202 protein-coding genes and 10 pseudogenes (1 of these 212 cut by a window edge) are annotated in these 226,142 nt (G+C 64.6%); 104 read left to right on the top strand and 108 right to left on the bottom strand.

All coding sequences use genetic code 11. The features are described 5' to 3' along the window. From ABNX08_RS25130 to ABNX08_RS25085, 10 genes are all read right to left on the bottom strand, one after another. Positions 1-199, bottom strand: the start of a protein-coding gene (locus ABNX08_RS25130) for a polysaccharide biosynthesis/export family protein (RefSeq protein ID WP_022538410.1). The gene continues 1,607 nt to the left of window position 1, outside the view; 199 of the gene's 1,806 nt are visible here — the first part of the coding sequence; the start codon lies at positions 197-199; its stop codon lies off the left edge, out of view. Positions 200-201: 2 nt separating this feature from the next. Next, complete coding sequence (locus ABNX08_RS25125; protein WP_022538409.1) at positions 202-1,293, bottom strand: hypothetical protein; 1,092 nt, start codon at positions 1,291-1,293, stop codon at positions 202-204. Next, positions 1,290-1,952 carry an ABC transporter ATP-binding protein gene (locus tag ABNX08_RS25120; protein WP_022538408.1) on the bottom strand — a complete coding sequence of 221 codons (663 nt, stop codon included), beginning with the start codon at positions 1,950-1,952 and terminating at the stop codon, positions 1,290-1,292. The genes ABNX08_RS25125 and ABNX08_RS25120 overlap by 4 nt, the downstream gene beginning before the upstream one ends. After that, the gene (locus ABNX08_RS25115) at positions 1,949-2,743 is read right to left on the bottom strand and encodes an ABC transporter permease (protein WP_022538407.1); all 795 of its coding nucleotides are present in this window, start codon (positions 2,741-2,743) and stop codon (positions 1,949-1,951) included. The genes ABNX08_RS25120 and ABNX08_RS25115 overlap by 4 nt, the downstream gene beginning before the upstream one ends. 800 nt (positions 2,744-3,543) lie before the next feature. Continuing rightward, positions 3,544-4,620, bottom strand: a complete 1,077-nt coding sequence (locus ABNX08_RS25110) for an MBL fold metallo-hydrolase (RefSeq protein WP_022538406.1) — start codon at positions 4,618-4,620, stop codon at positions 3,544-3,546. 149 nt (positions 4,621-4,769) lie between these two features. Continuing rightward, complete coding sequence (locus ABNX08_RS25105) at positions 4,770-6,215, bottom strand: FAD-binding oxidoreductase (protein ID WP_022538405.1); 1,446 nt, start codon at positions 6,213-6,215, stop codon at positions 4,770-4,772. 25 nt (positions 6,216-6,240) lie between these two features. Next, complete coding sequence (hpaI, locus tag ABNX08_RS25100; RefSeq protein WP_022538404.1) at positions 6,241-7,047, bottom strand: 4-hydroxy-2-oxoheptanedioate aldolase; 807 nt, start codon at positions 7,045-7,047, stop codon at positions 6,241-6,243. A gap of 37 nt (positions 7,048-7,084) precedes the next feature. Continuing rightward, positions 7,085-8,560 (bottom strand): NAD-dependent succinate-semialdehyde dehydrogenase, encoded by a 1,476-nt coding sequence (locus tag ABNX08_RS25095; protein ID WP_041682042.1) that lies wholly within the window; start codon positions 8,558-8,560, stop codon positions 7,085-7,087. Positions 8,561-8,593: 33 nt separating this feature from the next. Beyond that, complete coding sequence (locus ABNX08_RS25090) at positions 8,594-10,117, bottom strand: UxaA family hydrolase (RefSeq protein ID WP_022538402.1); 1,524 nt, start codon at positions 10,115-10,117, stop codon at positions 8,594-8,596. A gap of 97 nt (positions 10,118-10,214) precedes the next feature. Continuing rightward, positions 10,215-11,231 carry a tripartite tricarboxylate transporter substrate binding protein gene (locus ABNX08_RS25085; RefSeq protein WP_022538401.1) on the bottom strand — a complete coding sequence of 339 codons (1,017 nt, stop codon included), beginning with the start codon at positions 11,229-11,231 and terminating at the stop codon, positions 10,215-10,217. A gap of 143 nt (positions 11,232-11,374) precedes the next feature. On the opposite strand from ABNX08_RS25085, the gene ABNX08_RS25080 reads away from it, so the two are divergent. Then, the gene (locus ABNX08_RS25080) at positions 11,375-12,316 is read left to right on the top strand and encodes a LysR substrate-binding domain-containing protein (RefSeq protein WP_022538400.1); all 942 of its coding nucleotides are present in this window, start codon (positions 11,375-11,377) and stop codon (positions 12,314-12,316) included. Between the two features lie 55 nt (positions 12,317-12,371). Here ABNX08_RS25080 and ABNX08_RS25075 read toward each other — a convergent pair whose 3' ends face one another. Continuing rightward, positions 12,372-13,130 (bottom strand): sulfite exporter TauE/SafE family protein, encoded by a 759-nt coding sequence (locus tag ABNX08_RS25075; RefSeq protein WP_022538399.1) that lies wholly within the window; start codon positions 13,128-13,130, stop codon positions 12,372-12,374. A 387-nt stretch (positions 13,131-13,517) separates the two neighbouring features. On the opposite strand from ABNX08_RS25075, the gene ABNX08_RS25070 reads away from it, so the two are divergent. The 8 genes from ABNX08_RS25070 (at position 13,518) to ABNX08_RS25035 (ending at position 21,715) form a co-directional block, all read left to right on the top strand. Continuing rightward, complete coding sequence (locus ABNX08_RS25070) at positions 13,518-14,951, top strand: cytochrome ubiquinol oxidase subunit I (RefSeq protein ID WP_022538398.1); 1,434 nt, start codon at positions 13,518-13,520, stop codon at positions 14,949-14,951. A 4-nt stretch (positions 14,952-14,955) separates the two neighbouring features. Next, complete coding sequence (cydB, locus tag ABNX08_RS25065) at positions 14,956-15,963, top strand: cytochrome d ubiquinol oxidase subunit II (protein ID WP_022538397.1); 1,008 nt, start codon at positions 14,956-14,958, stop codon at positions 15,961-15,963. Further along, positions 15,963-16,106, top strand: a complete 144-nt coding sequence (locus ABNX08_RS25060) for a DUF2474 domain-containing protein (RefSeq protein WP_022538396.1) — start codon at positions 15,963-15,965, stop codon at positions 16,104-16,106. The genes cydB and ABNX08_RS25060 overlap by 1 nt, the downstream gene beginning before the upstream one ends. A gap of 199 nt (positions 16,107-16,305) precedes the next feature. Further along, positions 16,306-16,542 (top strand): hypothetical protein, encoded by a 237-nt coding sequence (locus tag ABNX08_RS25055; RefSeq protein WP_022538395.1) that lies wholly within the window; start codon positions 16,306-16,308, stop codon positions 16,540-16,542. 52 nt (positions 16,543-16,594) lie between these two features. Next, entirely contained in the window at positions 16,595-18,751 is a 2,157-nt protein-coding gene (locus ABNX08_RS25050) for a phosphocholine-specific phospholipase C (protein WP_022538394.1), read from the top strand. A 145-nt stretch (positions 18,752-18,896) separates the two neighbouring features. Continuing rightward, positions 18,897-19,784: a LysR substrate-binding domain-containing protein gene (locus tag ABNX08_RS25045; protein WP_041682041.1), complete on the top strand. Its 888-nt coding sequence runs from the start codon at positions 18,897-18,899 to the stop codon at positions 19,782-19,784. Positions 19,785-19,919: 135 nt separating this feature from the next. After that, complete coding sequence (locus ABNX08_RS25040; RefSeq protein ID WP_022538392.1) at positions 19,920-20,945, top strand: M14 family zinc carboxypeptidase; 1,026 nt, start codon at positions 19,920-19,922, stop codon at positions 20,943-20,945. A gap of 17 nt (positions 20,946-20,962) precedes the next feature. After that, a complete protein-coding gene (locus tag ABNX08_RS25035; RefSeq protein WP_041682040.1) occupies positions 20,963-21,715 on the top strand; it encodes an alpha/beta fold hydrolase in 753 nt (250 codons plus the stop codon). On the opposite strand, the gene ABNX08_RS25030 is transcribed toward ABNX08_RS25035, so the two are convergent. The 4 genes from ABNX08_RS25030 to ABNX08_RS25015 all read right to left on the bottom strand — a co-directional run bounded on the left by ABNX08_RS25030 (position 21,701) and on the right by ABNX08_RS25015 (position 24,989). Next, entirely contained in the window at positions 21,701-22,288 is a 588-nt protein-coding gene (locus ABNX08_RS25030; RefSeq protein ID WP_022538390.1) for a TetR/AcrR family transcriptional regulator, read from the bottom strand. The two genes, ABNX08_RS25035 and ABNX08_RS25030, sit on opposite strands and share 15 nt — an antisense overlap. A 208-nt stretch (positions 22,289-22,496) precedes the next feature. After that, a complete protein-coding gene (locus ABNX08_RS25025) occupies positions 22,497-23,162 on the bottom strand; it encodes a hypothetical protein (protein ID WP_022538388.1) in 666 nt (221 codons plus the stop codon). Positions 23,163-23,569: 407 nt separating this feature from the next. After that, positions 23,570-24,136 carry a TetR/AcrR family transcriptional regulator gene (locus ABNX08_RS25020; RefSeq protein WP_022538387.1) on the bottom strand — a complete coding sequence of 189 codons (567 nt, stop codon included), beginning with the start codon at positions 24,134-24,136 and terminating at the stop codon, positions 23,570-23,572. Between the two features lie 265 nt (positions 24,137-24,401). Then, positions 24,402-24,989, bottom strand: a complete 588-nt coding sequence (locus ABNX08_RS25015) for a hypothetical protein (protein WP_022538386.1) — start codon at positions 24,987-24,989, stop codon at positions 24,402-24,404. Positions 24,990-25,371: 382 nt separating this feature from the next. On the opposite strand from ABNX08_RS25015, the gene ABNX08_RS25010 reads away from it, so the two are divergent. The 5 genes from ABNX08_RS25010 (at position 25,372) to ABNX08_RS24990 (ending at position 28,488) form a co-directional block, all read left to right on the top strand. Then, positions 25,372-26,349 (top strand): alpha/beta hydrolase, encoded by a 978-nt coding sequence (locus tag ABNX08_RS25010; RefSeq protein WP_022538385.1) that lies wholly within the window; start codon positions 25,372-25,374, stop codon positions 26,347-26,349. 212 nt (positions 26,350-26,561) lie between these two features. Continuing rightward, positions 26,562-26,864, top strand: a complete 303-nt coding sequence (locus ABNX08_RS25005; protein ID WP_022538384.1) for a hypothetical protein — start codon at positions 26,562-26,564, stop codon at positions 26,862-26,864. 154 nt (positions 26,865-27,018) lie between these two features. After that, on the top strand, positions 27,019-27,711 hold the full coding sequence (locus ABNX08_RS25000) for an alpha/beta hydrolase (RefSeq protein WP_022538383.1): 693 nt from the start codon (positions 27,019-27,021) through the stop codon (positions 27,709-27,711). A 67-nt stretch (positions 27,712-27,778) separates the two neighbouring features. Further along, positions 27,779-28,147 carry a hypothetical protein gene (locus ABNX08_RS24995; protein ID WP_022538382.1) on the top strand — a complete coding sequence of 123 codons (369 nt, stop codon included), beginning with the start codon at positions 27,779-27,781 and terminating at the stop codon, positions 28,145-28,147. Between the two features lie 164 nt (positions 28,148-28,311). After that, positions 28,312-28,488: a hypothetical protein gene (locus tag ABNX08_RS24990; RefSeq protein ID WP_022538381.1), complete on the top strand. Its 177-nt coding sequence runs from the start codon at positions 28,312-28,314 to the stop codon at positions 28,486-28,488. Positions 28,489-28,707: 219 nt separating this feature from the next. Here the strand turns inward: ABNX08_RS24990 and ABNX08_RS24985 are convergent, their stop codons facing one another. After that, positions 28,708-29,835 (bottom strand): AGE family epimerase/isomerase, encoded by a 1,128-nt coding sequence (locus tag ABNX08_RS24985; RefSeq protein ID WP_041682037.1) that lies wholly within the window; start codon positions 29,833-29,835, stop codon positions 28,708-28,710. A 198-nt stretch (positions 29,836-30,033) separates the two neighbouring features. On the opposite strand from ABNX08_RS24985, the gene ABNX08_RS24980 reads away from it, so the two are divergent. From ABNX08_RS24980 to ABNX08_RS24970, 3 genes are all read left to right on the top strand, one after another. After that, positions 30,034-30,282 carry a hypothetical protein gene (locus ABNX08_RS24980; protein WP_041681755.1) on the top strand — a complete coding sequence of 83 codons (249 nt, stop codon included), beginning with the start codon at positions 30,034-30,036 and terminating at the stop codon, positions 30,280-30,282. 253 nt (positions 30,283-30,535) lie between these two features. Beyond that, positions 30,536-30,817 (top strand): hypothetical protein, encoded by a 282-nt coding sequence (locus ABNX08_RS24975; RefSeq protein ID WP_022538379.1) that lies wholly within the window; start codon positions 30,536-30,538, stop codon positions 30,815-30,817. A gap of 36 nt (positions 30,818-30,853) precedes the next feature. Beyond that, on the top strand, positions 30,854-31,126 hold the full coding sequence (locus tag ABNX08_RS24970; protein ID WP_022538378.1) for a hypothetical protein: 273 nt from the start codon (positions 30,854-30,856) through the stop codon (positions 31,124-31,126). Between the two features lie 22 nt (positions 31,127-31,148). Here the strand turns inward: ABNX08_RS24970 and ABNX08_RS24965 are convergent, their stop codons facing one another. Then, the gene (locus ABNX08_RS24965) at positions 31,149-32,783 is read right to left on the bottom strand and encodes an acyl-CoA synthetase (protein ID WP_022538377.1); all 1,635 of its coding nucleotides are present in this window, start codon (positions 32,781-32,783) and stop codon (positions 31,149-31,151) included. Between the two features lie 288 nt (positions 32,784-33,071). On the opposite strand from ABNX08_RS24965, the gene ABNX08_RS24960 reads away from it, so the two are divergent. The 4 genes from ABNX08_RS24960 to ABNX08_RS24945 all read left to right on the top strand — a co-directional run bounded on the left by ABNX08_RS24960 (position 33,072) and on the right by ABNX08_RS24945 (position 37,390). Beyond that, positions 33,072-33,776 (top strand): Crp/Fnr family transcriptional regulator, encoded by a 705-nt coding sequence (locus tag ABNX08_RS24960; protein ID WP_022538376.1) that lies wholly within the window; start codon positions 33,072-33,074, stop codon positions 33,774-33,776. Positions 33,777-33,913: 137 nt separating this feature from the next. Continuing rightward, positions 33,914-34,558 (top strand): hypothetical protein, encoded by a 645-nt coding sequence (locus tag ABNX08_RS24955; RefSeq protein WP_041681754.1) that lies wholly within the window; start codon positions 33,914-33,916, stop codon positions 34,556-34,558. Positions 34,559-34,910: 352 nt separating this feature from the next. Then, on the top strand, positions 34,911-35,546 hold the full coding sequence (locus tag ABNX08_RS24950) for a response regulator transcription factor (protein WP_349605109.1): 636 nt from the start codon (positions 34,911-34,913) through the stop codon (positions 35,544-35,546). Then, positions 35,543-37,390 (top strand): hybrid sensor histidine kinase/response regulator, encoded by a 1,848-nt coding sequence (locus ABNX08_RS24945; protein ID WP_349605107.1) that lies wholly within the window; start codon positions 35,543-35,545, stop codon positions 37,388-37,390. The genes ABNX08_RS24950 and ABNX08_RS24945 overlap by 4 nt, the downstream gene beginning before the upstream one ends. A gap of 34 nt (positions 37,391-37,424) precedes the next feature. Here the strand turns inward: ABNX08_RS24945 and ABNX08_RS24940 are convergent, their stop codons facing one another. The 7 genes from ABNX08_RS24940 to ABNX08_RS24910 form a co-directional block, all read right to left on the bottom strand. Further along, the gene (locus ABNX08_RS24940) at positions 37,425-37,592 is read right to left on the bottom strand and encodes a hypothetical protein (protein ID WP_022538372.1); all 168 of its coding nucleotides are present in this window, start codon (positions 37,590-37,592) and stop codon (positions 37,425-37,427) included. Positions 37,593-37,920: 328 nt separating this feature from the next. Further along, positions 37,921-38,343, bottom strand: coding sequence for a VOC family protein (locus ABNX08_RS24935; protein WP_022538371.1), 423 nt, complete (start codon positions 38,341-38,343; stop codon positions 37,921-37,923). A gap of 28 nt (positions 38,344-38,371) precedes the next feature. Beyond that, entirely contained in the window at positions 38,372-39,487 is a 1,116-nt protein-coding gene (locus ABNX08_RS24930; protein WP_022538370.1) for an NADH:flavin oxidoreductase/NADH oxidase, read from the bottom strand. An 89-nt stretch (positions 39,488-39,576) separates the two neighbouring features. Continuing rightward, the gene (locus tag ABNX08_RS24925) at positions 39,577-40,812 is read right to left on the bottom strand and encodes a YbfB/YjiJ family MFS transporter (RefSeq protein WP_022538369.1); all 1,236 of its coding nucleotides are present in this window, start codon (positions 40,810-40,812) and stop codon (positions 39,577-39,579) included. A 155-nt stretch (positions 40,813-40,967) separates the two neighbouring features. Further along, positions 40,968-41,576: a TetR/AcrR family transcriptional regulator gene (locus tag ABNX08_RS24920; RefSeq protein WP_022538368.1), complete on the bottom strand. Its 609-nt coding sequence runs from the start codon at positions 41,574-41,576 to the stop codon at positions 40,968-40,970. Positions 41,577-41,653: 77 nt separating this feature from the next. Then, positions 41,654-42,994 (bottom strand): MFS transporter, encoded by a 1,341-nt coding sequence (locus ABNX08_RS24915; protein WP_041681752.1) that lies wholly within the window; start codon positions 42,992-42,994, stop codon positions 41,654-41,656. 174 nt (positions 42,995-43,168) lie between these two features. Further along, positions 43,169-43,987, bottom strand: coding sequence for an SDR family oxidoreductase (locus ABNX08_RS24910; RefSeq protein ID WP_022538366.1), 819 nt, complete (start codon positions 43,985-43,987; stop codon positions 43,169-43,171). Between the two features lie 119 nt (positions 43,988-44,106). Here ABNX08_RS24910 and ABNX08_RS24905 point away from each other — a divergent pair, with 119 nt between their 5' ends. Then, entirely contained in the window at positions 44,107-45,054 is a 948-nt protein-coding gene (locus ABNX08_RS24905) for a GlxA family transcriptional regulator (RefSeq protein WP_022538365.1), read from the top strand. Between the two features lie 35 nt (positions 45,055-45,089). On the opposite strand, the gene ABNX08_RS24900 is transcribed toward ABNX08_RS24905, so the two are convergent. Further along, positions 45,090-45,857: an SDR family NAD(P)-dependent oxidoreductase gene (locus ABNX08_RS24900; protein WP_022538364.1), complete on the bottom strand. Its 768-nt coding sequence runs from the start codon at positions 45,855-45,857 to the stop codon at positions 45,090-45,092. A gap of 152 nt (positions 45,858-46,009) precedes the next feature. Here ABNX08_RS24900 and ABNX08_RS24895 point away from each other — a divergent pair, with 152 nt between their 5' ends. Further along, a complete protein-coding gene (locus ABNX08_RS24895; protein WP_022538363.1) occupies positions 46,010-46,603 on the top strand; it encodes a TetR/AcrR family transcriptional regulator in 594 nt (197 codons plus the stop codon). A gap of 121 nt (positions 46,604-46,724) precedes the next feature. Beyond that, complete coding sequence (locus ABNX08_RS24890; protein ID WP_022538362.1) at positions 46,725-48,029, top strand: MFS transporter; 1,305 nt, start codon at positions 46,725-46,727, stop codon at positions 48,027-48,029. A gap of 28 nt (positions 48,030-48,057) precedes the next feature. On the opposite strand, the gene ABNX08_RS24885 is transcribed toward ABNX08_RS24890, so the two are convergent. The 3 genes from ABNX08_RS24885 to ABNX08_RS24875 form a co-directional block, all read right to left on the bottom strand. Further along, positions 48,058-48,696, bottom strand: coding sequence for a phosphatidylcholine/phosphatidylserine synthase (locus ABNX08_RS24885; protein WP_022538361.1), 639 nt, complete (start codon positions 48,694-48,696; stop codon positions 48,058-48,060). Between the two features lie 9 nt (positions 48,697-48,705). Further along, positions 48,706-48,996: an antibiotic biosynthesis monooxygenase gene (locus ABNX08_RS24880; protein WP_022538360.1), complete on the bottom strand. Its 291-nt coding sequence runs from the start codon at positions 48,994-48,996 to the stop codon at positions 48,706-48,708. Between the two features lie 99 nt (positions 48,997-49,095). Then, positions 49,096-49,209: a helix-turn-helix domain-containing protein gene (locus ABNX08_RS24875; RefSeq protein ID WP_367576158.1), complete on the bottom strand. Its 114-nt coding sequence runs from the start codon at positions 49,207-49,209 to the stop codon at positions 49,096-49,098. A gap of 36 nt (positions 49,210-49,245) precedes the next feature. On the opposite strand from ABNX08_RS24875, the gene ABNX08_RS24870 reads away from it, so the two are divergent. After that, a complete protein-coding gene (locus ABNX08_RS24870; protein ID WP_349605102.1) occupies positions 49,246-49,416 on the top strand; it encodes a hypothetical protein in 171 nt (56 codons plus the stop codon). A gap of 63 nt (positions 49,417-49,479) precedes the next feature. Here the strand turns inward: ABNX08_RS24870 and ABNX08_RS24865 are convergent. Next, positions 49,480-49,632: pseudogene (locus ABNX08_RS24865) on the bottom strand (helix-turn-helix domain-containing protein); the annotation flags it as partial. A gap of 22 nt (positions 49,633-49,654) precedes the next feature. Here ABNX08_RS24865 and tnpA point away from each other — a divergent pair. Together tnpA and ABNX08_RS24855 are read left to right on the top strand one after the other, a co-directional pair. Beyond that, a complete protein-coding gene (gene tnpA, locus ABNX08_RS24860) occupies positions 49,655-50,071 on the top strand; it encodes an IS200/IS605 family transposase (RefSeq protein ID WP_041681751.1) in 417 nt (138 codons plus the stop codon). A 69-nt stretch (positions 50,072-50,140) separates the two neighbouring features. Continuing rightward, positions 50,141-50,305: a hypothetical protein gene (locus ABNX08_RS24855; protein WP_022538357.1), complete on the top strand. Its 165-nt coding sequence runs from the start codon at positions 50,141-50,143 to the stop codon at positions 50,303-50,305. On the opposite strand, the gene ABNX08_RS24850 is transcribed toward ABNX08_RS24855, so the two are convergent. The 8 genes from ABNX08_RS24850 to ABNX08_RS24815 all read right to left on the bottom strand — a co-directional run bounded on the left by ABNX08_RS24850 (position 50,302) and on the right by ABNX08_RS24815 (position 59,947). Continuing rightward, the gene (locus tag ABNX08_RS24850; RefSeq protein ID WP_022538356.1) at positions 50,302-50,766 is read right to left on the bottom strand and encodes a DUF2127 domain-containing protein; all 465 of its coding nucleotides are present in this window, start codon (positions 50,764-50,766) and stop codon (positions 50,302-50,304) included. The two genes, ABNX08_RS24855 and ABNX08_RS24850, sit on opposite strands and share 4 nt — an antisense overlap. A 107-nt stretch (positions 50,767-50,873) precedes the next feature. Continuing rightward, positions 50,874-51,299, bottom strand: coding sequence for a hypothetical protein (locus ABNX08_RS24845; RefSeq protein WP_022538355.1), 426 nt, complete (start codon positions 51,297-51,299; stop codon positions 50,874-50,876). A gap of 23 nt (positions 51,300-51,322) precedes the next feature. Next, on the bottom strand, positions 51,323-51,802 hold the full coding sequence (locus ABNX08_RS24840) for a YbhB/YbcL family Raf kinase inhibitor-like protein (RefSeq protein WP_041682035.1): 480 nt from the start codon (positions 51,800-51,802) through the stop codon (positions 51,323-51,325). A gap of 122 nt (positions 51,803-51,924) precedes the next feature. Beyond that, positions 51,925-52,470, bottom strand: a complete 546-nt coding sequence (locus ABNX08_RS24835) for an SRPBCC family protein (RefSeq protein ID WP_022538353.1) — start codon at positions 52,468-52,470, stop codon at positions 51,925-51,927. Positions 52,471-52,635: 165 nt separating this feature from the next. After that, complete coding sequence (locus tag ABNX08_RS24830) at positions 52,636-54,171, bottom strand: efflux transporter outer membrane subunit (protein ID WP_041682033.1); 1,536 nt, start codon at positions 54,169-54,171, stop codon at positions 52,636-52,638. Positions 54,172-54,182: 11 nt separating this feature from the next. Continuing rightward, complete coding sequence (locus ABNX08_RS24825; RefSeq protein WP_041681750.1) at positions 54,183-57,368, bottom strand: multidrug efflux RND transporter permease subunit; 3,186 nt, start codon at positions 57,366-57,368, stop codon at positions 54,183-54,185. A gap of 193 nt (positions 57,369-57,561) precedes the next feature. Beyond that, positions 57,562-58,806, bottom strand: a complete 1,245-nt coding sequence (locus ABNX08_RS24820; RefSeq protein WP_022538350.1) for an efflux RND transporter periplasmic adaptor subunit — start codon at positions 58,804-58,806, stop codon at positions 57,562-57,564. Between the two features lie 226 nt (positions 58,807-59,032). Beyond that, positions 59,033-59,947 carry an alpha/beta hydrolase gene (locus ABNX08_RS24815; RefSeq protein WP_022538349.1) on the bottom strand — a complete coding sequence of 305 codons (915 nt, stop codon included), beginning with the start codon at positions 59,945-59,947 and terminating at the stop codon, positions 59,033-59,035. A 444-nt stretch (positions 59,948-60,391) separates the two neighbouring features. On the opposite strand from ABNX08_RS24815, the gene ABNX08_RS24810 reads away from it, so the two are divergent. From ABNX08_RS24810 to ABNX08_RS24800, 3 genes are all read left to right on the top strand, one after another. After that, a complete protein-coding gene (locus ABNX08_RS24810; protein ID WP_022538348.1) occupies positions 60,392-61,327 on the top strand; it encodes a LysR family transcriptional regulator in 936 nt (311 codons plus the stop codon). A gap of 132 nt (positions 61,328-61,459) precedes the next feature. Next, positions 61,460-62,056, top strand: a complete 597-nt coding sequence (locus tag ABNX08_RS24805) for a superoxide dismutase family protein (RefSeq protein WP_022538347.1) — start codon at positions 61,460-61,462, stop codon at positions 62,054-62,056. 109 nt (positions 62,057-62,165) lie between these two features. Then, entirely contained in the window at positions 62,166-63,743 is a 1,578-nt protein-coding gene (locus tag ABNX08_RS24800) for a phospholipase D family protein (RefSeq protein ID WP_022538346.1), read from the top strand. An 8-nt stretch (positions 63,744-63,751) separates the two neighbouring features. On the opposite strand, the gene ABNX08_RS24795 is transcribed toward ABNX08_RS24800, so the two are convergent. Next, the gene (locus tag ABNX08_RS24795) at positions 63,752-64,015 is read right to left on the bottom strand and encodes a hypothetical protein (RefSeq protein ID WP_022538345.1); all 264 of its coding nucleotides are present in this window, start codon (positions 64,013-64,015) and stop codon (positions 63,752-63,754) included. Positions 64,016-64,172: 157 nt separating this feature from the next. Continuing rightward, the gene (locus ABNX08_RS24790; RefSeq protein WP_022538344.1) at positions 64,173-65,432 is read right to left on the bottom strand and encodes a M20/M25/M40 family metallo-hydrolase; all 1,260 of its coding nucleotides are present in this window, start codon (positions 65,430-65,432) and stop codon (positions 64,173-64,175) included. Positions 65,433-65,652: 220 nt separating this feature from the next. Here ABNX08_RS24790 and ABNX08_RS24785 point away from each other — a divergent pair, with 220 nt between their 5' ends. Continuing rightward, complete coding sequence (locus tag ABNX08_RS24785; protein WP_022538343.1) at positions 65,653-66,735, top strand: GlxA family transcriptional regulator; 1,083 nt, start codon at positions 65,653-65,655, stop codon at positions 66,733-66,735. A gap of 37 nt (positions 66,736-66,772) precedes the next feature. Here ABNX08_RS24785 and ABNX08_RS24780 read toward each other — a convergent pair whose 3' ends face one another. Together ABNX08_RS24780 and ABNX08_RS24775 are read right to left on the bottom strand one after the other, a co-directional pair. Next, positions 66,773-67,504 carry a BON domain-containing protein gene (locus ABNX08_RS24780; RefSeq protein ID WP_022538342.1) on the bottom strand — a complete coding sequence of 244 codons (732 nt, stop codon included), beginning with the start codon at positions 67,502-67,504 and terminating at the stop codon, positions 66,773-66,775. Positions 67,505-67,656: 152 nt separating this feature from the next. Beyond that, positions 67,657-69,318, bottom strand: coding sequence for an AMP-binding protein (locus tag ABNX08_RS24775; RefSeq protein WP_022538341.1), 1,662 nt, complete (start codon positions 69,316-69,318; stop codon positions 67,657-67,659). A gap of 261 nt (positions 69,319-69,579) precedes the next feature. Between ABNX08_RS24775 and ABNX08_RS24770 the strand changes: the two genes are divergently transcribed. The 4 genes from ABNX08_RS24770 to ABNX08_RS24755 all read left to right on the top strand — a co-directional run bounded on the left by ABNX08_RS24770 (position 69,580) and on the right by ABNX08_RS24755 (position 72,493). Next, on the top strand, positions 69,580-70,254 hold the full coding sequence (locus ABNX08_RS24770; protein ID WP_022538340.1) for an SOS response-associated peptidase: 675 nt from the start codon (positions 69,580-69,582) through the stop codon (positions 70,252-70,254). Positions 70,255-70,406: 152 nt separating this feature from the next. Beyond that, entirely contained in the window at positions 70,407-70,559 is a 153-nt protein-coding gene (locus ABNX08_RS24765) for a hypothetical protein (RefSeq protein WP_022538339.1), read from the top strand. Between the two features lie 223 nt (positions 70,560-70,782). Continuing rightward, positions 70,783-71,868 (top strand): calcium:proton antiporter, encoded by a 1,086-nt coding sequence (locus ABNX08_RS24760; RefSeq protein WP_022538338.1) that lies wholly within the window; start codon positions 70,783-70,785, stop codon positions 71,866-71,868. A 103-nt stretch (positions 71,869-71,971) separates the two neighbouring features. Continuing rightward, positions 71,972-72,493 (top strand): DsbA family protein, encoded by a 522-nt coding sequence (locus ABNX08_RS24755; protein ID WP_022538337.1) that lies wholly within the window; start codon positions 71,972-71,974, stop codon positions 72,491-72,493. A 5-nt stretch (positions 72,494-72,498) separates the two neighbouring features. Here ABNX08_RS24755 and ABNX08_RS24750 read toward each other — a convergent pair whose 3' ends face one another. From ABNX08_RS24750 to ABNX08_RS24735, 4 genes are all read right to left on the bottom strand, one after another. Next, complete coding sequence (locus ABNX08_RS24750) at positions 72,499-74,739, bottom strand: TonB-dependent siderophore receptor (protein ID WP_022538336.1); 2,241 nt, start codon at positions 74,737-74,739, stop codon at positions 72,499-72,501. Between the two features lie 238 nt (positions 74,740-74,977). Continuing rightward, positions 74,978-76,714, bottom strand: a complete 1,737-nt coding sequence (locus ABNX08_RS24745; RefSeq protein ID WP_022534593.1) for an IS1634 family transposase — start codon at positions 76,712-76,714, stop codon at positions 74,978-74,980. A 240-nt stretch (positions 76,715-76,954) separates the two neighbouring features. After that, positions 76,955-78,346 carry a dihydrolipoyl dehydrogenase gene (locus ABNX08_RS24740; RefSeq protein WP_022538335.1) on the bottom strand — a complete coding sequence of 464 codons (1,392 nt, stop codon included), beginning with the start codon at positions 78,344-78,346 and terminating at the stop codon, positions 76,955-76,957. A 136-nt stretch (positions 78,347-78,482) separates the two neighbouring features. Continuing rightward, positions 78,483-79,214 carry a glutathione peroxidase gene (locus tag ABNX08_RS24735; RefSeq protein WP_022538334.1) on the bottom strand — a complete coding sequence of 244 codons (732 nt, stop codon included), beginning with the start codon at positions 79,212-79,214 and terminating at the stop codon, positions 78,483-78,485. Positions 79,215-79,516: 302 nt separating this feature from the next. On the opposite strand from ABNX08_RS24735, the gene ABNX08_RS24730 reads away from it, so the two are divergent. The 3 genes from ABNX08_RS24730 (at position 79,517) to ada (ending at position 83,386) form a co-directional block, all read left to right on the top strand. Next, positions 79,517-81,226: a dipeptidase gene (locus ABNX08_RS24730; protein WP_349607876.1), complete on the top strand. Its 1,710-nt coding sequence runs from the start codon at positions 79,517-79,519 to the stop codon at positions 81,224-81,226. Positions 81,227-81,572: 346 nt separating this feature from the next. Continuing rightward, positions 81,573-82,268 carry a 2OG-Fe(II) oxygenase gene (locus tag ABNX08_RS24725; RefSeq protein WP_041682032.1) on the top strand — a complete coding sequence of 232 codons (696 nt, stop codon included), beginning with the start codon at positions 81,573-81,575 and terminating at the stop codon, positions 82,266-82,268. A gap of 50 nt (positions 82,269-82,318) precedes the next feature. After that, positions 82,319-83,386, top strand: coding sequence for a bifunctional DNA-binding transcriptional regulator/O6-methylguanine-DNA methyltransferase Ada (gene ada, locus ABNX08_RS24720; protein ID WP_349607874.1), 1,068 nt, complete (start codon positions 82,319-82,321; stop codon positions 83,384-83,386). Between the two features lie 10 nt (positions 83,387-83,396). Here the strand turns inward: ada and ABNX08_RS24715 are convergent, their stop codons facing one another. Beyond that, positions 83,397-85,157, bottom strand: a complete 1,761-nt coding sequence (locus tag ABNX08_RS24715; RefSeq protein WP_022538330.1) for a cyclic nucleotide-binding domain-containing thioredoxin-disulfide reductase — start codon at positions 85,155-85,157, stop codon at positions 83,397-83,399. Between the two features lie 225 nt (positions 85,158-85,382). Between ABNX08_RS24715 and ABNX08_RS24710 the strand changes: the two genes are divergently transcribed. Both ABNX08_RS24710 and ABNX08_RS24705 read left to right on the top strand, forming a co-directional pair. Then, a complete protein-coding gene (locus ABNX08_RS24710; protein WP_022538329.1) occupies positions 85,383-86,132 on the top strand; it encodes a YceH family protein in 750 nt (249 codons plus the stop codon). A 217-nt stretch (positions 86,133-86,349) separates the two neighbouring features. Next, the gene (locus tag ABNX08_RS24705) at positions 86,350-87,252 is read left to right on the top strand and encodes a patatin-like phospholipase family protein (protein ID WP_022538328.1); all 903 of its coding nucleotides are present in this window, start codon (positions 86,350-86,352) and stop codon (positions 87,250-87,252) included. Between the two features lie 413 nt (positions 87,253-87,665). On the opposite strand, the gene ABNX08_RS24700 is transcribed toward ABNX08_RS24705, so the two are convergent. The 6 genes and pseudogenes from ABNX08_RS24700 to ABNX08_RS24675 all read right to left on the bottom strand — a co-directional run bounded on the left by ABNX08_RS24700 (position 87,666) and on the right by ABNX08_RS24675 (position 96,295). Further along, on the bottom strand, positions 87,666-88,709 hold the full coding sequence (locus ABNX08_RS24700; RefSeq protein ID WP_022538327.1) for a tripartite tricarboxylate transporter substrate binding protein: 1,044 nt from the start codon (positions 88,707-88,709) through the stop codon (positions 87,666-87,668). A gap of 34 nt (positions 88,710-88,743) precedes the next feature. After that, complete coding sequence (locus tag ABNX08_RS24695; protein ID WP_022538326.1) at positions 88,744-90,543, bottom strand: acyclic terpene utilization AtuA family protein; 1,800 nt, start codon at positions 90,541-90,543, stop codon at positions 88,744-88,746. Beyond that, a pseudogene (locus tag ABNX08_RS24690) lies at positions 90,540-92,569 on the bottom strand (acetyl-CoA carboxylase biotin carboxylase subunit). The gene ABNX08_RS24695 and the pseudogene ABNX08_RS24690 overlap by 4 nt, the downstream one beginning before the upstream one ends. Before the next feature lie 39 nt (positions 92,570-92,608). Then, positions 92,609-93,454 (bottom strand): enoyl-CoA hydratase/isomerase family protein, encoded by an 846-nt coding sequence (locus ABNX08_RS24685; protein WP_022538324.1) that lies wholly within the window; start codon positions 93,452-93,454, stop codon positions 92,609-92,611. Between the two features lie 14 nt (positions 93,455-93,468). Then, complete coding sequence (locus ABNX08_RS24680) at positions 93,469-94,629, bottom strand: acyl-CoA dehydrogenase family protein (protein WP_022538323.1); 1,161 nt, start codon at positions 94,627-94,629, stop codon at positions 93,469-93,471. Positions 94,630-94,675: 46 nt separating this feature from the next. Next, positions 94,676-96,295, bottom strand: coding sequence for a carboxyl transferase domain-containing protein (locus tag ABNX08_RS24675; protein WP_041681747.1), 1,620 nt, complete (start codon positions 96,293-96,295; stop codon positions 94,676-94,678). A 163-nt stretch (positions 96,296-96,458) separates the two neighbouring features. Here ABNX08_RS24675 and ABNX08_RS24670 point away from each other — a divergent pair, with 163 nt between their 5' ends. Then, positions 96,459-97,205 carry an IclR family transcriptional regulator gene (locus ABNX08_RS24670; RefSeq protein ID WP_022538321.1) on the top strand — a complete coding sequence of 249 codons (747 nt, stop codon included), beginning with the start codon at positions 96,459-96,461 and terminating at the stop codon, positions 97,203-97,205. A 56-nt stretch (positions 97,206-97,261) separates the two neighbouring features. Here the strand turns inward: ABNX08_RS24670 and ABNX08_RS24665 are convergent, their stop codons facing one another. The 3 genes and pseudogenes from ABNX08_RS24665 to ABNX08_RS24655 form a co-directional block, all read right to left on the bottom strand. Beyond that, positions 97,262-97,768 (bottom strand): hypothetical protein, encoded by a 507-nt coding sequence (locus ABNX08_RS24665; RefSeq protein WP_022538320.1) that lies wholly within the window; start codon positions 97,766-97,768, stop codon positions 97,262-97,264. Between the two features lie 199 nt (positions 97,769-97,967). After that, entirely contained in the window at positions 97,968-98,639 is a 672-nt protein-coding gene (locus ABNX08_RS24660) for an Hpt domain-containing protein (protein ID WP_022538319.1), read from the bottom strand. 45 nt (positions 98,640-98,684) lie between these two features. Continuing rightward, positions 98,685-99,306: pseudogene (locus tag ABNX08_RS24655) on the bottom strand (response regulator). A gap of 504 nt (positions 99,307-99,810) precedes the next feature. On the opposite strand from ABNX08_RS24655, the pseudogene ABNX08_RS24650 reads away from it, so the two are divergent. From ABNX08_RS24650 to ABNX08_RS24640, 3 genes and pseudogenes are all read left to right on the top strand, one after another. Then, positions 99,811-100,485: pseudogene (locus ABNX08_RS24650) on the top strand (PAS domain-containing protein); the annotation flags it as partial. 244 nt (positions 100,486-100,729) lie between these two features. Then, positions 100,730-101,002, top strand: a pseudogene (locus ABNX08_RS24645) (response regulator); the annotation flags it as partial. A gap of 6 nt (positions 101,003-101,008) precedes the next feature. After that, positions 101,009-101,245: a hypothetical protein gene (locus ABNX08_RS24640; RefSeq protein ID WP_349607880.1), complete on the top strand. Its 237-nt coding sequence runs from the start codon at positions 101,009-101,011 to the stop codon at positions 101,243-101,245. 17 nt (positions 101,246-101,262) lie between these two features. On the opposite strand, the gene ABNX08_RS24635 is transcribed toward ABNX08_RS24640, so the two are convergent. Continuing rightward, on the bottom strand, positions 101,263-101,736 hold the full coding sequence (locus ABNX08_RS24635; protein ID WP_022538315.1) for an Lrp/AsnC family transcriptional regulator: 474 nt from the start codon (positions 101,734-101,736) through the stop codon (positions 101,263-101,265). Positions 101,737-102,139: 403 nt separating this feature from the next. Between ABNX08_RS24635 and hppD the strand changes: the two genes are divergently transcribed. From hppD to ABNX08_RS24615, 4 genes are all read left to right on the top strand, one after another. Next, positions 102,140-103,219: a 4-hydroxyphenylpyruvate dioxygenase gene (gene hppD / locus ABNX08_RS24630; RefSeq protein ID WP_022538314.1), complete on the top strand. Its 1,080-nt coding sequence runs from the start codon at positions 102,140-102,142 to the stop codon at positions 103,217-103,219. A gap of 186 nt (positions 103,220-103,405) precedes the next feature. Beyond that, positions 103,406-104,800, top strand: coding sequence for an amino acid permease (locus ABNX08_RS24625; RefSeq protein ID WP_022538313.1), 1,395 nt, complete (start codon positions 103,406-103,408; stop codon positions 104,798-104,800). 107 nt (positions 104,801-104,907) lie between these two features. Next, on the top strand, positions 104,908-106,104 hold the full coding sequence (locus tag ABNX08_RS24620) for an amino acid aminotransferase (RefSeq protein ID WP_022538312.1): 1,197 nt from the start codon (positions 104,908-104,910) through the stop codon (positions 106,102-106,104). A 230-nt stretch (positions 106,105-106,334) separates the two neighbouring features. Then, positions 106,335-106,964, top strand: a complete 630-nt coding sequence (locus ABNX08_RS24615; RefSeq protein WP_022538311.1) for a (2Fe-2S)-binding protein — start codon at positions 106,335-106,337, stop codon at positions 106,962-106,964. Here the strand turns inward: ABNX08_RS24615 and ABNX08_RS24610 are convergent. The 6 genes from ABNX08_RS24610 to ABNX08_RS24585 all read right to left on the bottom strand — a co-directional run bounded on the left by ABNX08_RS24610 (position 106,961) and on the right by ABNX08_RS24585 (position 118,121). Continuing rightward, positions 106,961-110,386 carry an error-prone DNA polymerase gene (locus ABNX08_RS24610; protein WP_022538310.1) on the bottom strand — a complete coding sequence of 1,142 codons (3,426 nt, stop codon included), beginning with the start codon at positions 110,384-110,386 and terminating at the stop codon, positions 106,961-106,963. The two genes, ABNX08_RS24615 and ABNX08_RS24610, sit on opposite strands and share 4 nt — an antisense overlap. Next, a complete protein-coding gene (locus tag ABNX08_RS24605; protein WP_041681746.1) occupies positions 110,383-111,957 on the bottom strand; it encodes a DNA polymerase Y family protein in 1,575 nt (524 codons plus the stop codon). Before ABNX08_RS24605 ends, ABNX08_RS24610 begins: the two co-directional genes overlap by 4 nt. Next, positions 111,890-112,774, bottom strand: a complete 885-nt coding sequence (gene imuA / locus ABNX08_RS24600; protein ID WP_022538308.1) for a translesion DNA synthesis-associated protein ImuA — start codon at positions 112,772-112,774, stop codon at positions 111,890-111,892. Before imuA ends, ABNX08_RS24605 begins: the two co-directional genes overlap by 68 nt. Positions 112,775-114,247: 1,473 nt before the next feature. Continuing rightward, positions 114,248-115,660 carry a M20 family metallopeptidase gene (locus ABNX08_RS24595; protein WP_349607866.1) on the bottom strand — a complete coding sequence of 471 codons (1,413 nt, stop codon included), beginning with the start codon at positions 115,658-115,660 and terminating at the stop codon, positions 114,248-114,250. Continuing rightward, positions 115,653-117,026: an MmgE/PrpD family protein gene (locus ABNX08_RS24590; RefSeq protein ID WP_022538304.1), complete on the bottom strand. Its 1,374-nt coding sequence runs from the start codon at positions 117,024-117,026 to the stop codon at positions 115,653-115,655. The genes ABNX08_RS24595 and ABNX08_RS24590 overlap by 8 nt, the downstream gene beginning before the upstream one ends. 111 nt (positions 117,027-117,137) lie before the next feature. Next, positions 117,138-118,121, bottom strand: a complete 984-nt coding sequence (locus tag ABNX08_RS24585) for a tripartite tricarboxylate transporter substrate binding protein (RefSeq protein WP_022538303.1) — start codon at positions 118,119-118,121, stop codon at positions 117,138-117,140. A 215-nt stretch (positions 118,122-118,336) separates the two neighbouring features. Here ABNX08_RS24585 and ABNX08_RS24580 point away from each other — a divergent pair, with 215 nt between their 5' ends. Next, positions 118,337-119,296, top strand: coding sequence for a LysR family transcriptional regulator (locus tag ABNX08_RS24580; protein ID WP_022538302.1), 960 nt, complete (start codon positions 118,337-118,339; stop codon positions 119,294-119,296). A gap of 31 nt (positions 119,297-119,327) precedes the next feature. On the opposite strand, the gene ABNX08_RS24575 is transcribed toward ABNX08_RS24580, so the two are convergent. Further along, the gene (locus ABNX08_RS24575; RefSeq protein ID WP_374063709.1) at positions 119,328-120,206 is read right to left on the bottom strand and encodes a LysR substrate-binding domain-containing protein; all 879 of its coding nucleotides are present in this window, start codon (positions 120,204-120,206) and stop codon (positions 119,328-119,330) included. Here ABNX08_RS24575 and ABNX08_RS24570 point away from each other — a divergent pair. Then, positions 120,205-121,446 (top strand): IS4 family transposase, encoded by a 1,242-nt coding sequence (locus ABNX08_RS24570; protein ID WP_051370080.1) that lies wholly within the window; start codon positions 120,205-120,207, stop codon positions 121,444-121,446. The genes ABNX08_RS24575 and ABNX08_RS24570 overlap by 2 nt on opposite strands. 23 nt (positions 121,447-121,469) lie before the next feature. Here the strand turns inward: ABNX08_RS24570 and ABNX08_RS24565 are convergent. Together ABNX08_RS24565 and ABNX08_RS24560 are read right to left on the bottom strand one after the other, a co-directional pair. Continuing rightward, positions 121,470-121,640 (bottom strand): annotated as a pseudogene (locus tag ABNX08_RS24565) (LysR family transcriptional regulator); the annotation flags it as partial. 136 nt (positions 121,641-121,776) lie between these two features. After that, positions 121,777-123,225 (bottom strand): M81 family metallopeptidase, encoded by a 1,449-nt coding sequence (locus tag ABNX08_RS24560; protein WP_022538300.1) that lies wholly within the window; start codon positions 123,223-123,225, stop codon positions 121,777-121,779. Between the two features lie 315 nt (positions 123,226-123,540). On the opposite strand from ABNX08_RS24560, the gene ABNX08_RS24555 reads away from it, so the two are divergent. The 5 genes from ABNX08_RS24555 (at position 123,541) to ABNX08_RS24535 (ending at position 128,000) form a co-directional block, all read left to right on the top strand. Further along, positions 123,541-124,509, top strand: coding sequence for a tripartite tricarboxylate transporter substrate binding protein (locus ABNX08_RS24555; protein WP_022538299.1), 969 nt, complete (start codon positions 123,541-123,543; stop codon positions 124,507-124,509). A gap of 43 nt (positions 124,510-124,552) precedes the next feature. Beyond that, positions 124,553-124,831 (top strand): acyclic terpene utilization AtuA family protein, encoded by a 279-nt coding sequence (locus tag ABNX08_RS24550; protein WP_374063708.1) that lies wholly within the window; start codon positions 124,553-124,555, stop codon positions 124,829-124,831. Positions 124,832-124,841: 10 nt separating this feature from the next. Next, on the top strand, positions 124,842-125,999 hold the full coding sequence (locus ABNX08_RS24545) for an acyclic terpene utilization AtuA family protein (protein WP_374063707.1): 1,158 nt from the start codon (positions 124,842-124,844) through the stop codon (positions 125,997-125,999). Beyond that, a complete protein-coding gene (locus ABNX08_RS24540) occupies positions 125,996-126,370 on the top strand; it encodes a hypothetical protein (RefSeq protein WP_022538298.1) in 375 nt (124 codons plus the stop codon). The genes ABNX08_RS24545 and ABNX08_RS24540 overlap by 4 nt, the downstream gene beginning before the upstream one ends. A gap of 385 nt (positions 126,371-126,755) precedes the next feature. After that, positions 126,756-128,000: an MFS transporter gene (locus ABNX08_RS24535; protein WP_022538297.1), complete on the top strand. Its 1,245-nt coding sequence runs from the start codon at positions 126,756-126,758 to the stop codon at positions 127,998-128,000. A gap of 597 nt (positions 128,001-128,597) precedes the next feature. On the opposite strand, the gene ABNX08_RS24530 is transcribed toward ABNX08_RS24535, so the two are convergent. Continuing rightward, positions 128,598-129,518 carry an ornithine cyclodeaminase family protein gene (locus ABNX08_RS24530; RefSeq protein ID WP_022538296.1) on the bottom strand — a complete coding sequence of 307 codons (921 nt, stop codon included), beginning with the start codon at positions 129,516-129,518 and terminating at the stop codon, positions 128,598-128,600. A gap of 369 nt (positions 129,519-129,887) precedes the next feature. On the opposite strand from ABNX08_RS24530, the gene ABNX08_RS24525 reads away from it, so the two are divergent. Both ABNX08_RS24525 and ABNX08_RS24520 read left to right on the top strand, forming a co-directional pair. After that, entirely contained in the window at positions 129,888-131,192 is a 1,305-nt protein-coding gene (locus ABNX08_RS24525; protein ID WP_022538295.1) for a D-amino acid dehydrogenase, read from the top strand. A 149-nt stretch (positions 131,193-131,341) separates the two neighbouring features. After that, positions 131,342-132,559 carry a glutamate carboxypeptidase gene (locus ABNX08_RS24520; RefSeq protein ID WP_022538294.1) on the top strand — a complete coding sequence of 406 codons (1,218 nt, stop codon included), beginning with the start codon at positions 131,342-131,344 and terminating at the stop codon, positions 132,557-132,559. Between the two features lie 255 nt (positions 132,560-132,814). Here the strand turns inward: ABNX08_RS24520 and ABNX08_RS24515 are convergent, their stop codons facing one another. After that, entirely contained in the window at positions 132,815-133,585 is a 771-nt protein-coding gene (locus ABNX08_RS24515) for an IclR family transcriptional regulator (RefSeq protein ID WP_041682026.1), read from the bottom strand. A gap of 95 nt (positions 133,586-133,680) precedes the next feature. On the opposite strand from ABNX08_RS24515, the gene ABNX08_RS24510 reads away from it, so the two are divergent. The 5 genes from ABNX08_RS24510 to ABNX08_RS24490 all read left to right on the top strand — a co-directional run bounded on the left by ABNX08_RS24510 (position 133,681) and on the right by ABNX08_RS24490 (position 138,423). Then, positions 133,681-134,661: a tripartite tricarboxylate transporter substrate binding protein gene (locus tag ABNX08_RS24510; protein WP_349605010.1), complete on the top strand. Its 981-nt coding sequence runs from the start codon at positions 133,681-133,683 to the stop codon at positions 134,659-134,661. Positions 134,662-134,704: 43 nt separating this feature from the next. Beyond that, a complete protein-coding gene (locus tag ABNX08_RS24505; RefSeq protein WP_022538291.1) occupies positions 134,705-135,388 on the top strand; it encodes an RraA family protein in 684 nt (227 codons plus the stop codon). Continuing rightward, positions 135,385-136,332: an NAD(P)-dependent oxidoreductase gene (locus ABNX08_RS24500; protein ID WP_022538290.1), complete on the top strand. Its 948-nt coding sequence runs from the start codon at positions 135,385-135,387 to the stop codon at positions 136,330-136,332. Before ABNX08_RS24505 ends, ABNX08_RS24500 begins: the two co-directional genes overlap by 4 nt. A 107-nt stretch (positions 136,333-136,439) precedes the next feature. After that, positions 136,440-137,420 (top strand): tripartite tricarboxylate transporter substrate binding protein, encoded by a 981-nt coding sequence (locus ABNX08_RS24495; RefSeq protein ID WP_022538289.1) that lies wholly within the window; start codon positions 136,440-136,442, stop codon positions 137,418-137,420. 82 nt (positions 137,421-137,502) lie between these two features. Next, positions 137,503-138,423, top strand: a complete 921-nt coding sequence (locus ABNX08_RS24490; protein ID WP_041682025.1) for an SMP-30/gluconolactonase/LRE family protein — start codon at positions 137,503-137,505, stop codon at positions 138,421-138,423. A gap of 61 nt (positions 138,424-138,484) precedes the next feature. Here ABNX08_RS24490 and ABNX08_RS24485 read toward each other — a convergent pair whose 3' ends face one another. From ABNX08_RS24485 to ABNX08_RS24475, 3 genes are read right to left on the bottom strand one after another with little or no spacing between them, the layout of a single operon-like run. Continuing rightward, complete coding sequence (locus tag ABNX08_RS24485; protein ID WP_022538287.1) at positions 138,485-139,357, bottom strand: citryl-CoA lyase; 873 nt, start codon at positions 139,355-139,357, stop codon at positions 138,485-138,487. Continuing rightward, complete coding sequence (locus ABNX08_RS24480; protein WP_022538286.1) at positions 139,354-140,553, bottom strand: CaiB/BaiF CoA-transferase family protein; 1,200 nt, start codon at positions 140,551-140,553, stop codon at positions 139,354-139,356. The genes ABNX08_RS24485 and ABNX08_RS24480 overlap by 4 nt, the downstream gene beginning before the upstream one ends. A 60-nt stretch (positions 140,554-140,613) precedes the next feature. Further along, complete coding sequence (locus ABNX08_RS24475; RefSeq protein ID WP_022538285.1) at positions 140,614-141,633, bottom strand: tripartite tricarboxylate transporter substrate binding protein; 1,020 nt, start codon at positions 141,631-141,633, stop codon at positions 140,614-140,616. Positions 141,634-141,957: 324 nt separating this feature from the next. Between ABNX08_RS24475 and ABNX08_RS24470 the strand changes: the two genes are divergently transcribed. The 3 genes from ABNX08_RS24470 to ABNX08_RS24460 all read left to right on the top strand — a co-directional run bounded on the left by ABNX08_RS24470 (position 141,958) and on the right by ABNX08_RS24460 (position 145,026). Further along, positions 141,958-142,782: an IclR family transcriptional regulator gene (locus tag ABNX08_RS24470; RefSeq protein WP_022538284.1), complete on the top strand. Its 825-nt coding sequence runs from the start codon at positions 141,958-141,960 to the stop codon at positions 142,780-142,782. Positions 142,783-142,963: 181 nt separating this feature from the next. Continuing rightward, positions 142,964-144,370 carry a selenium-binding protein SBP56-related protein gene (locus tag ABNX08_RS24465; RefSeq protein ID WP_022538283.1) on the top strand — a complete coding sequence of 469 codons (1,407 nt, stop codon included), beginning with the start codon at positions 142,964-142,966 and terminating at the stop codon, positions 144,368-144,370. A gap of 77 nt (positions 144,371-144,447) precedes the next feature. Then, positions 144,448-145,026, top strand: a complete 579-nt coding sequence (locus ABNX08_RS24460; protein WP_374063727.1) for a hypothetical protein — start codon at positions 144,448-144,450, stop codon at positions 145,024-145,026. Positions 145,027-145,084: 58 nt separating this feature from the next. On the opposite strand, the gene ABNX08_RS24455 is transcribed toward ABNX08_RS24460, so the two are convergent. Next, positions 145,085-146,041, bottom strand: a complete 957-nt coding sequence (locus ABNX08_RS24455) for a tripartite tricarboxylate transporter substrate binding protein (RefSeq protein ID WP_022538281.1) — start codon at positions 146,039-146,041, stop codon at positions 145,085-145,087. Positions 146,042-146,084: 43 nt separating this feature from the next. After that, entirely contained in the window at positions 146,085-147,230 is a 1,146-nt protein-coding gene (locus ABNX08_RS24450; protein ID WP_041681745.1) for a mandelate racemase/muconate lactonizing enzyme family protein, read from the bottom strand. Between the two features lie 263 nt (positions 147,231-147,493). Here ABNX08_RS24450 and ABNX08_RS24445 point away from each other — a divergent pair, with 263 nt between their 5' ends. Together ABNX08_RS24445 and ABNX08_RS24440 are read left to right on the top strand one after the other, a co-directional pair. Then, on the top strand, positions 147,494-148,489 hold the full coding sequence (locus ABNX08_RS24445; RefSeq protein WP_022538279.1) for a LacI family DNA-binding transcriptional regulator: 996 nt from the start codon (positions 147,494-147,496) through the stop codon (positions 148,487-148,489). A gap of 82 nt (positions 148,490-148,571) precedes the next feature. After that, positions 148,572-149,480 (top strand): DMT family transporter, encoded by a 909-nt coding sequence (locus tag ABNX08_RS24440; RefSeq protein ID WP_022538278.1) that lies wholly within the window; start codon positions 148,572-148,574, stop codon positions 149,478-149,480. A 12-nt stretch (positions 149,481-149,492) separates the two neighbouring features. Here the strand turns inward: ABNX08_RS24440 and ABNX08_RS24435 are convergent, their stop codons facing one another. Beyond that, positions 149,493-149,939 carry a PaaI family thioesterase gene (locus ABNX08_RS24435; RefSeq protein WP_022538277.1) on the bottom strand — a complete coding sequence of 149 codons (447 nt, stop codon included), beginning with the start codon at positions 149,937-149,939 and terminating at the stop codon, positions 149,493-149,495. Between the two features lie 221 nt (positions 149,940-150,160). Here ABNX08_RS24435 and ABNX08_RS24430 point away from each other — a divergent pair, with 221 nt between their 5' ends. Further along, a complete protein-coding gene (locus ABNX08_RS24430) occupies positions 150,161-150,385 on the top strand; it encodes a DUF3820 family protein (protein WP_022538275.1) in 225 nt (74 codons plus the stop codon). 10 nt (positions 150,386-150,395) lie between these two features. Here ABNX08_RS24430 and ABNX08_RS24425 read toward each other — a convergent pair whose 3' ends face one another. Continuing rightward, positions 150,396-151,706: a DUF3422 family protein gene (locus tag ABNX08_RS24425; RefSeq protein ID WP_022538274.1), complete on the bottom strand. Its 1,311-nt coding sequence runs from the start codon at positions 151,704-151,706 to the stop codon at positions 150,396-150,398. Between the two features lie 92 nt (positions 151,707-151,798). Between ABNX08_RS24425 and ABNX08_RS24420 the strand changes: the two genes are divergently transcribed. After that, complete coding sequence (locus tag ABNX08_RS24420; RefSeq protein WP_022538273.1) at positions 151,799-152,704, top strand: LysR substrate-binding domain-containing protein; 906 nt, start codon at positions 151,799-151,801, stop codon at positions 152,702-152,704. Here the strand turns inward: ABNX08_RS24420 and garD are convergent. After that, the gene (gene garD / locus ABNX08_RS24415) at positions 152,682-154,241 is read right to left on the bottom strand and encodes a galactarate dehydratase (protein ID WP_022538272.1); all 1,560 of its coding nucleotides are present in this window, start codon (positions 154,239-154,241) and stop codon (positions 152,682-152,684) included. The genes ABNX08_RS24420 and garD overlap by 23 nt on opposite strands. A 373-nt stretch (positions 154,242-154,614) precedes the next feature. On the opposite strand from garD, the gene ABNX08_RS24410 reads away from it, so the two are divergent. The 15 genes and pseudogenes from ABNX08_RS24410 (at position 154,615) to ABNX08_RS24340 (ending at position 170,696) form a co-directional block, all read left to right on the top strand. Continuing rightward, positions 154,615-155,427 carry an IclR family transcriptional regulator gene (locus ABNX08_RS24410; RefSeq protein ID WP_022538271.1) on the top strand — a complete coding sequence of 271 codons (813 nt, stop codon included), beginning with the start codon at positions 154,615-154,617 and terminating at the stop codon, positions 155,425-155,427. 3 nt (positions 155,428-155,430) lie between these two features. Beyond that, entirely contained in the window at positions 155,431-156,486 is a 1,056-nt protein-coding gene (locus ABNX08_RS24405; RefSeq protein ID WP_022538270.1) for a cyclase family protein, read from the top strand. 28 nt (positions 156,487-156,514) lie between these two features. Beyond that, complete coding sequence (locus ABNX08_RS24400) at positions 156,515-157,753, top strand: ABC transporter substrate-binding protein (RefSeq protein WP_022538269.1); 1,239 nt, start codon at positions 156,515-156,517, stop codon at positions 157,751-157,753. Position 157,754: 1 nt separating this feature from the next. Further along, positions 157,755-158,900, top strand: a complete 1,146-nt coding sequence (locus ABNX08_RS24395) for a thiolase family protein (protein WP_022538268.1) — start codon at positions 157,755-157,757, stop codon at positions 158,898-158,900. Continuing rightward, entirely contained in the window at positions 158,897-159,250 is a 354-nt protein-coding gene (locus ABNX08_RS24390) for a Zn-ribbon domain-containing OB-fold protein (protein ID WP_022538267.1), read from the top strand. Before ABNX08_RS24395 ends, ABNX08_RS24390 begins: the two co-directional genes overlap by 4 nt. 70 nt (positions 159,251-159,320) lie before the next feature. Continuing rightward, complete coding sequence (locus tag ABNX08_RS24385) at positions 159,321-160,313, top strand: tripartite tricarboxylate transporter substrate binding protein (protein ID WP_022538266.1); 993 nt, start codon at positions 159,321-159,323, stop codon at positions 160,311-160,313. Positions 160,314-160,344: 31 nt separating this feature from the next. Next, the gene (locus ABNX08_RS24380; RefSeq protein ID WP_022538265.1) at positions 160,345-162,447 is read left to right on the top strand and encodes an acetate--CoA ligase family protein; all 2,103 of its coding nucleotides are present in this window, start codon (positions 160,345-160,347) and stop codon (positions 162,445-162,447) included. A gap of 105 nt (positions 162,448-162,552) precedes the next feature. Then, positions 162,553-162,837, top strand: coding sequence for a hypothetical protein (locus ABNX08_RS24375; protein WP_022538264.1), 285 nt, complete (start codon positions 162,553-162,555; stop codon positions 162,835-162,837). A 538-nt stretch (positions 162,838-163,375) separates the two neighbouring features. Next, positions 163,376-163,748: pseudogene (locus ABNX08_RS24370) on the top strand (transposase); the annotation flags it as partial. 1,558 nt (positions 163,749-165,306) lie between these two features. After that, positions 165,307-165,429: a hypothetical protein gene (locus tag ABNX08_RS24365; RefSeq protein WP_349605017.1), complete on the top strand. Its 123-nt coding sequence runs from the start codon at positions 165,307-165,309 to the stop codon at positions 165,427-165,429. An 88-nt stretch (positions 165,430-165,517) separates the two neighbouring features. Beyond that, on the top strand, positions 165,518-165,817 hold the full coding sequence (locus tag ABNX08_RS24360) for a hypothetical protein (RefSeq protein WP_022538261.1): 300 nt from the start codon (positions 165,518-165,520) through the stop codon (positions 165,815-165,817). Beyond that, positions 165,807-166,271, top strand: coding sequence for a lasso peptide biosynthesis B2 protein (locus ABNX08_RS24355; protein ID WP_022538260.1), 465 nt, complete (start codon positions 165,807-165,809; stop codon positions 166,269-166,271). Before ABNX08_RS24360 ends, ABNX08_RS24355 begins: the two co-directional genes overlap by 11 nt. Continuing rightward, entirely contained in the window at positions 166,268-168,199 is a 1,932-nt protein-coding gene (locus tag ABNX08_RS24350) for an asparagine synthase C-terminal domain-containing protein (protein ID WP_022538259.1), read from the top strand. Before ABNX08_RS24355 ends, ABNX08_RS24350 begins: the two co-directional genes overlap by 4 nt. Before the next feature lie 10 nt (positions 168,200-168,209). After that, positions 168,210-170,036 (top strand): ABC transporter ATP-binding protein, encoded by a 1,827-nt coding sequence (locus tag ABNX08_RS24345; RefSeq protein WP_022538258.1) that lies wholly within the window; start codon positions 168,210-168,212, stop codon positions 170,034-170,036. 189 nt (positions 170,037-170,225) lie between these two features. Further along, positions 170,226-170,696, top strand: a complete 471-nt coding sequence (locus ABNX08_RS24340; RefSeq protein ID WP_349605023.1) for a S8 family serine peptidase — start codon at positions 170,226-170,228, stop codon at positions 170,694-170,696. Positions 170,697-171,061: 365 nt separating this feature from the next. Here the strand turns inward: ABNX08_RS24340 and ABNX08_RS24335 are convergent, their stop codons facing one another. Together ABNX08_RS24335 and ABNX08_RS24330 are read right to left on the bottom strand one after the other, a co-directional pair. After that, complete coding sequence (locus ABNX08_RS24335) at positions 171,062-171,277, bottom strand: EexN family lipoprotein (RefSeq protein ID WP_022538256.1); 216 nt, start codon at positions 171,275-171,277, stop codon at positions 171,062-171,064. Beyond that, positions 171,274-172,218 carry a LysR family transcriptional regulator gene (locus tag ABNX08_RS24330; RefSeq protein ID WP_022538255.1) on the bottom strand — a complete coding sequence of 315 codons (945 nt, stop codon included), beginning with the start codon at positions 172,216-172,218 and terminating at the stop codon, positions 171,274-171,276. The genes ABNX08_RS24335 and ABNX08_RS24330 overlap by 4 nt, the downstream gene beginning before the upstream one ends. Before the next feature lie 779 nt (positions 172,219-172,997). Here ABNX08_RS24330 and ABNX08_RS24325 point away from each other — a divergent pair. The 4 genes from ABNX08_RS24325 (at position 172,998) to ABNX08_RS24310 (ending at position 178,248) form a co-directional block, all read left to right on the top strand. Next, on the top strand, positions 172,998-173,411 hold the full coding sequence (locus tag ABNX08_RS24325) for a hypothetical protein (RefSeq protein ID WP_022538254.1): 414 nt from the start codon (positions 172,998-173,000) through the stop codon (positions 173,409-173,411). A gap of 672 nt (positions 173,412-174,083) precedes the next feature. Beyond that, complete coding sequence (locus tag ABNX08_RS24320; protein ID WP_022538253.1) at positions 174,084-174,890, top strand: nucleotidyltransferase domain-containing protein; 807 nt, start codon at positions 174,084-174,086, stop codon at positions 174,888-174,890. Between the two features lie 1,344 nt (positions 174,891-176,234). Next, positions 176,235-177,608, top strand: a complete 1,374-nt coding sequence (iscB, locus tag ABNX08_RS24315; RefSeq protein ID WP_022538251.1) for an RNA-guided endonuclease IscB — start codon at positions 176,235-176,237, stop codon at positions 177,606-177,608. A 25-nt stretch (positions 177,609-177,633) separates the two neighbouring features. Then, entirely contained in the window at positions 177,634-178,248 is a 615-nt protein-coding gene (locus ABNX08_RS24310) for a YdcF family protein (RefSeq protein ID WP_022538250.1), read from the top strand. A 304-nt stretch (positions 178,249-178,552) separates the two neighbouring features. Here the strand turns inward: ABNX08_RS24310 and ABNX08_RS24305 are convergent, their stop codons facing one another. After that, on the bottom strand, positions 178,553-178,759 hold the full coding sequence (locus ABNX08_RS24305; protein WP_022538249.1) for a hypothetical protein: 207 nt from the start codon (positions 178,757-178,759) through the stop codon (positions 178,553-178,555). 3 nt (positions 178,760-178,762) lie between these two features. On the opposite strand from ABNX08_RS24305, the pseudogene ABNX08_RS24300 reads away from it, so the two are divergent. The 4 genes and pseudogenes from ABNX08_RS24300 to ABNX08_RS24285 all read left to right on the top strand — a co-directional run. Beyond that, positions 178,763-178,873, top strand: a pseudogene (locus ABNX08_RS24300) (ferredoxin--NADP reductase); the annotation flags it as partial. 357 nt (positions 178,874-179,230) lie between these two features. Then, positions 179,231-180,004, top strand: a complete 774-nt coding sequence (locus ABNX08_RS24295; protein ID WP_041682018.1) for a phytanoyl-CoA dioxygenase family protein — start codon at positions 179,231-179,233, stop codon at positions 180,002-180,004. Positions 180,005-180,009: 5 nt separating this feature from the next. Further along, on the top strand, positions 180,010-181,239 hold the full coding sequence (locus ABNX08_RS24290; protein WP_022538247.1) for a methyltransferase domain-containing protein: 1,230 nt from the start codon (positions 180,010-180,012) through the stop codon (positions 181,237-181,239). Continuing rightward, entirely contained in the window at positions 181,236-182,078 is an 843-nt protein-coding gene (locus ABNX08_RS24285) for a hypothetical protein (RefSeq protein WP_022538246.1), read from the top strand. The genes ABNX08_RS24290 and ABNX08_RS24285 overlap by 4 nt, the downstream gene beginning before the upstream one ends. A 417-nt stretch (positions 182,079-182,495) precedes the next feature. Here ABNX08_RS24285 and ABNX08_RS24280 read toward each other — a convergent pair whose 3' ends face one another. Continuing rightward, positions 182,496-183,713 (bottom strand): thioredoxin family protein, encoded by a 1,218-nt coding sequence (locus tag ABNX08_RS24280; protein WP_374063726.1) that lies wholly within the window; start codon positions 183,711-183,713, stop codon positions 182,496-182,498. A gap of 6 nt (positions 183,714-183,719) precedes the next feature. Here ABNX08_RS24280 and ABNX08_RS24275 point away from each other — a divergent pair. Then, a pseudogene (locus tag ABNX08_RS24275) lies at positions 183,720-184,803 on the top strand (IS630 family transposase). 12 nt (positions 184,804-184,815) lie between these two features. Next, entirely contained in the window at positions 184,816-185,115 is a 300-nt protein-coding gene (locus tag ABNX08_RS24270) for a hypothetical protein (RefSeq protein WP_022538053.1), read from the top strand. Between the two features lie 60 nt (positions 185,116-185,175). On the opposite strand, the gene ABNX08_RS24265 is transcribed toward ABNX08_RS24270, so the two are convergent. The 12 genes from ABNX08_RS24265 to ABNX08_RS24210 form a co-directional block, all read right to left on the bottom strand. Beyond that, positions 185,176-185,919: a sulfite exporter TauE/SafE family protein gene (locus tag ABNX08_RS24265; RefSeq protein ID WP_022538242.1), complete on the bottom strand. Its 744-nt coding sequence runs from the start codon at positions 185,917-185,919 to the stop codon at positions 185,176-185,178. Positions 185,920-186,058: 139 nt separating this feature from the next. Continuing rightward, a complete protein-coding gene (locus tag ABNX08_RS24260; protein ID WP_022538241.1) occupies positions 186,059-187,153 on the bottom strand; it encodes a tripartite tricarboxylate transporter substrate binding protein in 1,095 nt (364 codons plus the stop codon). 212 nt (positions 187,154-187,365) lie between these two features. After that, on the bottom strand, positions 187,366-188,268 hold the full coding sequence (locus ABNX08_RS24255; protein WP_022538240.1) for a LysR family transcriptional regulator: 903 nt from the start codon (positions 188,266-188,268) through the stop codon (positions 187,366-187,368). 2 nt (positions 188,269-188,270) lie between these two features. After that, complete coding sequence (locus ABNX08_RS24250) at positions 188,271-189,185, bottom strand: LysR family transcriptional regulator (protein ID WP_022538239.1); 915 nt, start codon at positions 189,183-189,185, stop codon at positions 188,271-188,273. Positions 189,186-189,263: 78 nt separating this feature from the next. After that, complete coding sequence (locus tag ABNX08_RS24245) at positions 189,264-190,097, bottom strand: amidohydrolase family protein (RefSeq protein WP_022538238.1); 834 nt, start codon at positions 190,095-190,097, stop codon at positions 189,264-189,266. A 35-nt stretch (positions 190,098-190,132) separates the two neighbouring features. After that, positions 190,133-190,816, bottom strand: a complete 684-nt coding sequence (locus ABNX08_RS24240; RefSeq protein WP_022538237.1) for a fumarate hydratase C-terminal domain-containing protein — start codon at positions 190,814-190,816, stop codon at positions 190,133-190,135. Continuing rightward, the gene (locus ABNX08_RS24235) at positions 190,810-191,745 is read right to left on the bottom strand and encodes a fumarate hydratase (RefSeq protein WP_022538236.1); all 936 of its coding nucleotides are present in this window, start codon (positions 191,743-191,745) and stop codon (positions 190,810-190,812) included. The genes ABNX08_RS24240 and ABNX08_RS24235 overlap by 7 nt, the downstream gene beginning before the upstream one ends. 12 nt (positions 191,746-191,757) lie before the next feature. Beyond that, positions 191,758-193,506: an L-aspartate oxidase gene (locus tag ABNX08_RS24230; RefSeq protein WP_022538235.1), complete on the bottom strand. Its 1,749-nt coding sequence runs from the start codon at positions 193,504-193,506 to the stop codon at positions 191,758-191,760. Between the two features lies 1 nt (position 193,507). Next, a complete protein-coding gene (locus ABNX08_RS24225) occupies positions 193,508-193,855 on the bottom strand; it encodes a succinate dehydrogenase (protein ID WP_022538234.1) in 348 nt (115 codons plus the stop codon). Next, the gene (locus ABNX08_RS24220; RefSeq protein WP_022538233.1) at positions 193,852-194,187 is read right to left on the bottom strand and encodes a succinate dehydrogenase membrane anchor; all 336 of its coding nucleotides are present in this window, start codon (positions 194,185-194,187) and stop codon (positions 193,852-193,854) included. The genes ABNX08_RS24225 and ABNX08_RS24220 overlap by 4 nt, the downstream gene beginning before the upstream one ends. 2 nt (positions 194,188-194,189) lie before the next feature. Further along, positions 194,190-194,924 (bottom strand): succinate dehydrogenase/fumarate reductase iron-sulfur subunit, encoded by a 735-nt coding sequence (locus ABNX08_RS24215; protein ID WP_041681740.1) that lies wholly within the window; start codon positions 194,922-194,924, stop codon positions 194,190-194,192. 220 nt (positions 194,925-195,144) lie between these two features. Continuing rightward, a complete protein-coding gene (locus ABNX08_RS24210; protein WP_022538231.1) occupies positions 195,145-196,110 on the bottom strand; it encodes a LysR family transcriptional regulator in 966 nt (321 codons plus the stop codon). Positions 196,111-196,297: 187 nt separating this feature from the next. On the opposite strand from ABNX08_RS24210, the gene ABNX08_RS24205 reads away from it, so the two are divergent. The 3 genes from ABNX08_RS24205 to ABNX08_RS24195 all read left to right on the top strand — a co-directional run bounded on the left by ABNX08_RS24205 (position 196,298) and on the right by ABNX08_RS24195 (position 198,991). Beyond that, positions 196,298-197,812, top strand: coding sequence for a CoA-acylating methylmalonate-semialdehyde dehydrogenase (locus ABNX08_RS24205; protein WP_022538230.1), 1,515 nt, complete (start codon positions 196,298-196,300; stop codon positions 197,810-197,812). Between the two features lie 622 nt (positions 197,813-198,434). Next, positions 198,435-198,677: a type II toxin-antitoxin system CcdA family antitoxin gene (locus ABNX08_RS24200; RefSeq protein WP_022538229.1), complete on the top strand. Its 243-nt coding sequence runs from the start codon at positions 198,435-198,437 to the stop codon at positions 198,675-198,677. Beyond that, positions 198,677-198,991 (top strand): CcdB family protein, encoded by a 315-nt coding sequence (locus tag ABNX08_RS24195; RefSeq protein ID WP_022538228.1) that lies wholly within the window; start codon positions 198,677-198,679, stop codon positions 198,989-198,991. The genes ABNX08_RS24200 and ABNX08_RS24195 overlap by 1 nt, the downstream gene beginning before the upstream one ends. A gap of 155 nt (positions 198,992-199,146) precedes the next feature. Here ABNX08_RS24195 and ABNX08_RS24190 read toward each other — a convergent pair whose 3' ends face one another. Both ABNX08_RS24190 and ABNX08_RS24185 read right to left on the bottom strand, forming a co-directional pair. Next, positions 199,147-201,150: a GSU2403 family nucleotidyltransferase fold protein gene (locus ABNX08_RS24190; RefSeq protein ID WP_022538227.1), complete on the bottom strand. Its 2,004-nt coding sequence runs from the start codon at positions 201,148-201,150 to the stop codon at positions 199,147-199,149. Positions 201,151-202,357: 1,207 nt separating this feature from the next. After that, positions 202,358-202,720 (bottom strand): metallophosphoesterase, encoded by a 363-nt coding sequence (locus ABNX08_RS24185; RefSeq protein WP_349605992.1) that lies wholly within the window; start codon positions 202,718-202,720, stop codon positions 202,358-202,360. A gap of 429 nt (positions 202,721-203,149) precedes the next feature. On the opposite strand from ABNX08_RS24185, the gene ABNX08_RS24180 reads away from it, so the two are divergent. Together ABNX08_RS24180 and ABNX08_RS24175 are read left to right on the top strand one after the other, a co-directional pair. Then, a complete protein-coding gene (locus ABNX08_RS24180) occupies positions 203,150-203,524 on the top strand; it encodes a PHA-granule associated protein 4 (RefSeq protein WP_022538225.1) in 375 nt (124 codons plus the stop codon). A 226-nt stretch (positions 203,525-203,750) separates the two neighbouring features. Beyond that, positions 203,751-204,629 carry a hypothetical protein gene (locus tag ABNX08_RS24175; protein WP_041682014.1) on the top strand — a complete coding sequence of 293 codons (879 nt, stop codon included), beginning with the start codon at positions 203,751-203,753 and terminating at the stop codon, positions 204,627-204,629. An 896-nt stretch (positions 204,630-205,525) separates the two neighbouring features. Here the strand turns inward: ABNX08_RS24175 and ABNX08_RS24170 are convergent. Then, the gene (locus ABNX08_RS24170; protein ID WP_022538223.1) at positions 205,526-205,984 is read right to left on the bottom strand and encodes a hypothetical protein; all 459 of its coding nucleotides are present in this window, start codon (positions 205,982-205,984) and stop codon (positions 205,526-205,528) included. 322 nt (positions 205,985-206,306) lie between these two features. Between ABNX08_RS24170 and ABNX08_RS24165 the strand changes: the two genes are divergently transcribed. Beyond that, positions 206,307-206,507, top strand: a complete 201-nt coding sequence (locus tag ABNX08_RS24165; protein ID WP_041681738.1) for a hypothetical protein — start codon at positions 206,307-206,309, stop codon at positions 206,505-206,507. 97 nt (positions 206,508-206,604) lie between these two features. Here ABNX08_RS24165 and ABNX08_RS24160 read toward each other — a convergent pair whose 3' ends face one another. From ABNX08_RS24160 to ABNX08_RS24130, 7 genes are all read right to left on the bottom strand, one after another. Beyond that, positions 206,605-207,120 carry a hypothetical protein gene (locus ABNX08_RS24160; RefSeq protein ID WP_349605993.1) on the bottom strand — a complete coding sequence of 172 codons (516 nt, stop codon included), beginning with the start codon at positions 207,118-207,120 and terminating at the stop codon, positions 206,605-206,607. Between the two features lie 84 nt (positions 207,121-207,204). After that, positions 207,205-207,516, bottom strand: coding sequence for an H-NS family nucleoid-associated regulatory protein (locus tag ABNX08_RS24155; RefSeq protein WP_022538220.1), 312 nt, complete (start codon positions 207,514-207,516; stop codon positions 207,205-207,207). A 422-nt stretch (positions 207,517-207,938) separates the two neighbouring features. Then, positions 207,939-209,057 carry an IS630 family transposase gene (locus tag ABNX08_RS24150; RefSeq protein WP_374063665.1) on the bottom strand — a complete coding sequence of 373 codons (1,119 nt, stop codon included), beginning with the start codon at positions 209,055-209,057 and terminating at the stop codon, positions 207,939-207,941. A 1,180-nt stretch (positions 209,058-210,237) separates the two neighbouring features. Then, positions 210,238-211,041 (bottom strand): TauD/TfdA family dioxygenase, encoded by an 804-nt coding sequence (locus tag ABNX08_RS24145; protein WP_022538219.1) that lies wholly within the window; start codon positions 211,039-211,041, stop codon positions 210,238-210,240. Continuing rightward, the gene (locus tag ABNX08_RS24140; RefSeq protein WP_349608180.1) at positions 211,038-212,063 is read right to left on the bottom strand and encodes a zinc-binding dehydrogenase; all 1,026 of its coding nucleotides are present in this window, start codon (positions 212,061-212,063) and stop codon (positions 211,038-211,040) included. The genes ABNX08_RS24145 and ABNX08_RS24140 overlap by 4 nt, the downstream gene beginning before the upstream one ends. A 46-nt stretch (positions 212,064-212,109) precedes the next feature. Beyond that, entirely contained in the window at positions 212,110-213,081 is a 972-nt protein-coding gene (locus ABNX08_RS24135) for a tripartite tricarboxylate transporter substrate binding protein (protein ID WP_022538217.1), read from the bottom strand. Between the two features lie 185 nt (positions 213,082-213,266). Then, positions 213,267-214,328 carry a 3-keto-5-aminohexanoate cleavage protein gene (locus ABNX08_RS24130; RefSeq protein ID WP_022538216.1) on the bottom strand — a complete coding sequence of 354 codons (1,062 nt, stop codon included), beginning with the start codon at positions 214,326-214,328 and terminating at the stop codon, positions 213,267-213,269. 138 nt (positions 214,329-214,466) lie between these two features. Between ABNX08_RS24130 and ABNX08_RS24125 the strand changes: the two genes are divergently transcribed. Together ABNX08_RS24125 and ABNX08_RS24120 are read left to right on the top strand one after the other, a co-directional pair. Beyond that, on the top strand, positions 214,467-215,516 hold the full coding sequence (locus ABNX08_RS24125) for an AraC family transcriptional regulator (protein WP_022538215.1): 1,050 nt from the start codon (positions 214,467-214,469) through the stop codon (positions 215,514-215,516). 67 nt (positions 215,517-215,583) lie between these two features. Further along, entirely contained in the window at positions 215,584-216,114 is a 531-nt protein-coding gene (locus ABNX08_RS24120) for a carboxymuconolactone decarboxylase family protein (protein WP_022538214.1), read from the top strand. A gap of 960 nt (positions 216,115-217,074) precedes the next feature. On the opposite strand, the gene ltrA (ABNX08_RS24115) is transcribed toward ABNX08_RS24120, so the two are convergent. The 7 genes from ltrA (ABNX08_RS24115) to ABNX08_RS24085 all read right to left on the bottom strand — a co-directional run bounded on the left by ltrA (ABNX08_RS24115) (position 217,075) and on the right by ABNX08_RS24085 (position 225,489). Further along, positions 217,075-218,550 (bottom strand): group II intron reverse transcriptase/maturase, encoded by a 1,476-nt coding sequence (gene ltrA, locus ABNX08_RS24115; protein ID WP_041682010.1) that lies wholly within the window; start codon positions 218,548-218,550, stop codon positions 217,075-217,077. A gap of 432 nt (positions 218,551-218,982) precedes the next feature. Then, positions 218,983-220,458 carry a group II intron reverse transcriptase/maturase gene (gene ltrA, locus ABNX08_RS24110; protein WP_041681499.1) on the bottom strand — a complete coding sequence of 492 codons (1,476 nt, stop codon included), beginning with the start codon at positions 220,456-220,458 and terminating at the stop codon, positions 218,983-218,985. 359 nt (positions 220,459-220,817) lie between these two features. After that, entirely contained in the window at positions 220,818-221,981 is a 1,164-nt protein-coding gene (locus ABNX08_RS24105; protein ID WP_022538212.1) for a porin, read from the bottom strand. A 207-nt stretch (positions 221,982-222,188) separates the two neighbouring features. Beyond that, positions 222,189-223,190: a tripartite tricarboxylate transporter substrate binding protein gene (locus tag ABNX08_RS24100; RefSeq protein ID WP_022538211.1), complete on the bottom strand. Its 1,002-nt coding sequence runs from the start codon at positions 223,188-223,190 to the stop codon at positions 222,189-222,191. A gap of 261 nt (positions 223,191-223,451) precedes the next feature. Beyond that, the gene (locus tag ABNX08_RS24095; protein ID WP_022538210.1) at positions 223,452-223,844 is read right to left on the bottom strand and encodes a carboxymuconolactone decarboxylase family protein; all 393 of its coding nucleotides are present in this window, start codon (positions 223,842-223,844) and stop codon (positions 223,452-223,454) included. Next, positions 223,841-224,431: an alpha/beta hydrolase gene (locus ABNX08_RS24090; protein WP_022538209.1), complete on the bottom strand. Its 591-nt coding sequence runs from the start codon at positions 224,429-224,431 to the stop codon at positions 223,841-223,843. Before ABNX08_RS24090 ends, ABNX08_RS24095 begins: the two co-directional genes overlap by 4 nt. Beyond that, positions 224,428-225,489, bottom strand: coding sequence for a 3-keto-5-aminohexanoate cleavage protein (locus ABNX08_RS24085; RefSeq protein WP_022538208.1), 1,062 nt, complete (start codon positions 225,487-225,489; stop codon positions 224,428-224,430). The genes ABNX08_RS24090 and ABNX08_RS24085 overlap by 4 nt, the downstream gene beginning before the upstream one ends. Positions 225,490-225,631: 142 nt before the next feature. Between ABNX08_RS24085 and ABNX08_RS24080 the strand changes: the two genes are divergently transcribed. Both ABNX08_RS24080 and ABNX08_RS24075 read left to right on the top strand, forming a co-directional pair. Next, positions 225,632-225,943: an AraC family transcriptional regulator ligand-binding domain-containing protein gene (locus ABNX08_RS24080; RefSeq protein ID WP_022538207.1), complete on the top strand. Its 312-nt coding sequence runs from the start codon at positions 225,632-225,634 to the stop codon at positions 225,941-225,943. Between the two features lie 33 nt (positions 225,944-225,976). Further along, positions 225,977-226,081, top strand: a pseudogene (locus tag ABNX08_RS24075) (DUF3597 family protein); the annotation flags it as partial. Positions 226,082-226,142 lie beyond the last annotated feature (61 nt).

Genomic DNA, 226,142 nt, shown 5'->3' with positions numbered 1-226,142 from the left:
CAGGCGGAGCGACATTGCCTTGCGCGGCCCACACGGAATAATCGAGTTGATTTGCTGAAGTCGATCGGGTCGACGTCAACCGGGCGGGGGTCGCCGCCGACTCCTTCATTGAACTCGCGGTCGTTTGCGCGCTTGCGACATGGTGCAGTCCCAGGGCGAAGGCCACGATGAAAACCAAAAAACCACGTAATCGTGACATCGTCAATCCCGGTGATCTTTAACAATGACAATGAGAAGCTGAACTACCCCTGCCAACATCAGTGTCATCAATACGAACACCACAATGCTGTAGATGCGGCGAGGCTCGAGCGGGTACTCGGGCGAGGTCGGCGCCTGCACGACCGCGACGTTCTTCAGTTTGCGGGTGGCTTCAATACGGGCCTTTTCCAGTGCGCCCAGTGCGGTTTTGTAGAGATCGTGAGTGAACTCCGCCGTGGCTTGCAGACGCTCCTGTTCTTCCACCACACGATTGAGGCCGTTCTTTCCCTTTTGCGAAACCATGCGGCCGCGCTGTAGATCCATCTGGCGCTCGACCGCGGCAATCTGCGCATCCAGTTGCTGGATGGCGGGCGACTGCGGGGTGAACACATCCTTCAGCGCCGCCCGCCTTACCTTCAGCTCTGCCAGTTCGCTTTCGGCTTGGGCGACGACGTTGGACAGACTCTCTACATCGCCCCGCGGCGAGACCAGCCCGTTGGCATTCTGAAATGCGAGCATGTCCTGGCGCGCGGCCTTGGCGCGGTCTCCCTGCGCCTGTACCTGCTGTTCGATATAGCGAACTTGCTCGCCCGCGATGCGGTGAGTGGTTTCGTTCATGAAGCGCTCGCCCTCGGTCACGAGCATCGTAGCGATGCGCTTCGCCATCTCGGGCGTGTAGGCCTGCGCCTTGATGACAAGCACGCGCGAAAAGTCGTCGTACTCGACGCTAGTGCGCAGCAGATAGTGCTTGTAGAAACGCTCCAGTGATGCGTCGTTGAACCACAGGCGCGACAGCGGGTCGCGTCGGCTATCGCTATAGTGTTCGCGCAAACTCAGCCCGGCCTCTAGCTTCTGCAGCATATCAACTGAAAGCAGGTATTCGCGCAGCAGCAGCAGGTCCTGTGGGGCGGTATTGCCGATCAGTAAGGACGTGAAATCCGATGTATTGGCGCCGATGGTGTCGCTTCGCTCGATGACGACCTTTGCCTCGGACACATAGCGATCCGAGGCGATGCCCCCCCAATACAGCACTGCGAGTACACATGCGGCCGTAGCAAACTGCCACAGCCGGCTGCTCTTAAGAAATTGCTTCATGACTTGATGCTTTCCCGATATCGGGACAAGGCTTCATCGACGTTGTCGAACCAATGCGCTTGGCCGTCGTGAAGCCAGATGGCGGACTTGCAAAAGATGCGCAGCGTGGATTCGCTATGCGAAACCATGATCAGACCGGCATGGCCAATAAGGCTCTCGAAGGCCTTGCGCGATTTGCTCTTAAAGGCAGCATCGCCTACCGCTGTCAGTTCGTCGACGAGATAGGTGTCAAAACGGAATGCAAGCGACATCGCAAAGGCCAGCCGCGAACGCATACCGGACGAGTACGTCTTTACCGGAGCGTCAAAGGCACTGCCGATCTCGGAGAAGTCCTGAACGAATTCCAGCGTGTTGCCCAGGTCCGCCACTCCGCCATGGATGCGGCTGACGAACTTGGCATTCTGGCGTCCGCTCAGCGAGCCCTGCAGACCACCCGTAAGGCCGAGCGGCCACGACACGCGGCAATTGCGGATGATCCGCCCGCTGTTAGGCTGGTCGATCCCTCCGATCAGGCGCAGCAGCGTGGATTTCCCCGCGCCATTGGCGCCGATAAGGGCGACACGGGCGTGGGTATCAATCTTCGCGTTGACGCCGCGCAACACCCAGTGCGAACCGTGCTGGCCACGGTAGCGCTTATGGACATCATCGATAATGATCATTGGGCCACCAGCCTCTGCGCGTACCGCGCATGCAGCGCGAGCCCGAGAAACACCATGCCGAGTGCAAAGAAGCCGAGATAAAGCAAGCTGATATGGGCTTCGCCGTGATACCCAGCGAAATAGCCAGCCCGCATCGATTCGAGGCCGTGCACGATCGGATTCACTAGCACCACGGTTCTCAACCCGCGCGGCAGGCTTGCGACGGGATACATCACCGCCGACAAGAAATACAGCGGCGCAAATGCTAAGCGAATTAGTCTGCCCGCCTCGGGCAGCAGGGATCCAAACACCGAAAACACCAGGGCCATTCCCCCGCCCGACAACAATAGCAGTACCACCGACATGCCTACCTGTGCAGGGTCGTTAGGAGCAATGTCGATGTCGAAAGCCGCAAGCGCCGCAAGCAGAACGGCAAGCACTATTGCGTAGAGGAAGGCTTCCAGCGACACGCGCACTAGCACGGCATCCACAGGACGTACCTGGCGATATGCGAACAAGGCTTTGTTCGCGTTTACGGCGTCCATACCGCGCATTGCGATGTTGCGCACTAGGAAGAAGCCCCATACTCCCGCAAGCACAAAAATTTCAGCGTTGGCACCGCCGCCAACCACGCGGTGCCGAATCAGCCCGAATAGCAGCATGAGGAAGATCAGATGAACGGCCGGTTCAAGTAGGATCCACAGCCAGGCGGCGCGTCCTGTCGCGAGGCGGGCGCTGGCCTCGCGCAGGAACAGCGCCTTCCAGACGGAAACTGCGATGGAAACGTCCGACCGGACCGTGGCCCGGCTCATTGCTCGACGTCGCGTAGAGCCAGAACGTCGAGGACGTTGTCGTCGGAATTGTGCACACGGGCGGAGGCCACCCTAGCTTTGACCACGGCCGGCGAAGCTACTCCACCGAATACCTGACCCACGGCGCATGTCACCGCCGCCCCGCCGGCAAGTTGCGTAAGGACTAACCCAGGTGTGGCGACCACATCACTCACAACCCGACCCCAAACTGCTCCGCTCATTATCGAATTCTTCCCGTTTTTCTGACTTGACCGCTATTCTGCGGCTGCTTACTTTTTATAGGGCGCAATAGTAAGGGGCTGGCGGAGCAATTGCAACAGTTAGTAACAAGCAGCCAGAGATATCCCCCATAAGGGGGATGACAGCACTCGGGGGAGCTGTGGTAGGCCTTTCTTTGCACTTGCTTGCTGCCTCAGCGGCTTATTATGCACACCTCAGAACCCGCGCGGGACAAGGCTCTCAGCCGTACGCCGGCTCGCAACTATAATCAAAGAAAATAGAAACCACGACGAAATTTAATCCGCCTACAAATTCAGATTTTCTGGCGAATGAAGCGGAAATAATCAGTGAAACTTCTCACTGGTAATCGATGAAACAAAACACAGACTTCTAATTATATTTAATGTGTTTTTATTAATACATTATACATCACACTACACACCGGACTTTTACGCCACCCTGGAGTCTCAGTTTCCCCACGGCACAGCCTAGGGTTGTCCCTAGGCCATGCTCTCCTGCGGCCTCCACGACTTAATGTCGCAGGCCACGCCCAATCAAGAGATCAGAGGGTATCTTTTCCCTTATTTCCGCCGATACCAATAACAGCCATCGATACCGCGTTCCCTCACCACCTCCCCCCGCTCCAGCAAATAGTTCAAATGCGCGATGCTCTCCCCCGTCGCCATTCCCAGCAGACCGCCACTCCCTGTAATCGGTCGCGAGAACAGCTCGCCAAACACATCCACCGCCCGCCTGGGCTCCGCCAGCGCGCCACGCAGTCGGTCGAGCGCCTGCAACTGGCCGGCGCGCAGATAGTCGATGCGGGCATGCAGCCCACGGAAGGGCTCGTTGTGCGCGGGCAGCACCAGCACGTCGTCCGGCACAGTGGCGCGTACCTTGTCGAGCGAGGCTAGCCAGTCCTGCATCGGGTCAGCATCGGGCTCGGTCGGGAACACCGATACGTTGGAGGAAATGCGCGGCAGCACCTGGTCGCCGGAGACCAGCACCTTCAGCGCCGGGCAGTACAGGCAGGCATGCTCGGGGGAATGGCCGGTACCGACGATCACCTGCCAGTCGTGCGCGCCGATGCGCACGACGTCGCCATCGGTCAGCCGACGAATACTCTCCGGCAAGGCATGGACGTACTTGCCGAAGCCACCGAAGCGCGCACGGTACACCTCGATCGCCTCGTCGTCCCACCCTGCCTTGCGATAGAACTCGATCGCCTCGTCCGGCGCGGCGCGCCCCGTATCCGCCGCCAGCACGCGGCACATCAGATATTCCAGCCTTGTCATCCACAGCTGGCAGCCGAACTTGCGCGTGAGCCAGCCGGCCATGCCGACGTGGTCGGGGTGCATGTGGGTGACGAAGAGGCGCGTCAGCCCACCGGCGAGCGCGCCGGCGCTGCCGAACAGCGTGCGCCAGGCCTGCGCGGTCTCGGGGGTCTGCAGGCCGGAGTCGACCGCGGCCCAGCCGTGGCCGTCGCGGATGGCCCACAGGTTGATGTGGTTCAGGCCGAGCGGCATCGGCATGCGCAGCCACAGCACGCCGGGGGCGATCTCGTGGGCGCGGCCGGGTTCGGGCGCGTCGCCGCAGGGGTAGTCGAGCTCGGGTTTTTCGAGAGGGGCGGAGGCTGAGGTGGGGGCTTGGGCGCTCATCGTTATCTCGGCCGGTGTCGGCCGTGGTGTGCCGGATACGGTGCGACGATGCCCCGGCTCCGCGCGTTTTGGAACTGACACCTTAGCCGAGATGGGCGATTCTTGCTACGCGCGCCGTGCCCCCTGCGGCGCGCGGGATTCAGGGCGGCTTATTGCCCCAGCGGCGGCAGCACTTTGCCCGGATTGAGCAGGTTCAGCGGGTCGAGCGCCTGCTTGACCTGCCACATCAGCTCCAGCTCGACCCGGGACTTGTAGCGGGTCAGGTCGTCGCGCTTGATCACGCCGATGCCGTGCTCGGCCGAGATCGAGCCGTTCTCGGCGTGCGCCAGTCCGTCGACCAGCGTCGACACCGGCTCATAGCATTGGGCCAGGAATTCCTTGGCGGGCTGGTCCTTGGGCCGCAGTGGGTTGAAGTGGACATTGCCGTCGCCCATATGGCCGTAGATCACCATGCGCGCATCGGGCGCCAGTTCCAGCACCTTGGCGGAGGCCTCTTCGACGAAGGCGGCAATGCGCGACAGCGGCACCGAGACGTCGCACTTGATACTGCCGCCGGTGCGGGTCTGCGCGTCGGAGATCTCTTCGCGGATGCGCCAGAAGGTCTGTGCATCGGCGAGGCTCGCGGCCACGGCGGCGTCGCGCACCAGTCCCTGGCTGAAGCCGGATTCGAGGATTTCCATCAGCGTGGCGTTCAGGCTTTCGGCATCGGTGCCGGAGGTCAGCTCGATCAGCACCATCCACGGGTGGCTGTCCTGCAGCGGCGAGGCGACGTTGCCGAGGTATTCCAGCACCAGCTCGAGCGCTGGCTGCGAGATCAGTTCGAACGCGGTCACGGCCTGGCCGGAGAGGCGCTTGGCCTCGCCCAGCAGCGCCACCGCGGCGGCGGGGTCCTGCACTGCGACGAAGGCCACCGCGCTGCTGCGCGGCTGCGGCATCAGCTTCAGTACCGCACCGGTGATGATGCCCAGCGTCCCTTCCGCGCCGATAAACAAGTGCTTGAGGTCGTAACCGGTGTTGTCCTTGCGCAGTCCGCGCAGCGATGAATAGATGCGCCCGTCCGGCAGCACCGCCTCGATGCCGAGCACCAGGTCGCGCATATTGCCGTAGCGCAGCACGGCGGTGCCGCCGGCGTTGGTGGACAGGTTGCCGCCGATCTGGCACGAGCCTTCAGAGCCAATGCGCAGCGGGAACAGGCGCTGCTCGGCCTCCGCGGCGCCGCGCGCTGCGCTCAGCGTGACGCCGGCCTGCACGGTCAGGGTGTCGTTGATGGTGTCGATGCCCAGCACGCGGTTCATGCGGCTCAGGTTGACGACCACGGCGGTGCCGCTGTCGTCGGGCACCGCACCGCCCATCAGCGAGGTATTGCCGCCCTGCGGCACCACCGGCACGCGATGCGCATGGCACCACTGCAGCACCTGGCTGACCTGCTCGGTCGATGACGGCAGCACCACCACCTGCGCCTTGCCGCGATAGATGCCGCGGTAGTCGGTGACATAGGCCTGGGTGTCGGCGTCGCCGCTGCGGCAGGCGTTCTCGCCGACGATGGCCTGCATCGCGCGCAAGGTGGTGTCGGGGGTCTGGGTTTCAGCGGACATGTGTGGGCCTTGAATGGGATGCGGGTCAGTACGCGGCGGACGGCTTGTCCGCGGCGCTGTCCGAGGGCTGCTCGCGGAACGACGCGGCGAGCTTGCGCGCGGCGTTGGCGTACATCAGCACGTCGACACCGGTGGCCACGAAGGTGCAGCCGAGCTCCAGGTAGCGGCGCGCCAGCGCCGGGTCGGAGGTCAGCGTGCCGGCGGCCTTGCCGCTGGCGATGATGGTACGCATCGCGCCTTCGATCGCCGCCTGCACTTCCGGGTGGCCCGGGCGGCCGCGGTGGCCCATCGAGGCGGCCAGGTCGGCCGGGCCGATGAAGACGCCATCGATGCCATCGACCGCGCAGATTTCTTCGAGGTTCTGCAGTGCCTTCACGGTTTCCGCCTGCACCAGCAGGCAGACTTCATCGTCGGCCACGTCGAGGTAGTCGGTGCGCGAGCTCCACAGCGAAGCACGCGCCACCGCGCTGCCCACGCCGCGGATACCCTGCGGCGGGTAGCGCGTGGCGCTGACCAGCGTGCGGGCCTGTTCCGCGGTATCGACCATCGGCACCAGCAAAGTTTTGGCGCCGATATCCAGCAGCTGCTTGATCAGCGGCACCTCGCCGGACACGGCCCGCACCACGGGCTGGGACGGGTACGAGCCTAGCACTTGCAGGGCATGCAGTGTCGTTTGCAGGTCATTGGGGGCGTGTTCGCCGTCGATCAGCAACCAGTCGAAACCGGCAGTGGCCGAGACTTCCGCCAGGTACGGCGTGGCCATTGACAGCCACAGGCCGATCTGTGGCTGGCGTGCGGCCAGTGCGGCCTTGAAGGGATTGTTTGCGGGCATGGTGGTTCCTGTTCGGTTTGCTGTCTCGCCCGGCGCGTCAGCCAAGCTGGCCCTGGCAAAGGTACTTGGTATGCATGTAGTCGTCCAGCCCGTGGCGCGAGCCCTCGCGCCCGTAGCCGGATTCCTTGACGCCGCCGAACGGTGCCGCCTCGGCCGCAATCGCGCCCTCGTTGATGCCGACCATGCCGGTTTCCAGTGCCTGCGCCACGCGCCAGATGCGGCGGATGTCGTTGGAGTAGAAATACGCGGCGAGGCCGAACGGGGTGTCGTTGGCGTCACGGATCACGTCGGTTTCGTCGCGGAAGCGGAAGATCGGCGCGACTGGGCCAAAGGTTTCCTCGCACGACAGCTCCATCGCCGGCGTGGCGTCGATCAGCACCGTCGGCGCGTAGTAGTGCGGACCGTCGGCGGTGCGCACGCGCTTGCCGCCGGTGACCACGCGCGCGCCCCTGGCGACAGCGTCTTCGACATGGCGCGCGATCTTGTCGACGGCGCGGGCGTTGATCATCGGGCCAATCTGCGCGCCCTCTTCCGTCGCCGGGCCAACATGGAGCGCGCCCACGCGCTGCGCCAGGCGCTCGACGAAGGCGTCGTGCACGGCGTCATGCACATAGACGCGGTTCGGGCAGACGCAGGTCTGGCCGCCGTTGCGGAACTTGGAGGCCATCAGGCCGTCGACCGCGGCATCGAGGTCGGCGTCTTCGAAGACGATGAACGGCGCGTTGCCGCCCAGTTCCAGTGAAAGCTTCTTCAGCGTGGCCGCCGATTCGCGCGCCAGGTGCTTGCCCACCGGCGTGGAGCCGGTGAAGGTGATCTTGCGCACGCGGCTGTCGGCGAGCCAGGCATCGACCACGTCTGGCGTGTGCTCGCGCGACGCGGTGACCATATTGAGCACGCCTGCCGGGATGCCGGCCTGTTGCGCCAGCCACGCCAGCGCCAGGGCCGTCAGCGGGGTATCTTCCGCGGGCTTGGCCACCACCGTGCAACCCGCGGCCAGCGCGGGGGCGATCTTGCGGGCGATCATCGCCAGCGGGAAATTCCACGGCGTGATGGCTGCCACCACGCCGACCGGCTCCTTCAGGACCAGCAGTTTGCGGCCCGGCACTGCTTCCGCGACGATATCGCCGCAGATGCGGGTGGCCTCTTCGGCGAACCATTCAACGTACGAGGCGCCATACTGCACCTCGCCACGTGCTTCGTGGATCGGCTTGCCCTGCTCGGTCGAAATGATGCGGGCCAGGTCGTCCTGGTGTGCAAGGATCAGCGCATGCCAGCGCTTGATCAGCTGCGCGCGCTCGCGTGCGGGGCGGCGGCTCCATGCCGGAAACGCCGCCGCAGCAGCATCGACCGCGAGACGCGCATCGCCCGCGTCGCTGTCGGCCACGCTGGCAAAGGTCTCGCCGGTGGCGGGGTCGGTCACCGGCAGGCGGCGGCCAAGGCCGGCATCGCGCCATTGGTGGTCAATAAGGTTCTGGCTGCGCAGCAGCGCAGCATCGGCAAGAGACAGGGCCATCGGTGTAAGCAGAAAGGAGGTGAGGTGCGGCAACTAGCTGACGATGCCCATGTGCCAGGGCACGAACTCATTGTCGCCAAGGCCGAGGGCTTCGCTCTTGGTGGGCTCGCCGGAGGCCGCGCGCAGGATGTATTCAAAGATCCGTTGGCCCATCTGCGGTACGGTCAGCTCGCCGTCGAGCACCAGCCCGCAGTTGATGTCCATGTCCTCTTGCAGCCGATTGAACATCGCGGAGTTGGAAGCAAGCTTGATCGTCGGCGCCGGCTTGGAGCCGAACATCGAGCCACGGCCGGTGGTAAAGCAGATCAGGTTGGCGCCGCTGGCGATCTGGCCGGTCACCGCCACCGGGTCGTAGCCGGGTGAGTCCATGAAGACAAAGCCCGCCTGGTCGATCGGCTCGGCATACTCGTACACCGCCTGCAGCGGCGTGGTGCCACCCTTCATCGCGGAGCCCAGCGACTTCTCGAAGATATTGGCGAGGCCGCCTTGCTGGTTGCCATGGCCGACCACGCCGTTGAACTGCGCGTTGTGGCCGGCGGTATAGCGCTCCCACCAGGCCAGCCGGTCCAGCAGCTTCTGGCCGACCTCGGGCGTCACCGCGCGGCGCGTCAGCATGAACTCGACACCGTGGATCTCCGGCGTCTCCGACAGGATCGCCGTGCCGCCGTGGCGCACCAGCAGATCCATCGCCGCGCCCAACGCGGGATTGGCGCTGATGCCGGAAAAACCGTCCGAGCCGCCGCATTCCAGGCCGATCTTCAGGTGGCTGGCCGGCACCGGCTGGCGCACCGCCGCGTTGGCGAGCGGCAGCATCGATTCGATCGCCTGGATGCCGGCCGCGATGGTGGCACGCGTGCCACCGGTGTCCTGCATCACCAGCGTATGTACCGCGGGCCCGGGCTCCAGCCCTTGCGATTCGACCAATGAAGCGACCTGGTTGCGCTCGCAGCCCAGCCCGACGATCAGCACGCCGGCCAGGTTGGGATGGCGCGCATAGCCGGCCAGCGTGCGGCGCAGCACATCGAAGTGCTCGCTCGGCGACGACATGCCGCAGCCGCTGGTCTGCGCGAACGCGACCACGCCGTCGACGTTGGGATAGGCCGCCAGCCGCTCCGGCGTGAAATGCGCGGCGATCTGCCGGATCACGGTGGACGAGCAATTGACCGACGACAGGATGCCGATGAAGTTGCGCGTGCCCACGCGCCCGTCGGGACGCACAAAGCCGTTGAAGGTGGCGCGCTGCGCCTCGGGCACGTAGTCGACCGGACGCACGTCCTGGCAGAACGCCGGGTCGCGGTAGAAGTCGACCAGCGTCAGGTTGTGCGAATGTACGTGCTCGCCCGGCGCGATATCGCGCGCGGCCACGCCGATCACGGTGTCGAACTTGCGCACCGGCGTGCCGGCAGTGATCGCGCAGGCGGCAATCTTGTGCCCGGCCGGGACCTGCGCGCGCACACGCACGGCAGGATCGGCGAGTTGCTGGCCCAGGGACAGGTCGTTGCGCGCGACCAGCACGTTGTCGTTGGCGTGCAGGCGGATGACGGGATTGGGATTCACTTGGGGTTCGCTAGTTGTACGCCTGCGGCCAGGCTTGGAATTCGCCTGTGGCCAGGCTCGGGGTCGCCTGCGGCAAGGCGCGGAGTTCGCCTCCGGCTCAGCTTTGCTGCAGCAGTTCCTTGAGCTTGAGGCGCTTGATCAGCTGCGTTTCCTGGTCATAGACGCTGGCCACGTACTTCTTGTAGTCGGGACCGTCCAGGTACATCACCGGCGCATCGAGACGCGCGGCCACCTGCTTGAACTCGTTGCTCGCCACCGCGGCGCGGAAGGCGTCGCGCAGCTTCTTCTCCACCGCGGGCGGCAGGCCCTTGGGCGCGCCAATGCCGTTGGGCGCTTCCACCACCACGTTGTAGCCAAGCTCCTTGAGCGTCGGCGTGTCCTTGAAGCGCGACGCGCGCTGCTCGCCCCAGGTCGCCAGCAGACGCAGCTTGCCGGCTTCCACGTGCGGCGCCCACGAGCTGGAATCGGCCAGCAGTTCCACCTGTCCGGCCAGCACGTCCTGCAGCGCGGCCGCGCCGCCCTTGTAGGCGATCGCGTTGAACTGCACGCCTGCGGCCAGCGCGAACTGTTCCATGCCGACATGGGTGGCGCCGCCGATGCCGGCGTGCGCATACGTCACCTTGCCAGGATCGGCCTTGGCTGCGGCCACCACGTCCTGCAGCGTCTTGTAGCGCGAGTTGGTGGGCACCGCGATGCCGAAGGTCTGGCCCGAGGTGCGCGCCAGGTAGGTCAGCTCGGTACGCGGATCCAGCTGCAGCATGCCGAGCTGCGCGAAACGCGTCACCGAAATCGGGATCTGGCCGATGGTGTAGCCGTCCGGCGTGGCGCGCGCCAGCGCCTTGGTGCCGATCATGCCGGAGGCACCGGCGCGGTTCTCCACCACGATCGACTGCTTGAGGATGCCGCCTGCCACCTGGCACAGCGCGCGCATCGACTGGTCGGCGGTACCGCCGACCGGCCACGGGCAGATAAACGTGATGGGGCGCTCGGGATACTCGCCCGCCAGCGCACGGCCAGCCGGCAGCAGTACACCGGCGGCGCCGGCAGCAACGCCCGCGGCAGCGCCGATGAGCAGGTTGCGGCGCTTCAGATCGATGGGGAGTCCTTGAGTCATTTGCGGGTGTCTCCGATGTTTTGATTATGGGCGAGGCTGGCGCAGCCAGCTTCTTCATGCCCGAATTCTGGCTCGAACGAACATAACAATCCAATTAATAACTGGCATTGCTTCATAAGCCTATAGTTATGTAGACTCCAGGCATGGTCCAGATCGATCGCGCGCTGCGCTCCAATATCAAGCTGCGCCACCTGCAATTGCTGGTGGCGCTGGATGAGTTCCGCCATCTCGGCCGCACCGCGGAGTTCCTGTCGGTCAGCCAGCCGGCGGTGTCCAAGGTGCTTACTGAGGTCGAGAAGGCACTGGGGCTGACGCTGTTCACGCGCTCAACGCGCGGCACCGAGCCCACGCCCGCGGGGGAATCGCTGGTGCGCTTTGCGCGTTCGGTGCTGGCGCAGTACGAGCAGACCCGCGACGAGATTGCCGCGGCGGAGAGCGGCGCGTCGGGCCGCATCCGCGTGGGATCCATGGGTGCGGCGCTGCCGGTGCTGCTGGCTCGGGCCGTGGGAATGCTGAAGGACCGCCATGCGCGCGCCACCGTGCTGGTCGAGGAAGGCGATCTCACCCACCTGCTGCCCAAGCTGCGGCTGCGCGAGTTGGACCTGATCGTCGGCCGGCTCGAGCCCGGCTATGCGGCGCCCGACCTGCTGACAGAAGCGCTCTACGACGAACCGATGGTGGTTGTTGTCAAGCGCGGCCACAAGCTCGCGCGCAAGGCGCGCCCCGGCTGGGCCGACCTGGCGGAAATGCCTTGTGTCATGCCGCCGCCGTGGGCCTCGCTGCGCGTGAAGATCGAACAGGCGTTCTACCGCTACGGCTTGCATCCGCCGCAGGACGTGATCGAGTCGTCGTCCTACCTCGCGCTGTCCACCTTCGTCAGCCAGCGCAATGCCGCGGGCTTCATGGCGGCATCGGTGGCACGGGCGCTACAGGCCGAAGGCCGGCTGCATGTGCTGGCGATGGAGGTGCCGGTGGAACTGCCGCCAGTGGGCATCATCACCCTGCGGGAGCGTGCGCCGTCGCTCAGTGCGGATCAGTTGGTGGCGTGCTTGCGCGAGGCTGCAGTGGAGGTCAAGAACGCATAGCGCGCGGCCTCGCACGCGACGTCTTCATCGCTGCGGATTGAAAAAAGGCGCTGGACTAGTTCGCACCGCGCGCCAGCAGCACCGGCACCGACGTCGCCAGCAGCGCCACCCCGGACGCCGTCAGCAGCGACAGCACCACCTTGCGAAAAACGACCTCGCTGATACCGAGATAGAGCCGCGCGCCCAGCAGCGACGGCACCAGCATCGCGGGCGCCACCACCAGGAACATCGGCAGCATCTCGCGCGTGACGATGCCCTTGCCGACATAGGTGGCCATCGTCACTGCCAGCGTGGCGAGGTTGAAGTTCTGGATCACCGCGCGCTGCTCGTCCTTGTCGAAACCGCGCAGCGTGCACCACAGCGTGGGGATCACGCCGGTGAAGCCGCCGATGCCGCCCATCACGCCGCCGGCCGCACCGGCCACGCCATCGGCCACACGGCCGCCCACGCCGATATGTGGCAGCCGGCGCGCCATCAGCATCACCGGGCACCACAGCGTCAGGAAGCCGCCGAGCACGGCCTTGAACCACTGCGCGTCGAGCATCGGCAGGATCGCCACGCCCAGCGGGATCCCGCAGACGCCGCCGGCCACGAACGGCCACAGCCGCCGCCACGACAGCCCGCGCCGCACCGACGCCGCCGCCAGCAACTGGCCCGTGAGCGCGCCGAACACCGTCATCGCCGACGCCAGCCGGGGCTCGATCGCCCAGGCCCAGAACGACATCGCCACCATGCCGAAGGCAAAGCCCGACAGGCCCTGGACAAAGCCGGCCACGGCGGCGCCGGCGATCACGATCAGCAAGGTGGAATCCATATGGGCAGCGAGGACGGCAAAGCGCGTGACTATGCACTTCATTACTCACCGTGTCAGCCGACGGTGCTGCTGCAGCGCGCAAAACTGATACGGTGTTTTTCCATTGAGGTGATGCTGTTCCGCGAACGCGCGCTTGGTTAGCATTGCATCGGCAAGCAGGACTGACGGTGTGCATAAGCGGCGAATGCGACCGCATGCGGCGAAATGTCGCCCGCCCGCCGCGTGCTGCCATGCTGCACTTTGCGCGGCGCGCGGCGTACACTACGCTTTACCGCACGCGCCTACGGCCCGCGCCCCGGCGCGCCCTGCCGACTGGCCCGGCCTGCCTCATCGGCAGCGCCGCGCCGTCCAAGGCGTGCGTCAGGCCAGCGCCACGGAGAACACGACATGTTTGGTTTGACCGCGCTCGACCTCGCCCGCATCCAGTTTGGCTTCACCATCTCTTTCCACATTGTCTTTCCCGCGATCACCATCGGCCTGGCCGCCTACCTGGCGGTGCTCGAGGGCTGCTGGCTGAAAACGCAGCGGACGCATTACCGCGACCTCTATCACTTCTGGTCCAAGATCTTCGCCGTCAACTTCGGCATGGGAGTGGTGTCCGGGCTGGTGATGGCCTACCAGTTCGGCACCAACTGGAGCTTCTTCTCCGAGTTCGCGGGCAGTATCACCGGCCCCTTGCTGACCTATGAAGTGCTGACGGCGTTCTTCCTGGAAGCTGGCTTCCTGGGCGTGATGCTGTTCGGCTGGAACCGGGTCGGGCCGGGGCTGCATTTCTTTGCCACGGTGATGGTCGCGCTCGGCACGCTGATCTCGGCCACGTGGATCCTGGCGTCCAACAGCTGGATGCAGACGCCCGCAGGCTTCGAGATCATCGACGGCCGCGTGGTGCCGACCAACTGGTTCGAAGTCATCTTCAACCCCTCGTTCCCCTATCGCCTGCTGCATATGAGCGTGGCGGCGTTCCTGGCCACGGCGCTGTTCGTAGGTGCCTCCGCCGCATGGCACCTGCTGCGCGGCCGCGACAACCCCGCCATCCGCAAGATGCTGTCGATGGCGATGTGGATGCTGCTGATCGTCGCGCCGATCCAGGCCGTGATCGGCGACCTGCATGGCCTGAACACGCTCAAGCACCAGCCCGCCAAGATCGCCGCGCTGGAAGGCCACTGGGAGAACAAGGGCCATGAAGGCCTGCCGCTCCTGCTGTTCGGCTGGCCCGACATGGCGCGCGAGGAGACGCGCTTCGCGGTGGAAGTGCCGCGCCTGGGCAGCCTGATCCTGACCCATACCTGGGACGGGCAGATCAAGGGGCTGAAGGAGTTCGCGCCCGAGGACCGGCCCAATTCCACCATCCTGTTCTGGTCCTTCCGCGTGATGGTCGGGCTGGGGCTGCTGATGATCCTGCTGGGCATATGGAGCCTGCTATTGCGGCGCAAGGACAGGATGTTCCGTGCGCGCGGCTTCCTGCATATGGCGCTGTGGATGGGACCGACCGGCGTGATCGCGATCCTCGCTGGTTGGTATACGACCGAGATCGGGCGCCAGCCGTGGGTCGTCTACGGCCTGCAGCGCACCGCCGATGCGGTGTCGCCGCACGGCGTGCCCGAGCTGGCGGTGACGCTGGCGATCTTCGTGGTGGCGTATTTCTTCGTGTTCGGCGTGGGCATCGCCTACATGATGCGGCTGGTGCGCAAGGGGCCGGCGATCGAGGAACTCAAGCCGGAAGGCGGGCCCGGGCGCGGGCATACGCCGGCCCGGCCGCTGTCCGCCGTGGACGACGACGAAGTGCTCGCCCCCACCCCCGTTGCACGCAGCCGGAGCTGACACCATGGGCATCGATCTCTCCCTTCTCTGGATCGTCATCATCTTCTTTGGCGTGATGATGTACGTGGTGATGGACGGCTTCGACCTGGGCATCGGCATGCTCTACCCGTTCGTGCCGGACCGGCATGACCGCGACGTGATGATGAACACGGTCGCGCCGGTCTGGGACGGCAACGAGACCTGGCTGGTGCTGGGCGGCGCCGGGCTGCTGGCGGCATTCCCGCTGGCGTACTCGGTGGTGCTGAGCGCGCTCTACCTGCCGCTGATGCTGATGCTGCTGGGGCTGATCTTCCGCGGCGTGGCGTTCGAGTTCCGCTTCAAGGCCAACGATCGCGAGCGCCCGGTGTGGGATGCGGCCTTTATCCTGGGCTCGGCCACGGCGACCTTCTTCCAGGGCGTGGCGCTGGGCGCCTATATCGATGGCATCAAGATGGAGGGCCACCGTTTTGCCGGCGGGCCGCTGGACTGGCTCACGCCCTTCCCGCTGTTCTGCGGGCTGGGGCTGGTGGTGGCCTACACCGTGCTGGGCAGCACCTGGCTGATCATGAAGACCGAGGGCGAGCTGCAGCAGCGCATGATCAAGCTGACCGGCACGCTCGCCTGGCTGCTGCTGGCGGTGATCGCGGTGATCAGCCTGTGGACGCCGCTGACGCACCCGGAGATCGCCGAGCGCTGGTTCAGGCTGCCCAACCTGTTCTGGTTCTCGCCGGTGCCGATCCTGGTGGCGCTGTGCATGTTCATGCTGATGCGCGCGCTGCGCCGCGAGCCCAACATCTCGCCGTTCATGTATGCGCTGGGGCTGGTGTTCCTCGGCTACAGCGGGCTGGCGATCAGCGTCTGGCCCAATATCATCCCGCCGAATATCTCCTTCTGGGACGCCGCCGCGCCGCCGCAGAGCCAGGGCTTTGCGCTGGTGGGGGCGCTGTTCATCATCCCGTTCATCCTGATGTACACGGTATGGGCCTACTACGTGTTCCGCGGCAAGGTCCGCCACGGCGAGGGCTACCACTGATGGGCGCGCAACGTCCCGGCGCATCGACCTGGCTGCGCCGTGTCGGCTGGCTGGTGCTGATCTGGGCGGCCAGCGTCGCGGCGCTCGGCGTGGCCGCGTGGGTGCTGCGGATGATCATGCAGGGCGTCGGCTTCCGTAGCTGACGTTTCACACCTCCCTGATTTTCTCCTTCTGCCGCGCGGCGCATACGCCCCGCGCGGCCTTGTCACGCCTGCCTTGTCTGCAATGCCTCCAAGAATCTGAATAGCTCCATCAGCATTCTTTGCCTCTCTGTCACCACGGTGACAACCCAGGTTCTTACTCTGCGGGCGCCACGCTACCGATCCCTGCAGGAGATGAACCATGAACTTCCGACCTTCCACCCTGGCCCGGCCCCACTGGTTGGCTGCCCTGCTGCTGTGCACGGCGCTGAGCGCTTGCGGCGGCGACTCCGACGACAGCGCCACCACCGGCTCGCCCAATGCAGCGCCGGCCACGCCGGGCGCTCCCGGCACCGGCGGCAACCCCGGACAGGGGAACGGCAGTGACCGGCCCGGAGAGACGCCTGCGGTGAAGCCGCAGATGCGCTGCGCGCCCTGAAGCCGGGCCCGGCCTGTCGTCCCTTCCAGAACAACTACCCGGCACAGAATCCATGAACCCGCAAAGCAGACGCAATTTCCTCAAACTCGCCGGTGGCAGCGCCGCCGCCACCGCCGCGCTGGCCGCCTTTCCGCCTGCCATCCGCCGTGCGCTGGCGATCCCGGCCAATAACGCCACCGGCACCATCCACGATGTCGAGCACGTGGTCATCCTGATGCAGGAGAACCGCTCGTTCGACAACTACTTCGGCACGCTGCGCGGCGTGCGCGGCTTTGGCGACCGCTTCCCGATCCCGCTGGCGGACGGCCTGAACGTCTTGCATCAGACCTATGTGAACGGCGGCACCAGCCGCACCGTGCTGCCGTACCACCTCGACAGCAGCGCCGGCAACGCGCAGCGCGTCAGCGGCACGCCGCACTCCTACCCCGATGCGCAGAACGCGTGGGACCTGGGCCGCATGAACAAGTGGCCGACCTACAAGCAGACCCAGTCGATGGGCTACTACACCGAGGCCGAACTTGACTTCCAGGTGGCGCTGGCCAATGCCTTCACCTTGTGCGACGCCTACCACTGCAGCTTCCACGGCGGCACCAACCCCAACCGCCTGTTCCACTGGACCGGCACCAACGACCCGGGCGGCGCCAACGGCGGCCCGGTGATCGACAACAGCGGCGATTCGTTCACGGGTTCGGCCCCGCCTTATACCTGGAAGACCTACCCGGAGCGGCTGGACACGGCCGGCGTGAGCTGGAAGGTCTACCAGAACATGCCGGACAACTTCACCGACAACCCGCTCGCGGGTTTCAGGCAATACCGCGACGCCAACGCCGCGCGCGGCAACCAGGCCAACGGCAGCCCCTACCCGCCGTACACCAGCGCCGACGACACCATCAGTCCGCTGCTCAAGGGCGTGGCCAACACCATGCCGGACGGCGGCTTCCTGCAGGCGCTGCGCGACGACATAGCCGCCGGCAAGCTGCCGCAGGTGTCGTGGATCGTGGCGCCGGCCACGTACTCGGAGCACCCCGGGCCGTCCAGCCCGGTGCAGGGCGCGTGGTACACGCAGGAGGTACTCAATGCGCTGACGGCCAACCCCGCGGTCTGGAGCAAGACCGTGCTGCTGATCAACTTCGACGAGAACGACGGCTACTTCGACCATCTGCCGCCGCCGTGCGCACCGGCCTGGGACGGCGACACGCTGGCCGGCGCCACCACGCTCGCCCCGGAAGACGTCGCGCCCGAGTACCACGTCGACAAGCATCCCTACGGGCCGGGCCCGCGCGTGCCGATGTACGTGGTGTCGCCGTGGAGCCGCGGCGGCTGGGTCAACTCGCAGGTGTTCGACCACACCTCGGTGCTGCGCTTCCTGGAAGCCCGCTTCGGCGTGGCCGAGCCCAATATCAGCGGCTTCCGCCGCGCGGTGGCGGGCGACCTGACCTCGGCCTTCAACTTCGTCAGCCCGAACGCCAACCCGCTGCCCTCGCTGCCGAATCGCGACAAGGCCAGCGCCGACGCGATCCGTACCGCGCAGGGCGTGCTGCCGCAGGTACCGCTGCCCGCGGCGGGCAGCCAGCAGATGCCGCAACAGGACACCGGCACGCGCCCGTCGCGCGCCCTGCCCTACGAGCTGCATGTCAGCGCCCGGGAAGACGCCCGCGACAGCCGCGGGCTGTGGCTGCTGTTCGCCAATACCGGCACGGCCGCTGCCGTGTTCCACGTCTACGACCGCCTGCACCTGGACCGCGTGCCGCGCCGCTACCTGGTCGAGCCGGGCAAGGAGCTGCATGGCAGTTGGGACGTCTTTGCCGCCGACAGCGGCAAGTACGACCTGTGGGTACTTGGCCCTAATGGCTTCCACCGCGCCTTTCGCGGCGACGTGGCCGCGGTCACGCCAGCCGATGCCAGCATGCCGGAGATCCGCGTCTGCTACGACATCGCCAACGCGGCCGTGTACCTGACGATGATCAATACCGGCAGCGCGCCCTGCACCTTCACCGTGCGGCCCAATGCCTACCGCAGTGACGGCCCGTGGACCTTCGAGATCCCGGCCGGCAAGCAGCTCGACCAGCACTGGCCAGTGGGCCGGCAGGGCAACTGGTACGACTTCACCGTCAGCGCCACGCAGGGCGGCTTTACGCGGCGCTTTGCCGGGCGCATCGAGACCGGCAAGGACAGCGTGTCCGACCCGGCGATGGGAGTGATCGGCTGACCCGCGCGCGCCTGGCGCGAAGCAGTGCGCCCGCCCCGGCCCTCGCGGCCGGGGCGGGCGTAGCCGTTTTGTCATATTGTCCCGCTAGACTGCGCGGTCGTCCGGACCTGTCCGGTCCACTTCCTCCACAACCGTGCGGATGACCATGCTTGGCGACCTGCTGATGACCTTTTTTGAAGTGGCGCGCCAGGGCAGCATCACCATGGCTGCCAGGCAGCTGCGCGTCAGCCAGCCTACGGTGACCGGCCGCATCCGCCAGCTCGAAGAGACCTACGGCGTGGAACTGTTCCACCGCCGCGCCAGCCGCGTCGACCTGAGCGACGTGGGCGTGGCGATGATGCCGGTGGTCGAGCAGCTGATGCAGCAGGAAGGCAATGCCGACTACCTGCTGCGCAACGCCGGCAACCTGCGCTTTGGCAACCTGCGCGTCGGCGCCACGGGACCCTATTACATCCTGCGCGCGGTGGCGGCGTTCCGGCGGCGCTACCCGGCGATCGAGGTGAGCCTGGACATCGGCAACTCGCAGCAGATGCTGGAGGCGCTGTTCGAGTACCGCATCGACGCGGCGGTGTCGTCGCACCCGGTCGATGACGAGCGCCTCGCGCGCATCCGGCTGGCGTCGGACCCGATGGTGCTGGTGGTCCATCCGGACCATGCGCTGGCGCGGCTCGCGCAGGTCGAGCTGCCGCAGCTGCGCGGCTGCCACCTGCTGGTGCGCGAGCATGGCTCGATGACGCGCAAGGCTACCGAGGATGCGCTGGCCGCCTGCGGGCAGGAGCTGCCGCCGCACACCGTGATCGGCAGCCGCGAGGCGATCTACGAGGCGATCCGGCTGGGCCTGGGCGCCAGCGTGGTACCGCTGGGCGAAGTGCCGCGCGACCCGCGGCTGCGGGTGGTGGCATTCGCCCACGGTGCGCCGGTACTCCATGAATATCTCTATTGCCTGAAGAGCCGGCGCGACACTCGCCTCGTCGGCGCATTCCTGGAATGCGTGGCGCTGACCGAGCCGGCCACCGAGGCGCAGGCTGCCTGAAGATCCGCGCATGCGCAAAGCGCCGATGCCGCTACGGGAAATCTTGCTGCGTTCATTACTGCGTGGTCACCGCGCCGCGCCAGCCTTGCCGGCTTCGGCTGGCGCGGACGCCGCATTGCCACTAACCTGAACTGCATGATCGCGCGCGCCGCCGGCTTTCCTGAGTATGACCAGCTGCTGTCCTTGCTGGACGCCGGCAGCCACGTGCTGGATACCCGCGTGATCTGCGAAACCACGGTCCAGGGCCATCGCTTCGCCGTGCATGTGGCCACGCTCGGCAGCCGCGATCCGGCGGCGCCCGCGATCGGCATCTTCGGCGGCATCCACGGTCTGGAACGGATCGGCACGCAGCTGGTGCTGGACTACCTGCGCTCGCTGCTGTGCCGGCTGGCGTGGGACGAACTGCTGCACCGCGAGCTGCAGGCGGTGCGGCTGGTGTTCATGCCGATCGTCAACCCGGGCGGCATGTGGGCCGGCACCCGCGCCAACCCCAACGGGGTGGACCTGATGCGCAACGGGCCGCAGGACGCCGATGCGCGCGTGCCCTTCCTCGCCGGCGGACAGCGTATCGGCGCCTGGCTGCCGTGGTACCGCGGCCCGGCCGGCGCGCCGATGGAAGTGGAAAGCCGCGCACTGCTGCGCGTGGTGCAGGAAGAACTGCTGCCGCGCCCGCTCAGCTTTGCGGTCGACTGCCACTCCGGCTACGGCTGGCGCGACAGCATCTGGTTCCCGTACGCGCGCACGCGCCGGCCGATGGCGCACCTGGCCGAGATGTACCTGCTCAAGACGCTGTTCGAGCAGGCCCATCCGCACCACGGCTATACCTTCGAGCCACAAAGCCACCAGTACCTGCTGCATGGCGACCTGTGGGACCATGCCTACGACCTGGCGCAGCCGGGCAACCTGTTCCTGCCGATGACGCTGGAACTGGGCTCGTGGCTGTGGATCAAGAAGAACCCGCGCCAGTTGTTCTCACGCGAAGGCATCTTCAACCCGATCAAGGCGCACCGCACCGCGCGCGTGCTGCGCCGGCACGTCAGCCTGTTCGACTTCCTGGGCCGGATCGCGTTTGCGCCCGAACGGTGGCGGCCGCGCGGCGCGCAGCGCGAGCTGCTGCTGCAGCAGGCGCGCGCGCACTGGCAGAAGGAGCCGCAGCAATGAACGCGATGGGCCGATCCATGGGTCGATGGGTATTTCTGAGGGGACTGACGCGCGAATCGCGCCACTGGGGGACGTTGCCGACGCAATGGGAAGCGGCCGGGCTTGGGCGTCCGCTGCTGCCGGACCTGCCGGGCAACGGCGCGCTGTCGGCGCAGCCGGCGCCCTGGGGTGTGCGGGAAATGGTTGGCGCGGTGCGGCGCCAGTTGCCGGATGCCGGTGCACACGGGCCCTACCGCGTGCTGGCGATGTCGCTCGGCGCGATGGTCGCGACCGAGTGGGCGGGCATGCATCCGGAGGAAGTCGGCGCGCTGGTGCTGATCAATACCAGCATGCGGCCGTTCTGCACGCCGGCGCAGCGGCTGCGCCCGCGCAACTGGGGCAAGCTGCTGCGCGTGGTGCAGCGCTGGCACGACCGCGAACTCTGCGAGTGCACCATCCACGCCATCACCTGCGCGCGTGCCGATACGCTGGCGGGCGATATCGATGCGTGGAAGGCCATCGCCGCCGATGCGCCGGTCAGCCGGCAGTCGGCGCTGGCGCAGTTGCTGGCTGCGGCACGCTATCGCGCGCCCGCAAGCGCGCCTCGCTGCAAGGTACTGCTGGTTGCGTCCGCGGCCGATCGCCTGGTCGATCCGGTGTGTTCCACACGCATCGCGCAGGCCTGGGGCGCACCGCTGCTGACACACCACTGGGCCGGCCACGACCTGCCCCACGACGATCCGCAGTGGCTGTGCGACGCGGCGGCCCGGGTGATGCTAGGCGTCGGCTAACGCCGGTTCGACCGGCATGGTGCTGGTCAACAGCGAAGCGGCGGCATCGAGCCGATCCGCCGAGCCGAACAGCCGCGCACTGATCAGGCCGGTCTGCAACGCGCCATACACCGCTTGTGCGAGCTGCTGCGGCGGTTCCAGGTACGGCGTCTCGCGCTGTGCCGCGGCGCGCTCAAACAAGTGTGCCAGCCATTGCTCGTTGAAGCGGACGTAGTCCTGCATCACTGCGCGTACCGCCTCGGGCAGCGCCAGCACGTCCGCCGACAGCATGGCGACCAGGCAGGCCTGGTCGGTGCCTGCGCCCGCACGCAACGGCACCAGGTATTGCCGCGCCTGTTCCGCTGGGGGCAGGCTGGTGTCGATGGCGCGCAGGCGCGCCTGCATGCGCGTGCTGTACTCGCGCACTGCTTCCAGCACCAGGTCGTCCTTGGACGGGAAGTAATAGTGGATGCTGGAGGTCTTCACCCCGACCAGCTCGGCCAGGTCGCGGTAGCTGAAGCCGTTGAAACCCCGACGGCGGATCAGCACCTGCGCGTGTTCGACCAGTTGGTCGCGTACGGATCGGGATTTCATGGGGCCAGTTCCTCGTCTTGCCGCCGGTGGTTCAGGCCGGCAGCGTTTGTGCGATCAGCGTGATGAGGGACCCGCTCACAAGGCAAAGCCCTACCCATCCGCCCAGGATCAGCGCAGTGTCAAGCCAACGCATGATCAACTCCTTTGAGTCGGGCCGCATGCTGGCGGCCCGGCAGATTCAGGTGGCCGGCACCAGGCCGGCCGACTCTCACGCGATGGCGCCGTCCGTGTACGGGTCGATGCTGCGGCCCGGTTCCGACGACACGTTGCTGCGGTCCAGGCCGGCGACCGTGCGGGCGCCGTCGGTGAACGGGTCAGCCTTGCCCACGCGTGCGCCGTCCGTGTACGGGTCGATGCTACGGCCGGGTTGCGACGACACGTTGCTGCGATCCAGGCCGGCGACCGTGCGGGCGCCGTCCGTGTACGGATCAATGCTGCGGCCCGGTTCCGACGACACGCCGCTGCGATCCAGGCCTGCTACCGTGCGAGCGCCGTCGGTGTACGGGTCTGCCTTGCCGACGCGTGCGCCATCCGTGTAGGGGTCAATGCTGCGGCCCGGTTGCGACGACACGCCGCTGCGGTCCAGACCTGCGACCGTGCGAGCGCCGTCGGTGTACGGATCGGGCTTGCCGACGCGTGCGCCTTCGGTGAACGGGTCGAAGTTGCCGGTACGGGCGCCTTCGGTGAACGGGTCGAAGTTGCCGGTGCGGGCACCGTCGGTGAAGGCATCGGCCTTGCCGACGCGGAATTCATAGCCGTACTTGTCGCCGGTGAAGGTGCTGTCCTTCACGCCCGCGGCATTCGCCACGCCACCAGCAAAGGCGGCAGCAAGGGTCGCGGCGGTAATCAGGGTCTTGGCGAACTTGGCATTCATGATGGGCTCCTGGGGGCGATGTTCTGGATCGTGTCAGTCGGTATCAGTGGCTGTGGCTGTCGTTTTTTCATTCCGCATCTACTGGTAGATAGATAACCGATCCTGAAAAAATGACCGCCTCCGGTCATGCAATGGGATCGTCGCCGTGCCGCGCTTTGTTGCTGGTTTGGGGCGCTGCGTCGCTTCCATGGCCTGAATACTATCTACTACTAGGTAGATAGTCAAGGAAAAAGTTTTCTATCGCGTTGATAGGTATCGCAGCATCCCGCCTATGTCTTTGTTTTTATAACGTTAACTGACGGATCAAGAGTCCGTGGCCGCGCGCCTGATGGCGCCTAATAAAAAAGCCGCCATGCAGCATAAGCCACATGGCAGCTTTGAGCGCGCCACTGATATGCGCGAAAAACTCAGCCGGAGACGGCCGCCATCAAAGTATCGGCCGCGGCCTCGACCCGATCGGAAGTACCGAACAGCCGCGCCGCGATCAGCCCGCTCTGCAGCGAGCCGAACACCACTTGCGCCAGGCGCGGCGGCGGCACCGGGAACGGTGCGCTGCGCTGCGGTTGCGCGCGTTCCAGCAACCCGGCCAGCCACTGCTCGTTGAGCAGGTAGAAACCCTGCAGCATCTTGTGCACGGTTTCGGGCAGGCACAGCGTCTCGGTGGACAGCATGCCGCACAGGCAGATCTGGTCCGAGCCGCAGCTGGCGCGGAACGGCGCCAAGTAGATCGCCGCCTGTTCGGTGACCGGCAAGGTGGTGTCGATGGCGCGGATGCGCTCGGTCATGCGCGCGCTGTACTCCTTCACCGCCTCCAGGACCAGGTCGTCCTTGCTCGGGAAGTAGTAGTGGATGCTTGACGTCTTGACCCCGACCAGTTCCGCCAGGTCGCGGTAGCTGAAGCCGTTGAAGCCACGGCGTCGGATCAGGACCAGCGTGTGCTCGAGCAGTTGCTCGCGTACGGATTGCGTTTTCATGAAAGCAGTGTATCTACGCGAAGATAGGCGCTCAAGTTGAAATGCCCCTAGGCTCGGGTAATTCCCTAGCTATCGGGGCATGTACTTTAGCCAGGCAGGACCTGCGCGGCGAAGGTGATCATCGAGCCACTCGTCACGCAAAGCACAAGCCATCCGCCAAGAAGCAGGATGCTGTCACGCAAACTCATGATGGACTCCATCGGGCAGCGCTCACCGGGAGCGCCACCGTAAAGGGTTGGGCCGCCGGCCTCAGGGCCGGAAGCGATCAGGCCAGGGCACCGTCGGTGTACGGGTCGAAGCTGCGGGCCGGTTGCGACGACACGCCGCTGCGGTCCAGGCCAGCCACGGTGCGGGCGCCGTCGGTGTACGGATCAGCCTTGCCAACACGCGCACCGTCGGTGTACGGGTCGAAGCTGCGGCCCGGTTGCGACGACACGCCGCTGCGGTCCAATCCAGCCACGGTGCGGAAGCCGTCGGTGTAGGGATCGGTCTTGCCCACGCGTGCGCCGTCGGTGTACGGGTCAATGCTGCGGCCCGGTTGCGACGACACGCCGCTGCGATCCAGGCCTGCAACGGTACGTAAGCCGTCGGTGTACGGGTCGAACTTGCCGACGCGCGCGCCTTCCGTGAACGGATCGAACTTGCCGGCGCGGGCGCCTTCGGTGAAGGGGTCGAAGTTGCCGGTACGGGCACCGTCGGTGAAGGCATCGGTCTTGCCGACGCGGAACTGGTAACCGTACTTGTCACCGCTGAAGGTGCTGTCCTGCACGCCCGCGGCCTGCGCGACGCCGCCGGCAAACGCGGCGGCAAGGGTGGCGGCGGTGATCAGGGTCTTGGCGAACTTGGCATTCATGGTGGGCTCCTGGATGGCGATGTTTCGGGATCGCGTCAATTCGGTATCAGTGGCTTCCGGCAGGTCGCTTTTCAGGCTCGCATCTACTAGTAGATAGATAGTCGGCGCTAAAAAAAAGACCGCCTGCGGTAATGCAATGGGATCGCCACTTATCCGCCCGTTTCTGCTTGTTGCCGGCGGTGCAGCGGTTCCATGGACTGAATGCTATCTACTACTAGGTAGAGAGTCAAGGAAAAAGATTTCTATCGGTGTGATAGCGGCCGACTAAAGGTACGGCGTCGGTCCGCGCGAACCGGTTAAAGGTGGTCGGGGATGAACTTTCCTTCACCCGCGCGCCCGCAGCCTGCTAGCCTGAAGGGAAGCCTTTCTCGCCCAACCGTTCATGTCCGCAGGCCAGCAACCAGACTCGCCCCCGCCCGGCTCCACCGCGCACCGCTGGCTTGCCGCCGCCGCGGGGGTCGCACTCGCGACCGGTGTTGCGCGGCATCTACTGTTTCGTGCGCTGGAACGCAAAGCATTTGTCACACCGACGGATGAGACATTGCCTGCTATCGCGCCGGCTGCGCCGAAGGCAATCGCGCGGCATACCACGTTCGCCAGCGGCAAGCGCGTGTTGCACGCGTCGTTCATGCCCGCCGCCGATCCCGCGGCGCCCGCACTGATGGTGTGCCACGGCGACAACGAATGCCTGGCTGACTGGCTGCCGGTGCAAACCATGCTGGCCGCAGCGGGCATCACCTCTTACGTGTTCGACTACAGCGGCTACGGACGCAGCAGCGGCCGGCCGAGCGTGCGCCATCTGCGCGAGGATGCGCTCACCGCTTACCAACACTTTGTCGCGGCTACGCCCGCGGCGAAACGGCGCGTCGTGCTGGGGCATTCATTGGGCTCCGGCATCCTGCTCGACGTGGCGTGGCGCTTCGATCCACAGCCCGATGGCTATGTGATTGCCGCCGGCTTCAGTTCGGCGCGACTGGCCGCGGTGCAGACCGGGCGCGTGCCGGGATGGGCCGCATGGCTATTGCCCGATCCGTGGAACAACGCCGCGCGCGCGAGCCGGCTGGCGCGTCCGCTGCTGGTGGTGCACAGCCGCGACGATGCGGTCATTGCCCCGCGCCATGCGGAGCGCCTCGCCAGCGCAGCCAGGCAGTTGCATGCCTTGGTGATGCTGGACGCGATGCCGCATAACGCAGCGATCCTGCCGGACCATATCGGGGTATTCTGGGCGCCGATCCTGTGCTTCGTGCAGGCGCAAGAGCGCGACGAAAAACAAGCGGAAAAGATTGAAGCAGGCGAGGCGATCGGAGCAGGAAAGATAAGTGCGAAAACTACCAAAAACTCAATCGCGAATACACGTTAGCCCCGGCCGGCCGCAGGGGCAGCCAGCAGATCCGGGATACGCTCCGACCTTCGGCGGACAATCTACCGCAGACTTCCACCTGCATCAATCATCCTTGTGGGCGAGGCGCCACGGCCATGCGACTCAAGGGTCTTTTTCCGATTTCTTGTCTATATTGGACCTCGTGGCACAAGCATCGCAATTTCGCCATTGACAGCACTGGAGGTACTGCCATGCGTTGGCTTGCAAACTTGTTCAGTCCGCCGACCCCGGAAAAAATCGCCGAAAGGGAACTGCAAGACATGAGGCTGACGCTGTTCCAGGCCGAACGGCGCTTGCTCGAAGCACAGATGCAAGTCGCCTACTACCGTGACATGGTGGCATTTCTGGAGGACGTCTCCGCCAAGGGCGTGGAAGACGTCGTCGACAAGCGTCGCCGCGCCAACCTGCCCACCACGCCGGAGTTGCCGGCTGCCGCGCAGCCTGCGCGCGCACCGGGCCTCACCACCGTCCCCATCGTTCCATCCGCAGCCTGACGCTGGTCCTGCCTTCGGACGGCCACGCCCATGCTCTGGCTAACGCCGGGGCATGGGCGGGCATAAAGCGAAGCGGGCCCCGACCTGTGCGATACTCGCGCTGCCTGCCGCCCCGGCGGCGTGCACGCACAACTGTCAAACAGGACCCGGCCATATGAGCGAACTGCTGCCCGCGATCGAAACCGAAACCGCGCCCAATCCCGGCTGCGCCGTGATCTGGATGCACGGACTGGGCGCCGACGGCAGCGATTTCGCGCCGGTCGTGCCCGAGCTGCGCCTGCCTGCATCGCCCGGCGTGCGCTTTATCTTCCCGCACGCGCCGGCCATGCCCGTGACCTGCAACGGCGGCTATGTCATGCCGGCCTGGTATGACATTTATTCCCTGGATGAATCCGGCCGCCGCGCCGATGAAGCCGGCATCCGCGCCTCGTGCGAGGCCATCCGCGCGCTGATCGCGCGCGAGAATGCGCGTGGCATTCCGTGCAGCCGCATCGTGCTGGCCGGCTTTTCACAAGGCGGCGCGATTGCGTACACGGCCGGGCTGACGCACCCCGAGCGCCTGGCCGGCATCGTTGCGCTGTCGACCTACATCCCTGCGCCCGATGCGCTCGCGGCCGAGGCCACGGAGGCCAATGCCGCTACGCCTGTCTTTGCCGCCCATGGCACGCAGGACGATGTGGTGCCGCTGCGGCTGGGCAGCGCCGCACGCGATTTCGTGCAGGCGCAGCAGCATCCGGTCACGTGGCAGACCTACCCGATGGGGCATGCCGTCTGCCTGGAAGAAATCGTGGCCATCGGCGCCTGGCTGGCCGAGTGCTTCGCGCAAGCCGGCGTGAGCCAGACCTGAACCCCAACCCACACCCTGACAAGATGGTCGCCGGCCAGCGCGCCGCGCACCGCACTACGCCGTACGCATGACTCTCGCCCCGCTGCCCAGGATCGATTTCAATACCCGCAAGGCGCTGCTGTTCGCGCTGGCCGCCGAACGGCTGTCGGCCTTCTACGAACACCGGCAATGGATGACCGATGCCCAGGGCGCGACCCTGGCCGGCGAATGGCTGTCGCGCTCGAAGCTGCAGCTGCCACTGTCGGAGCGGCGTTTGTTGTCCGAACTGAGCGATCAGTTCGCGCGGCAACTGGCCGATACGCTGTCGCGCGAAGCCGGCCTCTACGCCGCGCATGAAATGATGGAAGCGCTCGATCCCAATTACCAGTCCGCGTTTGCGCATGACATGCTCGACGAATGCGAGCGGCTGCTGCGCGAGCACGGTGTGACGGAATAGCGGAAATCGCGGGAATAGCCAGAATCGCGAGAATCCGCCAGAATCGCGAGAATCGCTGGAAAAGCGGGAACGGCCGCCAGGCCGTGGCGTTTGCAAAGATTGACAATCGCTTTGCACACTGGCGCTTACACTGCGCGCACTGATGACGCCCCTTTTTCCTCACCATGGAACGCAAGCACCGTCTGGCCTGGATTGCGCTGAGCATGATTGCAGCGGCCCTGCTGACGCTGCTGTGCCTGATCCTGAATGACCACACAGAAATGCAGGCCGAGAGAAAGGTCCGGCAGATGGCCACCCGCGTGAATGCGAATACGGCCTCGCAGCCGGCGCATCCACCATAGCGCTTGCCGCAGCCGCAAGCGGTCAGCACCGCGCAGCGCTGACACGGCATCGCCGGGGTGCGCCCCGGGCCCGCAACTTCAAAACGACGACCAGGTAGTTAAGAAGAAAGACGCTACGGGCCGGAGCGCGGGCTTGAGTTTAGTCGCTGCCCCCGGCGGCGATTGCAAAGAATTGATAAGGGTTACGGCCCCACGTGCCGTGGAGGCGGGCCCCCTCTGTCAGCCGCCCTGCCCCGGCCAGTTCACGCCTGCCAGCGCTGCCAGTGCGCAGTAGGACGTGGCCAGGTGGTAAGGCGAGGTCGACGGCATTTCCGCGCGCACCACGTCGCCCGAGGGCGCCAGGCATTCGTGCCAGCCCTGCGCATGCAGGAAGCGGCCGCGAAACTGCTGCGCCCAGGTCTCCAGCGTGGCCAGTGACTGTGGCTCGCCATGCAGCGCCAGCGCGCGCGCGTATTCGGTTTGAGCCCAGATGCGCTGGGTGCCGTCGAGCAGTGCGCCGCCCGCGTCCAGCGCGGCGCTGACGCCCAGCGTATCCGCCGCCACGCCGTGCTGCTGCGCGAATGCAAAGGCCTTGCGCAGCGCGCCGTCCAGCGGCAGGTCGTCGAACAGATGCTGCCGCGCCGCCACCAGCGAGAACCACTCGAACTGATGCCCCGGCTCGATGCGATTGTCCGCGCTGCCCTGCGGCAGTTCCGCGATGCAGCCGCTGGCCGGATCGACAAAGCGTTCATGCACGGCCATCGCGATCTCGCGCAGGCGTTCGGCATACCATTCGTCGCCGGTCGCATCCAGCGCCGCCAGGTAGGCCTCGGTCAGGTGCATCACCGGGTTCTGCAGCACCCCCGCGCCCTTTGGGCGGAAGTGCTCAGTCAGCGCGGCATGGTAGAGGCCCTGGCCATCGGCAAAGCGGTCCTCGACGATGTCGACGGTTTCATCGAGCACCTCGAGCGCATCGGGACTGCCGCGCCGCGCATGATAGTTCGCACAGGCAAAGATCACGAAGGCGTGTGTATAGAGGTCGCGCGTGACATCGAGCGGTGTGCCGCCCGCGTCGACGCTGTAGTTCCAGCTCCCGTCCCCATTGCCGAAGTACGCCTGCAGCGAGCCGAACAGCGTATCGGCATGTGCATGCTGCCCCGCGAGCGAAAACACATAGAGCTGGCGCGCGCAGGCCATGGCGCGGTAGCGCGCCGCCGGCTGCGGCGCGGCGGTGGCGCCGTCGAGCGCCTCATAGGGCAGCAACAGGTCGGCATTCCAGCCGCTGGCGGTCCAGAGCGGCAGGACCGTGGCGTCGTAGTGTGCCGTCAGGGCGGCGACCCGTTCTTTCAGCTGAGGCGAAATGGGCATGTTCGGGGCATGGTCGGTCACGAAAAGCGGCGCCGAGCGGCGCCACGGCGCAGAAGATACTGGAATTGGCGCGGCGGGGAAAGCCGCCGCTGCGGCCTGCGCCGTATCTTGCCACGCTGCGGCGGCAAAACTGTCATGGCATTGGCGCCGCGCAATTGCTAGCATCAATGCGTCCCACCCTGCCAATGGGAGGCACCCATGTCGAACCTGCCCCTGACGCTCACCGACGAGCACCGCACGCTGGTGCTCCATGTCCTGGAAGACCCGCCCGGCCAGTACACCTGGCGCATCATCATGGAAGAGCGCTGCGGCGCTGCCGACGCCGATTGCACCGTCGAGGCCACTTCCAGCTATGCCTCGGAGGCTGAGGCCGAGGCCGCCTGCTGGGCTGCCGGCAACCAGATGCTGGACGGCCCGCGCGCCGCGGGCGAAGCGCGCGCCACCTGAACTGCCGCCCAGGCGGCGCATACCCGGCTTGATGCTGCGCCGCGCTTTGCGCGGCGCGGCACATGTTCTAGTCTGAAATCGCGGCAGTGGCAACGCGGGGTGAGCATTGCCCGCGATTCTCCTTCCGGCCACTCCCGGCTCATTGCCGGGGGCATCCCTGCCACCTGCCTGTCATATTCCTGGCCTTAACTGACCTGGTCGCCCTCACGCGCTTTCGACAATAGCGCGGCGGGCAAGGCCGCAGGAGCATGCAATGGATAAGCCGGTCGTGACTCCGCAGCGCTTTGTCGAACTGATGAACGAGCGCCTGACCAAGCATCCCCTCTTCCAGGAGGGCATGCGCGTCTATGCCATCCCGCAACATACCGACCATCCGCGCAGCCTGGTCTGCGTGGGGCCGCGCGGCACGGAATGCGTATGCGCCACCATTGAAAACATCGTCCGGGGCGAGTGTGACGTGTTCCCGGACATCACCCAGGAGTGGCACCGCCACAGCCCCAGCGGGCGCAGTCCGGGCGAGTTCCGGGCGCGCTGAACCGAGTTGGCTGCGGCCTGTTGCCAAGCGACGCCAATGCCCAGTGGATGGTACGACCAGAACGTGATGTACCGCGGCCACCGCATCCATCTCGCGGCGCTGCGATATGGCGGGCAATGCGACGGTTGGTGGACGCTGCGCGCCGAGGTCTGGCTCCACGGCAACAAGCTCGCGCTGCCCTGCCCGGCGGCGCAGACCCGCTTTGGCTGCGCCGCGGATGCGACGCGCGCCGGCATCGCATGGGGACGCGAGGCCATCGACGCGCGCATCGCCGGACAGCACGAGGCCGAGGAAGCGATGCAGCACTAGCGGCGGCACCGCTTGCAGCCCATCAGACGTCGATCGCCGATTCCGACTTCACCTTGCGGCGCAGTTCGAACTTCTGGATCTTGCCGGTCGAGGTCTTGGGCAAGGGCCCGAAATACACCGCCTTGGGCACCTTGAAGCCCGCCAGCAGCGTGCGGCAATGCGCGATCAGTTCTTCCGCGCTGACGCTGGCGCCGTCCTTCAGCTCGACAAACGCGCACGGCGTCTCGCCCCACTTCGCATCGGGTTGCGCCACCACCGCCGCCGCGAGCACCGCGGGGTGCCGGTAGAGCGCGTCTTCCACCTCCACGCTGGAGATGTTCTCGCCGCCGGAGATGATGATGTCCTTGCTGCGGTCCTTGATCTTGATATAGCCGTCGGGCATGCACACGCCCAGGTCGCCGGTATGAAACCAGCCACCGGCAAAGGCTTCACGCGTGGCCTTTTCGTTCTTCAGGTAGCCCTTCATGCAGATATTGCCGCGGAACATGATCTCGCCGATGGTTTCGCCATCGGCGGGCACTGGCTGCATCGAATCGGGATCGAGCACCGCCACCTGCGACTGCAGGTGGTAACGCACGCCCTGGCGCGCCTTCTTGACCGCGCGGTCTTGCTCGGACAGCGTGCTCCAGTCGTCCTGCTCGGCGCAGACCGCAGCCGGGCCGTAGACTTCAGTCAGGCCGTAGACGTGGGTCAATTCGAACCCCATCGCTTCCATCTGCGCGAGCACCGCGGCCGGCGGCGGCGCGCCGGCAACCATGCCGCGCACCGGGCCGCGCACGCCTTCGCGCCATGCGGCTGGCGCATTGACGAGTGCGGTATGCACGATCGGCGCGGCGCAATAGTGCGTCACGCCTTCATCGCGCATCAGGTCGAACACCAGCCTTGGCTCGAACTTGCGCAGGCATACGTTGATGCCCGCGCGCGCCGCGATGGTCCATGGGAAGCACCAGCCGTTGCAGTGGAACATCGGCAACGTCCACAGGTAGACTGGGTGCTTGGGCAGGTCCCATTCGAGGATATTGGACACGGCGTTGATGGCCGCGCCGCGGTGATGGTAGACCACGCCCTTGGGGTCGCCGGTGGTGCCGGAAGTGTAGTTCAGCGCGATGGCGTCCCACTCGTCAGCCGGCATCTGCCACGTGTACCCGGGATCGCCGGATGCAAGGAAAGACTCGTAGTCGGTCGTGCCGAACGGCTCTGCCTGCGGCCCGAGCGCGTCATGCACGGCAATCACCTTGAGGCCCGGGATCTCCAGCGCCATCTGCCGCGCCAGGTCGGCGAACTCGGTATCGGCCAGCAGCACGCGCGCCTCGCCATGGCGCAGCATGAACACCAGGTTGGCGGCATCGAGCCGGATATTGAGCGCGTTGAGCACCGCGCCCGCCATCGGCACGCCGAAGTGCGCCTCCACCATTGCCGGCGTATTGGGCAGCAGCGCGGCCACGGTATCGCCCTTGCCGACCCCGGCACGCGCCAGCGCGCTGGCCAGGCGGCGTGCGCGCGCATACGTGTCGCGCCAGTTCTGGCGCAGCGGTCCATGCACGATGGCCAGGCGCTCGCCATATACCTCGGCGGCGCGGACGAGGAAGTCGATGGGCGTGAGCGGCACGAAGTTGGCCGCATTGCGGGCCAGGCCGCTGTCGAAATCGGTGGGCATGACGGGTGTCTCCGTTGGTCTGGCGGCGCTGGCGGCGGCGTGCCGTGCCAGTCGTCGCTCGGGTGTCATTGCGCTGCGGTGCTGCAGCGCTGGCCGGGGCGTTGTGATGTGGCGTGGCGCCTTGCGGCGCTGTCACTTTTTCTGGCACAAGGCTATCATCGCACACGCCGGCGCACTGTCGCCCGGACGACAAACCTCCCGCAAACCCGCGCCAGTCAAGGCTTACACGATTCTTACAAGGATGCCGTCCGTACCGCTCGCGTCCATGCCGCCGAAGTCTTCCCTGCCATGAGCGCACCCGCAGACCCGCCTCTCGCGCCGGCATCGATCCTGGCCAGCCACGCGTGGTTCGGCGCCCTGTCGCCGGAACACCAGGCGCTGGCCGCGCGCGAAACCCTGCTGCAGTCCTTTGCGGCCGGCGCCTTCATCGCGCGGCGCGGCGAGCCCTCGCGCCACTGGATCGGCGTGGACAGCGGCCTGATCAAGCTGGCGGTCTATACGCCTGACGGGCGCGGCTGCACCTTTTCCGGCGTGCCGGCCGGCGGCTGGTGCGGCGAAGGCAGCGTGATCAAGCGCGAGCACCGTCGCTACGACGTGATCGCGATCCGCGATTCACAGGTGCTGCTGGTGCCGGAGCCGGTGTTCAATACACTGCTGGCGCAGAGCCTGCCGTTCGCGAGCTTTGTCGTGCGCCAGCTTAACGAGCGCATGGGCCAGTTCATCGCCACCGTGCAGAACGACCGGCTGCTGGGCGCCGATGCGCGCGTGGCGCAGGCCATCGCGCAGCTGTTCCACCCCGACCTTTATCCGCGCACCAGCCCCGTGCTGGAGTTGTCTCAGGAAGAGATCGGCCTGCTTACCGGCCTGTCGCGGCAACGGGTCAACCAGGCGCTGCGGCGGCTGGCCGATGCCGGCATGGTCCACCTGTCCTACCAGAGCATCCGCGTGACCGACCTGCCGCGGCTGCGTCACTTTGGGCTTTCCGAGTTGTAGTGGGCGGGTAGCGCTGTCTCATTACCGGCGACTGTCAATCGGACGACATCGACGGCCTTGCGCGACCCGTAGAATCCTGCGACAGTTACCGGCCGCGCCCCCCGGCGCGTCCGCCAAGCTTCCGGGTTGTGTTCCGCATGCCGCTTGTCAGCCGTCACCACGTCCGTTTTGCCCGCCTGCGCTTTCCCTTCGCCGTGCACGTCCAGGCGCTGCAAGGCACGGCCAGCCTGCGCGACGCCAACGCGCGGCGCGAGGTGCGGCCCGGCGACCCGTTCGTGGTCCACGCCTTCGCCCACTTCGACTGCGACCTGCCCGGCACCTGGCAGCAGCCCTGCGTCATCGTGCTGACCGCCGTGCCCGACAGCGACTGCCCACGCCTGATTGGCAAGCCCGGCGACAAGCCATGGTCACGTGGTCTGGCCGAGCTGGTCTTCGCCCGCCCCGATACCGACTGGAACGCCGAGCGCCTGGCCGCGCACTGGCAGGTACCGGCGCGCCTGGTGCGCGCACGGCTGTTTGCCGAGGGCGAAGCGCTGCACCCGCTGCTGCGCGAGCAACGCGCCGCGCATGCGCTGCACGCGCTCGCCGCCGGTGCCGGCGCGGTGCCATCGCTCGACCTGCTGGCCCGGCATGCCGGCCTGCGCTCCGGCACGGCGCTGGCGCGCGCGTGGCAGGACTGGTTCGGCATCGATGCGGCGCGGCTGGTGGAGGACTGCAGCGCGGGCAGCCGGACGCCTCCGCCTGCCGGTCCTTGGCCGGGGGTGTTGCGGGCAGCCGCTTAGCGCGCCAACACGTCATTGACGTGGGATCGCTCCAGGACATGCCGCGCAATTGCCCATAGTTCTGCCACGCGGACTTTTTCTCGGCCCCCTCACCGAGCAGCAGACAAAAAAATACCCACAGCCGGGTGGTAGTGGGTAACGAAAAGTGGTGCGGACACGTCGCGGAACTGTCCACGGCACGAATCTTCGCACCGCATCGCCGCGCGGCAAATAGTCTTTCCGGACTAGTCGCACTCACGCACCTGCTGCATGGACAAGGGCGCCGGATTCTTGTCCAATGTCTTTTCCTGCACTCCTGCCGGGACCGAGCGCCTCCCAGCACCGGCCCCCCCTGGTGACCGGCCCCCAAGCCATGCCCCGAGCCCGACTGCTGCTGATCGACGACCACACCCTGTTCCGTACCGGCCTGCGCCTGGTGCTGGCCGACAGCCCCAGCGTCGAACACATCATCGAGGCCGGCTCCGTGATGCAGGCCGTGCAGGACCATGGCGGCGCCGCGGTCGACATTTTGCTGCTGGAGATCCAGATGCCTGGCCTGAACGGCATCGAGGGCGTCAAGGTGCTGCGCCGGCATTTCGCCGCGGCACGCATCCTGATCGTGTCGGGCACGTCGGGCCTGGAGATGATCCCGGCCGAGGTGCGGCGCGAGATTGCCGGGTTCCTGCCCAAGTCGGCCGATGCGCGCGAAATCGAGGAAGCGATCGCCTGTTGCCTGTCGGGCGGCACCCATTTCTCCGGCGATGCCGATGCCGGCGCCAATCCTGCGCCCGCTCCCTACGCCACCAGCACGCTGACGCCGCGCCAGCTCGAAGTGCTGCACCAGCTCACGCTCGGCCGCTCGAACAAGGTCATCGCCTACCACATGGGCCTGTCCGAAAACACCGTGCGCGTCCACGTCGCCGCGATCCTGGACCACCTTGGCGTAGTCAGCCGAGTGGAAGCCATCCTCGAGGCCCAGCGCCGCGGCCTGGTGCAGGCAGCGCGATGATCGCGCACACCGGCGCAGACAAGGGCGCGACGCAACCGGGCCGGCTGCGGCTGCTGCCCCGCTTCGATGAGCCGCGCCTGCTGGCCGCGCAGATGGCGCTGATCGACCAGAGCTTTGGCATCGCCATGCTGGGTTGCTCGCTGGCCGCCTTTATCCTGGCCGCGGGTCTGACGCTGAGCGGCGACCGCCCGGGCGCCCTGCCCTGGGCCTGTGCGATGGGCCTGGCTTGCGCGGTGGCGTACTTCGGACGGCTGAGGTTGCCCGGGCGCTTGACCGAAGCCGGCGCGGCGCGCTATGCGCGCGGCATGACGGCGATGCTGGCGCTGATCGGCGCGCTGTGGGGACTGGTGGCATGGCTGTACCTGGACGTGCGCCTGCCCGCGGTGGTGATCTGCGTGCTGTCGCTGATCGCCGGCATGAGCGCCGCCGCGCTGGCGGTGTTTTCGGCATGCCTGCCGGTGGCAATCGGCTTCTTCATCCCGTCGATCGTGCCGGTGTGGATGGTGTTCCTGGCCACCGGCGATATCGAATACCTGCCGATGTTCCTGGGCACGCCGCTGTACCTGTTCGTGCTGATGGTGTTCGCGCGCAACTACTCGCGCGTGGCGCGGCATTCGATCGCGCTGCGCTTCGAGAACGTGGAACTGATCTCGCAGTTGCGCGAGCAGACAGTGCGCGCCGAGGCGGCGCAGCATGCGGCCGAGGAAGCCAGCCGGGCCAAGTCGGTGTTCCTGGCATCGGCCAGCCACGACTTGCGCCAGCCGCTGCATGCGATGGGGCTGTTCCTGGTGTCGCTAGGGCGCACCGGGCTGGACGAGCGCCAGCGCCAGCTGGTGGCGCATATCGAAGCATCATCCGGCGCCGCGCGTGAGATGCTGAACTCGCTGCTGGACTTCTCCAAGCTGGAAGCCGGCGTGATCACGCCCAGGCCGCGCCCGTTCCGGCTGCAGCCGCTGCTGTACAAGCTGGAGAACGAGTTCGCGCCGCAGGCCGATGCGCGCGGGCTGGTGTACCGCACGCGCGATACCACCGCCACGCTGTACGGCGACCCCACGCTGGTCGAGCTGGTGCTGCGCAACCTGATCGCCAATGCCATCCGCTATACGCAGCAAGGCGGCGTGGTGGTGGCCTGCCGCAAGCGCCGGCTGCATGCCGTGATCGAAGTGTGGGACACGGGCATCGGCATTCCCGTGGCCCAGCACCGCGACATCTTTCGGGAATTCCACCAGCTCGGCAATCCCGAGCGCGACCAGCGCAAAGGGTTGGGACTGGGCCTTGCGATCGTCGACGGCCTGGCGCGCACCATGCGCACGCGCGTGACGCTCGGCTCGCGGCCGGGGCGCGGCTCGGTATTCCGCTTCAACATGCCGCAGGCATGGGGCACGCCGGAGGAGGCGCCGCGCCCGCTGGCGCCACGCGGGCTGAACGGTCTGCGCGTGCTGGTGATTGACGATGACGTCGCCATCCGCACCGCCATGTCGGAGCTGCTCGCGGCATGGCAATGCGACTGCCGCACGGCCGAATCCGAAGACGATGCGCTCAGGGCGCTGGAGACCTTCACGCCCGGACTGATCCTTGCCGACTATCGCCTGCGCGGCCACCGCACCGGACAAGAAGCGCTGGACGCGATCCGCCAGCGGCTGGGCCGGCACGTGCCGGCGATCATCATCACGGGCGATACGGCGGCAGACCGTTTGCGCACCGCGCATGCGGGCGGCACCGCGCTGCTGCACAAGCCGGTGGAACCGCAGGAACTACAGGAAGCCATCGACGCGCTGCTGCATGCAACGACCGCGCAGGGCGAAGACAACCACGGCCGTCAGGCGCCGGCCGAGGCAGAGTGAACTGCGCCCCCCTTTCAGGCGGAGGCCAGCGGCGTCAGCCGCCCGAGTGCAGCGGGGACAACGAATAGGCGAGCACCAGGCCTGCGACGATCGCCGGGGAACCCAGCTTGATCGCCGTGCTGCGGGACAGCACGCCCAGGTACACATACAAACACACCAGCACCATCGCAGTCACATACAGCAGGCTGTCATAGACTTGCATGGATGTCTCCCTTGCCATTTTGTTCTTATTGCTTTACTTCAGTGGTCTGCCGACCGGGCGGGAAAAGCGTGGGAAATGCGTGGGGGGCCGCCCGGCGGCGCTGCTATGGCTGTCTGTTGAAAGCATAGTCAACACTTGCAGGTGGCGTGGCAATCATGGAAATCCCTTTGCGGCAGCGCACCACACCATGGTGCATTGCCGCAAACGAAAGCGCTTAAGGGAAGGATTCTGCGCGCGATGGCGCACACAACCGCTGCTGACAGCGGGGAGACGTGATGCTGCTTGTGCCCGACCCCGTTGGGGCCAGGCGTTATGCGGTGGCGAAGCGTCAGTCCTCAGGCAACATCTGCGGATTCCAGGCGATCTCCCACAGGTGCCCGTCGGGATCCTGGAAATACCCGGCATAGCCGCCCCAGAACGTATCCTGTGCCGGCTTGACCACGCTGGCACCCGCGGCCAGCGCCTGGGCCATCACCGCATCCACTTCCGCCTTGCCCGCAACGTTGTGCGCCAGCGAGAAATCCGTAGTCGCGCGCCGCGACACCGCCAGGCCCGTGTCATGCGCGAGGCTCGCACGCGGCCACACCGCAAGCTTCAACCCGGCCTGCAGGTCGAAGAACGCGACCGCCCCATGTTCGTATTGCTCGCCGACAATGCCCGCCGTGGGCAGCCCCATGCCGTCGCGATAGAAGCGCACTGCGCGCTCCAGGTCGTCGACGCCCAGCGTGATCAGCGTGATGCGCGGTTTCATGGTGCTTGTCTCCTGTGGTGACCGGCAGCTAGCGCTGCCCGAAGGCCGCGCCCGCGAACAAGTCCTTAAGCTCGCGCGGCTGCGACCGCCAGTATTGCTTCGGCGCCTGCACGCTGGCGCCCAGCCGCGCCGCGGCATGCCAGGGCCAGCGCGGGTCGTACAGCATCGCACGCGCCAGCGACACGGCGTCGGCCTCGTGGTTGGCGATGATCGCCTCGGCCTGCTCCGGCTCGGTGATCAGGCCCACCGCGATGGTCGGCAGGCCGACCTCGGCCTTCACGCGCTGTGCATATGGCACCTGGTAGCCCGGCCCGAGCTTGATCGCCTGCTGCGGCGACACGCCCCCGGTGGTCACGTGGATCGCCACGCAACCGCGCGCCTTCAGCGCCTTCGACAACGCCACCGTGCCTTCGATATCCCATCCGCCCGGCACCCAGTCGGTCGCCGAGATGCGCATCCATACCGGGCGATCGGACGGGAAGGCTTCGCGCACCGCGTCGAACACCTCGATCGGGAAGCGCATGCGGTTCTCCAGGCTGCCGCCGTATTCGTCATCGCGATGGTTGGCCAGCGGCGACAGGAACTGGTGCAGCAGGTAGCCGTGCGCGGCATGGATCTCGATACCATCCAGCCCAAGCCGCGCCGCGCGCCGGGCTGCAGCAACGAAGTCGTCGCGCACCTTGTCCATGCCGGCGCGGTCCAGCGCAACGGGCGGTACCTCCTCCTGACCATGCGGCACCGCCGACGGCGCCACGGCATGCCAGCCACGCGGCGCATCGGGCGCGATCTGCTGGCCACCATCCCACGGCGCATGGCTCGACGCCTTGCGGCCCGCATGGGCCAGCTGGATCGCCACGGCAATCCGCGAATGCGCGCGGATCGCCTTCAGCACGCGCGCCAGCGCCGCTTCGTTGTCGTCCGAGTAAAGCCCCAGGTCCTGCGGCGTGATCCGCCCTTCCGGCGACACCGCGGTGGCTTCCACGATCAGCATGCCGGCGCCGGACAGCGCCAGCGAACCGAGATGGATCATATGCCAGTCGCCGGCGTTGCCGTCTTCAGCGGAGTACTGGCACATCGGCGCAATGGTGATGCGGTTGGCCAGCGTGAGGCTGCCGATAGCGAGCGGTTCGAACAATTGGCTCATGCGGTGGTGCTCCTTGCAGGGTCGGGCTGGCCCCTCAGGGGCCGGAAAACACGATTCTAGGCCGATGCCGGTTTTACTGCCGGCGCCGCTCAGCGTGTCGCACGGCGCGCGCCGGCGAGGCTCACGGCCAGTGCAAGCGCCAGCGCCACCGCGCCGCAGCCGAAGATCAGCGCGTAGTTCTCATGCGAATGCGCAAACATCCACGCATAGCCATAGCCCGCGAGCGCCTGGAACAGCGCGAAGGCACTGGTGGCATGGCTCCATGCCGCTCGTTGCGCGACCGGATCGTGCGGCAGCGTCTCCTGGATCGCGCCCAGGCCCAGCGGCGCAATGCCGGGCGTGAAGGCACCGAGCACCACCGCAGCCACACCCACCGCCAGCGGTTGGCCGCACAGCGCCAGCAACGTCGTCGCCAATCCCTGCAACAGCAGCGCAACCCGATACGCAGCACCAAAGCCGAGCCGGTCCCCGGCAAAGCCACACACCAATGGCCCCGCAATCGCACCGATGCCATACAGCACCCAGTACGACGCGCCAACACTGCTGCCGCGCCCCAGCCCGCGCGCGACAAGATCCACCAGCAGCATCATGGCCGGCACCAGCCCGAAAGCGTTGATCGCGTACTGCGCATACAACAGGCGCAGCTTGCGGCGCGCCTCCGGTGCCAGCGCCGCGGAAACCGATGCAGCCGCGCCCGCGCTCGCGGATGCCTGCGGCAACGCCCCTGGCCAGCCGAACCAGCTGAATGCCGTCAGCGCCAGCGACAACGCGCCCAGCCCCAGCCATGTTTCGCGCAGGCCAAACTGCAGCAGGCGCGGCACCAGCGTGCCAGATGCAGCAATGCCCAGCCCAAGCCCGAGGAAAATCGTGCCCATCACGAAGCCGCGGCGCGGCGCAGGGATATGCGGCAGGATCGAGGTCGCCACCAGCACCATGATCGCCCCACCGGCAAGGCCCGAGACAAAGCGCCAGGCGAAGAACCACCCTGCCGACAGCGGCCAGGCGCAGGCAAGGAACGCCACCGTGGCCGCCAGCATCAGCATGCGCAACACCGTCCGGTTCGACCAGACCGAGACCAGTGGCCGCCCCAGCAAAGCACCCGCCAGGTAGCCGGCAAAGTTGGCCGCGCCCAGTGCCACCGTCTGCGAGGCCGGGAACCAGTGCGCCTGGATCAACGGCGGGATCAGCGCGGTGTAGGCGAAGCGCGCCAGGCCGATTGCCACCAGGCTGGCACACAGGCCGGACAGCGCGGCGTAGATGTCGCGCAGTTCGAGTGGCGCCGGTGGGTTGGCGGCCGGCTGGCTCACGCTGAGGTTGCTGGACATGGTGCTCTCCGGTGACCCGTTGCCTTGCGACAGGCAAGACGGGGGCATCGGCGCCAGGGCATGGCGCCGGAAAAAGGATGCAGTTCGCCCGCACGCGGCGCGGGCCGCGCGCATGGCTGCTGCGAATCGGGAAACTCAGGAAAGGCTGAGGGGAATCAGCCGGTGCCAGCGCTCAGCGGCGGCAACCCCAGCAAAGCCAGCGTCGGTCGCACCGCGCCCGCCAGCAGTTCGCGCTGTGGGGCAGCACGTGCCAGCACGCGCACGCCGAGCAGTACGGCCAGCAATTGCGCGGAAACGTCTTCCGCCGACAGGCGGGAATCGACTTCACCAGCCTGTTGCGCGGCGGCAAACTGGCGGCGGAAGTAGTCGCGGATTTCCGTGAAGGCATCCGCCACCTTCTGCTGCAGGTCAGGGTCGTCCGGCGTGACTTCGAGTGCCGTGTTCACCAGCAGGCAGCCGCGGTGCAGCGGGTCGGCCAGCGAACGTTCGATACTCTCGGCAAAGTAGGCAGTGATCGCGGCGGCGGGCGGCAGCGAGGCTTGCAGCCGCGCGATGCGCTCACGCACCGTGCCGTCGAGATAACCATCCAGTGCCAGCAGGAACAGCGAGCGTTTGTCGCCGAAGGCGTTGTACAGGCTGGGCTGCGTCATGCCCATTGCGCTGGTCAGGTCGCGGGTGGAAGTGGCTTCGTAGCCGCGCGCCCAGAAGGCGTCCAGGGCGGCGGTCAGGGCGGCCTGTTCGTTGAATTTGCGGGGGCGGGCCATGGCTGGGTTTTGTATCGATCGGTATGGAATGGGATTATAGATCGATCGATACAAAACGCAAGGACCGTCATTCGGACCTAGTCCCTCGGATCCGCCATCGCCAACCGCAACCAGCTAGCCACCGCTCCCACCCCAGCAAACCCCGCCCCCAGCGCCAGCGCCATCCCCGGCCCATGCGCCCCGCCAATGCCAAAACAAAGCGCCACCAACGCCGCCCCCGTCGCCTGCCCCAACAACCGCGCCGTAGCAATCACCCCACTGGCACCACCACTGCGCTCCCGCGGCGCGCTGGACATCAGCGCCTTGAGATTGGGCGACTGGAAGAAACCAAAGCCGGCCCCGCAAATGCACATGCGGATGCCGATATCCAGCGCACTGGGATTGGCCGGCAGCAAGGCCAGCGACACCATCCCGGCACTCATCACCGCCAGCCCGACACCCCCAAGCAACCCAGGCGGATAGCGATCCGACAGCCTCCCGGCGATAGGCGCGATCAGCGCCACCACCACCGACCATGGCGTCAGCAGGAAGCCGGTCTCAACCTGCCCGCGCCCGAGCACATGCTGGAAATAAAACGGCAGCGACACAAAGGCCAGCCCCTGCGCGGCAAACGAGCACACCGCGGTCAGCGTGGACAGCGCAAACATCGGCCGCTTGAACAGGTCCACCGGCAGCATCGGCGCAGGGTGCCCACGCTCACGCCACAACAGCAGCCCGAACGCGACCACAAAAATGCCCGCCGCCGCCAGCGACTCGTGCAGCGGCGCTCGCTGCGCACCCTCGCCCAACGCAAAGATCAGCGCCGCAAAGGCAATCACGTTAAGCACCGCGGTCACGCGATCGAAGCCATGCGTGCTGCGCGGTGTCTGCGGCAGCGAGCCGCGCGCCATCGCCAGCGCCAGCAGGCCGATCGGCAGGTTGACGGCGAACAGCCACGGCCACGTGCCGAACGACAGGATCACCGACGCCACGGTCGGGCCCACCGCGAACGAGACGCCTACCACCAGCGCATTCAACCCAAGCCCGCGCCCGAGCCGGTGCATCGGGAAGATCGCGCTGATCAATGCCGTGTTGACGCTCATGATCGCCGCGGCGCCGATGCCCTGCAGCACCCGCGCCGCCGCCAGCGTCGGCAACGACCACGCCAGCGCGCATATGACCGAGGCGGCGATAAACAGCATCACCCCGCCGAGGTAGATGCGCCGATGACCGACGACGCCTCCCAGTGCCGCGAACGGCAGCAGCGTCGACACCATCGCCAGCTGGTAAGCATTGATCACCCACACGGACGCCGCCGGCGTGGCCTGCAGGTCGGCCGCGATCGATGGCAACGCCGTATTGGCGATGGCGGTATCGAGGGTGGCGAGCGCGACGGCGATGAGCATGGCGGCCATGCCGCGGCGCTCGCGCGAGGTCATGGCGGTGTCCGCGCCGGCGACGGACGCGGACTGGAGGGGCGCTGTATTGGGCACTGTCTTTACCGGTTGCCGCCACGGCCGGTTGCAGACTTCAGGGACCGTGGCGATTCACAGTCCAAGACAATACGGGAAATTGCTTCAACGTGCTGAAGGCGTCTTCATATGTATGCACATTCAGGCCGCCCGTGTGCCCGCCCCCACCCCGTAGCGATCGGCCGGCTTGCTGCGCGACAGCTTGGGCGCCAGCGCAAGACGTGCCGATTCGAAGGCCTGCCAGTCCGCCAGGTCAGGCAGCGATGGAATCGTGGCCAGTTCCCCCTGGTCGAGGCCGGCGAGTGCGGCGTCGACGAGGTCGTCGGCGTCCATCACGATTTCCTGCGGCAGGTTGTCGACCGCATGCCCTGCCACGTCCCAGAACTCGGTGCGCGTCGCACCCGGCAAGACCGCCTGGATCCGCACGCCCTTGTCGGCCAGTTCATGGTGCAGCGACTGGCTGAATGCCAGCACAAAGGCCTTGGTGCCGCCATAGACGCCATTGAGCACTTCCGGGGCCACCGCCACGATCGATGCGATGTTGATGATGGTGCCGTTACCGCGCTCGACGAATTTCGGCGCGATCGCGTAGGTCAGGCGCGTCAGTGCGGTGACGTTCAGGCCGATCATCGCTTCCATCTTGTCCGGCTCGGAGGCGAGCAGAGGCCCTGCCCCGCCCACGCCCGCGTTGTTGACCAGCATGGTGATGCTCGCGTCGGTGCGCAGGATGTCTTCCACGCGGCGCACGTCGGACGACTTGCCGAGATCGGCCTGGACCACTTCGACGGCACGCCCGGTGGCGTCGCTCAGGTCATTGGCGAGCGTGTCGAGCCGTTCGCGGTTGCGCGCGACCAGGATCAGGTCGTAGCCGCGGCGCGCCAGGCGCTGGGCGTAGATGGCGCCGATGCCAGAGGAAGCGCCGGTGATCAGGGCCGTGCCCTTGTGTGTCGTGTCATGCATGAAAGTTCTCCAATGTGCTGCGGCATCCTTGCCGCCTGCGTTGGAGCCAGAATAGGCGGATAATGGCTTGACTCAAATGTCATATATGCCACCATTCAGGACATCCACTGGAGAACAGCATGCTTTGCGTCGGAATCGTCCTTTATCCCGGCTTCCAGGTGATGAACCTGGCGGTGACGACCGTGTTCGAGTTCGCCAATATCACGGCGGGCAGCAAGACCTATGAGGTGGTGCTGTTGTCCGAGCACGGCGGGCCCGTGACCAGTTCGGCGGGGTTCTCCGTGGCCACCGAGCCATTCGGGCGGCGCCGTTTCGACACGGTGCTGGTCGTGGGCGACAACGAGATGATCGAAACGCCGGACGCCGTGATCGCGTTCCTGCGGCGCGCGGCGCGCACATCCAGGCGCATGGCTTCGACCTGTACAGGCGCGTTCAACCTCGCGCAAGCGGGACTGCTCGATGGCAGGCGCGCCACTACGCACTGGTTTTTCGCCGCGCGCTTCCGGCAGGAGTACCCGAACGTCAAGCTGGAAGAGGACCGCATCTTTATCGTCGACGGGCCGGTGTGGACGTCGGCCGGGATGACGGCGTGCATCGACCTGGCGCTTGCACTGGTCGAGAAAGACCTCGGCCCCGACTGCGCACGCCAGGTGGCGCGCAAACTGGTGGTGTATCACCGCCGCGCGGGCGGCCAATCGCAGTTCTCGGCCCTGCTGGAAATGCAGCCGCGCTCCGACCGCATCCAGACCGCGCTGGACTATGCCAAGCGGCACCTGCAGACCGAGTTGTCGGTCGAGCAACTGGCAGGCGCGGCCAATCTCAGCGCGCGGCAGTTCAGCCGCGCTTTCCGTGCGGAGACCGGGCAGTCGCCGGCCAAGGCAGTCGAGCACCTGCGGCTGGAAGCGGCGCGGCTGATGCTGGAATCGGGCCGGCACCCGGTCGATGTGATCGCCCGCGAAACCGGCTTTGGCGACCGGGAGCGCATGCGGCGCGCGTTCCTGCGCGCCTATGGGCAGCCGCCGCAGATGATCCGGCGCGCGTCGCGCGCCGGCGAAGTGGCGGCCTGAGCCAGTCAGACAGCCCCGGTCGCCGGGGCTCGCTGTTACTGCACCGACAACCCGCCGTCCACGCCAATGCTCTGCCCGTTGATAAAACGGCCGGCAGGCGACGACAGCAGCACCGCCAGCCCCGCCACATCCCTGGCTTCGCCGATCCGGCGCATCGGAATGCTGGCAGCCAGCCGCGCCTCGCGCTCAGGGTCGCCCCACAGCGCTTCGCGCGAGAACTCGGTACGCACCGGTCCCGGGTTGATCGCGTTCACATTGATGCCCGACGGCCCCAGCTCCAGCGCCAGGCTGCGCACGGCCTGGTCGGTGGCGGCCTTGGTGATGCTGTACATGCCGAGGTAAGCCGACCCGCGCCTGGCCGCGATGCTGGACATGAACGTGATCGAGCCATCGCCGCGCGCAAGCATCTGCGGCGCCAGCGCGTTCACCAGCACGAGGTTGCCGCGCACGTTGCCCGCCATCGCGGCATCGAACACCTCTGGCCCCTGGCTCAGCAACGATCCGGGCGCGCCGCTGGCGGCGGCATTCAGCACCAGCGCATCGACACGCCCGTAAGCGGCCAGCGCCTGCTCCGCGAACGCGCGCACGCTGTCCACGTCGGCGATATCGCAGGCGATGCCGGTGGCGCGAATGCCCTCCGCTTCCAGCTGGCCGGCCACGGCTCTCGCGGCGTCGCCGTCGCGCCCGGACACCACCACGGTGGCGCCGGCCGCGCCGAGGGCGCGGGCCATTTCCAGGCCCATGCCGCGGGTGGAGCCGGTGATAACGGCGACACGGCCGCCAAGGTCAAAAAGATTCTGCATGACTGATCACTCCTGAATGGGAAGCCAAAACCGCCTGCCGGCATTGGCATGACGAACACAACACTTTGAATAGATGACGCATGACATCTATTGAATAAAGTATGGCCATCATCTAAACTGGCGTCAAGGCAGGAATTCGAGGAGGACCTCACATGGCACGCGCATCACGCGAGCAAGTCGAAAGGAACCGCGAAGCGATCGAACAGGCATCGTCGCGGCTGTTCCGCGAACGCGGTCTGAACGGCGTCAGCGTGGCCGAACTGATGGCAGGCGCGGGACTTACGCATGGCGGCTTCTATGGCCATTTCTCGTCCAAGGATGAGCTGGCGGCACAGGCATGCCGGCGTGCCTTCGAAGAATCGAACACGCGCTGGGCACGCCGCATCGACAGCGCCGGCGACGACCGCAAGGCCATGCTCGCCAGCCTGATTGAGCCCTATTTGAGTGCCGCACATCGCACCCACCCCGGCGTCGGTTGCGCCGCCGCGGCACTGGCCGTGGATGTCGCGCGCGAACCGGGCGACAAGCCCGTGCGCCAGGCCTACCTGGAAGGCTTCAAGGAGATGGCGGGGAGCATGGCAAAGACCGTGGAATCGGATGACCCGCAAGTGCGCCACGAAGAAGCGCTGGTGCGCATGGCGGTGCTGATCGGCGCCCTCACGCTGGCTCGCGCCACGGATGGCGATCCCGTCTCCGATGAAATGCTGAAGGTGGTACGAACGCGCCTGTTGGGCAGTACCGCCTAGCGCCACAGCAGCGTTTTTTCCCAAGCAAACTTAACCACCCGCTGCCATCAAGGGCAGCGGGAGGGCCCCGTCTTGTCTTTTTCTAACGCCCCAACCCGCAACCACCGATCCCGAGACTCCAATGTTTGCGCAAGCCCTCTCCAGCCGGCTCGACCGGCGCGGCATCCACTACGCGTGGCTGGTCGCCGCCCTCACCTTCCTGGTGATGCTCACCACCTCGGCCGCGCTCGGCCTGCCCGGTGCCTTCCTCACGCCGCTGACCAGGGAGATGGGCTGGAACACGGACCAGATCTCGTCGATCCTGGCCTTCCGCTTCGCGCTCTTCGGGCTGATGGCACCGTTCTCGGCCATCCTGATGGAGCGTTTCGGCGTACGCAACGTGGTCTGCGCCGCGCTCGCGCTGATCGCCGGCGGCATGGCGCTGGCGACGGTATCGACCGAACTGTGGCAGCTCTTCATCGCCTGGGGCCTGATGCTTGGCGTCGGCTCCGGGATGACCGCGCTGGTGCTGGCCGCCGTGGTGGCCAACCGCTGGTTCAGCGCGCGGCGCGGGCTGGTGATCGGCATCCTGACGGCCAGTGCGGCCACGGGGCAGCTGGCGTTCCTGCCGGTGGCGGCCTGGCTGATCGAGCATATGGGCTGGCGCGTGGCCGTGATCCCGGTGCTGGTTGCCTGCGCGGCGCTGGCGCTGCTGGTGCTCGGCCTGATGCGAAACCGGCCGGCCGACGTCGGCCTGGCTGCGTTTGGCGAAGTCCCGGCCGCTGCACCCGTGCCGTCCACCCCCGCGCCCGTCCCGCCCTTCACCCTGCGCGGGCCCTTCACAGTGCTGCGCGACGCCGCCCGCACCCAGACTTTCTGGATCCTGGCCGGCACCTTCTTTATCTGCGGCCTGAGCACAAACGGGCTGATCCAGACCCACTTCATCGCGCTGTGCGGCGACTTCGGCATGGGCCCAGTGCCCGCCGCCTCCGCGCTGGCGATGATGGGCGCGTTCGACTTCATCGGCACCATCCTGTCGGGTTGGCTGTCCGACCGCTACGACAGCCGCAAGCTGCTGTTCTGGTACTACGGGCTGCGCGGCCTGTCGCTGTTCTGGCTGCCGCATTCGACCTTCACGCTGTATGGCCTGTCGGTGTTTGCGATGTTCTACGGGCTGGACTGGATCGCCACCGTGCCGCCCACGGTCAAGCTCGCGGCAACGGCCTTCGGACGCGAACGCGCGCCGATGGTGTTCGGCTGGATCTTCGCGGCCCACCAGATCGGCGCGGCCGTGGCGGCGTTTGGTGCGGGCATGAGCCGCACGCTGCTGCTGACCTACACGCCGGCGCTGTATGCCGCGGGTGCGGCCTGCATGGTGGCGGCGCTGCTGGCGCTCATGGTCAGCCGCTCCAGGGCGGCTGCCGCGACGGAGCCGGCCCGCGCGTGATAGTGGTGCGCGGGCGCCAGCGCTTGACTCAGAACTTCGGGATGCGCAGCGTCTTGCTGACCATCAGCGTGCCCGACAGCGCGAACAGCAGCACCAGCGGATGCAGCACCGCAGGCCCCAGCTGCCAGGCGCCGCCCGGCAGGTCGCCGCCGAGGCGCCCCACCCACGCGCACCAGGCCAGCACGGCGGTCAGCAGCACGCTGGTCGGGATCGGCGTGCCTTCGAAGTACGCCACCTTGCCGCTGTCGCTGCCCGCGGCCAGCGACTCGGCGGTGACGTTGAAGCGCGCCAGCCGGCTTACGCCGCAGCAGACAAAGTAGATCAGCACGGCCAGGTCCCAGCCGCCGCGCATGCCGGCGGCAAAGGCCAGCGTGGCGGGCCCGACGCCGAAGGAGATCACGTCGGCAAGCGAGTCCAGCTCACGCCCCAGCGCGGAATGCGCATGGCGCCAGCGCGCGATGCGGCCGTCCAGCACGTCGAAGATAAAGGCCAGCGGCGCCAGCGCCGCGGCCGTGAAGAAATGCGCCAGCCGCTGGTCGGCGACGTAGAACATGGCGAAGAACACCGACCCCATGCCGCACGCCGCGTTGCCCAGCGTAAAGACATCGGCGAGCTGCAGCTCGCGCAGCATCGAAAAATGGCGGGGGCGCTCCGGCCGCGTGTTCATGGCGCGCGCTTACTGGACCTTGGCGACATGGTGCACATTGGGCGGCGCGGCGAAGGTTTCGCCCACCAGGGCGCGCCACTGCTGGAACTCGGGCGATTCGCGGAAGTGGACCATATGGTCGTCCACCGTCTCCCACTCGACCACCAGCGTGTATTGTTCCGGCTGTTCGATCGAGCGGAACAGCTGCACGCCGTGGCAGCCGCGCGAGCGCAGGAACAGCGGCGTGGCCTGGCTCACGCCCTGCTCGAATTGCTTGTCCATGCCGGGCTTGATGGTGAGTTGTGCGATTTCCTTGATCATGGCTGGATACGTGGATATGACGGTTGGGGGTGGATGCCGGCACGCCGGCGGGTTGCTACTACCTTAGCACGACCGCGATGCCACATCTTAAGCATTCCGTTACATGCGGGGGTTAGCATCGCTCGCTCTGCCACTACCTGCCGAAGCCGCCATGCCCAGGATGGCCTGCTGCGCTGGCGTGGGATAACAGCGGAATCGATATCCGGTTTGCATCAGGACACTTTACCAGCGGAACTGCCGAGCGCAAGTATGGAACTGGGCAATCAGTCGAACGCGCATGCCGTCGAAAACCTCAAGCTGCATATCGTCTTCGTGACCAAATATCGCCGCAAGTCGCTGACGCCGGAGTTGCCTTGCCGATGCCGCCGCCATACCGCATGTCGTCGCCGTACAGGAATGGCATTTGACATCCTTATATGAACACCGCCCGGATGCCGGGGTAAATTGAAGGGCTTTGGCTTGTAGGTATGGGTTGCTGTCTTATCCGATGAACTTGCCGCCCGCCTCGTAGTTTTCCTTCTGCAATGCCAACGCCTTGTTGTAGACGAACCGGCACGATCCACTGAAGCGGCGCATGTCGCACTGCTGTTCACCGGATCGCATCAGTTCGAACTTGAAGGCTTGGAGGCGCTGCATCGGTCCATTGTACAGTTGGCCTATGAGCACGAACAGAGACATCCGACACGGTCGCCATTGCGTTTTTCTATTGCATGTGCATTTGGTCTTCGTGACCAAATATCGGCGCGACGTGTTCACAAAGGAAATCTTGGACGACATGCGCGACATCTTCGCCAGCGTGTGTCAAAACTTCGAATCCGAGCTGGTCGAGTTCGATGGCGAGGACGACCATGTACACCTGCTGGTGAACTATCCTCCCAAAGTCTCCGTATCGTCGCTGGTGAACAGCCTCAAGGGCGTGTCCAGTCGCATGATCCGGCAAAAACGGTATCCCAGTATCCGCAAGAAGCTGTGGGGCGGTGCGCTATGGTCACCGTCCTATTTCGCCGGAAGCTGCGGCGGCGCACCCATAGAGATAGTGCGCCAGTACATCGAGCAACAGAAAACGCCACACTAACGTCCACGAAGAACGCCTGCAGCGTCCGCGCTATCCTTCCTCGCCCTGAAGGGCCCTGAAGGGCGAGGTTTGACGCGCTTTCCGATCAACGCCGACGAGCCCGTGACCTTCTCCTATGCGCCCCCGGCGGGTGCACCCACGGTGCCGGCCTACTACGCGCCGGATGCCTGGCGCTCGTCCGACCACGACCCGTTGCTGGTCGACCTGGCGCTGGGCGCGTCGCCTGACCGCTAGCCCGCCGCCCCACGACGCGCCAGCAGCCCGCGCGCCAGGTACAGCACCACCAGCAGGTTGGCCGCCGCCACACCGCCATGCAGCCAGCTCGGATGGACAAAGGCCTCGTACAGCTCCAGCGGGATATAGATGCCGCCCGACCACACCCCCAGCCAGTTTCCCCACGCCAGCCCGCGCCACAGCCCGTAGGCTTCGGCAAAGCGCATCAGCGCATAGACCGCCGCCGAGCCGCCGATGGCCCACAGGCGCGCGTTATCGGGATGCTCCAGCAGCGACAGGAAGATGGTGGGATAGCGGCTGGCGGGGTTGACGTGCAGGCGCTGGATGATGGCCTCGGCCAGCGCCTGGGCGTCGCGGTGGATCAGCGCGGCCAGGCCCAGGCCGGCCACGATCACCAGCAAGCCCTTGGCGGCTTCGATCAATGCAATGCCCTTCAGGCCCAGTGCGCCCTGTTTTGCCATGCGGTTCCCCAATCCGGTTTGCAGGAATTGCAAAGCCGGTATTGTGCTACAGGGGAACGCCGCGCTGGCCGCATTATGGGCCGCGCAGCGACGCGCAGGCTTCAGCGTCAGTAGTCGCGCTCGCGCATCGGCCCGTCCGCATCGATGCCGCCGCTGGCGGCGATGGGGCCGTCGACGGTGAGCGGGCCAGCGACGGTCAGGTCGCCATTGACGACCATGTCGCCATGGACCGTCAGCGGCCCCTTGAAGACCTTGAGGTAGCCGCCACGATACGGCAACGCCCGCGCGCTGACCGGCCCGGTGAAGTAGGCCGCGGTCAGCGGGCCGCTGGCAAAGACGCGGCCTGCAACGGTCAGCGTGCCATGCACCCGCACCGGGCCTTGCACCTGCGCCGAGCCACCGATGGTGATCGGGCCGGATTCATGTGGCTGGGCGCGCAGCGGGCTGGCGCACAGCATCAGGGCCAGGGCCCCTGCCGTTGCCCACTGCCAGGACACCCCCGTGGCATCGAGGTGAAGCGTTCGGGACGACATGGTGATACCTCCGGCAACGCGGACTAGCGCTGCAGCTTCTGGTAAGTCCCGATCAGCTCGGCGCTGGCCAGCACATGGCGCTGCATCGCGCGCTCCACCGCAGCCTTGTCGGGCGTGCCGAGATCGGGCAGTTCCGCATCCAGCGCATACAGCTTGAAGAAATAGCGGTGCCGCCCGATCGGCGGGCATGGCCCGCCGTAACCGGTGCGGTGCCAGTCGTTCAACCCTTCGCGCGTGCCGGCGGGCAAGCCGGCCTTGGCAATGTCGGCAGGCAGCGCTTCCGCATGGGGCGGCAGGTTGTAGAGCACCCAGTGGACCCAGGTCATCTTGGGCGCGGCGGGGTCCGGCGCATCGGGATCGTCGACGATCAGCGCCAGGCTGGCGGTGCCGGGCGGCAGGCCGGACCAGGCAAGCGGCGGGGAGATGTCGGCGCCTTCACAGGTGTGCTGCGCGGGAATCTCGCCGCCCGCGGCAAATGCGCTGGATTGCAATAGGAACGACATGATGGCCTCGGCGGACACCCTTGGGGGTGGTGGTTCCAACTTAGGCCGGATCGGTGCCCCGTGCAAGGCGCAGCGCCCCAGGGGCCGCCGGCGCCCCGCGCGACGCAGGGCGCACCACGGCATTATGGCGACCGCGGCGCCTCCAGCCTGGCCTTGAGCCGGTTGACGGCCTCGGTCGATTCGGCCTGGATGCGCGCGCGCAGCAGCACGCGGTTGAGCAGCGCAAAGAGCAGCGTAGGCGACCGGTAGGTGAATTCGCGTTCGAAACGCGTGCTTTCCGCCGAGGGCGTCAGCGACGGCGTCATGGCGGGCGTGAGCGTGTAGGTCACGGTGCCGGCCTTGCGGCCCTCGACCTCGCCATCGATCGACCAGGTGCGCGGCGGCTGGCTTTTGGTGACGGTCCAGACCACCACGCCGCTGCGCCCGGCGACCACGAAGGTCTCGGTGACGCGTTCGCCGGGCGCCAGTGAATGGTCGGTCGCGCCGGACACGCCCAGCGACGACGGATGCCACTTCGGCCAGTTCTGTGGGGTGGAGACGTAGGCAAATACCTCGGCCGGGGGCCGGGCAATCACCACTTCATTGTGGATGCGGGTGCGGTCAGCCCAGGGCAGCGGCACGAACAGCGCCGCCACGATGACCACCGCGACAATCAGTACCCAGAGCAAGAGCCGTTTCTTGTGTCGATGCATGTGAGCGGGAAGGGGCGCACCCACAGGGCGCAACCCAGGGCGCAAACGCGCGCCCCGGGCGCATGGCGCAATGCATCCAGTGTAGTGATTCGGATGCATCGCGCCAGCCCCGCCGCCGCTAGGGCGTGCCGGCGTGCGGCGTCACCGGCTCGGTGCCGCGGCGCCACTCGCCGGCTGGCTGGCCGCGACCGTCTCCGGCAACGGGCCCCAGCCGCCGCCCAGCCGGCGCACCAGCGAGACCGTTGCGGCAGCGCGCAAACCGGCCACCTGGTTGGCCTCGCGCTGCGATTGCAGCACGGTGCGGTCGGCATCGATCACGGTCAGGTAGTCGACCGCGCCGGCGTCATAGCGGCTGCGCGAGATGCGCGCGGCGCGCCGTGCGCCGCCCAGTGCGCTGTCCAGCGCGCCCGCCTGCTGGCTCAGCCAGCGCACATCAGCCAGGCTGTCTTCCACTTCGCGGAAGGCCACCAGCACGGTCTGCCGGTACGCCGCCACGCTTTCCTCATGCGCGGCCCGCGTGCCGGCCAGGTTGGCGCGGTTGCGGCCGCCATCGAACACGGTCTGTGCGATGGTGGAGCCGATCAGCGGCCCCAGCATCCACGTGCGCGACGACCACTTGAACAGGTTCGACAGGTCCGCCGACTCGAAGCCGAACAGCCCGGTCAGCGTGATGCGCGGGAAGAACGCCGCCTTGGCCACGCCGATGCGGGCATTGGCGGCGGCCATCTGGCGCTCTGCCGCTGCGATGTCGGGCCGGCGCTCCAGCAGTTCGGACGGCAGCCCCGCCGGCACCGCGATAGGCGCGGCGTCGAACGGCCGCGCCGGCAGCGAGAACGCCGCGGGCGGCACGCCGGTCAGCACAGCCAGCGCATGCTCCTGGTTGGCGCGGCGGCGCTCGATGCCGGCCAGGTCCGCGCGCGCGGTGCCCAGTTCGGCCTCGGCACGCGCCGGGTCCAGGTCAGTGGTTTCGCCGGCGTCGTAGCGCTTCTTCAGCAGCGACAATGCGTCCTCGCGCAGCTTGATCGTCGCATTGAGCAAGTCGCGCTCACTGTCGAGCGTGCGCAGCGCGAAATACGCCTGCGCCACGTCGGCCTGCAGCGCGAGCTGCACCGAGCGGTACAGGTCCTCGGCGGCCTCCCCTTCGGCACGCGCGGCGTTGACGCTGGAGGCGACGCGGCCGAACAGGTCGAGCTCATAGCTGGCAAAGGCGCGCGCCTTGAGCACCGTCTGCGGCGACACCCGTGTGCCATCGGGCAGGCCTTGCGACGCAGCCGACGGCTGCGAGCGGGTCGGGTCCAGCCCCACGCTCAGCTGCGGGTAGAGGTCCGCCTCGGTGGCGCCCGTGAAGGCTCGCGCCTGCTTCAGCCGGGCCGCGGCGATCGCCAGGTCCTGGTTGGAGGAATCGGCGGCGACGATCAGGCGGTCCAGCTCGGGGTCACCGAAGATCTTCCACCACTCGCCGCGATGCTGGCCTTCGGCCGGCGTCGCGGTCTTCCATTGCGCGCCTTCGGTCTGCGCGGCCTCGGCTTCCTTGAAGGCCGGCACGGTGGCCGTTTCCGGCACCTTGTAGGTCGGGGCCAGCGAGCAGCCGGCCAACACTAGCGCCGCGGCCAGCGTGGCCAGTCTGGGCAGCCATTGATATGTCGAAAATGCGGTCGAAAATGCAGGGGCATTCATGTTGATCACCATTATTCAGCCGATGCGGTCAGGCGCGTGCCTTGCTCTTGCGTTGCGGCGCGGCGCTGGCCGCGCGTGGCAAACAACCGCAGCGCCACATAGAACACCGGCGTCAGGAACAGCCCGAAGAACGTCACGCCGAGCATGCCCGCGAACACCGCCACGCCCATCGCATGGCGCATCTCCGAACCGGCGCCGCTCGATACCACCAGCGGCACCACGCCCATGATGAACGCGAACGAAGTCATCAGGATCGGGCGCAGGCGCAGGCGGCTGGCTTCGATCGCGGCCTGCACCACGGTGCGGCCGTGATGCTCAAGCTCGCGTGCGAACTCCACGATCAGGATCGCGTTCTTCGCTGACAATCCGACCAGCACGATGAAACCGATCTGCGTGAAGATGTTGTTGTCCCCACGCGTCAACCACACCCCGGTCATCGCGGCCAGCAGGCTCAACGGCACGATCAGGATCACCGCCAGCGGCAGCGTCAGGCTTTCATACTGGGCGGCCAGCACCAGGAACACCAGCAGCACGCACAGCGGGAAGATCCACACGCCTGCATTGCCGGCCAGGATGTCCTGGTAGGTCAGCTCGGTCCATTCGAACTTGATGCCCTTGGGCAGGGTCTCGGCGGCAATGCGCTCCGCAGCGGCCTGGGCCTGGCCCGACGAGAAGCCGGGCGCGGGGCCGCCGTTCATGTCGGCGGCGGTAAAGCCGTTGTAGCGCACCACGCTGTCCGGGCCGAAGCCCTGCTTCACCTGCACCAGCGACGACAGCGGCACCATGTCGCCGGCGGCGTTGCGCGTCTTCAGCTGCAGGATGTCCTCGGCATGGGCGCGGAACGGCGCGTCTGCCTGCACCTTGACCTGGTAGGTCCGGCCGAACTTGTTGAAGTCGTTGACGTAGGCCGAGCCAAGATAGGTCTGCAGCGTGTCGAACACATCGGTCACGGGCACACCCAGCTGCTTGGCCTTGACACGGTCCAGCTTGACATCGAGCTGCGGCACGTTGACCTGGTAGTTGCTGAAGATGCCGGCCAGCTCGGGCGTGGCGCGCGCCTTGTTGGCGAACGCGTTGGTGGCCTCGAACAGCGCGTCATAGCCCAGCGCGGCACGGTCCTCGATCATCAGCTTGAAGCCGCCGATGGTGCCCAGGCCCTGCACGGGCGGCGGCGGAAACACCGCGATAAACGCGTCCTGGATCGCCGCATACTTCTGGTTCAGGTCCGCCGCGATGGCCGCACCCGACAGCTCCGCGCTCTTGCGCTCGTCAAACGGCTTGAGCGTGGCGAACACGATGCCGGCGCTCGGGCTGTTGGTGAAGCCGTTGATCGACAGGCCCGGGAAGGCCACCGCCGATTCCACGCCCGGATGCTTGAGCGCGATGTCGCTCATCTTGCGGATCACGTCCTCGGTACGGTCCAGCGTGGCGCCGTCGGGCAGCTTGGCAAAGCTCACCAGGTACTGCTTGTCCTGCGCCGGCACGAAGCCCTTGGGCACCAGCTGGAACACGCCCCAGGTCAGCGCCAGCATCACCGCATACACGCCGAACACCGAGCCCTTGCGGCGGATCACGCCCTTCACGCCACGGCCATAGCTTTCCGCGCTGCGGCCGAAGAAGTTGTTGAAGCGCTTGAAGAAGCCGCCGAACACGCGATCCATGCCGCGCGACAACCAGTCCTTGGGCGCGTCGTGGCTCTTCAGCAGCAGGGCCGACAGCGCTGGCGACAGCGTCAGCGAGTTGAACGCCGAGATAATGGTCGAGATCGAGATCGTCAGCGCGAACTGCTTGTAGAACTGGCCGGTCAGGCCGCTCATGAAGGCCAGCGGCACGAACACGGCGATCAGCGTCAGCGCGATGGCGATAATGGGGCCGCTGACTTCGCGCATGGCCTTGTAGGTAGCCTCCTTCGGCGTCAGCCCCTCCTCGATATTGCGCTCGACGTTCTCCACCACCACGATCGCGTCATCGACCACGATCCCGATCGCCAGCACCAGCCCGAACAGCGACAGCGCGTTGATCGAGAAGCCGAACGCATGCATCAGGCCAAAGGTACCGACGATCGACACCGGCACCGCCAGCAGCGGGATGATCGACGCACGCCAGGTCTGCAGGAACAGGATCACCACCAGCACCACCAGCGCGATGGCCTCGAACAGCGTATGCGTCACCGCCTCGATCGAGTGGCGCACGAACTGCGTCGGGTCATAGACAATGCTGTAGTCGATGCCGTCCGGGAAGTTCTGCTTCAGTTCTTCCATGGTCTTGCGCACGTCATCCGAGATCTGGATGGCGTTGGAGCCCGGTGCCTGGAAGATCGGGATGGCCACGGCCGGCTTGTTGTCCAGCAGCGAGCGCAGCGCGTATTCGGACGCGCCCAGCTCGATGCGGGCGATGTCCTTCAGGTAGGTCACGCCGCCGTCGGCCGAGGTGCGCACGACGATATCGGCGAACTCCTCCACCGTGCTCAGGCGCCCCTGCGCATTGACCGACAGCTGCAGGTCGGCACCCGGCAGCGACGGCGACTGCCCGATCACGCCGGCCGCCACCTGCACGTTCTGCTCGCGGATGGCCTTGACCACGTCGCTGGTGGCGAGCTGGCGCTCGGCCATCTTCTCCGGGTTGAGCCACACGCGCATGGCGTAGTCGCCCGAGCCGAACAGCTGCACCTGGCCCACGCCCTGGATCCGCGCGAGGCGGTCCTTGACGTTGATCACCGCGTAGTTGCGCAGGTACGTCATGTCATAGCGGTCGTTGGGCGAGACCAGGTGGACCACCATGGTCAGGTCCGGCGAGCTCTTGACCGTGGTGATGCCCAGCCGGCGCACGTCTTCCGGCAGGCGCGGCTCGGCCTGCGACACGCGGTTCTGCACCAGCTGCTGGGCCTTGTCCGGGTCGGTGCCCAGCTTGAAGGTCACGGTCAGCGTGAGCAGGCCGTCGCTGTTGGACTGCGACGACATGTAGAGCATGTCCTCGACGCCGTTGATCTGCTCTTCCAGCGGCGACGCCACCGTCTCGGCAATCACCTTCGGGTTGGCGCCCGGATACTGCGCGCGCACCACCACCGAGGGCGGTACCACTTCCGGGTACTCCGAGATCGGCAACTTGAACATCGATATGGCGCCAATCAGGAAGATCAGCACCGACAGCACCCCCGCGAAGATGGGGCGGTCGATAAAGAATTTTGAGAGATTCATCTTGGTCTCTGCTAAAGCGCTCCCCTGGCGGCCCGCCGTGGCGGGCACCATCAACAGCTTGGGAACGATAAGAACTACGGACGCTCGGTCTGCGCGTTCAGGCGATTGCCAGGGGCGACGGCATTAAATGTTCATCAGGCCGGTCCCCTCTCCCGCAAGCGGGAGAGGGGAGCAAACCATCGGCTCGCATGACTCAACTCACCGGCTTTGCCTCAGCCTCGCCCTTCTCGCTCGCTGCCTGCTTGCGGTCCGGCACAACGCCGCGCGGTTCCAGTTCGCTGCGGTAAGCCATCGCCACCGTCTTCGGCTGCACCGTATCGCCCGGCCGCACGCGCTGCAGGCCGTTGACGACGATGGTCTCGCCCGCCTTCACGCCCTTGCGGATCACGCGCAGGCCTTCGTAGTTGGGTCCGAGCTCGACTTCGCGGTAGACCAGCTTGTTGGTCTTGTCCAGCACCAGCACGAACTTCTTGCCCTGGTCGGTGCCAACCGCGCGGTCATTGACCAGCACCGCCGGGTGCGGCGCGCCGCCGCCCATCTTGACCTTGGCGTACAGGCCCGGCAGCAGGCGCCCGTCGTCGTTCTCGAACACCGCGCGCACGCGGATGGTGCCGCTGCGCGGGTCGAGCCGGTTGTCAACCGACTGGATCTTGCCCTGGTGCGGATGGCCGTCTTCGTTGGCCAGGCCCAGGTAGACCGGCAGGTTGGCCTGGCCGCCGCCCGCGCCAGGCGCGGTGTAGCGCAGGTAGCTCTGCTCGTCGATCTCGAAGCTGGCATAGACCGGCGACACCGACACCACCGTGGTCAGCGCCGGCGAAGCCGCGCCCGGTGCCACCAGGTTGCCGACGGTGATCTCCGCACGCGACACGCGCCCGGCCACCGGCGCGGTGATGCGGGTGTAGGCGAGGTTCAGGCGCGCGGTTTCCAGCTGTGCCTGCGCGCCGCGGACGTTGGCGCCAGTTTCGCGGGCGGCGTTGATGCGCTCGTCGAACTCGCGGCGCGAGATCGCGTTGTCATCCAGCAGCCGCTGGGCGCGCGTCTGTTCGCTCTGCGCATGGGCAGCGCGCACCTGCGCGGCGGCCAGCGCGGCTTCGGCGCGGGCCACTTCCGCGGCATAAGGACGCGGGTCGATGGTGAAGAGCGGATCGCCCTTCTTTACCAGCGCGCCTTCGCGGAAGTGCACGGCGTCGATGGTGCCGCCGACGCGCGGGCGTATCTCCACTCTCTCAACCGCCTCCAGGCGGCCGGAGAATTCGTCCCACTCGGTGATGGTCTGGCCGACCACTGCGGCCACTTCAATGGCCGGCGCGGGCGGCGGGGTGTTGGCATGGGCTTCGCCGCCATGCCACGCACCGCGCAGGGCCGCGGCGGCCACGCCGGCGCCCAGCACCACGACGATGGCGAGAGCGATCAGGGTACGTTTCTTCTGCTGCTGCATTTCTCAAACTCCTGGTTCGGGTTTTCTTCAACCGGAAAAGCAAATGGCCGAACGCCGCCTGCCGGTCCGCGGGGGCGGATCGGAACCATGGCCAATCTGATGGTCGGACTTAGGGCCGCTGCCGCGCTACAACGCTGCGGGCGGTCCTGGCTCTGGCCGAAGCAGAGCCGGCTGGCGGTAGTCTGGAGCGGCTCAGCCGGGGGGCTCGGCTCCAGGCCGGCTGGGTTCAGGCAGGCCGGCGTTCAGTCAGGGATGAGGTATCGTCGGCCGCGGCCAGACATCGCCGCAGGAACCGCGCACCTTCGTCGACCCATGCCTGACAACTGTCATGGGCCTCTTCCACGCCGTCGCCGCAGGCGCCGGGCATGATCATGGCTTGGGCCGGCACGCCGGCCTTGCCCAGGCGCCCGGCGAAGGCTTCGCCTTCGGCACGCAGCGCGTCGTATTCCGCTACCTGGACCAGCGTGGGCGGTAGCCCCGCCAGCCGTGACGCCAGCGCCGGCGCGGCATACGGATGCACCGTGTCCGCCGGCGTGGGCAGGTAGTCGCGATAGTTGCAGGCCAGGCGCCGCAGCGTTTCCATCGGCACCTGCCCGCCGTCGAAACCAGCGCCCGAGGCGTGCTGCAGGCACGGGTCCGTTACCGGGCGGATCAGCCACTGCCCGCGCGGCTGCGCGGTGCCGCGGTCGCGCAGTATCTGCGCCAGCGCGATCGCCAGGTTGCCGCCTGCCTCTTCGCCCACCAGCGCAAAGCGGGTCTTGTCCACCTTCAGGCGGCGGGCGTTGCGCAACACCCATTGCACCGTGCTGTGCGCGTCCTCCGGCGCCGCCGGGAACGGATGGTCCGGCGCCAGCGAGTAAGCTGGCGTCACCACCACCGCCGGTACCGCGGTGGCAAGGTCCTGCACCAGCTTGCGCGCCCGCTCCAGGCCGCCATCGACAAAGCCGCCGGCATGCAGGTACACCAGCCAGGGCAGCAAGGCCGCCGCGTCGGCGCCCGGCGCGGGATAGCCCGCCGGGTAGCACACGCACACCGAGATCTCGCGCCCGTCGCTGGTCACCGTATGCTCGGCCACGCGTGGCTGCGCCTGGCCGGCTGCGTTGGCGGCGGCATGGGGGCGATGGCCTGGCTTCTGTGGCATGGCGTCCGGCGCACGGGGGAAACGATGCGCTTGAGTGTTGCGATGCAACGGATTATGGTGATTGACGAGGATGGGATAAAGCAAGAGATCGCCAATGCACTGTTCCGCGATTGGAATAATCGGCAACAGTGCTGTCATGACCGCCCCGATCGCCTGCGACAGCCCAAATCCCCACGCATGACAAGGTCTTGGGAATTGTGATTCACTCCGGCTCTCGGCACGCGCGGCGGTCCACCAAGGCCGGTGCGCGCCCGGTCGGAGGCGGGAATGACCCGCTGTGGCACCGGACGCCCTGACAAACCCATGCCGGAGCAACGCGCCCAGCCAGCGCGCGCGTCCAGTGCCAGCCAGCCGGCAGACTCCCCATAACAATAATCAGCAACGGCCGCGCGCGCCACGAGCGCGGGCGGCATCGCCGTTCGGATCTATCGTCGGAACCTCATCATGGACCGTCTCGTATCAATGCAGGCATTCACCCGGGTCGTGGACGTCGGCAGCTTTGCCCGTGCCGCCGAATCGCTGGACCTGCCCAAGGCCACGCTGACCCGCCTGATCCAGAACCTGGAAACCCATCTGGGGGTCAAGCTGCTGCACCGGACCACGCGCCGCATCAGCGTGACCAACGACGGCGCGGCCTACTACGAACGGTGCGTGCGCATCCTGGCCGATGTCGAGGAAGCCGAGCAGTCGCTGACGCGGCATAACAACTCGCCGCGCGGCACGCTCTCGGTCGACACCACCGCGCCGCTGGCGAATCTAGTGATCGTGCCCGCCTTGCAAGACTTTTTCCAGGCCTACCCCGACCTGAAGCTGAACCTGACCATCAACGGCAAGCCCATCGACCTGCTGCAGGAGGGCGTCGACGTGGTCTTGCGCGTGGGGGTACCGCTGGATGAATCGATGGTGGCTCGCCGCATCGGCCACGTGCAGCTGGCCTTCTACGCCTCGCCTATCTACCTGAACCGCTTTGGCACGCCGCGCGACCTCGCCGAGCTGGCGCAGCACAAGGCGGTGAACTACCTGTCCAACCGCAACGGGCGCGAAATGCCGTGGCCGATGGCGCGCGGCATGGAGCGCAGCGAGGTGCTGCTGCCGTCGACGATCTCGACCAACGATCCCGAGGTCTACGTGGGCTGCACGCTGGAAGGCCACGGCATCGCCCGCATCTCGCGCGCGATGGCCGAGCCGTACGTGAACAGCGGCCGGCTGGTGGAGATCCTGGCCGACTGGCAGACCGATGACCTGCCGATCTCGGCGATGTACCCGCAGAACCGGCACCTGTCGGCCAAGGTGCGGGTGTTCGTGAACTGGGCTGCCGACCTGTTCTCGCGCCATCCGCATTTTGGTGCGGCACAGCAGCGGCTGGCGGTGGCTGCCTGACCAGCGCAGCCCTGGTCGTATTCGGTAAGGCAAGGTGACAGGTAACGCCAGGTAGGACAAAACCGGAAAGCCGCCATGGCGCCGGCCGACCTATACTGTTTCATCCGAAATCACGACCAGAAGAGGATTCCGATGAAACAATTGCTTACCCCCCTGGCTGCCTGCATCGCCGCGACCGTGGCACTGGCCGGCTGCGCCGGTTCCGGCAAGAGCTCCTCGGCCTCATCCGGCGCGGCTGCCGCAGCCCCGGCGGCAGCCAGTGCGTCCACGACAACCGGTCCGAGCCGGGCGAGTGCGACGCTGCAGCCCAAGAGCGGCAGCAATACCGCCGGCACCGTGTCCTTCCAGCAGCAGCCCGGCGGCGTACTGATGACCGCCGCGATCACGGGCCTGCCGCCCAACACGGTCCATGGCTTTCACGTCCATGAAAAAGGCGACTGCTCCGCGCCTGACGCGATGAGCGCAGGCGGGCATTTCAACCCGACCGGCAAGCAGCATGGCCAGATGACCATGCCCGACCATCACGCCGGCGACATGAACAACGTGACCGCCGACGCCAGTGGCAACGTGCGCGTCAGCATGCTGCTGCCGTCGCTGACGGTGGGCACCGGCGCCAACAGCGTGATCGGCCGCGCGGTGGTGGTGCACAAGGATCCGGACGATTACAAGACGCAACCGACGGGTAATGCTGGCGGGCGCATTGCTTGTGGGGTGGTGGCGGCTTCCTGACCGCGCTCCGAACGGCTGGCGAAGTTTGGCGCGAAGTTTGGCAAACTCGCCGGTGTTCCCCCTCTCCCGCACGCAGGAGAGGGGAGCAAACCAGACCCGCCGACAGCCAATGCCATCGCCGACAGACGCCGCGTTCCCGCTCCATCGCCGCCTGCGCGCCAATTCGCTGCTGCTGTGCTGCGCCACCCTGCTTGGCGGCTGCGCACTGCCGCCGCTGGACCATCGCACCGAATCCACCGCCATTACAGCCGCCGAAGCCCGTGCCACAGCGCTGGGCAAGGCGATCGCGCCAGAACTGGAGCGGCATCCCGGGCTCAGCGGCATCCATCCGCTGAACAACGCCTACGCCGCCTTCGCCGCGCGCGTGCAACTGGCGCGCACGGCGAAGCGCACGCTCGACGTGCAGTACTACATCTGGCGCAACGACCTGACCGGCACGCTGCTGCTCGAAGCGCTGCATGAAGCCGCCGACCGCGGCGTGCGCGTGCGCCTGCTGCTGGACGACAACGGCATCGCCGATATGGACGAACTGCTGGCTGCGCTGGATGCGCATCCGCAGGTCGAGGTGCGCATCTTCAACCCGTTCGTGGTGCGGCACCCCAAGCTGCTCAACTTCCTGACAGACTTCCGCCGCCTGAACCGGCGCATGCACAACAAGTCGTTCACCGCGGATGGCGTCGCCACCATCATCGGCGGGCGCAACGTAGGCGACGAGTACTTCGGCGCCACCGAGGGCGTGCTGTTCGCCGACCTGGACGTGATCGCCATCGGGCCGGCGGCGGCCGAGGTGGCGCGCGATTTCGACCGCTACTGGTCCAGCGGCTCGGCCTACCCCGTGGACCGGCTGGTGCTGCCGGTCAGCATCGAGCGGCTGGCGGAACTGCAAGGCAAGGCCCGCGCCGTCGAAGAAGACCCGGCCGCCGGGGCCTACATCACGGCGGTGCGCGAGCTGCCCGACGTGCAGCGCATCCTCGACGGCACGCTGACGTTCGAGTGGGCCAGCACCCGCATCGTCAGCGACGATCCCGCCAAGGCGCTGGGCGAGGCGCCGCGCGACACGCTGGTGGCACACCAGTTGCGCGAGATCCTGGGCGAGCCCCAGCGCGAACTGGACCTGGTCTCGCCCTACTTCGTCCCGTCCACCGGCGGCACCACGTACTTCACGCAGCTCGCCGAGCGCGGCGTGGCGGTGCGCGTGCTGACCAACGCGCTCGAGGCCACCGACGTGGCCGCCGTGCATTCCGGCTATGCGAAGCGCCGCAAGGCGCTGCTCGAGGCGGGCGTGGACCTGTACGAGCTGCGGCGCTCGGCGGCGCCGGGCAAGAAGGAAGAGCGTGCCGGCCCGTTCGGCAGCTCGGGCTCGAGCCTGCACGCCAAGACCTTTGCGGTCGATGCCAGCCGCGTGTTCGTGGGTTCGTTCAACTTTGATCCGCGCTCGGCCAACCTGAATACCGAACTGGGCTTCGTCATCGACAGCCCTGTGCTGGCGCAAAGGATCGAATCCTCCTTCGCCAGCGTGATCCCGCAAGCGGCCTACCAGGTCAAGCTGGACGAAACCGGCAAGCTGTACTGGCTGGAACGGCGCGGCGACGAAGTAATCCGTTACGACACCGAACCCAACACGAGCTGGTTGCGCCGGCTCGGCATCTGGTTCCTGCAGATCCTGCCGATCGAGTCGATGCTGTAAGCGGGCGTTCAGATCTGGTCGATCAGGCTGCGCACGATGTCGGCCAGCCGCTCGGCGCGCTGGCGGCCTTTGGCGTCCAGTTCCATGCCGCAGCCGCTGGCAATCGCCTTCAGGCCGAACAGCGCATCGCCAACGTCGCGCCAGGCCGGGTAGTCGGCGTGGATCTTTTCCAGCGCGGCGGCCCCCGCCGCCACCTGCGCGGCAGCGGGCATGTTGCCGGCTGCGAGATCTTCCAACGCCATGGCGGCGTCGACCAGGCCTTTGCGGTTCATCTGCAGTCTCCCCTCTGTGTCTTGTCATGGCCGCCACGGCGGGCGGCGTTGACACTGTAGCAGGCTACAGGGAGTCGGGTCAGTCGGGGACAGCCCGAAGCGGGCGGGCGCCCGTGCCCCGCAGCGAGTGCGCTATCGGGCGCTGCGCCGCCCGCCGTCAGTTGCGCCCGATGTCTTCCAGGATGCGCGTCATCAGGTACAGGCGCGGCACGATCGAATCGAGCTCGATGTACTCGTCGCGCGCGTGGTAGCCGAAGCCGGCCAACCCGAAGCTCTCCACCACCGCCGGCTTGCCCGAGCGCGCGGCATAGCTGGCATCGGTGGCGCCGCCGGTGCCTTCGGCCAGCGCCAGCGTGCGGCCGTCCAGCTCGGCGTAGATTTCCTGCGCGCGCTTGGCCAGCGCCCGGCCGCGCGCATCGGCCACGAACGGCGGGCGGCCCTCTTCCATCATCACCGTGGTCTGCGTCTCCGGCACCAGCTGGCTGGTCTTGACCTTGTCCTGCAGCGCGACCTTGAGCTTCTCCGCCGCGCCGCTGGCGGTGGTGCGCACGTCGCCATAGGCCACGGCGCTTTCGGGGATCTGGTTGCGCACCGTGCCGGCCTGCGCCTGGGTCCAGTTCAGCTGCGAACCCGGCACCAGGCTGGCGGTGTCGCGGGTCTGCTGCAGTTGGTAAGCGAGTTCCATCAGCGCATTGCGGCCGCGGTCCGGCGCGGCGCCGGCGTGCGAGGCGCGGCCCTTGACCTGCATGGTGGCGGTGGCGGTGCCGGAGGCGCCCAGCAACAGTGATTCCGCCTTGACCACGTCCTTGGCCGCGGTGGGCTCGCATGACAGCACCACGTCGTGCTGCGCGGCCAGCGCGGCGATGGCCTCGCCGGAGCCGACCGAGCCGACTTCCTCGTCCGGGTTGAACAGCACCGTGATCTGCGCGTAATCGCGCCAGCCCTTGTTCTTGAGGATCTCGAGCGAGTGCAGGATGACGGCGATGCCGCCCTTGTCGTCGGCGATGCCGGGCCCGTAGAGCCGGTTGCCTTCCTCGCGGATCGGCTGCGTGGCCAGCGTGTTGGCCGGGTACACGGTGTCCATGTGGGCGATCAGCATGATGCGGCGCTTGCCGTTGCCAACAAAGGTGGCCTTGACCATGGTGCCCGGGCCCTTCGTCACCGGCACGCGCTCCACCTTGGCGCCGAGCGCCTGCAGCCGCTTCTCCGTATAGCTGGCCATCTCTGCCAGGCCTTGCGCGTTGGCGCTGCCGGATTCGATCGACACCATCTCCTTGAGCGACTGCACCAGCGCGGGCTGGGCGGCGCGCGCGGCGGCCAGCAACTCGGCATCGGGCTGGGCGGCGGCGGCGAGGGTGCCGGCTCCGGCAAGCGTCAGGGCAGCGGCAACGGCAACGTGGCGGACGGACAACGGCATGGAATCTCCTCGATCTGGTCTTGTTGGGGTCGTGCAGCGGCGCAGCGCCTGTGCCACCGCACGAGTGGAGGATGCTAGCCCTTGCCAGAAACTTAGGGGAGGATCAATATCGCCAATCCGGATGCCGATTCCGCCAGCGGCCACGACGCCGCGCACGCTGTGCCACGCTCCAGACCCGCCTGGCGCGCCCGATCGCCACCACCCTGCCCGACGCCCCCGCATGCGAGTACAGAACCCATCGCCCTCCGGCAGTACGCCGCTGCATGTCCGCCTGCTATGGCTGCCCGACGCCATGCCGGGCACGCTCTTCACCACGCTGGACGTGCTGCGCACCGTGGCCGGCGTGGCCAGCCTGCAGCGGCCCGATGCCGCGCCGACGCTGAGCTGGCAACTGTGCGGCGGCAACGGGCGCGCGCTCGCCACCGACCTGCCCGGCCTGGCTTCCTCGACCCGCCGCGCACGCGCACCGGACGGCCACTCGCTGCTCGTCATCCCTGCCCTGCTCGCCAGCAACGCCCCGCAGCTCGGCGAGATCGTGCGGCGCGACGCCGCGGCGCTGCGCCTGGTGGAGCGGCACGCGGAGGCCGGCGGCTGGATCGCGGCGTGTTCGTCAGGGGTGATGTTCCCGCTGCAGCTCGGGCTGCTGGACGGCGCGCGCATCGGCGCACCCTGGATGTACCAGAGCTGGATGACGCGCGAATATCCGCGCTGCGACCTCGGCGGCGACCAGGCGATGAACGTGCACCAGCGCGTGTTCTCGTGCGTGGCGCCGGCACTGCAGGTTGAGTTCATGCTGCGCGTGCTGGGGCACCTGCACGATCCCGACCTGGCGCAGGCGGCATCGCAGCTGATGCTGTTCCAGTCCGAGCGCCAGCGCAGCGTGCCGGCGCTGGTGTCACAGCGCTGGCTCAGCCGCACCGCCGACAGCCCGGTCTACCGCGCGATCCAGTGGCTGCAGGACCATGTCGGCGAACCCTACCGGCTGGCCGCGGTCGCGCAGGCCGCCGCGGTCAGCGAACGCACGCTGCTGCGGCATTTCCGCCAGGTCACGGGCATCACGCCGCTGGACTATCTGCACACGCTGCGCGTGGAGCGCGCGCGCATGCTGCTGGAAGTCACGCTGCACGGCACGCAGGCGATTGCCGAGGCCTGCGGCTACAGCGACGCAGCCGCCTTCCGGCGGCTGTTCCAGCGCACCACGGGGATGTCGATGTCGGACTATCGCGCCCGCTTCGCGCTGCGGGCGCGGCGGCGCTACTGGCGCATGGAAGACACCGCGGTACGGCGCGGCACCCGCGGGTGACCGCGCCGGCGGCGTTCCGTCAACGTTCCGGACCTTCTCAGGCTCGCAGCGAGATGTGGTTGACCACGTCCTCCACGCCATGCACGTACCACGCGTCGCGCTCGACCTGCCGGCGCGTGTTCTCGTTGCTGACGCAGCCTTCCAGCGTGACCACGCGATTATCGGTATGCACGCTGACCTGGGCGGCATCGACGAAGGGATCGGTCTCCAGCACCAGCATCAGCGCCTCGGTGATTTCATCGTCGCGGTCGGTTTCGGCAGGCGCCACCACCAGTTCGTTGACCACGCAGCGGCAGCCGCGCGACCACCAGGCCAGCACGCCGGCCAGGCGCATATGCGAGAGGCTGATCACCTGCCCCCACAACGTCACCGCGCCGTCGTGCGCCTCTACCTCGATCCAGCCGCTGCGTTCGCCCACGGCTTCGCGCAGGGACTCGGGCTTGCCCTTGACGCGTGCGCAAATCTTGCAATTGCGGAAGTCGATGGCATTGAGCAGGCGCTCGCATACCGCATCGCGCAGTTCGCCGTCGCCCGCCTGGACGCCGCCGTCGGCCACGCGCAGGTGGTCGATCACACTGGTTACGCCGTCCACGCGCCGCAGCGTCGCCGCCGCGCGGGTCTTGTCGACGATATCGGCGACCTCGCCTTCCAGGATCAGCGCGCCGTCTGACAGGCGCAGGTTGATCGTGGGATGGAGGATATGACCCTGATAAGGCACATGCGCCAAGGCTGCGCGCGCCTGTGTCAGCACCGCTTCGCTACTCTGCATTTTGATCGCCTCGCCCGAATGGTCTGGAGATGGAAGACACGCGCCCCTGCCTGCGGGCGCGCCTGGTGCGGCGCCGCGGCCTCCATCACCACCGGGGGCCCTGGCAACCGCTCCCTCATTATAGGAAGCGGTCCGGAGCCAGCCGGCGGGCGTCAGATCGCGGCGGCTTCGCGCGCGCGGGCGACTTCCTGGTTGCGCAAGATGAAACGCTGGACCTTGCCGCTGGGGGTCTTGGGCAGCTCGGCCACGAACTCGATCTCGCGCGGGTAGGCGTGGGCTGCCAGGCGCTTGCGCACGTGCTGGCGCAGCGCCTCGGCCAGCTCGGGCGCGGCGCGGTGCTGCGGATCGAGCACGACAAAGGCCTTGATCAGCTCGGTGCGCTCCGGATCGGGCTTGCCGATCACCGCGGCCTCGACCACGGCGGGGTGCTCGATCAGCGCGCTTTCCACGTCGAACGGGCCCACGCGGTAGCCGGAGGTGGTGATGACGTCGTCGGCGCGACCGATAAAGCTGATGCTGCCGTCGTCGTTCAGTTCGGCCGAATCGCCGGTCAGGTAGTAGTGGCCGGCAAAGGAACTGGTCGGCGTGCCGTGGTAGCCGCCGAACCAGCACATCGGCGAGCGCTCCAGGTCCAGTGCCAGCGTGCCCGGCTGGCCCGCCGGCAGTTCGCGCTGTTCGTCGTCGAGCACCGCCACGCGGTGGCCCGGACTGGCAAAGCCGGCCGCGCCCATGCGCACCGGGTGCGCCAGCGCGTGGTGGTTGCACAGCACCATGCCGAGTTCGGTCTGGCCGTAGTGGTCGTGGATGGTCACGTCCAGTTCGCTGGCGAACCAGCGGATCACTTCCGGGTTGAGCGGCTCGCCGGCGCTGCTGACCGCGCGCAACTGCCCGCGCAGCGGGCCGGACACGGCCTCGCCGGCGGCGATCAGCAGCCGGTACGCGGTGGGCGAGCCGGCCAGGTTGGTGATGCCGTACTTGCGGATCACCCGGCAGGTGCTTTCCACGGTGAACGGGCCGTCGTAGAACGTGGTGGCATGGCCCAGCGCCAGCGGGCCGGTGACGGCGTAATACAAGCCGTAGGCCCAGCCCGGGTCGGCCAGGTTCCAGAATGCGTCTTCCGGGCGCAGGTCGACCGCATCGCGCATATAGCCGGCAAACGCGGCAATGGCCTTGAGCGGCACCAGCAGCGGCTTGGCCGGGCCGGTGGTGCCCGAGGTGAACATCATCAGGAAGGGATCGTCGCCGCGGCGCATCACCGGATCGAACGAGGCTGGCTGGCGTTCCAGCTCGGCCCAGAAGCTGAAGTCGCCGCGCCCGAGGCCTGCGCCCTCCTTGTCGTCCGGGCCGGCCACGGTGACGATGGCGGGACAATCCGCCACCTCGTCGAGCTTGGGACGGTTGACGGTGTCGGTGACCACCACCTTTGCGCCCGAGCTGTTGAGCCGGTGCTCGATCGCCTTGGGCCCGAAGGCCGTAAACAGCGGCTGGTATACCGCGCCGGCGCGCCACGTGCCGAGGATCGTCACCAGCAGTGCCGCGTTGCGCGGCAACAGGCCCGCAACGCGGTCGCCGGGCTGCACGCCCTGCGCCTGCAGGAAGCCGGCGAACTGCGCCGACAGCGCCTGCAGCTCGGCAAAGCTCCAGCTGCGCGAATTGCCGTCGCGCCCTTCCCAGAACAGCGCGATGCGGCCTGGCTGCGCATGCCGGTCGCAGCATTCGACGCAGGCGTTGAGCGCGTCCAGGCTGCCGTGCAGCTGCCGGGCTACGGCATCGTCATAGGAAAATCCGTCGAAGGCTTGGGCGTAGTCGCGCATGGTGTCTCCTGTAGATCGGGCTGGATGCCGGGGCCCTGGAGCGCCGGCAGGTGCCTGTTGTAGTCGGTGCCGCTCGCAGCGGCTGCCGCAAGAGTGTGCGTGGGCCATGCAGGGCGGGCAATAACCGAATCCGCCAGCGCGGCTGACGGTTTTTGCCATGCGCGGGGTGCGCCGCCTGCCGCACCGTGCCGGCGCGCGGTGTGCTTGACGGCATGCCGCGCGGCGCCGACGATAGCCCGCATCACGGCAAGGAGGCAGCACATGTGCACCAATTACGCCCCGGTCCAGCGCCTGGTCCTGCGCGACATCTTCGGCGTGGAACCGCCGCCCGGGCTGTTCAAGGCCGAGACCTACCCTGACTACCTGGCGCCGATCGTGCGCGCCACCGACGACGGCACCCGCAGCGCCGACCTGGCCACGTTCGGCATGGTGCCGCGCCAGCGCATCCCGCCCGGCGCACGCCGCTACGACACCACCAATGCCCGCAGCGAGACCGTGGGCGAACGCCCCGCTTTCGCCCGCTACTGGCGCCAGGGCCAGCTGTGCCTGGTGCCGGCGACCGCGTTCTACGAATTCGCCTACCCCGAGGACGCGATGCCCGGCGGCCCGCCCGGCAAGCCGGTGCGCTGGCGCATCACGCTGCCGGGCGAGCCGGCCTTCGGCATTGCGGGCCTGTGGCGCGGCTGGCCGGACCAGGCCCTGTCGTTCACCATGCTGACCGTCAACTCCGACCGGCACCCGGTGATGCAGCGCTTCCACAAGCCGGGCGACGAGAAGCGCTCGGTGGTGATCGTGCCGCGCGCGCAGTGGGACGACTGGCTGGCCTGCCGCGAGCCGGAGGTGGCGCGGACCTTCCTGAACCTCCTGCCGGCAGACGCCATGCACGCCGAGCCGGCACCCAAGGTGCCGGGCGAACCGATTCCCGACGCGGCCTGAGTTGCCCCCCTTGTTCCTGGGTGTCCCTGTGTGACCCGGCGCACGCAAAGGCGGCGCCTGCCCCACCTCATGAGGGTGTCGGACGTTGCGAATGCTGCGCATACTCCGCTCACACCGGCCACAAGAGCCGACACTCCGGGTCAATCAAAGCCATGCAAAACGTCGTCGCCTTGTGCGCGTATTTTTTCGGGTGCCTGATCGCATTGCTGTTTGCCGCGCGGTGGATCCTGCGCAACCATCCCGCCTTGCGAGAGCGGGCGCCCGCGCGCGCGCCGGTTGAGGAAGACAAACCGCCTTCCCACTGAAGCCCAGCTCCGTTCCGGCAACCCACATCCCGCAGCAAACCCCACGCAATTGCCCGCAAATTTCGGCAATTGAAGGGAACCGATCGGCTTCCCGCCTGCCATACCACTGTTGCCGCACCCACCCTCCGTGGCTTTCGCGGCACCCCCCTCCGCTATCATGCGTGCCGTCAGGCGCGCCCGTGCCGCCCGGCACGGTACAACGACAAGAAAGGACAAAACAGGGATGGCACTGACTTCCAACAAGCTGCCGGCTTGGACCCTCTGGGCGCCGCTGGCCGCCGTGGCCACGCTTGGCCTGGCCTGGCTGCTGCCCGACCAGGGCTGGCTGATCGCGCTGATGGCGGCGGCACTGGCCGGCGCCGTCTTCTCGGCCGTGCACCACGCCGAAGTGGTGGCGCACAAGGTGGGCGAGCCCTTCGGCACGCTGGTGCTGGCAATCGCCGTGACGGTGATCGAAGTCGCGCTGATCGTATCGGTGATGCTGTCGTCTGGACCGGAGAAGGCCGGCCTGGCGCGCGACACCGTGTTTGCCGCGGTCATGCTGATCTGCAACGGCATCGTCGGGCTGTGCCTGTTCGTCGGCGGCCTGCACCACCGCGAACAGGCCTTCCAGGCGCCCGGCGCCAATGCCGCGATGGCGGTGCTGGCGGCGCTGCTGGTGCTGACCATGGTGCTGCCCAACTACACCAGCTCGTCGCCGGGCCCGGTGCTGACGCCGGCGCAGCTGGCCTTCTCGGGCGTGATGTCGCTGGTGCTGTACGGCTCGTTCGTGTTCGTGCAGACCATCCGCCACCGCGACTACTTCCTGGCCGAAGGCAGCTCCGACGAGAGCGTCCATGCCCCGCCGCCGCCCGCGCGCATCGCGCTGACCAGCGGCGCGCTGCTGATCGTGTGCCTGGTGCTGGTGGTGGCGCTGGCCAAGCTGCTGTCGCCCTCGGTCGAGGCCGCGGTACTGAAGGCGGGCGCGCCGGCTGCGGTGGTGGGGATCGTGATCGCCGCCATGGTGCTGCTGCCCGAGGGGCTGGCCGCGCTGCGGTCGGCGCGCGCCGACCGCATCCAGACCAGCCTGAACCTGGCGCTGGGCTCGGCGCTGGCCAGCATCGGGCTGACCATCCCGACGGTGGCCGCGGTATTTATCTGGATCGGCCAGCCGCTGGAGCTGGGACTGGGTGCCAAGGACATGGTGCTGCTGGTGCTGACGCTGGTGGTGTCGTCGCTGACGCTGGGCATGGGGCGCACCACCATCCTGCAAGGCGTGGTGCACCTGGTGATCCTGGCGGCCTACCTGTTCCTGTCGATCGTGCCGTAACGGTCGGTACGACTACCCGCGCTTGCCGCCGGCGAGGACTAAACTGGAACCTCCCGCACCAGAGATCCGCGCATGCTTGCCGCGCACGCACCGGAGAACGCCAATGCTGGAAGTCGCCGTCACCGCTGCCGACCACGCCATCGGCCCCGACACCGCCAAAGTCACCGTCGTCGAATACGGCGACTTCGAGTGCTCCTATTGCCGCATCGCCTATGGCGCGATGAAGATCCTGCTGGAGCACTACGGCCCGCAGGTGCGCTTCGTCTACCGGCACTACCCGATGACCAACTGGCACCCGTCCGCCGAAGCCGCCGCCGAATCCGCGGAAGCCGCGGCGGCGCAGGACCGCTTCTGGCAGATGTACCGCATGCTCTACGAGCACCCGCAGGGCCTGAAGCCCGACGCGCTGCGCCACTATGCCGGCATGGCCGGGCTGGACCTCGATCGCTATGACCGCGACATGGCCGCGCACAACCACCTGCCCCGCATCCGCGCCGACCTGCAGGGCGGCACGCGCTGCCAGGTGCGCGGCACCCCGTCGTTCTTCGTCAACGGCGCGGTGCAGGACGTGACCTTCGGCATGGAGCGGCTGCAGCGCGCCATCGACAACGCGATGGCGCACTAGTCGCGTCAGAAGCGGTACGTCACGCTGCCCACCACGGTGCGGCGGGCGCCGAAATAGCAGTCGCCGCGCGCCAGGCAGGTGGTCAGGTATTGCTTGTCGAACAGGTTGGTGACGTTCAGTGCCACGCGCACCGGACCCTGGTCGTAGGCCAGCATGGCATCGAACAGCGTGACACCGCTGACACGGTTCTGGTCGTTGCCGTCATAGCTCGGGCCCACGTAGCGCACGCCGCCGCCTGCCATGAAGCCCGGCATCTCGAACAGCTTGAAGCGGTAGTTGGCCCACAGCGACGCCATGTTCGACGGCGTGCTGGCCAGCCGCTTGCCGACCTCGGCGCCGGTGCCGTCAATCACGCGCGCATCCAGGTAGGTGTAGGTCGCGATCAGGTCCAGGCGGTTGGACAGTGAAGCCAGTGCCTCCACCTCGATCCCGCGCGTGCGCGCTTCGCCCACCTGCACAAAATCCGGCCTGCCGTTGACGACGCCGCTGACCTTGCGGTTCTTCTCGCGCATGTCGAACGCTGCAATCGTCAGCGTGGCGTTCTTGCCCGGCGGCTGGTACTTGATGCCCGCCTCCCACTGCGAGCCGCGCAGCGGCTTGAAGGCCTGGTTGGACTGGTTGAAGCCCGCCAGGCCCTGGAACGATTCGGAATAGCTGACGTACGGGTTCAGGCCGATGTCCGAGCGGTACATCAGGCCGGCGCGCTTGGTCAGTTCGTTGTCGTCGCGGGTGGCCGAGGGCGTGTTGTCCTGCGCCGCGCGCGACCAGTCATAGCGCAGGCCCAGCATCAGCAGCCATTTGTTCCACGACAGCTGGTCCTGCACGTAGAGACCGGTCTGCGCCTGCGTGCTCGGGTTCAGGTCGCGCGTGCCGGGCGGCGTGAAGTTGCCGTACGCCGGGTTGAACACGTTCAGCGGCGCGGCCGTGCCGCCCACGCCGGCGCGGCCGGTGATCTCGGCATGCTGGTAGTCGACGCCGGTCAGCAGCGTATGGGCGACCGGGCCCGTGCGGAAGTTGCTCTGCGCCTGCGTATCGACCGCGAATGAATTGAGCGTGGGCTGGTTCAGGTAGACCGTGCGGCGCATCAGCGTATCGCTGCCAGGGACCCAGCCGTGCGTGGCGCCGGTGAAGCCCGCGGAGTAGATGCTGCGGTAGTCGACCGTGCTGTGCGAATAGCGCAGGTTCTGCCGCACCGTCACGGCTTCGTTGAACCTGTGCTGGAACTCATAGCCCACCGATGCCTGCTCGGCGTTGAAGCGGTCGTAGCCGGGTTCGCTGATAAACAGGTGGTCCGGAATCTGCCCGGCCGGGTTGGCATACAGCGTGCCCCGCCACGGGAAAAAGCCCACCGAGGTTCCGCTTTCGTCGCGCTGGAAATTGGCCAGCAGCGTCAGCGAAGTGGCATCGCTCGGGCGCCAGGTCAGCGAAGGCGCGATCAGGTAGCGGTTGTCCTTGACGAAGTCCACCTGCGCATCGCTGTCGCGCGCCAGCGCCACCAGCCGGTACAGCCATTTGCCGTCCGCATCGAGCGGGCCGGTCAGGTCGGCCTGCACCTGCTTGCGGTGGTAGTTGCCGAACTGCACGCCGATCTCGCGCGCCGCTTCCGGCTGCGGGCGCTTGCTGACCAGGTTCAGGATGCCGCCGACCGCGCCCTGCCCGAACAGCATCGACGACGGCCCGCGCAGCACGTCGATGCGCTCCAGCGCGTACACGTCGGCACGCACGTTGTTGTAGAAGCCGACCTGGTTCAGCAGGCCATCCCGATACTGCGTGAAATCGGTGCCGCGGAACTTGCCCCAGTCGCCGCGGTTGTCCGCGCCGAACGGCCCGGCATAGACGCCGGCGCTGTAGCCGATGGCCTGCTGCACGCTCTGCGCGCCCTGCGCTTCCATCCGGTCGCGCGTGATCACCGTGATCGATTGCGGGGTTTCCATCACCGGGGTATCGGTCTTGGTCGCGGTGGCGCTGCGTTTTGCGACGAAGCCGTGCACCGGGCCGGTGGCGGTTTCATTGTCGTTGGTGGCGCGTACGGTGACGGCGGGGAGTTCGGCTGCTGCGGTGGCCGGCGCAGCCTGCGGCGGCTGGGCTGGCTGCGTCGACTGTGCCAGCACGCCGCCCGCCTGCAGGCTCAGCACTAGCGTGGTCAGCGACAGGCCGCGAGGGCTGATGAACGGGCTCAGGAACGGAAAGACTGGCTGGGAACAGGCAAAGCGCCGCTGTTCCCGTTTGGCGGGGTGGACAGGCATGAATCAGGAACCGGAATGTCGCCCGCCCTGACCTGTTAGGCGGGGGGGTAAGTGGAAATTTCTTATTACGAATGCGAACTATTCGTACTTGCATTCCGATTGTAGCCTGAATGTGCCAAGAAGCAGACAAAACCACCGGGGGAAATACGCAGATATAGCCCGAAGTTCACCAGCCGCCTGGGCGAGTTTCCCCTTTTGCGACAACCACTTGTCGTGATTCCCGTGTTCCAGTTTCTGTCTACACGCGGATTTGCTGAAGCAATTCCAGAGCCTGCTTCTGTTTCGCGTTGGCCGTGGTGACGAGTTCGAACGTCGGCACTTCAGCGCCAGCGCTGGGTGTGCGGCAGGTGTTACGCACGATCGTGGCGAGTTCGGCCATCAAGCTCGAGAAGCTGTGCACGGGCGTGCCGTCGTCAAGTGTGTGGCGCGCCGCCTTGGCCAGCGCTGCCGCAGAGCGCACGGCAGGCGCCACCGGATCACGCGTGGCCTTGGCGGCCTGATCCGGGTCGGCGAACATCAGTTCGCGCCAAGCCTCACGCATGTGCCATTCGACGTAGTAGGCCAGCATGCACAGCAGGATATGCGCACGCACCCGATCGGCCGTGCGGTGATGGATTGGCCGCACCTTCAGGTCCACCGTTTTTAGCGAACGGAACGCGCGCTCCACGTTGGCCAGCGCCTTGTAGTTGCGCACGCACTCGGCCGAGTCCATCTGCGCCGCACTCACCGAAGTGCGGATGATGTAGAGGCCGTCGAGCGCCGCCTCGCGGGCGATGCCCTCGCTGTTGCGGCTGAACGTGAAGGCCGCGTCGTCGATACTCAGCGCAAAGTGCTTGGCCACCTTGTACTTGTCGATCACCTTGCCCACGCGCAGGCCGATCTGATCGCGCCCGGCAAGCTTGCCCGCCTGCACGCGGGCAACGATCGGCTGCAGGCACGCCTCGGTGGCCGCCAGCAACTCTTCTCGCTTGTGGGCACGTAGCCTGGCCAGTTCCGGATTGCGGCACGCCACCAGCCGCTCGCCCGGATAGTCCGGTGAACTCAGCTCCAGCAGATTGCGCTCGTCGAACAGGCCAAGCTGCAGTTGCCCTTGCTCGAGCAGCGGGCGGATCGAGGCGCTCTTGAGCGCGGTGATCCAGCCCAGGTCACCGCCTTCACGCATCTGGTCGATGGCCTTGCTGGAGATCATGCCGCGATCGCCCACCATGACCAATCGGGAGAGACCAAATTCCTCTTGCAGGCGCCGCACCTCGGGCATGAAGGTCTGGCTGTCGGCCACGTTGCCCTCATGCACCGACACCGCCACTGGGCAGCCGCGCGCATCGGTGAGCAAGCCGTAGTTGACCTGTAGCAGCCCCTTCTTGCCATCGCGGCTGTAGCCAAGCTTGGCCAGCGGGCAGGTGCTGCCCTCGAAGTAGCTGGAGCTCAGGTCATACAGCACCAGGCCACCGGCGCTCAAGTGGCGCGCGGCGAGCTTCTTCTGGATTGTGCCCTGGCGCGCGAGCAGCCAGTCCATTGCCGCGTACAGGTCGTTCTCGTTGGCCTCGGTCACGCCGAAGTCCTCCGCCAGGGTGCTGGTGTGCCACCAGCGCGTGGTGGCCAGCTTCGTGTGCGGCGCCGCGATGCGCGCGGCCACCATCGCCAGCACCAGGTCGCGCTCGCGCGAAGGCTTGGAGGCGATCAGCGAGGCAAAGCCCAGACGCTGCATGGCCGTGGCCACCGCCTGCACGTGGCCGTGAGCGCGCGAGCGTGTCACCTCGAACGCCTCGCCCAGCGGCACGAAGGTCTCGCCCTTGAGTGAGCGGCGGATGATCTCGATCAGTGCCTCGGGCAAGTGGGACAGGTTGCCCAGCGTCTCGTTCTTGACCACGCCGTCCTCGCGGTAACTGCGCCGCAACAGGTGGGTGCGATAGATCTGGTCCTTGTACTTGCGGGTCGTCGTAACGACGTGAGCGGTTCCGTTTCGTGCTGGCATAGCCAGCAGAATAGGAGAAAACCCGCCAATGTCAAGAACTTTTAGTGACTACAAAATGAGGGCATCGAACGCCCCCCGATGAGCCGATTCCTCAATCGGGAAAAGGGCTTCGCGACGCCGCAGCCGCAGCGTCACCATGGAACTTCGGTATAGCGGGGTAGCCGGGCAGCAAACTGCACGCCCGGCACCATGGGGCAACACACGGCAGACAGACCTGTCTAGCAACCGCAAGGCTGCTGCTTACGCCACCAGCTGTGCCGCCGCATCGCGCAGCGCCGTGCGCAGGCCCTCTTCCACCACCGGGTGATAGAACGGCATGCCCAGCATCTGCTCGATGGTCAGGCCTTGCTGGTACGACCAGGCCAGCAGGTGGGCGATGTTCTCGGCGCGCGGACCGGTCCATTCGGCGCCCAGGAAGCGGCCGGTGGCCTTGTCGCCGTAGACGTGCATCAGGCCGCGGTTCTTCAGCATCACGCGGCTGCGGCCCTGGTCTTCGAAGCTGACCTCGCCGGTGACGAAGCTGCCTTCGACCAGGTCGGCAAAGCGCTGGCCGACCATGGCGATCTGTGGATCGGAGAACACCACCGCGAGCGGCGCCCGGCGCGCCAGCGGCTTCACCTGCGGATAGCTGGCGGCGTTCTCGCCGGCGGCCTTGCCCTCGTCCGCGGCTTCATGCAGCAGCGGCAGGATGTTGTTGGCATCGCCGGCAATGAATACCGGGGCATTGCCGCACTGGAGCGTCTGCGCATCGAACAGCGGCACGCCGCGCTTGTCCAGCGCGAGGCCGGTGTTCTCCAGGCCCAGGCCGCGCACATTGGGCGCGCGGCCAGTGGCGGCGAGCGCGTAGTCGAAGCGCTCGGTCACGCTGCGGCCTTCGCGGTCGAGGTAGGTCACCACGACCTGGTCGCCCTCGCGGGCCATCCCGGTCACCTTGGCGTCCGGATCGAGGTAGAACTCATCGTTGAATGCCTTGGCGGCGTAGGCACGGATCACCGGATCGGTGAGCGGGCCCAGCGAGCCGCTGACGCCGAACACGCGCACCCGCACGCCCAGCCGCGACAGCGCCTGGCCCAGCTCCAGCCCGATCACGCCCGGGCCGAACACCACCACGCTGCCGGGCAGGTCTTCCCACGCGAACACGTCGTCATTGACGATCAGGCGGTCGCCGAAGGCCTTGAACGGCGCCGGCAGCGTCGGCGTGGAGCCGGTGGCAATGACCACGCGGCTGGCGCGCACGGTGGTCTGGCCGTCCACTTCCAGCGTGGTGTTGTCGATAAAGCGGGCGTAGCCGCGGATGCGGTCCGCTTCCGGGATGGTCTCGACGCCGCGCACCACGAAGCCGACAAAGCGGTCGCGTTCGCTGCGCACGCGGGCCATCACCTCGCGGCCGTCGATGCGGACCTGGCCGTCGACATGCACGCCGAACGGCGCGGTGTGGCGCAGCTCGTGCGCGGCCTCGGCGGCGGCGATCAGCAGCTTGGACGGCATGCAGCCCACGCGGGCGCAGGTGGTGCCGTACGGACCGCCTTCGATGATCACGGCGCGCTTGCCGGCGGCAATCGCGGCGCGGTAGGCGGCAAGGCCGGCGGTGCCTGCGCCGATCACGGCGACGTCGGTCTGGATGGTAGTCATGGCGTACGGTTCCTCTGTTTTTATGGTGACAGCTGGCGTCAATCAGCGGGCTGGATGGCGCCGCCAGGCAAGGCGGCGCCATCGGGTCCGGCGACTGCCGGTCCGCGCGAGCGGAATTCGACGGGGATCGGGTGGCTTACCTGGCCAGGTACTGCTGCAGCGCTTCGGCGCCGCCGACCAGCTTGCCGTTGATGAAGACCTGCGGTGCCGTCATCTCGCCCGACACGGCGCCCAGCACCTTGCCGCGCACCTTGTTGTCCAGCGGCACGTCGATGTAGTCGTAGCCGTTGTCGTCCAGCAGTTGCTTGGCCTTGGCGCAGAACGAGCAGCCGACCTTGGAGAACACCACCACCTGGTCAGGCTTGCGCGCGTCCGGGGCGATATGGGCCAGCATGGTGTCGGCGTCGGACACCTTGAACGGGTCGCCCGGCTCTTCCGGCTCGATGAACATCTTCTGCACCACGCCGTCCTTGACCAGCATGGAATAGCGCCAGCTGCGCTTGCCGAAGCCCAGGTCAGCCTTGTCTACCAGCATGCCCATGCCTTCGGTGAATTCACCGTTGCCGTCGGGGATCATAGTGATGTTTTCGGATTCCTGGTCCTTGGCCCACTCGTTCATCACGAAGGTGTCGTTGACCGACACGCACAGGATGTCGTCGACACCGATTTTGGCGAACACCGGTGCCAGTTCGTTGTAGCGCGGCAGGTGGGTGGACGAGCACGTCGGCGTGAAGGCGCCCGGCAGCGAGAACACGACCACGGTCTTGCCGCTGAACAGCTCGCCGGTGGTGATGGTCTTCCACTCGTTGTCTTCACGCACGCGGAAAGCGACATTGGGAACGCGTTGGCCTTCACAGGATTGCAGCATCAGATCACTCCTTGGTCTGGATCGGTGGGTTGGTTTCGGCTGCGGGTTGCAGCGAAGGCCTCATTCTGTCGATCGGGATGTGATTTGTACAATTCATCGTTTTAACCGCGATGATTGACTGACGCTATCGAAACCGCATAGGAAGTGCCTATCACGCCGAGAGGGTTCCCGTCTGCGCGGACGCAAAAGCATATTTCTTCTGAAAACCCTGGCGAGTGCCCTATCATGCGGCATCCCCTCATACTCGTTTTCCCGCAATGACCCGACCTTGCCGCCTTCCGACCCTTTACCGGTGGGCACCCATGCTGGCGTTGTCGCTGCTGCTGGCCCATCCCGCGCAGGCGCAAACCCTGAAGAAGCCAGCGCTGGAGGCGCTTGTCGCCAGCACCAAAGCCACCGACCTGCAGGCCTTCATGGCGGCCGCGGCCAAGGCGGAGCCGGCGGTGGCACCGGCAGTGGCCGCGTGGCAGGCCAAGGGCCCGTTGTCGGGCGACAACCTGGTCAATATCGGGCGCCTGCTGGGGGTCTACAACCGCGTCCACAACGAGGCCGCGGTGATCGACACCATCGGCAGGATGGTGGCGCTGCGCACCGTGCGCGACGAGAAGGTCGCGCAGCACGAGCACCCCGCCATTATCGAGTTCGGCAAGCTGGTCGAGGCCATGGCGCGCGATTTCGGGCTGGCCTACCGCAACGTGGACAACCGGGTGTTCGAGGTCACACTCCCCGGCGGCGGCAAGGACACCTTCGGCATCCTCACGCACGCCGACGTGGTGCCGGCCATCGCCGAAGAATGGGTGCTCGACGACGGCACCAAACTCGATCCGTTCCGGCTCACGCGCATTGGCGACACGCTGTACGGGCGCGGCACCATCGACGACAAGGGCTCGATCGCCGCGGTGCTGTACGCGATGAAGACGGTCAAGGAAAGCGGGGTGCCGCTGGAGCGCACCATCCGGCTGATGATCGAGACCACCGAGGAAACCGGTGGCGACGGCATGAAGTATTACCGCCAGCACACCACGCTGCCGGAGTACAACGTGGTGCTGGACAGCAAATATCCCGCCGTGGTGGCGGAGAAAGGCGCTGGCACGCTGACAGTCTCGTTCGGCATCAAGTCGGCGGACGGCAAGGCGGAACGCAGCAAGGCCGATACCAGGGGCCCTGCCATCGTCGCCATGCGCGGCGCGGCCTCGGCCAACGCCATCCCGGAAACCGCCACCGCACGGATTGCGGGCGGCGATCCCGCGGCGGTGGTCGTAGCGCTGGAACAGGCGCGGTCTGAATTCCTGCGCCGCTACACGCCGCGCGGCAAGTTCTCGATCGACGTGAAGCGCGATGGTAACGAGGTCGAGGTCAAGGTCACCGGCGCCTCGGCGCATGGCTCGCGTCCCGAGGAAGGCGTCAATCCGCTGCCGCGCCTGGCGCTGTTCCTGCAAGCCAGCGACGTGGGCTTTGCCGAGAACCACTACCTGAACGCGGTTCGTTACCTGAACGACCTGTACGGGCTGGACTACCTCGGCAACAAGATGGAGGTGGCCTATCGCGATCCCTTCATGGGCCCGCTGACGATGTCGCCCACGCTCGTGCGCGAACGCGGCGAATACGTCGACGTGGTCACCAATGTGCGCATGCCGCGCGGGCGCACGCCCGATGAGCTGGGCGGCAAGATCACCAAGCGCATCTTCGGCTGGGCCGCCACGCATGGGCCGGTCGAGATAAAGTATGACCAGGGCAACTGGATGGCGCGCGATCCCAAGGGCGCGTGGCTCAGCACGCTGCTGAATATCTTTGGCGATACCACGGGGCTGGAGGCCAAGCCGGTGTCCACCGCGGGCAGCACCACGGCCAAGCTGATGCCCAATGCGATCAACTTCGGGCCGGCGATGCCGGGCAAGAAGTACACCGCGCACAACGCGCGCGAGTACAAGGAAGTGGCCGACCTGAACCTGGATATGCAGATGTTCACGGAGATGCTGGTTCGGATCGGGAACCTAGACAAGATGCAGTAAGGCTCTCGCGTTACTGTTTGTTTGCCCCCTCCCGCCAGTGAACTGCCCCCAGAAGTTGGAGACAACTTTTGGGGGTTTTTACATGGCAAAGCGCACCGCTGTATTCCCAAGGTCCTTCGCCGGGCAGAATTCAAAAGCAAGACCCGGAGTGTCGTGCGCGCGCCAGCGGCCTAAAGTTGGCACCATGCAAGCCAGACACAGGAGAGCGGCAGTGAGCAGCATCAAGCAGGCACAGCGTCCCCAGGCCCGCGACGTGGCTGTGGCGGGCCCGCGCAGGCCAATCCCCGCACCGGGCGGCCCAGCGCCAACGGCCAAGCTGAAATCCGCACCGCAGACCGATTTCGCCATGCGCGTGGAGCGCGTGGACTGGACCGCACTCGGCGCAGCACTGGACGACTATGGCTGTGCCGCGATCCGAAGCCTGCTGTCACCCGCCGAATGCGAAGCCCTGGCAACTTGCTACGCGCACGACGCGCTGTTCCGCTCGCGCGTCGTCATGGCACGCCACGGCTTCGGGCGCGGCGAGTACAAGTACTTCGCCTATCCTCTGCCTGGCACCGTTGCCGACTTGCGTGCCGCGCTGTACCCGCACCTGGTGCCGGTGGCCAATCGCTGGAACGCCGCCATGGGCATCGATACGCGCTATCCGGCCGCGCACGTGGACTATCTCTCCCGCTGTCACCGCGCCGGCCAGTTGCGCCCCACGCCGCTGCTGCTGCGCTACGGCCCCGGCGACTACAACTGCCTGCACCAGGACCTGTATGGCGAGCATGTGTTCCCGCTGCAGGTCGCGATCCTGCTGTCCGAGCCGGGGCGCGACTTTAGCGGCGGCGAGTTCGTGATGACCGAGCAGCGGCCGCGCATGCAGTCGCGCGCGGAGGTGGTGACGCTGCGCCAGGGCGATGCCGTGGTCTTTGCGGTCAGCCAGCTCCCGGTGCAGGGCAGCCGCGGCAGCTACCGCGTCAACCTGCGGCACGGCGTGAGCCGGCTGCATGCGGGCCAGCGCTACACACTGGGCATCATCTTCCACGACGCCACGTGAGGGTTGCCATGCGCCACCGTCTGACTCATCGAACCGAGGCAAGCGAGCCCATGCCGAATCCGCATCGAACCCCTGCCACCACCGTCGAGAACGATCCGCGCTGGGCCCGCGTGCTGGCGCGCGATCCGTCCGCAGACGATGCCTTTGTCTACGCGGTCAGGACCACCGGCGTCTACTGCCTGCCGAGCAGTCCCTCGCGCCTGCCGCATCCGGCCAATGTCGAGTTCTTCGACAACGCCGCCGCGGCCAAGGCCGCCGGCTACCGGCCCAGCCGCCGCGCCGCAGCGCCCGAACTTGCCGCGCAGCACGCGGCGATCGTAGCCGAGGCCTGCCGCCGCATCGAGGCCTCGGACACGCTGCCGACGCTGCCGGCGCTGGCCCGGGCCGCGGGCGTCAGCCCCTACCATTTCCACCGCATCTTCAAGGCCGCCACCGGCGTGACGCCGCGCGCCTACGCCGCCGCGCAGCGCGCCAGGAAGCTGCGCGAACAGCTCGGCACCAGCGACTCCGTCACCGAGGCGATCTACGACGCTGGCTTCGGCTCCAACAGCCGCTTCTATGAGAAGGCCGACGCGGTGCTCGGCATGACTCCGTCGCGCTACCGCGCCGGCGGCGTGGACACCGATATCCGCTTTGCCATTGGCCAGTGCTCGCTGGGTGCGATCCTGGTGGCGCAGAGCGAGCGCGGCGTATGCGCGATCCTGCTGGGCGACGATCCGCAGGCGCTGCTGCAGGCGCTGCAGGACCAGTTCCCGCGCGCCAACCTGATCGGCGGCGATGCGCAGTTCGAGCAACTGGTGGCGCGGGTAGTCGGTTCTATCGAGGCACCATCGATCGGGCTGGACCTGCCGCTGGATGTGCGCGGCACCGCGTTCCAGCAACGCGTGTGGCAGGCCCTGCAGGAAATCCCCGCGGGCACTACCGCCAGCTATGCCGAGATCGCGGCCCGCATCGGCGCGCCGCGCGCGGTCCGTGCGGTGGCGCAGGCCTGCGCCGCCAACCACCTGGCGGTGGCCATCCCCTGCCATCGCGTGGTGCGCAGCGACGGCAACCTGTCCGGCTACCGCTGGGGCGTGGCGCGCAAGCGCGAGCTGCTCGAGCGCGAGGCGCAGCCCTGAGCGGCCGCGCTCACTGCGCCACGGCCACCTGCACCTTGGACAGGTAGTCGTGGATCTGCGCCACCACCGCCGCGCCCTCGCCCACCGCCGCGGCGACCCGCTTGATCGAGCCCGAACGCACATCACCGATGGCGAACACGCCGGGCACGCTGGTCTGCAGCGGATACGGCACCACGGACGCGCAGCCCAGCGAGCCGCCACCGGTGCGCACGAAGCCCTTGTCGTCGACCTCCGCGTTGCAGGTGCGCAGCCATTCCGTGTTGGGATCGGCGCCGATAAACAGGAACAGGTGCCGCACGTCCATCTCAATGGGCTGCGGGCTTTCCGCCGCGGCCTCGTAGCGCACGCTGGACAACCATCCTTCGCCCGACAGCGCGCAGACCTGCGCGTGCGTGTGCAGCGTGACGTTGGGCAGCGAGCCGAGGCGGTCGATCAGGTAGCGCGACATGGTCGCGGCCAGCCCGGGTCCGCGCACCAGCATGTGCACGTGCGCGGCGTGCGAGGCCAGGTAGACCGCCGCCTGCCCCGCCGAGTTGCCGCCGCCGACCAGCATCACCGGCTCCTCGCGGCACAGCTTGGCCTCCACCGGCGAGGCCCAGTAGTAAACCCCGCGCCCTTCAAAGTGCTCCAGCCCCGGGATGCCCGGACGCCGGTACTGCGCGCCCGTGGCGATCACCACCGTGTGCGTGGGGATCAGGCGTCCGTCCGCCAGTTCCAGCCGGATCGGGTCGGCGCCGCAATGCAGCGCCTTTACCTCCAGCGGGATTGCCATATGCGCGCCGAACTTCAGCGCCTGCACGAAGGCCCGCCCCGCCAGCGCCTGCCCCGAGATGCCGGTCGGAAAGCCCAGGTAGTTCTCGATGCGCGCGCTCGCCCCCGCCTGCCCGCCGGGCGAGCGGCAGTCGATCACCGCCACCGACAAGCCTTCCGAGGCCGCATACACTGCGGTGGCCAGCCCGGCCGGCCCGGCGCCCACCACCACCACGTCATATACATGGTGCGGGTCGAACTCCGGCAGCAGCCCCAGGCATGAAGCCAGCTGGCCTTCATCCGGTGCGCGCAGCACGCTGCCGTCGGGGCAGATCACCAGCGGGAAGTCGCTGGCCGGGGCATTGGCGTATTCGAGCAACAGCGAGCATTCATCGTCGGCGTCCATGTCGATCACGCTGTGCGGGTAGCCGTTGCGCCGCAGGAAGGCCTGCAGCGACAGCAGCAGCGGCTCGGCGCCGTGGCCCACCAGCACCGGCCCGCTGCCGAATTCGATCAGACCCACGCGGCGCAGGATCAGCGCGCGCATGATGCGTTCGCCCAGCTCGGCCTCGGCCACCAGCAGCGCGCGCAGCCGCTCGGGCGTGATCGCGTAGCCCTCGGTGTCGGTCACGGCCACGCCGTCGACCAGCGCGGGACGGCCGCTCAGCGTGCCGACCTCGGCCAGGAAATGGCCAGGGCCCAGCTCGGTGATCGAATGCTCGCGGCCCAGCCCGTCGCGCCGCACGATGCGCACGCAGCCGCTGGTGACCAGATACATGCCCCGGCCGGTCTGACCGATCGCGAACAGCTTCTCGTCGGTGCGCCAGCACTGCTGCGTGCCGAAGCGCCGCACCCGTGCCATGTCCTCCGTGCTGAGCCGCGGGAACATCTGGTGCCAGCGCGACTCCAGCGTGGAGTACGGGGCTTCCAGCCCGCCGCCCGCCTCCGGTGCCACCTCGGGGGCGCCGCCGGCCGCCTCCGCCGCGCCCCGACCCATCGCTTCCGTCTGCGAAATCCCCATGCTGCCCTCCTGTCTGGACCCGCGCCTGCCCGGCTGTGGCCGCGGCCTATCGATAGTAGTCGGCGCGGCGCAGAATGCGAGGGGTGCGCCGCCCGCGGGCGATTTCTCCGGTGCGGGGCATGGCACAGTTGCGGATTAGGCCGGCTTGGGATTGAATGATCGCCTCGCCCGGCCCGCACCCGCGTCCGCCGCCACCCTTCCCCTCCAGCCCAGATCCGAGCCTTGATGCATTCCGATTCCGATTTCGATTCCGGTTCCACCGCCGATACCAACCAGCCCGGCGACCGTCCCGCCCGCGCGGCGCTGCGCGCCCTGACCCCCGTGGAGGGCCGTGTGCTGGGCGTGCTGGTCGAAAAGCAGCACACCGTTCCCGACACCTACCCGCTGTCGCTCAACGCACTGGCCTCTGGCTGCAACCAGAAAACCGCCCGCGCGCCGGTGATGAACGTGAGCGAGGCCGAGATCCTCGACGCCATCGACGGCCTCAAGGGCCTGAGCCTGGTCTTTGAAGGCAGCAGCAGCCGCGTGCCGCGCTTCGAGCACAATATGCAGCGCGCGCTGGCCGTGCCCAAGCAGTCGGTCGCGCTGCTCGCGATGCTGCTGCTGCGCGGCCCGCAGACCGCCGCGGAACTGCGCCTGAACACGGCCCGGCTGCACGCCTTTGCCGATATCTCGTCGGTCGAGGCCTTCCTGGACGAGCTGGCCAGCCACGCGCCGCCCTTTGTGGTGCGCCTGGCCCGTGCGCCCGGCGCGCGCGAAAGCCGCTGGATGCACCTGCTGAGCGGCGAAGTCAGCGCCGCCGCGGTCGACGAAGGCAGCGAGCGCGCTGCAGGTGGCGCCACGGTGTCGTCCACCGAGCTCGAACAACTGCGCGCCGAGCAGCAGGCCCTGACCGACAAGGTCGCCCGCCTGCAAGCCCTGGTGGAACACATGGCCGCGCAACTGGGCATCGCCTCGGACGAATTCCTCGGCTAGCAGTCCGCACCTGCACGCAGTCCATCAGGACCCCGACCACCCGCGTCGCCTGCCCGCCGGGTTCGTGGTTGGTGTGCGTTTTTGGCGGTTAATTGCGTTATTCAGGCGCACCGCATGCCCCTGCCCGGCTGCGCCGATGTCGCCTATGCTTTGCTTAGAGCAGACAGACATTCAAGGGGAGAAAGGCGCCGCCGCAGCGGCGCCGCATCGGACAGCCATGGAAAAGACAGCCTTCGTATTTGCCGGCGGCGGCAGCCTGGGTGCGATCCAGGTCGGCATGCTGCGCGAGCTGGTGGACTGGGGCGTAATGCCCGATATCGTGATCGGCGCCTCGGCTGGCGCCATCAATGGCGCGTATTTCGCCTGCAATCCGGGCGTGGCCGGCGCCGGGCGGCTCGACGAGCTCTGGCGCGGCATCCGGCGCGCGGACATCATGCCGTGGAGCTGGCGCAGCGTCTGGAACATGGTCGGCGGCAGCGGCGGCCACCTGGTGGAATCGGCCGGCCTGCGCGGCCTGCTGGCGCGGCACTTCGGGTTGCGGCGGCTGGAAGCGGCGGAGCTGCCGCTGCATGTCGTGGCGACCGACATGCAAAGCGGCGATGAAGTGCTGCTCTCCAATGGCAGCATCGTCGACGCGGTCCTGGCCAGCGCCGCCATCCCGGGCGTGTTCCCGCCGGTGCAGTTCGAAGGGCGCACGCTGATCGACGGTGGCGTGGCCAACAATACGCCAGTGTCCACCGCGATCGCGCTGGGCGCCACGCGCGTGATCGTGCTGCCGGCGGGTTTCACCTGCGCGGAGCGTCGCCCGCCGCGCGGTGCGCTGGAGCATGCTTTCAACGCGCTGTCGCTGCTGGTGGCGCGCCAGCTGGTCAACGACCTGCAGCACTTTGCCGAGCGCGCGCATATCAGCGTGGTGCCGCCGCTGTGCCCGCTCGACATCTCGCCCTACGACTACAGCAAGTGCGGCGAGCTGATCGACCGCGCCGCGGAAACCACCGGGCAGTGGCTGAAGGCCAAGGGCCTGGACAGCCGTCATGTGCCGGGCGCGCTGCATGTGCACTCGCACGACGACGGGGCGCCCAGCTGCAGCGCCGATTTCCCTGCGGCTGCGCCGCATTGAGCCTGCACAGCCAGCGTCCGGCCTGGCGAAGGCCCGCAGTGGGTCCGCGGGCCTTCGCAGGGGTCCGCCTCCGCAGGACGCCCCAGCGCCGTTGCTACAATCGGGCCCATGCCCACCCAAGCTGCACGCAGCGCCAGCACTCGCCAGTCCCTGATCGACGCCGCCGTCACCTTGCTGGCCGGCACCAGCCGCGGCTCGCTGCGGCATCATTTCCCCGACGGGCGCTATGACCTGCTGCCGGCCATGCTGGGCTGGCTGCTGGAACGCGAGGCCGCGCGGCTGGACGCGCTGGGGCCTCTCAGCCCCTCCCTGCGGCTGCACCTGATGCTGCATATCCTCGCCAGCCGGCCGCAGCGCCACACCTCGCGTGCGCGCCGCCATGCAGGGCTGATAGCGCCACAAGTCCTCGCCGCTCACTCCAGCTTCACGCCGCCTTTCTTCACCACCGCGGCCCAGCGCACCGATTCTTCTCGGATAAACGCCTGGAACTGGTCGGCCTTGCCGCCGACCGGGTCGATGCCGTATTCGATCAACCGCGCCCTCACGTCCGGCTGATGCACCACCGCATCCATCTCGGCCGACAGCTTCGCCAGCACCGCGGGCGGCGTCCTGGCCGGCGCGATCAGGCCGATCCAGCTGCCGGCAGTGACGGCCGGGTAGCCCGCTTCCGCCATGGTCTGCACATCGGGCGCCGCCGGCCAGCGCGCGGGGCTGGTGATGGCCAGCGCGCGCACCTTGCCGGCCTTGACCTGCGGCATCATGGTCTGCACCGAGTCGAAGATGACCGCCACCTGGCCAGAGAAGAGGTCGGGCAAGGCCGGCGCGATGCCCTTGTACGGCACGTGCGTCATCGGCATGCCCACCGCCTGCGAGAACAGCTCGCCCGCCAGGTGCGCGCCGGAGCCGTTGCCGCTGGAGGCGAACGTCATCTTGTTGGGATTGGCCCTGCCCCAGCTCACCAGCTCTTTCACGCTGGCGATCTTGTTGGGATTGGCCCTGCCCCAGCTCACCAGCTCTTTCACGCTGGCCGGCGGCAGTTGCGCGCTCGACACCAGCAGCAGCGGAATGCGGCCGATCATGCTGACGCCGGTCAGGTCCCTGAGCGGGTCATAGGTCATCTTCGGATACAGGCTGGGATTGATGGCATGCGCTGCCACCACCACCAGCAGCGAATAGCCGTCCGGCGCCGACTTGGCGACGTTGTCCGAGCCGATCATGCCGTTGGCGCCGGGGCGGTTCTCCACCACCACCGGCTGGCCGAGGCGCTCGGACAGCTTCTGCATGACGAGCCGCGTCACGGCATCGGACACGCCGCCGGGCGTGTATGGCACCACCACGCGGATCGGCCGGTTGGGGAACGCGTCGCCCTGCGCAAGGGCCGGTGTGGCGATGCCGGCAGCGAGCGCGGCGAACAGGCTCAGGCCGAACAGGCGCCGGATGCGTTGCGATGGATTCATGTCTCCTCCTTGTCGTCGGGATAGCGGGCCGGGTCTACGCCCAGCTCCGGGGTACGGATAGCGGGAAGTCCAGCAGCATCTGCGCGTAGCTCTTGCCGAGCGGATCCGAGCGCAGGCTGGCCACGCCGCCGCCGCCAAGCGCGCCATGCATCAGGAAGTTGAGCGCGTGCAGGCCCGGGACCTCGAAACGCTCCACTTCGCCCTGCACCAGGTGGGCAAAGTACGCGCGCACCGCCTGCGGCGTCAGTTGCTCGCGCAGCAGCGGCAGGTATGCCGGCTGGCGCGCGATCACGCCGATGTTCTCGTCGTCGCCCTTGTCGCCGCTGCGCGCATAGGCCAGCGCCACCAGCCGGCACGGCACGCGCGGCTCGTCGGGGATGGCGGGCAGCGCGGGCAAGGCGACCTCGGCCGGCGGCGTCGTTGACGTTGGCGACGCCGCCTCGTTCAGCACGACCTGGACGCCCTCGAATTCCACGCGCATCGGCACCTCGGTCTTGGGCACCAGGAACGAGAACACCTTCACCACCGGCTGGATATCGACCCGCCCCGAGAACGACGAACGCGTGCCTGCCGCCATCGAGGTGCCGGCCGACGAGGCTTCGCGCTGCAGGAAGGCCAGCGCCTTGGCCTGCGCGTGGCGCGCGCCGATGCGCAGCACCACTTCGCGCGTCGGCAGCGCTTGCGCATGCGGTCCGTACTGCGATTCACAGCCCAGCAGCTCGACCACGATCTCGGTGTAATCGCCCAGGCCGCGCGCGGCCAGCATCGCGCGCGTGCGCGCTAGCAGCGCCTCGGCGGTGCGGCGGGCCTTGGCCGGGGCGTCGATGCCGCGGATCGCCATCATCAGGCTGACCTGGTAGCCGTCCTGCCAGGTGGCGTTGCCCTTGTAGTGCGTGCCGGGCGGGCGGCCACGCGCGCCGTGCACGCGCACGCGGCCGGGGTCGAGCTGTTCGGTGCGCACCAGGCGGAAGTCGCAGGCGACGTCGGGCATCAGGTAGCTGGCCGGGTCGCCGATCTCGTACAGCACCTGCTCGGCCACCGCGGCGGCATCGACCAGCCCGCCGGTGTCCTCCGGCTTGCTCAGCACGAAGCTGCCGTCGTCGGCGCAATCGATCACCGGATAGCCGATGCGGTCCCAGCCGGGCACGCGCTGCCAGTCGGTAAAGAGCCCGCCGGTGGCCTGCGCCCCGCACTCGATCACGTGGCCGGCCAGCGTGCCGGCGGCGAGACGGTCCCAGTCGGACCAGTCCCAGCCGAACTCATGCGCCAGCGCGCCCACCACCACCGCGCTGTCGACGCAGCGGCCGGTAATCACGATATCGGCGCCCAGCGCCAGCGCGCGGGCGATCGCCTGCGCGCCGGTGTAGGCGTTGGCCGACCAGGGCTCGCTGGTGGGCACCGGTTGGCCCTGCAAGTCGGTAAGGCCCGCCGCGCACCACTGCGCAAAGCGTGCCTGCACGTCGTCGCCGCTCACCACGGCGATGCGCGGCGACAGGCCCTGCTGAGCGGCCGCTATCTGCAACGCGTCGCGGCAGGCCTGCGGATTCAGGCCGCCGGCGTTGGCCACCACGCGGATGCCGCGGCGCAGGATCTCGGCCAGGTTCGGCGCCATGGCGGCGTGCACGAAGTCCGTGGCATAGCCCAGGGCGGGGTCCTTGGCGCGGGCGCGCGCCAGGATCGACATGGTGGTTTCGGCAAGGTAGTCGTAGACCAAGTATTGCAGGCCGGGCACCGCCAGCAACTGCGGCGTGGCGATCGCCGAATCGCCCCAGAACCCCGAGGCCCCGCCGATGCGCACGATCTTGCCGGCTGCGGTTTGGCTGGAATCGCTCATGCCTGTGCCTCCTTTGCGTCCGCGGCCTGCGCGGCGTCTGCCTCCACCCGCGCCAGCAGCGCGCCGGCGCTGGCCTGCCCGCCGGCGCGCGCGGCCAGCTCCGCCACCACGCCGTCGAACGGCGCGGCGATGGTGTGTTCCATCTTCATCGCTTCCAGCACGACCAGCGGCTGGCCTGCCGTGACGCGCTCCCCCTCGGCCACGTGGACCGCGACGATGCGCGCAGCCAGCGGCGCTTGCAATGCCCCGCTGACCGCGCCCGCATCGCGGCGGCGGCGCGGATCGTTCAGCGCGAACTGCCAGGCGCGGCCGGCCTGGAACAGGTGCACCGCCTGACCTCGCAAGGCGTGGACCACCGGCCAGGCCACGCCGCCGCATTCGACCAGCGCGGTGCCGGCCTGCGCATCGGCGCGCAGCACGCGCACCTTGCACGACATCACCACGTCGCCGGCGCCGGGCTTGTCGCCGCGCTGGCACAGCGTCACGCACCAGCCGTCGGCCGCGGCCTGCAGGCTGGCTTCCCAGGCAGAGCCCGCCGCCGACAGTGCCACCTTCGACACCGAGCGCGCCAGTGCCGCCGGCCTGCCGCCACCCTGCAGCAGCCCCGCGGCCGCCAGCACGGCGGTGGCCACCACTTGCAGCGGCGGCGGCGCGGCGCGCAGCGCGGGCTGCATATGCGTCTCGACAAAGCCGGTATGCACGTCGTTGCCGGCAAAGGCGGCATGGCCGAGGCAGTCAGCCAGGAAGCCCTGGTTGCTCGGCACGCCCAGCAGGACGCAGTCCTCGACCGCGCGCAGCAGCTTGCGGCGCGCTTCTTCACGATCGGCGCCGTGAGCGACCAGCTTGGCCACCATCGAATCGTAGTGGGTGGGAATGGCGCCGCCCTCTTCCAGCGCGTGGTCCACGCGCACGCCGCGCGCCGCCGCGGGCGGGCGCCAGCGCAGCAGCGGTCCGCCCTGCGGCAGGAAGCCGGCCGGTACGTCTTCAGCGGTCAGGCGCACTTCGATGGCGTGGCCGTCAAAGCGGACCTGATCCTGTGTCACCGGCAGCGGCTCGCCCGCCGCCACGCGCAGCTGCCAGGCGACCAGGTCAAAGCCGGTAATGGCTTCGGTCACCGCATGCTCCACCTGCAGCCGCGTGTTCATTTCCATGAAGTAGAAATTGCCATCGCCGTCGAGCAGGAACTCCATGGTGCCGGCGCCGACATAGCCGATCGACCTGGTCGCGCGCACCGCGGCCTCGCCCATGCGCGCGCGCAGCGAGGCACTGACCGCGGGCGACGGCGCTTCCTCGATGACCTTCTGGTGGCGGCGCTGCACCGAGCAGTCGCGTTCGCCGAGGTGGATCACGTTGCCATGCGTATCGGCAAAGACCTGGATCTCCACATGGCGCGGCGCGATCACCGCGCGCTCCAGGATCAGCTCGTCGGAGCCGAACGCGGCGCCCGCTTCCGAGCGCGCGCTGGCCAGCGCCGCGGGCAGCGCGGCGGCGTCGTGCACCAGCCGCATGCCGCGCCCGCCGCCGCCCGCGGCGGCCTTGACCATCAGCGGGAAGCGATCTGCCTGGCTTCGGCCAGCAGCGTGGCGTCGTCCTGCGCGGCGCCCTGGTAGCCGGGCACGCACGGCATGTCGGCGGCGAGCATCAGGCGCTTGGCCTCGGCCTTGTTGCCCATGGCGCGAATGGCTTCGGCGGGCGGGCCGACGAAGACCAGGCCAGCGCCGGCCACCGCTTCGGCAAACCCGGCGTTCTCGGCCAGGAAGCCGTAGCCGGGATGGATCGCATCGGCGCCACTGGCGCGCGCCGCTTCGAGGATGGCCGGGATGTTCAGGTACGACTCGCGCGGCGCCGCGGCGCCGATGCAGACCGCGCGGTCGGCAAAGGCCACATGTGGGCTATGGCGGTCCGCCTCGGAATAGACGGCCACGGTTGCCAGGCCGAGGCGGCGTGCGGTTTGCATGATGCGTACCGCGATCTCGCCGCGGTTGGCGACGAGCAGCGTGTGGAAGGGTCGGCTGATTGCAGACATGGAAGTTCCTGTAAAACTCTGGAAGTGGCCGGCTTACGCTCAGCGCACCGATTGCGCCGCGCGCACGTCCGCCGCGTCGAAGCGAACAGTCCAGGCCGCGTCGCGCTTTTCGCGGAACGCGGCCACGCCCTCTGCGCCCTCGCGGCGCATGCACTGCGCGAACAGGCGCGAGGCCTCGTCCAGCAGCGGACCGGCGGGCTCCTGCCCGCAACGGCTGACCAGCGTCTTGAACACGCGGTTGGCGTTCGGGCCGCAGCGGCCGATGCGTGTCAGCCATTCGGCGATCAGTGCGTCGAGTTCGGCGCCATCGCCGGCAAGCTGGTCGACCAGGCCGAGCGCCACCGCGGCCTCGCCGCTGACGCGCTCGCCGGTCAGCCCGAGCCGGCGCGTGGCTACCGCGCCCAGCCGCTGCACCACGAATGGCGCGATCTGCGCGGCGATGATGCCCAGCGTGGTTTCCGACAGCGCAAAGCGCGCGTCGCGCGTGGCCAGCACGATGTCGGCCGCGCAGGCCAGGCCCATGCCACCGCCCATCGCCGCGCCCTCGACCGCCGCAATCACGGGCACTGGCAGCGTGCTGAGGCGCTGCGTGAAATAGCCGAACTGGCGATTGCGCGTGGCGACGGGGTCCTCCTCGCTGGAGTCGGCATCGAGCCGCGCCTGGAAGTTGCCCACGTTGCCGCCGGCGCAGAAAATGCCGCCGGCCCCGCGCAGCACCAGCGCGCGGATTTCTGCATCGCTCTCGGCCTGCTCTAGCGCCGCCGCCAGCGCGTCGACGACTTCGGGCGCCAGCGCATTGCGGGTGGCGGGGATATTGAGGGTGGCGAACAGCACGCCGCTGGCGCGGCGCACGATCACGGCATCGGGGCGAGCGTTCTCGGTCATGGCGATCGTGTCTGTCAGCCGCGCGACACCAGGCCCATCTGCTTGGCGATCACGCCCAGCATGACCTCGTCGGCGCCGCCGCCGATCGAACCCAGGCGGAAGTCGCGATAGGCGCGCGAGGCATGGTTGTCCCACGTATAGCCCATGCCGCCCTGGAACTGCATGCACCAGTCGGCCACCTCGCGCGACAGGCGCCCCGCCTTGAGCTTGGCCATCGACGCCAGTTCTGTCACCTCGCCGCCGTTGATATAGGTCTGCGTGGCCATATAGACCAGCGCGCGCAGCGCCTCCATCTCGGTCTTGAGTTCGGCCAGCTTGAACTGGATGAACTGGTTGTCCAGCAGCGGCTTGCCGAAGGCGATGCGCTGGCGCAGGTAGTCTGCGGTCTCTTCGATCAGCGCGGTGCAGGCCAGGCGCCGCGCGGCACCGTTCAGCCGCTCCTCCTGGAACTGCTTCATCTGGTAGATAAAGCCCATGCCTTCCTCGCCAATACGGTTGCGCACCGGCACGCGCACCCCGTCGAAGAAGATCTGCGCGGTGTCCGAGCACCACATACCGAACTTCCTGATCTTCTGCACTTCCACACCGCGCACGCGCTTGCCGTCTTCCTTGAGCGGCACCACGATCAGCGATTTGTTCTTGTGCGGTGCGCCGTCCGAGGTATTGCACAGCAGGCAGATCCAGTCGGACTGGGTGCCGTTGGTGATCCACATCTTGGAGCCGGTGATGACATAGTCGTCGCCGTCGCGCACGGCGCGGGTCTTCAGGGAAGCCACGTCGGAGCCAGCCCCCGCTTCGGACACGCCGATCGAGCACACCATGTCGCCGGCAATGGCAGGCGCCAGGTAGTTGCGCTTGAGCTCATCCGAACCGAACGCGGTCAGCGCCGGCGTAGCCATGTCGGTCTGCACGCCCACGCCCATGCCCACGCCCTGCGCGCGCGCATAGCCCAGCGCCTCGGCGGCGGCGATGGCGTAGGAGAAATCGAGCCCCATGCCGCCGTATTCCACCGGCTTGGTAATGCCCAGGAAGCCGAGGTCGCCCATCTTCTTGAACAACTCGTGCGCGGGGAAGATCTCGGCGGCCTCCCACTCGTCGACAAAAGGATCGATCTCCGCCCCCACGAAACGGCGGATGCTGTCCATGATGTTGCGGTGGTCTTCGGTGTAAAGCATGCTGGTCTCCTGGAATTCTTGTTTGCGTCGGGATGTCTCGGGCCGGTCAGAAGCGGCCCACGCCGAACTGGATCGGATGCGGCTTGCGCAGGCTTGCCTCGCGCGCGGTGGCGAGCACGAAGGCCAGCACGGCACGCGTATCGCGCGGGTCGATCACGCCGTCGTCCAGCAGCAGCCCGCTGGTGACAAAGGCGCTGGCCTGGCGCTCGAAGTTGGCGACGATCTCCGCGGTCTGGCTGGCCAGCTGCGCCTCGTCCACCGGCTTGCCCTTGCGCGCGGCCTGCTGGCGCGCGACGATCTCCAGCGTCATTGCAGCCTGCTCGCCGCCCATCACCGCGGTGCGCGCATTCGGCCACGAGAAGCAGAAGCGCGGCCGGAAGCCCCGCCCGCACATGCCGAAATTGCCCGCGCCGAACGAGGCGCCACAATACAGCGTGATCTGCGGCACGGTCGAGTTCGACAGCGCCTGGATCATCTTGGCGCCGTGCTTGATCATGCCGGCCTCTTCCGAAGCACGGCCGACGATAAAGCCGGTGGTGTTCTGCAGGAACACGATCGGCGTGTCGGACTGGTTGCACAGCTGGATAAACTGCGCGGCCTTGGTGGCGCCGGCCGGATCGATCGGGCCGTTGTTGGTGATAAAGCCGACCGTATTGCCTTCGATGCGCGCATGGCCGCACACGGTGCCGGGGCCATAGTCGGGCTTGAACGGCAGCCAGGCCGAGTCGTCGACGATGCGGGCGATGACCTCGCGCATATCGACCGGGCGCTTCATGTCCAGCGTCATCACGCCGTCCAGCTCGGCCGCATCCAGCCGCGGCGGGCGTGCGGGCTGCGCGGGCGGCGGCATCACGTTGGGCCAGTCGAGGCTGGCGACAATATCGCGCGCGGTGGCGATGGCGTGCTCGTCGTCCTCGGCCAGGTACTCGGCCAGGCCGCTGACGGTGGCGTGCAGGTCGGCGCCGCCGAGCTCCTCGTCGGTGGCGATCTCGCCGGTGGCGGCCTTGAGCAGCGGCGGCCCGGCCAGGAAGGCGCGGGCGCGCTTGCGCACCATCACCACGTAGTCGGACAGGCCCGGCATGTAGGCGCCGCCGGCGGTGGACGAGCCGTGCACGACGGTGATCACCGGCAGGCCCGCCGCCGACAGGCGCGCCAGGTTGTAGAACAGCGCGCCGCCGCGCACGAACTTGTCGACGCGGTATTTGCGCAGGTTGGCGCCGGCGGACTCCACCAGGTGGATAAGCGGCAGCCGGTTTTCCAGCGCGATCTCCTGGCAGCGCACCAGCTTCATGTTGCCGGCCTCGGTCATGGCGCCGGCATCGATGCCGGAATCGGTAGCGAGCACCATGCAGCGCACGCCGCAGACAAAGCCGATGCCGGCCAGCAGCGAGCCGCCGGGGATAGAGGTCTCGGGGTCGGGATCGTCCATGCCGAAGCCGGCCAGCGTGGCCAGCGGCAGGAACGGCGCGCCGGGGTCGAGCAGGCGGCCGACGCGCTCGCGCGGCAGCAGCGCGCCGCGCTTGCCAAAGGCCTCGCGCGAACGCTCGGAGGCGGCGGCGGCGCGCCGCTCGAGCGTGCGCAGGCGGCCGATCAGGGCCTGCATGCCGGCGCGCTGGCCGGCGAAAGCGTCCGAGGACGGGTCAATGCGGGAATCGATGGGGATCATGGCGCGCTCTGGCGTGGGGGTTCCGTGATGCATGGATTGCAAACCACGGCACCCCGCGGGACAACCGCAATCGTGCAATTTGTGCATAATGTGCACAACGTTCACGAAAGCCCCCTGCCGGCCCGCGCTGCGCCAGCGCGGTGCCGCCCCGGCGCCTCATTCCATGACCACCAAGCCTTCAGCGCCAGGCGGCGTCCAGAGCCTGTCGCGCGCGTTCGCCCTGCTCCACCTGCTCGCCGAACACCACGACGTGGGGCTGACCCTGCAGGAGCTCACCACGCGCACCGGCATCGACCGGACCACGGCGCACCGCATGGCACGTTTCCTGGAATCGGCCGGCTACATCGAGCGCGAATCCGCCGGCAAGCGCTACCACCTGGGCGCCGCCGCGATGGCGCTGGGCCTGCGCGCGATGAACCGCCCCGCGCCCAATGGCGTGCTGGTGACGCGCATGAAGGCGCTGGCGCGGCTGACCGGCGACACGGTCTTCCTGACCGTGCGCATGGGCGACCACGGCCACTGCCTGCACACCGAGCAAGGCAGCCACCGCATCAAGTCCTTCCACATGCTGACCGGCACCTCGCGCCTGCTGGGCCAGGGCACCGGCAGCATGGCGCTGCTGGCGCTGATGGACAACGAGGCCGTGCGCGGGCACTTCGAGCGCCATCGCGCCGAGTACGAGGCCGGCGGACTGAGCCTGCTCAAGCTGCTGCGCGGCGTCGAGCGCAGCCGCAGGCAAGGCTATGCGCTGGCGGGCGCCGAGGGCGTGGCGGGCGTGGGCTATGCACTGCCGCTGGCGATGTGCGCCGACGCGGCCATCAGCATCGTCTCCACGGCGTCGCGCATGCCGGTGGCGCGCCGCCATGAAATGGGCGGCATTATCCGCGCGATGTTCGAGCAGGACGGCTGAGGCGATGGGGCTGCCGGCGCGCGGCGTTTTCCGCCGCAGACGTGCCGCCGCGCGCTTCAGGGCAGCCGTGCGAGCAGCTTGTCACGCATTGTCGGCGGCAGCAGCAAGCGGCCTTTTGCGCCGGGCGCCGCGGCATCGTAGACCAGCGCCTGGCCATCCCAGCTCAGTCGCACCGGCTCCACGCTGGTGAAGGTGCGCCGGGCCAGCACGCCGTCGCGACGGGCATCGTAGATCCGCAACAGCAGCCGGTCCTGGCGCAGGTAGCAGTACTCGGCGGCGTAGCGGGCGCTGGCGTCCACCGCCGGCAGGTGGCGGCAATTGTGCGCGCCCGCGCGCTCCCAGGCGCCGTGGCCGTAGACGATGGCGATCCAGATGCCGCCCACTGCCAGCAGCCGGCCCGTCGTGGCCAGCGCCACGCGCCGCGCGCGGGTGGCTCGCGCGTCGGGGGTGGCCAGCACCCGGTACACCGCGCGTGCGGTGTCCAGCACCAGCAGCAGAAACGCCACCGCGGCCAGGTGGAAATACGATGCCCATTCCGGCAATTCCGCCATGGCGTGGTGCATGATGCTCCCCGGAGAATACCCGCGCCGGCGCATTGGAAATCCGATTGATGCGGGCATTAAATTAACCAGCGCGATTCATTCACGGCGCTCCGGAATCGCTCCGGAATAATGGCCGCGATAAATCCAGCATAATCAACGCAACGCCGGCCGCCTATCCGGTGAATTACCGCCCCCGCTATGTCGGCGGTTTTTGCAGGTTTTATTTTTTTGCCGGCAGCGCCGCCAGCAGTGCGAGCAGCCGCACCACGGTCGGCGCGAAGATCGCGGCCAGCGCCGCGGTGGTTGCCGCATCGCCGTCGCGGGCGGCATGTTCGAGGCGTTGCGCCAGCGCCCGCAGCGACTGGCAGCCGACGTAGTGCGCCGAAGACTTCAGCCGGTGGGCGACGCTGCGCAGGGTTTCCAGTTCACTGCCCGCGGTGCGTAATTGCGCCAGGTCGGCCTCTGTCGAGGTCACCAGCGCGCGCACCAGCCCGGCGGCGAATTCGGGGTCGCCCAAGGTTTGTTCGGCGAGTGCGGCGGGGATGCCGGCCGCCTCGCGCGCGGACAGGGCCAGGTAGTGGTGGTTTGCCAGCATCTCCAGGATGGCGCCTTCGGTCACGGGTTCGCGCAGACATACGATGGCCGGCTCCCACTGCGCGGCCGGCGCCGGCGCGTCGGCGGGCAGCACCACGGCGCAGATGGCGCCGGCGGCGTGCCACGCGGGCAGCGCGCTGGCGTCGCCTGGCCCGGCCAGCACCAGGCCAATGTCCGGCGTGGCAGCCGGTGCCTGCGCCACAGTCCGAATGGTGAAACCCAGCCCGCGCAGGATTTCGCCCACGCCGGCAGCCCAGCGCGCCTCGCCCGGCCCGGCAAGCAGCAGCGCGCCGGTCATGGCCGGACGCGCCGGCGCACGGCAGAGCAGTTCGGATTTGCCATGCTAGCCGATCGCAATATGGTGGCGCCGCGCAAAATCGATGACATCGACGATCGATTTTGCGCCGAGTTTTTCCATGATCCGGGTCTTGTGGGTACTGACCGTCTTGTTGGAAATAAACAGGGTCTCGCCGATTTCCTTGTTGGTCATGCCCTTGGCCAGCATCTGCATGATGATCAGCTCCTTGTCCGAGAGACTGGCCAGGCGGGCATCCTCGTCGGCATGCTCGACCTTGCTGCGATCGATTTCCGGCATCACAGTATAGCCGGCCAGGACCGACTCTGCGCAGCGCACGATTTCCGCCAGTTCCTGGGTCTTGCTGACGTAGCCGTGCGCCCCCGCCTGGCGCGCGCGGTGCAAAGGTGTTCTGGTCCTGGCCCGAAATGACCAGGATGCGCACGCCGGGGTGGATGGCCTTGAGGCGCGGGATGACCTCCAGGCCGTTGATCTTGGGTATGTCGAGATCCAGGATCACCACGTCGGGGGCGAATTGCCGCACGATCTCGATGGCGGCCTGGCCGTTGTCTGCCTCCAGGACATGCGTGACGCCCAGCACCTGCGACAAGTGCGTTTTGAGTACGACACGCACTGGGGGGTGGTCGTCGACGATCAGGATTGTGGCCACAGCTTGAACTCCATAGCGAACGCCTTGGTGTCCAGAAGAGCGGGCACGCAGCGCGGTGTCACAGCATTGTGCTCAGCATTTGCTCCGGAAGGCACCAGAATTTTCCGAGGAGCACTACGATTCTTCCCCAATACCCCGTCATCAGCCGGGCGGCAATCCATGCAGCAATTTCTGAATGGGCCGAAATGTCGCTGCGCAGGCAACCGCTACATACGATTCGGAAATTTCCACGCCAATTTCAGATATGTCTTAATCAGCGGGCGGGATCGCGCCCATAGAGTGAGGACACCTGCGTCCGCCGCGCCTGCCGCGCCGCGGACGCTTCCGGTTTTCCATCGTTGGCTTTCTATCGTTGGCTGTTCATCGCTCTTCGCCGCCCCGCTTGCCTGACCGCTCCCCCAAACCTGTCCGCGCCTGGCCCATCGCCGGGGCCGTCCTCCTGCTGCTCGACCTGTCGCTCCACGCGGCTGCGACCACGCCGGCCCAGGCCAGCGCCCACAAAGGATGCTGTGGTGGGCCGCTTCGGTGCTGTGCTTCCTGACGCCGCTGCTGCTGGCCTGGATCGTCATGCTCTATCGCGAGGTGCGCCTGCGGCGCGCGGCCGAGATCGCGCTCAAAGACCAGGCCGCGATCCAGTCGGCGCTGCTCGACGGCATTCCGCAACCGGTCTACCTGCGCGATGCCTCGCTGCGGCTCATCACCTGCAACCGCAGCTATGAGGAACTGGTCGGTGCCACGCGCGAGACGCTGCGCGGTCAGGGGCTGGACGCACCGGGCCATGTGCACCCCATCGTCACCGACATGGCCGAGGTGGCGCGCGACTATCGCAAGGTGCTCGAAGACGGCGCGCCGCTGCACAAGGACCGGTGCCTGCGGCTGGGCGATCGCAACCACCATGTGCTCAACTGGCTGACGCCGCTGCGCGGTGCCGACGGCACCGTCAAGGGGCTGGCCGGCGGCTGCGTGGACCTGACCGAACGCCACGAGATGCTGACCGAACTGGCGCAGGCCAAGGCGGAGGCCGAGGCCGCCAACCGGGCCAAGTCCACCTTCCTCGCCTCGGTCAGCCATGAGATCCGCACGCCGATGAACGCTATCACCGGCATGCTGGAACTGACGCTGGCGCGCTGCCGGCTGTCGGAGGACGAACGCCTGCAGCTGGTCACGGCGCACAAGTCGGCGCTGGGCCTGCTGGGGCTGATCGACGACATCCTGGACCTGTCCAAGATGGAGGCCGGCAAGTTCCGCATCCAGCCCGCGCCGGCCGCGCTGGCGAGACTGGTGCAGGACACGCTGTTGATCTTCGGCCCCGTGGCTGCGCAGAAAGGCTTGTCGCTTGGCAGCGACCTGGGTGCGGGCCTGGCGCCGCTGCACCAAGTCGACGGGCTGCGCTTCCGGCAGATCCTGGCCAACCTGGTTTCCAATGCGGTGCGCTTTACCGACCACGGCACTGCTAATGCAACGCCAGCTGGAACACCTGGGCCACCAGGTGGCTACCGCCTGCGGCGGCCGCGAAGCGCTGGCCAGGCTGGACGCCGACAGGTTCGACGTGATCGTGTGCGACTGCGCCATGCCGGTGATGGACGGCCTCGCCTTTACGCGCGCCGTGCGGGCGCGCGAGGACGCGGTCTGCTGCGTGCCGGTGATCGGCTGCACCGCCAGTGCCGTGGCGGAAGACCACCAGGCGGCACTGGACGCCGGCATGAATGCCGTGATCGTCAAGCCGGTCGGTCTCCAGGCGCTGGATGAAGCGGTGGCACGGGCTTGCGCCGGCGGGTTTCCGCTGTACCGGGTGGCCGTGCCAGTGCTGGCGGCAGCGCCCGAGGGTGACGATGCTGCCCGCTGCCGCGCCAAGCCGGGTTCGCGACCGTCCTGGTGCGCGGTGTGCCGCGAAATGAACGTCCAGTGCGACCGGCAGGACCCGGAGGCTTCGCACTAAATCGGGCTATTCGCCGCTTACGTCTCCAGCGGCACGGCACTGGTGCACTTGATCTCGTCCAGGCACACGCTCGACTTCACGCCACTGACGCCCGGGATCCGCATCAGCGTATCGAGCAGGAAGTCCGACAGCGACTTCAGGTCCTTGGCGACCACCTTCAGCACGTAGTCGATATCCCCGGTCACCGAGAAGCACTCCTGGATCTGCGCCAGTTCCGCCACCAGCCGCTTGAAGTTGGACAGGTCGCGGATATGGCCCCGCTCCATCGTCACATGGATAAAGGCGACCACGCCCAGGCCCAGCGCGGCGGCGTCGAGTCGCGCCTCATAGCGCTTGACCAGGCCGGCCTCTTCCAGGCGGCGGTGGCGCCGCAAAGTCTGCGCCGGCGACAGCGCGATGGCCTCGGCCAACTCCAGGTTGGAAGCGCGCCCGTGCTCCTGCAAGACCCCCAGCAGGCGGCGATCGGTACGGTCCAGCTCGATCGAAGGCATGTCGATTTCCTCTTCTGAGATTTACACGAAATTAAATTTCATAATATAGGGTTTCCCTGCGTTGCTTACGAAATCCAATTTTGCTGCCAAGAATATACACTGCATGCCAAGCCAGCGGAAAGCAGCACGACAGACAATAGCTTTGTGCTGCGACGACTGACGGTGGCACCACATTATTGCGATGTCGCCACTGCAATAATATTTCCCGACTGACCGGTTCCGAACGCCCCCATGACCACGAACCTGCCGCCCCCGCCTTCCGTTCCAGGCGCCAGCCCTGATGGCGCGGGACGCTGAACCGGATACCCGATATCCGATGCGAGCCCGCCCGTCGCCCCACCCGGCAACTCCGCCCGCCTCGCATCGATCCAATCACTTAACCTCCCCCTTTAGTGAGAAAGCCATGGCCGACCTGTTTGACAACCCGATGCAGCTGATGGGCTTCGAATTTGTGGAATTCGCCTCGCCCACCCCCAACGTGCTGGAGCCGCTGTTCGAGCAGATGGGCTTCACGCTGGTGGCAAAGCACCGCTCTAAGGACGTGGTGCTGTTCCGCCAGGGCGACGTGAACTTCATCGTCAACCGCGAGCCGAACAGCCACGCCGCCTACTTTTCCGCCGAGCACGGCCCGAGCGCCTGCGGCATGGCTTTCCGCGTCAAGGATTCGCACAAGGCCTACGCCCGCGCGCTGGAACTGGGCGCGCAGCCGGTGGAGATCCCGACCGGCCCGATGGAACTGCGCCTGCCCGCGATCAAGGGCATCGGCGGCGCTCCGCTGTACCTGATCGACCGCTTCGAGGAAGGCAAGTCGATCTATGACATCGACTTCGAGTTCATCGAGGGCGTCGACCGCCACCCGGTCGGCCACGGCCTCAAGCTGATCGACCACCTGACCCACAACGTCTACCGTGGCCGCATGGCTTACTGGGCCAACTTCTACGAAAAACTGTTCAACTTCCGCGAAATCCGCTACTTCGACATCCAGGGCGAATACACCGGCCTGACCTCCAAGGCCATGACCGCACCGGATGGTAAAATCCGCATTCCGCTGAACGAGGAATCGTCCAAGGGCGCCGGCCAGATCGAAGAGTTCCTGATGGCCTTCAACGGCGAGGGCATCCAGCACATCGCCTTCCTGACCGACAACCTGATCGAAGTCATCGACAACCTGCAACTGGCAGGCGTGCCGCTGATGACCGCGCCGAACGACTACTACTACGAAGCGCTGGAAACGCGCCTGCCCGGCCACGGCCAGCCCGTCGAGCAACTGAAGTCGCGCGGCATCCTGCTGGACGGCACCACGGAAGGCGGCAAGCCCCGCCTGCTGCTGCAGATCTTCTCCAAGACCGCGCTCGGCCCGGTGTTCTTCGAGTTCATCCAGCGCCGCGGCGACGAAGGCTTCGGCGAAGGCAACTTCAAGGCGCTGTTCGAGTCGCTGGAACGCGACCAGATCCAACGCGGCACGCTCAAGGTCGAGGCCTGACCGGCATCGGCCTTCCCTGACCGGCCGCCTCTTGCAGGCACCAGCCGGTTCCGGAAACGCGCACACCTCCTTCGCGGCAGTGACCCTGCCGCGCGGGGCGGTGACGTCCCCGGCCCAAGCGTCCGACTCCAAACAGCCAGAGGCGCGGGCCCGCATTCCATGAGAATGGGTAGAGGAAACAACTGAATGCATTCAAGCAGCAATGACGGCACGCTCAAGCGCGGCCTGAAGAACCGGCATATCCAGCTGATCGCCCTGGGCGGCGCCATCGGCACCGGCCTTTTCCTGGGCATCGCCCAGACCATCAAGATGGCGGGCCCCTCGGTCCTGCTGGGCTATGCGATCGCCGGCATCGTGGCGTTCTTCATCATGCGCCAGCTCGGCGAAATGGTGGTGGACGAGCCCGTCGCCGGCTCCTTCAGCTACTTCGCGGACAAGTACTGCGGCCACTTCGCCGGCTTTATCTCGGGCTGGAACTACTGGGTGCTGTACATCCTGGTGAGCATGGCCGAACTCTCAGCCGTGGGCATCTACATGCAGTACTGGTGGCCGGAAATGCCGACCTGGGTGTCGGCGCTGGCCTTCTTCCTGATCATCAACGCGATCAACCTGTCGAGCGTGAAGTCCTTCGGCGAGATGGAGTTCTGGTTCTCGATCATCAAGGTCGCGGCCATCATCGGCATGATCGGCTTTGGCGGCTACCTGCTCATGTCCGGCGACGCCGGCCCGCAAGCAAGCGTGGCCAACCTGTGGCAGCACGGCGGCTTCTTCCCCAACGGCATGGGCGGGCTGGTGATGGCCATGGCGGTGATCATGTTCTCGTTCGGCGGGCTGGAGCTGGTGGGCATCACCGCGGCCGAGGCGGATTCGCCCGAGAAGACCATCCCCAAGGCCACCAACCAGGTGATCTACCGTATCCTGATCTTCTACGTGGGCGCGCTGGCGGTGCTGCTGTCGCTGTACCCGTGGGAAAACGTGGTCACCGGCGGCAGCCCCTTCGTGCTGATCTTCCACGCGCTGAACAGCAACTGGGTCGCCAACGTGCTGAACGTAGTGGTGCTGACCGCGGCGCTGTCGGTCTACAACAGCGGCGTGTACTGCAACAGCCGCATGCTGTACGGCCTGGCGCAGCAAGGCAACGCCCCCAAGGCGCTGCTCAAGGTCAGCAAGCGCGGCATCCCGCTGACGGCACTGGGGCTGTCGGCGCTGGCCACCGCGGCGTGCGTGGTGATCAACTACTTCATGCCGGGCAAGGCCTTCGAGATGCTAATGGGCTTGGTGGTGTCGGCGCTGATCATCAACTGGGCCATGATCAGCCTGATCCACCTGAAGTTCCGCGCCGACAAGCGCAAGGCCGGCCAGGCCACCCGCTTCCAGAGCTGGGGCTATCCGCTGACCAATTACCTGTGCCTGGTGTTCCTGGCCGGCATCCTGGTGGTGATGTACCTGACGCCGGGCCTGCGCCTGTCGGTGTACCTGATCCCGGTGTGGCTGGTCGTGCTCGCCGTGAGCTACGTGCTGCGCCAGAAGAAGGGCGCCGCCGCGCTGCAGAGCGGCGTGGCCGCCCAGCAACTGCGCTGAACGGCAAGGCGGCGCCTGCAGGTTGCGGGCGCCGCCGGTTAGAATCCAGGCTGCGCGGCGCCCCGTGCCGCGGCAGCAGCCCCCCCGACCCAATTCCATCGCATCCCATGTTTGCACATATCGAAGCGTTTCCCGGCGATCCGATCCTCTCGCTCAATGAGGACTTCCAGCGGGACCCGCGCACCGACAAGGTCAACCTGAGCATCGGCATCTACTTTGACGATGAAGGCCGCCTGCCGGTGATGCAGGCCGTGGCCAAGGCTGAAGCAGAGCTGCTGGCCGACATGGGCCCGCGCCCCTACCTGCCGATGTCGGGCCTGGTGGGCTACCGCAGCGCGGTGCAGGCGCTGGTGTTCGGCGAAGACTCGCCGGCGCGCGCCGCCGGCCGCATCGCCACGCTGCAGACCCTGGGCGGTTCGGGCGCGCTGCGCGTGGGTGCGGATTTCCTCAAGCGCTACTACCCGCAGTCGCAGGTGTGGATCAGCGACCCGAGCTGGGAGAACCACCGCGTGGTGTTCGAGCGCGCGGGCTTCACCGTCAACACCTACCCGTACTACGACGACGCCACCGGCGGTCTCAAGTTCGACGCGATGATGGACGCGCTGCGCGCCATCCCCGCGCGCAGCATCGTGCTGCTGCACGCCTGCTGCCACAATCCGACCGGCGTGGACCTGAACCAGGACCAGTGGCGCCAGCTGATCGCGCTGCTCAAGGCCAACGAGCTGCTGCCGTTCGTCGACATGGCTTACCAGGGCTTCGGCGCCGGGCTGGAAGACGATGCCTTTGCCATCCGCGAACTGGTGGCGCAGGACGTGCCCTGCCTGGTGGCCAACTCGTTCTCCAAGAACTTCTCGCTGTACGGTGAGCGTTGCGGCGGCCTGAGCGTGTTCTGCAACACCGCCGGCGAAGCCGCCAACGTGCTGGGCCAGCTGACCGGCGCGGTGCGCGCCAACTACAGCAACCCGCCGACGCACGGCGCGCGCGTGGTGGCCAAGGTGCTGACCACGCCCGAGCTGCGTCAGCTGTGGGAAGAGGAACTGGCCCAGATGTGCGGCCGCATCGCGCGCATGCGTGAAGCGATCCACGGTCACCTGCGTGAGCATGTCAGCGGCGAGGCGCTGTCGCGCTACCTGACCCAGCGCGGGATGTTCACCTACACTGGCCTCACCGCCGGCCAGGCCGACCGCCTGCGCGAAGAGCATGGCGTGTACCTGCTGCGCTCGGGCCGTATGTGCGTGGCGGGGTTGAACGAGCGCAATGTGGGGATCGTGGCAAAGGCGATTGGGAGCGTGCTGAAGGGCTGAGCCGGCCTCCAGACGTCTTCCGCATCCAAGCGGCGCCATTGTGCGCCGCTTTTTGTTTTCCAACGCGCCGCCCTCAGCAGCGTAATTTCTACAAGCCCGTGGAGTTTTGACGCGCCCACCAGGCGCCCACCTCGCCGCGCGCTCCGCGCGGTGCCCTGCATCGAACTTGCTGCCTTTTGACATCCCCGGCATCGTCCTCCCGTGCCGAAGCTTCCACAAAAGGCCAGCGCATGTCCGAGAACCAGGCCCCTGCCCCCGGCAGCACCGCCCTGCCCCCTGGCGCCGCAGCACGCCCGGTCACCTTGCAGGTCAACGGCAACCCCTACACCCTGCCACTGGAACCACGCACCACCCTGCTCGACGCACTGCGCGAAGTAATGCACCTGACCGGCACCAAGAAAGGCTGCGACCGCGGCCAGTGCGGCGCCTGCACGGTGCTGTCGGACGGGCGCCGGCTGCTGAACCGCAAGACCGCGCACAACCAGCTGATGGGCGGCATTGTCTGGGGCATCGGCATGGCGCTGCATGAGAAGAGCGAGCTGGACCCGGCCACCGGGCGCGTCGCCAACGCCAACCTGGCCGAGTACCACATGCCGGTCAATGCCGACATCGGCACCATCGACGTCAGCGTGGTGGACGAGGACGATCCGCATATCAATGCGCTGGGCACCAAGTGCAGCATGGAGGCTGCGGCGGCGCGGGCACAACGACTCGCCGCACCTGGACGGCATGGGCAATATCAACCCGGCGCCGGAGGCCAAGCACGCGCAAAAAGACCAACGGTGTGTTCGATTTCTCGGTCAACTACGAATTCTGAGCGGGTGCGGGCAGCCCCGTGCCAGCGGCCCGGACACCGTTAGTGGAAGTCCCGGCTCCCCACCATCAGCCGGCCCAGCATCGGGCTCAGGTCCACCAGCTCCTTGGCCACCAGGTGGCGCACCTCGCCCTGGCGCTGCCAGGTGCCGACCACGCCCAGCAGCGTGGCACCCAGCACCTCCTTGCGCTGGCGCTCCACCAGATCGGGCCACAGGATCAGGTTCACGGTGCCGGTCTCGTCCTCGATAGTCGCGAAGATGGTGCCGCTGGCCGTGGACGGCCGCTGGCGCACGGTAACGATGCCGCAGGCGCGCACGCGGCGGCCATTGGCGCAGCGCTGGAGCTGACTGGCGGTGGCAAAGCGCATCGCCGCCAGCTTGTGGCGCAGCAGCGCCAGCGGGTGCGACTTGAGCGACAGGCCCAGGCTCGCGTAGTCCGCCGCCACGTCTTCACCCAGCCGGGGCGCGGGCAGTGCCAACGCGTCCTCGGCGGGCGGCGCTTCATACAGCAGGTCGCGATGCGCGGCATGACTCGCCGCAGCGCGCGCCTGCCAGCGGGCCTGGCGGCGGTGACCGGCCAGCGGCGCCAGTGCGTCGGACGCGGCCAGCACATCGATATCGTGCCGGTCCAGCGCGGCGCGCAGCGCCAGGTCTTCCACGCTGTCGAACGGGCGCTGCGCCCGTGCCTCCTCGATACGCAGCGCGGCCTCTTCTCGCATGCCCTTGACCCGGCTCAGGCCGAGGCGCACCAGCGGGTGCTGCGGCTGGCGTGGCCGGGTGCGGGCCTGCGCGTCCGCGACATCGACCTCCGCCGCCGGCTCCAGCGTGCTCTCCCACTGGCTCACTGTGACATCCACCGGCAGCACCCGCACGCCATGCCGGCTCGCGTCCTGCACCAGCTGCGACGGTGAATAGAACCCCATCGGCTGGCTGTTCAGCAGCGCGCACAGGAACGCCGACGGATGGTGGCACTTGAGCCAGGAACTGACATACACCAGCTTGGCAAAGCTGGCCGCATGGCTCTCGGGGAAGCCGTACTCGCCAAACCCCTCGATCTGCTTGCAGATCGCCAGCGCAAAGGACTCCGGATAGCCGTTGGCGGTGAGCGCGCGCACCAGCGCATCCTGGTGCTGGCGCAGATCGCCGCGCCGGCGCCAGGCCGCCATCGAACGGCGCAACTGGTCGGCCTGCCCCGGCGAGAAACCGGCCGCGTCGATGGCCAGCTGCATCACCTGCTCCTGGAAGATCGGCACGCCCAGCGTGCGGCCCAGCACCTTCTCGATGACACTGTTGAAGTAGACCGGTGGCTTGCCGGTGCGGCGGAAGGCCTCGCGCCGCTTCAGGTAGGGATGCACCATGCCACCCTGGATCGGCCCGGGGCGCACGATCGCCACCTCGACCACCAGGTCGTAGTACTTGCGCGGCTGCAGCCGCGGCAGCATCGACTGCTGCGCGCGCGACTCGATCTGGAACACGCCGATGGTGTCGGCCTTGCAGATCATGTCGTAGGTTTGCTTGTCTTCCTTGGGGATGTCTTCCATCCGCGTCGGTAATGCGGCGCGTTCGGGATCCGGGTTGGGGATCATCTCCAGCGCGCGCCGGATCGCCGACAGCATGCCCAGCGCCAGCACGTCGACCTTGAGCAGGCCGAGCGACTCCAGGTCGTCCTTGTCCCACTGGATCACGCTGCGGTCGGCCATGGCCGCGTTCTCGATCGGCACCAGCCGCGACAGCTTGTGGCGCGCGATCACGAAGCCGCCGACGTGCTGCGACAGGTGGCGCGGAAAGCCGCGCAGTTGCGCGGTCAGGCTGGCCCACTGCTGCACCGCCGGCGAATCGGGATCGAGCCCATAGCGGGCGATCTTCTCGACAAAGCCCTTGCCGCCATCCCACCAGGCCTGGCCCTTGACCACCTGCTCAACCACGCTGGCATCGATGCCCAGCGCGCGGCCCACGTCGCGCAAGGCGCTGCGCGAGCGGTAGGTGATCAGCGACGCCGCCAGCGCGGCGCGGTGGCGGCCGTATTTCTCGTAGATGTACTGGATGACTTCCTCGCGCCGCTGGTGCTCGAAGTCCACGTCGATATCGGGCGGCTCATCGCGCTCGCGCGACAGGAATCGGCCGAACAGCAGGTTGGCCTGCTCGGGGCTGACCTCGGTCACGTACAGGCAGAAGCAGACCAGCGAATTGGCGGCCGAGCCGCGCCCCTGGCACAGGATGCCGTTGGCGCGCGCAAAGCGCACGATGTCGTGCACGGTGAGGAAGAAGGGTTCGTACTGCTTTTCCTCGATCAGCGCCAGCTCCTCTTTGAGCTGGTCTTTCCACTCTTGCTGCATGCCGTTGGGAAAGCGCTCGTGCATGCCGCGCTCGACTTCCTTGCGCAGGTAGGAGATCGGCGTCTCGCCGGGCGGAACCAGCTCTTCAGGATATTCATAGCGCAGCATCCCGAGCGAGAAATCGCACTGCGCGGCGATCTTCAGCGTCTGCGCCAGCGCCTCGCGCGGGTACAGGCGCGACAGCACCTGGCGCATGCGCAGGTGCTGCTCGGCATTGGGCGCCAGCGCCATGCCGCATTCGGCCAGCGGCTGGCCCAGCCGGATCGCGGTCAGCACATCGGACAGCGGCTTGCGCGAGCGCACGTGCATGGTGACCGCGCCGGCCGCGGCCAGCGGCACGCCGGTCTGCGCCGAGACCGCCTCCAGGCGCGCGCGGTGCAGCGCATCGGCGTGGCCCTGCAGCTGTTCCAGCGCGATCCAGGCGCGGTCGCCGAAGACCTCGCGGCACCACTGCGCCTGTTCGCGCAGCAACTCGGGATCGGCGCAATAGTCGGGCAGCAGCAACGCCAGGCAGCCGGGCATGCCACGCAGGTGCGCCTCGGCGGGCGCGGGCGCGGACAGGTCTTCGGGATGCAGGCGGTAGGTGCCCTTCTGCGCGCGCCGCCGACCCAGCGTGATCAGCTCGCTCAGGTTGCCGAAGCCGTCGCGGTGCTGGGCGATCAGCACCAGCCGCAGCGGCGGGCGTTCCGAGCCATCGGCCGGGGTCAGGCTGAAGCGGCTGCCGATCAGCAGCGAGAAGGCATCGGCGGCTGCGGCCAGCACCTGCAGCCGCTGGTGGCGGCTGGCGTGCGCGTGGGGATCATCGTGGTCCTCGGCGGCCTCGTCATCGTTGTCGAGCAGCGGATCGTCCACGCCCTCCTCCCCGCGTGCCGCGCTGCGCGCCACCGCATCGTGCAGGCGCTTGCGCAGCGTCTGGATCGCATCGTGCGCGCGCGCGGTGCCGGCCACCGAGCATTCATCGGTCAGTGCCAGCCCGCGGTAGCCCAGTTCAAAGGCGCGCTCGATCAACTCGCCCGGGTGCGAGGCGCCGGTCAGGAAGGTGAAGTTGGAGATGCAGTGCAGCTCGACATAGTCGGGCAGGGATGGAAGCAAACCCGGCAGCAAGCCGGGCAGCGATGGCAGGACCGTCATGCGAACAACCCATGCAGGAACCAGCGATATTCGCCGCCATCGTCCTGCGCCGCATGACCGGGGCGCTCGCGGAAGATCCAGCAGCGCAGGCCGTCGGCGCGCTCGGCGATAAAGTAGTCGCGCGTGGCCAGCGCGCCGTCCCACCAGCCGGCCTCGATGCGCTCGGGCCGGCTCAGCAGCGCCAGCGGCCCGCCGTGGCAGGGGCGGTGCTGCTGCACCGGCAGCGGCAACGGTTGCGGCAGCAGCCACAGCGGGCGCTCCGGCAGCGCGCCGGGCAGCGCGCCTGCCTTGCCGCCCGGCTGCGGCTCGTCGACCGGGCCCCAGCGGTTGGCGCGCTCGGGACGGTGGTCGGCCAGCGGCCGGGGCTGCAGCACGTTGTCGCGACCGAGGCGGGCCATCAGCGTATCGAGCAGGCGGCCCAGGTCTTCGGGCGTGCCGCCGGGCTCGGGAAAGAGCGCATCGCTTTGCGGCACGCAGGCGGCCATTGCCTCCACCCGCAGCGCCAGGCCGGTGACCGGGGCGTGGAAGTTGAGCTTTTCGAGCTTTTCGCGCAGCAGCCGTGACAGGTGCGTGGGATCGCGGCTGGGCTGGGCCAGGCCCAGCAGCACGGGCGTGCCCTCGGTATCGACGCCGCGCCGGTAGCGTTCGTGCTCCAGCACCAGCACGCAGCGCGTGACGCCGGCCTGCTGCACCGCCAGCCAGCCGGCCAGCGCCAGCAACAGGCGCTGCGCGCCGGCCAGCACGCCTTCGGCCGATTCGATGCGCCCGGGCAGGTCCATGCGCTGCGCGAACGCGGGCGGCGCCGCATACCAGGCAAAGCGCACCGGGGCGTCGCCATAGGCCTGGTCCAGCCGCGCCAGCAGCGCGGGGCCCAGCCGCCGCGTCAGGCCCGCGCGCGGCAGGCGCCGCACCTGGCCTAGCGTGCGGCAGCCGATGCCGTCCAGCCAGGCCGGGTCGGCCAGCGTATGCAGGGCCTGCACCGGCAGGTCGTCGAGCAGCCGGTGCAGGCGTGCCATGCCCACCGCCCGGCGCGCGGGCCGCACCACGCCGCGCCGCGTGCGCCGCAGCGGCTGGCGCGCGAGCCACGCGGCACCGTGCGCGGTCGGGCCGGAACCCACTTGCGCAATGGTGCCGAGCTGGCGCACGCAGGCGCGCACCGCGCGGCACAGCGCGCGATGGCCGCCGAACAGGCGCAGGCTGGCCGTGACGTCCAGCATCACCGTGGCCGATTCCGGCTCCTCGTCGAAGGTCACGGCCGGCGTGAAACGCAGCAGCGCCAGCGCCACCGCCTCCATCAGCGCGGCCTCGGCGTTCGGCTCGCGCTCCAGTTGCACGATATCCGCCGACAGCGCCTGCACGCCGCCGCGGCGCATGCCGTAGCGCACGCCGAGCTGCAGCGCCGGGCCGTTGGCCAGCACCACCTGCTCCTGCGCCATCACCGCCACCGGCAGCGCATGGTGCAGCGTGCCGGTGGCGGAGGACGGACCCGGGGCGGGCGCCGGCTCAGGCCAGGTGGGCTGCAGTGCGTCCAGGGGCAGGCGCGGCAGGTGCACCGCGATCCAGTACGGCATCGGAAGAAGACGGAGAAGAGGACAAGGACGAAGGCGCCCGCGCAGGCGACGGCCAGGCGGCCGTGCGCGTGGCCGCTTCCATCCCGTCCAGGCGCAGCAGCAAGGGGGTATCCCGCACCGGCCCGCGCCGCTTGTGGAAGGTGATCGACAGCCTATTGCCGGGCTGCGGCGCCAGCAGCAGCCGCAGCACCGCCGGCGACGACTCGCGCAGCGCCGCGGCCGGGCGCAGCGCCCAGACCACCGCGTCGCCGCCCTGCGCCAGCACCTGCAGCCGGCGCAGCGCCTCGGGCCGGGCCGTCGGCAGCCATACCAGCACGCCACCGAAGGCCTGGCTGCGCAGCACCTGCTCGGCCGCCCACAGCATGTCGGCCTGCGCGGCCCTGGCGGTGCCGGCGGGTGGGCGCACCCAGTAGAGTTGGCGCGCCGGCAGCCCGGCCGCCGCCAGCCCCATCGCATTGGGCAGGTACGGCGGCGCCACCAGCGCGATGCGGCGCCCTGCTCCGGCCAGCGTGCGCAACGCCGGCAGCAGCAGGCGCAGCTCGCCCGCCCCGCCCTGCGTGGTCAGCAGCTCGGTCAGCCCACCCGCCGGCCAGCCGCCGCCCGGCAGCTCCGCCGACAGCGCGTCATACCCGGTCGGGCATACCGACTCGCTGCCGGCACGGCCCAGCTGGCCGGCCCGCCAGAGCCCGGGGTAGCGCTGCTCGAGCGCCGACAGCGCCTGCTGGCGCGTGGCCGGGACTGGCGCGGCTGGGGTCGGCGCAGGGAAGAGAAATCCCTCCGCCGCCGTGGGTGGGGCTGCGTACGATTGCGCAGTCATGTGAAGTTGGCATCGCTCGCCAGTGGGCGAGGATTTAGGATGTTTACGATACCTGTATATTTATACAGTATCGGTGGTGAGCGCAAGGGGTAGCGACGCAGGGTGGCGCGGGGTGTGTAGGAAACCGGAAGCCGGACTACGTGCGCTTTTGCTGGACTGGAAATCCGGAATTAGGCGGACTGGCGTGCAATCCCGTGACGCTGAGCCAAGACCTGGGCGTTTCCGGTTTCCGTTGGTCGACGTAAGCAGCGAGCTGTTCAAGAAATCGGCGACGTGGCCGTCAATACCGGGCAACTCCATTCCCCGTCTGAGCCATGCGTTACACCCCGCTCCGAGACCAGCATCTCGCTATACTTGCCCGCGACCGCGACGCCTGGCGGGCTCAGGCGGAACGACGTTTTGACGTGGAAGGCCTCATTCACGCATGCGTCCCGGATGTCGCTACTTGTGATCCAAGCTTTGTGGCCGACGCGATCCGGGAGTGGTTCGATAGTTTCGAGGACGGCATTCCGACATGGCGGATGCCGTCGCACGATCGATAAAAAGGGCCCGCACCGGGGCTACGACACTCTCGACCGAGACTGCTTGATTGCCCGTCAGCGTCGGCAGACGCTGGAATCGTGACCGCAATAGGTCCGGCAAGAGTCGTCAGGGCCGAACAAGCCAGCCACCGGCACCGGAGGACGTGGCCACATTCGAGGTGCCATACGTGGCTTCGGTTCAGCGCTTCACGGTAGCCTTGTCGAGTGGCCAGCCCTTCGATAAGGTCGGTCGAACAGCCAAGTTGCTTTGCGGCGAATGCGACCTTGGTGCTCAGGGCCGTATCGACCGCGACCCCAAGTTGACTTCGGGCTTCATATCAACACTCTGAGAACGGGGATGGCGGGCTGCGCCTAACGCAAGCGCCGAATGGATGGCCCTGCCATTACTGTTCTTGGCGGAGAATTCAGCGGCCATACTGACTTCTACGCTCCCCTGACTCTTTCCGTTGGCGACTCCTGCTACTTCGACAGCGCTATGGGCCATGCCTGCATTTCTGCCGGGGATCAGGATGCGAAGGTTCTTTGGGTCTGTTCCAGCGTGACCCTGGACACTTGAGGGTAGCTCCGGACAGTACTCGCCTGCGTGGATTGACGCATCAATTCGAGGCTGACTGAAACGGGAAAACGGCATCTGCGATTCGGGGGGAGACAGACTTCCTGCAGTCCTCCGAGCGGCAGCGGTCGCTGCCGCGCAAGTCCCGAATGCGCGGAAAAGCCGCGAAACGCGGCCTACCCGCTGAAAAAATTTCAACGCTTAGTGCAGCATGTGGAAGACCCCACCCTCTCATTCGACCTGAGCCATTCTGCGACGATCGGTAGCTTAAAGACGAATGGCCGAAGCGGTACTCCGCTTCGGCCAGTTGCGTTGCCAACGGCTGGCACCTACATGACAGTTTTTAGCCTACGTCCAGGAGATTAGGCGCCGATGCGGTCACGCCGATGCTTGCTGGCGTGTGCGGGCCAACCGTGCGGCTGGCTCGCCGAGTTCCCAAAATACTGAAGTCATGATGGCCAAGCCCTGAGCGGCGATCGCAATGGGTAGGTGTTCATTCGGTGCGTGTTGCTTGCAGCCTGGATATGAGTGAGGAATCCAAATCGTTGGTAAGCCCAGAATGTCGGAGAATGCGTCGTTGGGAACAGTGCCGCCAAGATTCGGAACGACTGCAGGTTCCCGTACACTGACGCTGCGGAACGCCTCGTTGGCCCATTCGACCCATGGACTCGCAGGGTCCAAACGTGTTGCCGGCGATCCTCTCAGCAATCGCACTTGGACATCTGTATAGCCGGCTTGGTCCAGGTGTTGGCGAACGACCTCTTCAATGGATTCCCATGCGGTCCCTACTACGAACCGAAGCTGCAAGAACGCGCTTGCTGCCGGCGGAATAGCATTGGCGGGCTTCTCGGGATTGCCGGCTTTTAGGGTGAGCACCTCCAGGGAGTTCCAACCCAGCAGGCGCTCTGCAGCGGAGAGAGTCGGGTCACCCCAATCTTCGTCGATCTTTCGGCCAAGACTTTCGCTGTCAATCTTAAGTTTGGACAGCGCATCCCGGACCGGGAAGGGAATGGGAGGCGGCAACAGGCCCGCCACCTGAATGCGACCCTTCCCGTCGACGAGAGACGAGATCGCACCAGAGAGGACTACCGCCGGGTTCTTCATGATTCCGCCCCAGTTTCCTGAATGAAGCGCACCGCTTCGCAACGAGCAGGTGAGTTCAAAAATCGCAGAGCCACGCGAACCAAGGAACATGGTGGGCTGTTCCTTGCTCACGCGCGGACCGTCAGAGGCGATGAACACGTCCGCGCTCAAGATGTCCGCATGTTGGCGACACACCTGTCGGAGCCCGGGCGAGCTGCGCTCCTCTCCCAGTTCGAAGAGCGCCTTGACATTGAATCCAAGCTTCCCGTTGCGAGCCTTTATCACTTCACGAAGCGCGGTCAGATTGACGAGGTGCTGCCCCTTGTTATCGGCAACGCCTCGGCCGTACCACGCATCATTGCGGTCCACCAGTTGCCATGGGGACAGTCCTGCGTCCCACTGCTCATCCATGCCGGGAACCACGTCGCCGTGCCCGTACGTCAGCATAGTGACGAAGTCGGGATTCTCCACGCGCTCGGCAAATAAGAATGGAGACCCGCCAGGGACTGGATTATCGATCGTTCGACAGGAGAACCCCATTGCCGTCAGGTCCGGTTCCAACACCTCGGCATAATACGGGAGGAGGTCGGCATCATTTGCATCGGCCCCACTGACTGAGCGGTATGCCACCCTGCGTGCGAGATCACCTCTGAAATGGCCTTCCTCGAAGTACTTCCTCACCTCCGCAAGGGCCCGAGCTTTAGTCATTCGTCTTTCCCCCCAACACTTCAGTCAACGTACGAATCGACGGCAGCGAGCGAAGCGACGAAAGTTGCGACACGAGTTCCCCAAGATCACCCTCGTTCATCACGGGCTCGCAGCACTCAAGCACTTTCTCGAGACGCTCTGCGTCATTGAACGGGTCTTGGATTAGTCCTCGCGCGTAGACACGTTGCGTTTCCAACACCGTCCCGTCCTTCAGGACAATCTTGACGATATGGGGAGGCCGCTGATCCGGGTCCTTCGGTTCGTCTTCGAACTTTCTGGCATTCAGCGTTACCAGACTGAAAAGCTTGCGAACCTCTTTACGCTTTACCGCATCTGCCGTGAAATCGGAAAGCGTGACCTTCCCTTGCAAAAGGGCAAGCGCGATGTTGTATTGCATTGAGAATCGCGCCTGGAATTCGTCCTGCGGGTCGTCGTAGCGCAGATTCTTCTTGTTGCTCGCACCGACCAGAATATCGATAGACTCGACGTCCTCGGCCGAGAAGCCATGCTGCCGCTTCAGATCGAGGACACAGTCGATGGAATTGTGGGCGGAGCCGCAGCATGCGTGGCGCTTTGGGGCGAGTCCGAACTCTTCCAGCGCAAGCGGGTTGTCGAGCTTCTTCAGCGGCTCCTCCCAGCCACGAGGTGCGGGACCACCGTACAGGGCGAGAAATCCTTGCGGGTCTTCCAGTACTTCAGGATTGCCCTGTACCCCGGCTTGTCCGAGCCGTGCGGCAACGATTGCATTTGAAGCGCCCATGCCGCATTGGAACGATTTCGCCTCCGTTCCGAATTGAGCCTTGTTGCCAGATGCCATGCTTACTGCGAGGCTCATTGTGGCGACCGTGGCCGCCTTGTCCACCTTCAGAAGTCGCGCGCAAGCACCCGCTGTCCCGATGCAGCCGACGGTAGCGGTCGGATGCCAGCCGGCGAAGTAGTGCGACCGATTGACGCCACGCCCCAGGACCGCATGAAGTTCCAGACCAACGATAAATGCGTCCAGAAGATCGGCACCACTTGCGTCAACTTCGTCACCCAAGGCGATCAAGGCGGGCACCAAGATGGCGGATGCGTGAGTCAGTGCCGGGTAGTAGTTGTCGTCGATTTCAAGTACGTGCGCAGCGGTCCCGTTGACCATTGCGGCCCAGGGTGCTGGGGCTTTCTTTTTTGTGCCGATGATCGTGGCAGCACCAGTGCCCCAGAGGCTGACGCCCGCTCCAACCTTGGTGCTTACGGGGTCCGCACTTCCCGCGACGATGCAGGCAATTGTGTCGCTAAAGGCATGACTGGCGCGCGACAAACAGCTTTCGGGCCACTCACTATTTCGGGTGGTGATCCAATCGGCCAGAGTTTCCAAAACGGACATACGAGTGTTCTCCGAGGCAGGAGGCCTCAACTTAAGTTGGTGGACTGGGAAAGAGAAGCAGGAGAGTTGCCCATCGCCACTCATGGGGACGGGCATGTTGTTGTGCGCCGATTAGTCAGTCGCCGCGCCGGAGCGCTTAACGATGTCGCCCCATTTGGCGCGTTCTTTCTTCACAACGGTCGAAAAGTCTGCCGCGGTACCGCCTACGATGACATAGCCCAGATCGCGCATCCCTTCGATAACGTGAGGGTCCTTCAGCGTTTGATTCACTGCCGTGTTGATCTTTTGCGCAATGGCTGGTGGCAAACCTTCCGGCGCAATGACACCCGACCATGCAACAACTTCGAACTGGGGAACACCGGCTTCCGATACAGTCGGGAGATCAGGCATTAGCGGCGAGCGCTTGGGTCCTGTCACAGCCAGGGCTTTTAGCTTTCCACTCTTCGCTGCGGCAAGGCTCCCCGCCAGGTTGTCGAACACCAGGTCAACGTGACCTGCCATTACGTCATTGACGCCAGCCGGCGCAGTCTTGTACGGCACATGGATCATTTCGATGCCGGTCATCTTTTTGAAGAGCTCGCCGCTCAGGTGACCGGAAGTGCCGTTTCCTGCAGAGGCAAACATCAGCTTGCCCGGACGGGATTTGCCGTATGCAACCAGATCCTTCACCGAGTTGACGGGAAGCTTCGGCGAGACTGACAGAAGGTTCGGGGTGTATCCCACCTGGACAATCAGTTGCACATGATCGGCAGCCGTCTTGGAGGCCTTATTCATACTCGGGTTGATGCCCAGAGTCTGCGTATTGCCATGGCCGATCGTGTAACCATCGGGGGCCGCATTTGCGATCGACTGCATCGCGATAAGGCCTCCTCCCCCTGGGCGATTGTCGACAACAATCGTCTGCCCAAGTCGCTTGCCCACGTCTTGCAGTACTAGTCGCATCAGCGAATCGGGCCCTGATCCCGCGCCAGCGCTCAAGACATACTTAATGGGCTTGTCGGGATACTCAGCGCGCGCGTGTGGAACTACTGCCACCGCCGCGACCACGCCGGCAAGAAGACATTGGAAGGGCTTGCGGGACAGAAAAGTGAACATCTAGACGCCTCTTACCACAAAGAATGCCGCACCGCGCATCTAACCTGTGCACCGACGCGAGCTTTTGCCTCGAAAAGTTGCATCAGAATTTCTGATGCACCGTCGTTGATCGCTCTTGGCATGAATCACCTAGCCATGCAATCATGTCCATATTATTAAGACGCGAGCGAGCCCTACGCAAACGAATGTTTTTGGGTCTAGCATCAATCTAATTAATGTCTAACTATCTTCCTTCCATGACCGCCCTGCGTTGCCTGGACGCGAGCGCGCGCCTATTGAGCTTCACCAAGGCAGCAGAGGAAATGCACCTCACGCAGGGGGCGGTGAGTCACCACATACTTCAACTTGAAAAGCAGCTCGGAGTGCAGTTCTTTACTCGAAGGAGAGCGGGCCTGGAACTCACGCTGGCGGGGCAGAAATACTGGAACGATGTTGTGGCAGTCCTGCGGTTGCTCGAGCGCGCCACGGAAAGCATTGCGACCACAGGAGGACGTGGTGGAACGCTCAATCTGTCCGTTTCGTCGAGCTTCGCAAACTACTGGCTGATGCCCCGCTTGCCCGCGTTTGTACGAGCCAACCCGGACATCACGCTCAATCTATCGACCCGCGTCGGTCCGGTGGACTTTGCAGCGAGCCAGGACGATGCGTCGATTGAATTCTGTACCGGGCCTACACCAGGCATCGATGCGAGCCTCGTCTCGCCACTAGTGCTATACCCCTTCATGTCTCGGGAAGAGTATGAGCGCTTTAAGGCGGAGCGAAAGATACGAGGGGTCTCGTTATCGAAGGACCAACTCCTGGACCTGCTGAAGTCTTTTGCGTTGATTCGGCGAGTGACAGTCCCAGAAGCGTGGCCCGGGTGGCTGCAGGAGGTGGGCCTGTCGGGTGCTCTTCCGGAGTCCAATCTGCAAGGTGGGCCACGTTATGCGCTTCTTTCGATGGCATTGGCGGGCGCCATCGAGGGCCTGGGTATTGCCCTACTTCCCCACTTCATCGTGAGCAATGCCGTGCAATCGCGGCAGTTGGTCTGCCTTAGCAGAGTGCCGTGGATCGCTGCTCGTGGGTACTATCTTCGTTGGCCCGAGTGGCGTTCCGACCTTGATGCGCTCAAACGCTTCTCCGCCTGGCTGAGCGCTCTGCCAAGCGAGACACCGGACGAACCGTCAGAGATTTGAGTAGCTGTCAGCCACAACCGGCCGACCACGCTTACTTTGCGCTCAAACGCTTCGTGACTTGCTCGATGAAGACTTTCAGCGCGTGGGTCCCAACGTTGCTGGCGGCAGTCATGATGCAAACGCCCACGGACAACGGCGGCTCAACGAATATCAGTTGCTTTGTGTCGCTCGTGGACTGAGCCGTGTACTCGTCGATAATCGAAAAGCCTACGCCCCTTTCCACAAGTGCCCGCGCAAGATAATAGGTCTTGACCTCAATAGTCGCGCTGCCATCGTTGATGGCGGGAAGCACCTCTTCGATGCGCGACCCCAGGGGATCAGCCGAGTCAAGACGAATCCACTGGGAACGTTCCAGGTCATCGAGATGAACGACGCCTCGTCCGCGGCGAACGCTCTCAGGGCCGAAAAAAACGGCCCGGGCTCGCCCCAATTCCTCGACGGTGATTCCGGGTGGCGCTGACGGTTCAAATGCGATGCCAATGTCGATCTCTCGCGCCAACAAGAGCGCCGACAGCACTTCATTATTTTCGGTACGGATGTTGATCGAGACATCCGGACACAGGCGAATGAACTCGGCCACCGCTTGGGGGACGAGGCTCAATCCGAGACTGGGGATACATCCGATCCTCAGAATTCCTCCCGGATGCGCGGTGAGATTGCGGGCTAGCTGGCGAACGCGCTCCAGACTCGAGTGGAGATGCTTGGTTTCCTGAAACAGAACTGTGGCCTCGGGGGTGGGCTTAAGCCAATCCACCCAAGATAAGCCGTCAAATAGAATCGCAATTTGCCACGCGCACGCTTGACAGATGACGAGGTTCGAGCGGCCGCCGCCCTGCTTGCGCTGGCTGTTTAGCGCAAGCAGGGCGGCGGCCAATAGAGGATCGTTTCTCGATCTTCGCTTGGCTCTCATGCCCCTGTCCGATCTGTTCGCTACGCTTACCCAATATCTGCACACCAAGGTCTTTCACGATCTTGCCCGTCATCCCGAATATCCAGCCGCATTCACCCGTCAGCGCAAGCTCACCCTGCCCACACTGATCGCGTTCATGCTTGGCAACTTGCGCATGGGCGTTCAAGCCGAACTCGATCAATTCTTCGCCGCGCTCGCCCGCCAAAACACCTTGTGCCGGCGAGTCAGTGAACAAGCCTTCGCCCAGGCTCGCAGCAAACTCAGCGGCGATGTCTTTGCTCACCTCAATGACTGGCTGCTTCAGCAGGTGTCCAACCATTTGCCGCGCTGGCATGGCTTTCGGCTGGTCGCAGCCGACGCCTCGCACCTGCGTTTTGCCATCCGCCACAGCCATCTGCCTCGAGCCGCCACCCGTGATCAACTCGCTTTCGGCCTGTACCTCCCCGGGGCCGAGATGATGCTCGCCGCCTCACTGCACAGCGTGCTCGAGAACGAACGCCAGATCCTGTTCGAGCATCTGGACCGCCTGCAATCCGACGACTTGCTGTTGCTCGACCGCGGCTACCCGGCCCGCTGGCTGGTAGCCGTACTCAACCAACGAAACATCCCTTTCTGCATGCGCGCCGACGGTAGCGGCTTTGCTGCCCTGCGGGACTTCGTCCGCTCCGGCCGCGCCGAGACCGTCGTCACGCTCCCGGCTCCAGCCCGCAATGACGCGCGCGACTATGAATGTGCGTCCGTCCCGCAGACCGTCCGGCTCATCCGGCAGATCTCGCCAGCCGCCAAGGTTCGCGTGCTCATCACCAATCTGCTCGACAGGCACCGCCATCCGGCTGCCACCTTCCGCGATCTCTATCACCAGCGCTGGCGTCTCGAGGAGGCCTTCAAACGCCTCAAACACCGCATGGCACTCGAACACCTGTCCGGCCTCTCACAGTTGGCCGCCAGGCAGGACTTCGGAGCCAAAGTCCTGTGCGATAACCTGCACGCCCTGTGCTGTCTTGCGGCCGCGCAGGAACATGACATTGACTCGGATCATCGGATCAACCGTGCCTACGCCATCACCGCCCTTAAACGTGTCCTGCCTGCACTGCTGCTCGGCCTGCGCTGGGCCAAGGCTGCCCTGAACGAGACCTTGACCTTGATCGCAACACGTCTCCAGCGCGTGCGACCAGATCGCGCCAAGCCCCGTCCACCACGCCACAAGCCTCATCGACATGCCGCTTATAAGGCTTGTTGATGCTGCTTATCTTGGGTGGATTGGGGCTTAAGCCCCCCCGGCAATCTCTTGAATAGCGCAATCCCCAGACTCTGCTCTGCCTGCGCAAGCATCTTGCTCGCCGCAGGCTGCGAGATGTTCAGAAATTCAGCCGCGCTCGACAGCGAGCCTGCCTGCATGACTGCGTGGAATACTTCAATATGACGTAGCCGCATGCCAGCTCCAATGTTAGTCGCGCACCGACGGTGCCGAAATGTTCATTGCACCAATCCACCATTAGGTGGCCATGCCAAATGATCCGGCTCCGCGTGCACAAACACGTAATGCCAGTTCCATGCGGTGGCGACGATATTAGCTCGGGGTAATCGGCCATTTTGGCAGCTTTGCCTTTTTGTAAGTCAGCAAGTCGTAGCGCGGCGTAGCCGAACCAGGAGCGCCTACGTAAAGGACTCGTTCTGACACCTTGGAATAGGATGCGTAGAAGTGCTGGGCCGACTTGACTACCACGATCCTCTTCTTGGCGATATCGCAGCCGATACCTGTGAACAGGTCCACGTTCAACGCCTGGCACCGATTCGAGATCAATACACACTCGATACCGTCGAACTCAATGAGGGCGGCGTCGCCCACTGAAAGCGGTTCGCCAGCTTGGCCGGTCATGATGTGGTTGTGACGGAGCGTCTTGACAAGGCAGGTAACGTCCAGCGGATCTCCGGAAACAGGGCTGATCTTTCCGCCGATCCGAAGTTCGACGCGCGCGCCTTCGCCCGCTGCGAATGCCATCTGCACCGCAACGGGATCCCATAGCGGCCCCACGGCGACGTCAGTAATACCGCGCTCGATGAGTCGCCCGAGAATGAAGGTCGAATCGCCAGCCGCGCCACTACCGGGATTGTCGGACCGGTCAGCGAGAATTGCTGGCGTTTGTCCCGCTTCCAACGCGTCGTCAAGCGCCTCGTCGATAGTCAGGTAATTCGGTCGAAGCTGCTCACGAAGTGCTATGAGTTCATCCGCCAGGCTTTGAGCGAGCGTCTGGGCCGCAACCGCATCACCGTCGGTATACACAAGAACTTTCGTCCCCATGGCCGGCACATCGCCCGTCGCGAATCCCTGAACAGCCGAAATGGTCAGAACGCGATTCTTGCCTTCCAACCCAGCAAGCTTGTCCACGAACGCTCTGCCCGGATCCCTTGAAGTGTGAATCGGCACGACCATATTTGTGTCCACCACTGCAGCCACGGGATGGATATCCCCCGCATAAGTGCGAGCACACAGATCAACGAGTTCGATAGCTCGCTCCCTGATATCGGTGTGCGGATACTCCTTGTACGCGATCAGTATGTTTGCGTTGGAGACCATCTCTTCGCTGAGGTGCGCATGCGGGTCCAACTCACAACCGATAATCGCTTCCGGTCCAACAATCGCGCGGACACGCTCGATCAGGTCGCCTTCGCAATCATCATAACCATCGGCGACCATGGCGCCGTGTAGACCGAGGAGAACCATGTCGACCGGCAGTGCTTTCTTTAGATCGGAAAGCAACTCGTCCCGGAGCGTCTCGTACGCCGCCCGAGTTACCAGGCCGGCCGGCTGCGCCTGCGCATAAAGTCCCTCTAGGACTGTCCACCCCTCTGTGCGCGCACGCTCGCGTGCAATGATCAGTGGCGCAGCGTAACGCGTCATCTGCTCCGGATGCTTGCCTGCCGGGTAGTACCCCCCCGCCTTGAAAGCATCGAGGCCCGTGGGCAACGGAGAAAAAGTGTTGGTTTCGGTGCCAATGCCGGCGCTGAATACACGCATTGCTTACCCCTATGGTTCGCCGCAGGCCGCGGCAAGTCCGGAAAAGTGACGCAAAAGCGTCAGGATGGGGAAAGTTTGGCGCGCGCGCTTGTACATGACAAATGAAAAAAAGCGGGCCGCCTTAACCGGTGGTTATGCACCATCATAGCGAAGATGGGAATGGGGGGTAGAGAAAACCCTACGACATAACCAAAAACTATGTCCCCCTCTATCTTTTCATTAGACGGGGGCCGCATGTCACATCAATATGACATCGCTCCCAGCCGCGCTTGCGGCGGTCCGACACGATCGCGCATTTTTTCACTGGATGAAACCATGAGCCACTCTTTGCTTCGCAAAATCTTCGTCGCCTCGGCCTTTGCCATGTCCATCGGTGCTGCCCACGCGGCCTATCCTGATCGCCCTATCCGCGTCGTTGTGCCGTCAGCCGCTGGCGGCAGCCCGGACATCGTCGTACGGATTTTTAGCAACGAGATCGGCAAGAAGCTCGGTCAATCGCTCGTGGTCGACAATCGGCCCGGCGCCGCCGGCAACATCGGCATGCAGGCCGTCATGACTGCGCAGCCTGATGGTTACACGATCGGCTATGGCAACAACGCTACGTTGACGACGAACGAATTCTTGTTCACGAAGCTGCCATATGACCCCAACAAGTTAGAGCCGGTTGTCCTTCTGACCAAGACCGCGAGCGTACTGGTCGTGAACAACAATCTGCCGGTGAAAAACGTGCAGGAACTCGTCCAGTACTGCAAGCAACACGGCGACAAGGTTTCCTTCGGCTCGGCAGGTATCGGAACGTCGGCACACATTGGTGCCGAGCTCTTCAAGACCATGACTGGTATCAAGGCAGTGCATGTACCGTACAAAGGGGCTCCTCAAGCTCAGAATGACCTGATGGCCGGCAATGTCCAGTTCATGTTCGACAACTTCGGCGCCATCGGGCCAAATGTGAAGGCAGGTAAGGTCCGCGCATTGGCAGTCACGTCCAAAGCGCGAACGCCACTCTTCCCTGACGTCCCGACGATGGATGAGGCAGGCGTCAAGGCCTTCGAAATGACTGCCTGGGGTGCCATCATCGCTCCTCCCGGCACACCGGCGGAGATCGTCACGAAGCTCAACAAGGCATTCAATGAGGTCATGCAGGACAAGAACGTCCAGGCCCAGCTTCAGAAGCTGGGCTCCACGCCTGTGGGTGGCACCCCGGACGATGCCCGGAAGCACATCAAGGCCGAACGTGCGAAATGGGGTGAAGTAGTACGCAAGAGCGGTGCAAAGGTCGAATGACCGGGCTGGCCCGCAAAACGTTCCCTCGCACAAGTCTTGCACTATGAAGAATGACCTCTTGCGCATCGGGTGTGCCGCCGGCTTCTCTGGCGATCGCACCGATGCTGCCGGGCCCGTCGTTGACGCGCTGATCGCGGCCGGTGGTCCAGCCTTCCTGATCTTTGAAACGCTGGCAGAGCGCACGCTCGCGTTGGCGCAGCTTGCGCGGCGGTCGGACCCGGCCGCTGGTTATGAGCCACTTCTGGTGGACATCCTGCGCCCTGTCCTTGGACGTTGCCTTGCCCACGGAGTGCGCCCGGTCGGACCCGGCCGCTGGTTATGAGCCACTTCTGGTGGACATCCTGCGCCCTGTCCTTGGACGTTGCCTTGCCCACGGAGTGCGCATCGTCAGTAATTTCGGTGCGGCCAATCCGGAAGGCGCCGCCAGGCGAATTCATGTTCTCGCGCGTGACCTTGGTCTTCCTGCGCCTCGTATCGCCATCGTTCAAGGCGACGACGTTTCCGGCCCAGCGCATCGGCCGCTGTTGGAACAAGCGGTAGGAGAACGCTTCTCCACGCTGGATGTCGTATCGGCGAACGCCTATCAGGGAGCAGAAGCTATCGCGGACGCCCTGATTGCCGGCGCAGACATCGTGGTCTGCGGTCGCGTAGCCGATCCGTCGCTCGCCGTCGGGCCGGCACTCGCCCATTTTGGCTGGTCGCGCAACGACTGGACACGCCTCGCTCGCGCGACCATGGCGGGACACTTGCTGGAATGCGGCGCGCAGGTAACCGGCGGTTACTACGCCGATCCAGGCTATAAGGATGTAGCAGGCCTGGCTTCTCTGGGCTACCCGATCGCCGAAATTGACGCTGACGGCAACTGCACCATCACGAAACCGGCGGGTACGGGCGGACGGATCGACGCGCATACGGTCAAGGAGCAACTCCTTTACGAGGTGCATGATCCCGCCGCGTATTTCACGCCGGACGTGATTGCAGACATTATGGATGCGGAAGTTACCGAACTGGGGCCGGATCGCGTGCGACTGACTGGAGTCCGCGGGCATCCGAGGCCGGCCAACCTCAAGGTGAATGTTTGCCACGCCACCGGATGGCTTGCCGAAGGCGAGATTTCTTACGCGGGCGCTCGCGCGGAAGGACGGGCACGGCTTGCGGCCCAAGTGCTGAAAGAGCGACTGGCAGGCTTGGGGCAGCTTCGCGTGGATCTTATCGGCGTCAGCAGCATATTTGCTGACGACGCCGGGCAATGGCTGGCCGCCCATCCTGACTCAGGCGCTGAAGACGTACGGCTGCGCGTCGCCATGAACCACCGCGAACGCGCGAGCGCAGAACAGCTCGGCCGCGAGGTGACGGCTCTTTACACCTGCGGTCCTGCCGGGGGCGGTGGCGTTCGCACGGCGCTTCGCCAGCGATTGGGCACAGTCTCCTGCGCGTTGTCGCGCGACCGCGCGCCCACTTCGTTTCAATTTGTCGAGGCTGCGGTATGAAAACTGTCACCGTTCCGTTGTTCCGGGCGGCTCATGGCCGTACGGGGGACAAGGGCAATCGTTCCAACATCAGCGTTATCGCCTGGCATCCAGACTTGTGGCCCATTCTGGTTGAACAAGTGACTGAGTCGGCTGTGACCGCGCAGTTTGCGCACCGCCGGCCGACTCGCGTCGTGCGGCATGTTCTGCCAACCCTGCAGGCAATGAACTTTGTCCTGGATGAGGTCTTGGACGGAGGCGTCAACGACTCACTCAATCTGGATAGCCACGGCAAGGCACTGTCATTTCACCTGCTTGCCCTGCCGATTGAGGTCCCGATTGATCTGATGCCATGCCTTGCAGGGCCACCGTTGAACGCCAACGAGCCCTGAGCCATCACGGTTGCGGCCAGCCAGGTCCGCCGGCGGGACACCGTAGCCCATCCTCCTCCATCCTTTTCTGACAACAACGGACTGGATGCACGCGAGAGATGGGCTTTTTTTTCTTTTTTCTCCCGGAAGCGATCCCTTACGACAACCTTTCGTTGCGCCGACTCAGAAACATCACCTCTTGATGTTTTGTAGATCCACGCACCAGGTCGGCGCCCATGCCGCACCATTTCGCGCTGATTAACTGTCGGTTATGCACCGTATCAGGCAGATCAGCAGTTCATATAACCGCAGTCTATGTCCACCCTCATCTTTTCATTGGACGCAGGGTTCCCGGCCGCGCACCATGAGCCCCATCAAAGGACGTGCTGTTCGTAGGAGAAGAGTGATGGAAGGCAGGTTTAGTCGAGCACAGAAAACCGCTTGTATTGCTGGCCTGTTCCTCGCATGGGCAGTCGGCTACGCCGACCGCATTCTAATGAGCGTTGCGCTCGTACCGATATCACAAGAGTTCGCACTGTCTGCGCGCGAGGCCGGCATGTTGCTGAGCGCGTTCTATGTCAGCTACGCCATCATGCAGCTTGCCGGCGGTTGGCTGTCCGACAAACTGGGCTCGCGCATCGTCGCGGTGGCCTGTGTCGTTATGTGGTCGATCTTTACGGGCATGACAAGCCTCGCATGGTCTTTCACATCGCTGCTGCTGATTCGTTTCCTGTTCGGGATCGGAGAAGGCAGCTTCTCGCCTGCGAGTTCCGTGACCGTAGCGGAGGTTTTTCCAAAGAATCAACGAGCACGGGCGAAATCCTTTCTCGTATCTACGGTATTCCTGGGGAGTGCCGCGGGTTCGGCCATCATCGCCGCCACCGTGAGCAAGCTCGGCTGGCGCGGCGCTTTCCATATCCTGGCCGTGGCAGGTTTCTTCGTTGCCATCTTCCTGTGGTTCTCCCTGCGCAGTGGCATGGGTTCAAAGCGCGGCGTAAAGACGGAACGTCCGCGTATGGTCTGGCGCCCAGTACTCAAGATGCCTCTTGCATGGAAGCTGATGACCATCTGGTTCTTCACCAGCGCGCTGCACGTGGGCGTCAACTCCTGGATGCCAGCGTATTTGCTGAAGACTTACCACATCAGTTTGAGCCACGCCGGGCTGGCAATGATCATTCCGAACCTGTTGTCGTTCTTCGGTGCAAACATGGTCGGCTACCTGCTTGACAAGCTGGGACGGCGCTTTGAAAAGGGCTGCCTGGTTGTCGGATCAGCACTTAGCACGCTGTTCTTCGTCATGATGATCACGACTGATCAGGTATGGCTCCTCATCGCCTTCTGGTCCCTGTACTCCCTCTCGTTCAATCTGGTCTACGCGACGGTGTTCTCTGCACCGCTGCGTCGTGCGCCGGAACATCTCATCGGTAGTACGACGGGCCTAATGAACTTCGGGGGGCAACTGGGCAACTCGATCTTCCCTGCGATCATGGGGGCGTTGATCACCGCGGCCGGGGGCGCGTTCTTCTCCGCCTTCTATCTTCTTGTGGGCGTTGGCGTGCTTTCCATAGTGGCAGCGCTGCTGTGGAAAGCACCGGCAGACGACGAAGTCTACGGCTTGCTCGGAGACCATCTCGCGCCTCGGCGCGGATAAGTCCCGAAGGCAACGAGCGTCTTATAGCTGGCATCGACGCCCGTCGCTCGTGGAGCGGTGGGCGTTTCTCACTGCTTTAAGGCCATATAGCCTTCGGAACGAGCCACGGTATACTCCGAGTGAGTAGGCTGGAAAGCCCCCATGACCCATGTCGCTGTGCAAGCATGGGCCTCTTGCCCAGATGGTTCCATAGAGCCTGTACAAGCTTCCGCAGGATCACGAGCCGGAGCGGACGAAAGAAAGCGCAACGGTTTAGATGCGCCCCTAGTACGGCTGAGCTAGGCGAGGCTTTCGCCAGCGACAGTCATTCCAATGCAGCCGGTGCCGAGAACCGATCCGTCCTTGTTGCCGGGGATGGGCAATGGTCAAATAGACGTTGGTGTGCTTGGAGAACGCGTAGTCTGCCGAGATGATGAACAGCCAATGGTCAGGCACCAGAGTTGCCATAGTGCCTTGGGGGGGAAACGGTGCCAGTAAGCGTCCATGTCGGCGCGAGGCCACGGTGCCCCGCCGAATGCGAGTCGTCATTCGGCTAGCCCACGCGGGGCAGGGCCAGCACTAGCACCGCAAGAGAGGAAGCGATGCTAGGCGGGGGACTTACGATTCCGCTGCTACGAGCTTCTTGTACACCAGCGCCGAAAGGGCGACGTCTACAAGCCCCACACCAACCGATTTGTAGACTCCAATGCCTTGGGCAGTTTTTGCAGAGGCGTCTCCGGTTAGCACGTCACCAATCTCCAGAACGCGATCCCAATCAACGACGCCGTCTTGCGCCATAACCAGGTCGCCCGCTTCCTTTCGCGCCTGGTCTTTGTGTTCGACGATAATCCGGGCAGCGCGCTGCAGCGTGGAATCGTCGATCTCTCGCGTCTGTGGCTTACTCGAGCCGATTGCTGCAACGAATGCATGAGGCTTGAGGAGCTTTCCATCAAACAAAGGCGTGGGGCTGCGAGTGCATGTGATAACCACATCCGCTTCCGGCACAGCCTTGACAGCCTCCGCAGTCTGGAACGCAACGCTCGGGTACGCTTGCGCAAAGGTGGTCGCCAGTGCCTCGCCATCTCCCTTGCTCACAATGAAGACGCGGCGGAAAACACCAAGTTCCAGCATCGCCGTAAGATGGGCCTTGGCCTGAATCCCTGCCCCGAAAATCGTCAGTGTGGAGGCGTTCGGCGGCATTTGAGCCTCGACCACGACTCGCGTAGTAGCCGCTGTACGAAACTCCGTCAACGCGTTGCCCTGGATGGTACCCAGGTAGTGACCATCAGCGCCATCGAAGAGGACAACAACGAAGTCGAATTGCCCTGCATTGGTCGAATAGACCTTTGCACCGCACATTCCCGCGGGCGCGACGATACCCCCCATTACACTGAGTGTCAGATGGTCATGATAGGTGCGCGCCCGTTGCAAGGTTACGGCGCCGCCCTGTGCTGCTGCGATGAACGCATCGCGCACAACCGCGCTGCTCTCGCTCATCGTGAGAACGTTGCGGACTTGCTCATCAGTGATCAGTTTCATATCGCGTCTTCTGCTTCTGCCGAAGGGCAGCCTGCATATAGTGATGAAAGAAGGCTGATTGTTTCCCGATCACGCGGCTTCGTCTAATGCGTTTTCTTTGGCCCGTCTAACCTGAGGCTATGTCGTAGGGGTGTACCGGCTTCGGCAGTTATCGGGAGTGGCTCCTAGCACGCTTCGCCGAGAATGTGGCACCGAGAATGTGCGACGCACGCGCCGATGTCTCAATGTGGATTAACTGAGGGTTATACCCGGTAGCGTTTTGTCAATTGCGCCGACTTACAGACGTTCGCATACTGGTGTAGCGCTGAAATTGCAACAGCGAGCGTCTCTCTCCAGTACGTAACTGGGACAACAACCCCAAACGAAACTATGCATGTATGTGTGCTTGGCGGCGGCGTCGTCGGCGTGACCACCGCTTACTTCCTGGCTCGTGAAGGTCATCGCGTCACTGTCGTCGAACAACACCCGGAAGCCGGCGTGGAGACGAGCTTTGCAAATGGGGGCCAGCTCAGCTACAGCTACGTCGCGCCGCTCGCCGGCCCCTCGGCCCTTCATCATTTACCCGCGTGGCTGCTCAGTAAGACAGCACCATTGCTTTTCCGGCCCAGGCTGAGCCTGGCGCAATGGACTTGGTGCATGCAGTTCCTTCGTCATTGCACTACCGACCGTAGTCGACAGACAACGGTGGAAATGCTGTTGCTCGGCGCCTACAGCAAAGCTGTCATGAACGATGTCATGCTGGATGAAGGCATCGATTTCGCCCACAGCAAGAGCGGCAAGCTTGTTGTGTATCGTGATCCTGTCGAGTTCGAAGGTGCGAAACGGCAGATGGAATTCCAGGCGAAGTTTGGCGCCGAACAAAGTGCACTGGACGCGAAGGCGTGCGTGCTTGCAGAGCCTGCGCTTTACGCAGTGGGCGACAAGTTGGCCGGAGGCATCCTGACCCCCTCCGAAGACGCCGGCGATTGTTATCTCTTCACGCGCGAACTTGGTCGTGTCGCCAAAGAGAAGTATGGAGTCGACTTCCTGTTCAACAATCGAGTCCACGGGCTCATCCGGGAAGGCGGCAAGGTGGTGGCGGTGCGCACCGATTCTGGCGATGTCAATGCCGATTTGTATGTGCTCGCGCTCGGCAATGGCAGCTCAGAGCTGGCAGCCGACCTCGGCATTCGACTTCCGATGTATCCGCTCAAGGGTTACAGCTTGACTGTTCCGGTGGAGGAGGCACATCAGGCCCCTGCGTTGAGCGTAACAGACCTGCATCATAAGATCGTCTATGCCAAGCTCGGTCAGCACCTGCGAATCGCGGGAATGGTTGATATGACGCCCACCGACTCCCACGTCGATGCGGCCCGGATCGAGCTTCTCAGGTCCCAAGCCGCGGCCACGATGCCAAATGCTGGAGATTATTCCGGAGCACAAGTCTGGACCGGCGCCCGTCCGGCCACGCCGGACAGCAAGCCTCTCCTTGGTAAGACAAATTTGTCGAACCTTCATCTAAACACTGGACACGGAGCCCTTGGCTTCACGCTTGCCTGTGCCAGCGCCAAGCTCGTCGCGGACACTTTGTGCGGCCGTTCACCCGCTCTCGATCTGGCGCCATATCAGCTCGCAGGTCGGAACGTGCGCCGCGACTACCGGAAACTTGGCTCGCCTAACCTCGCGCTGAACTAAGCGTCCTTGCCGGTTGCTGCACGGACCACTTACCGCAGCCGGTTGTACGCCCTCCATGAGTCTGTCGCCTCCGCCAATGGGGGCCGTGGAGCGCCACGAACTCACATGCAGCCTTTGGCAAAGAAACGAAATCAATCGAGGAGAACCCCGTGCACGCTATCCGTCTGGCCTTTCCCTTGCTCTTGCTGTGCGCTTCGCTCTCGACACGAGGCGCCGAACCGAACCAAGCGGTTTTAGCACAATCGGAGCAATATCGCGAGGAAGCACTCAGCCTCCTGGAACGCCTTGTAAATATCGATTCCGGTTCTGCGAGTACATCGGGCATCGAGTCCGTTAGCTCAGTTGTGGTCGACGAACTGAAGAGAACCGACGCGCAGATCGAAACAGTGTCGGCTAAGCCTGCTGCTGGCAGTAATGTCCTAGCAACCTGGAAGGGTACCGGCAAGGCTCGGATACTTTTGATGGCACATCTGGACACCGTCTTTCCCGATGGTACCGCCTCGACGCGGCCGTTCCGGATCAGCGATGGTCGCGCATATGGCCCGGGAGTCGTCGACAACAAAGGCGGCGTGGTTCTCGGCATCTATGCGATGAAGGTCCTGAAGGGGCTGGACTTCAAGCAATACGGCCAGATTACGCTGCTGCTCAACACGAATGAGGAGACAGGCTCCAAGGGCTCGCGCGCCTTGATCGAACAGCAAGCAAAGCAGCATGATGTCGTGCTCAACCTGGAGCCGGGACGAGAACATGACGGCCTTACAGTCCAGCGAAAAGGTAGCGGCACTCTCACCATTGAGGTGACGGGCAAGGCTTCGCACGCGGCCGGTCCGGAAAAAGGGCGAAACGCCGTCACGGAGTTGGCACACCAAATCCTGGAACTGAACAAACTTGGCGACCCGGCAAAGCTCACTACTTTGAGTGTGACGGTGGTGAAGGCCGGCACGGTATCGAACGTGATCCCTGATAGCGCCACCGCTTACGGAGATGTTCGCGTTGCGGTGCCGGAAGAATTTGACCGGATTGAACGCGATCTAGTGCGCGTATCAGGCACCACACTCGTACCTGACACCAAAGTGACGGCGAAGCTGGTCCGCGGTTTCCCTCCCATGCCTCGAACGCCCACGACCGATAAGCTCGCTGCACAGGCGCAAGAGATCTACGCAGAGATCGGTAGAAAGCTTGGGCTTGAAATGAGCGGCGGTGCTGCCGATGCAAGTCTGACAGCCGGCGTCGGCACGCCGACTCTGGACGGTTTCGGCATGGTAGGCGCACACCCGCATTCCACGGAAGAGTACGCCGACGTCAACTTGGTCGTACCTCGCCTTTATCTTCTGTCTCGCATGCTCATGCGGCTGTCAACGCAGTAAACCGACAACCAGGTCGCATTTCGAGGTTGGGATGAAAGGTCATTAATTTGCACCAAGAGGCGCCTGCGGCGCAGTCCGGCCAATTCGCGCTTCTTTTCACGGCAGTCCGGCTAATTCAGGTTCTGAGACGGCCGAGCCGCGACGGAATTAGCTGTTATGTGATTGATTTTTTGGCAATCGCAGTCCGGCCAATTCCGGTTCCTCACACGGGGTGCGCGTAACCCGAATTAGCTGGATCGAGTCTCTTCTCCGATATCACGGATGCCAGGTCGACGGCTTCTCAACGTGCATCGCCGGCCGTTGGCTGCCCGCCATGGCATACGAGAGCTTGTTTGCAGCGTCCATAACGGTCTGGGCCAGTTCCAACAACCGCGCTTCGCTCAAGCGGGAGGTCGGTCCCGAAATACACATCGAGCCCAGCAGCCGCCAGTGCAGCCCAAATACCGGTGCTGACACGCTCGAGACTTCGGGCTCGCGCTCGCCAAGCGACAGATGGAAACCGCGGCGGCGGATCATCTCATAGAGTTCGCCGGGCTCTCCCGAGAACGCCAGAATGACCCGGCCAGGGGAACCGCTGTCCAGCGGCAGGGCCGCCCCGATTCGGACGTGATGGCGGATGGCCTGCGGTCCTTCGACGCGGACAAGACATGTTCGCTGCTGCCCCTCACGGACGTAGAACGAAGCGCTTTCCCCGGTCCTGATCGTCAGTTCTCGCAGCACCGGTTCCACGACTTCCTGCACGTTGAAGGTTGCCTGGTAGCACGCGCCCAGCCATCCGGCTGCACGCCCCAGGCGCCAGTTCCCATCTTCCTTCTGCACCAGGTAGTTATCTGCCGCCAACGTGCGGGCCAGCCGCAGCACGGTGGTTTTGTGGATGCCGGTCCGCCGGCTCAGTTCCGCCAGGGACAGCTGTGGATCATTGACGCCGAATGCCTCGAGCACACGCAGGGCGCGGGTCACCGCTATCACGGTGCCCGCAGCGTCGTCGCCCGCAGGAGTGCTGCCAAGCTCACTATTTCGATTCATAAGGCGGAACATGTTGCACAGCATGAAACGCCATTGTATGCCGTGAAACGATCGACAACAATCCAATCACAACGAAACGAGATTCGGAGACAGTAATGAAGGCAATTTCCCGTCGCTGCATGTTGGTCCTCGCCGCAGGGCTGGTTGTGGCATCCGCCACCACGCATGCAGCTCCCCAGTACCCGACCAAGCCCATCAGGGTCATCGTCCCTTTTCCCGCCGGCGGCGGGACAGACATCATCGCGCGCGAGGTGACCAATACGGTTGCCAAGTCGACGGGATGGGTGTTTGTGGTGGAGAACAAGCCAGGCTCCGGTGGCAACCTCGGGGTGGACGCAGCCGCCAAAGCCCCGGCCGATGGCTACACCATCGTCATGGGGCAGACCAGCAACCTTGCCATCAACCCCTCGCTGTACGAACGGTTGCCGTATGACCCATTGAAGGATCTGGCGCCCACCAGCCTGGTCGCCTCCGCGCCGCTGGTGCTGGTCACGCACGTCAACTCGCCTTACAAGACGATGAAGGACGTGATCCAGGCTGCCAAGGCAAAGCCCGGAGCGATCAATTTCGCGTCGCCCGGCAACGGAACGGTGGCGCACCTTGGCGGCGAGCTGCTGCAAACGACCGCGAAGGTGAAGTTCACCCATGTTCCGTACAAGGGTGCCGCGCAGGCAGTCAACGACCTGATGGGCGGACAAGTCGATCTGTACATGGCATCCGTGCCGACGTTGCTAGGGCATATCAAGAACAACAGGTTGCGGCCGCTCGCGGTGACGTCACCGAAGCGTTTGCAAGACCTGGCTCAGGTGCCGACAGTGGCCGAGTTGGGCTATCCCGGCTTTGATACCGCGACCTGGTTCGGCTTCGTCGCGCCCGCCGCGACACCGAAGGACATCGTGGTGCGCCTCAACACCGAGTTCAACAAGGCGCTCAAATCCCCGGAGCTCGCCAAGAAGCTGAATGAACAAGGTGCATCGGTGCTGGGTGGCACGCCTGAGGCGTTCAGTGCGCTAGTCAAGCAGGACATCTTCCGCTGGGCATCGGTCATCAAGGCGTCCGGCACCAAGCTGGATTGACGCCTGCATCCTCCTATCCCTTTCATATTGCCTGGAGTCAACCATGACTTTGCCCAACATCATCAAATCGTTTGAGCGCGTGCCTGCCGAGATCGTGGCGCGGGCCGCCAAAATCCAGCCTGCAATTCTCTCCGATGTCGGCGGACGCCGCGGCGCGCTGCATGGTCGCATCAAGGCTTTGCGGCCCACCATGAAGGTCGCCGGGACAGCATTCACCGTCGAAGTTCGCCCCGGCGATAACCTGATGATCCATGCCGCACTTGCCCTTGCGCAGCCCGGTGATGTCCTGGTCGTCGACGGCAAGGGGGATCAGACCTCGGCGCTGATGGGAACGATCATGATGCATGCCGCTCGCCAACGCGGCCTGGCCGGCGTTGTCCTCGATGGCGCCGTCCGCGACAGTATCGAACTAGAGGAGATGCAGTTTCCGGTCTTTTCGGTCGGCACGAACCCTAATGGCCCGACCAAGGAAGTTGGCGGCCGCATCGGGCATCCCATTTCTGTCGGTGGCGTCACGGTGAATCCCGGCGATTTCATCTGCGGCGATGCCGATGGATTGGTGGTGGTGGAGCGCGAAAAGATCGAAGCCTTGCTCGATGCCGCCGCAAAGAAGGAAGAGGCGGAGGCCAGGCGCATTGCCCAGATCAAGGAGGGCAATACCACCGCGCCCTGGCTGCTGGCATCGCTGGTGACGGCGGGCGTCCTGAAGCAGGGAGAAGCGCTGTGACGAACAAGCCAGTCATTATCGTCACGGGTGCCGACCTCGCGCCGGAAGCCCTCGCGCTGCTGAGCGACTATAAGATCGTATTCGCGGGGAAGACTCCGCAGACCGCCGATCTCGTGGCACTGGCAAGGAAGCACAACCCGGTCGGCATTATCGTGCGCTACGGCAGCGTAACCGCCGAAGTCATGGACGCAGCACCCGCCTTGAAGGTGATTTCGAAACACGGCACCGGCACCGACACCATTGACAAAGCCGCTGCGGAGGCGCGCAGCATCAAGGTGACCGCAGCGGCCGGGGCAAATGCCGCCGCCGTCGCCGAACATGCGCTGGCGCTGATGCTTGCGTGCGCCAAGGCGGTGGTGCAACTGGATGCGCGCATGCATGCCGGCCACTGGGACAAAGCGACGCACAAGAGCCTGGAACTGAATGGCCTGACGGTCGGACTCGTCGGCCTGGGTGCCATCGGCCGACGGTTCGCCAGGATGTGCGACGCAATCGGCATGCGTGTGATTGGTTTCGATCCGTTCGCCACGGACCTGCCCGACTATATAGAAGCTGTCCCGCTGGAAAGGATCTGGGAGGCCTCGGATGTCATCTCGCTGCAATGCCCGTTGACGGCCGAGAACAAGGAAATGGTCAATGCCAGCACACTTGCGCGTTGCAAGCCCGGCGTAATCATCATCAATACCGCCCGGGGCGGGCTGATCGATGAAGCGGCGCTGCTCGAAGCCGTTCAGTCGGGGCGCGTGGCGGCGGCCGGCCTGGATAGCTTTGCGCGCGAGCCGCTGTCGTCGCCCCATATTTTCCACGGGCAGCCTGGCTTTGTGCTGAGCCCGCATATCGGGGGCGTGACCAGTGCGGCCTACATCAATATGGGTGTCGCTGCCGCGACCAACACCATCGCGGTCCTGAGCAAAGTTCGCGAGCCGGCAGTCGGACAGCAGTAGCGTGTTGGTGCCGGACTGGCGGTGCGTCGCGCCTCGTTTTCCCATGATGCACGCGCCCTACCGCTTATCCAGCTCTTCACGCGGTATATAAGAACTATGGAGACAGCATGAAAAAGAAGGAAGGCGGAGCATGGAAGCTCCGAGGCCTGGCGTTCGCCACCCTTGCCGCCATGTCGATGGTCGCTCAAGCGCAAGGCTGGCCTGGCAAGCCCGTCAAGATCATCGTGCCCTACCCGCCTGGCGGCGCCGTGGACGCTGTCACCCGGAAAATGGCGCAGCGACTCTCCGAGCAGACCGGCCAGAGCTTCTACGTGGAAAACAAGGCCGGCGCGACGGGAACGATCGGCACCTCCCAGGTCGCCCGCGCCGCGCCGGATGGTTACACGCTGTTGGCCAACGATACAACCTACGCGCTGCTGCCCCACATCTTCAAGACGCTGCCCTTTGATCCTGCAAAGGACCTGCAGCCGGTTGCGGCATACGTGTTTGCGCCCATGGGCGTGGTTGTCAAAACTGGTGGCAAATACAAGACGCTGGCCGATCTGATTGCCGCGGCGAAAGCTGATGACAAGGTTTCGTATGGGTCGGGCGGACCTGGTTCAACCCCCCACTTCGCCAGCGAAGCTTTTGGCATCGCCGCGGGCACGCACTTCATGCATGTGCCGTTCAAAGGCGCCGGAGAGGCTACCGTTGCGCTGCTGAGCGGTACTGTCGACTTCCAGATCGCCTCCATCCCGGGCGTCATCGGACAGGTCAAGGGTAACAAGCTGACCGTGCTGGCCGTCAGCGGTACCAAACGCTTGCCTGCGTTGGCCAACGTTCCGACATTCGCCGAGGCCGGCGTCAGTGGTTACGGTGTGATGAATTTCACCGGGTTGTGGGCACCCAAGGGCACACCCGCCGATGTGCTGGATCGCATCCAGAAGGAAGTGGGCAAGGCGATGGCCACGTCGGACATGCGGACCTATGCTGAAAGCATCGGTGCCGAGCCGGGTTATTGGGATGCCGGGACATTCAGAACCGAAGTGGCCAACAGAACCGCATTCTGGGGGAAGGTTGCCCGCGGTACGGGGTTTCAAAAGCAGTAATGGCCGATTGTTTGCCGGTGAGCGGCCGCGGGTGGGCCTCCAGGTATCAACTGCTATCGAGACTAACAACAGGTGTCAGGACATGTTTCTGCTGAATCCACCGACCATACGAGAAGCGGAGTCGTTTTCCAGCCTTCCTGCCCGCTATCGAAGTCCGCGGCGAACCGAATGGTCAAGGGCAAACCAGGGTGGTCGTGAAATCGACTCCTTTCTCGAGGGCCCCGTCGTCGATGACGAAGGCAACCTGTACGTCACCGATATTCCTAATGGGCGGATCTTCAGGATTGACCCGAAAGGCGATTGGGATCTGGTTGCCGAATGGGACGGCGAGCCCAATGGGATGAAATTCCTGGGTCCTCAGTCTCTGCTTGTCACGGACTACCGCAACGGGCTGATGGAAGTTGACCTGCGCGCCGGCAATGTCCGGCCGTACCTGCCACGCCGCAATACCGAAAGCTTCAAAGGCGTCAATGACCTGACGTTGGATTCCCGGGGGAACGTTTATTTCACCGATCAAGGCCAGACCGGCCTGCATGACCCCACAGGCAGGGTCTATCGGCTGACGCGCGAAGGCCGGCTCGAACTGCTGCTCGCCAATGTGCCGAGCCCGAATGGCATCGTACTGTCGCCAGACGAGCGCTTTCTGTTTGTTGCCGTCACGCGCGGCAACTGCGTCTGGCGCATGCCCATGCAGGAGGACGGCAGCGTATCCAAGGCTGGGCAGTTCTTCACGTCTTACGGACCCAGTGGACCGGACGGGCTCGCAATGGACACTGATGGTCGTCTGCTGGTCGCCAACCCGGGGCTCGCCTACGTATGGGTCCTCAATCATCGTGCCGAGCCGGTCGAGGTCATCCGTGGCACGGCTGGCCATTCGCTGACGAACCTGGCGTTTGGCGGGCCGGATCGAAGCACGCTTTACATTACGGATTCAACGACGGGCGAGATTCTGAAAACTGTCATGTCGGTGCCAGGCGTGAAAAATCATCGGACATTCGAGTAAATCGAACGGCTATCGAATGCGGTAGTGATCGTCTCGCTCGTCGCGAGACGTGATCAAGGCCTCAACGCTCCGGCGCCTCCGGCACGTCGCGCTGCGGCGTGCCGTCATAGGTCCACAGGAACTGGCGCGGGATGGGCCCCTTGTTGCGGCCACCCTGGTTGGTCTGCTCCCACGCATGCGCCAGGATGCCGACCGAGCGCGACAGGCAGAACAGCCCGCGCGCCAGCGGTGCGGGGAAATCGAGTTCGGCATAGATGACGGCAGTGGCGCCGTCGATATTCATCGGGATCGGCTTGCTGCGGCCCGCGGCCAGCGCCTGTTCGATGGCCCGCGCGATCGCTGCGTAGCGCCCCTGGACCACGCCGTTGGCCGCGGCCTGGTCCACCAGCGCCAGCAGGCGCGGCGCGCGTGGGTCGACGGGGTGGAAGCGGTGGCCGAAGCCCGAGACGAACTTGCCATGATGGTCGCGATACTGCTGCAACGCCGCGGCAACCGCATCGTCCATGGTGTTGCCGGCATCGACGCGGGCAGCGACGTCTTCGTACAGCGCCACCGCCTGCTCGCCGGCGCCACCATGCACATCGCCCAGCACGTTGACGGCGGAGGCCATCGCATTGTTGAGCCCCACCCCACAGGTCGCGGCCATGCGTGCGATGGCGATGCTGGGCGCCTGTGGGCCGTGGTCCACCGCGGCCATCAGCGCCGCGTCGAGCAGCTCGCCCTGGCCCGGGCCGGGCAGCTCGCCGCGCAGCATCAGCCAGATCATCTGCGCGAACGAGACGTGGCCGATCAGTTGCTCGATGGGATAGCCGCGGTAGCGGATCTCGCCCGGGCGCATGTCGATGATTTCGGTACGCCACCAGTCCTGCGACAGGCGCTGGCCGGGGTCCATGGTGTTATCGCCGGCGTTGGCGTCCTGGTCGATGCTGCTCATATCGCGCGCTCCTCGCTGAGTTGGTTGATATCTGCGTCGCTATAGCCCAGGTTGCCCAGGATCTCGCGGGTATGCTGGCCCAGTTCGGGCGGCGGCGTGTCGACTGCCGGGGCCTCGCGGTTGAGCTTGAAGCCGGTACGCACAATGCGGATGTCGCGGCCGACGCCAGTGGCATTGGCGAATTCACCGATCATGCCGCGGTCGCGCACTTGCGGATGCGCCAGCGTGTCGGGCACGCTCAGGACCGGGCCCGCCGGCACGCCGGCATCGTTCAGCAGCGGCCACCAGTCCGTGGCCGACTTCTTTGCCAGTTCCGCTTCCAGCGCCGCGGTCAGCGCGGCGCGGTTGGCCAGCCGTGCCTGGCGTTGGGCAAAGCGCTCGTCGGTGGCCAGCTCGGGCTTGCCCACCACGCGACACACGGCCTCGAACTGCTCCTGCTTGTTGGCGGCGATATTGAGCAGGCCGTCGCCGGTGCGGAAGGTGCCCGACGGGCTCGCGGTCATGTTCTCGTTGCCCATCGGCGCCGGGGTCTTGCCCGCGATCAGGTGGTTGGAGACCACCCAGCCCATGGTGGCAAGCGTAGCCTCCAGCATCGACACGTCGATGAAATAGCCCTCGGTGCGCTGGTGGTCCGCCAGCGACGCCGCCACGGCAAAGGCCGCGGTCAGGCCGCCGATGGTGTCCGACACCGGATAGCCGACCCGGTACGGCGCGGTCTGCGGATCGCCGGTGATGCTCATCACGCCAGACATACCCTGGATGATCTGGTCATAGGCCGGCAGCTCCGCCAGCGGACCGTCCTGGCCGAAGCCGGAGATCGCGCAGTAGATCAGGCGCGGGTTGTCCTGCTTCAGCGTTTCGTAGCCCAGGCCAAGCCGGTCCATCACGCCGGGGCGGAAGTTCTCGACCAGCACGTCGGCGCTGCGTACCAGCTTGCGGAACACTTCCTTGCCGCGCGCATGCTTGAGGTTGATGGTGATCGACTGCTTGCCGGGGTTCTGCGCCAGGAACGACACCCCCATCAGGCGCTGGTTCAGCTCGGCATCGGCGCCGAGCTGGCGCGCCAGGTCGCCGGTGCCGGGGGTCTCTACCTTGATGACCTCGGCACCCATATGGGCGAGCTGGTGGCAGCAGAATGGCCCGGCCAGCACGTTGGTGAGGTCGAGCACGCGGATATTGCGCAAGGGCTTTTGCATGGCTGGCTTCCGATGGCGTGGCGCCACGACGGCACGGCCGCCGTAGCGCGACTGGATGGATTATTCGACGCGCGCGCCGGACTGGCGCACGATTTCGCCCCAGCGCGTGTTCTCGCTCTGGATAAAGGCGCCCAGGTCCTTGGCCGAGCCGCCGCGCGGCTCGCTGCCTTCTTCACGCAGCTTGCTGATGGTGTCCGGCTGCGCCAGCGCCTTGTTGACCTCGGCATTCAGGCGCGCCACCACCTCCGGCGGCGTGCCGGCCGGCGCCACCAGCGCCTTCCAGTCTTCCGCCTGGAAGCCGGCGTAGCCTGACTCTGCAATGGTAGGCACCGCCGACAGCAACGGCATGCGCTTGGCCGAGGTCACCGCCAGCGCGCGGACCTTGCCGGCCTTGATCATGGGCATGGCAATTGGCGGCGTGGCGAAATAGAAATCGGTCTGCCCGCCCATCAGGTCGGTCAGCGCTGGCGAGGCACCCTTGTACGGCACATGCAGCAGCTTGATGCCGGCGCGCCGCGCGAACATCTCGCCGGTCAGGTGTCCGACCGTGCCCGTGCCGGCGGACGCCATCGACAGTTGCTTCGCCTTGGCCGCGGCCACCAGCTCGGCAACGTTCTTGTAGGGCGCGTCGTTGCGCACGATCAGCACCACCGGCTGTGCTGCCACGAGCGCCACCGGCGTGAAATCCTTCTGCGCGTTGTAGGGCATCTTGGGGTACAGCGCGGGATTGATCGCGAGGTTGGCGGTCTGTCCCATGCCCAGCGTGTAGCCGTCGGCCTTTGCCTTGGCCACGCTATCGAGCCCGATATTGCCGCCGGCACCGGCGCGGTTCTCCACCACCACGTTCCACTTGGTGGCCATGCCGATCTTGTTGAACACCAGCCGCGACAGCACGTCGGTGCCGCCAGCGGGTGGGAATGGCACGATCAGCCGGACCGGCTGCGAGGGGTAGGCATCGGCCGCAATTGCGCCTGTGGCGCCAACGGCGAGCAACGCCGACAAGGCACAGCCAAGCAGGGCGCGATCAAAGGTTTGCCCAGGCGCCGTGGCGATCCGGTGATTAGGGAAATTGTGATTCATGTCGTCTCCTGTTCAGACGGCTGCATGTGTCCGTCCGACGAGCGTGTCGCTCTGGTTAAGAAATGCGGGAAGGTGGCGCACTGCGCCGTTGGTCGGCTGGCAGCGCGATGCGCTTTGCCGGGGGACTGCCAGTGCCGTCTACGGGCTCGACGGACGAACCTGCCCAGCGCTCATCGCCCTTTTTCTGTTCTTCTTGATAGAACGATGTTCTATTGAATAGAACTTTAGTGCCAAGCCAATGCGAGGAGTAGGAGGGTATACCCTTATCTTTCGCCATTTCTGGCGTTGTGTTCTACTAGGCAGAACTATCTGGAGATCCAATCCATGGACGAGAACCAAACATCCGCGTCGCGTGACGTTACCGACGCCGCTGCATCCGAGGGTTCCAGCGGCGTGGCCGTACTGGATCGCGCTTTTGCCATCCTTGGCGCATTCGGTCCGACCGATGAGCGCCTGACGCTGACGGAGCTGTCCCGCCGCACGAATCTGTACAAGAGCACTGTGTTACGCCTGCTGGCTGCCCTGGAGCACGGCGGCTTTATTCGCAAGCTGGAGGACGGGCAGTATGCGATCGGCCCGCAGCCACTGCGGCTGGCGGCCATTTATCAGCGCTCGTTCCGTGTCGGTCCCGTCATCGAGCACCTGCTGGAGCAGCTCAGCCGCGAACTCGGCGAGACTGCATCGTTCTACGTCCGGCAAGGGGATCGGCGACTCGTGCTGTATCGCGTCGAGCCGGCGCGCGCCGTACGCGTGTCGATCGGTGTCGGCGATGAATTCCCCATCGACCGCGGCGCCTCGGGCAAGGTGCTGCTCGCCTTCAGCGAGCCCAACGACCCGCGCTGGCGCGAGGTGCGCGAGCGCCTTTGGGCAGTGTCATATGGCGAGCGGGATGCCGAAACCGCTGCTGCCTCAGCGCCTGTATTCGGTGCCATGGGAGAACTGGTAGGAGCCCTGACGTTGTCCGGGCCGAAGCAGAGACTAAGCGCTGCGCCGACCATGTTCGCGGCCGTGGCAACGCTGCTGAAGGTCGCGGGGCAGGCAACCGAGATTCTCGGCGGCAATCGCGCCCGTTTCGATGCCGGTGTTTCGAAGCTGCATATGGAGCAGATCATTGGCAGCGGCGCCATCAGCGCTCAGGAAGCGATGTAGCCAGCGCGTTTTTTCTGCAGCCAGCCTGCGCGCCGCGCCAGCGCGCCCGTGCCTCTCGCGTTGACTAGGAATTGAGAACGTCCTAGTCTAAGTAGGCTCGAAGTGCACATCGGAAGCCCGTTTCGGCGATATTGCGGTGAGCTTGCGACGTGTGATCCGGCAGAACCAGGAGGGCTCACCCATGAACATGCGGCCAGATCCGACGTTTCACGCCTCGCCGGAACTTGCAATGAGCGCGCCAGCGGAAGCATTTGCTTATACGCTGCTGCTCAGCCCCGACGCCTCCAAGCCAGACGCCCTCGCGGTGATCGATGTCAAACCCGGCTCGCCCACCTACAGCACGGTGGTGCACACCGTGCCGATGGCGAACACGGGCGACGAGCTGCATCACTTCGGGTGGAATGCATGCTCGTCGGCGCTGTCGCCACTGACCGGCCACGCTTTCCTCGAGCGGCGCTACCTGGTCATTCCGGGCATGCGCTCTTCGCGCATATACATCGTGGACACCAAGCCGCATCCGACCCAGGCGCGCATCCACAAGATCATCGAGCCCGACGAAGTCTTCCGCAAGACAGGCTACTCAAGGCCCCATACCATCCATTGCGGACCTGAGGGCATCTACGTGAGCACGCTTGGCGGTGGCGGCAAGGATGGTACGGACGGCCCTCCCGGCATCTTCATCATGGATTGCGAAACCTTCGACGTCCTCGGCCGATGGGAGATCGACCGCGGCGCGCAGGAGAAGCATTACGACTTCTGGTGGAACCTGCCGCGCGACTACATGGTGTCCAGCGAATGGGCCCTGCCGCCGCAATTCGAGAACGGCATCGTGGCCGAGGACCTGTTGTCCAACAAGTACGGCCACAAGCTGCATTTCTGGGACCTGCGCGCGCGGCGCAACGTGCAGACGCTCGACCTCGGCGCCAATCACCAGATGGCCCTGGAAGTGAGGCCGGCGCACGACCCGATCCGGGAATACGGCTTCGTTGGCGTGGTGGTCGACACCACCAACCTGGAAGGCTCGATCTGGACCTGGTGGCGCGAAGGCGGCAAGTTCCACGTCGAGAAGACGGCGACCATTCCGCCTGAACCTGCCGCAGCCGATCAGCTGCCGCCGCTGTTGCAGGGATTTGGCGCCGTGCCGCCGCTGGTGACCGACATCGATCTGTCCCTCGACGACAAGTTCCTCTATGTCTCCTGCTGGGGCACGGGCGAGATGCGCCAGTACGATGTGACGGACCCGCGCAAGCCGAAGCTCTCCGGATCGGTCCATATCGGCGGCATTGCGCGGCGCACGCCGCATCCGAATGGCAAGCCCTTCACGGGCGGTCCGCAGATGGTCGAGATCAGCCGCGACGGCAAGCGCGTCTATTGGACCAACTCGCTCTACTCGACCTGGGACAACCAGTTCTACCCCGACGGCGTTCCCGGGACGCAGGTAATGGCGCATGCCGGTCCCAACGGCGGCCTGACGCTGGCCGATGACTACTGGGTCGATTTCCCGGAAGGCTACCGGGCTCACCAGATCCGGCTGGAAGGCGGGGACTGCTCGACCGATTCGTTCTGCTATCCGTCGGTCAGACCTTGATCGGCAACTCCTGGGAGCAGCTCGGCCTCTGGTCGGCGGTCCTGGCAAGCGGCCTCTATCACGGGCTCAACCCCGCGATGGGCTGGCCGCTGGCGGTGTCGAACGGGTTGCTGGCGCAAAGCCAGCGCGCGCTGATCACGGCGCTGGGGTATCTCGCCTTCGGGCACGCGCTGGCGGTGTTTGCGGTGACGCTGCCATTCGGCATGCTTGCCGCGCTGCTCGCATGGCAAGCGCAGATCCGGATCGGCGCGGCTGTGCTCGTCATGGGCTTTGGCGTCGCGCTGCTGATCTGGCAGCGCCATCCACGGGCGCTGGTGCGCATCGCGCCATCGCGGCTCGCGCTATGGTCGTTTGCCGTGGCGATCGCGCACGGCGCCGGGCTGATGCTGGTGCCGATCTATCTGGGACTTTGCCGTGCCGATACCGACCCGGGACATCAGGCGGCTTCCGCGCTGGCCAGCGCCAACCTGGGCATGGCGCTGGTGGTCGCCGTCGTGCATACCCTGGCCATGATCGCGGTGGGCGGTGTCCTGGCATGGCTGGTCTACCGCTACCTCGGACTGAAGTTCGTGTCGCGGAGCTGGTTCAACCTGGATAAGGTCTGGGCCTGCAGCCTCATCCTGGTCGGGGGGCTGGCATTGGTGCTTGCAACCTGAGCTCACGCCCGGACAACGCCGTTTGGATCGTCGATGGCATTGTCCGGGCTGGCCGGCCTCAATCCGCCGTGATCTTGCCCACCTCGATGACCTTCTTCCAGCGCGCATACTCCGACGCCTGGAACGCCGTGAACTGCTCCGGCGTATTGGCGACGATCTCGAAGCCCACCTCGAGCAGCTTGGGCTTGACCGCCGGGTCGTTGAGCGCCGCGACGACGGCGGCATGCAGCTTGGCCTTGATCTCCGGCGGCAACCCCTTCGGCGCGGCCACGGCCTGCCAGGAGTAGACCGTCACGCCCTTGAACCCGGACTCCTCCATGGTCGGCACATCTGGCAGGATCGGCGAGCGCTTGTTGCTGGTGATGGCGAGCGCGCGCAGCTTGCCGGCCTTGATATGCGGCACGGCGGTGTTGATGTTCATGAAGGTGGCATCGACCTGGCCGCCGAGCAGGTCATTCATCGCCGGCGCGCCGCCCTTGTAGGGAACATGGATGCCGGTGGTGCCGGTCTGCTGCCAGAACAGCTCCGCGGTAAGGTGGTCGCTGGTGCCATTGCCGGCAGAGGCGAACGTCATTTTGTTGGGATTGGCCTTCTCGAAAGCGATGACATCCTGCAGGCTCTTGTGCGGCGAATTGACGGGAATCGCCAGCACGTTGGGTGCCTGCACCGCGACGCTGATGTAGTCAAAGTCCTTCAGCGGATCGTAGCCGGGATTCTTCACCAGGTGCGGACCGATCACGAACGGCCCCAGCGACGACACGAACACGGTGTAGCCATCGGCCGGTGCGCGCTTGGCCACTGCGGCGCCGATCATGCCGGCTGCGCCCGGCTTGTTGTCGACCACGAAGCTGCCGCCAAACTGCGCCTGCAGCCTGGCCCCGAGGATGCGGGCGACATTGTCGGTCGATCCGCCCGCGGGAAAGGGAACGAGCAGTGTCACGGGTTTTTCCGGCCACGCGGCATGCGCGGTAACCATGGCTGCGCCCAGCAGCACGGATGCAATCAGCTTTTTCATCGGTTGTCTCCTGTGTTCTCACGACCCGGTGTGCCGGGCTTGCTTACGACTGGTTGCCAAATTCGGCGTGCTCGCGCGTCCAGGCCCGGGCCTGCTCGCTGATCGTGACTCCGAGCCCGGGCGCTGTCGGCACCGTGATGCGGCCATCGCGGATATCGAGCCGCTCGTTGAACAGCGGCTCCAGCCAGTCGAAATGCTCGACCCAGGGCTCGCGCGGGTATGCGGCGGCAAGGTGCACATGCAGTTCCATCGCAAAATGCGGCGCGATCATCAGTCCCGCATGCTCCGCCAGCGCCGCCACCTTGAGGAACGGCGTGATGCCCCCTACCCTCGGCGCATCCGGCATCAGGTAATCGGCGGCGCGGTGGCGGATCAGGTCCCAGTGCTCGGCAGCGCTGGTCAGCATTTCACCGGTCGCGATCGGGGTGTCGAACTTGGCCGCGAGCGCGGCATGGCCTTCGTGGTCGTAGGCATCGAGCGGCTCTTCGATCCATACCAGGTTGAACGACTCGAAGGTGCGGCACATCCGCTGCGCCGTCGGGCGGTCCCATTGCTGGTTGGCATCGACCATGACCGGCACGGCGTCGCCCAGGTGTTCCCGCACGGCGGCCACGCGCTTGATATCGAGCGCGCCGTCCGGCTGGCCCACCTTCAGCTTGATGCCGCCGATGCCGCGTGCGACCGACGCCGCGGCATTGACAAGCAGTTGGTCCAGCGGCGTGTGCAGGAAGCCGCCCGAGGTGTTGTAGCAGCGTACGGAATCGCGATGCGCGCCAAGCAGCTTGGCCAGCGACAGCCCTGCCCGCTTGGCCTTCAGGTCCCACAGCGCCACGTCGAAGGCGCCGATGGCCTGCGTCGACAAGCCGCTGCGGCCGACTGACGCGCCCGCCCAGCACAGCTTGTCCCACAGCCGGGCGATATCGCTCGGGTCTTCGCCGATCAGCGCCGGGGCGATTTCGCTGGCGTGCGCAAACTGGCCGGGCCCGCCTGCGCGCTTGGAATAGCTGAAGCCCAGGCCCTCGTGGCCGTTGGCGGTCTGGATTTCCGCGAACAGGATGGCCACCTCGGTCATCGGCTTCTGCCGGCCCGTCAGTACCTTGGCGTCGCTGATGGGGGTCGCCAGCGGCAGGTAGCAGGAAGAAAGCCGGATCCGGGTGATGGTGTCGGCGGGTCGGTTGGAAAGGGTCATGTGTGCGTGAAGTACGTGATGGGTTCGATGCCGGCCCGTGGGCCTCTTCCCGATTATGACAACGTTATCATTTTTGAGCGAGACGATTGGGTATAATGCGATGCACTGCCCCCCTGGAGGAACAGGACAGGCTAAACCCATGATCTTTCTGCCCGCATGGAACCGTTGCTGCGCGGGATAGAAGGATGCTAACGTTGTCATTTACCACGGTCAACCGCAAACTGCGGGACCGGCATAGCGATTTTCCCTAAGTCTGAACTGGCATGAGCGACTCCAACGCCCCCAAGTCCGTGACGCTGCATGACGTGGCACGTGAGGCCGGGGTCTCCCTGATCACCGCGTCGCGGGCCCTGAGCAATCCTGGCGTCGTATCCGAGAAGACTATTGCGCGCGTGCAGCGGGCGGTCGAGGTCACCGGCTACATCCCCAACCTGCTGGCCGGCGGCCTCAAGTCGCGCCGCAGCCTGACGGTGGCCGCGCTGGTGCCGAACATCGCGGTGGCGCAGTTCCTGCCGACCATCAAGGCGCTGACCGACGCGCTGGACGCGGCGGGCTACCAGCTGATCCTGGGCCAGACCGGCTATGACCATGCCCGTGAAGAGGCGCTGCTCGGCACCATGATCAGCCGCCGCCCCGACGGCATCATCGTCACCGGCCTGATCCACTCGCAGGTGTCCCGCGATCGCCTACGGCGCGCCGGGATCCCCGTCGTCGAAACCTGGGACCTGACCGACCGGCCCGTCGATATGGCAGTGGGGTTCTCCCACGTCAAGGTCGGCAGCGCGATTGCCGGCTTCTTCCTCGGCAAGGGATGGCGCAGGCTGGGTATCGCGACCGGCGACGACCAGCGCGCGGCCGTGCGCCGCGAAGGCTTCCTGTCGACGGTCGGGCATGAGGTGCCGACCGCCGTGGTGCCGGCGCCGAGCAGCCTGGCGCTGGGCCGGCAGGCATTGTCCGAACTGCTGGCCAGGGATCCCGGCATCGAAGCGATCTATTGCAGTTCCGACCAGCTCGCGCAAGGCGTCATCGTGGAAGCCCTGGCACGCGGCCTGCGTATTCCGCAGGACCTGGCCGTGTGCGGATTTGGCGATGCCGACTTCGCGGCGCACATGGAACCGTCGCTGACTACCGTGCAGGTCGATGGGGCGCACATCGGCAAGCTGGCGGCGCGCATGTTGCTGGACCGGTGTCGGGGGGAAACGGTTGCCGAGCCGGTCGTCGATGTCGGATTCCGGATCGTTGAACGGGGGTCGACGTAGGGCCTTTGCTTTACTGAAGACCCTGGCGCGCGATATGCCGGTCCTGGCGGATAATGCGGCACCAACAAGACCAACACCTCCCATGCACGCCAGAATCCACGGCGCCAGGCACATCGACTGGACCACCCTGTTCCTGCTGACCTTCCCGCCGCTGAGCTGGGCCGGGAATGCCATCGTCGGCCGCCTCGCCGCCGGCACGGTGCCGCCCATTACCCTGAACTTCGTGCGCTGGCTGCTGGCGGGGCTGGTGCTGGCCCCCTATGCCTGGCGCGGCGTGATCGAGCATCGCGCGACGTTGCGCCGGCATGCCGGCGTGATCTTCGCCATGGGCATGCTGTCGATCGCCAGCTATAACGCCTTGCAGTACCTGGCGCTGACCACTTCGACGCCGATCAATGTGACGCTGATCGGCGCCTCCACGCCGCTGTTCCTGCTGGTGATCGGCGCGACTTTCTTCCGTGAACGGGTAAAGCCATGGCATGTCGCCGGCGCGCTGTTGTGCTTGGTAGGGGTGTGTTTTGTACTGGTGCGCGGCGACCTCGGCCGGCTGGCCCAGCTCGATTTCGTCGCTGGCGACCTGTTCATGCTGGCGGCGACCATCGCCTGGAGCGCCTATACTTGGCTGCTGCGCAAGCAGCGTCCCGACTTGCCGCTGCCCGTGCTGCTGTTCGCGCAGATCGTCGCCGGCCTGGTGGCGAGCGCGCCAGTGACGGCGTGGGAACTGATGACGCTGGACCAGCCGCTGCAATGGAGCGGCAAGGTCGCAGCCATCCTGCTCTATGTGGCGACGATCCCCTCCCTGCTCGCCTACTTTGCCTGGGACCGCGCCATCGCCCGGGCAGGCGCGCAGCTACCGGTGTTCTTCATCACGCTGACGCCGGTGTTCGCGGCGCTGCTGTCTACGCTGCTGCTGGGCGACTGGCCGCGCTGGTACCACGCGGTCGGGCTGGCCGCGATCGCGGCGGGGATCTGGCTGGCGCAGCGGCGCTGACTGCTTAGGCCGCTATTTCAGGTACTTCATCGTGGCGACACCGGTGGCGACGAGCAAGTCATGGTCCAGCCAGACCTCCGCGCGCGAAAAGAAAATGGAACGGCCGCGCCGGTCGACGAAGCCTTTCGCCGTCAGCAGGCGACCCGTGCCGTTGCTCAGGAAGTTCGATGTCAGCGACAGCGTGACGGCATGGAGAGGCGTGTCGCCCGGCGCCGAATAAAGGCCTGAGTAGCCGGTGGCAGCATCGAGCAGCGTGCAGAGGGTGCCGCCATGGATCACCCGGCTGCGGTTGAGCATTTCAGGCCCGACAGGGAGTTCAAGCTCTACGTAATCGCGGCGCCACTGGGTGATCCGGACACCGATGCTCTCCAGCGCGGGATTATCCAGGCAGAATTCGCCCTCCCCGACTGGATCGATCACATCCGTGGGGCGCGCTGCCGCCGCTTTTATTTTGCTCATGAGTCGCTTTGATACCGGTGCCCTCATCATTTTGCTTGGCGAGACCGGAAACTCTCAAGCGATGACCAGAGCGTAATTTCCGCGCGATTTGGGGGCTTCGTAAATCTCTATTTTGCGAATGACCCCTTTCGCTTGCCTGAATACCCGGCCTCCGACTACGGGAGCATGGGTTCCTGATTCCCGACTGTGGTAGCGTGGCGCCTTCTCACCTTCCGCTTTCCATGACCGCCTTCGACGCCGACGCACTGAAGCGGCTGGTCACCGTCACCATGCCTTACGGGAAACACAAGGGCACGGTGATCGCCGACCTGCCTGGAAACTACCTGAACTGGTTCGCCCGCGAAGGCTTTCCGCCTGGGGAAATCGGCGGCCTGCTGGCGCTGATGCACGAGCTCGACCATAACGGGCTGTCCCACCTGCTCAAGCCGTTGCGCGGCCGAACCTAGCGCCGAACCACTACACGACTTGATTCGCTGCGGACTGCGCCGCGGGCGCCTTATGCCCCGCATGCTTGCTGCGCCTTGTAGCGCGCAGCACCAGCAACACCACCGGCACGATCAGCAAGCCCTTGATCAGTTCCGGGTCCATCGGGATATGCACCGCATGCATCGCCTTGAGCCCGGTCCCCGCCAGCGACAGCACATAGTAGGAAATGGCCGCGACCGACAGCCCTTCGACCGCGTGCTGCAAGCGCAACTGGCTGCGCGCGGTCTGATCCATGCCCTCGAGCAGGCGCGTGGTGTCCTGCTCCTGCGCCAGGTTGACGCGCGTACGCAGCAGGTCGAGTGCGCGCGCCACGCGGCCGGCAAACTGCTCGTGCCGCGCCCAGACCGAGCGGCACGTCTCCATCGCCGGGGCGAAGCGGCGCTCCATGAATTCGGCGATGGTCGGGATGCCTTCGATCCGCTCCTCGCGCAGTTCCTGGATGCGCGCCAGCACCAGCTTCTCGTAAGCGCGCGACGCGCTGAAGCGGTTGCCCGATTCAGCCAGCGCCTCGATGCGCACCGCCAGGTGCGTCAGCCGCTCCAGCAGCTCGGCATCGTGGCGCCCGCCCTGGCTCGTGTCCATGCTGCGCATCAGCGGCGCCAGCGAGCGCTGCAGGTTGTCCACGCTGCGGCCCAGCTCACGCGCCACCGGCAAGGCCAGCAGTGCCATCATCCGGTAGGTCTCGATCTCGTACAGCCGCTGCAGCAGCCGTCCGCCCTGCACTTCGCGGAAGCCGTTGTCGATCACCAGGAAGCGCGAAAAGCCATCCGGCGGAATGGTCCAGTCGCAGAACACCTGCCCGCCGCCCAGCACATGGCTGCCCGCCAGGATGGGACCGTCGATCCATTGCCGCACGTTGTCGCGGGCATAGGCAGCGGCCTCGCCTGAAACGAGTTCCATGCGCAGCGCCACCAGGCGCTTGCCGGCGAAGTTGTCGAACCAGTCAGCCGGGATATGGGAGGTGGCGAGGTCGGAGAAGTAGTCGGTGTCGCCACGCCGGGCCACGAAGGTAAAGGTGGAGAATTCGGTGTGCCGCTCCCACTTCAGTTGCTTGTCATCGCCCCATCGCCCTGAATAGTGCGTCACGCCATCGGCCGGTTCTTCCAGCCCGGTCAGCCGGCACAAGGAGGTCAGCAAGGCGTGGTGGACCGCGGTATCGCCGTCGGCATAGATGGCAAAGTGCGCGAGCGAGGCGGAGCCGCCGATGCGCAGGAAGGGTCGGGCATGCAATTCACGCGCAAGGCTGTCGCGCAACGGGTGGTCCATGATCGGCTGTGCCATAGGTTTTCAAACGATTCCGAGCAGTATGCCGATCGCCGACGGTTAAGAAAAACGCGTAATATTGATCTGTTGCTTCAGTATTTCTGATACCAATGAAAGCGCTTGACTTCGATGTGCTGACGATGATGGTGGCGGTTGCCGACACTGGCAGCATTTCTCGTGCGGCGGAACTCGTCCATCGGTCGCAGTCGGCGGTCAGCATGCAGATCAAGGCACTCGAGCAGGCGCTGGGCAAGCCACTGTTCGTGCGCAAGCCGAGGAACGTGCTGCTGACGCCGGAAGGCGAAGTGCTGCTGGGCTTTGCGCGCCGCATGCTGGCCTTGCGCGATGAGGCCTGGGCCGCGGTGGTCCGACCCGACGTGACCGGGCGCGTGGTACTCGGCATGCCGGACGACTATGCCTCGTCACTGCTGCCCGCGATCCTGAAGAAGTTCTCCGCGACCTACCCCAAGGTCGAGATCCAGGTCATCGGGCAGCCGAGCGTGGCGCTGGCGCCCATGGTCAAGGACGGCGCGGTCGACCTGGTCTGCGCAACGCGGGTCAAAGGCTTGTCCGGCGAGTTCATCCGGCTGGAGCCGATGGTGTGGGCCGCCTCGCCGGCCGCGCATGAGATCTGGAACGAGCGGCCGCTACCCATCGCCGTGTTCCAGTCGGGCAGCGTCGCCCGCGACATTGCGATTCGCAGCCTGGAGCAAGCCAGGATCGCCTATCGCATGTCTTATGAGAGCCCCAGCCTGCTCGGCCTGCTCAGCATGGTCGAAGCGGGACTGGCGGTGGCGCCGCTGGCGCGCTGCGCGGTCCCGGCGCACTTCACCATCCTTGGCCAGGCCCAGGGGCTGCCCGAGCTGGCCTCGCTGGAGCTGGTGCTCGCGCGCAGCGCAAAGTCGAAGCGGCCGCCCTGCGACTTCCTGGCCGAGCAGATCCTGTCTGAACTGCAGCGCGAGCCCCCACCACGCCTGAGCGCGCAACTGGGACTCAGGTCACCGGCGCCGGGTTGAACAGCACCAGCGCATTCTTGATCTTCCAGTGCTCGGCCCATGACTTCTTGCCGCTGGCCACCGCCAGCAGCGTGTGGAACAGCTCCCAGCCCACCTCTTCAATGGTGGCTTCGCCGGTCGCGATGCGGCCCGCGTTGACATCCATCAGGTCGTGCCAGCGCCGCGCCAGGTCGTTGCGGGTCGACACCTTGATCACCGGCACCTCGGCCAGCCCGTAGGGCGTGCCGCGTCCGGTGGTGAACACGTGCAGGTTCATGCCGGCGGCGAGCTGCAGCGTGCCGCAGACAAAGTCGCCCGCGGGCGTGGCCGCATAGATCAGCCCCTTCTGCGTGACTTTCTCACCCGGGCCGCTGACGCCGTGGATCGGGCCGGTGCCGGACTTGACGATCGAGCCCATGGCCTTTTCCACGATATTGGACAGGCCGCCCTTCTTGTTGCCCGGCGTGGTGTTGGCGCTGCGGTCGACCTTGCCCTTCTCCAGGTACTGGTCGTACCAGGCCATCTGCTTCACCAGCGCCTCGGCCACTTCCGGCGTGGCCGCGCGCGCGGTGAGCTGGTCGATGCCGTCGCGCACCTCGGTCACTTCCGAGAACATCACCGTGCCGCCGGCGCGCACCAGCAGGTCGGTGGCAAAGCCCACCGCCGGGTTGGCCGTGACGCCGGAGAAGGCATCGCTGCCGCCGCACTGCACGCCGACCACCAGGTCGGAGGCCGGGCAGGTCTCGCGCCGGCGCGCGTTGAGGCGCTCCAGGTGCTTTTCCGCGGTGACCATGATCGAATCGATCATCGAGGCGAAGCCCACGTGCTGCTCGTCCTGCAGGCAGACCACGTCGGGCTCGCCTTCCTTCTGGATCGGGATGGTGCCGGCGCCGATCAGGCGCGTGGGCTGCAGCTTCTCGCAGCCCAGGCTGACGATCATCACCTCGCCGCCGAAATTGGGGTTCAGCGCGATATTGCGGATGGTGCGGATGGGGATGTTGGCATCGGGCGCGTCGATCGCCACGCCGCAGCCGTAGGTGTGCTCCAGGCCCACCACGTCGTCGACGTTAGGGTACTTGGGCAGCAGCTCTTCCTTGATGCGGCGCACCGCGAACTCAACCACGCCCTCGACGCACTGCACGGTGGTGGTGATGCCGAGGATATTGCGCGTGCCAACCGAGCCGTCGGCATTGCGGTAGCCCTCGAAGGTATAGCCTTCCAGCGGCGGCAGCGGCGTCACGCGCGTGCCGACCGGCAGGTCGTGCAGTTCCGGCGCAGCCGGCATGCGGATCACGCGCTCGTTGATCCAGCTGCCGCGCGGCAGGTCCTTGAGCGCATAGCCGATCACCACGTTGTAGCGGATCACCGCATCGCCTTCGCGCAGGTCGGCCAGCGCGACCTTGTGGCCCTGTGGGACAGCTTCGACCAGCGTCAGGCCGCACGGGAAGGTGGTGCCGGTCGGCAGGCCGCCGTCGTTGGCCACGATGGCGACGTTGTCGTCGGGGTGCATCGTGATGTAGAGGGGGCGCGCTGCCTGCGCGGGGTTCGCTTCACTCATTGTTCCTTGCTCCGGGCGGGCTGGACTGGCGCTGCCATGCAATCGGCAGTGTTACGTTGTCTGATGACATTCTAACGAGTGTAGGCGCTGGCTGGCTGGGGGATTTCCCTTACACGGGGCAAATAAGAGGCTCAATCCTGGCCGTTCAATGGCTTACCCGGCGCTTGCGCGAGGCGTGGGCGCCGGCCCGGCTTCCTGGCGAAATATGTTGTACGACAACACACAAGACACCTACTCCCGGCTCCGTGGATGCCCGACCTGGGGTTTCATCCCGCAAAACTTTATAGCATTGCAGAATGCAAACCATTATTTCATTGGCTATAACGGCACATACCGGTTTCACGCAACGAAAACCGGACAGGAGACAACCCGCGTGACCACCCCGAGCACCTCGCTGCAGAAGGCCTGCCGCCTGTTGCGCGCGCTGACCGACGTGCGCAACAGCCGCCTGACCGACCTGGCGCTGGCCGCCGGCGTCGACAAGGCTTCGGCGCTGCGCCTGCTGGAGACGCTGACGGCGGAAGGCCTGGTGCAGCGCGACCCCGCCACCAAGGCCTTCACGCCGGGCCCCGAATGGCTGGCCCTGCATGCCGCCACGCTGCAGCGCACCGACCTGCGCCCGCTGGTGCGCCCGGCGTTGATCCGGCTGGCCAATGCCTTCGAGGACAGCGCGATCCTGTCCGTGCCGAGCGGCTGCGAATCCGTCTGCATCGAACTGCGGCTGGGCACCTTCCCGATCCGCGCCAATTACCTGGAGATCGGCAGCCGCCGGCCGCTCGGCATCGGCGCCGGCAGCCTGGCGCTGCTGGCCGCCCTGCCCGATGTGGAGGTCGATGCCATGCTCGACGGCATCGCCCCTGCCATGCGCCGCTACCCCCGCTTCAGCCGCGAGATGCTGCTCGGCCATGTGCAGGCCACGCGCGAGCGCGGCTACGCGGTGCTGCTGGACGTGGTGGTCGAGCGCATGGGCGGCATCGCCATTGCGCTGCCGGGCCCGGACGGCTACCCGCTGGGCGCGCTCAGCATCGCCGCCCTCAATGAACGCATTACCGGCCGCGAGGCCGCCATGGCGCGCGCGCTGCGGCGCGAGGCAGACGCCGTCTGCGCCAACTGGCGCTCCCACGGGGGCGCCATCTCCACCACAGACCGGCCGGCCACCCGGCCACGCACGCGAGAGGAGGCATGACCGATGCGCTGGAAGCAACGTCCGCAAGGTTCCAACTGGGGTGACTTCGGCCCTGACGACCAGCTTGGCCGCGTCAACCTGATCGGCCCCGAGCAGGTGGTCAAGGGTGCGCGCGAGGTGCAGGCCGGCATCAGCTTCTGCCTGTCGCTGCCGCTGGACTACCCCGGCGGCAACAAGCTCAACCCGCGCCGCCACCCGCCGGTGCTGCGCCCGACCTTCCGCGACGACATCCCCTACGTCAACTTCCCGCTGGCCAAGGTCGATCCCGCCGCCACCGACGTCATCAGCGACGACCAGGTGCTGCTGTGCCTGCAGTACAGCACGCAATGGGATTCGCTGGCGCACGTGGGCGCGCTGTTCGATGCGGACGGCGACGGCCGGCCCGAGCGCGTCTACTACAACGGCTACCGCGCCAACGAGCATATCGTCGGCCCGGTGGACTATGCCGAGGACGACCACTTCGCCGCCCATCCCTGCGGCCACGACCACAGCGCCGCCCAGGCGCTGGGCATCGAGAACTTCGCGGTCAAGGGCATGCAGGGCCGCGGCGTGCTGGTCGATCTGGCGCACACCTTCGGCACGGACTTCCGCAACGTCGGCTATGACGACCTGATGCGCGCGATGGACGCGGACAAGGTGGCGGTCGAGCCAGGCGACATGCTGCTGCTGCGCACCGGCTTTGCCGAGGTGGTGCTGTCGATGCAGCGCCAGCCCGACGAGGCCCTGCTGCACCACAGCTGCAGTGTGCTCGACGGCCGCGACGACAAGCTGCTGAACTGGATCACCGATGCCGGCATCGCCGCGCTGATCGCCGACAACTACGCGGTCGAGCGCTACCCGGCCCGCCCCGCGCCCGATGGCGACAAGAGCCACCCGCTACTGCCGCTGCACCACCACTGCCTGTTCAAGCTGGGCCTGCCGCTGGGCGAGCTGTGGTACCTGCGCGAGCTGGCCGAGTGGCTGCGTGCCAACGGGCGCACGCGTTTTCAGCTCACCGCCCCGCCGCTGCGCCTGCCCGGCGCGGTGGGTTCGCCAGTGACGCCGATTGCCACGGTATAGCCAACGACAACAAGCCAGGGGAGACTACATGGACTATTCGATTTGCCGCAGGGCGGCCAGTGCCCTTGCCATCGCCGCCGCGCTCGCCTGCGGCAGCGCGCACGCGCAGCAGCCAAAGGCCGCGATCTCGGACGATGTGGTCAAGATCGGCATGCTGCTCGACATGAGCGGCCTGTATGCCGACGTCACCGGCCGCGGCAGCGCCACCGCCGCGCAGATGGCGATCGACGACTTTGGCGGCAAGGTGCTGGGCAAGAAGATCGAGCTGGTGGTGGTCGACCACCAGAACAAGGCTGATATCGCCGCCAACAAGGCGCGCGAATGGTTCGACACCGCCAATGTCGATGCCATCCTCGATGTCGCCGCCTCGGCGCCGGCGCTGGCGGTGCTCGAAGTCGCAAAGCAGAAGAACCACATCGTGGTGTTCTCCGGGCCGGGCACCGAGCGCATCACCAACGACCTGTGCACGCCGGTGTCGGTGCACTACGCCTATGACACCTATGCGCTCGCCAACACCACCGCGCGCACCATGGTCCAGCGTGGCGGCAAGTCGTGGTTCTTCCTGACGGCGGATTACGCCTTCGGCCATACGCTGCAGGACTCCGCCACCGCCGTGATCAACGAAAACGGCGGCAAGGTGCTGGGTGCCGCGCGCCATCCCATCGGCGCCAGCGACTTTGCCTCGTACCTGCTGCAGGCGCAGGCGAGCAAGGCGCAGGTGGTCGGCCTGGCCAACGCCGGCGGCGACACCGTCAACGCGATCAAGGCCGCCTCCGAGTTCGGCCTCACGCGCAACAACACCCAGCGCATGGCCGGCCTGCTGCTCTACATCAACGATATCCACGCAATCGGCCTGAAGACCGCGGCCGGGCTGGTGCTGACCGAAGCCTTCTACTGGGACATGAACGACGCCACCCGCGCCTGGTCGCGCCGCTACTTCGACAAGCTGAAGAAGATGCCCAACATGAGCCAGGCTGGCGCTTACTCGTCGGTGATGCACTACCTGAAGTCCGTGCAGGCAGCCGGCACCGACGAGACCGCGGCGGTGATGAAGAAGATGAAGTCGACGCCGATCAACGACTTCTTTGCGAAGAACGGCCGCATTCGCGAGGACGGCCGCATGATCCACGACATGTACCTGTTCGAGGTCAAGTCGCCGGCGGAATCCAAATACCCGTGGGACTACTACAAGGTGCTGGCCACCGTGCCGGGCGACCAGGCCTTCATGCCGGCATCGAAGTCGCAGTGCGCGCTGCTCAAGCACTGACATGGCAATCCGGACCTACGTACGCGGCACCGGCAACACCCGCTTCGGCCGCCTCGAGGGCAGCACGCCGCTGACGCTGATGGCGCAGGCTGCCGATGCGGCGCTGGCCGATGCAGGCCTGGCCCGCAGCGATATCGACGGCGTGCTGTGCGGCTATGCCACCACGCTGCCGCACCTGATGCTGGCCGACCGCTTCTGCGAATACGCCTCGCTCACGCCGGCCTACGCACACGGCGTGGCCGCAGGCGGTGCTACCGGGGGCGTGATGGCGATGCTGGCGCACGAGCTGGTGCGTGCCGGCCGCTGCCGCCACGTGCTGGTGGCTGCCGGCGAGAATCGCCTCAGCGGCCAGAGCCGCGACCAGTCTATCCAGACGCTGGCGCAGGTCGGCGAGCCGCATGCAGAGGTGCCCAACGGCGCCTCGGTGCCGGCCTACTACGCGCTGCTGGCCTCGCGCTATCTGCACGAGACCGGCATGCATGCCGATGCGCTGTCGGACTTTGCCGTGCTGATGCGCGAGCATGCCGGCACGCATCCCGATGCGCACCTGCGCGAGCCGCTGTCCGCCGCCGACGCGCGCGCGTCGCGCCCGATCGCCACGCCGCTGCGGCTGTCTGACTGCTGCCCGATCTCCGACGGCGCGGTGGCGGTGGTGGTGTCGGCCGAGCCCGGCGCGGGCACGCCGGTGCGCATCGCCGGCGCCGGGCAGGCGCACCGGCACCAGCATCTGAGCGCGATCGACGACGTGATGCAGACCGGCGCTGCCGATGCTGCACGGCGGGCCTTTGCCGAAGCCGGTGGCGACGCCGGCGGCATCGACTACCTGGCGGTCTACGACTCCTTCACCATCACCCTGGTCATGCTGCTGGAAGAACTCGGGCTGGCTGCGCGCGGCGAGGCGCACGCGCGCCTGCGCGCCGGCGACTTCAGCCGCGGCGGCGCATTGCCGCTCAACACGCACGGCGGGCTGCTGGCCTTCGGGCATTCCGGCGTCGCGGGCGGCCTGATGCATCTCGCGGAAGCCGCGCGGCAGCTGGCCGGCCGTGCCGGCGAACGACAACTGGCGCCGCGCCACCGCGCGCTGTTCCATGCCGACGGCGGCGTGCTGTCGTCCCATGTGAGCCTGGTCCTGGAGGGCGCGCGATGACCCATCCCTACACCGATGGCCTCAATGCCGGCGTGGTGCGCTACCAGCGCTGCGACGACTGCGGCGCGTGGCAGCCGCCCGAGCGCCACGCCTGCCGTGCCTGCGGCAGCCTGCAACTGCGCTGGCACGATGCCAGCGGCTTCGCCACGGTCCACGCGGTGACCGAGATCAGCCGCGCACCGACCGAGGCCTTCCGCGCGCTGGCGCCCTACACGCTGGTCCTGGCCACGCTGGACGAAGGCCCGCGGGTAATGGGCCACGCAGAACCCGGCGTGGCGATCGGCGACCGCGTGCGCGCCGGCTTCCTGCGCTTCGGCGAAGGCACGCTGCTGCGCTTCCTGCGCGAATAGCGCGGCCGCGGTGCCCGGCCGGCGGGCGCCCTCAGCCACTTCTGCCGGCATCCACAACCGGAGACATCCCTTGGCACCGAATCCATCCCGGCGGCACGCGCTCGCCCTGCTTTCCTGGCTGGCCCTGTCCGCCCTGTCCGTTCCTGCCCCCGCGGCACATGCACAGGCGTGGCCCAGCAAACCCATCCGCCTGGTGGTGCCCTACCCGCCCGGCGGCCCGACCGACATCGTCGCCCGCGTGGTCGGGCAGAAGCTGTCCGACAAGCTCGGCCAGCCGCTGGTGGTGGAGAACCGCCCCGGCGCCGGCGGCAATATCGGCGCCGAGGCCGTCGCCAGGGCCGCGCCCGACGGCTACACGCTGCTGGTGGCGACCACCGCCCATGCCATCAACATGACGCTGTTCAGCAAGCCGGGCTACGACACGCGCAAGGACTTCGCGCCGGTCAGCCTGCTGACGCGCGGCCCGCTGGTGTTGGTGACCGCGCCCGCCACGCCGGCCGGCAACGTCGCCGAGCTGATCGCGCTGGCCAAAGCCAAGCCTGGCCAGGTGACCTTCGCCAGTTCCGGCAACGGCCAGTCCACCCATCTCGCGGCCGAGCTGTTCAACAGCATGGCCGGCACCCGCATGACGCACGTGCCGTACAAGGGCAGCGCGCCCGCGCTGACGGACGTGATGGGCGGCCAGGCCACGGTGATGTTCGACACCATGCTGTCGGCCATGCCCTTCGTGCGCGACGGCAAGCTCAAGGCACTGGCGGTCACCGGCGCCGCGCGCTCGCCTGCCGCGCCGGACACGCCCACGGTCGCGCAGGCCGGGCTGCCCGGCTACGAGGCCAGCGCCTGGAACGCGCTGCTGGCGCCGGCCGGCACGCCGCCGGCGGTCCTCAACACGCTCGGCACCGCGCTCAAGGCCGTACTGGACGATGCCGACGTGCGCGCGCGCTTTGCCACGCAGGGTTTTGCCGCCGAATGGACGGCGCCGCCCGCGACTGCGCAGTTGCTCGGCCAGGAGATCGACAAGTGGGCCAAGGTCGTCAAGGCCTCCGGCGCAACCATCGACTGATCCCTCCCGCTCAACCGCAACCTGCCTCGTCATGACTGCCACGCTCCAGCCCCTGCTCGCTCCCCACTCCATCGCCGTGATCGGCGCCTCCGACAACATCCACAAGATCGGCGGCCGGCCCACCCACTACATGAAGACGCACGGCTACGCCGGCACGCTCTACCCGGTCAATCCGCAGCGCGACACCATCCAGGGCCTGCGCGCCTATCCCACGCTGGACGCGCTGCCCCAAGTGCCCGAGCTGGCCATCATCATCGTCGCCGGCGATGCCGCGGTGCAGGCCGTGCACGACTGCGCGCGGCTGGGCGTGGCGGCGGCCATCGTGATCGCCTCGGGCTTCGGCGAGGCCGGCGCGGAAGGCCGGCGCCAGCAGGACGAGATGGTGCGCGCCGCGCGCGCCAGCGGCCTGCGGCTGGTCGGCCCCAACAGCCAGGGGCTGGCCAACTTCGGCAGCGGCGCGATCGCCAGCTTCTCCACCATGTTTATCGAGGTGCCGCCGCAGGACGGGCCGATCGCGGTGGTCAGCCAGAGCGGCGGCGTGGCGGCGATGGTCTACGGGCTGCTGCGCGCGCAGGGCCTTGGCGTGCGCCATATGCATGCCACCGGCAACCAGGCCGATATCACCGTCAGCGAACTGGCGCTGGCGGTCGCGCACGATCCGGATGTGCGGCTGATCCTGCTGTACCTGGAAAGCCTGTCCGATCCCGAGGTGCTTGCCGAGGCGGCGCGCGTGGCGCGCGCGCGCAATGTGCCGGTGGTGGCGGTCAAGGCCGGGCGCTCGCAGGACGGCCAGCGCGCCGCGGCCTCGCACACCGGCGCGATTGCCAACGAGGACCGCGCGGTCAATGCCTTCCTGTCGCGCCACGGCATCTGGCGCGTCGATGACGCACACGCGCTGGCGCGCTGCGCGCCGCTCTACCTGCGCGACTGGCAGGCGAGCGGACGCCGGCTGGTGGTGGTCAGCAATTCCGGCGCGAGCTGCGTGATGGCGGCCGATGCGGCGCAGACCTTCGGCCTGTCGCTGGCCCCGCTGTCCGACGCCACCCAGGCCGCGCTGGCCGAGCGCCTGCCGGGCTTTGCCGCCACCGCCAACCCAGTCGACGTCACCGCCGCGCTGCTGACCAACAGCGCGCTGTTCGGCGAGGTGCTGCCGGTGGTGGCGCAGGACCCAAGCGCCGACCTGTTCCTGCTGGATATCCCGGTTTCGGGCATGGGCTACGACGTGCCGCGCTTCGCCCGCGATGCCGCGGCCTTTGCAGATAGCGCCGGCAAGCCCATCGCCGTGGCGGTCTGGCAGCCGCCGGTGGCCGACGCCTTCCGCGAGGCCGGCGTGCCGACTTACGCCAGCGCAGCCGAAGCGCTGGCCGCGTTTGCGCAACTGTTGTCGCACCAGCAGCGGCTAACGCAGATCGCGGCCGAGGGCGAGCCACCCGTGCCTCCGGCGCCTGCCCTGCAGGCCAGCGCATTGCCGGGCGCTACGCTCAGCGAAGCCTCCAGCCTGGCGCGCCTGGTGGCGGCCGGCATGCCGGTAGTCGAACACTATCTCTGCCAGGACGTCGATGCCGCGGTCACCGCCTGGCGCCGCATTGGCGCGCCGGTGGCGGTCAAGGCCAGTTCGCCGCAAGTGCCGCACAAGAGCGAGCACGGTCTGGTCGCCCTGCACTGTAACGACCCCGAGGCCGTCGCCAGCGCCTTCGCCGCGCAGACGCGCACGCTGCAGGCCATGGGCGCCAGTTGCGAAGGCATCGTGGTCGCGCGCATGTCGCGCGGCCAGCGCGAATGCATGATTGGCGCACACTGGGACCCGGTGTTCGGCGCGGTGCTGGTGATCGGCGACGGCGGCAAGTATGTGGAGGTGCTGCGCGATACCGCCGTGCTGCTGGCTCCTTGCCGGCCAGCCGACGTGGAACGCGCACTGTCAGGCCTGCGCATTGCCCCGCTGCTGCGCGGCGTGCGCAACGAGCCCGCGGTGGATATCGGGGCGCTGTGCCGGCTGGCGGTACAGGTTGGCAACCTGATCCACGAAGCTGGCGGCGCGATCCGCGCGATCGACCTGAACCCGGTGATGGCCGGGCCCGAGGGCGTCGTGGTGGTGGATGCGCTGATTGAGGTGGCGAACACAGCACGCAACTAGCGACCTACGGGCATCTTCCGCTACCTAAGCCGGACTTTTCTTGCCTCCCCAAAGATACTGTATATATTTACAGTACCTGTATGGATAAACAGTGGGAGCCCGGCGATGGAACACCTCATCCGTGTGCAAAACGACTATGACCGCCAAGTGCTGGCCTGGCTGCGCGGGCGCATCGGCGATGCCGCCCTGCAGACCGCGGCGCTGCGGCTGGGCGGCCAGCGCAAGCCGTACCTGTCCACGATCTGCCGCAGCCTGGGCATCCGCCCGCCCAGCCGCAAGCAGTTCGCCGCCGAGGCGGCGCGCATGCACCGCACCGTGGGCGACACCTACCTCGCCCGCATCCGCGAGATCCTTGGCCAGCGGCCCGCCGAAGGCGCATCGGGCGGGTAAGCGGTTGCCGGCTATCGGACAGGCAAGTCCTCTGGCCCGCGTGGCCTCCGTATCATGAAGCTCCGTTGCCGTCACACCGCAGTGGGGCTTTTCCTATTGATCCCTCGCCAAGGCCGGTCGATGCCGGCACGCCGGCAACAGTTCGACGAAGCCGCCGCACAGCTGGCCCCGGCTCGCGCCGGGAATGCACCTGCCGCCCCGGGACCACTCTCTGCGCTGGCGTGCGACTGACTATCTGTTTTGTCAAGTCATTCCTCTCACGACACCCGGGCAGAAGGTCAATAGCAACAACGGTTTGCGAGCATCCAAGGCGTGGCTTCATGGCTTGACCTTGCGGTCAGGGGCCAACTAGGAGTCAGTAGAAGAAGGTTGTAGCCCCCCCCGCGCATCGTGTTACGCCCGAATGGTGAAACTGGGATAAGCAGGACAGAGGAAATCGACTTCGCCACAGAGAACGACAGCCATTTCGTTTCCGCAGTATTGCCCATGGCGTACCGCTCCAGCCCGACCTTTCCGATCGGTGCCCATCCAATAGGGCGCCCGCCTGCTGACCACGATCCTCGGTGTTAGTGACTTGACCGCTCAGGCCCTGTTGGCGGAGATCGGCCTCGACATGACGCGCTTTTCCGATGCCGGCCACCTGGTGTCCTGGGATGGCCTGTGCCCGCGCAACGACGAGAGCGCCGGCAAGCGGCGCAGCACGCAGGTGCGCAAGAGCGGCACCTGGCTCAAGATCGCTTTGATGACGGCTGCCTGGGCTGCGGTACGGGTCAAACCAGCAATCTGCGCGCCCAGATCCTGCGCATCAAGGACCGCCGCGCGCCAAGAAGGCCATTCTCGCAGTGGCCGCCTCCATGCTCACCGCCGCTCACCACATGCTTTGCGATGACGTTGAGTATGTTGACCTTGGCCCCGATTTCCCACTCAATCATCAACAGGTCGCCCAAATCCACGTGGTTAAAGGGATTGCCTGAGATCGACTTCAGGCCTTACCGTCGCTTTTACCGTCAACCGCGCAGGGCATTTGCTGGCGCGGGAGATGGAGCGATTTGCGGGGTGACAACTCTGGCGACGCCATTGTCAATCAACTAATAGAATACAGAAAGTCCAGCGCCCTGTCCGCTCGCCACCGACCGTGGGTTTACTTACGCAGGCCTCACCAGCGCTTCGACTGCAGTGACCGTTTTTCCCAGCCTCAAGCAAGGCTGGGCCAGTCTCATTCTGAACCGCCCGCCCCTAGCCGGACGTCCAGCCCTAGTTCTTGCGTCAGCGTTTTGACGCTCGCCATGTTCTCCTGCAGCTCGACCTGGAGTACCGCAACCACCTGCTGCTACTGGGCTATGCCGATTGGGAAAACGAGTTATGTGTTGGGCCAGCGTTGCCCCCAAGTCCCGCTCGGTCGCGTCGCCACATAGGCTCAAAAAATCGAAGACGTAAGGATTTCGCGTGTCACCCGCGCTAAATCAGACTGCGGCGACGGCAACTGGGCAGCAGTTGTTTGGTGCCTGCGCCGCCCGGTCTATCAAGCCGCTGCCGATCTGCGCTAAGCGTATTGAGGTACCAGCCTTGCGCTAGCTCCTGCTGCGCATACCACCTTTCTTGGGTTATTCAAGACGACTTGATTCGCAAATCTTTATCACGTAAAAAATCCAGACCGAAATTCGAACTATTAAGACATAACAGGAATGAATATCCATGGAACGCTCGCGGGGATCATTCCGTCCAAATCATAGGACTCAAGGCCGAGGGTACCCAAACAGAGCGATGACCCCGGCTTGCAGGACTTACGCTTCCCTCCTCCAAATAGACAGCAGAGTATGAAATCAGGCATGTCACGCAGCAGGATCGTGGCGGCTGCATCTTTGGCAGTCTGCTTCGTGTCGCCCCAGACAGCTTCGGCCTCTGGTGTGACGGACGCCCACCGTCGTTCCACTTACTCTGCCGTCACCCATTGGGCGGCGGAAGTTGGCTACGCGGCCATCTGGCGGCCGCACACACACTGCCGGCAAGGTGCTGGACCATTCCATTCCGTCACGCGAGGTGCATGAGGATATCTGGGTTGGGTTGGAGGCACAGGTGAGGGGCACCGCGCACGGACGCGTCAACATGTACTGCACTCCACCTTTGGAATTCCAAATCGAAGCGACCATCGATGATCGCATGCCTCTGGTCTGCGTGATCGGGCGCCTTATCCTGCGACGCCGTGTTGTTCCACACCCCCTTAACTCGAGAGACCATAGAACGCTTGATCCGTGAGTCTTCATCACATGAAACGCCAGATTGATATTAAAATCATTCAAGTAGATATGAATAAATATATATCGAACTCACTCGACCAGCACCCGTCAATACAAATGGAAGAAATTTCACGACATTTCACGATGTTGTGAATGCACTTCAGTTTCAACATCTGAAGTGCCAGCCTCAAAAGTAGTTGTTTTGCAAATATTTTTTTATTAGGAGAGTAAAATGAATCCTGTATCGATTCAACCCGCCAAAATCGTCGCCTATGGCTCGTTTCTGGCCGTCATTCTATCCAAGAAATCGTCTCCCGGTGATGGAATCTTTGGTCGCGGCGTGAAAGGCATGTAAAGCAGCGCTTTAAATCACCAACGATGTGCGGCGCGCGCTTAGGCGTCGTCGGGCGCGCACCTCGCAAACGCTCTCCCGGTTGGCATTCATGTCGTACAAGCACTCGACTAAACAAGACTCAATATGGTTGTATCCGAACGAGTCCCTCGAATTCGTTTCGCTTGATGGCGAGACGATCTTCTATAGCGAGACAAAGAAAAGGTATTTTGGTGTGTCCGGGATAGCGGCCGAGATCTTGACGATTTCTCGAAGATTTCGCGCAGGATTACGCCCGGACGACCTCATCGATGAGATTGCGGGTGGCCGGTCACTGGGGGACGACGATAGGAAATTGATCTTGGACGGCGTCGCCGCATTAATCGATCTGGGTGCCCTTTATGAAAAATGACGGCGCGTACGTCTTTCTTGCCCATAGCCTCGTGCGAGCCATGCTGCTCAGCCAGCCGATCAGCGACGCCCATCTCGGCATTTTCAAATCGATTTTCCCCGGTGCGGTCAGGGGCGAGTTCGCGGGCGCAGTCGGCCATATCGACCGGTCTTATCTTCAGGAAGTCTGCGATTTCATCTACCGACCCGACCTGCTCGAAATTGGCGGTGCGTCGTGCTATTCGGCCAGCATCGTCGTTCAAGCCCTGGCATTTTTGCATGGCATTCCGAGCGACATGGTGATCGGCGTTAAAAGGCAGGATGAGAAGATCGTCGGACATGCGTGGGTCGAATTGTGTCGCGAGGGATCGAGGCCGGAGATCGTCAATCCAGGGGGCACGGATTTGAACGACTATCGTGCACTGGCGCGCATGAATCCTGAAACGGCCGTCACGGGATGGGTTGCATCGATATGAAACTCTGGACGGTAGTAGTGAACGGCGCGACTGCGGACGTCGACGCCTACATCGATGACCTACTCGATGCGTTGGCCGATGTCCAGGTCGATAGCGCGAAGAGGATGACTCGCAGCTGGGCGACATTGATCGAGATGGACGTCCGCCTGTGCGAAGCCGAATGTCGGTGCCTTCGATGGGTCGAGACGTCGGGCGGCGACACTGCCTATAGCGGTTGGTTACGCGACCTGGGCAGCGGTGCGCTCTATTCGGCATTCCGGAAAGACGCGCTTCCGCTTGATCCGTCGAAATGCGCCGTGCTCGGAGAGTTCAGCTATGCGTCGGTCCGGCCGGATCGCGTGATCTTGATGACCGACCACTATGCGACGCACCCGATTTACTACTGGCGCGGCAAGAGTGGGCAATGGGTGGCAAGCAACGATCTGAGGCTGCTCTTGCTGTGCCGCCTCGTGCCGCTAGAAATCAGGCGCGACTCGTGCATGGAGCACCTGACGCAATCCGTCATGGTGGGGGAAAACGAATTGGCTGGCGGAGCGACATTCTTCTCAGGGGTGCTGAAGATGCCGGTAGACAGCGTACTGAGCATCGACAGAACGGGACGGGCGTTCGGGCTGACGCCGGCGCGCGAGGAAGCCGCTTTCCGGCTCGACGGCACGATCTCCCGCCGTGAAGACTTCGAGCAGGCGTTTCGTGCTCGCCTGGATGCCTGTGTGCTCGACCGCATCGAGGCCGGCGCGAGCGGAATCTTGTTGAGCGGCGGCGTTGACTCCAATACTGTCCTCGGTGCGAGCCTCTCGACACGCAGACGCCCCGCGCCCTTCTGCGCCACCATGGGCTTCAGGGATGGCGATCTCGCGATGAGCCAGGACGACAAGCTCGTCGAGGCGCTGGTTCGGCACTGCGGCGTTCCTCACCGGTTCATCTACGCCGACGATTTCCTGCGTCTGCCGACGCTGGATGATGCCTGCGCCTATGTCGATGGGCCCGACGCAGCCGCCAATCCGCGCGCCAAGGAAGCCTGCGCACGTGTGTTCCAGGATCACCACGTCTCGCTCGTCATGACGGGCGAAGGGGGAGATGCCATTCTTGGCGAATCGATGCATCCCTGGATTCTCGATTCGATTCGCGAACATGACGGGATCGAAGCGCTCCACAAGTACGTGACAGAAAACCTCGGCGTTCGAGCCTTCTCGCGAGCTTACTTTCGTAAGGTGCTGACCTCGCTGTCGCCCCACCTTGGGAGGCACGAGTGGCTTGAGAAGGAATCGGCCGAAAGGTACGCGAAACTTCCGGATTACCTGGGAGAGCGCCTGCGCGAGGCGGTGCAGCGTCATGCGCACTCCGGAAACGGGCACGTAAGGCATTCGCAAACGCGATACTTGGGCCAAGACTATATCAAGGCGATGCTCTATCCGCGGGCGACCTACTTCGACACTTTGAATCTCTACTGCACCCACTCCCATCCGTTTCTCGACCCGCGGATGATCTCGTTCGCACTCGCGTGTCCACCGCATCTTCACCACGACTACAGGCGCCTGAATCGCGCGAATCCCTACGCGACGTCAAAAATGCTGGCGCGAAACGCCTATCGCGATGCACTGCCGGCTTTCGCGGCGGAGAAAACGAGCAAGACGAGCTATGCGCCGATGGCGCGGCGAATGTTCCACAATAGCGCGAGGTCACTGCTGCGCTTGGCCGATCGGTCGATGATTCTGAATGACTGGGGGCTCATCGATCAGGTGCGCTTCCGCCGCCATCTGATGGCTTATATTGTCGCGACGGAAGACCCCAACACCCAGCTTGGCACTCAGTATCACTACATTCGCGGTGTGACCGACCTTGAGGCTTGGCTCGTCAAATTCTCCGGAGCGCGGCCTTCCGTCGTCAAGCATTTGAAATTCCGTCCAGCCCGCTCCCTTGCGGGCTAAGTGAGTCCCAATGCAAGCTTGGGAGATCTTGCGCAATCTCGGCGATACACTGTCACTACTGTGGCGAGCGGCGCCACGAACACTGTGCCTCGCCATTGCGTCGAACCTCATCGTCGGCGTCATACCGAGCGTGCTGCTCTATATCAACGCGCAGTTCATCGAGCGACTGACGTCCAACGCAGCCGTAGCCGCTGTCATGACGCTCGTCATCGCCTACTTCATACTTGGCGGCTTTCACGATGGCTTGAATGCGATATCGAGCTTCATCGTGGACACGCTTCGAGATTCGGCCCGCATTCTGCTGAAGCGGGAGGTGAATTCGATCATCGCGACGTTTCCGAATCTCAGCATACACGAAGACGCCGATCTGCGCGAAACGGCGATCCTCGCGACTGACGCGAGCGACCAGATTGGCGACCTTGTCCTGCATCTGTATGCAGTGTGCGTCGGGACCGTGATGATCGTTCCTATCCTGCTTCTGACGGCGCAGACGGCGTGGTGGATTCCCATCCTGATGTTGGCCGGTATGGTGCCGACCGTCTTGTTCCGCGCGCGGGCCGAGCGCGAAAGCTGGGATGTACAGGAGCATCATGCGGCGACGTTCAACGAGCTGCGCATCCTTGAGCGGATTCTGACGCAGCCCGAATTCGCCAAGGACTTGCGCATCTATCGAATGCAGGAGCGCCTGCTGGACACGTGGCAGGGTCTGTATGACAACTATCTCGAGACCATCAAGCGAGTCCGCACGCGCAACGCGCTCAAGCTCGCCGCGACGTCGCTGACGGCGAGCGTCTGCATCGGTCTACCGCTTTATGTCGTCATCGACGGATTCCAGATCGGCAAGTTCAGCATCGCTCAGCTCGCGTTCCTGCTCGGAGCGCTCGTTCAGTTGAAGGACGGGTTGGCCGCGATCATTTACAACATCGGCGATCTGTTACGCGTTTCCTATGCCATTCGCCCATTCCGCAAGTTGATCGCCCTTCACGCTGCGGAGCAAAAGCCGGCCGCCGCCCCTGCTCGCCCGACGCCGCCAGTGCGCGAAACGTCGGTGGCCGCGCCGTGCGTGACGTTGCGCAACGTGGGTCTGCGATACCGCGATGCCGAGCGCTCGGCCCTTGATCATATCAACCTGGAGATTCGCGATCGAGAGGTCGTTGCGATCGTAGGCGAGAACGGTGCCGGTAAGACGACCCTGCTCAAATTGTTGAGCGGGCTCTACGAGCCGACGACGGGCGAGCTGGCGTGGTCGGCGGCCCAGCATCCTCCGCGTGTGGTCGGCGTGTTTCAGGACTTTTCGCGCTTTCCACTCGACGTGCGCGAGAACCTCGTCGAGCACGACATGCGGCAAGCCCACGAGTACCTGAAGGCAGTTGGCCTCGAGTTCCTCATTCGCCACCCGGGTACGCCTTTGACCACCGAGATGGCAGGCGGATTCGACTTATCAGGAGGGCAGTGGCAAAGGCTAGCAATCGCACGTGCAATGGCGCATGCCGGCGAGGCCGACCTGCTCGTTTTCGACGAACCCACTTCAGCGCTCGATCCGGAATCCGAGGCGGATATCATGCGGCTCATTCTCGAGCTCGCTGAGCAACGGACGACCGTCATCGTCAGCCACCGCCTCGCGTTGACTCGTTTCGTTGATCGCATCGTCGTACTTGACAACGGCCGTCTCATTGAGGAGGGGTCTCACGAGGAACTCATCGCGCGAAACGGGAAGTATGCGCGGATGTTTCATAGTCAAGCCATGTTCTATCAGGAGAGCGTGCCCGAGGGACCTATTGCAATACGCCGGTTTGATGTGCTAACGGGGAGGAAGTCGAAGAGATCGGACCGATGACGCCCCCACTGAATTCGTCTCGGAAACGCGTGTTCAGGCGGCCGTACCGTCCGTTCGATGCGATCCTGTCTGCCGAATCTGCAAGACATGCATCAAGAATTTGGCTGTGCAGGAAGTCCTGACGACTTCGACGCCATCCTCGTCCAGCCGCCCTGATTTAGAGATGGGGCGCGAACGGTCATCCGCGTGATGACCGTAGGTGCCACCAGCATGAACGAGCAGTCCGTTGGCTACAGTAGCCAGGGCCCGGCCGCGCTCGACCCGGACAACAAGCCGGACTTCTGCTCGATCACGAATTTCACCGGCTTCTCCACAAGCGATGACGGTACCTCGGCGGCAACCCCGATCGCGGCGGGCGTGGTGGCGTTGATGAAGAAGGCCAAGCCATCATTGACGCAGGATGAGGCCAAAGGCCCTGAAAGCCACCGCAAAAGGCATCGGCCTGGTTGGCTTCGATCAGCACTCGGGTTGCCGGGATCATCCGCGCGAAGGCTGCCTACGATGTCGTCGCGGTTCCTGCCGAGTAGCATGGATGGGAATCCCAGGGCGGATTCTGCACGGGTGGTGGCGGCGTTTCGTCGCCCACGTCCCCTGCAGCCAGCACGCCAACCGTTGCATCAACACAAGTCGCGAGAAGTCATCCTCCGGCATTTTACTTGATAGCCCAGGGCGGCGGCCGTCCATTGTGTCGCGGTCCACACGCCGGCGATCACGATGCCGAGTACAACGGCAATCTGGCCAAGCAGCACGCCTTGACCTTCCATCCTTGTCTTCGCCCTCTCTTGCACAGACACCTCGCAAAATCGGCACGACGTCGTGCCTCAGGCATGAGGTTGGGTTCTCACCAAGGACCGGTCAAAGACCGTTATCGGAACAAAGGTCGAGAAAAAAGCAAGAATTCGCGCCTGGGCGAACACCGATGCAATACCGCAGGCAGAAGCGTGCCGCAGCGTACAAAGCGAAAAAGCGGATGAATCGTGGCGAGGTGCCAACGATCAGAATCTGGGAGACTCCTTCGGGGGAGTCTACGGCGTCTTGCCGTCGCCAAAAAAACGCCGATTGGTCGCCTCGGCGGCGCGATTACAGAGCTCATCGCCAAGCCTTGCGCGATCCATCTTGCATTGCTGGCGCAGTTCGCTGAGTCGCTCAGGATTCGCGGCCAAGGATTCGACCGTGTCCGGCCCAGCACGACCGCAGGCCACCAAAATGAGAGCGAACAATGCCGATGTGGTCTTCTTCATGGCGCGACGTCCTCCTCGACGTCAGATCGGGAATCGAAGAAGGGTTCGACACATGCCTGAGAATCGATAGCGCTGGCCCGCTCGATGAAGCGAGCCAAGGTCTCTGATGGCTCTGCATCCAGATGCAGCAGATAGGTTGTGACCATGGGCACCTGCCCCGCCAGCGGCCGCGCCACCACCCCCGACTCTCTGCTCGCGAAAACTTGTGACGCGCCGGTCAGGCCCAATGCAAGGCCGGCAGATACCAACGTCATCATCAAGTCGAGCGATGAAACCCGGTCCGCGACCAGCGGCTCCTGATCCAGTCGGCGCAGCAAACGATCGACCAGACGAGCATGCCCCTCGCACGCTTGCGGATCGAAAAGCACCAACGGATAGCGCAGCAGTTCTTCCGGTGGAATAAGTCTATAGGCAAGTAACGGATGACGTGGCGGAACCGCCACCACCAGAGGCTCGCTCCAAAGGGGATGCACGATGATGCCATCGCCAACTTCGTTGGCTAGGGAGAATCCGACGTCGTAAAGACCATCATGCAGTCCCCTGATCTGCTGCGACAACGGCGCTTCGAAAAGCCGAACCTCAACCTCTGGGTCCTCCTCCCGCCACAGCGCAAGCAATGCTGGTAGACGTGATCGAGCGCAACAGTCGGACAAGACGATGCGCAACTGGTCGTGAAAACCATTAGCGACTGCCTGCACGCTGTCGCGCGCGCGCTCCACAGCGGCGAAGATGCTCGGCACGTGTTTCAGGAACAGCTGACCAGCACGAGTTAGCCGCGTACTACGGGTGGTGCGCACGAAGAGCTGCACCCCTAGCTCTTCTTCCAACTCCCTGATGGCACGAGATAGTGGCGACTGCTCGATATGCAATCTCTCGGCCGCCCTTGTGAAATGAAGCTCTTCTGCAACGGCCAGGAAGCACTGCAAATGACGCAGCTCCATCCTAGCTCTCACTGACCTGCTACGCATGCGCTCTCCCGCCGGGTGAGGCATTCGGATAGAAGCGATTCATCAGGGGCCGATAGTACTGATCTTCATGCATGGGGCACCTCTTAATAAACGAGCAAAGGCGGCCGCCAGATATACAGTCGACCGCGATATAGTCCTCAGGAAGGAGGAACCGAGGTCGGGCCTCCGCTTTGACCTGACTCATCGCGCCTCAAGGACGCACCAATGACTTGAGCTTCGGTCGATCCGCCATATGACGCTGCAAACGCTAGAGGTCCCGATTGAATGAAGTATTTTTCCCTAATCGGACAGTCCGGCTCTCAAGCGGAAATGTGAACCCCCTGTCTTCAGGGCAGCCCACCGAAACAGAATCCTGCGATACGCATAATTCTGTCCTCACTGAGCACTCATTGCGATCGCGCACCACCCCACCCAAATTGCCGACATACGACAAAATTTGACCTAGATGCTCGACGTTGGATGCAGATCGATCTCCGGTCAAGCAAGGTAGCTGAGAAGGAACGTTACTCATACTCTCACGAAGATCGATTCCTTTGATTACTCATCTACCTTTTGATTCGTAATATTTCATCACATGAAAAATAAAGACAGAAATCGAAATCATTTAGACAGAACGGGAATAAATATCTCGACTCAGTGGAGGATCATTCTGTCAGCTCGTAGGATTCAAGGCCAAGATCAATAAAGTATCAAGAAGCGCTGGCGTCAGCTTTAAGGACTTATGTTTCTCTTCTCCGAATAGACAGCAGAGTATGAAATCAAGCATGTCACGTGGCAGGATCCTGGCGATTGCATCTTTGGCAGCCTGCTTCGTGTCGCCCCAAAACGCTTCGGCCTTTGGTGTGACAGACGCCCACTGTCGCTCCACTTACCTTGCTGTCACCCATTGGGCGGCGGAAGTTGGCTACGCGGTCATCTGGCAGCCGCGAACCACTGCCGGCACGGTACTGGACTTCCCCGCTCCGTCACGCGAAGTGCATGAGGATTTCTGGGTTGCGGTGGAGGCACTGGTGAGCGGCGCCACGTATGGACACGCCAACATGTACTGCATTCCACCTTACGAGTTCCAAATCGAGGCGATCATCGACGATCGCATGCATCTGGTCTACGTGATCGGGCGCCCTACCTTGCGACGCTGTGTTGTTCCACACCCCTTAACTCGATAGATCCAAGAACGGTTGATCCATGAATCTTTATCACATGAAACGCCAGATCGATATTAGAAATATTCAAGTACAAATGAATAAGTATCTACCGAACTCGTGCGACCAGTAGTCGTCAATACATAGGTCTTACAAGGATGTTCTAAAAGGCCTTCTCCGGAATTCCCGCGTACAGTCGCCCCCCTCCGTAAGAAAAAGGCAAAATCAGCGCCTGACGACATCGAGCATCACCACATTTTCGGGAAACTCCTGTGAGCAGCGTCGACGACGGGTTCGAGGTGTCCCGTGTTCGCTTCGCGGCGGTGAGCGACTTGCGCTTCCATGCAGGCGTGCGTGGAACGTTCGCTGAGCGCTGGAGCGGTTGGCGACGAAGCGCACTTCTTCGTGCTATGCGGTGACTTGGCCCTGAAAGGCCCTTGCTTGAGGGGCCGCATCTCGCTGCCGAGCTCGTCCTATGTTCGACCGAGCGGGCCACAGAAGCCCGAGTCCACCTCAGGTCCAAGCTGGTGCAAGCATCGTCGGTTCCTCATTGGCCAACGAGCGGCCCGGTCCATCTGCTGCCTAGCTTCGCCAAACCAGCCCTCGGTTTCACGGCGCTGCTAGAGCCGGGAATCTTTGTTCGTAAGGAGCGCGCCGTGGCTGCGTTCAGCCGTCGACTGCGTCAGGTAGCAAGAAATGAATGAGTCATTCAACATACAAGATCTCGTCCTGGCGATCGGCATCCGCAAGTATGATGAGGCTACCGTCAGCGTGTTGCTGACGGGCAGCTTTGCCAGGGGTAATGCGACGCCGCAGAGCGACGTGGACCTCATCGTCAGCTCTGCGGACATACAGTCCGGTGGACAGCGGATCTTCCGCCACCGCGGCAGGCTGGTCATCTTGAAGATCCAGCCCCGTGAGACGCTGACCGGGATCCTTGTCGACCCGCGGAGCGCCTGCCGGTATCTCACTGGCCTGACTCATTCCGTCCCCTTGGTCGACCACGACGGGTTCCTGCGAGACCTGCTGGACAAAGCCCGGAACTTCGAGTGGACAGACGAGCTGATCTTCAGCGCGCATCGTAAGGCGGCCTCAGAATTGATCGGCTGGCTGGAAGAGGTGCACAAGGGCGTCGCCGGGCTCGAATCCGGCGATTCCGGAAGAATGCTCCAGGCAGTCCATGGTTGCTCCTGGGGCATGTTGCGGGTCGCGCAGCTGCACCTTAGGGTCCTGGAGGGCAGCGACAACACCGTCGTCGATGACATCACGGCTGCTGTGGGCTCAGCCTCCAGGTGGTCCACACTCCTGAGGACCGCCATCGGACTGACGGAGGCCCGTCTTTCCGTCCGAGTCAAGGCAGGTCTCGAGCTATTTTGCGCCACCGCGAAGCTTGCCGGGTCGTCATTCCTGCCGGATGAGCTGCGGATGCTCGAACCGAGCCTGGCACAGGTCCAGGAATTCCTGGCTTCTCGTTCACGCCACTGGCGGACCAACCAACAGTAGCGGATGTTCACTAAAGCCCCTTCTTCCCGTGGGCCAGCGGGCTCGGATCTCAGGTGACGTCATGTCCGCCTGGAACGCATTCAGGTACAGTGGCCCGGTCAAAGTGGCACGTGCGCGTAGTTCCAGGGTCTGGGCGGAAGAGACCGCGAGATGTTGGACTGGATTATGGGCTGGGGATCGCTCCTGTTAGGCCGCACCCCGCCGTTCGCCCGCTCCGCCATGCGGAAAGCTGACGAAGGCGTATTCGGCTTCCAGTACGAGACCTCCGACAACGAACGACTGGCAGCGCGGCTCGCGACCCTGATCCCGGGTGCCGAGGGGACGCGCTTCGTCAACTCCTGGACGGAGGCGACCCTGCACGCCCTCCGTGTTGAAAGGTTCGTTACCGGCCGCCGGAAGATTTTCGAGTTAGAAGGCCATTTCCACCGGGCTCAACGACCACCTCCTGTTCGGCGTGGATGGAGGCACCCCGCTGGGTGAATCCATGGCCGGCGGGACAATCGAACCCGGCTCCGGCAGCCGCGGCCTTCCGGAGGTCGCCTTGAAGGATTTGGTCGTGGTAGTGCCCTTCAATGCTGTGTCGGCCGTCGAACGTGTATTCGAGCTGAATCGAGGCAGATCGGCCAGATATGCGTCGGCAGCGAACGATGCATCCGCCGCTGAGGTCCCGATATGCCCTCCATTGCTCTGGGCAATTGCATACCCCTCTGCACGAACGCCCGAACCGCTCAACACCACGCCCTGAATCTAACTGAATAGCGAGAGAAGGCGAAATCGTGGCGTTTACCTTGCAGTACGTCGGGATGCTTGCCGTTGCGTCAACCATCACTGCCGCTGTGATCAGATCCAGATTGAAGTCGAAATCATTCGGACCGAATAGGAATAAATATCCCCGGAACTCACTCGACTTCCATTTTGTCAATTCGTAGCACTCACTAGACCACATGAGGCCCTGGCTCCCTAATGTAATTGCAAGTCATACTTTCGGATTCGGTCTGTACTATTTTCGCCCATCCCGTAGTAGCTGCGTTGAACTAGATGAATGAAGCATGTCAACAATGGTCAACTACCCCGGCCTGAAGGCCGGAGCTTGAAATGCGACTGACAAGCTCGGGTTGACCAGGCAAAGCGGCAACCAACCCGCTACGTTGCGAATAGGTTCAGGACCGACGTTGGGATCCTTCCTTAGTCCCAACCTCTCGAAGCCCCGGTTGCAGACAAGCGACAGGGTAAGCACGAAACGGATCGGGGCAGATCGCCGGTTCGCAACATTGCCGAAGGGAGACTTCCCGCAAGGGAGGCGTAACCGGGCCCGTAAGGGCAACCATATAGGAGAGATTGCCGATGGCAGTCTTTGTGTTGGACAGGCACAGCAGGCCGCTGATGCCGTGTAGTGAGAAGCGGGCGCGATTGCTGCTCGAGCGCCGCCGCGCACGGGTGCATCGACTGATGCCGTTCACAATCCGGCTGACCGACCGGCGCCTGAATGACTGCGAACTCCAGCCGCTGCGCCTCAAATTGGATCCGGGCTCCAAAGAGACCGGGGTGGCTATCGTTCGTGAAACGATTCACGATACCGACGGCACAAGGACTGCGATCGTGCTTTCGCTGGCCGAGATCGTTCACCGCGGCCGTCAGATCAGCGAGGCGTTGACGGCCCGCCGATCAATGCGGCGTGCCCGTCGCGGGCGCAAGACCCGCTACCGCGCTCCCCGCTTCGACAACCGGAGCAAGCCAAAGGGCTGGCTTGCTCCGAGTCTGCGTCACCGCGTCGACACGACCGCAGCGTGGGTGCGCCGCTTCATCGAACTCGCGCCCATCACCGCCCTGAGCATGGAACTGGTGCGATTTGACATGCAGGCGGTGGAAAATCCCGAGATCTCCGGCGTCGAGTACCAGCAGGGAACTCTACTTGGCTACGAGGTCAAGGAGTATTTGCTGGAGAAGTTCGGCCGGATCTGCGCCTACTGCGATGCACCTGACCGCCCCCTGGAAACGGAGCACATCGTCGCCAAGGCCAACGGCGGATCCAATCGCATCTCCAACCTGACGCTCGCTTGCCGGCCGTGCAATGAGAAGAAGGGAAAACTACCGCTAGAGATCTTCCTGTGCAAGGACCCCGAGCGCGCCAAGCGGATCCTCGCTCGCGCAAAAGCACCGCTGCGTGACGCCGCCGCCGTGAATGCTACCCGCTTTGCGCTTCTGGATGCTCTGAATTCCTGCGGCCTCTCAGTTGAAACCGGATCCGGCGGACAGACGAAATACAACCGCCGGCGTCTCGAAATTCCCAAGTCCCACGCGCTCGATGCCGCCTGTGTTGGGGAAGTGCATGCCGTCCTCGATTGGCAACGGTCGGTGCTACGTATCAAGTGCACCGGGCGCGGGAGCTATCAACGCACCCGACTTACCGCTCATGGATTCCCGCGCGGGTATCTGATGCGAAACAAGCGCGCGTTCGGGTTTCAGACTGGCGACATGGTCAAGGCAATCGTTCCGACCGGCAAGAAGACCGGAACTTATGTTGGCCGGGTCGCCATTAGGGCGACTGGCTCCTTCAACATCCAAACTGCCGCTGGCGCCGTGCAGGGCATTTCCCACAAGCACTGCAAAGTCATCCAGCGCGGCGACGGATATGGATACCAATTCGTAGCGCAAACAACAAAGGAGAGCGAGAAAGGGGCGACGCCTCGCGTCGCGCACTATCCCTCCCCGGCCTGAAGGCCGAGGTTTCTCGCGCAAACTGATGACTACCGAAAATACTGAAACTTCACATTCCGAGAATAAATTCAGCAACCGCATCAGGCTGATTGATTACATATCCCCTGAAACGGAGATTTGCGGATGCCAGTTTGCTCTCATGTTTGGTAGTCGGCACGCCCAAGGCGAGCTGAGCGAAGCCGCGCTGGCTCTTTTTCATGCTGGATACTACGAAACTCTAGTCATAGCTGGAGGAACAACTCGAGGCCACAAGATCAGCGAGGCGAGCGAAATCGCCGATAGGCTGATTTCCTCCGGCTTAAGCCGGGCGCGAATCGTACTGGAAGAAGAATCATCCAACACTGGAGAGAATGTTCGAAATACACGTAACATGATGGATCATCGCGGCCTTCACGAACTACTTCTGATCGGAAAGATCTACGCGAAGCGTCGGTACGTCATGACCATCAAGAAGCAGTGGCCTGAAATCGAACGTGTTTCGTGCGCGACAGTCAACTATTTCGGCGTCGACCGAGTTCAATGGTGGAAATCGTCATCCCTTAGATCTCGTATTCTGGAAGAAAGAAGGAAGATCAAGGATTATCTCAAGAAGGGCTACCTGTCGGAGGTCGAGGTAATTGACAGAAGATTCAGATTGTAAGAGCTAGCCTTGGAAATGCTCGATGGAGGAACTGCGGATGAAAGTTGGAATCATCGGCGCTGGCCATGCCGAAATCGCGCTCGCCGCCCTACTGCTTCGCAGGGCCGGCCAGATCCTAGCGCCCAACGCAACGGATTGCGCACGCGTACCCCGCTGGTCGGCACTGTCCAGTCGGTCCACGAGCAGATTGAGAAGCTGCAGATGCGCGGCACCAGGCCACGCAGGAGCGGCATCGGATCGGCTGGGGCACGGAAAATAGCCTGGCAGACGGGCTATTTCGCGATCATGAAATTTTGGTTGCCCGCTATTGATGGGAGCCTCCGGAATTATGTTTGCGGTTTAACTTGGCGATTAATTGCATTAATTCTAGTCCACAGTTGATGGTGGTCTGGGCGCGGGTGGCGCACGCGTAGGTGTAATTCGACGCGCCGAGCACTGCCACGAAGATGCTGGCTTCGAAGGCAATGCCGCCTTCCGGATCGAGAGTCGCCACCATCGGGAAGACGACCATACCTTCGTCGGCAAGAAGCCCAACGGCACGCTGCTGGTCGACAACCTGCTGCCGGGCAAGACCCAGTGGCTACTGGCCACCGGCATCGGCCTGGCCCCGTTCCTGTCGCTCATGTTCCCCTATCCATAGCACCTTCGGAGAGGACCGTCCAGAGAAGGAATTGCCCACACGTGGTTGGTACTCTGCCGCTCGATCGCTCTCATTTCATAGACGTTCCAGATCAACCCCCAAGAAATCCAGACGGAACGGGAATGAATTTCTCTCGAACTCAATCCCCAACCCGTCAGTCCATTGGATGGGAGCGATTGAATCGGACTTCAGAGGGAATACTTGTCGGAAGTCGAAGTCACTGACCGACAGTTCGGGTTGTGAAATCCCACGGAAAGGCTGCGCTTCAGATTCCATCCACCGAGCAGAACCAATTCAGGCTCGACGAGATGAATGATTCCTACGGTTAGCAGGGTGAAGAGTATGAACCCGGAACAAATTTACGAATTCGATCTCAATGGATATGTCATTATCCCTGCGGCCATCACGCAGCCCCATCTTCTGCGCCTGCAGGAGTTCTGGTCAAAGCATCTCACCACGCATTTTCTGCATGATGTTAACTTCGACTGGGGCGAGGAATGGCGTGCACTGATTGACCTCGATGCGGTCTACCGCTTCCTCGATATCATTTATCGGTCAAGATTCCGCCTCGACCATATGTTCTGCGTCGACGAGCGGTTTATCAGTAGTGGTGGCAATCTGCACCATGAGGCCGATATGTTCGATGAGGGGATATATTACTGGGTACGGAATCACCGTATCCACAGCGGGCTTGTCGCAGTCCAATATGCCGTTTCTGATATCGGCGGGACCGAGAATCACTTCTGCTGCATCCCAGGTTCGCATCGCGCAAACTTTCCGGTTCCAGACCGCTACCGGAGCCTCACAAACAACCCCCTGTTGCAGCACGTCTTCCTGCAGGCCGGGGATGCCGTAATTTTCTCCGAAGCGCTTGTCCACGGCACCTGCAAGGTGGTCGACTCCGGGCGACGACGCTCGGTGTTTGCGCGCTATATGAACAGTCATTCCTATTTCAGGAAGCCTCCCGCGCATCAGGAGACTACGGCGTTGCCGGCCACGCCTAACCATTCGGTCGCTGGCGCACAGTCTTTTTCCCCGGATCGCCTTACACCGCGGCAGCGGCAACTGGTTGCTGCACCCGCTTACGCGAGAGGCCACCCGGCCATACGGAGCTAGCACGAATGGAACCCGTGAGCGTAAAAGCGATTATGTTTGGACCGAGAGGGATTCTGTTCGTCAGGAATCCGCGCAACGAGTTGGAGTTACCGGGAGGACGACCCGAGCCCGGGGAAGGGTTAGAGCGTGCACTGGTACGTGAGGTAAGGGAGGAGTGCGGCCTGGATGTCACCTCGACGGTCTATCTCGGCAGCAGATCCTGCGAGATCATTCCGGACAGACGGGTCTTGCTTGTGTTCTTTCTATGCGAGTTTGCCGGACAAGCCCTGACATTGAGTGAAGAACATACGGCCTATGAATGGATAGATATCTCGGCTGAAAAGCCGGCGATTCTCCCGTCCTACTACTGGGATTTCTGCCAAGATTTAGCCTCGTCTCGCGTGAAACATTCGCATGTCGGAGGTCTGTCTCAGGAAGCTGCGCCGACGTACCCGCTTCATACTGGTGAGTCAGATCGACAGCGTCTTCAAGTCATGTCATCGATCTACGACCCAGCTACGAAAGATTTCTTGAGTCGATATCTGCCAGATCAGGGACGCGCGTTGGATGTCGGCTCTGGTCACGGACAGATTGCATGTTGGATGGCCATCAGTAGTCCGCAGTCTACGGTACTGGGTATCGATAACAGTCCGAAGCAAGTCGACCTGGCTTGGTCTACCGCTCGGCGGCTAGCCTTGACCAATGTCACTTTTCGCCTCGGGGATGTCACGCAGCTCAACAGCATCGCTAAGTCGGTAGGGGTATTTGACCTCATTACTTGCCGATTCACGCTGCTGCATATCAAAAAACGCGCGAATGCCATTCGGGCGCTCCTTAAACAGCTGGCCCCGGAGGGAACCCTGGTCATCGAGGAGCCATCGCTGGCAAGTCTGTTCTCAGTGCCGACGGTATCGGCATTCGCGGAGGCGAATGCCGTCATGATGGCCTGCGGCTGGAGGAATGGCATCACCTATGACTGCATTGAGGACATTTGGGCGATCATCACCAGTCTGGACGTCAATATCAAAGAAGCCAGGTTCAGCCAGCCTACGGTCTGGAAGAAGGAACACAAGGAAGTCGTCTACTTGTCCTTCCAACAGTTCCGGCCTCAGCTCGTCAAGCAAGGACTCATTGCAGAGAAACGCGCGGACGCTATTGCTCAAGCGCTCATCCAAGAATTTATGGATGACACCGTGATATCCGGCGGGCTACGCACGCTGCAACTGGCCATTTCCATACGAGGAGAAAGACTATGATGCAGGCGACGGTCTCCCAAGTATCACAAGGCATCTACGAGCACATTCCGACGGAGGACGTAGTGGGCTATCTCCTGCGCGAGCGCTCAATGCTAGCTTGGGCGATTGATGGCGCCTCCCCTGTCACCGCTGCGCCCTTCAAGACTTACGAAGACGTCACTGACGCCGGATGGTTCGCGCGACGGCTCAGCCAGTTGCTGGAAAAGCAATTTCAAGACACTCCGTTCAGTAAGGCGCAACTGTGCAACAGTCTGCAGGTTCTCCAGGGCGAATACCGCCTCGACGGAGGCGATGCCCAGCCGATTTGGGGCTGGCCTGTTGCCGCCGCCACGTTCGTGGAGATTGACCGAACGAAAGTACCTGTAAGCATGTTCGTCTATCGCTATGCGGATTGCTTCGTGGAAATCTTGCAAGGCCCCATTCCTAGCTCGGACCACTCGCCTCGGCCGTCACATTCGCCACCAAGCTATGATCTCTGGAAGCCGTACTCCGGATTCCGGGGTCACACGCTGGTGAATCTATGGCAACGTCGACTCCAACAGCAAAAGGGCGAGTGCAGTACCGCGCTTACCCTGAACCCGGCCAGTGCGATGAACGCTGTGGAGGAGGAACGAAAGATTACGACACCCGCTCATATCATTCTGGGCAGCGACGGCCTATCTCGCGTTTGGGATACCTACCAATTAATGACCAGTGAGCAGGCCATGCATTTGGTTGTACAGCATGGACTACCTTCGCTCTTGCACGCGCTCCGGAATTTCGAGGCATCGAGCCTCACCGGCGGCGCTGACCTCAAGAGACGGGATGATGCAAGCGGAATTCACATTTTTCTTCCATAGCACCCATCGTGCCATGCCCCCGGTTTCTATGGGCGCTTGCCAATCTTCTCGAGCCGAGGACTTCGATTTTTCCTCACTGGCGCCTGAGCTTTCCATTGCGGCGACGCGCATAGGACATCGAATCGATCTTTTTCTAGCGCCCGGCGTCTTGCAAGGATGCGCTGATGGACATGATCCCCATAGCCTTCGCGCATGAAGCGCGGCATGCGGCGCTGTCCCGGCTGGAACATCCTGAAACAGAGAACTGAACTGAGGTCGGATAGGGGGCCACCTTCGTAAGGCGGCCTGCCCTTCGCGCTCATCTTCTCCTAATGACTATCGCAATGGTGTGGCCTACGCCGATTCCCATGAGGCTCCTCGTGTAGGGACCGCAGGGGCAAAGTACGTTGCCGTCATGCGTACCTGGCGACGCGCAGGTTACTTCCCGGCCGTGTGCAGGAGGGATAGCAAAACAGCTCCAGTATGCGCGCCAATCGATGCCCTAGCTTCCTGCTCAAAGATGCACCAGGCGTCATAGCGCTCCCACAGGACTGGGTGTTCCTTGCGGCGTTCTAGTTCGCGTGCGTGAAGGCCTTCGGACAGCTGCAATATCCACGCATCTCTAGCCGCTTCGCCGTTCTTCGGCGGGCCGCCCAGTGCTTCTCGCGTTTGCTCGTAGTTTTCATCGCTCATGGCTACCACTTGCGCTGCTTCCGCCTCGCTCCAATCCGGATACTGCCGATAGTCGTGGACCGCATACTCGGTCACTAACGGCAACACGTGTCTTACCATGTCGGCGTCGAATAACGATACCGCCAGGTGCTCCAATTCTTCGCTCTCACTGGAACCCAGGCCAGACCCAGTCAACAGCACGGCCTCACGTTGCAGGGCTTCCCAGTCTGACGCCGTCACGCTCGCGCCAGCGTGCTGGCGCTGATGCAGCATCTCGATTTTCCTGTTGAGAGTGCGCGCAACATCGTTTTGGCGGTATTGCGATATAGCCCAAGGGGAAAGGTATAGCAGGTCGTACAGCACCTTGGCTGTCACTGCACCGAGGTTAGCCCCAACTGGCATGGCGTCGACGATCTCAATCGTCTGCGCTCGCGCCGTCTTCTCGTCGGTCTGGGATTGGAGCCAGTACAGCATGCCAAGTAGGTCTCCCAACGCCATCGGCGCCCCTACAATCGCTTCGAACTGCGCCTCATCGCCAGCCAGTTGTCTCGAGGGTTGGTATGCCTCCTCTTGGGAACAGTCCCTCAGGCGGGAAATGCCAGCTTCCTTGACAGCGACGTCGCCGCCGAAGCTATTCCACTCTTCTTCTGGGGCATCGGCCGGGGACGCCGCATTCCGTATTTCGAGAGATGCACGCTGCAGCGCAGGTACCGCCAATCCAAGCTCCCGCAACCATTTCTCCACCATGAGCCGCAACCGCATTGTCGATGGACCGACGAGGCGGCCACATTCCTTGCCCGCAGAGTAGAACGCCAGCGTCGGGATCGCACGCACGCCAAAGTGCTGCCAGCCTCCGGGCGCCTCATCGACATTCAGCTTGAGCACCTTCAATCGTCCCGGATAATCGGCCACGAGCGTCTCCAGATGGGGCGCTAGTACAACATCCCGTAAATAGCTTGAATAATTAATTGCCTCGGATATCATGGCGGGATGAGTCGAGGCCGCCATGCAACGCCAGTGAAGTTGGCGAAGAAAGAAAGACAGGAACTACTATCGCTAATCGAGCGCAAGACGGCTGCGCAGCGAGACGTGATGCGCGCGCGAATCGCGTTGTGGGCCCACGAGGGCCACTCCAATACGGTCATTGCGCGGGAACTGGGTGTATCGGTGCAAACGGTTTGCCTGTGGCGCAAGCGCATTGCCCAGCGAGGTGCCCAAGGCATTCGCGAGGGCGAGCGCAGTGGCCGTCCCCCACGCATCACGCCCGAGGCGCGACTGCAGTTGATCGCGCTGGCGTGTGAAACGCAGGAACCTGAGGGACGGATCACGCCCACGCTCGACGAGATTGTGGAGCGCGCCGTGGAGCGTGGCGTTGTCGAGCAGATCAGCCGCAGCCAGGTGCAGCGCATTTTGCAAGCCGGCGACGTGCGTCCGCACCGGGTCCAGCAATGGCTACATAGCCCAGACCCGGCCTTTCGCGAGAAGGTCAACGGGATTTGCAAGCTGTACCGCAAGGCGCCGCGAAATGCGGTGGTGCTCAGTATCGACGAGAAGACCGGCATTTAGGCCATCGAGCGTAAGCACCCAGGACGCGCACCCGCGCCGGGGCGGCTGCGTCGGCGTGAGTTTGAATATATTCGTCACGGCACCCAGGCGTTGATTGCTGCGCTGGACGTGCATACCGGACAGGTGCTGGCAGAATGCCGCGACCGGCGCACCCAGGAGGATCTGCTGGCCTTCATGGAGCGCGTGGCCGCCGCGTACCCGGGCAAACAGGTGCACGTCGTGTGGGATAACCTAAACACGCATCGCGCCGAAGCCGTCTGGCAGGCGTTCAACGCGCGGCACGATGGGCGGTTTTCACTTCCACTTCACGCCATTGCACGCGAGTTGGGTCAATCAGATCGAGCTCTGGTTTGCCTGCTACACGCGCCGAGTGCTGCGCCAAGCGAGCCACACCAGCATCGCGCACCTGCGCGAACGCACCGAGCAGTTCGTCCGCGCGCACAATCAGGTGGCCCACCCGTTCAAATGGAGTTTCCGGGGCTATCCGTTGCAAACCGGCGCATCGTAATCGAGGATCCAAATGCCAGCCTTACCCACCAAACATTACGCTGCCAAATTGCAGCAGCAACTGCGCAGCCTGCTCGGCCACGAGCAGATCATCACACAAGCCTACGGGCGTCACCTGCTGATCAAACGTCTGGACGACGAGGAGCCGACCGTGGTGGCTCGGCTGACCGAGCTCGGCCGCAATCGCTATGGTGCCGCCTTTCGCAGCCATAGTGGGCGTTGGGAACCGTTGCCAGGCGCAGGCTCGCTCGACGAGATGGCCGAGTTGGTTGTCACGCTCCTGCAGCCGTATTTTCAGCCCGATAATTATTAAAGCTATTTACGGGATGTTGTACTAGTGCCCGTCCTCATCAGCAAAAGTGGCGCCGGGATTTCAGTCCATCAGCAGGCCGCGAACAAGCACCGAAGCACCGCTGACGCAGAGAAAGACCAGCAGCGCGCGCCGGACGGCGTCTGCGGAGATGTGTCGCCGCAGGCAGGATCCGGCGGCCAGCCCGGCCAGACCGAACGGCATCGCAAATACACCGCTACGCAACAGCTCCTCCTGTTGCAGAAGTCCTCCGCCGGCAAACGCCAGGAGGCGCATTACCGCGCTGAACAGGATCACGGCCGCGATGGTTGAGCGAAACTTGTCGATCTCCGGGAGACGCCTGGACAAATACATGGTGTAGACAGGGCCGCCGGTACCGAATAAGGCGCTGAATACGCCACCGACAACGCCTGCCGGTACCGACCAGCCCTTTGCGGCGCACTCCATGCGAGCGGAGGAAGCCATCAGCATGCGCGTCGTCATGGCCAGGACAAACAGGCCAAGGCCAACCAGCAACCAACGGGATTCGATCTTTGCCAGGACGGTAGTACCAAGCGCCACGCCGACCATCATGAAAGGGACCAGACGCAACAGCTCCGTTCGCGACACCGAATTCCAGTTGTGCAGGCCAACCACCGTGGTCGCCAGGAGGTCAAGCAGAAGCAGCATCGGAACCACGACTTGCAGCGGAAGAAACTGCACCAGGATGGGCACCGCAATCATCGCCGCACCGAAGCCCGTGAGGCCGAACACTGTGTAAGCGCCTGCAATTGTCGCACCCAGAATCGCGTAGTGTTCTGCTCCCATCGTGCTCCGGTCGACTTGTCGTAGATTATTCTGCTATGCCCTGCTACAACTTAATCCCGGCGCGCTTGGCGGCCGACGGATAGGTTGCAAAGTCCACCGCCCGGTCCTTGGCGGGGCTCCTCACGCATCATTGCACCGGTTAGTTGGCAGAGATCTTCCGCTTTGCCACCAAGAGCTTCCAGCGCCCGGCTTCCTGAGCGATCTCTTCGGGGAGTCTGCCCTTCGGAGTCAGGGTCTTGGTCATGCCTTGGGAGGCCAGATAGCGCTGCATGCTCGGTTCCGCTGCCGCCTTTTCGAGGTCGGCATACATCTTCGCCGTCAGTCCTTTCGGCGTGCCAGCCGGTGCCATCAGTGCAAACCAGCCATAAAACGTGAAGCCTTGCAGGCCCGCCTCGGCGACGGTGGGAACGTCTGGAAGCAGGGTCGACCGTTCCTTGCCCGTCACGGCAAGCGCCCGCAAGCGGCCGCCTTTCAGAAGCGGCGAGATGGCGTTGATGTTGCCCACAGTCATGTCTACCGTACCGGCCATCAGATCCGAGTAGGCCGGGCCCTCTCCCTTATATGGCACGTGGACGACGTCGATGCTGGCCGCCTCTGCAATAGCCTCGCTGGCCATGTGCACCTGGCTCCCGTTACCCGCCGACGCAAAGGTCAACTTGCCTGGATTAGCCTTGGCGTAGCTGATGAGCTCCGCGATCGTCTTGGCGGGAACCTTCGCATTGACGGTCACCACCATCGGGCCGCTGGCGATCTTGCTGATCATCTCGAAGCTTTCGGCGGAGTACGGCAGCTTTTGATAGATGAACGGATTAACCGTGAACATGCTGCCGGAGGCCAGCAACAGCGTATAGCCATCGGGAGCCGACTTCGCAACGACTTCGGCACCGACGGCACCGCCAGCACCCGGTCGATTGTCCACCACAACCGGCTGCTTCCATTGCTTGCCGAGTTCAAGGGCCACAGCGCGCGCCAGTAGATCGGTCGCACCACCGGAGGCAAATGGCACAACTAGGCGAATCGGCTTGCTTGGCCATTCCTCGGCATGCGCAGGGACCATATAGAGTGGCGCGATCGCGAACACAAACATGGTCAACGCTGTGGACGGGCGGTAGCGCGTCGTATCGGCATCTCGGCTCCGCTCCTTCACAATGGGATGTTGACGCATGCGGCACAACCACTGTCGCCCTTGTCCAAGCCAATACCTGACGGCTTTGTGCGTGCTTCTTGAGTTCATCGTTGTCTCCTTTGTGGTGTCGCCTTATTTCGCGACTATCGTGTGTTGCGTTTCTTCGTATGGATCCTAATAACAAGTTCACTCAGATGGAAACGGAATATTGAACTTATGTTGACAAATTAAAGTTGTTATATTTTTTTCGAAAAATAGACACCACTCCCACCACATTCAAAGTGGAGAATAAATGACCAATTCAGGAATCAATGGAATGACTATCCGCTTCGATATGGATTCAGGAATTCCGACATCGACGCGGAGATTGGCCGTGCCGGATGCGAAACAACCGATAGCGGTCGCGTCAGCCGCGGAAAGTCCGTACGCAGTTCAACCAGCGTCCCCTTTTCCAGCATGCCCTGCACCAGGATCCTGGAAAGGCAACTGATACCCAGGCCAAGCTCGACTGCATACTTGATCGCCTCGGAGCTTCCAAGTACCGTTTGCGGGCGGAGTGGCCCCAAGTAGGAATGCAATGCACTCCCGACCGCGTCTCGCGTGCCGGATCCCTCTTCGCGAAAAAGCCAGTCCGCCTGCTGAAGCTCGACGCCTGATACAGGCTGGCCGGATGCACGTTGTGCCACGGCCAGCCTGTCATGGGGCGACGCGACGATGACGAGTTCATCATCGCGCCATTTATAGCTGAGCAATTCCGTTGCCTCACTTGGCCCCTCAATAATGCCGACATCGGCACGCGTTTCTGACACGAGGCGAATCACTTCCTGTGAATTCCCTATGTGAGCATCCACGCGTCGTTCAGGAAAATTGGCATGATAGTTCGCCAATATCTTGGGAATCAGATAATTGCCAATAGTGGTGCTGGCCGCGAGCTTCAGGTGACACGGCGGATGTCCGCCGGAAAACTCGCGTTCGATCGCGCGCGCCTCCCAAATCAGGCGGGTCGCCCGCTCCTGGAGCGCCCGGCCGGCATCGTTCAGCACCAGACGCTTGGAGACCCGATCGAACAACGTTACCCCAAGGCTCTGCTCCAGTTCATTTACCGCCGAGCTGACGGCCGACTGCGACAGCGCCGCTTCCTCCCCGGCAGCAGATGTAGACCCTGTCCTCGCTACCGTCGAGAACAGTTCCAGCTGCCGGAGTGAGAATCGTACTGCCGCCATGGTCAGCCTTTCTGCACCAGCCTTGGACGACCGTCGTCGGGCGTGCTTGCCGGTGTCGTGACAGCCGTCAATGCGTCCAGCAGCAGCTTCGACAGATGCGCGCGCGGATTGTCACGCGGAACCAGGATGCCGAGGCGACGCGTCAGCGGCGGCGAACCGAACGGAATCGTACGGATCGTCGCCGGGAACTCGTTCTCGACGCCACGGGCTGGTACCACCGATGATCCGAGGCCATTGGCCACCATCGCGATGACACCCTCGAGCGTGTCGATTTCCATCGTGGAACGGACAGCAATCTGTCGCCGGACCATCTCCTCCTGCACAAGCAGGCCGACACGAGCCGTGCGGTTAAATCGCACGTAAGGGGTGGTTTCCAGCACGCCCTTGTCCGAATCTCCCCGCGTCGTGACATGCGTGATCACCACGAACTCTTCGTTGAAAAACGGCATGAATTGCAGGTCCAGGCGTGGTACCTCCGGCTCCGTGACGACCGCAACATCGAGCTGCCGCCGGTACACGGCCCTTTCCAGATCGTGGGTAAGCCCGGTGGTCAGGTGAATGTCGATGCGGTGCCCCTGCTGGTGGAGCCGCTTCAATGCCAGCGGCAATACTCCCGATACGCACGTGTGGACGGAGCCGAGCTTGAGCACACCTCCGGCCGCTTCGCGCTTGAGCGCGGCAGACATGCTCTCCCAATGCGTCAGCAGGTCGCGCGCACGGTTCGTGAACGCGAGTCCTGCGTCCGTCAGCACGGGCGGCCTGCGGCTCCGATCGAAGATCGTCATGCCGAGCTCCTCTTCCAGGGAACGCATCTGCATGCTCACCGCCGAGAGGGAAAGCCCGATGGCATTGCCCGCCTCGGCAAAACTGCCTCGGTCCGCAATGGCTACCAGTGTGTAGAGTGTCTTGACGTCCATGGCTGACAAGTTGATGTGTGGTTCAAGTCGCTAGCTTGCTGCGCCGTCATTTTGCCGCATGGCCGTGCGCATCGCCCCCTATATCCCCAGCAGCCGACGAGCGTTGCCGCCCATCACCTTTTCCATGTTCTCGGGACGGATCGGCAACGTCTCGAACCATCGCTTGTAGTCCCGCACCGGGCAGAACGGAAATGAGCTTGCATACAGCATCCGGTCGGCCAGGAATGAATCAGCGGCCTTCACATATTCCTCCCAACCGGGCATCCGCGAGAAGTACATATCGGGCGAAAGGTACATATTCGGGCGGCGGAACGCGATGTGCAGGATCTCCGTCACCCAGGGCCAGCCACCGTGAACGACGACGACTTTGAGCTTCGGAAATTCAGCCAGGACCCGATCGGTTCGTACGGGATCGGAGTAGCTCAGGTCCGGACCGGCCGTGCCGCCCACCATCATGGTCACGGGCACGTCCAGGTCTTCGCAGTGCGCGTAGATCGGATACAGGCGACGATCGTCCGCGTACATGGGAATCGGATAGGAGCCCGGTTCGATGTTGATCGCTTTGAAGCCGCTGGCGACCGCTTCCGAAATGGTCTTGCACGCAGCCACGCGGTTTGTCGGATCGATCGATGCCGCACCAATGAAGCGTCCTGGGTAATCGCGCACGATTCGCGCCACGTCCTCGTTGGAGACGCTCCCCAGCGTTCCGGCAAGGCGCCCCACCACGACGCCCTTGTCGACGCCGGCTTCGTCCATCTCCTTGAGCAACAACGCCATCGATTGCTGCTGCGCGGCAGGCGATGGTTCAAAGCCCACCGTCCTTGTAAAGCCGTCTCGGCGCTCGCCAGCCGAGTACATCAGCGTATCGAGAAAGCCACCGAGCGGCGGTCGGAGTCTGAAATCAATGATCATGTCTTGTTCCTGGCTGGTCTGCTACGGGAATGGGCTTACATCACCTCGTTCTTTCGGTCATCCGTCTCGCCGTACCGGTGCAGCGCCGGCGGCTTGAGACCGGCGTACAGGTTCTCGATCCCAGCGTTAATCACTTCTGCATGCTGTGCAAACAGCGAATTGCCTTCCAGATCGCTCTCGACGATGAATGGCCCGAAGTTTTCGACCTCGAACATCCACATCGCCTGCGCAATGCCTAGTTCGTCGAGCCAGAACACGTCCCGCACCCGCTTGATGCCTCGGCCGAGCAGCGCGCCCGTGCCATAGCCTACAGTCGTGAGATAGATGGCGCCGCCGGGCGCCAGCACGCGCTTGTAGTCGTCGGCAGGCATGCCACCCTTGCCGATGAAGATCCGGCATTCCGTCTTCTCCATCCAATTCGGAATCCATTTGGAGAACCGGAAGCTTGCCGTCGCAGTCACGGCGCCTACGTTGTAGCCGCCGTCTTCATCGGGTGCCGCCGCCGGTGAGCAATGGAAGTTGACGTTGCTGAGCCCACGCAGCTCTACCGGTGGCTCCAGCCCTTCATCGAGCACCTTCTTGTAGATGCCTTCCCGCGCTGTGTAGATCAGGCCTGTCAGATACACGGCCGATCCGAGCTCAAGCCTTGCGATGTCATCCGTGGTCGCGGGCAGGTTGACGTGGAAGACCTTCAGTTCATCGTCTTGCGGGTTTACCATTCGACCGTCTCCCTGCGCAGGTAAGGGGTGAACCACTGGGGGTCCGTGCGATATTCGATGTTGCCGTCTGCGTGAATTCGCGCCGTGGCGCGTCGGGACGACAGGCAGAACGTGTGAAGACTGATCGGCATGCCGCCCGTGTGGGTATGCCCCACCTCGATATGGCAGTCCACGACCATCGACGAACCCACGAAGCCCATGGCGCCCATGCCGATCGAGTTACCCAGCTTCATCAGTTCAAGCTCGAGTTCGGCGATCTTCGGATCGGGGTTGCGATCCCCCACCACACGCAGACATGCCGCCTGCTTGCCGAGTTGCATGCAGGTGTCCTTCGACCCGCCCAGGCCGATGCCGACAATGGCCGGCTGGCATGCCAGGCCGCGCTTGCCAAAGGCGATCAGCGTGTCAAGCACGAACCGCTTGATCCCATCGATCCCGTCGCCCGGGAACAGCATCCGGTAGTCGGTGCCGAACAGCCCGCCCTTGTGCACGGTCGTAATGTCGACCCAATCGGCGTCCGGTTCGAACGACCATTCGATCTCGGGCGCATTGATGCCAACGTTGTTGTTGTTGTCGGTGCGCCAGAGCGGGTGCACGCGGTTCGGACGTAGCGGAACGGCCAGCGTGGCGTCGGCGGTGGCCTTGCGCAGCGCGCGCTCGACGGCGACGAAGCCGCGCTGCACGGAAGCGTTGTTGCCGATCTTGACGTAGTAGCGCGGCAGTCCGGTATCGGCACACATGGGCCGGCGGTCCTGGTCAGCGGCTTCCCAGTTATCCTGCATGGCGTGTATCACGAAGCGAGGCAGCTTTCCGGTCTCGGTCTTCTGCAACGCCTGGATGCCTTGTTTGTAGTCTGTGGGGATCTCGATCGCGGCGCGCTTCATGATCTCGAACGCGGCTTCCTCGACCCGATCGATAGCGATGGTCATCGTAGCGGTCCTCTATGCTGCAACTTTTGGGGGTTGACCGGCCTCACCGGTAATCAGTGACGTGCCCGGCTTGACGATGTCGAACTTCACCGGAACCATCTCCAGGCGAATATCGTCGCCGTCCGCGGTCACGCGGGTGTAGCGACTGCTGTGCAGGTCACCGGGCTCCGGAAAGTCTTCGCGGAAGTGGGCGCCACGGCTGTTCTCGCGTGCCAGCGCGGAAACGGTAATCACGCGCGAGATGTCGACCAGGCTCTGCAGATTGAGCCAGTCGTGCCAGGTCACGTTGTAGCGGCGCTCGCCATCGGGTACGCCCATGGCCAGCAGCGCGTCGCGATGCGCGGCGACGGAATCCAGGCCCCGGCGCATCGCCTGTTCGTTGCGCAGCACGCCAACGTCGTCCCACATCGTCTGCGCGAGCGCATCGCGCAATTCGTGAATGGCGCCCGGCGTCTTCGAGAATGGGTACTCGGCACGCTCGATGCCGCTCAGGATGACGCGCTGGTCCGGCTCCTTCCAGTGCTGGACGCCAGAAACATACGCGGCCATCGAGTCGCCCGCGATGCCGCCGAACACTGTCGAGTTCGCCACGCCGTTGCCGCCCAGGCGATTGGCCCCGTGCACGCCGCCGCAATCCTCGCCAGCAGCGAACAGGCCGGGCGAGGCGGTGCTGCAATCCACATTGAACTCCACACCTCCCATCAGGTAATGGGCCGTCGGGACGACCTCGACGCGACCACCGGCCAGGTCAAAACCGCAGTCCTTGCACCGGTTGACCATCCCGGGGAACGTCTTGGCCACCTTTTCAGGCCCAAGGTGGCTCATCTGGATGTAGATGCCGCCCATCGGGCCGCTCCTGCCGGCACGCATTTCGGCATAGATGCCGCGGCTGACCACGTCCCGCGTCGCACGCTCGCCGCGCGCATCATAGTTGGTCATGAAGCGGTCGCCGTTGCCATTGATCAGCCAGCCGCCCGCACCTCGCAAACCTTCTTCAAGCACCGTGCCGGTCATGCGAGTATCCGGGCCGCCGAGCAGCCCCGTCGGATGGAACTGGACCATCTCCATGTCCCGCAGGCTCAGGCCATAGCGCATGGCCATCGCCAGGCCATCGCAGGTTTTGTCACCAGAGGGCGTGTGGTAGCGGTACATGGTCGGGCCTGCGCCCGTGGCCATCAGCACGGCCTTCGCCTGTACGAAGCGATAGGTGCCGCGACGCATGTCGATGAACAACACGCCAGCGATACCCGAACCATCGGCTGCCGGAATCAGCTCGATGGCCCGGTGCTCCTCCATTTCTTCCACATCGAGTGCCCGCACCTGCTCCATTAGCCGGTTGATGATCTCGATACCGGTCAGGTCAGCCTTGTGGACCGTGCGGTCGAAGCTCTGGCCGGCAAAGGCCTTCTGGTGCAGCGTGCCGTCGGGATTGCGATCAAAGAAGCAGCCGATCTCGTTTTCCAGTTCGCGGACACGTTCTATCGCCCCTTCAACAAGCCGCCAGGCAAGGTCTTGGCGTGGCAGCCACTTGCCACCTTCGATCGTGTCCATGAAATGGCGCTCGACCGAGTCTCCGACCGACAGCGCCACGTTGTAGCCGCCCTGGACCATGCGCGTGCAGCCGCATTTTCCAAGCAGGCCCTTGACCGCCACAGATACCTTGAGCGCAGGATTTGCCTTCTTGGCGTGCAACGCCGCGAATAGCCCTGCCCCGCCCGTACCGAGGATCAGGATGTCTGTCTTGTGGTTCTCGATTTGCATTTCAGATTACCCCTAGGGCAAAGATCACGCCGACGAACAGCGACAGCGCACCACCCCAACTGATCCATGACAGGCGTGCGTCTCGGGTAGAACTCCATGGCAGCAATTCCAGCGCCAGCAGTCGCAGCCCGAAGCACATGTGAATGGACAACAGCAACACCAGACCCCATTCGCCGAACTTCACCGCGCCCATGTTGGCAAATTTCAGGAACGCGTCCATGCGCGCATGCTCGTCCAGTGCGAGTCCCAGGACGTAGAAGTGCGCTGGCAGGAAGATGCCCAGTGCCAGGCCGGACAGACGGTGCCCGAGAAAGGCCCAATAGGCGCGGTGGTTTCTTGGTGACTTCATGACAGCAGACCTCCCACAGCCGCCACGGCACGCAGGCCCATCGACAGCAGCAACAGTCCAAACAGCAAACAGGACACGAACGCTGCGCCACGGCTCAGCCGGGCCCATTCGATCAAGATGTTGCGCAGCCCGATTGGCACATGGACCGCCACGCTGATCACGAACAGCGAATAGAACGGAATCCAGAGCAGGCTGCCCTGAGTGCGGGAAAGTATCTCGGCAGCAGTCAAGCCGCCACGGACTGCGTAGAGAATCACGCCCAAATGCACGAGCACGAATGGCGCCATGACCATTGCGCTGAGACGCTGGAGTGCGAACAGACGCTGCTCCATGATCAGCCACCTCCCTTCAGGAATTGCAACAGCGCATTTTTCTTGAGCCCTGCAATGCTGCCGGTCGGGCTCAGGCTCACAGGGCAGTGCGTCATGCAATTGCCCTGCGTATGGCAGGAATTGCAGCCGCTACCCGACGTCGCCTTCTTCAGCACGTCCTTCGGATCGGCATGGCGTTCGTCGTTGAACAGGGTCCACGCGCGGTTCAGCGCGGCGGGTCCGAGATACTCCTTGTCCCATGTCACGACGTCGCACGAGGCATAGCAAACGCCGCAGTTGATGCATTCGATGGCGGCGTCGGCCATCTTGCGCTTCTTGCTTGTCGGGGACACCGCTGCCGGCGGATCGTGGCGCGTCGCCGTGCCGACGAACGTATTGCCGGCCTTCTTCCATTTGTCGAAGAACTCCGACATCTCGACCACCAGGTCCTTGATGCGGGGCATGTTGCGCAACGGCTCGATGACGATCACGCCATCCTCTTCCACGCGGCTGACGTGCGTTCGGCATGTCCAGCGTGGCTTGCCGTTCACGGTCATCGCGCAGGACCCGCAGACGCCCACCCGGCATGCGAAGCGGTAGGACAACGTCGGATCGATGCGGCGCTGCACTTCGGTCACTACGTCTAGAACTGTCTGGTTCTCGCGCCACGGTACTTCATAGGTTTTGAAATCGCCTTCGCCGGTGCCCCGGGCAATGCGTACCGTAAGCGTGCGTTGCGCGGCCTTTGTCGCCTCCATCACTCTCTCCCGTTTCATTCAATGCGCTGACGCGCCAACCTGTTTGCGCGCGAAGACCGGCGCCTGATGACCTTCCATCTGATGTTCGGTCCGTGGTCTTCTGCGGTTGAGTTGAAACAAGTTTAAGTAATCGATTTTTCTGAATCAATAATATATAAGTTAATATTTTTTGAACTTAATCGCTAAAAATGGCGCTTAGCGCACGCGTTGCGCGTGGATGTCAGATAAGGTCGGGCGGCGTCGACGAGAAGCCTTGCGCAAAGGTCTCTCGCAAGTAGTCCACAAAGACCTGCGAGACCCGCGAGGCGTGGGCTGAATAGGGTCGAATGGCGTAGAGCCAGTCTCCAAATGCGCCGGTGGAGCGCCACTGTGGCAGAACCTCGACGAGTCGACCTGTTTCCAGAGCAGACTGCGCACTGAAGTCCGGCAGCAGCGCGATACCCAGGCCTTCGATCGCGGCATCGCGCAAGGCTTCGCTGTTGTTGACGGTCAGGGGACCTGTGACTGGCACTGTCACAGGGTCAGCGTGCCTGGCATTGGACTCCGCCACCGCAGGAACAAATGTCCAGGTTGGCGTTCCCTGCAGCCGGGGATAGTGCAGGCACGCGTGCTCTGTCAGGGCTTGCGGCGTCTCGGGAATCCCGCTGCTGCGCAGGTAAGCGCGGCTTGCGACAAGGACCGTGCGTGTTGTCGCGAGCGTCCACGCCACGTGGGTCTCCGGCGGCGCAGACGTATGCCTGACCGCAATGTCGAAGCCCTCCTGGGCCAGGGGCCGCAAGCGATCCGACATGTCGAGTTCGAGTTGGATCTGCGGATACCGGCGCAGGAAATCAGGCAGGCGCGGTACCAGCTGCTGCCTGGAAAAAGCCACCGGCGCCGTTACGCGCAGGAACCCTCTTGGCGCCCCGGCCAAGTCTCGGACATTGGCATAACCTGTGGCGATCTGCTCGAACGCGCCGCGCATGGCATCCACCAGCTGCCGTCCGGCATCGGTCAGCGTTGCGCTGCGAGTGGTCCGCTGGACCAGCGTAATGCCCACCGCCTTCTCGAGATCCGTGATGTGCTGGCTCATGGACGCCTTGCTGACGCCGAGGCGCGCGGCGGCCTTGCTGAAGCTGCCCTGCTGATGCAGCACCACAAGCCAGTGCAGGTGCTCCCAGAGTTCCTCGACGTTGTCCTTGCGCATGCAATGCTCCTAGATCGACACATTCGGATACGGATATTTCATATCTATAGCATGCTGGTAGCTAAATTTCCTGAACAGTCAGTTCGGCGTTCGATGACTAGCCGTTGACAGGGGCCCTCCATACACTCCAGACATCGAAAACGCGGCGGGCATGCCAAATCCCGCCCAGTACTGACAGGAGATGCCCGTGACTGCGCCCTACACAAACCCCGCAGACGTCATTCATTTCGTTGCCGGCGAGCCGTACGAAGGCAACGGCAAGCGATCGCAGGCGGTGTTCAATCCCGCCACCGGGGCCGTAGCGCGCCAAGTCCGCCTGGGCACAGGCGAGGACGTGAATGCCGCCGTGGCTTCCGCGCTGGCCGCTTTTCCGAAGTGGGCCGACACCCCGCCAATTCGCCGGGCCCGCGTGATGCTCAAGTTCCTGGAACTGATGAACCGGCACAAGGACGAACTGGCCGCGATCATTACGGCAGAGCACGGCAAGGTGCTGAGCGATGCGGCCGGGGAAGTCAGCCGCGGCATCGACATCATCGAGTTCGCCTGCGGCATCCCTCAACTGCTCAAGGGCGACTTCACGGACCAGGTCTCGACCGGCATGGACAACTGGACCATGCGCCAGCCGCTGGGCGTTGTGGCTGGCATCACGCCGTTCAACTTCCCGTGCATGGTGCCGTGCTGGATGTTCCCCGTCGCCATCGCGGCAGGCAACTGCTTCATTCTGAAGCCCAGTGAGCGCGATCCTTCGGCCTCGCTCTTCATGGCACGCCTGCTCAAGGATGCGGGGCTTCCCGATGGCGTTTTCAATGTCGTCCAGGGCGACAAGACCGTCGTGGACGCCCTGCTCCATCACAACGACGTCAAGGCCGTGAGCTTCGTCGGGTCCACGCCCATCGCGAACTACATCTACGAGACAGGCGCCAGGCTTGGCAAGCGGGTCCAGGCGCTGGGCGGCGCAAAGAACCACATGGTTGTGATGCCCGATGCAGACATCGACCAGGCCGTAGATGGACTGATCGGCGCAGCATACGGCTCGGCCGGCGAGCGTTGCATGGCCATCTCCGTGGCAGTGCTCGTCGGCGACGTGGCAGACAAGATCATGCCGAAGCTGGAAGCCCGCGCGCGCGAACTGGTCATCAAGAACGGCATGGAGGCGGACGCCGAGATGGGCCCCATCGTGACAGGCCAGGCGCTCGAACGCATCGAAAACTACATCGCCCTCGGTGTGGAAGAAGGCGCCAAGCTCTTGGTCGACGGCCGCAACTACAAGGTGCCTGGTCACGAGCTAGGATTTTTTACCGGCGGAACGCTGTTCGACAACGTGACCCCGGACATGCGGATCTATAAGGAGGAGATCTTTGGTCCGGTGCTCTCATGCGTGCGCGTGGATGACTTCGCGCAAGCCGTGAAGCTGGTCAACGCGCACGAATTCGGCAATGGCGTGGCCTGCTACACGCGCGACGGGCAAACTGCCCGCGAATTCGCCCGCCACATCGAAGTCGGTATGGTCGGCATTAACGTACCGATTCCGGTACCAATGGCATGGCATGGCTTTGGTGGCTGGAAGCGCTCGCTTTTCGGCGATATGCATGCCTATGGTGAGGAAGGCCTGCGCTTCTACACGCGCCAGAAGAGCGTCATGCAACGCTGGCCCAACGATACGGCTCGTGGAGCTGAGTTCGCGATGCCCACTGCGAAGTGATAGCGCGAAGGGATCGAGGCCGGGCGAACAAGCTTGGCGTCGATCCCAGCGCAAGTACGGCATAGCCCTCGCCCCCAACTTTCCGCAAACTGTCGTATTAGAAGGTGGACGCACCGACATCACAGGCGGTAGCCATTTATATAAAAACGTCGTTGGCAGTTTCCAATCGCCGCCATAGCCAATAATTTCATGATTGTGAAATTACCAACTCACCTGCCGAGTGGCTGCATGCCAAAAGGCCCTGTCATCTGCGGACAGTCCGCAAGAGTTTGCCTAGGGTTTATACTTATCCCCGTCTCCTCCCTTCCCAAGGGATTCGTGCCCGCGCTTGAAGCGGGCTTTCTTTTGCCAGCTGTCCAAGCTGCTCACCAGGCGCTGAAGTCTGGGCGTGCAAGACATCTATGCCGCGGTGGATTTCGACTTTGCAGCCGTTTCGAGCGCCTGCGCGTCGAGAATGCTGGTGGCGCCGACAGACGCCCGTCCCTCCCCATTCAACATAACCTTCCAGTAATCGGCAAAACTTCGCTCTGCGGGCGTTATGTTAAGTATAAGACACTAGCCCATTGAGTGCGCATGGCCGATATAGGCTATTATGCGCATAAGGACCAACACGGAGGTAGCCATGGGTCAAACGCTCGAAGTCCGGTCGCGCAAAGCGACCAACGTGACGTTGCCCGCTGACGTCTACGAAGAAGGCAAAGCGCTCGAACTGAACTTCTCGCGGGTGTTCGAACAAGCGATGCGCGAAGCCATCCGTGCCGAACGGGGTCGTCGCTGGGCGGCCGAGAACGCGGAGTTCATCGCCGCTCACAACGAGTTCGTCGAGCAACACGGCCTCCCACTGGCGAAGCATCGGATGTTCTGATGGCGCGCTTCGAAATCTATGTCAATAACGAGGATACGGGCGTCGCGCCATTCCTGGTCGACGTACAGAGCGAATTTCTTGCGGGACTAAACACCACGGTGGTCGTGCCGCTGATTCGGGCTGAATCGCATCCTGGGTCCAGGTTGCCAGCCGATCTGGTCCCGCCCTTCGAGGTCCAGGGCATCCGTTGCATCTTCTACCCGCCCTTTATCGCCGCGGTCTCAAAGAGCGCCCTTGGCGCGCGAGTCGGATCGCTACGCAATGAGAGCTCACTGCTCGTCTCCGCACTCGATCGCCTGATGGGCGGCTTCTGATCGCCCGCATGGGCGCCCAAGTGGGCGGCGCTCGGGATCGACGCTGGCTGGCATCCTTAACACCTCGAACGGTCAGTGCTGGAGTTCCGCCACCCGACAACCCCTCTCTGCCTCGTGGACGATCACCGATTCGCATCGGCGAACGACTGCCGAACTTAGGGGCTCAGCCCAAGACCATTGCCGAGCTTGGCCGCCAAAGTCATCAAGTTCTGGCAGAACTTCCGCTTTTCCTCTGGCACCCCTGGCTGGGCGGCGATCCATCCCTTGAACGAGCAGAAGGACTCGGGGGAGATCGCGGTCAGGCGCTCCATGACGCCCGTTTTGGTAACGACAATCGTGCTTACCCGACCGCCACGCAGGAGCTTGGTCATCCCATATGACATGGCCGCCCCACTGTCATCCGCAATCGTGGTCGACAGCGTCGCTTCCGGCGTGCTCGATTTCACGGCGCCAATGATGTCGACCACGAATCCGACTTCGTTTCGCCCGCGCACGCAGGCACCTATCCTTGGGGCGAGGATGAAGGTCGGATCCACTGCCTGGAGTGCGGGCAGGATGACTGACTCTGCGATGGGCTTCGCCGTGACGAACTGCACGCGCTTGTTGTAGAGCCCGAGTCTGACGGCATCGTCGATGCGGCAGCCCGCGGCGGACGCATAGGCAAGAATCGCGTAGTTCCCAATCACCGAGATCGTCTCCGCGAAACCCGCGCGGCGAAACGCCTCCAACAACTGAACCAGAATCTGTGGGGCATTGCCAGGCGCGTAGGCAGAAATCTCGCTTTCGGTTCGCGTCAGTTCCAGCCGCTTGGCCGCGGCGCGGCCTGGGCGGGTCGCCCCCGACGCCTCCGCGCGCACGGCGGCCTCCCATTCCGCAAAGCGCTGACATGCAACGCCATACTGCTCCAACACAAGGCGCTCCAGATGCCGGACTTCGAAGCCGCCGCATTGGAACGTGCGACACCCAGATGCGGAGGTCGCTTGCGCTGGGGCCTTCTTGGCACTAGCAAAGTCGTGCGCCGCTTCGCGGCTCCGTTCAGGTGAGGGAGCGGGCTGCGCCGGGTGCGCTCGTGTTGCCGCCTGCTTCGCCGGCGCGGCCGGCCGCGGTTTGATGACCGGTTCGCGCCCGGCAAACCGGCGCAGGTGATCGAGCTGCTCTTCCGCGAACGGCCCCTTCGGCAGGGTCAAGACTACCTTCGCAATGGCGTCTCCAGTCCGGCCAGTCTTGGCGTCACGCAGGCCCTTGCCGGCCAAGCGCAACGACTTGCCGCTGCCCGTATTCGGTGGGACGTCTACCTCGAAGGTTCGCCCCACGATCTCGATGGTGGTCGTTCCGCCGAGCCACGCCGTGATGCAATCGATCTTGACTTCGCAGTGGACGTCGAGACCCTTCAGGTACGTCGACCCGGACTTCACCACCCGGATTTCGCAGAGTAGATCCCCGGCCGCGCCACCGAACTCACCTGGCATGCCGCCACCGACTGCACGGAGAACGCGACCTGCCGGGGTGTTCGCCGGCACTTGGATGTTGAAGCGCTTGGTCTGATTGAATGCACCATTCCCTTTGCACTCTCTGCAGCGCCAATCGACCCCCGATCCCTTGCATCTGCTACAAGTGCGCTGCCCCCAGCCATCCGCGGAAGGATGCCACCCGTGGCCGTCGCACTTTTCACACGCTACGGGAGAGCTCGCTTCCCCTGAGCCCATGCAATACGGGCATGTGTCTTCAACTTTGATCTCGACGGTTGCCTTGCCACCGCGGACCGCCGTGTCAGCGTCGATTGACGCCTTGCAGCGGATGTCCTCGCCTCGTACAGGTGGTGGTCTGGATTGACGGCGTCTCCGCTGGCTCTGGTGAAACTGCTGGCGAAAGAGGTCTTCGAAATTAGCGTCGTCTTCGTCCGGCCCGGCCCACCAGGGATTCCCGCTACGGGTCGCGCCATTGCCCAGGTCGTACTCCGCGCGCTTCTGCGCGTCGCCAAGGATGCGGTTAGCCCTCTCGATTTCCTTGAATTTCTCCTCGGCCTGCTTCTTTTCCAGGGCAGACTTGCCGTGCTGTCGGTCGGGATGAAATTTCATCGCGAGCCGCCTGTAGGCCGCTCGGATCTCCGCCTCGGTCGCGCGAGGCGAAACGCCGAGAGTGTTGTAGTAGTCGATCATCACCGGCTAATCAGATTCACCTCGCTCATGGTCTGCGGGCCGGGACTGTGCTTCGGCCATCGAGACGGCGGACTGGCACAAAAAGATACCACTACCGATCCCTCACGGCGGACGCACCAGTAACGATGTACCGATTGCGCCACATAATGGATCGCGGGTTCCACTCCGTGTGCGTGCGTGATTAGTTCGCCTCTTGCGTCCCGCTTTCAACGCCCTACCCCGCGTTTAACGTCCGCAACGCTTTTGTGAGTTCTCCGGCGAGCAGTGATCCGACTCAAGGCGCAACGCCGAGCGTTCAAACAGCATCGAATCGAGGCGGCCCTGCAAGGTCGAGGATGCTCCACCGATCGTTCAATGGTCTGCTCGCTGCGTGACAATTTTTTCGCTGGCCAAAGAACTGCCGGGAAAAATGGCTCCTAATCCTGTGTTGCGCGATGTTTATATCGCCGTATCCTGCTCCGGTAGGTCCTGCTACCACCCGCGCCCCTCCCCTGGTGAGCGCGGGTTTTTTTCGCGAGCAGATGAACTGCGCGGCGCAGGCTGGATTGCCGTCAACGGCAACCTGGCGGATACTGGATGTGGGTGGCGCCGCAAGGTGTTACCCGATTTCTTCTTGGACGTTCTGCGGCTCTCCTCCATCGGATCGAGGGCTGTTTTTTTGGTCGCGCTCACTATCTGGCAACCGACGCGTCCAACTTGCCGACGGCGGCCGCCGCATGCGCGATCGATCACCGGATCTGCCGGTGTCATGTCGACCTGCGGGCGGTCTGACCTGCGCGTGCACAATCCGAAAGCGCGCCAGTCGTTTGCCCTGCCCGCTGGCGCCCAATAGAGTGGCCAGTGAACCTCAACCGCCGTCTAGCCTCCTTCGTCTTGATCCGAACAAGTCAGGACGCTGGGCAAGAACTCTCCGTCGATCGTGGCTACCGCGCACGCACCGAGACCAAAGATGCGGCACGGTCCTGTGGTCGGATAAGCCGTGGATTCGTGGTGATGGCCGTGGAACGCTCGTTTCACTCTCATTGTTTCGATGAGCATGTCAATCGCCTCGAACCCGTGTGGGTGACAAGCCGGAGCCTCGTGGCTGACCAGGACATCCGCATGCTGACTCAATAGCGCGTTGTAGGTCTGCGGGAAGATCGTGCTGCGATGGCGCCGCGGCAGACCACCCCGCCAGTAATTCCCCTTCCCACATTTGGCCAGATAGTCAGTGGCGCGCTCTACGCGCGATGGTTCGGGCGGCATCCAGACCTGGCCGCGAAAAATCCCCCCTAGCCCGGCAATCCGAAGGCCTGCGATCGTGACCACCCTCCCAATCCAGGTTCCGGTCGGCCAGGCCCGAGCCGAAAAGGTTGTCGTAGTCGGCATCGCTGTCGGTGTCGTGATTGCCAGGAATCCACCACACCTGCGTCAGGGGAAGGATGCTGGCGAGCTCTTCATCCAGTGGACGCCTGGCCTGAATGTCGCCAGCGAGCACCACCGCCTCGGGGCAGTGACGGTGGACGCTTTCGATCAGCGGGCCGAACTCACCATGGGGGTCGCCGCAAATGAAGACATGGCCTGCAGACATCGGACGTTGGGGTGTGACTTAGTTTGAGTGGAACAGGCGAATCGATGACGTGAGCGTTGGCGGCTGGCGGGTATACGATCAGCCACCCACCTAGGCCACGGCCTGGGCCACCGCGCTCCCTACGGCCTCGTGGAGTCGCACTTGACGAATCGTGCAAGCTCCGCTCGCAAAATGGCACCCTCTATGACCACGTTCTTCTTGAATGATCGCCAATTTACCTGATTAGAAGTTCTGTCGAATGCGTAACCGCGACTGTGCCCGCGCAAGGTTACTCCATCCACCAGTACAGCTTCTTAAGTGAAAACCGCACGCTGGACGACAAGACCTGACGAAGTAGCCCCTTCCCCGTTTACAATGTTGCTATGCAATATAAATCTGGGCCGTAGAAGCGCGCGAATCGTCACGGGTCCTACTAGCAGGGAGGCGGCAATGGCGACAGCTCTGGCTGCGACCAAAGGCGAGGCACTAAAGCTCCTGGAAACAGAGGGCGTCACGGTCGTGGATTTGGACTACGAATCAGGATGGCAGGATGCGATTGAGCTGGCCAGGCTGGGCGAAAAGCTTGGCATACGTGTCCAGTATCGCGGCCATGAGAGTATTGCCGTCAGCTCGCCCGCTGTACTCGTTGCCGGACTGAATCGTCCAAAGTTGACGTTCCGTCAGCGCAATCTTTACTGCCAATTTGAGCTCGGCATGCTACCAGTGGCTGACTTGGAGCGCCTGGAGGGAAAAGCGGAGAAGCTCGGAGACTACATCCTCGCTGGACATCTAACGAGGGATGTCGATGCTGTATGGACGGAATAAAGCATTGCCATGCAGCCATCCTGAAGTCCAAAACAGAATCAGCGCCGCGAGTCGCGCCTTGATTTGCCTGGCCGCCCTCGGGTAGCGCTTATCTCGTAGAGATATGGTTGGCCGGTTGCGGATTGCCCGTCGTCGTGGCAGCAGCTACCATCCCTGAAGACTTGTTGTGCCCGGCGATGTCGGGCCGGTCCTGCAGGGGCGCAATCTGACTACCAACGGGAACGCCGTGACGAATCAGCTCGATCTTTTTGAAGATAGCCGCGATGTCATGCTTCGCAACGACGTGCTCACAGCGCTTGAGCAACGCAATGCCGCCGCCGGGCGTGAAGCACTGCAGCGCCTGGTCGCGGAATATCCAGACGACGCGCTTGTGCCGACCCTGGAGACACTTGTATGCGTGCTGGAGGCTCCCGTCCACGAACACTTCGCGACTCACACGGCACTGCGCGACACCTGCGAAGTGTGGTGTTTGCCGAGCATGCTGGCAGCGCGCCGAGCGTTCGGCGACGTAGCGGGCATGGCTTGGTGCCTACCGCTGTGGCGTGCTGTCGCCCGGGCCGCCTCTCAATTGCCGTTTCACCGGGAGATGCCCGAATGGCATTCGGCACCCCTATGGATGCGCGCTGCGGAGTGGACTGCGGCATGTGACAGCATCAAGCGAATCGGGTCATGGCGACGAATTCCAACTCCCCTCGCCTGGATGGCCGAGACGGTCTACCGGCTACAGGGGCTTGACCCGGCATGGCCGCTCTTGGCCGAGCTTGCTTGGCTATCCCCGAAGAAGCTCGGCGCGCTCATACAAACGCTCGGTGATTCGTCATTGCTGGCGCTGCGCCGGCGGTTCGATGCGAATTTCGACGGTGACGGCACAACCGAGGATCTTTGCTGGTTTCCCGCCTGGGCCATGACCGAAAAACCCGGACTTGCTGGCCTCTTACGCGCGTCTGAGTTCTCGACGGGCACATTACCCGAACAGGGATTGCGGATCATGCTGGAGTTGTTGACCCTTGAGCGCCAAGGCCGCCAGCATGATTTGCTGGAACGGCGAAAGGACTTACGCGGCCTGCACGCGGGTCTCTTCGAGGCCTACATCCGTACGCGGTAACGTTTCGGTTTTTCGCATTTGCACGCACTCGCAGGGCACATAAAGAATGCTCTCCACCTCGCCGAAGAGAGCCGTGGAACTTCCAAGAAGAAATCGGGCACCCGTTGTCAAGTGCCCAGCTTCAGTATCCGCCAAGCCCCCAGGGGCACGCAATCCCTCGCTCCGCGCGCCGCGTCGACCATCCGTGTCCTGGGGACGGCAGTGATCGGCAATTTCAAGCGCCTGCGCAGCCACCACGTGTTGTCACATGACCACGCTGAAGTTGCTCCCGCGACCAGTCATCATGTTGGCGCGCCAACCGAGCGGTCGGTCATTCTTGCTCGACGAGACAGTGCCTGGGTCGCTTGCCAAACCTCGCAACGCAAAGGAATAGAGAATCTCTGAACTGATGCATGGCCTGCTCCACGCCGATTAACTGGCCGCGCAGCGGCACGCAAGGCCCACATTATCAGGAGACGTTCCTCTTCACGGTTCGCAGAAATGGGTACGCACAGTCGCAGACCGATGTCATGGGCATGGGTCTAGCGCTCGGCATGCGGAGTTGACCTCATGGCGCGGCACGTTGCTGCTTGCCACGGCGCGCAGTCAAAGCGTGTGTCTGAGCTGCGGAGCGGCGACGATTGCCCAGCCAAATGTATTCAGGTGGTCAACGGCTAGCGGGTCGAAAAACGGGGGATCAAGATATTGGGGCGTGCTGGGTGAGCCTCTCGTGAGTCGCGCACAACTTCAACGGTATGGAACCGTAGCACTAACGAAGTAAGAGCTAGAGGCGGGATGCTGCTAGAGGGTAAAGAACAGGCCGAAGCTCAGTGCGGCCTGTCCGGGGCGATCAAAACTGGGCGCCGGTGAGCGCCCATCCTGCCTCCGAAGGCCGACTCAGTCCTCGAGGCAAAAGATCACGCCGAAGCTTCGGGTGTCGCGACGGTCTGTGCCACTTTCTTCGCCGGGGCTCGTTTCTTCGTCACGGATTTCACCGCAGCCTTCTTCGGCACAGCAGTCGCGGCGGCGTTGCTACCGGCAGCCTTTTTCGGGGCGACCTTCGTGGCGGCAGCTTTGCCTGATGCCTTCTTGGCGCCTGCAGTCTTCGCTTTTTTCGCCGCGAGCTTGTCCTTTGCGGCTTGCTTCTCAAACCGCGCTGCGGACTTTGCGGCTTCAGTGGCTTTCACGACCTCACGCTTTGCAGCTTCAATGGCCTTCTTCGTGTCGGCGCGCAGTTTCAGCAAGCGCTTTTTCGCTGCCTGGGCTTCACGTGCGAGCACGCTCGCCTTCTTCGTCGGTGCCGTCAACTTCTTTGCGACAGGCTTCCTTTTGGTAACCGCGCTCGTCGGCGTCGTTGCTTTGGTTGCTGCGACCATGTTGATTATCCGTTATTCGTTGGAGCGCGGAGTATAACCTTTGTCACGATCTGCAGTGATCCGGCGCTCACCGTGGGGTTGCCAAACGGCTGAAACATCAACCAACGATCCGATGTGTTTCAGCTTCGCTCCGCTGCATTGCAGCACACGTAGAGCTTGATACCGGGGACAAGAGCGTTTAGTGTCAATGCTCGGTGTGCGCATACTCAGCGCGTCCTCGCACCGAGTTCACTCAGTGTTGTTCCTGTCATCCTCCGTGGAACTCCGTCCACGGACCAGCAGTCGTAGTTCCTTTTTCCGTCCCCCGACAAAGGAGCCTGACATGCTCAGTCCGCATGAAATCACCGCGCTGCTACTGCTTGGCGATGCGCAAGACATCGACGATCTCGAGCCGGAGCAGTTAGACGGCTTGCTGGTCCACAAACTGGTGACGATGGAGCATGGCCACGGCAGCCCTAATGCCCACCCTCGCTTGACGAGTCAAGGGTATTCCATGCTTGAAGCCGTGCGCCGTATTGCGTAACGCTGCTCGATATTGAGGGCCCTTCACGTTTTGCTCTATTTGTCGCGAAGAATCCTTGACGACGAATGCCGCGGATCACCGATTGCATCGGGCAAAGTCAAAGCCTTACCGCTACAGTGACTGGTCGGTGGAAAAGACTGCCTTCTTGGCCACGTCGGTTATCGCCGACTGCGCGTTGCGATTGAGCCAAAGACTTACCACGTAGCACCTCAGCATCCCCTCGGTACTGGCACGCATGTTCATGGGCTCGACAGCCGAGCGGCTCGATGCGAACCATTGCATCCAGTCCCTGTCCGCTTGGATCAGGCGGGGAAAGTGACTGGCGTTCGTCTTTTCGGATGATTTCCACCTGCTCGTCGATGATGACCAGGAGGTCGGCTACTGAGCCGGTGAAACGCTGCCGTACTCTCTCTCGTGCCTTGCGCTCGCTGGCCGAACGCACGAGCTCATAGGTGCCACCCTCCTCCGAAAGGCGGATGACTCGAAGCTCCTTGCTGGGCGGAGCCTGAAGCCAATAAGAGTACCCATTCCTTATCCCTTTGTCCGTGCGTTCGCGAGGAATCAGGTATGGCCGGGCAAGCATGATCTCGGCGTGAATCGCTTCAAGGGACATGATGCTGCTCTCAAAAATGCAAAACCCCTGCATTTGCGGGCAGGGGCAGAATTCCATTCTGCAGCGAGTTGCAGAAGCCTAGGCTTAGGCTTCTGCCTCAATCAGGAATCTTTTTGGGTTCTTACCAAGCCAAGCCGGTTGGCGACCACGGCCGGACCAAGTGTTCCCGGTCTTGGGGTCACGGTACTTAGGGGGCAGTTCCGACTTCGACTTGTTTGCACCGCTGCCCGCGGGACGGCCGCGACGGCGCTTGGAAATGTCTTCGACCGTCAAGCCATACTCCGCCATCAGAGTCTGAATCCTCTCGATGACGCCCGCTACTTCATTAGCGCGTACCTCTTCCAGTTGGGCTTCGAGGGCCTGCTTCTGGGACATGAGTTCCTTATAGGATGCCATGCGAGTTTCCTTTCCAGTCGAGGGATGAGAGAAGATAGTCTAAAGCTAATCAAGCTTAGACGCAAAATTCTTTTCACCCTGTCATTATGAGCACACAATGGAAAAAATCGATGTAATGCCACCTGAATCAAGCCGTACTCCGAGCACATTATCGATGAAGATTTTAGCGCGGTGAGCGCAAAGCGGAATGGCGCCAGCGCTATGAGAGTCAGTGTGGTGCTCTCGGTAAGACCGTCGTGAACACTTGGGGCGGGTATTGGATTGCAAACGCCCCAGGCAACGTTGGGGAGTACCAGGTTCCGAGCAAGAAGAGCTCACTTATTGGCTCGTATTCGGTGCTCGACACGGACGCTAAGTCCGTCGTGCGGCGCCGGGCGACGTCCCCGCATGGCCTCCCTCCTCGCGCGCCGGACAGGTCCGCACTAGTGCAATGTTCCATTCTGTTTGGAACTTAAGCGGCGGTTGGCGCGAATGACCTTCTGTAGGATGTCGCGAGCGCTCTTGGTCCAGATGAACGGCTTGGGGTTGGTGTTGTGGTGAGCGATGTACTCGTTGATGGCGTCGACCAGTTCCGGCACGCTGGTGAATACGCCGCGGCGAAGTCGCTCGGTCGTGATGTCGCGAAAGAACCGCTCGACCATGTTCAGCCATGACGCCGAGGTGGGCGTGAAGTGCATGTTGATGCGCGGATGCTTGGCCAGCCAGTCTTGCACCGCAGGATGCTTGTGGGTGGCGTAGTTGTCGGCGATCAGATGCAGCGTTTTGTCCTTGGGCGTCTCGCGGTCGATCTTGCGCAGGAACTTCAGCCACTCGGTATGGCGGTGGCGCTGCTGGCACTGGGCGATGACCTGGCCATCGAGCACGTTGAGCGCGGCAAACAGCGTGGTCGTGCCGTTGCGCTTGTAGTCGTGCGTCATGGTGGCCGCACGTCCCTTCTTCAACGGCAAGCCGGGCTGCGTGCGATCCAGCGCCTGCACCTGGCTCTTCTCATCGCAGCACAGCACCAGCGCGTGCTCGGGTGGCGACATGTAGAGGCCAACGATGTCTTCAAGCTTCTCGACGAACCGCGGATCGCGCGAGACCTTGAAGCCGCGCACGATGTGCGGCTTCAACCCGTGGGCGTGCCAATGGCGCATGACGGTGCTGGCGCTCACGCCCAACTCGGCGGCCATCTTGCGCGTGCTCCAGTGCGTGGCCGCCACGGGCTTCGTTTGAGTGGTCAGCTCCACCAGCCGCGCCGTGTCCACCTTCACCGGCGGCGCACCGCGCGGCAAGTCGCGTTCGATACCGGCCAGCCCCGATTGCGCATACCGCTCACGCCAACGCGAGACCTGCACGCGTCCGACTCCCAACTGCTCGGCGATGTCCTTGTTCTGCAATCCGTTGGCGGCCAGCAGCACAATGCGCGCGCGCTGCGCCAGCCTCACGCTCGTGAGCTTCGACCGAACCAGCCTCGTCAACTTGGTTCGCTCCTCGTCGGTCAACATGATCTCGGGGGCAACTCGCACTCGCTCTCTCCACGCTGTATCGCAGTAGGGCATTGGAGACGCCGAATTCATATAAGTTCCATCAAGAACAGAACGCTACACTAGCGCCTCGGGGCCGCCGGCCGACTTGTTTCGCCACAAGCCAGCGTTGGAGAGACGAATAAGCGGCTAGACAAGCCAGCTACGCAGGAATGACCTAAGGTGCAACAAATTGGGCCGCAAGACGGAATTTTGCCCCCCCCAAAGGCCTTGTGACATCAGCAGAGGAGCTTAGCAGTCTTGGCATCGACCGACCGATGGCTTGCATCGTAGACGCAAGTCGCCCTTTGCGGCCCAATTCGTTGCACCTTAGCCGTCGCCACCGCCACCGCGGGTCACTGCGCTTTCAACGGCTGCAGTTCTGGCATCCGGGTACGCTTCCTTGCCTTCCGCGCGTGGCTGTCTCGGATACAAGATCACCAAGCCCGCCCCCTTCGCGTGGGGAGCACGCGATAAGCACAACGTTATCGAACCTTATGCCACGCCCTTGCAACGCCGGCGTCACGTGGATCCGGTCCACGCGTTTGCGAGTCGGGGAGGGAACGAAGCCGCAGCAGCTGGCCATGAAGCGCCGTAGACCGTCCGATCCCTTGGTCGTTGGAACGTCGGGTCCCGGAAGCTTACGACTTTCGCTGGCGAGCGACTCAAATCGCTTCATCGGCCAACGTCGGTCGTCCAGTGAGAAAGTGAAAAGAAGTTCGTCACGGATGAGCGAAGCTGCGGGATGGCCGAGAACTTCATCAAGGAATAATGCGCGACGACGTCGCTCTTAGCCCCGCTGCTCTCAGGCAGCGACGACGATGGCATCGTCCAGATGAAGGTCTTGACTCAGGCGCGGACCAAGAATCCGGCCTTGCCAATGAGCTGGACAGCTCGTGCGATTCGAGACAAGGACTCAGATCGCATCCTGTTGACCGTGATTGACGGACCGTCGACGCTTCAAGCCCACCGATATCCTTGCGTGCTACCGCCGCCGTTGGGAAATCAAAACGAGCTCTGCGCCTGATACAGGGTGAACTGATCTGGGCAGCCGGCATGGCCCCAGGCAAGCTGCCGGCAGCGCATGCGCGCCAAATTTCAGTTGGCGATCGTACAAAAACGACGGGGGCGTATTTGCCCCCGTGTGGTCAAAGCCCTGCCTAAGCTCTACACCGTCCGGTACCTCGGAAAGGACTTAACTGAACGGCATTACTTTTCAAGCGGGCACTTCGCCCTTTAGGGTGACCCGGTTCAAAAGGCGCTCGTGGTTGCCGTAGTCGTGGACCGCATAGTGCATGGTGCACCGGTTATCCCACATCAGCGCATCGCCGACGCGCCACATGTGGCGGTAGATGTTGTCCGGCTGCGTGCTGTGCTCATATAGGAAGTTCAGCAAGGGCCGGGCTTCGGCCTCCGTCATGCCCTCAATGCCCATCACATTGTCCGGATGCCCGATGTAGAGCGCCTTGCGGCCGGTCTCCGGATGCGTGCGCACCATCGGATGCACGGCGGAGGGCACATCCGACTCGCACACGCCTTGGGAGCGGGCCAGCCGCACGGCGCGGAAATGGACGCGCAAGTCTTGCAGCATGCGTTGCATGACGGGAGTCAGCCTATCGTAGGCGAGATATTGGTTGCACCACATCGTGTCGCCACCCACCGGCACCACCTGCGCGCTGAGCATGGTGATCTTGGGCGGCACGGGCGTGTGCGGCGCATCGTAGTGCCAGGCCTCGGTCGAAATCAGCTCCTTCGGCGCCGTTCGGATCTGGACCACTTCGGGATACTCATCGAGCCGCAGCTTGGACAGCAAGGCCGGAACGACCGGCTCGCCCCAGTGACGGATGAAATCCAGCTGAGCCGCGGGCTTGAGCGGCTGCTCGCGGAACACCAGCACGCAGTGCTGCAGGAATGCCTTGCTCAGTTGCTCGAACCGTTCGTCGGTCAAGGGCTCCGAGAGCGAAACGCCTTCGACCGAGGCACCGATCGAGCCGGTGAGTGGTGTGATCCTTATGGTCATGCAAGCTCCTTCGTCGCAGTCTGCGACATGGTGATTGGCGCGGCGGCCGCCATCACACTCTTGTGGACGGCCAGGACGATTTTTCCGAAGTGCTGGTTGGTTGCCATGTAGGCGTGGGCCTGTGCGATGTCGTCAAGTGCGAACAGGCGGTCGACCGGCATCTTGAGGCGATTCTCGTGCAGCAGCGGCAGCACATCGCGCGCGCACGCTTCGATCAAGGCGAGCCGTTCTTGCTCGGTACGGGTGCGGAAGGTGGTCCCGACAAGCTTCAGCCGATTGACCCACATATGCTTGATGTCGACCTGGGCGGTATCGACGCCGCTCATCCGCGCGATGATGACTAGCCGGCCGCGCACGGCCAGGCATTTCAGGTTGGTGTCGAACACCGCGCCGCCCAGCGAGTCGATGATCACGTCCACGCCGCGGCCGTCGGTGACGTCCTTCACGGCCTGCACGGTGTCCGACTGCGAGGCATCGATGGTGTGGGTCGCGCCGTATTCACGCAGCCGCGCCAGCTTGGCCGCCGAACGCGAGGTGGCGATGACCTGGCTGGCGCCGAGTTGGGCGGCGAGTTGGACGGCGGCCAGTCCCATGCCACCGGTGGCGGCATTTACCAGCACGGATTGGCCGGAATGGAACTCGCCGTTGGTGACGAGCGCGTCGTGCGCGCTGATGAACACGTTGGGGAATGCCGCCGCCTCGACCCAGGACAGCGTGGCCGGGATCGGGATCAGCGCGCGCGCCGCGGCCAGCACATACTCGGACTGGCCGCCCCAGCCGTGGCCGGTGACGCGGTCGCCTTCACGCACGCTGTGCACATCGGGTCCGACCTCGCTGACCATGCCGGCGAACTCGATGCCGGCCAGTATCGGGCCGCCGTTTTTCGCTTCCCCTACCCGGATCAGTTCGCCCCGGTTCAGGCCCGAGGCCATCACCTGCACCACCACTTGGCCGGGACCCGGCGTCGGGCGGGGAATCTCGCGGATTTCCAGGTGGCCGCCTTGCGGGCCCGGAATAATCATGGCTGCTTTCATCGCTGGATCATTTCCATCAAGGTTTTGTCAGGTCTTACTGCTTCAGGGTCAATTTGCGGTTCAGCGCGTCGAAGTGGTCGTAGTCCGACTGCAGGCGCTGCGCGAATTGCTGCGGCGATTCGGGCATGATTGGCTCGAATCTCAGCTTGGCGACCTGGTCGCGGAACGGCGCCAGACCCGCGATGCGGCGCGTGACGGCGTAGAGCTTTTCGACAACGGCTGTTGGCACCTTGGGAGATACCGCGATGCCCTGCCAGCTGCTGAAATCATTGAACTCCTGAAAACCCTGTTCAGCGAAGGTCGGAACCTGCGGCATGCCGGGGTAGCGGGTGGTGCCCGCGATGGCCAGCGCTTTGATTTTGCCGCTCTGCAGATGGGGTCCCGAGGTCACGACACTGTCCAGACACATCGTGACCTGATTGGACATCACCGCGAGCAGCGCGGGCGGAGTACCCGAATATGGCACGTGCTGCATGTTCACGCCGAGTTTGAGATTGAGCATCTCACCTCCGCGCTGCGCGATCGTTCCGGGACTCGGGGAAGCAAAGCTGCTCTTGTCCGGCGCAGCCTTGAGTTGCCGCGCCATGCCGGCCAGGTCATTTGCGGGGTAGTCCTGCGCAACGACCAGCACGTAACGGTACTGGGTGAGCGCCGCCACCGGCCGCACGTCCTTCATCGGGTCGTAGGGGGGCTTCATGACGTGCGGTATTTCGGTGAGCACGTTCGAGCTGGTGTATAGGATGACATGGCCGTCGGCAGGCGCGTTCAGCATCGCCTGCACGCCGATTGAGCCTCCGGCGCCCGCCTTGTTTTCAATGATGACAGGTTGGCCAACCTCCTTGGACAAATAGCTGGCAAAGAGGCGAGCCGGCGCGTCCATGTTTCCGCCGGCAGGCGCGGGGACGATGATCTTGATGGCCCGCTCGGGCCAGGCCTGGGCCAGCGATGAGCAGGCCAGCAACAACGCGCCGAGCGCGAAACGACAAGACGCAAGGCTAGCATTCATGGATATCTCCTCGGTTTTTTTCACACGACGCGGTGAACTGCGGACGATCTAACTCCAGGCATCGACGCGTGCAGCGCCAGCTCGCCGACCAGTGCGTTCGCTGCAGGCTGGCCAGTGGCCCGGTGCCTCGTGGCGCAGACCGGGAACCGGCAGCAGTGTCGGCGCTGCGGACTGTCGTGCGTCGCTTATCGCGCCACCTTGCGTTCGGCCAGCGCCGGCCTGACCGGACGGCGAGCGGTGGGATAACGCAACTCGGCGAGCGTCTGCTCGGTCGTCTGGTACTGCGTGCCGATCTTGAAGATGGCGCGCGCTTCCTGGGCCGAGGCGACACCCCGTCCCAGTTCGTGCGAGATGCGCACCAGTTGTTCGATCTGCTTTACGCTGGACATCGGCTCGCCGGTGGGCCCCCAGATCGTGTCCTCGATCCCGCAGCGCACGTGCAGGCCCATGGCGATCGCCATGGTGTTGACCGGCAGGGTGGCGCGCATCAGCGATTCCAGTGTGAGCGTCGACCCATCGGGGAGAAGGCGAATGAACTCCATCATGCTGTAGGGGTCCGGGTTGTCGAAGCCGCCGCTGAGCGCGACCCAATTCACATTGAGCGGCCCCTTGTAGAGGCCACGCCGGATCAGGCGCTCGAGGGTGACGAGGCCTGATTTCATGGTGATCTGGAAGTGCGGCTGGATGCCGTTGGCCGCCAATTGGGCGAGGTGTTCGCGCAACCAGGCGGGCCCTGCCGGAACGATCATCTCCTCATAGGCGTCGTAGACCGCCTTGCGCTCGAACGAGGTTCCCGCGCAGTCCTCAGGGGTCATGATCTCAACCGTGTTCATCTGGCCGGTGTTGACTGCCACGGTGACCTGCTCGGGCGTCGGCTTCAGGCGCGCCAGCATGTGACGCGTCTCGTCGCTCAGCCACTCGGCGGGCGCGCCTTCCTCGACCGGTGCGAACGAGATCGAGCCGCCGACCTGGATGATCATGTCGGGCACCGCCTGCTTCAGGCGCGATAGCAGCTCGTTGAAGCGGTCGAGGTTCTTGCAGCCAGAACCATCGTCCTCGCGAGCATGGAAATGGAGCACGGTGGCGCCGGCGTTGTAGCAGTCCACCGCCTTCTGCACCTGTTCCTCGATCGTGACCGGGATGTCGGAGGGAAAGTCGCCCGGCTCCCATTGCGGGCCATAAGGCGCGGCGGTGATGACAAGTTTTTCCTGGTTTTCGGGCAGCAGGGCCCCGTCGAGGAAGTGCATGGTGTTCTCCTTTGTAGGCTGCGGAGTCTGCGAAGGCAGGCCGCGCGCTGGTAGCTATGATGCGGGTCGCCGCCTCGGCAGAATTGATCCGTTGTCGCGTAGAATTGATTAGATGTAACGGATCAAAAACTTTTGAAAATGTCCACCGACCAGCCCCACCTCATTCGAAGTGCCAGCCTGACAGGCTTCGCCGATCTGGCGCAGTCGGCTGGACTCGACCCCTTGGCGATGATGCGCAAGGCGGGCCTGCCGCGCCGGTGTCTCGACGACAGCGAGACCCTGATCGGCATGGAGGCGGTATGCCGCTTGCTGAACCACTGCGCGCAAACCTCGGACATGGAGGCGTTCGGCCTCAGGCTGGCCAGCCGCCGCCATATCTGGGAACTCGGCCCCGTCAGCCTCGTGATCAAGCAGGAGAGCACGGCGCTGAGAGCGGTCAAGACGCTGCTGGGCTACAACCGTGTGCTCAGCGACGCTCTGCTAGCCCGGGTGGATGAAGAAGACGACGTTGTCGTCATCCGCGAGGAATTGATATTGGGCAAGTCGGTCCCGACGCGCCAGGCGATGGAGCTGACGGTCGGCGTGATGTTCCAGGTGCTGCGCGACCTTCTGGGGCCCAAATGGGAGCCTCGTATGGTTTGCTTCACCCATCGGCCGCCACGGGATCTGAGCTTTCACCGTTCCTTCCTCGGCAAGCGCCTCGAGTTCAACGGCGACTTCAACGGAATCGTCTGCGCGGCAAGCGACATGACCCGTGCACTGACCTCGACGCAGACCGGGCTCGCGAGTTTCGCGCGCCGCTTCATGGACTCCTCACTCAGCCAACGCAAGCCGGGGTGCAAGGAAACCGTGCGCCACCTGATCGCGGCCTTATTGGGCAGCGGCCGTTGCACGGCCGACAAGGTTGCGCAGCACCTGGGTGTCAGTCGGCAGACCCTGCACCGGCACCTGAGCCTCGAAGGCGGGCAGTTCAAGTCGGTGCTGGATTCCGTCCGCCGCGAGCGGGCGATGACGCTGCGCGACGACAGCGACCATTCGCTGGAAGACGCGGCCTCGATGCTCGGTTTCTCCTCAGCCAGCGCCTTTGCGCACTGGTTCCACGCCAGCTTCGACACCAGCTTCATTCAATCCCGGCGGGCGCGCCAGCGTGAGACAAAAGAACAAGTTTATGTGACCGCTGATCAATAGCAGCCGACCGGCCAATCGTCATAATTTCGCTTGTCGCGGGACACTGAAAACTGATGGAGGCAAGAGCATGGCACGCATGAGGATGGTCGATACGGACACCGTGGACCCCGAACTGAAGGACGTCTTCGAGAAGATGAAGCAGCAAGGCACGGTGCTAAACGTCTGGCGGATGATGGCCTGGTCCCCCGCACTCGCCAAGGCGTGGGCGCCTTGCTCGCGCGGCCTTCGCAACGACCTGTCCGTCTCGCGCAAGCTGCGCGAGCTGCTGATCGTGCAGATCGCCTTGCGGCACGAATCCGGGTACGAATACGGACACCACGTGCATATGGCGCGGGCCGAAGGCGTCACGCCGGCGCAGCTGGCCGCATTGCCGGACGGGCGGGATGGCGCGCTGTTCGACGCTGACGAAGCCCTGGTGCTACAGCTCGCGGACGACCTGACGCATGCCAGCGGCGCGAGCGCGCCGACCATGAAGGCCTTGCTGGAGCGTTTCGGAGAGAAGCACCTGATGGAACTGCTCGCGACCGGCGCGTTCTATTGTGGGGTAGCGCGCATCGTCAACTCGCTCGATTGCGAACTCGAACCTGAAGCCCGCTGAGTGGCTTGCCGGCGCGGCAGGGAATAAATGCTCTTGCCGGCCTTGTCCCGATCCTGACTCCAGTCAGGTGGATGGGCTGCCGGCTGACGCCATGGACAGCTTCATCCACCCGTCAAACTCCCCGAAGGGCGGTAATGCCGTTCAGTTAAGGTATCAACCACTACTGTCATTCCCGCGCAGGCGGGAATCCAGCGTCGTTTGAAGTCACTGGCTTCCCGCCTACGCGGGAACGACGGTAGTTGATGCATTACCCCCGAAGGGCGACCTTTCGGTGTCGGTCCCGGTCAGGCGACGCGTGAGTCAACTGCTCGCTCTTTCGAGCGGCCCCCTAAGCTCGGAACACCCACTGACCAAATCCGAAAATCTAGTCGCGTTTTGCTGTGTGAGCACTGATGACTTTTGAGCGGACAGACCGAAGTCTTTCGCATTCGCTATCAAGTGCCCACACTTATCGGTTTTTTGGTTGTTAAAGAAACCGCCCTTTCGGGTCACGCTCATCGGCTTTGCCGTTTGTGGTCCGCAGCAGATTCCGGAATCTCCGGTAGTGGTGACGTCAAGTCGTGCGGAACGCAGATGTATTGCGCCGCAGTCCCAAGAGGACGCTCTCGCTGTCACTGTCCGACTTTCTGGTCGACAAGTATCTGGCGTTCCACGCTGCCACGCATATCTGGCCAGGACATTGACTTACCAATTTGCGACACGACGCGCGTAGCTGCGGCAAGCAACGGCAGTGTTTCTGTTCGCACAGATGTACGAGGGCGATATCAAGGGGGGCCGGCCGGGCATCGCGCCGGATAATTTTCTGCGGAGCAGGCAGCGGCCCTTGCACATTTCCCCTGACGAGTGCGCCATTCCAGGGGCTATCCACTGCCGGTCTCCCGGCGCACATCGCGGTAGGAATGCTCATTACTGAGCACCCCCCGCACAGATCCCGGCGTGCCCAATTCGGGCACCGGGCTCCTACCTTGGGTGTTTGACGGCAAAACGCCGGTCGGGCCACGGGTGAAGGATTCGAGGTGGTGGGAGCCAGGCATCCGCGATCCGCTCGACCCGCGTCCACGTCATGTGATCCTTTTGGCTGCGGCGCCGGAGCGCACGCCGCCAGAGATCAACGACGTGGTAACGGAACGCGCCGAGTGCCCGCGAGTTCGTAGGTACTGCGTGGTACGCGAAGTATCCGCGAACCACCTGGCTGAGCCATTTCCCTTGCACAGGAATCGGATCGTGCATGCGTCGCCGCAGTTCCTCCTTGATCTGCCTGAGCTTCGCCCGCATGCGATCACCTCGGGTCTTCCGCTGCAACTGGAAAGCACCGCGACGCGATCGCCCGCAGATAAAGATGAAACCCAAGAAGGCGAAGGTCTCCGGTCGGCCAAGGCCTCGACGCTGGCGGTTGACCGCTGCATAGCGGCCGAACTCCAGCAGCCTCGTCTTGTCCGGGTGAAGCGCAAGCGAGAACTCCTCCAACCTCAGCCGCATCGCGTCCCAGAAGCGCCGCGCGTCAGCTTCGTGCTCGAAGCCGACCACAACATCATCTGCGTATCGCAAGATGATGACGTTGCCTTTGGCTTCTCGCCGTCGCCACCGGTTGGCCCAGAGGTCAAAGACGTAGTGCAAATACACGTTCGCGAACAGTGGTGAGGCCACTGATCCCTGCGGGGTACCTGTCTCACTAACGCTCAACTCTCCCTCTTCCAGCACGCCCGCCTTGAGCCACTTGCGCACAAGACGAATGATGCGTTGATCGCCGATCCGGTGCTCAATGAACCGGACTAGCCATTCCTGGCTAACCGAGTCGAAAAAGCTCCGAATATCCGCATCCAGAATCCAGTTCACCGGGGTGCTGGTGATGGCCGTCGCCAACGCGTCCAGCGCATCGTGCTGGCTGCGCGCGGGCCGGAACCCATACGAGAACCCGAGGAAATCCTCCTCGTAGATCGCGTTCAGCACATCAACCACCGCGCGTTGAACAATCTTGTCCTCCAACGCGGCAATCCCCAACGGGCGCTGCTTACCGTCCGGCTTCGGTATGTACCGCCGCCGGACGGGTAGTGCCCGGTACGCTCCGCTCTGTACTTGCGCATGCAGTCGCTCGAGATGTTCTTCCAGTCCTGCTTCGTAGTACCGCCACGTCACGCCGTCCACCCCAGGGGCCGCATTGCGCTTGAGCGCAAAGAACGACTCCCTAAGGCGATCGATCGTGACGTGGTGCAGCAGCGCAGTGAACCGCTCCTTCTTCCGCTGCCTTGCAGCTCGCCGTACACGTTCCAGCCCCTGTGGCACGCTTGCCCGGTTCTGCGCCCGGCACGTGTTGGACTGACCCATGTTCCCCTTGGTCCCCGCCCTTCGCTCCACCCACTCCGCAGCCGATTTCCCGGCATTGTTCGCAGGCTTCCTCGCTAGTACGGCGGAGTCTGACTTCTCCCGTCCGTTCATCATCGGCTACGGCTCCTCGCCTTCCCGATGCGGACCAGGCCATGCTGCGACTGGCCAGACGAGAGATCTCCCGGTTCCCGCGCAAAGAGCGTCCGTGCGTGCCAGGGTCTTGGACCACGCCGGGTCGTCGAGGCACTCGCGTTCACGCGCCCCTTCATGTTGCCTTCCGCGTTCTGAACCGCGTCGGCACCCGGAACAACACAACTATCGCGGCTCGATGGCTGGCCCGCACGTTCCCCTACCGACGCTTCGCTGACCACCTCACGGTGGCCTGCGCACGGCTCGGGGCCGATGTGGTTCGCTATTCCTTCATCGCAGTGGACTTTCACCACCTACTCCTTACCGGTCTCCCGGCGCACATCGCGGTAGGAATGCCCATTACTGAGCACCCCCCGCACAGATCCGTACGAGCCCGATTCGGGCATACGGCTCCTACCTCGGGTGTTTGACGGCAAAGCGCCGGTCCGGCCATGGATGAAGGATTCGAGGCTGCGGGAGCCAGGCATCCGCGATCCGCTCGACCCGCGTCCACGTCATATGATCCTTTTGGCTGCGGCGCCTGAGCGCACGCCGCCAGAGGTCAACAACGTGGTAACGGAACGCGCTGAGCGCTCGCGAGTTCGTTGGTACCGCGTGGTACGCGAAGTATCCGCGCACCACCTGCCCAAGCCATTTTCCTTGCGCAGGAATCGGGTCGTGCATGCGCCGTCGCAGGTCCTCCTTGATCTGCCTGAGCTTCGCCCGCATGCGATCACCGCGAGTCTTCCTCTGCAACTGGAAGGCACCGCGACGCGATCGTCCGCAGATAAAGATGAAGCCCAGGAAGGCGAAGGTCTCCGGCCGGCCAAGGCCTCGACTCTGGCGGTTGGCCGCTGCGTTGCGGCCAAACTCCAGTAGCCTCGTCTTGTCCGGGTGAAGCGCAAGCGAGAACTCCTCCAGCCTCTGTCGCATCGCGTCCCAGAAGCGCCGCGCGTCAGCTTCGTGCTCGAAGCCAACCACAACATCATCCGCGTACCGCAGAATGATGACGTTGCCTTTAGCTTCCCGCCGTCGCCACCGGTTGGCCCAGAGATCAAACACGTAGTGCATATACACGTTCGCGAACAGTGGCGAAGCCACCGAACCCTGCGGTGTACCGGTTTCACTGACGCTCAGTTCCCCATTCTCCAGAACGCCCGCCTTGAGCCATTTCCGCACAAGGCGAATGACGCGCTCGTCGCCGATCCGATGCTCCATGAACCGAACCAGCCAGTCCTGACTGACCGAGTCGAAGAAGCTCCGGATGTCGGCGTCTAGGATCCAGTTCACCGGGGTGCGGATGATGGCCGTTGCCAACGCGTCCAACGCATCATGCTGACTGCGTCCGGGTCGGAACCCGTACGAGAAACCGAGGAAGTCTTCCTCGTAGATCGCATTTAGCACTCCAACCACCGCGCGCTGGACGATTTTGTCTTCCAGTGCGGCAATCCCCAATGGACGCTGTTTGCCGTCCGGCTTTGGTATGTACTGCCGCCGAACGGGTAGCGCCCGATACGCTCCGCTGAGTACTTGCGTGTGCAGACGCTGGAGATGCTCCTCCAGTCCTGCCTCGTAGTACCTCCACGTCATGCCATCCACTCCCGGAGCCGCGTTGCGTTTGAGCGCATAAAACGACTCCCGAAGCCGGTCGGCAGTGACGTGATGCAGCAACGCAGTGAACCGCTCCTTCTTCCGCTGCCTTGCAGCTCGCCGTACACGTTCCAGCCCCTGTGGCACGCTTGCCCGGTTCTGCGCCCGGCACGTGTTGGACTGACCCATGTTCCCCTTGGTCCCCGCCCTTCGCTCCACCCACTCCGCAGCCGATTTCCCGGCATTGTTCGCAGGCTTCCTCGCTAGTACGGCGGAGTCTGACTTCTCCCGTCCGTTCATCATCGGCTACGGCTCCTCGCCTTCCCGATGCGGACCAGGCCATGCTGCGACTGGCCAGACGAGAGATCTCCCGGTTCCCGCGCAAAGAGCGTCCGTGCGTGCCAGGGTCTTGGACCACGCCGGGTCGTCGAGGCACTCGCGTTCACGCGCCCCTTCATGTTGCCTTCCGCGTTCTGAACCGCGTCGGCACCCGGAACAACACAACTATCGCGGCTCGATGGCTGGCCCGCACGTTCCCCTACCGACGCTTCGCTGACCACCTCACGGTGGCCTGCGCACGGCTCGGGGCCGATGTGGTTCGCTATTCCTTCATCGCAGTGGACTTTCACCACCTACTCCTTACCGGTCTCCCGGCGCACTCAGAACTTGTGGCGCACGCCCAGTGCGATCCCCAGCATGTTGGATTCGCCCCGGCCGAGGGTATAGCTGTTGCCCAGCGCAAGGCTGTTGGCGAAGCCGTTGGCCAGCGAATCCAGTCCCAGCCCTGCATTTTTCGAATAGGCCGACGTCAGATAGACATCGGTGCGCTTCGAGAACGAGTAGGTGCCGATCAGGTTGATCTGCCAGGGATTGGGCATCGATTGGTTGCCGAACAGGTTCTTGATATTGTCGTAGGCAAACTCCGCGATCAGGCCCAGCGCCGACGTCACCTGGTATTGGCCGCCGATCCAGTAGTAGTCGTCGCGCTTGACCATGCTGCCGTTCGCTCCGCGGTTCTGACCCCAGCGATAACCGCCCATGACCTTGGCATTGCCAAAGGCATAGCTGCCTGCAATTGCCGCGTTCTTGAAGGTGCCCGTGCCGTTGCCGAAGGCAGGGTTGAACTGGTCATAGCCTGCCGAGATGCTGATGCCGCCGGCGATATAGGACAGTCCCGCGCCATAACCGGTGTTCCGACGGAACTGGCCAGGCACCTCACCGTTACCCCCACCGGCAACCAGCAGTGGACTGGTCTGCGGCACAGCCAGACCGACGCCGAACGACCAATGCAACGATGCGGTCAGTGGACCGAATGCGCCCTTGTACTTGACCGTGTTGTCTTCACGATAGTTAGGCCCCAGCAGCAAAGCGCTGGGCTCATAAGACGTGGCGTAGAGCGCCGGCACAAAGTTCGACATCGAGTCGAACAGCGACGTGTACTGCCGGCCAAAGGCCACCTGTCCATAGTTTTTGCTCGCGAGGCCGACGTACGCCGAGCGGCCGAACAGCCGACCGCCCTGCTGCGAGGTGCCGGCGTCCTCGTTGTAGCCGCCTTCCAGCACGAACAGCGACGACATCCCACTGCCGAGGTCTTCCCTGCCTCGCAAGCCCCAACGCGAGCCTGACAAGCCGCCCGAGTTCATCCGGTAGACCTTGTTGCCTGGGCCGGGATTGTAGCCATTGGCCGGGGCTGGCGCCAAGCCCACGTGGTTGGCAAACTCGAGGTCGGCGTCGGCAACGCCGTACAGCGTGACGCCGCCCTGAGCCAGCGCCGTACCGCATCCTGCGCCGGCCATGACAAGGACCAGTCCCGTCTTCTTCATGTTCGCGGCGAGGCGGTTTCGACCTCGCCGAACTGGCTGGGATGTTCGATCAAAACATGTGGTATTGCTGCTGATATGGCCCAACTTTGTGCTCCTCGGTCTTTGCATTGGTTTGCATCGGGCGACGCGCCCTGATTCACGGCGTCCTCCTCTCGAAGAGCGACGCTGCACGCATGCCGGAAAAATCCGCCGAAACGCTTGCTGCGGCTAATAGCCCACCGCCTGAAGCACTGCGCCCGTTGTCTGGTAGTCCTTTTTCAAGCTGATGGACAATTCCTCGGGCGTGCGCGGATTCTTGGATGTCACACTCAGACCCAGCGAGGAGAGCCGAGCGGCAATCTCTGGCGTATTCAACGCCTTCAAAACTTCGCTCCGGATACGTTGCTGGATCGCGCCAGGCACACCAGGGAGCGTCCACAGTCCCATCCACGAGGTCCGTGTCATCGCCTCATACCCCAATTCGGCGAAGGTCGGGACTTCCGGCATCAATTCGGAGCGCTTGGGCGAGCTGACGGCGAATATCCTGAGCTTTCCCGCTTTGATCAATGGCACGGAAGTCAATGGCACATCCATCTGAAACTGGACGTTTCCCGCCATAACATCCACCAATCCGGGAGTGGACCCGTTGTATTGGATGATGTTCATGTCGAGCCCCGCCAGCTGGTTCAATTGGAGTCCGAGTATGTGCGACATCGTTCCCGGCGAGAACGACCCGATATTGACCCTCCCCTTGTTGGCCTTCACATAGGTAACCAACTCCTGAAAGTTCTTGGGTGGCAGGTTGATATTGCCCACCAGCATCGCGCCCATGCTTCCCAGTTCCACCAGTGGCCGAATCGCCGTGAACGGATCGTATTTGGGCTTGAACGTGTAGGGCAGCTCCGAAACCAGGCTGCTAATGGACAGCAGGTAGGTGTATCCGTCTGCAGGCGCTCTCAAAAAGGATTCCATGGCCACAGCACCACCCGCCCCTGGCTTGGGTTCCACGACGACGGGTTGCCCCAAGCTCTTGGTCAAGGAGTCGGCCACTACTCGCGCCAGAATATCCGCCGTCGCTCCCGGCGTGCCAACGGCAATGATGCGAATAGGGCGATCTGCCAAAGGCTGGCCCACAGCGATCGACGTCGAAGCCGCAAACAATCCGGCCATCGTGGCGCGCACAAGACTACGGCGTACAGTATTCAGTGTCATTTTGTCAGGCAGAGTCATCGTGTCCTTTCAAATATGCAGTGAGGTAATTCAGTAACCGCTCCACGAGCGCCGACACTTGGAATTCAGCGATCCAGGTTCCCGTGTTGGCAATCCTCTTCAAGAGAGGATGCCAACGGCACAGGCCGACTACCCGCGACGGGGGCCTTACCGCTTATGCCAGGAAGCGGAACAGTACGTTGCGCTTCCCGGGCTTGCGTTTGGGTGCCATGCCAAAACGGCCCGCGGTTCATCAATCGTGTTGTACTGCACGCCGACCTTTTAGCTCTCCTGCGGCGGCTCGTTGGCCGTGGCCTGGCGCTCGCGCAGCTCCTGCTGAAGCAGGGGCGCCGCCATGCTCATGGTGTGCAGCCCCAACGTGGCGGTGAGCTGCAGCACGGCGACGATCTCGTCGGCACTCACGCCGAGATCGAGCGCTCGCCGAATGTGGCGTCGCGTGCCGGGCGCGAACATGTGGGTCACAGACGCGTCGATCGCGATGCAGACCAGCTCGAAGGTCCGCGAGTCGAGCGCGGGGGAGTTCAGTGGAAAGCTGACCATGCGCATAAACTGCTCGGTCCAGTCCGGCGCCAGAGACGCCATGGCGTCCCAATCGGGATTCCAGTGGCCTTGCGCGTGCAAGGCATCACAAGTGGGCGTTTGGCTTGGGCTCATGCGAGGACTCCCGACACGGCTTGGCTTTGGGCCAGCCTGCGAATCAGCGCGTATGCTGCGGGCCATGGCCCATAGCCCGACGCTGGGTTCAGATGACCGACCTCGCCCAGGTCGACCAGTTCCGCGCCCCAGCCGGAGGCCATGTCCGTCACCCTTGCAAACTCTCCCAGCGGATCGTTGCGGCTCGCCGCCACGATGCAGTGGAAAGGTAGCGGACCCTTCGGCATAGGTGTCCAGCCCGCTTCGGCGAAGGCCGACAGCGCAGGGAATTCGGGCGGCAGAGGCTGCTCTAGGTCCGGCGGCGTCGCCAGCAGGGCGCCGAGGATCTTCCGGCTGGTGCGGCGCGCCCAGTGCGCTGTCGCAATGCATCCGCCACTGTGCGCCACGATGATGACGGGCGCCGGGGCCGCCAGTACTGCGGCGTCGATTGCCGCGACCCGCGCATTCAGATCAATGTTGGTGCGCCCCAGAGCAGGGAGCGAGCGCACGTTGGGCAGTTCGCCGGCCAGCAGCGCCTGCCAGTGCGCCGGTGTTTCCTCGCGCAGCCCCGGCACCGTGACAACTGTCACTTCATGAAGGTCTTTCATGCTGCCACCTTGCGTTCCGCCAGCGCCGGCCTGACCGGACGGCGTGCGGTGGGATAACGCAACTCGGCGAGCGTCTGCTCGGTCGTTTGGTACTGCGTGCCGATCTTGAAGATTGCGCGCGCCTCCTGGGCCGACGCGACGCCCCGTCCCAGTTCGTGCGAGATGCGCACCAGTTGTTCGATCTGCTTCACGCTGGACATCGGCTCGCCGGTGGGGCCCCAGATCGTGTCCTCGATGCCGCAACGAACGTGCAGGCCCATGGCGATCGCCATGGTGTTGATCGGCAGGGTGGCGCGCATCAGCGATTCCAGTGTGAGCGTCGACCCATCGGGCAGAAGGCGAATGAACTCCATCATGCTGTAGGGGTCCGGGTTGTCGAAGCCGCCGCTGAGCGCGACCCAGTTCACATTGAGCGGCCCCTTGTAGAGGCCACGCCGAATCAGGCGCTCGAGGGTGACGAGGCCTGATTTCATGGTGATCTGGAAGTGCGGCTGGATGCCGTTGGCCGCCAATTGGGCGAGGTGTTCGCGCAACCAGGCGGGCCCGGCCGGAACGATCATCTCCTCATAGGCGTCGTAGACCGCCTTGCGCTCGAACGAGGTTCCCGCACAGTCCTCAGGGGTCATGATCTCAACCGTGTTCATCTGGCCGGTGTTGACTGCCACGGTGACCTGCTCGGGCGTCGGCTTCAGGCGCGCCAGCATGTGACGCGTCTCGTCGCTCAGCCACTCGGCGGGCGCGCCTTCCTCGACCGGTGCGAACGAGATCGAGCCGCCGACCTGGATGATCATGTCGGGCACCGCCTGCTTCAGGCGCGATAGCAGCTCGTTGAAGCGGTCGAGGTTCTTGCAGCCAGAACCATCGTCCTCGCGGGCATGGAAATGGAGCACGGTGGCGCCGGCGTTGTAGCAGTCCACTGCCTTTTGCACCTGCTCCTCGATCGTGACCGGGATGTCGGATGGAAAGTCGCCCGGCTCCCATTGCGGGCCATACGGTGCGGCGGTGATGACAAGTTTTTCCTGGTTTTCGGGCAGCAGGGCCCCGTCTAGGAAGTGCATGGTGTTCTCCTTTGTAGGCTGCGGAGTCTGCGAAGGCAGGCCGTGTCCGCGCTTGTAGATATGATGCGGGTCGCCGCCTCGGCAGAATTGATCCGTTGTCGCGTAGAATTGATTAGATGTAACGGATCAAAAACTTTTGAAAATGTCCACCGACCAGCCCCACCTCATCCGAAGTGCCAGCCTGACGGGCTTCGCCGACCTGGCGCAGTCGGCTGGACTCGACCCCTTGGCGATGATGCGCAAGGCGGGCCTGCCGCGCCGGTGTCTCGACGACAGCGAGACCCTGATCGGCATGGAGGCGGTATGCCGCTTGCTGAACCACTGCGCGCAAACCTCGGACATGGAGGCGTTCGGCCTCAGGCTGACCACATCTGCGGAAAAGCCCCTCGATAAGTTCTGCCCCACAGGTGACCCTTGTCATTACCGCAACACCCGACGGCGATTACGCCGCTAGCACAACACCAATTTCGTGTCGAGCAACTTGCACGGCGATATGAACGATTCTGCCGCCATGAACATATGGCTACAGAAGCGACTTATGCAGGAATTGGCTGCAAATGGCGGAAAACTTCCGAAGGATCTGACGAACTGAGAATTTGATACGGACCGCAGCGGCGGCCAGCATGGTGAGGCGATCGGCAAATCTGCCACGC

The organism is Cupriavidus sp. DF5525, from assembly GCF_040149425.2.
Classification (GTDB): domain Bacteria; phylum Pseudomonadota; class Gammaproteobacteria; order Burkholderiales; family Burkholderiaceae; genus Cupriavidus; species Cupriavidus pickettii_A.
This window is presented reverse-complemented; position numbering and strand designations above follow the sequence as displayed.

Bases quoted from the DNA above. Each gene is read 5' to 3' on its own strand.
- ABNX08_RS24365 (WP_349605017.1), top strand. From the start codon at position 165,307: ATGAATCCTGTATCGATTCAACCCGCCAAAATCGTCGCCTATGGCTCG.
- ABNX08_RS24905 (WP_022538365.1), top strand. From the start codon at position 44,107: ATGCTTTGCGTCGGAATCGTCCTTTATCCCGGCTTCCAGGTGATGAAC.
- ABNX08_RS24945 (WP_349605107.1), top strand. From the start codon at position 35,543: ATGATCGCGCACACCGGCGCAGACAAGGGCGCGACGCAACCGGGCCGG.
- ABNX08_RS24550 (WP_374063708.1), top strand. From the start codon at position 124,553: ATGAAGAATGACCTCTTGCGCATCGGGTGTGCCGCCGGCTTCTCTGGC.
- ABNX08_RS24225 (WP_022538234.1), bottom strand. From the start codon at position 193,855: ATGAAGTCACCAAGAAACCACCGCGCCTATTGGGCCTTTCTCGGGCAC.
- ABNX08_RS24940 (WP_022538372.1), bottom strand. From the start codon at position 37,592: ATGCAAGTCTATGACAGCCTGCTGTATGTGACTGCGATGGTGCTGGTG.
- ABNX08_RS24705 (WP_022538328.1), top strand. From the start codon at position 86,350: ATGGAAAAGACAGCCTTCGTATTTGCCGGCGGCGGCAGCCTGGGTGCG.
- ABNX08_RS25040 (WP_022538392.1), top strand. From the start codon at position 19,920: ATGATCGCGCGCGCCGCCGGCTTTCCTGAGTATGACCAGCTGCTGTCC.
- ABNX08_RS24765 (WP_022538339.1), top strand. From the start codon at position 70,407: ATGCAAAACGTCGTCGCCTTGTGCGCGTATTTTTTCGGGTGCCTGATC.
- ABNX08_RS24285 (WP_022538246.1), top strand. From the start codon at position 181,236: ATGATGCAGGCGACGGTCTCCCAAGTATCACAAGGCATCTACGAGCAC.
- ada (WP_349607874.1), top strand. From the start codon at position 82,319: ATGCCGAATCCGCATCGAACCCCTGCCACCACCGTCGAGAACGATCCG.
- ABNX08_RS24495 (WP_022538289.1), top strand. From the start codon at position 136,440: ATGAAAAAGAAGGAAGGCGGAGCATGGAAGCTCCGAGGCCTGGCGTTC.
- ABNX08_RS24405 (WP_022538270.1), top strand. From the start codon at position 155,431: ATGCGCTGGAAGCAACGTCCGCAAGGTTCCAACTGGGGTGACTTCGGC.
- ABNX08_RS24430 (WP_022538275.1), top strand. From the start codon at position 150,161: ATGACCGCCTTCGACGCCGACGCACTGAAGCGGCTGGTCACCGTCACC.
- ABNX08_RS24870 (WP_349605102.1), top strand. From the start codon at position 49,246: ATGGAACTGGGCAATCAGTCGAACGCGCATGCCGTCGAAAACCTCAAG.
- ABNX08_RS24580 (WP_022538302.1), top strand. From the start codon at position 118,337: ATGTCTAACTATCTTCCTTCCATGACCGCCCTGCGTTGCCTGGACGCG.
- ABNX08_RS24130 (WP_022538216.1), bottom strand. From the start codon at position 214,328: ATGCACTTCCTCGACGGGGCCCTGCTGCCCGAAAACCAGGAAAAACTT.
- ABNX08_RS24770 (WP_022538340.1), top strand. From the start codon at position 69,580: ATGTGCACCAATTACGCCCCGGTCCAGCGCCTGGTCCTGCGCGACATC.
- ABNX08_RS25120 (WP_022538408.1), bottom strand. From the start codon at position 1,952: ATGATCATTATCGATGATGTCCATAAGCGCTACCGTGGCCAGCACGGT.
- ABNX08_RS24140 (WP_349608180.1), bottom strand. From the start codon at position 212,063: ATGATTATTCCGGGCCCGCAAGGCGGCCACCTGGAAATCCGCGAGATT.
- ABNX08_RS24830 (WP_041682033.1), bottom strand. From the start codon at position 54,171: ATGAATGCCCCTGCATTTTCGACCGCATTTTCGACATATCAATGGCTG.
- ABNX08_RS24450 (WP_041681745.1), bottom strand. From the start codon at position 147,230: ATGACCCTTTCCAACCGACCCGCCGACACCATCACCCGGATCCGGCTT.
- ABNX08_RS24635 (WP_022538315.1), bottom strand. From the start codon at position 101,736: ATGCCTTCGATCGAGCTGGACCGTACCGATCGCCGCCTGCTGGGGGTC.
- ABNX08_RS24795 (WP_022538345.1), bottom strand. From the start codon at position 64,015: ATGAACCGCAAAGGCCTGGTCGACGCCGCCATGGCGTTGGAAGATCTC.
- ABNX08_RS25060 (WP_022538396.1), top strand. From the start codon at position 15,963: ATGGGCGCGCAACGTCCCGGCGCATCGACCTGGCTGCGCCGTGTCGGC.
- ABNX08_RS25085 (WP_022538401.1), bottom strand. From the start codon at position 11,231: ATGACTCAAGGACTCCCCATCGATCTGAAGCGCCGCAACCTGCTCATC.
- ABNX08_RS24615 (WP_022538311.1), top strand. From the start codon at position 106,335: ATGTCCGAGAACCAGGCCCCTGCCCCCGGCAGCACCGCCCTGCCCCCT.
- ABNX08_RS24220 (WP_022538233.1), bottom strand. From the start codon at position 194,187: ATGGAGCAGCGTCTGTTCGCACTCCAGCGTCTCAGCGCAATGGTCATG.
- ABNX08_RS24985 (WP_041682037.1), bottom strand. From the start codon at position 29,835: ATGCCCATTTCGCCTCAGCTGAAAGAACGGGTCGCCGCCCTGACGGCA.
- ABNX08_RS24325 (WP_022538254.1), top strand. From the start codon at position 172,998: ATGAAATCAAGCATGTCACGTGGCAGGATCCTGGCGATTGCATCTTTG.
- ABNX08_RS24810 (WP_022538348.1), top strand. From the start codon at position 60,392: ATGGACCGTCTCGTATCAATGCAGGCATTCACCCGGGTCGTGGACGTC.
- ABNX08_RS24090 (WP_022538209.1), bottom strand. From the start codon at position 224,431: ATGAAAGACCTTCATGAAGTGACAGTTGTCACGGTGCCGGGGCTGCGC.
- ABNX08_RS24815 (WP_022538349.1), bottom strand. From the start codon at position 59,947: ATGCCACAGAAGCCAGGCCATCGCCCCCATGCCGCCGCCAACGCAGCC.
- ABNX08_RS24990 (WP_022538381.1), top strand. From the start codon at position 28,312: ATGGAACGCAAGCACCGTCTGGCCTGGATTGCGCTGAGCATGATTGCA.
- ABNX08_RS24480 (WP_022538286.1), bottom strand. From the start codon at position 140,553: ATGCAAAAGCCCTTGCGCAATATCCGCGTGCTCGACCTCACCAACGTG.
- ABNX08_RS24340 (WP_349605023.1), top strand. From the start codon at position 170,226: ATGACCGTAGGTGCCACCAGCATGAACGAGCAGTCCGTTGGCTACAGT.
- ABNX08_RS24490 (WP_041682025.1), top strand. From the start codon at position 137,503: ATGTTTCTGCTGAATCCACCGACCATACGAGAAGCGGAGTCGTTTTCC.
- ABNX08_RS24875 (WP_367576158.1), bottom strand. From the start codon at position 49,209: ATGCAAACCGGATATCGATTCCGCTGTTATCCCACGCCAGCGCAGCAG.
- tnpA (WP_041681751.1), top strand. From the start codon at position 49,655: ATGAGCACGAACAGAGACATCCGACACGGTCGCCATTGCGTTTTTCTA.
- ABNX08_RS24625 (WP_022538313.1), top strand. From the start codon at position 103,406: ATGCATTCAAGCAGCAATGACGGCACGCTCAAGCGCGGCCTGAAGAAC.
- ABNX08_RS24330 (WP_022538255.1), bottom strand. From the start codon at position 172,218: ATGGAGCTGCGTCATTTGCAGTGCTTCCTGGCCGTTGCAGAAGAGCTT.
- ABNX08_RS25010 (WP_022538385.1), top strand. From the start codon at position 25,372: ATGTCCGCAGGCCAGCAACCAGACTCGCCCCCGCCCGGCTCCACCGCG.
- ABNX08_RS24745 (WP_022534593.1), bottom strand. From the start codon at position 76,714: ATGCCAGCACGAAACGGAACCGCTCACGTCGTTACGACGACCCGCAAG.
- ABNX08_RS24915 (WP_041681752.1), bottom strand. From the start codon at position 42,994: ATGACCTCGCGCGAGCGCCGCGGCATGGCCGCCATGCTCATCGCCGTC.
- ABNX08_RS25105 (WP_022538405.1), bottom strand. From the start codon at position 6,215: ATGTCCGCTGAAACCCAGACCCCCGACACCACCTTGCGCGCGATGCAG.
- ABNX08_RS24425 (WP_022538274.1), bottom strand. From the start codon at position 151,706: ATGGCACAGCCGATCATGGACCACCCGTTGCGCGACAGCCTTGCGCGT.
- ABNX08_RS25005 (WP_022538384.1), top strand. From the start codon at position 26,562: ATGCGTTGGCTTGCAAACTTGTTCAGTCCGCCGACCCCGGAAAAAATC.
- ABNX08_RS24935 (WP_022538371.1), bottom strand. From the start codon at position 38,343: ATGAAACCGCGCATCACGCTGATCACGCTGGGCGTCGACGACCTGGAG.
- ABNX08_RS24605 (WP_041681746.1), bottom strand. From the start codon at position 111,957: ATGCCGTACTGGATCGCGGTGCACCTGCCGCGCCTGCCCCTGGACGCA.
- ABNX08_RS24570 (WP_051370080.1), top strand. From the start codon at position 120,205: ATGCCCCTGTCCGATCTGTTCGCTACGCTTACCCAATATCTGCACACC.
- ABNX08_RS24390 (WP_022538267.1), top strand. From the start codon at position 158,897: ATGACCCATCCCTACACCGATGGCCTCAATGCCGGCGTGGTGCGCTAC.
- ABNX08_RS24595 (WP_349607866.1), bottom strand. From the start codon at position 115,660: ATGACTAAAGCTCGGGCCCTTGCGGAGGTGAGGAAGTACTTCGAGGAA.
- ABNX08_RS25125 (WP_022538409.1), bottom strand. From the start codon at position 1,293: ATGAAGCAATTTCTTAAGAGCAGCCGGCTGTGGCAGTTTGCTACGGCC.
- ABNX08_RS24280 (WP_374063726.1), bottom strand. From the start codon at position 183,713: ATGATATCCGAGGCAATTAATTATTCAAGCTATTTACGGGATGTTGTA.
- ABNX08_RS24840 (WP_041682035.1), bottom strand. From the start codon at position 51,802: ATGTCGTTCCTATTGCAATCCAGCGCATTTGCCGCGGGCGGCGAGATT.
- ABNX08_RS24670 (WP_022538321.1), top strand. From the start codon at position 96,459: ATGACCACCAAGCCTTCAGCGCCAGGCGGCGTCCAGAGCCTGTCGCGC.
- ABNX08_RS24440 (WP_022538278.1), top strand. From the start codon at position 148,572: ATGCACGCCAGAATCCACGGCGCCAGGCACATCGACTGGACCACCCTG.
- ABNX08_RS24395 (WP_022538268.1), top strand. From the start codon at position 157,755: ATGGCAATCCGGACCTACGTACGCGGCACCGGCAACACCCGCTTCGGC.
- ABNX08_RS24290 (WP_022538247.1), top strand. From the start codon at position 180,010: ATGGAACCCGTGAGCGTAAAAGCGATTATGTTTGGACCGAGAGGGATT.
- ltrA (WP_041681499.1), bottom strand. From the start codon at position 220,458: ATGAACGGACGGGAGAAGTCAGACTCCGCCGTACTAGCGAGGAAGCCT.
- ABNX08_RS24530 (WP_022538296.1), bottom strand. From the start codon at position 129,518: ATGAAACTGATCACTGATGAGCAAGTCCGCAACGTTCTCACGATGAGC.
- ABNX08_RS24230 (WP_022538235.1), bottom strand. From the start codon at position 193,506: ATGCAAATCGAGAACCACAAGACAGACATCCTGATCCTCGGTACGGGC.
- ABNX08_RS24475 (WP_022538285.1), bottom strand. From the start codon at position 141,633: ATGAATCACAATTTCCCTAATCACCGGATCGCCACGGCGCCTGGGCAA.
- ABNX08_RS24460 (WP_374063727.1), top strand. From the start codon at position 144,448: ATGGGCTGGCCGCTGGCGGTGTCGAACGGGTTGCTGGCGCAAAGCCAG.
- ABNX08_RS24170 (WP_022538223.1), bottom strand. From the start codon at position 205,984: ATGGTCGCAGCAACCAAAGCAACGACGCCGACGAGCGCGGTTACCAAA.
- ABNX08_RS25035 (WP_041682040.1), top strand. From the start codon at position 20,963: ATGGGTCGATGGGTATTTCTGAGGGGACTGACGCGCGAATCGCGCCAC.
- ABNX08_RS24995 (WP_022538382.1), top strand. From the start codon at position 27,779: ATGACTCTCGCCCCGCTGCCCAGGATCGATTTCAATACCCGCAAGGCG.
- hppD (WP_022538314.1), top strand. From the start codon at position 102,140: ATGGCCGACCTGTTTGACAACCCGATGCAGCTGATGGGCTTCGAATTT.
- ABNX08_RS24620 (WP_022538312.1), top strand. From the start codon at position 104,908: ATGTTTGCACATATCGAAGCGTTTCCCGGCGATCCGATCCTCTCGCTC.
- ABNX08_RS24190 (WP_022538227.1), bottom strand. From the start codon at position 201,150: ATGATCGACTACTACAACACTCTCGGCGTTTCGCCTCGCGCGACCGAG.
- ABNX08_RS24775 (WP_022538341.1), bottom strand. From the start codon at position 69,318: ATGCGCGACTACGCCCAAGCCTTCGACGGATTTTCCTATGACGATGCC.
- ABNX08_RS24105 (WP_022538212.1), bottom strand. From the start codon at position 221,981: ATGAAGAAGACGGGACTGGTCCTTGTCATGGCCGGCGCAGGATGCGGT.
- ABNX08_RS24350 (WP_022538259.1), top strand. From the start codon at position 166,268: ATGAAACTCTGGACGGTAGTAGTGAACGGCGCGACTGCGGACGTCGAC.
- ABNX08_RS24665 (WP_022538320.1), bottom strand. From the start codon at position 97,768: ATGCACCACGCCATGGCGGAATTGCCGGAATGGGCATCGTATTTCCAC.
- ABNX08_RS24980 (WP_041681755.1), top strand. From the start codon at position 30,034: ATGTCGAACCTGCCCCTGACGCTCACCGACGAGCACCGCACGCTGGTG.
- ABNX08_RS25080 (WP_022538400.1), top strand. From the start codon at position 11,375: ATGGTCCAGATCGATCGCGCGCTGCGCTCCAATATCAAGCTGCGCCAC.
- ABNX08_RS24900 (WP_022538364.1), bottom strand. From the start codon at position 45,857: ATGCAGAATCTTTTTGACCTTGGCGGCCGTGTCGCCGTTATCACCGGC.
- ABNX08_RS25000 (WP_022538383.1), top strand. From the start codon at position 27,019: ATGAGCGAACTGCTGCCCGCGATCGAAACCGAAACCGCGCCCAATCCC.
- ABNX08_RS24305 (WP_022538249.1), bottom strand. From the start codon at position 178,759: ATGGTCGTCTTCCCGATGGTGGCGACTCTCGATCCGGAAGGCGGCATT.
- ABNX08_RS24375 (WP_022538264.1), top strand. From the start codon at position 162,553: ATGGAACACCTCATCCGTGTGCAAAACGACTATGACCGCCAAGTGCTG.
- ABNX08_RS24975 (WP_022538379.1), top strand. From the start codon at position 30,536: ATGGATAAGCCGGTCGTGACTCCGCAGCGCTTTGTCGAACTGATGAAC.
- ABNX08_RS24250 (WP_022538239.1), bottom strand. From the start codon at position 189,185: ATGGACGTCAAGACACTCTACACACTGGTAGCCATTGCGGACCGAGGC.
- ABNX08_RS24265 (WP_022538242.1), bottom strand. From the start codon at position 185,919: ATGGGAGCAGAACACTACGCGATTCTGGGTGCGACAATTGCAGGCGCT.
- ABNX08_RS25025 (WP_022538388.1), bottom strand. From the start codon at position 23,162: ATGAATGCCAAGTTCGCCAAGACCCTGATTACCGCCGCGACCCTTGCT.
- ABNX08_RS24505 (WP_022538291.1), top strand. From the start codon at position 134,705: ATGACTTTGCCCAACATCATCAAATCGTTTGAGCGCGTGCCTGCCGAG.
- ABNX08_RS25055 (WP_022538395.1), top strand. From the start codon at position 16,306: ATGAACTTCCGACCTTCCACCCTGGCCCGGCCCCACTGGTTGGCTGCC.
- ABNX08_RS24095 (WP_022538210.1), bottom strand. From the start codon at position 223,844: ATGAGCCCAAGCCAAACGCCCACTTGTGATGCCTTGCACGCGCAAGGC.
- ABNX08_RS24125 (WP_022538215.1), top strand. From the start codon at position 214,467: ATGTCCACCGACCAGCCCCACCTCATTCGAAGTGCCAGCCTGACAGGC.
- ABNX08_RS24345 (WP_022538258.1), top strand. From the start codon at position 168,210: ATGCAAGCTTGGGAGATCTTGCGCAATCTCGGCGATACACTGTCACTA.
- ABNX08_RS24180 (WP_022538225.1), top strand. From the start codon at position 203,150: ATGGCGACAGCTCTGGCTGCGACCAAAGGCGAGGCACTAAAGCTCCTG.
- imuA (WP_022538308.1), bottom strand. From the start codon at position 112,774: ATGACTGCGCAATCGTACGCAGCCCCACCCACGGCGGCGGAGGGATTT.
- ABNX08_RS24295 (WP_041682018.1), top strand. From the start codon at position 179,231: ATGAACCCGGAACAAATTTACGAATTCGATCTCAATGGATATGTCATT.
- ABNX08_RS24710 (WP_022538329.1), top strand. From the start codon at position 85,383: ATGCATTCCGATTCCGATTTCGATTCCGGTTCCACCGCCGATACCAAC.
- ABNX08_RS25045 (WP_041682041.1), top strand. From the start codon at position 18,897: ATGCTTGGCGACCTGCTGATGACCTTTTTTGAAGTGGCGCGCCAGGGC.
- ABNX08_RS24685 (WP_022538324.1), bottom strand. From the start codon at position 93,454: ATGACCGAGAACGCTCGCCCCGATGCCGTGATCGTGCGCCGCGCCAGC.
- ABNX08_RS24485 (WP_022538287.1), bottom strand. From the start codon at position 139,357: ATGAGCAGCATCGACCAGGACGCCAACGCCGGCGATAACACCATGGAC.
- ABNX08_RS24185 (WP_349605992.1), bottom strand. From the start codon at position 202,720: ATGTCTGCAGGCCATGTCTTCATTTGCGGCGACCCCCATGGTGAGTTC.
- ABNX08_RS25095 (WP_041682042.1), bottom strand. From the start codon at position 8,560: ATGGCCCTGTCTCTTGCCGATGCTGCGCTGCTGCGCAGCCAGAACCTT.
- ABNX08_RS24155 (WP_022538220.1), bottom strand. From the start codon at position 207,516: ATGGCATCCTATAAGGAACTCATGTCCCAGAAGCAGGCCCTCGAAGCC.
- ABNX08_RS24965 (WP_022538377.1), bottom strand. From the start codon at position 32,783: ATGCCCACCGATTTCGACAGCGGCCTGGCCCGCAATGCGGCCAACTTC.
- ABNX08_RS24320 (WP_022538253.1), top strand. From the start codon at position 174,084: ATGAATGAGTCATTCAACATACAAGATCTCGTCCTGGCGATCGGCATC.
- ABNX08_RS24535 (WP_022538297.1), top strand. From the start codon at position 126,756: ATGGAAGGCAGGTTTAGTCGAGCACAGAAAACCGCTTGTATTGCTGGC.
- ABNX08_RS24435 (WP_022538277.1), bottom strand. From the start codon at position 149,939: ATGAGCAAAATAAAAGCGGCGGCAGCGCGCCCCACGGATGTGATCGAT.
- cydB (WP_022538397.1), top strand. From the start codon at position 14,956: ATGGGCATCGATCTCTCCCTTCTCTGGATCGTCATCATCTTCTTTGGC.
- ABNX08_RS24080 (WP_022538207.1), top strand. From the start codon at position 225,632: ATGTCCACCGACCAGCCCCACCTCATCCGAAGTGCCAGCCTGACGGGC.
- ABNX08_RS24465 (WP_022538283.1), top strand. From the start codon at position 142,964: ATGAACATGCGGCCAGATCCGACGTTTCACGCCTCGCCGGAACTTGCA.
- ABNX08_RS25020 (WP_022538387.1), bottom strand. From the start codon at position 24,136: ATGAAAACGCAATCCGTACGCGAGCAACTGCTCGAGCACACGCTGGTC.
- ABNX08_RS24420 (WP_022538273.1), top strand. From the start codon at position 151,799: ATGAAAGCGCTTGACTTCGATGTGCTGACGATGATGGTGGCGGTTGCC.
- ABNX08_RS24850 (WP_022538356.1), bottom strand. From the start codon at position 50,766: ATGGCAAAACAGGGCGCACTGGGCCTGAAGGGCATTGCATTGATCGAA.
- ABNX08_RS24660 (WP_022538319.1), bottom strand. From the start codon at position 98,639: ATGACCGGCGCGCTGCTGCTTGCCGGGCCGGGCGAGGCGCGCTGGGCT.
- ABNX08_RS24195 (WP_022538228.1), top strand. From the start codon at position 198,677: ATGGCGCGCTTCGAAATCTATGTCAATAACGAGGATACGGGCGTCGCG.
- ABNX08_RS24575 (WP_374063709.1), bottom strand. From the start codon at position 120,206: ATGAGAGCCAAGCGAAGATCGAGAAACGATCCTCTATTGGCCGCCGCC.
- ABNX08_RS24400 (WP_022538269.1), top strand. From the start codon at position 156,515: ATGGACTATTCGATTTGCCGCAGGGCGGCCAGTGCCCTTGCCATCGCC.
- ABNX08_RS24715 (WP_022538330.1), bottom strand. From the start codon at position 85,157: ATGGGGATTTCGCAGACGGAAGCGATGGGTCGGGGCGCGGCGGAGGCG.
- ABNX08_RS24890 (WP_022538362.1), top strand. From the start codon at position 46,725: ATGTTTGCGCAAGCCCTCTCCAGCCGGCTCGACCGGCGCGGCATCCAC.
- ltrA (WP_041682010.1), bottom strand. From the start codon at position 218,550: ATGAACGGACGGGAGAAGTCAGACTCCGCCGTACTAGCGAGGAAGCCT.
- ABNX08_RS24820 (WP_022538350.1), bottom strand. From the start codon at position 58,806: ATGCAGCAGCAGAAGAAACGTACCCTGATCGCTCTCGCCATCGTCGTG.
- ABNX08_RS24360 (WP_022538261.1), top strand. From the start codon at position 165,518: ATGTCGTACAAGCACTCGACTAAACAAGACTCAATATGGTTGTATCCG.
- ABNX08_RS24930 (WP_022538370.1), bottom strand. From the start codon at position 39,487: ATGAGCCAATTGTTCGAACCGCTCGCTATCGGCAGCCTCACGCTGGCC.
- ABNX08_RS24825 (WP_041681750.1), bottom strand. From the start codon at position 57,368: ATGAATCTCTCAAAATTCTTTATCGACCGCCCCATCTTCGCGGGGGTG.
- ABNX08_RS24120 (WP_022538214.1), top strand. From the start codon at position 215,584: ATGGCACGCATGAGGATGGTCGATACGGACACCGTGGACCCCGAACTG.
- ABNX08_RS24355 (WP_022538260.1), top strand. From the start codon at position 165,807: ATGAAAAATGACGGCGCGTACGTCTTTCTTGCCCATAGCCTCGTGCGA.
- ABNX08_RS24920 (WP_022538368.1), bottom strand. From the start codon at position 41,576: ATGGCCCGCCCCCGCAAATTCAACGAACAGGCCGCCCTGACCGCCGCC.
- ABNX08_RS24335 (WP_022538256.1), bottom strand. From the start codon at position 171,277: ATGAAGAAGACCACATCGGCATTGTTCGCTCTCATTTTGGTGGCCTGC.
- ABNX08_RS25075 (WP_022538399.1), bottom strand. From the start codon at position 13,130: ATGGATTCCACCTTGCTGATCGTGATCGCCGGCGCCGCCGTGGCCGGC.
- ABNX08_RS25050 (WP_022538394.1), top strand. From the start codon at position 16,595: ATGAACCCGCAAAGCAGACGCAATTTCCTCAAACTCGCCGGTGGCAGC.
- ABNX08_RS24100 (WP_022538211.1), bottom strand. From the start codon at position 223,190: ATGACTCTGCCTGACAAAATGACACTGAATACTGTACGCCGTAGTCTT.
- ABNX08_RS24270 (WP_022538053.1), top strand. From the start codon at position 184,816: ATGCCAGCCTTACCCACCAAACATTACGCTGCCAAATTGCAGCAGCAA.
- ABNX08_RS24245 (WP_022538238.1), bottom strand. From the start codon at position 190,097: ATGATCATTGATTTCAGACTCCGACCGCCGCTCGGTGGCTTTCTCGAT.
- ABNX08_RS24555 (WP_022538299.1), top strand. From the start codon at position 123,541: ATGAGCCACTCTTTGCTTCGCAAAATCTTCGTCGCCTCGGCCTTTGCC.
- ABNX08_RS24210 (WP_022538231.1), bottom strand. From the start codon at position 196,110: ATGCGCAAGGACAACGTCGAGGAACTCTGGGAGCACCTGCACTGGCTT.
- ABNX08_RS24380 (WP_022538265.1), top strand. From the start codon at position 160,345: ATGACTGCCACGCTCCAGCCCCTGCTCGCTCCCCACTCCATCGCCGTG.
- ABNX08_RS24165 (WP_041681738.1), top strand. From the start codon at position 206,307: ATGCTCAGTCCGCATGAAATCACCGCGCTGCTACTGCTTGGCGATGCG.
- ABNX08_RS24240 (WP_022538237.1), bottom strand. From the start codon at position 190,816: ATGGTAAACCCGCAAGACGATGAACTGAAGGTCTTCCACGTCAACCTG.
- ABNX08_RS24885 (WP_022538361.1), bottom strand. From the start codon at position 48,696: ATGAACACGCGGCCGGAGCGCCCCCGCCATTTTTCGATGCTGCGCGAG.
- ABNX08_RS24960 (WP_022538376.1), top strand. From the start codon at position 33,072: ATGAGCGCACCCGCAGACCCGCCTCTCGCGCCGGCATCGATCCTGGCC.
- ABNX08_RS24145 (WP_022538219.1), bottom strand. From the start codon at position 211,041: ATGACCATAAGGATCACACCACTCACCGGCTCGATCGGTGCCTCGGTC.
- ABNX08_RS24790 (WP_022538344.1), bottom strand. From the start codon at position 65,432: ATGCCGTTGTCCGTCCGCCACGTTGCCGTTGCCGCTGCCCTGACGCTT.
- ABNX08_RS24695 (WP_022538326.1), bottom strand. From the start codon at position 90,543: ATGAGCGATTCCAGCCAAACCGCAGCCGGCAAGATCGTGCGCATCGGC.
- ABNX08_RS24310 (WP_022538250.1), top strand. From the start codon at position 177,634: ATGACTACCGAAAATACTGAAACTTCACATTCCGAGAATAAATTCAGC.
- ABNX08_RS24610 (WP_022538310.1), bottom strand. From the start codon at position 110,386: ATGACGGTCCTGCCATCGCTGCCCGGCTTGCTGCCGGGTTTGCTTCCA.
- ABNX08_RS24925 (WP_022538369.1), bottom strand. From the start codon at position 40,812: ATGTCCAGCAACCTCAGCGTGAGCCAGCCGGCCGCCAACCCACCGGCG.
- ABNX08_RS24755 (WP_022538337.1), top strand. From the start codon at position 71,972: ATGCTGGAAGTCGCCGTCACCGCTGCCGACCACGCCATCGGCCCCGAC.
- ABNX08_RS25115 (WP_022538407.1), bottom strand. From the start codon at position 2,743: ATGAGCCGGGCCACGGTCCGGTCGGACGTTTCCATCGCAGTTTCCGTC.
- ABNX08_RS24255 (WP_022538240.1), bottom strand. From the start codon at position 188,268: ATGGCGGCAGTACGATTCTCACTCCGGCAGCTGGAACTGTTCTCGACG.
- ABNX08_RS24640 (WP_349607880.1), top strand. From the start codon at position 101,009: ATGAATGCCGTGATCGTCAAGCCGGTCGGTCTCCAGGCGCTGGATGAA.
- garD (WP_022538272.1), bottom strand. From the start codon at position 154,241: ATGAGTGAAGCGAACCCCGCGCAGGCAGCGCGCCCCCTCTACATCACG.
- ABNX08_RS24515 (WP_041682026.1), bottom strand. From the start codon at position 133,585: ATGAATCGAAATAGTGAGCTTGGCAGCACTCCTGCGGGCGACGACGCT.
- ABNX08_RS24725 (WP_041682032.1), top strand. From the start codon at position 81,573: ATGCGCGTGGAGCGCGTGGACTGGACCGCACTCGGCGCAGCACTGGAC.
- ABNX08_RS24785 (WP_022538343.1), top strand. From the start codon at position 65,653: ATGCGAGTACAGAACCCATCGCCCTCCGGCAGTACGCCGCTGCATGTC.
- ABNX08_RS24675 (WP_041681747.1), bottom strand. From the start codon at position 96,295: ATGATCCCCATCGATTCCCGCATTGACCCGTCCTCGGACGCTTTCGCC.
- ABNX08_RS24525 (WP_022538295.1), top strand. From the start codon at position 129,888: ATGCATGTATGTGTGCTTGGCGGCGGCGTCGTCGGCGTGACCACCGCT.
- ABNX08_RS24540 (WP_022538298.1), top strand. From the start codon at position 125,996: ATGAAAACTGTCACCGTTCCGTTGTTCCGGGCGGCTCATGGCCGTACG.
- ABNX08_RS24560 (WP_022538300.1), bottom strand. From the start codon at position 123,225: ATGCGTGTATTCAGCGCCGGCATTGGCACCGAAACCAACACTTTTTCT.
- ABNX08_RS24910 (WP_022538366.1), bottom strand. From the start codon at position 43,987: ATGCATGACACGACACACAAGGGCACGGCCCTGATCACCGGCGCTTCC.
- ABNX08_RS24740 (WP_022538335.1), bottom strand. From the start codon at position 78,346: ATGACTACCATCCAGACCGACGTCGCCGTGATCGGCGCAGGCACCGCC.
- ABNX08_RS25015 (WP_022538386.1), bottom strand. From the start codon at position 24,989: ATGAATGCCAAGTTCGCCAAGACCCTGATCACCGCCGCCACCCTTGCC.
- ABNX08_RS24845 (WP_022538355.1), bottom strand. From the start codon at position 51,299: ATGTCGTCCCGAACGCTTCACCTCGATGCCACGGGGGTGTCCTGGCAG.
- ABNX08_RS24680 (WP_022538323.1), bottom strand. From the start codon at position 94,629: ATGCTTTACACCGAAGACCACCGCAACATCATGGACAGCATCCGCCGT.
- ABNX08_RS24590 (WP_022538304.1), bottom strand. From the start codon at position 117,026: ATGTCCGTTTTGGAAACTCTGGCCGATTGGATCACCACCCGAAATAGT.
- ABNX08_RS24455 (WP_022538281.1), bottom strand. From the start codon at position 146,041: ATGAAAAAGCTGATTGCATCCGTGCTGCTGGGCGCAGCCATGGTTACC.
- ABNX08_RS24950 (WP_349605109.1), top strand. From the start codon at position 34,911: ATGCCCCGAGCCCGACTGCTGCTGATCGACGACCACACCCTGTTCCGT.
- ABNX08_RS24510 (WP_349605010.1), top strand. From the start codon at position 133,681: ATGAAGGCAATTTCCCGTCGCTGCATGTTGGTCCTCGCCGCAGGGCTG.
- iscB (WP_022538251.1), top strand. From the start codon at position 176,235: ATGGCAGTCTTTGTGTTGGACAGGCACAGCAGGCCGCTGATGCCGTGT.
- ABNX08_RS24085 (WP_022538208.1), bottom strand. From the start codon at position 225,489: ATGCACTTCCTAGACGGGGCCCTGCTGCCCGAAAACCAGGAAAAACTT.
- ABNX08_RS24730 (WP_349607876.1), top strand. From the start codon at position 79,517: ATGCTGGCGTTGTCGCTGCTGCTGGCCCATCCCGCGCAGGCGCAAACC.
- ABNX08_RS25110 (WP_022538406.1), bottom strand. From the start codon at position 4,620: ATGAGCGCCCAAGCCCCCACCTCAGCCTCCGCCCCTCTCGAAAAACCC.
- ABNX08_RS24260 (WP_022538241.1), bottom strand. From the start codon at position 187,153: ATGAACTCAAGAAGCACGCACAAAGCCGTCAGGTATTGGCTTGGACAA.
- ABNX08_RS25030 (WP_022538390.1), bottom strand. From the start codon at position 22,288: ATGAAATCCCGATCCGTACGCGACCAACTGGTCGAACACGCGCAGGTG.
- ABNX08_RS24445 (WP_022538279.1), top strand. From the start codon at position 147,494: ATGAGCGACTCCAACGCCCCCAAGTCCGTGACGCTGCATGACGTGGCA.
- ABNX08_RS24235 (WP_022538236.1), bottom strand. From the start codon at position 191,745: ATGACCATCGCTATCGATCGGGTCGAGGAAGCCGCGTTCGAGATCATG.
- ABNX08_RS24970 (WP_022538378.1), top strand. From the start codon at position 30,854: ATGCCCAGTGGATGGTACGACCAGAACGTGATGTACCGCGGCCACCGC.
- ABNX08_RS25070 (WP_022538398.1), top strand. From the start codon at position 13,518: ATGTTTGGTTTGACCGCGCTCGACCTCGCCCGCATCCAGTTTGGCTTC.
- ABNX08_RS24750 (WP_022538336.1), bottom strand. From the start codon at position 74,739: ATGCCTGTCCACCCCGCCAAACGGGAACAGCGGCGCTTTGCCTGTTCC.
- ABNX08_RS24780 (WP_022538342.1), bottom strand. From the start codon at position 67,504: ATGCAGAGTAGCGAAGCGGTGCTGACACAGGCGCGCGCAGCCTTGGCG.
- ABNX08_RS24760 (WP_022538338.1), top strand. From the start codon at position 70,783: ATGGCACTGACTTCCAACAAGCTGCCGGCTTGGACCCTCTGGGCGCCG.
- ABNX08_RS24215 (WP_041681740.1), bottom strand. From the start codon at position 194,924: ATGGAGGCGACAAAGGCCGCGCAACGCACGCTTACGGTACGCATTGCC.
- ABNX08_RS24735 (WP_022538334.1), bottom strand. From the start codon at position 79,214: ATGCTGCAATCCTGTGAAGGCCAACGCGTTCCCAATGTCGCTTTCCGC.
- ABNX08_RS24800 (WP_022538346.1), top strand. From the start codon at position 62,166: ATGCCATCGCCGACAGACGCCGCGTTCCCGCTCCATCGCCGCCTGCGC.
- ABNX08_RS24160 (WP_349605993.1), bottom strand. From the start codon at position 207,120: ATGTCCCTTGAAGCGATTCACGCCGAGATCATGCTTGCCCGGCCATAC.
- ABNX08_RS24955 (WP_041681754.1), top strand. From the start codon at position 33,914: ATGCCGCTTGTCAGCCGTCACCACGTCCGTTTTGCCCGCCTGCGCTTT.
- ABNX08_RS24880 (WP_022538360.1), bottom strand. From the start codon at position 48,996: ATGATCAAGGAAATCGCACAACTCACCATCAAGCCCGGCATGGACAAG.
- hpaI (WP_022538404.1), bottom strand. From the start codon at position 7,047: ATGCCCGCAAACAATCCCTTCAAGGCCGCACTGGCCGCACGCCAGCCA.
- ABNX08_RS24895 (WP_022538363.1), top strand. From the start codon at position 46,010: ATGGCACGCGCATCACGCGAGCAAGTCGAAAGGAACCGCGAAGCGATC.
- ABNX08_RS24805 (WP_022538347.1), top strand. From the start codon at position 61,460: ATGAAACAATTGCTTACCCCCCTGGCTGCCTGCATCGCCGCGACCGTG.
- ABNX08_RS24700 (WP_022538327.1), bottom strand. From the start codon at position 88,709: ATGAATCCATCGCAACGCATCCGGCGCCTGTTCGGCCTGAGCCTGTTC.
- ABNX08_RS24200 (WP_022538229.1), top strand. From the start codon at position 198,435: ATGGGTCAAACGCTCGAAGTCCGGTCGCGCAAAGCGACCAACGTGACG.
- ABNX08_RS24150 (WP_374063665.1), bottom strand. From the start codon at position 209,057: ATGCCCTACTGCGATACAGCGTGGAGAGAGCGAGTGCGAGTTGCCCCC.
- ABNX08_RS24470 (WP_022538284.1), top strand. From the start codon at position 141,958: ATGGACGAGAACCAAACATCCGCGTCGCGTGACGTTACCGACGCCGCT.
- ABNX08_RS24135 (WP_022538217.1), bottom strand. From the start codon at position 213,081: ATGAATGCTAGCCTTGCGTCTTGTCGTTTCGCGCTCGGCGCGTTGTTG.
- ABNX08_RS24585 (WP_022538303.1), bottom strand. From the start codon at position 118,121: ATGTTCACTTTTCTGTCCCGCAAGCCCTTCCAATGTCTTCTTGCCGGC.